This window comes from Rhodococcus sp. IEGM 1406 (assembly GCF_030056745.1).
Lineage (GTDB): Bacteria > Actinomycetota > Actinomycetes > Mycobacteriales > Mycobacteriaceae > Rhodococcus_F > Rhodococcus_F erythropolis.
Map to the genome: position 1 here is coordinate 55,417 of NZ_JASHKO010000003.1, position 230,686 is coordinate 286,102.

General features: G+C 62.9%; 190 protein-coding genes, 1 tRNA gene, 1 pseudogene and 2 riboswitches (2 of these 194 running past the window's edge). Of the genes and pseudogenes, 91 read left to right on the forward strand and 101 right to left on the reverse strand.

Annotated elements, in window-relative coordinates:
• The 3 genes from QM596_RS16020 to QM596_RS16030 all read right to left on the reverse strand — a co-directional run.
• Positions 1 to 1,594: the 5' portion of an alkyl/aryl-sulfatase gene (locus QM596_RS16020; RefSeq protein ID WP_283309403.1), read on the reverse strand. 194 nt of this gene lie to the left of the window's left edge; only the first 1,594 of its 1,788 coding nucleotides appear in the window; it begins with the start codon at positions 1,592 to 1,594; its stop codon lies off the left edge, out of view.
• A gap of 224 nt (positions 1,595 to 1,818) precedes the next feature.
• A complete protein-coding gene (locus tag QM596_RS16025) occupies positions 1,819 to 2,382 on the reverse strand; it encodes a TetR/AcrR family transcriptional regulator (protein WP_058227331.1) in 564 nt (187 codons plus the stop codon).
• Positions 2,379 to 3,614 carry a cytochrome P450 gene (locus tag QM596_RS16030; protein WP_042920218.1) on the reverse strand — a complete coding sequence of 412 codons (1,236 nt, stop codon included), beginning with the start codon at positions 3,612 to 3,614 and terminating at the stop codon, positions 2,379 to 2,381. The genes QM596_RS16025 and QM596_RS16030 overlap by 4 nt, the downstream gene beginning before the upstream one ends.
• Before the next feature lie 95 nt (positions 3,615 to 3,709).
• Here QM596_RS16030 and QM596_RS16035 point away from each other — a divergent pair, with 95 nt between their 5' ends.
• Positions 3,710 to 4,555, forward strand: a complete 846-nt coding sequence (locus QM596_RS16035) for a glycosyltransferase family protein (protein WP_283309406.1) — start codon at positions 3,710 to 3,712, stop codon at positions 4,553 to 4,555.
• 113 nt (positions 4,556 to 4,668) lie between these two features.
• On the opposite strand, the gene QM596_RS16040 is transcribed toward QM596_RS16035, so the two are convergent.
• Positions 4,669 to 4,827, reverse strand: a complete 159-nt coding sequence (locus tag QM596_RS16040) for a hypothetical protein (RefSeq protein ID WP_019747160.1) — start codon at positions 4,825 to 4,827, stop codon at positions 4,669 to 4,671.
• A gap of 205 nt (positions 4,828 to 5,032) precedes the next feature.
• Between QM596_RS16040 and QM596_RS16045 the strand changes: the two genes are divergently transcribed.
• Positions 5,033 to 5,794, forward strand: a complete 762-nt coding sequence (locus QM596_RS16045; protein ID WP_060938327.1) for an SDR family NAD(P)-dependent oxidoreductase — start codon at positions 5,033 to 5,035, stop codon at positions 5,792 to 5,794.
• On the opposite strand, the gene QM596_RS16050 is transcribed toward QM596_RS16045, so the two are convergent.
• Complete coding sequence (locus tag QM596_RS16050) at positions 5,776 to 5,913, reverse strand: hypothetical protein (RefSeq protein ID WP_003945592.1); 138 nt, start codon at positions 5,911 to 5,913, stop codon at positions 5,776 to 5,778. The two genes, QM596_RS16045 and QM596_RS16050, sit on opposite strands and share 19 nt — an antisense overlap.
• Positions 5,914 to 6,132: 219 nt before the next feature.
• On the opposite strand from QM596_RS16050, the gene QM596_RS16055 reads away from it, so the two are divergent.
• The 3 genes from QM596_RS16055 to QM596_RS16065 all read left to right on the forward strand — a co-directional run bounded on the left by QM596_RS16055 (position 6,133) and on the right by QM596_RS16065 (position 9,402).
• The gene (locus QM596_RS16055; RefSeq protein WP_283309407.1) at positions 6,133 to 7,077 is read left to right on the forward strand and encodes an alpha/beta fold hydrolase; all 945 of its coding nucleotides are present in this window, start codon (positions 6,133 to 6,135) and stop codon (positions 7,075 to 7,077) included.
• Between the two features lie 261 nt (positions 7,078 to 7,338).
• Positions 7,339 to 8,112, forward strand: coding sequence for a VOC family protein (locus QM596_RS16060; protein ID WP_019747156.1), 774 nt, complete (start codon positions 7,339 to 7,341; stop codon positions 8,110 to 8,112).
• A gap of 135 nt (positions 8,113 to 8,247) precedes the next feature.
• Positions 8,248 to 9,402 carry an alkaline phosphatase family protein gene (locus QM596_RS16065; protein ID WP_019747155.1) on the forward strand — a complete coding sequence of 385 codons (1,155 nt, stop codon included), beginning with the start codon at positions 8,248 to 8,250 and terminating at the stop codon, positions 9,400 to 9,402.
• On the opposite strand, the gene murJ is transcribed toward QM596_RS16065, so the two are convergent.
• From murJ to QM596_RS16085, 4 genes are all read right to left on the reverse strand, one after another.
• Positions 9,388 to 11,004, reverse strand: a complete 1,617-nt coding sequence (gene murJ, locus QM596_RS16070; protein WP_283309408.1) for a murein biosynthesis integral membrane protein MurJ — start codon at positions 11,002 to 11,004, stop codon at positions 9,388 to 9,390. The two genes, QM596_RS16065 and murJ, sit on opposite strands and share 15 nt — an antisense overlap.
• Positions 11,005 to 11,101: 97 nt before the next feature.
• Complete coding sequence (locus QM596_RS16075; RefSeq protein WP_003945837.1) at positions 11,102 to 12,130, reverse strand: beta-ketoacyl-ACP synthase III; 1,029 nt, start codon at positions 12,128 to 12,130, stop codon at positions 11,102 to 11,104.
• A gap of 161 nt (positions 12,131 to 12,291) precedes the next feature.
• Entirely contained in the window at positions 12,292 to 12,933 is a 642-nt protein-coding gene (locus tag QM596_RS16080; protein ID WP_003945784.1) for a response regulator transcription factor, read from the reverse strand.
• A complete protein-coding gene (locus QM596_RS16085) occupies positions 12,921 to 14,159 on the reverse strand; it encodes a sensor histidine kinase (protein ID WP_283309409.1) in 1,239 nt (412 codons plus the stop codon). Before QM596_RS16085 ends, QM596_RS16080 begins: the two co-directional genes overlap by 13 nt.
• Positions 14,160 to 14,268: 109 nt before the next feature.
• On the opposite strand from QM596_RS16085, the gene QM596_RS16090 reads away from it, so the two are divergent.
• The 4 genes from QM596_RS16090 to QM596_RS16105 all read left to right on the forward strand — a co-directional run bounded on the left by QM596_RS16090 (position 14,269) and on the right by QM596_RS16105 (position 20,113).
• Positions 14,269 to 15,051, forward strand: a complete 783-nt coding sequence (locus tag QM596_RS16090) for an ABC transporter ATP-binding protein (RefSeq protein ID WP_019747152.1) — start codon at positions 14,269 to 14,271, stop codon at positions 15,049 to 15,051.
• Positions 15,051 to 17,534, forward strand: coding sequence for an FtsX-like permease family protein (locus QM596_RS16095; RefSeq protein ID WP_283309411.1), 2,484 nt, complete (start codon positions 15,051 to 15,053; stop codon positions 17,532 to 17,534). The genes QM596_RS16090 and QM596_RS16095 overlap by 1 nt, the downstream gene beginning before the upstream one ends.
• Positions 17,535 to 17,555: 21 nt before the next feature.
• On the forward strand, positions 17,556 to 18,188 hold the full coding sequence (locus tag QM596_RS16100) for a class I SAM-dependent methyltransferase (protein WP_007734580.1): 633 nt from the start codon (positions 17,556 to 17,558) through the stop codon (positions 18,186 to 18,188).
• A gap of 89 nt (positions 18,189 to 18,277) precedes the next feature.
• Positions 18,278 to 20,113, forward strand: a complete 1,836-nt coding sequence (locus QM596_RS16105) for an acyl-CoA dehydrogenase (protein ID WP_020906438.1) — start codon at positions 18,278 to 18,280, stop codon at positions 20,111 to 20,113.
• A gap of 85 nt (positions 20,114 to 20,198) precedes the next feature.
• Here the strand turns inward: QM596_RS16105 and QM596_RS16110 are convergent, their stop codons facing one another.
• Positions 20,199 to 20,828, reverse strand: coding sequence for a hypothetical protein (locus QM596_RS16110; RefSeq protein ID WP_241840959.1), 630 nt, complete (start codon positions 20,826 to 20,828; stop codon positions 20,199 to 20,201).
• Positions 20,829 to 21,007: 179 nt separating this feature from the next.
• Here QM596_RS16110 and QM596_RS16115 point away from each other — a divergent pair, with 179 nt between their 5' ends.
• Entirely contained in the window at positions 21,008 to 21,730 is a 723-nt protein-coding gene (locus QM596_RS16115) for an ATP-binding cassette domain-containing protein (RefSeq protein WP_019747147.1), read from the forward strand.
• A 5-nt stretch (positions 21,731 to 21,735) separates the two neighbouring features.
• Complete coding sequence (locus tag QM596_RS16120; RefSeq protein WP_019747146.1) at positions 21,736 to 23,748, forward strand: YhgE/Pip domain-containing protein; 2,013 nt, start codon at positions 21,736 to 21,738, stop codon at positions 23,746 to 23,748.
• Here the strand turns inward: QM596_RS16120 and QM596_RS16125 are convergent.
• The gene (locus QM596_RS16125) at positions 23,745 to 24,323 is read right to left on the reverse strand and encodes a nucleotidyltransferase family protein (RefSeq protein ID WP_020968602.1); all 579 of its coding nucleotides are present in this window, start codon (positions 24,321 to 24,323) and stop codon (positions 23,745 to 23,747) included. The genes QM596_RS16120 and QM596_RS16125 overlap by 4 nt on opposite strands.
• Positions 24,324 to 24,388: 65 nt before the next feature.
• Here QM596_RS16125 and QM596_RS16130 point away from each other — a divergent pair, with 65 nt between their 5' ends.
• The 3 genes from QM596_RS16130 to QM596_RS16140 all read left to right on the forward strand — a co-directional run bounded on the left by QM596_RS16130 (position 24,389) and on the right by QM596_RS16140 (position 26,188).
• Positions 24,389 to 24,634: a helix-turn-helix transcriptional regulator gene (locus QM596_RS16130; RefSeq protein ID WP_019747144.1), complete on the forward strand. Its 246-nt coding sequence runs from the start codon at positions 24,389 to 24,391 to the stop codon at positions 24,632 to 24,634.
• A complete protein-coding gene (locus QM596_RS16135; RefSeq protein ID WP_019747143.1) occupies positions 24,631 to 25,119 on the forward strand; it encodes a hypothetical protein in 489 nt (162 codons plus the stop codon). Before QM596_RS16130 ends, QM596_RS16135 begins: the two co-directional genes overlap by 4 nt.
• 85 nt (positions 25,120 to 25,204) lie before the next feature.
• Positions 25,205 to 26,188, forward strand: coding sequence for an LLM class F420-dependent oxidoreductase (locus QM596_RS16140; protein WP_030534635.1), 984 nt, complete (start codon positions 25,205 to 25,207; stop codon positions 26,186 to 26,188).
• A 4-nt stretch (positions 26,189 to 26,192) separates the two neighbouring features.
• On the opposite strand, the gene QM596_RS16145 is transcribed toward QM596_RS16140, so the two are convergent.
• On the reverse strand, positions 26,193 to 28,418 hold the full coding sequence (locus QM596_RS16145; RefSeq protein WP_283309414.1) for a VanW family protein: 2,226 nt from the start codon (positions 28,416 to 28,418) through the stop codon (positions 26,193 to 26,195).
• A gap of 294 nt (positions 28,419 to 28,712) precedes the next feature.
• Positions 28,713 to 30,068 carry an acetyl-CoA C-acetyltransferase gene (locus tag QM596_RS16150; RefSeq protein WP_003945465.1) on the reverse strand — a complete coding sequence of 452 codons (1,356 nt, stop codon included), beginning with the start codon at positions 30,066 to 30,068 and terminating at the stop codon, positions 28,713 to 28,715.
• A gap of 130 nt (positions 30,069 to 30,198) precedes the next feature.
• On the opposite strand from QM596_RS16150, the gene QM596_RS16155 reads away from it, so the two are divergent.
• Both QM596_RS16155 and QM596_RS16160 read left to right on the forward strand, forming a co-directional pair.
• Positions 30,199 to 31,545 (forward strand): 3-oxoacyl-ACP reductase, encoded by a 1,347-nt coding sequence (locus tag QM596_RS16155; protein ID WP_003945596.1) that lies wholly within the window; start codon positions 30,199 to 30,201, stop codon positions 31,543 to 31,545.
• Positions 31,545 to 32,408: a MaoC/PaaZ C-terminal domain-containing protein gene (locus QM596_RS16160; protein WP_007734551.1), complete on the forward strand. Its 864-nt coding sequence runs from the start codon at positions 31,545 to 31,547 to the stop codon at positions 32,406 to 32,408. The genes QM596_RS16155 and QM596_RS16160 overlap by 1 nt, the downstream gene beginning before the upstream one ends.
• A gap of 116 nt (positions 32,409 to 32,524) precedes the next feature.
• Here QM596_RS16160 and QM596_RS16165 read toward each other — a convergent pair whose 3' ends face one another.
• Positions 32,525 to 33,124: a TetR/AcrR family transcriptional regulator gene (locus QM596_RS16165; protein ID WP_003945885.1), complete on the reverse strand. Its 600-nt coding sequence runs from the start codon at positions 33,122 to 33,124 to the stop codon at positions 32,525 to 32,527.
• A 72-nt stretch (positions 33,125 to 33,196) separates the two neighbouring features.
• The gene (locus tag QM596_RS16170) at positions 33,197 to 34,375 is read right to left on the reverse strand and encodes a glycoside hydrolase family 3 N-terminal domain-containing protein (protein ID WP_283309415.1); all 1,179 of its coding nucleotides are present in this window, start codon (positions 34,373 to 34,375) and stop codon (positions 33,197 to 33,199) included.
• Positions 34,376 to 34,476: 101 nt separating this feature from the next.
• Between QM596_RS16170 and QM596_RS16175 the strand changes: the two genes are divergently transcribed.
• The 4 genes from QM596_RS16175 to QM596_RS29715 all read left to right on the forward strand — a co-directional run bounded on the left by QM596_RS16175 (position 34,477) and on the right by QM596_RS29715 (position 40,759).
• Positions 34,477 to 34,944 carry a universal stress protein gene (locus QM596_RS16175; RefSeq protein ID WP_003945900.1) on the forward strand — a complete coding sequence of 156 codons (468 nt, stop codon included), beginning with the start codon at positions 34,477 to 34,479 and terminating at the stop codon, positions 34,942 to 34,944.
• A gap of 45 nt (positions 34,945 to 34,989) precedes the next feature.
• A complete protein-coding gene (locus tag QM596_RS16180) occupies positions 34,990 to 36,078 on the forward strand; it encodes an isochorismate synthase (protein ID WP_283309416.1) in 1,089 nt (362 codons plus the stop codon).
• 129 nt (positions 36,079 to 36,207) lie between these two features.
• Positions 36,208 to 36,381, forward strand: coding sequence for a DUF2613 domain-containing protein (locus tag QM596_RS16185; RefSeq protein ID WP_003945488.1), 174 nt, complete (start codon positions 36,208 to 36,210; stop codon positions 36,379 to 36,381).
• Positions 36,382 to 36,424: 43 nt separating this feature from the next.
• On the forward strand, positions 36,425 to 40,759 hold the full coding sequence (locus tag QM596_RS29715; protein WP_349307324.1) for an alpha-(1->3)-arabinofuranosyltransferase: 4,335 nt from the start codon (positions 36,425 to 36,427) through the stop codon (positions 40,757 to 40,759).
• 23 nt (positions 40,760 to 40,782) lie between these two features.
• Here QM596_RS29715 and QM596_RS16195 read toward each other — a convergent pair.
• Positions 40,783 to 41,832, reverse strand: a pseudogene (locus QM596_RS16195) (acyltransferase family protein); the annotation flags it as partial.
• A gap of 216 nt (positions 41,833 to 42,048) precedes the next feature.
• On the opposite strand from QM596_RS16195, the gene pgfA reads away from it, so the two are divergent.
• Together pgfA and QM596_RS16205 are read left to right on the forward strand one after the other, a co-directional pair.
• A complete protein-coding gene (pgfA, locus tag QM596_RS16200; RefSeq protein WP_064443181.1) occupies positions 42,049 to 43,182 on the forward strand; it encodes a cell envelope lipid trafficking protein PgfA in 1,134 nt (377 codons plus the stop codon).
• A gap of 169 nt (positions 43,183 to 43,351) precedes the next feature.
• Positions 43,352 to 44,308 carry an ABC transporter substrate-binding protein gene (locus tag QM596_RS16205; protein WP_283309420.1) on the forward strand — a complete coding sequence of 319 codons (957 nt, stop codon included), beginning with the start codon at positions 43,352 to 43,354 and terminating at the stop codon, positions 44,306 to 44,308.
• Here the strand turns inward: QM596_RS16205 and QM596_RS16210 are convergent.
• Positions 44,289 to 45,515: a lipopolysaccharide biosynthesis protein gene (locus QM596_RS16210; protein ID WP_283309422.1), complete on the reverse strand. Its 1,227-nt coding sequence runs from the start codon at positions 45,513 to 45,515 to the stop codon at positions 44,289 to 44,291. The two genes, QM596_RS16205 and QM596_RS16210, sit on opposite strands and share 20 nt — an antisense overlap.
• Before the next feature lie 33 nt (positions 45,516 to 45,548).
• Between QM596_RS16210 and QM596_RS16215 the strand changes: the two genes are divergently transcribed.
• Positions 45,549 to 47,288 (forward strand): MmpA family trehalose lipid delivery protein, encoded by a 1,740-nt coding sequence (locus QM596_RS16215; protein ID WP_283309424.1) that lies wholly within the window; start codon positions 45,549 to 45,551, stop codon positions 47,286 to 47,288.
• On the opposite strand, the gene QM596_RS16220 is transcribed toward QM596_RS16215, so the two are convergent.
• Entirely contained in the window at positions 47,235 to 48,449 is a 1,215-nt protein-coding gene (locus QM596_RS16220) for a glycosyltransferase family 4 protein (RefSeq protein ID WP_007734528.1), read from the reverse strand. The two genes, QM596_RS16215 and QM596_RS16220, sit on opposite strands and share 54 nt — an antisense overlap.
• Before the next feature lie 173 nt (positions 48,450 to 48,622).
• Here QM596_RS16220 and QM596_RS16225 point away from each other — a divergent pair, with 173 nt between their 5' ends.
• The 5 genes from QM596_RS16225 (at position 48,623) to QM596_RS16245 (ending at position 54,233) form a co-directional block, all read left to right on the forward strand.
• Positions 48,623 to 49,393, forward strand: coding sequence for a class I SAM-dependent methyltransferase (locus tag QM596_RS16225; protein WP_003945692.1), 771 nt, complete (start codon positions 48,623 to 48,625; stop codon positions 49,391 to 49,393).
• 4 nt (positions 49,394 to 49,397) lie between these two features.
• Positions 49,398 to 50,285 carry an ROK family protein gene (locus QM596_RS16230; protein WP_283309425.1) on the forward strand — a complete coding sequence of 296 codons (888 nt, stop codon included), beginning with the start codon at positions 49,398 to 49,400 and terminating at the stop codon, positions 50,283 to 50,285.
• A 139-nt stretch (positions 50,286 to 50,424) separates the two neighbouring features.
• On the forward strand, positions 50,425 to 51,612 hold the full coding sequence (locus QM596_RS16235) for a phosphotransferase family protein (protein WP_283309426.1): 1,188 nt from the start codon (positions 50,425 to 50,427) through the stop codon (positions 51,610 to 51,612).
• Position 51,613: 1 nt separating this feature from the next.
• Positions 51,614 to 52,783, forward strand: a complete 1,170-nt coding sequence (locus QM596_RS16240) for an Rv3169 family protein (protein ID WP_283309427.1) — start codon at positions 51,614 to 51,616, stop codon at positions 52,781 to 52,783.
• 4 nt (positions 52,784 to 52,787) lie between these two features.
• On the forward strand, positions 52,788 to 54,233 hold the full coding sequence (locus QM596_RS16245; protein ID WP_003945530.1) for an aldehyde dehydrogenase: 1,446 nt from the start codon (positions 52,788 to 52,790) through the stop codon (positions 54,231 to 54,233).
• Between the two features lie 1,144 nt (positions 54,234 to 55,377).
• On the opposite strand, the gene QM596_RS16250 is transcribed toward QM596_RS16245, so the two are convergent.
• The 5 genes from QM596_RS16250 to QM596_RS16270 form a co-directional block, all read right to left on the reverse strand.
• Positions 55,378 to 56,079 (reverse strand): (2Fe-2S) ferredoxin domain-containing protein, encoded by a 702-nt coding sequence (locus QM596_RS16250; protein ID WP_283309428.1) that lies wholly within the window; start codon positions 56,077 to 56,079, stop codon positions 55,378 to 55,380.
• Positions 56,076 to 57,137 carry an ABC transporter substrate-binding protein gene (locus QM596_RS16255; protein ID WP_283309429.1) on the reverse strand — a complete coding sequence of 354 codons (1,062 nt, stop codon included), beginning with the start codon at positions 57,135 to 57,137 and terminating at the stop codon, positions 56,076 to 56,078. Before QM596_RS16255 ends, QM596_RS16250 begins: the two co-directional genes overlap by 4 nt.
• Positions 57,134 to 57,952 (reverse strand): ABC transporter ATP-binding protein, encoded by an 819-nt coding sequence (locus QM596_RS16260; RefSeq protein WP_019747122.1) that lies wholly within the window; start codon positions 57,950 to 57,952, stop codon positions 57,134 to 57,136. Before QM596_RS16260 ends, QM596_RS16255 begins: the two co-directional genes overlap by 4 nt.
• Positions 57,949 to 58,956 carry a FecCD family ABC transporter permease gene (locus QM596_RS16265; RefSeq protein ID WP_003945625.1) on the reverse strand — a complete coding sequence of 336 codons (1,008 nt, stop codon included), beginning with the start codon at positions 58,954 to 58,956 and terminating at the stop codon, positions 57,949 to 57,951. Before QM596_RS16265 ends, QM596_RS16260 begins: the two co-directional genes overlap by 4 nt.
• Before the next feature lie 117 nt (positions 58,957 to 59,073).
• Positions 59,074 to 59,209, reverse strand: a riboswitch (cobalamin riboswitch).
• 16 nt (positions 59,210 to 59,225) lie between these two features.
• Positions 59,226 to 59,738 carry a TetR/AcrR family transcriptional regulator gene (locus QM596_RS16270; protein WP_021333144.1) on the reverse strand — a complete coding sequence of 171 codons (513 nt, stop codon included), beginning with the start codon at positions 59,736 to 59,738 and terminating at the stop codon, positions 59,226 to 59,228.
• 148 nt (positions 59,739 to 59,886) lie between these two features.
• On the opposite strand from QM596_RS16270, the gene QM596_RS16275 reads away from it, so the two are divergent.
• From QM596_RS16275 to QM596_RS16285, 3 genes are read left to right on the forward strand one after another with little or no spacing between them, the layout of a single operon-like run.
• Positions 59,887 to 60,828, forward strand: coding sequence for an alpha/beta hydrolase (locus tag QM596_RS16275; protein ID WP_283309432.1), 942 nt, complete (start codon positions 59,887 to 59,889; stop codon positions 60,826 to 60,828).
• A 10-nt stretch (positions 60,829 to 60,838) separates the two neighbouring features.
• Positions 60,839 to 61,786, forward strand: coding sequence for a cation diffusion facilitator family transporter (locus QM596_RS16280; protein WP_228401927.1), 948 nt, complete (start codon positions 60,839 to 60,841; stop codon positions 61,784 to 61,786).
• A gap of 28 nt (positions 61,787 to 61,814) precedes the next feature.
• Positions 61,815 to 62,123: a hypothetical protein gene (locus QM596_RS16285; RefSeq protein ID WP_058039153.1), complete on the forward strand. Its 309-nt coding sequence runs from the start codon at positions 61,815 to 61,817 to the stop codon at positions 62,121 to 62,123.
• Between the two features lie 57 nt (positions 62,124 to 62,180).
• On the opposite strand, the gene epsC is transcribed toward QM596_RS16285, so the two are convergent.
• The 6 genes from epsC to QM596_RS16315 form a co-directional block, all read right to left on the reverse strand.
• A complete protein-coding gene (epsC, locus tag QM596_RS16290) occupies positions 62,181 to 62,759 on the reverse strand; it encodes a serine O-acetyltransferase EpsC (protein WP_003945907.1) in 579 nt (192 codons plus the stop codon).
• Positions 62,760 to 62,764: 5 nt separating this feature from the next.
• Positions 62,765 to 63,700: a cysteine synthase A gene (gene cysK / locus QM596_RS16295; protein ID WP_058039154.1), complete on the reverse strand. Its 936-nt coding sequence runs from the start codon at positions 63,698 to 63,700 to the stop codon at positions 62,765 to 62,767.
• Positions 63,701 to 63,865: 165 nt separating this feature from the next.
• Positions 63,866 to 65,695, reverse strand: a complete 1,830-nt coding sequence (locus QM596_RS16300) for a phosphoenolpyruvate carboxykinase (GTP) (protein WP_003945806.1) — start codon at positions 65,693 to 65,695, stop codon at positions 63,866 to 63,868.
• A gap of 277 nt (positions 65,696 to 65,972) precedes the next feature.
• Positions 65,973 to 66,311, reverse strand: a complete 339-nt coding sequence (locus QM596_RS16305; RefSeq protein WP_058039155.1) for a DUF6802 family protein — start codon at positions 66,309 to 66,311, stop codon at positions 65,973 to 65,975.
• 134 nt (positions 66,312 to 66,445) lie between these two features.
• Positions 66,446 to 67,786: a hypothetical protein gene (locus QM596_RS16310; RefSeq protein WP_283309435.1), complete on the reverse strand. Its 1,341-nt coding sequence runs from the start codon at positions 67,784 to 67,786 to the stop codon at positions 66,446 to 66,448.
• Complete coding sequence (locus QM596_RS16315) at positions 67,779 to 68,711, reverse strand: GTPase domain-containing protein (RefSeq protein WP_283309436.1); 933 nt, start codon at positions 68,709 to 68,711, stop codon at positions 67,779 to 67,781. The genes QM596_RS16310 and QM596_RS16315 overlap by 8 nt, the downstream gene beginning before the upstream one ends.
• A 163-nt stretch (positions 68,712 to 68,874) precedes the next feature.
• Here QM596_RS16315 and trmB point away from each other — a divergent pair, with 163 nt between their 5' ends.
• The 3 genes from trmB to QM596_RS16330 are packed head-to-tail and all read left to right on the forward strand — an operon-like array spanning position 68,875 to position 73,269.
• Entirely contained in the window at positions 68,875 to 69,633 is a 759-nt protein-coding gene (gene trmB / locus QM596_RS16320; protein ID WP_283309438.1) for a tRNA (guanosine(46)-N7)-methyltransferase TrmB, read from the forward strand.
• Entirely contained in the window at positions 69,630 to 70,337 is a 708-nt protein-coding gene (locus QM596_RS16325; protein ID WP_003945733.1) for an NYN domain-containing protein, read from the forward strand. Before trmB ends, QM596_RS16325 begins: the two co-directional genes overlap by 4 nt.
• Before the next feature lie 10 nt (positions 70,338 to 70,347).
• A complete protein-coding gene (locus tag QM596_RS16330; RefSeq protein WP_021343022.1) occupies positions 70,348 to 73,269 on the forward strand; it encodes an MMPL family transporter in 2,922 nt (973 codons plus the stop codon).
• Here QM596_RS16330 and QM596_RS16335 read toward each other — a convergent pair.
• Positions 73,244 to 75,091 carry a DUF2339 domain-containing protein gene (locus QM596_RS16335; protein ID WP_283309440.1) on the reverse strand — a complete coding sequence of 616 codons (1,848 nt, stop codon included), beginning with the start codon at positions 75,089 to 75,091 and terminating at the stop codon, positions 73,244 to 73,246. The two genes, QM596_RS16330 and QM596_RS16335, sit on opposite strands and share 26 nt — an antisense overlap.
• 137 nt (positions 75,092 to 75,228) lie before the next feature.
• Positions 75,229 to 75,801 carry a TetR/AcrR family transcriptional regulator gene (locus QM596_RS16340; protein ID WP_019747106.1) on the reverse strand — a complete coding sequence of 191 codons (573 nt, stop codon included), beginning with the start codon at positions 75,799 to 75,801 and terminating at the stop codon, positions 75,229 to 75,231.
• 150 nt (positions 75,802 to 75,951) lie between these two features.
• Here QM596_RS16340 and QM596_RS16345 point away from each other — a divergent pair, with 150 nt between their 5' ends.
• Both QM596_RS16345 and QM596_RS16350 read left to right on the forward strand, forming a co-directional pair.
• On the forward strand, positions 75,952 to 76,479 hold the full coding sequence (locus QM596_RS16345; RefSeq protein WP_021333132.1) for a cupin domain-containing protein: 528 nt from the start codon (positions 75,952 to 75,954) through the stop codon (positions 76,477 to 76,479).
• A gap of 35 nt (positions 76,480 to 76,514) precedes the next feature.
• The gene (locus QM596_RS16350; RefSeq protein ID WP_021333131.1) at positions 76,515 to 76,967 is read left to right on the forward strand and encodes a MaoC family dehydratase; all 453 of its coding nucleotides are present in this window, start codon (positions 76,515 to 76,517) and stop codon (positions 76,965 to 76,967) included.
• 4 nt (positions 76,968 to 76,971) lie between these two features.
• Here the strand turns inward: QM596_RS16350 and QM596_RS16355 are convergent, their stop codons facing one another.
• From QM596_RS16355 to QM596_RS16370, 4 genes are read right to left on the reverse strand one after another with little or no spacing between them, the layout of a single operon-like run.
• On the reverse strand, positions 76,972 to 77,691 hold the full coding sequence (locus tag QM596_RS16355; protein WP_029254571.1) for a DUF1707 SHOCT-like domain-containing protein: 720 nt from the start codon (positions 77,689 to 77,691) through the stop codon (positions 76,972 to 76,974).
• A 17-nt stretch (positions 77,692 to 77,708) separates the two neighbouring features.
• Positions 77,709 to 78,341, reverse strand: coding sequence for a response regulator (locus tag QM596_RS16360; protein ID WP_047269712.1), 633 nt, complete (start codon positions 78,339 to 78,341; stop codon positions 77,709 to 77,711).
• A 28-nt stretch (positions 78,342 to 78,369) separates the two neighbouring features.
• A complete protein-coding gene (gene macS / locus QM596_RS16365) occupies positions 78,370 to 79,593 on the reverse strand; it encodes a MacS family sensor histidine kinase (RefSeq protein WP_283309441.1) in 1,224 nt (407 codons plus the stop codon).
• On the reverse strand, positions 79,586 to 80,764 hold the full coding sequence (locus QM596_RS16370) for an AI-2E family transporter (protein WP_019747101.1): 1,179 nt from the start codon (positions 80,762 to 80,764) through the stop codon (positions 79,586 to 79,588). The genes macS and QM596_RS16370 overlap by 8 nt, the downstream gene beginning before the upstream one ends.
• A gap of 192 nt (positions 80,765 to 80,956) precedes the next feature.
• On the opposite strand from QM596_RS16370, the gene QM596_RS16375 reads away from it, so the two are divergent.
• Together QM596_RS16375 and QM596_RS16380 are read left to right on the forward strand one after the other, a co-directional pair.
• Positions 80,957 to 82,435, forward strand: coding sequence for an adenylate/guanylate cyclase domain-containing protein (locus QM596_RS16375; protein WP_003945952.1), 1,479 nt, complete (start codon positions 80,957 to 80,959; stop codon positions 82,433 to 82,435).
• 9 nt (positions 82,436 to 82,444) lie between these two features.
• Entirely contained in the window at positions 82,445 to 83,551 is a 1,107-nt protein-coding gene (locus tag QM596_RS16380; protein WP_069147045.1) for a lysylphosphatidylglycerol synthase transmembrane domain-containing protein, read from the forward strand.
• Here QM596_RS16380 and QM596_RS16385 read toward each other — a convergent pair.
• A complete protein-coding gene (locus tag QM596_RS16385; RefSeq protein ID WP_007734477.1) occupies positions 83,548 to 84,228 on the reverse strand; it encodes a FadR/GntR family transcriptional regulator in 681 nt (226 codons plus the stop codon). The two genes, QM596_RS16380 and QM596_RS16385, sit on opposite strands and share 4 nt — an antisense overlap.
• A 163-nt stretch (positions 84,229 to 84,391) precedes the next feature.
• Between QM596_RS16385 and QM596_RS16390 the strand changes: the two genes are divergently transcribed.
• The 4 genes from QM596_RS16390 to QM596_RS16405 all read left to right on the forward strand — a co-directional run bounded on the left by QM596_RS16390 (position 84,392) and on the right by QM596_RS16405 (position 88,727).
• Positions 84,392 to 86,128, forward strand: a complete 1,737-nt coding sequence (locus QM596_RS16390) for a 2-isopropylmalate synthase (RefSeq protein WP_283309443.1) — start codon at positions 84,392 to 84,394, stop codon at positions 86,126 to 86,128.
• A gap of 78 nt (positions 86,129 to 86,206) precedes the next feature.
• Positions 86,207 to 86,755, forward strand: a complete 549-nt coding sequence (locus tag QM596_RS16395; protein WP_019747097.1) for a YceI family protein — start codon at positions 86,207 to 86,209, stop codon at positions 86,753 to 86,755.
• A gap of 64 nt (positions 86,756 to 86,819) precedes the next feature.
• Positions 86,820 to 87,197, forward strand: coding sequence for a DUF3054 domain-containing protein (locus tag QM596_RS16400; protein ID WP_029537615.1), 378 nt, complete (start codon positions 86,820 to 86,822; stop codon positions 87,195 to 87,197).
• A gap of 57 nt (positions 87,198 to 87,254) precedes the next feature.
• Entirely contained in the window at positions 87,255 to 88,727 is a 1,473-nt protein-coding gene (locus QM596_RS16405; RefSeq protein WP_019747095.1) for a peptide MFS transporter, read from the forward strand.
• Positions 88,728 to 88,733: 6 nt separating this feature from the next.
• Here QM596_RS16405 and QM596_RS16410 read toward each other — a convergent pair whose 3' ends face one another.
• The 3 genes from QM596_RS16410 to QM596_RS16420 all read right to left on the reverse strand — a co-directional run bounded on the left by QM596_RS16410 (position 88,734) and on the right by QM596_RS16420 (position 93,106).
• Positions 88,734 to 89,471 carry a sulfite exporter TauE/SafE family protein gene (locus QM596_RS16410; RefSeq protein ID WP_003945554.1) on the reverse strand — a complete coding sequence of 246 codons (738 nt, stop codon included), beginning with the start codon at positions 89,469 to 89,471 and terminating at the stop codon, positions 88,734 to 88,736.
• Positions 89,472 to 89,501: 30 nt separating this feature from the next.
• On the reverse strand, positions 89,502 to 91,181 hold the full coding sequence (locus tag QM596_RS16415) for an NTF2-like N-terminal transpeptidase domain-containing protein (RefSeq protein ID WP_020906395.1): 1,680 nt from the start codon (positions 91,179 to 91,181) through the stop codon (positions 89,502 to 89,504).
• A 107-nt stretch (positions 91,182 to 91,288) separates the two neighbouring features.
• On the reverse strand, positions 91,289 to 93,106 hold the full coding sequence (locus QM596_RS16420) for a penicillin-binding transpeptidase domain-containing protein (protein WP_283309444.1): 1,818 nt from the start codon (positions 93,104 to 93,106) through the stop codon (positions 91,289 to 91,291).
• A 96-nt stretch (positions 93,107 to 93,202) separates the two neighbouring features.
• On the opposite strand from QM596_RS16420, the gene abmR reads away from it, so the two are divergent.
• The 4 genes from abmR (at position 93,203) to QM596_RS16440 (ending at position 97,082) form a co-directional block, all read left to right on the forward strand.
• Positions 93,203 to 93,757 carry an ATP-binding transcription factor AbmR gene (gene abmR, locus QM596_RS16425; RefSeq protein ID WP_020968571.1) on the forward strand — a complete coding sequence of 185 codons (555 nt, stop codon included), beginning with the start codon at positions 93,203 to 93,205 and terminating at the stop codon, positions 93,755 to 93,757.
• Positions 93,758 to 93,975: 218 nt separating this feature from the next.
• On the forward strand, positions 93,976 to 95,577 hold the full coding sequence (locus QM596_RS16430; protein WP_283309445.1) for an ABC-F family ATP-binding cassette domain-containing protein: 1,602 nt from the start codon (positions 93,976 to 93,978) through the stop codon (positions 95,575 to 95,577).
• Positions 95,578 to 95,628: 51 nt separating this feature from the next.
• The gene (locus tag QM596_RS16435) at positions 95,629 to 96,168 is read left to right on the forward strand and encodes a hypothetical protein (protein ID WP_283309447.1); all 540 of its coding nucleotides are present in this window, start codon (positions 95,629 to 95,631) and stop codon (positions 96,166 to 96,168) included.
• A 143-nt stretch (positions 96,169 to 96,311) separates the two neighbouring features.
• The gene (locus QM596_RS16440; protein WP_024487536.1) at positions 96,312 to 97,082 is read left to right on the forward strand and encodes an alpha/beta fold hydrolase; all 771 of its coding nucleotides are present in this window, start codon (positions 96,312 to 96,314) and stop codon (positions 97,080 to 97,082) included.
• Between the two features lie 18 nt (positions 97,083 to 97,100).
• On the opposite strand, the gene QM596_RS16445 is transcribed toward QM596_RS16440, so the two are convergent.
• Positions 97,101 to 99,179 (reverse strand): heavy metal translocating P-type ATPase, encoded by a 2,079-nt coding sequence (locus QM596_RS16445; protein ID WP_502943391.1) that lies wholly within the window; start codon positions 99,177 to 99,179, stop codon positions 97,101 to 97,103.
• 112 nt (positions 99,180 to 99,291) lie between these two features.
• The gene (locus QM596_RS16450; RefSeq protein WP_019747083.1) at positions 99,292 to 99,942 is read right to left on the reverse strand and encodes a DUF305 domain-containing protein; all 651 of its coding nucleotides are present in this window, start codon (positions 99,940 to 99,942) and stop codon (positions 99,292 to 99,294) included.
• Between the two features lie 215 nt (positions 99,943 to 100,157).
• On the opposite strand from QM596_RS16450, the gene QM596_RS16455 reads away from it, so the two are divergent.
• Together QM596_RS16455 and QM596_RS16460 are read left to right on the forward strand one after the other, a co-directional pair.
• Entirely contained in the window at positions 100,158 to 100,871 is a 714-nt protein-coding gene (locus tag QM596_RS16455) for a response regulator (protein ID WP_283309452.1), read from the forward strand.
• Entirely contained in the window at positions 100,868 to 101,989 is a 1,122-nt protein-coding gene (locus tag QM596_RS16460; protein WP_283309453.1) for a sensor histidine kinase, read from the forward strand. The genes QM596_RS16455 and QM596_RS16460 overlap by 4 nt, the downstream gene beginning before the upstream one ends.
• Here QM596_RS16460 and QM596_RS16465 read toward each other — a convergent pair.
• Positions 101,973 to 102,263 (reverse strand): YiaA/YiaB family inner membrane protein, encoded by a 291-nt coding sequence (locus QM596_RS16465; RefSeq protein WP_003945505.1) that lies wholly within the window; start codon positions 102,261 to 102,263, stop codon positions 101,973 to 101,975. The genes QM596_RS16460 and QM596_RS16465 overlap by 17 nt on opposite strands.
• A gap of 180 nt (positions 102,264 to 102,443) precedes the next feature.
• Between QM596_RS16465 and QM596_RS16470 the strand changes: the two genes are divergently transcribed.
• Positions 102,444 to 103,652, forward strand: coding sequence for a macrolide family glycosyltransferase (locus QM596_RS16470; RefSeq protein ID WP_283309455.1), 1,209 nt, complete (start codon positions 102,444 to 102,446; stop codon positions 103,650 to 103,652).
• Positions 103,653 to 103,658: 6 nt separating this feature from the next.
• Here QM596_RS16470 and QM596_RS16475 read toward each other — a convergent pair whose 3' ends face one another.
• Positions 103,659 to 104,105 carry a winged helix DNA-binding protein gene (locus tag QM596_RS16475; protein WP_024487534.1) on the reverse strand — a complete coding sequence of 149 codons (447 nt, stop codon included), beginning with the start codon at positions 104,103 to 104,105 and terminating at the stop codon, positions 103,659 to 103,661.
• 57 nt (positions 104,106 to 104,162) lie between these two features.
• Entirely contained in the window at positions 104,163 to 105,569 is a 1,407-nt protein-coding gene (locus QM596_RS16480) for an aminotransferase-like domain-containing protein (RefSeq protein WP_019747079.1), read from the reverse strand.
• A 138-nt stretch (positions 105,570 to 105,707) separates the two neighbouring features.
• Here QM596_RS16480 and QM596_RS16485 point away from each other — a divergent pair, with 138 nt between their 5' ends.
• Positions 105,708 to 106,928, forward strand: a complete 1,221-nt coding sequence (locus tag QM596_RS16485) for a pyridoxal phosphate-dependent aminotransferase (protein ID WP_019747078.1) — start codon at positions 105,708 to 105,710, stop codon at positions 106,926 to 106,928.
• An 83-nt stretch (positions 106,929 to 107,011) separates the two neighbouring features.
• Here QM596_RS16485 and purQ read toward each other — a convergent pair whose 3' ends face one another.
• Together purQ and purS are read right to left on the reverse strand one after the other, a co-directional pair.
• Positions 107,012 to 107,689, reverse strand: a complete 678-nt coding sequence (purQ, locus tag QM596_RS16490; protein WP_019747077.1) for a phosphoribosylformylglycinamidine synthase subunit PurQ — start codon at positions 107,687 to 107,689, stop codon at positions 107,012 to 107,014.
• Positions 107,686 to 107,925 carry a phosphoribosylformylglycinamidine synthase subunit PurS gene (gene purS / locus QM596_RS16495; RefSeq protein ID WP_003945817.1) on the reverse strand — a complete coding sequence of 80 codons (240 nt, stop codon included), beginning with the start codon at positions 107,923 to 107,925 and terminating at the stop codon, positions 107,686 to 107,688. The genes purQ and purS overlap by 4 nt, the downstream gene beginning before the upstream one ends.
• A gap of 165 nt (positions 107,926 to 108,090) precedes the next feature.
• Here purS and QM596_RS16500 point away from each other — a divergent pair, with 165 nt between their 5' ends.
• Complete coding sequence (locus tag QM596_RS16500) at positions 108,091 to 108,738, forward strand: MBL fold metallo-hydrolase (RefSeq protein WP_029254557.1); 648 nt, start codon at positions 108,091 to 108,093, stop codon at positions 108,736 to 108,738.
• A gap of 8 nt (positions 108,739 to 108,746) precedes the next feature.
• On the opposite strand, the gene QM596_RS16505 is transcribed toward QM596_RS16500, so the two are convergent.
• The 4 genes from QM596_RS16505 to QM596_RS16520 form a co-directional block, all read right to left on the reverse strand.
• Positions 108,747 to 110,108 carry an Ig-like domain-containing protein gene (locus QM596_RS16505; protein WP_283309458.1) on the reverse strand — a complete coding sequence of 454 codons (1,362 nt, stop codon included), beginning with the start codon at positions 110,106 to 110,108 and terminating at the stop codon, positions 108,747 to 108,749.
• A gap of 226 nt (positions 110,109 to 110,334) precedes the next feature.
• A complete protein-coding gene (locus QM596_RS16510) occupies positions 110,335 to 111,039 on the reverse strand; it encodes a DUF2334 domain-containing protein (protein ID WP_019747074.1) in 705 nt (234 codons plus the stop codon).
• 77 nt (positions 111,040 to 111,116) lie between these two features.
• Positions 111,117 to 111,614 (reverse strand): glutathione peroxidase, encoded by a 498-nt coding sequence (locus tag QM596_RS16515; RefSeq protein WP_003945816.1) that lies wholly within the window; start codon positions 111,612 to 111,614, stop codon positions 111,117 to 111,119.
• Positions 111,615 to 111,677: 63 nt separating this feature from the next.
• Positions 111,678 to 112,616, reverse strand: coding sequence for an ABC transporter substrate-binding protein (locus QM596_RS16520; protein ID WP_283309460.1), 939 nt, complete (start codon positions 112,614 to 112,616; stop codon positions 111,678 to 111,680).
• A 122-nt stretch (positions 112,617 to 112,738) separates the two neighbouring features.
• On the opposite strand from QM596_RS16520, the gene QM596_RS16525 reads away from it, so the two are divergent.
• The 3 genes from QM596_RS16525 to QM596_RS16535 all read left to right on the forward strand — a co-directional run bounded on the left by QM596_RS16525 (position 112,739) and on the right by QM596_RS16535 (position 116,348).
• Positions 112,739 to 113,725, forward strand: coding sequence for a sucrase ferredoxin (locus QM596_RS16525; RefSeq protein WP_250885132.1), 987 nt, complete (start codon positions 112,739 to 112,741; stop codon positions 113,723 to 113,725).
• Between the two features lie 125 nt (positions 113,726 to 113,850).
• Positions 113,851 to 115,128, forward strand: a complete 1,278-nt coding sequence (locus QM596_RS16530; protein ID WP_020968556.1) for an acyl-CoA dehydrogenase family protein — start codon at positions 113,851 to 113,853, stop codon at positions 115,126 to 115,128.
• On the forward strand, positions 115,125 to 116,348 hold the full coding sequence (locus QM596_RS16535) for an acyl-CoA dehydrogenase family protein (RefSeq protein WP_283309464.1): 1,224 nt from the start codon (positions 115,125 to 115,127) through the stop codon (positions 116,346 to 116,348). The genes QM596_RS16530 and QM596_RS16535 overlap by 4 nt, the downstream gene beginning before the upstream one ends.
• A gap of 131 nt (positions 116,349 to 116,479) precedes the next feature.
• Here QM596_RS16535 and QM596_RS16540 read toward each other — a convergent pair whose 3' ends face one another.
• Positions 116,480 to 117,892 (reverse strand): C4-dicarboxylate transporter DctA, encoded by a 1,413-nt coding sequence (locus tag QM596_RS16540; protein WP_003945501.1) that lies wholly within the window; start codon positions 117,890 to 117,892, stop codon positions 116,480 to 116,482.
• A gap of 119 nt (positions 117,893 to 118,011) precedes the next feature.
• Between QM596_RS16540 and QM596_RS16545 the strand changes: the two genes are divergently transcribed.
• Together QM596_RS16545 and QM596_RS16550 are read left to right on the forward strand one after the other, a co-directional pair.
• Complete coding sequence (locus QM596_RS16545) at positions 118,012 to 119,598, forward strand: sensor histidine kinase (RefSeq protein ID WP_019747069.1); 1,587 nt, start codon at positions 118,012 to 118,014, stop codon at positions 119,596 to 119,598.
• A complete protein-coding gene (locus QM596_RS16550) occupies positions 119,595 to 120,284 on the forward strand; it encodes a response regulator (protein ID WP_003945570.1) in 690 nt (229 codons plus the stop codon). Before QM596_RS16545 ends, QM596_RS16550 begins: the two co-directional genes overlap by 4 nt.
• A 12-nt stretch (positions 120,285 to 120,296) precedes the next feature.
• Here the strand turns inward: QM596_RS16550 and QM596_RS16555 are convergent, their stop codons facing one another.
• From QM596_RS16555 to QM596_RS16565, 3 genes are all read right to left on the reverse strand, one after another.
• Entirely contained in the window at positions 120,297 to 122,411 is a 2,115-nt protein-coding gene (locus QM596_RS16555) for a S9 family peptidase (RefSeq protein ID WP_019747068.1), read from the reverse strand.
• Positions 122,408 to 123,301 (reverse strand): phosphoribosylaminoimidazolesuccinocarboxamide synthase, encoded by an 894-nt coding sequence (locus QM596_RS16560; protein ID WP_019747067.1) that lies wholly within the window; start codon positions 123,299 to 123,301, stop codon positions 122,408 to 122,410. Before QM596_RS16560 ends, QM596_RS16555 begins: the two co-directional genes overlap by 4 nt.
• A 155-nt stretch (positions 123,302 to 123,456) precedes the next feature.
• Entirely contained in the window at positions 123,457 to 124,491 is a 1,035-nt protein-coding gene (locus tag QM596_RS16565) for an ABC transporter substrate-binding protein (RefSeq protein ID WP_020906369.1), read from the reverse strand.
• 250 nt (positions 124,492 to 124,741) lie between these two features.
• On the opposite strand from QM596_RS16565, the gene QM596_RS16570 reads away from it, so the two are divergent.
• A complete protein-coding gene (locus tag QM596_RS16570) occupies positions 124,742 to 125,674 on the forward strand; it encodes a tyrosine-protein phosphatase (protein ID WP_283309467.1) in 933 nt (310 codons plus the stop codon).
• Positions 125,675 to 125,771: 97 nt separating this feature from the next.
• Here QM596_RS16570 and QM596_RS16575 read toward each other — a convergent pair whose 3' ends face one another.
• From QM596_RS16575 to fepB, 3 genes are all read right to left on the reverse strand, one after another.
• Positions 125,772 to 126,434 carry a response regulator transcription factor gene (locus tag QM596_RS16575; RefSeq protein WP_019747064.1) on the reverse strand — a complete coding sequence of 221 codons (663 nt, stop codon included), beginning with the start codon at positions 126,432 to 126,434 and terminating at the stop codon, positions 125,772 to 125,774.
• On the reverse strand, positions 126,431 to 127,708 hold the full coding sequence (locus QM596_RS16580) for a sensor histidine kinase (RefSeq protein ID WP_020906367.1): 1,278 nt from the start codon (positions 127,706 to 127,708) through the stop codon (positions 126,431 to 126,433). The genes QM596_RS16575 and QM596_RS16580 overlap by 4 nt, the downstream gene beginning before the upstream one ends.
• 160 nt (positions 127,709 to 127,868) lie before the next feature.
• On the reverse strand, positions 127,869 to 128,864 hold the full coding sequence (fepB, locus tag QM596_RS16585) for a Fe2+-enterobactin ABC transporter substrate-binding protein (RefSeq protein WP_019747062.1): 996 nt from the start codon (positions 128,862 to 128,864) through the stop codon (positions 127,869 to 127,871).
• 66 nt (positions 128,865 to 128,930) lie between these two features.
• On the opposite strand from fepB, the gene fes reads away from it, so the two are divergent.
• A complete protein-coding gene (fes, locus tag QM596_RS16590) occupies positions 128,931 to 130,166 on the forward strand; it encodes an enterochelin esterase (protein WP_283309468.1) in 1,236 nt (411 codons plus the stop codon).
• Between the two features lie 15 nt (positions 130,167 to 130,181).
• Here fes and QM596_RS16595 read toward each other — a convergent pair whose 3' ends face one another.
• From QM596_RS16595 to QM596_RS16610, 4 genes are all read right to left on the reverse strand, one after another.
• Positions 130,182 to 130,595 carry an HIT family protein gene (locus QM596_RS16595; protein WP_019747060.1) on the reverse strand — a complete coding sequence of 138 codons (414 nt, stop codon included), beginning with the start codon at positions 130,593 to 130,595 and terminating at the stop codon, positions 130,182 to 130,184.
• Positions 130,596 to 130,661: 66 nt separating this feature from the next.
• Positions 130,662 to 132,083, reverse strand: coding sequence for an adenylosuccinate lyase (purB, locus tag QM596_RS16600; protein WP_019747059.1), 1,422 nt, complete (start codon positions 132,081 to 132,083; stop codon positions 130,662 to 130,664).
• Positions 132,084 to 132,174: 91 nt separating this feature from the next.
• Positions 132,175 to 132,780: a TetR/AcrR family transcriptional regulator gene (locus tag QM596_RS16605; protein WP_211918298.1), complete on the reverse strand. Its 606-nt coding sequence runs from the start codon at positions 132,778 to 132,780 to the stop codon at positions 132,175 to 132,177.
• Positions 132,781 to 132,844: 64 nt separating this feature from the next.
• Positions 132,845 to 134,005 (reverse strand): pyridoxal phosphate-dependent aminotransferase, encoded by a 1,161-nt coding sequence (locus tag QM596_RS16610; protein WP_283309470.1) that lies wholly within the window; start codon positions 134,003 to 134,005, stop codon positions 132,845 to 132,847.
• 162 nt (positions 134,006 to 134,167) lie between these two features.
• On the opposite strand from QM596_RS16610, the gene QM596_RS16615 reads away from it, so the two are divergent.
• From QM596_RS16615 to QM596_RS16630, 4 genes are all read left to right on the forward strand, one after another.
• Positions 134,168 to 135,778, forward strand: coding sequence for an ABC transporter substrate-binding protein (locus QM596_RS16615; protein ID WP_019747056.1), 1,611 nt, complete (start codon positions 134,168 to 134,170; stop codon positions 135,776 to 135,778).
• A gap of 54 nt (positions 135,779 to 135,832) precedes the next feature.
• Complete coding sequence (locus tag QM596_RS16620; RefSeq protein WP_259117443.1) at positions 135,833 to 139,201, forward strand: serine hydrolase; 3,369 nt, start codon at positions 135,833 to 135,835, stop codon at positions 139,199 to 139,201.
• Positions 139,202 to 139,221: 20 nt separating this feature from the next.
• Positions 139,222 to 140,619, forward strand: a complete 1,398-nt coding sequence (locus QM596_RS16625) for a serine hydrolase domain-containing protein (protein WP_021342978.1) — start codon at positions 139,222 to 139,224, stop codon at positions 140,617 to 140,619.
• An 87-nt stretch (positions 140,620 to 140,706) separates the two neighbouring features.
• Entirely contained in the window at positions 140,707 to 142,095 is a 1,389-nt protein-coding gene (locus tag QM596_RS16630; RefSeq protein ID WP_030534674.1) for a sensor histidine kinase, read from the forward strand.
• Between the two features lie 3 nt (positions 142,096 to 142,098).
• Here the strand turns inward: QM596_RS16630 and QM596_RS16635 are convergent, their stop codons facing one another.
• Positions 142,099 to 142,773, reverse strand: coding sequence for a response regulator transcription factor (locus QM596_RS16635; RefSeq protein ID WP_030534675.1), 675 nt, complete (start codon positions 142,771 to 142,773; stop codon positions 142,099 to 142,101).
• Between the two features lie 117 nt (positions 142,774 to 142,890).
• Here QM596_RS16635 and QM596_RS16640 point away from each other — a divergent pair, with 117 nt between their 5' ends.
• Positions 142,891 to 143,724, forward strand: a complete 834-nt coding sequence (locus tag QM596_RS16640; protein WP_202022464.1) for a phosphatase PAP2 family protein — start codon at positions 142,891 to 142,893, stop codon at positions 143,722 to 143,724.
• Here the strand turns inward: QM596_RS16640 and QM596_RS16645 are convergent.
• Positions 143,660 to 144,739 (reverse strand): ABC transporter substrate-binding protein, encoded by a 1,080-nt coding sequence (locus QM596_RS16645; RefSeq protein ID WP_020968543.1) that lies wholly within the window; start codon positions 144,737 to 144,739, stop codon positions 143,660 to 143,662. The two genes, QM596_RS16640 and QM596_RS16645, sit on opposite strands and share 65 nt — an antisense overlap.
• Positions 144,740 to 144,838: 99 nt before the next feature.
• Here QM596_RS16645 and QM596_RS16650 point away from each other — a divergent pair, with 99 nt between their 5' ends.
• Positions 144,839 to 145,294, forward strand: coding sequence for a MarR family winged helix-turn-helix transcriptional regulator (locus QM596_RS16650; RefSeq protein WP_020968542.1), 456 nt, complete (start codon positions 144,839 to 144,841; stop codon positions 145,292 to 145,294).
• Positions 145,295 to 145,300: 6 nt separating this feature from the next.
• Here the strand turns inward: QM596_RS16650 and QM596_RS16655 are convergent, their stop codons facing one another.
• From QM596_RS16655 to purD, 4 genes are all read right to left on the reverse strand, one after another.
• Positions 145,301 to 146,242, reverse strand: a complete 942-nt coding sequence (locus tag QM596_RS16655) for a substrate-binding domain-containing protein (protein ID WP_172932299.1) — start codon at positions 146,240 to 146,242, stop codon at positions 145,301 to 145,303.
• A gap of 191 nt (positions 146,243 to 146,433) precedes the next feature.
• Positions 146,434 to 147,267, reverse strand: a complete 834-nt coding sequence (locus QM596_RS16660; RefSeq protein WP_031332880.1) for a helix-turn-helix domain-containing protein — start codon at positions 147,265 to 147,267, stop codon at positions 146,434 to 146,436.
• Between the two features lie 111 nt (positions 147,268 to 147,378).
• Positions 147,379 to 149,037, reverse strand: coding sequence for a GMC oxidoreductase (locus QM596_RS16665; RefSeq protein WP_019747046.1), 1,659 nt, complete (start codon positions 149,035 to 149,037; stop codon positions 147,379 to 147,381).
• Positions 149,038 to 149,189: 152 nt separating this feature from the next.
• Entirely contained in the window at positions 149,190 to 150,446 is a 1,257-nt protein-coding gene (purD, locus tag QM596_RS16670) for a phosphoribosylamine--glycine ligase (protein ID WP_021333105.1), read from the reverse strand.
• 171 nt (positions 150,447 to 150,617) lie between these two features.
• Here purD and QM596_RS16675 point away from each other — a divergent pair, with 171 nt between their 5' ends.
• From QM596_RS16675 to QM596_RS16695, 5 genes are read left to right on the forward strand one after another with little or no spacing between them, the layout of a single operon-like run.
• The gene (locus tag QM596_RS16675) at positions 150,618 to 152,240 is read left to right on the forward strand and encodes an ABC transporter substrate-binding protein (protein ID WP_283309477.1); all 1,623 of its coding nucleotides are present in this window, start codon (positions 150,618 to 150,620) and stop codon (positions 152,238 to 152,240) included.
• Entirely contained in the window at positions 152,237 to 153,271 is a 1,035-nt protein-coding gene (locus tag QM596_RS16680; RefSeq protein ID WP_283309651.1) for an ABC transporter permease, read from the forward strand. Before QM596_RS16675 ends, QM596_RS16680 begins: the two co-directional genes overlap by 4 nt.
• Entirely contained in the window at positions 153,264 to 154,085 is an 822-nt protein-coding gene (locus tag QM596_RS16685) for an ABC transporter permease (RefSeq protein WP_020906350.1), read from the forward strand. The genes QM596_RS16680 and QM596_RS16685 overlap by 8 nt, the downstream gene beginning before the upstream one ends.
• Positions 154,082 to 154,999 carry an oligopeptide/dipeptide ABC transporter ATP-binding protein gene (locus tag QM596_RS16690; protein ID WP_283309480.1) on the forward strand — a complete coding sequence of 306 codons (918 nt, stop codon included), beginning with the start codon at positions 154,082 to 154,084 and terminating at the stop codon, positions 154,997 to 154,999. The genes QM596_RS16685 and QM596_RS16690 overlap by 4 nt, the downstream gene beginning before the upstream one ends.
• A gap of 1 nt (position 155,000) precedes the next feature.
• Positions 155,001 to 155,648 carry an ABC transporter ATP-binding protein gene (locus QM596_RS16695; protein WP_283309482.1) on the forward strand — a complete coding sequence of 216 codons (648 nt, stop codon included), beginning with the start codon at positions 155,001 to 155,003 and terminating at the stop codon, positions 155,646 to 155,648.
• A 259-nt stretch (positions 155,649 to 155,907) separates the two neighbouring features.
• On the opposite strand, the gene QM596_RS16700 is transcribed toward QM596_RS16695, so the two are convergent.
• Entirely contained in the window at positions 155,908 to 156,156 is a 249-nt protein-coding gene (locus tag QM596_RS16700; protein WP_225320279.1) for a hypothetical protein, read from the reverse strand.
• Positions 156,157 to 156,356: 200 nt separating this feature from the next.
• Here QM596_RS16700 and QM596_RS16705 point away from each other — a divergent pair, with 200 nt between their 5' ends.
• Positions 156,357 to 157,661: an HNH endonuclease signature motif containing protein gene (locus tag QM596_RS16705; RefSeq protein ID WP_283309484.1), complete on the forward strand. Its 1,305-nt coding sequence runs from the start codon at positions 156,357 to 156,359 to the stop codon at positions 157,659 to 157,661.
• Between the two features lie 85 nt (positions 157,662 to 157,746).
• Here the strand turns inward: QM596_RS16705 and QM596_RS16710 are convergent, their stop codons facing one another.
• Positions 157,747 to 159,897, reverse strand: a complete 2,151-nt coding sequence (locus tag QM596_RS16710) for an ArnT family glycosyltransferase (RefSeq protein ID WP_133727658.1) — start codon at positions 159,895 to 159,897, stop codon at positions 157,747 to 157,749.
• Entirely contained in the window at positions 159,894 to 161,135 is a 1,242-nt protein-coding gene (locus tag QM596_RS16715) for a bifunctional glycosyltransferase family 2/GtrA family protein (protein WP_070386296.1), read from the reverse strand. The genes QM596_RS16710 and QM596_RS16715 overlap by 4 nt, the downstream gene beginning before the upstream one ends.
• Positions 161,136 to 161,222: 87 nt before the next feature.
• Here QM596_RS16715 and QM596_RS16720 point away from each other — a divergent pair, with 87 nt between their 5' ends.
• From QM596_RS16720 to QM596_RS16730, 3 genes are all read left to right on the forward strand, one after another.
• Positions 161,223 to 161,651: an HIT family protein gene (locus QM596_RS16720; RefSeq protein ID WP_021342963.1), complete on the forward strand. Its 429-nt coding sequence runs from the start codon at positions 161,223 to 161,225 to the stop codon at positions 161,649 to 161,651.
• 238 nt (positions 161,652 to 161,889) lie between these two features.
• A complete protein-coding gene (locus QM596_RS16725) occupies positions 161,890 to 162,525 on the forward strand; it encodes a ScbR family autoregulator-binding transcription factor (protein ID WP_019747034.1) in 636 nt (211 codons plus the stop codon).
• Positions 162,526 to 162,698: 173 nt separating this feature from the next.
• A complete protein-coding gene (locus QM596_RS16730; protein WP_020906342.1) occupies positions 162,699 to 163,595 on the forward strand; it encodes a serine hydrolase in 897 nt (298 codons plus the stop codon).
• 71 nt (positions 163,596 to 163,666) lie between these two features.
• On the opposite strand, the gene QM596_RS16735 is transcribed toward QM596_RS16730, so the two are convergent.
• From QM596_RS16735 to QM596_RS16765, 7 genes are all read right to left on the reverse strand, one after another.
• On the reverse strand, positions 163,667 to 165,286 hold the full coding sequence (locus QM596_RS16735) for a PucR family transcriptional regulator (protein WP_020968527.1): 1,620 nt from the start codon (positions 165,284 to 165,286) through the stop codon (positions 163,667 to 163,669).
• A gap of 47 nt (positions 165,287 to 165,333) precedes the next feature.
• Complete coding sequence (gene menC, locus QM596_RS16740; RefSeq protein WP_020968526.1) at positions 165,334 to 166,449, reverse strand: o-succinylbenzoate synthase; 1,116 nt, start codon at positions 166,447 to 166,449, stop codon at positions 165,334 to 165,336.
• On the reverse strand, positions 166,446 to 167,384 hold the full coding sequence (locus QM596_RS16745; protein WP_003945514.1) for a GNAT family N-acetyltransferase: 939 nt from the start codon (positions 167,382 to 167,384) through the stop codon (positions 166,446 to 166,448). Before QM596_RS16745 ends, menC begins: the two co-directional genes overlap by 4 nt.
• A gap of 2 nt (positions 167,385 to 167,386) precedes the next feature.
• Positions 167,387 to 168,481: a M20 family metallopeptidase gene (locus tag QM596_RS16750; protein WP_097387834.1), complete on the reverse strand. Its 1,095-nt coding sequence runs from the start codon at positions 168,479 to 168,481 to the stop codon at positions 167,387 to 167,389.
• A 160-nt stretch (positions 168,482 to 168,641) separates the two neighbouring features.
• Positions 168,642 to 169,499 (reverse strand): tryptophan 2,3-dioxygenase, encoded by an 858-nt coding sequence (locus QM596_RS16755; RefSeq protein WP_019747028.1) that lies wholly within the window; start codon positions 169,497 to 169,499, stop codon positions 168,642 to 168,644.
• Positions 169,500 to 169,513: 14 nt separating this feature from the next.
• On the reverse strand, positions 169,514 to 170,794 hold the full coding sequence (locus QM596_RS16760; protein WP_019747027.1) for an MFS transporter: 1,281 nt from the start codon (positions 170,792 to 170,794) through the stop codon (positions 169,514 to 169,516).
• Positions 170,795 to 171,002: 208 nt separating this feature from the next.
• Complete coding sequence (locus tag QM596_RS16765) at positions 171,003 to 171,848, reverse strand: M55 family metallopeptidase (RefSeq protein WP_019747026.1); 846 nt, start codon at positions 171,846 to 171,848, stop codon at positions 171,003 to 171,005.
• Between the two features lie 203 nt (positions 171,849 to 172,051).
• On the opposite strand from QM596_RS16765, the gene QM596_RS16770 reads away from it, so the two are divergent.
• Positions 172,052 to 173,527, forward strand: a complete 1,476-nt coding sequence (locus QM596_RS16770; RefSeq protein ID WP_019747024.1) for an amidohydrolase family protein — start codon at positions 172,052 to 172,054, stop codon at positions 173,525 to 173,527.
• Positions 173,528 to 173,574: 47 nt separating this feature from the next.
• The gene (locus QM596_RS16775) at positions 173,575 to 174,885 is read left to right on the forward strand and encodes an alanine racemase (protein ID WP_283309488.1); all 1,311 of its coding nucleotides are present in this window, start codon (positions 173,575 to 173,577) and stop codon (positions 174,883 to 174,885) included.
• A 24-nt stretch (positions 174,886 to 174,909) separates the two neighbouring features.
• Here QM596_RS16775 and QM596_RS16780 read toward each other — a convergent pair whose 3' ends face one another.
• Together QM596_RS16780 and QM596_RS16785 are read right to left on the reverse strand one after the other, a co-directional pair.
• Positions 174,910 to 176,361, reverse strand: coding sequence for a sensor histidine kinase (locus tag QM596_RS16780; RefSeq protein WP_051720768.1), 1,452 nt, complete (start codon positions 176,359 to 176,361; stop codon positions 174,910 to 174,912).
• Positions 176,358 to 177,074 carry a response regulator transcription factor gene (locus QM596_RS16785; RefSeq protein WP_007734368.1) on the reverse strand — a complete coding sequence of 239 codons (717 nt, stop codon included), beginning with the start codon at positions 177,072 to 177,074 and terminating at the stop codon, positions 176,358 to 176,360. The genes QM596_RS16780 and QM596_RS16785 overlap by 4 nt, the downstream gene beginning before the upstream one ends.
• A 188-nt stretch (positions 177,075 to 177,262) precedes the next feature.
• On the opposite strand from QM596_RS16785, the gene QM596_RS16790 reads away from it, so the two are divergent.
• The 6 genes from QM596_RS16790 (at position 177,263) to QM596_RS16815 (ending at position 181,576) form a co-directional block, all read left to right on the forward strand.
• Positions 177,263 to 177,739 carry a hypothetical protein gene (locus tag QM596_RS16790; RefSeq protein ID WP_030534692.1) on the forward strand — a complete coding sequence of 159 codons (477 nt, stop codon included), beginning with the start codon at positions 177,263 to 177,265 and terminating at the stop codon, positions 177,737 to 177,739.
• Positions 177,726 to 178,172, forward strand: a complete 447-nt coding sequence (locus QM596_RS16795) for a hypothetical protein (protein WP_283309491.1) — start codon at positions 177,726 to 177,728, stop codon at positions 178,170 to 178,172. Before QM596_RS16790 ends, QM596_RS16795 begins: the two co-directional genes overlap by 14 nt.
• A 51-nt stretch (positions 178,173 to 178,223) precedes the next feature.
• Positions 178,224 to 179,000 carry a hypothetical protein gene (locus tag QM596_RS16800; RefSeq protein ID WP_283309493.1) on the forward strand — a complete coding sequence of 259 codons (777 nt, stop codon included), beginning with the start codon at positions 178,224 to 178,226 and terminating at the stop codon, positions 178,998 to 179,000.
• Positions 179,001 to 179,043: 43 nt separating this feature from the next.
• Positions 179,044 to 179,109, forward strand: a riboswitch (guanidine-III (ykkC-III) riboswitch).
• 14 nt (positions 179,110 to 179,123) lie between these two features.
• The gene (locus QM596_RS16805; protein WP_020906330.1) at positions 179,124 to 179,438 is read left to right on the forward strand and encodes a DMT family transporter; all 315 of its coding nucleotides are present in this window, start codon (positions 179,124 to 179,126) and stop codon (positions 179,436 to 179,438) included.
• A 47-nt stretch (positions 179,439 to 179,485) separates the two neighbouring features.
• On the forward strand, positions 179,486 to 180,301 hold the full coding sequence (locus QM596_RS16810; protein WP_019747018.1) for a hypothetical protein: 816 nt from the start codon (positions 179,486 to 179,488) through the stop codon (positions 180,299 to 180,301).
• Positions 180,302 to 180,778: 477 nt separating this feature from the next.
• Entirely contained in the window at positions 180,779 to 181,576 is a 798-nt protein-coding gene (locus QM596_RS16815) for a GAF and ANTAR domain-containing protein (protein ID WP_020968516.1), read from the forward strand.
• Between the two features lie 89 nt (positions 181,577 to 181,665).
• Here the strand turns inward: QM596_RS16815 and QM596_RS16820 are convergent.
• A tRNA-Thr gene (locus QM596_RS16820) sits at positions 181,666 to 181,737 on the reverse strand.
• Between the two features lie 122 nt (positions 181,738 to 181,859).
• Between QM596_RS16820 and QM596_RS16825 the strand changes: the two genes are divergently transcribed.
• On the forward strand, positions 181,860 to 183,287 hold the full coding sequence (locus QM596_RS16825) for a threonine/serine exporter family protein (RefSeq protein WP_019747016.1): 1,428 nt from the start codon (positions 181,860 to 181,862) through the stop codon (positions 183,285 to 183,287).
• A gap of 83 nt (positions 183,288 to 183,370) precedes the next feature.
• On the opposite strand, the gene QM596_RS16830 is transcribed toward QM596_RS16825, so the two are convergent.
• The 4 genes from QM596_RS16830 to QM596_RS16845 all read right to left on the reverse strand — a co-directional run bounded on the left by QM596_RS16830 (position 183,371) and on the right by QM596_RS16845 (position 202,493).
• Entirely contained in the window at positions 183,371 to 183,619 is a 249-nt protein-coding gene (locus tag QM596_RS16830) for an MbtH family protein (protein ID WP_003945538.1), read from the reverse strand.
• Positions 183,616 to 184,962 (reverse strand): lysine N(6)-hydroxylase/L-ornithine N(5)-oxygenase family protein, encoded by a 1,347-nt coding sequence (locus QM596_RS16835; protein WP_019747015.1) that lies wholly within the window; start codon positions 184,960 to 184,962, stop codon positions 183,616 to 183,618. The genes QM596_RS16830 and QM596_RS16835 overlap by 4 nt, the downstream gene beginning before the upstream one ends.
• A gap of 150 nt (positions 184,963 to 185,112) precedes the next feature.
• Positions 185,113 to 201,807, reverse strand: coding sequence for a non-ribosomal peptide synthetase (locus tag QM596_RS16840; RefSeq protein WP_283309496.1), 16,695 nt, complete (start codon positions 201,805 to 201,807; stop codon positions 185,113 to 185,115).
• A gap of 101 nt (positions 201,808 to 201,908) precedes the next feature.
• Entirely contained in the window at positions 201,909 to 202,493 is a 585-nt protein-coding gene (locus QM596_RS16845) for a class I SAM-dependent methyltransferase (RefSeq protein WP_283309497.1), read from the reverse strand.
• A gap of 161 nt (positions 202,494 to 202,654) precedes the next feature.
• Between QM596_RS16845 and QM596_RS16850 the strand changes: the two genes are divergently transcribed.
• From QM596_RS16850 to QM596_RS16860, 3 genes are all read left to right on the forward strand, one after another.
• Positions 202,655 to 204,802 (forward strand): MMPL family transporter, encoded by a 2,148-nt coding sequence (locus QM596_RS16850; protein WP_283309499.1) that lies wholly within the window; start codon positions 202,655 to 202,657, stop codon positions 204,800 to 204,802.
• A gap of 102 nt (positions 204,803 to 204,904) precedes the next feature.
• Positions 204,905 to 205,315 (forward strand): DUF302 domain-containing protein, encoded by a 411-nt coding sequence (locus QM596_RS16855; protein ID WP_020968512.1) that lies wholly within the window; start codon positions 204,905 to 204,907, stop codon positions 205,313 to 205,315.
• A 90-nt stretch (positions 205,316 to 205,405) separates the two neighbouring features.
• Positions 205,406 to 205,675 (forward strand): metal-sensitive transcriptional regulator, encoded by a 270-nt coding sequence (locus tag QM596_RS16860; RefSeq protein WP_214927764.1) that lies wholly within the window; start codon positions 205,406 to 205,408, stop codon positions 205,673 to 205,675.
• A 59-nt stretch (positions 205,676 to 205,734) separates the two neighbouring features.
• On the opposite strand, the gene QM596_RS16865 is transcribed toward QM596_RS16860, so the two are convergent.
• The gene (locus QM596_RS16865; protein WP_020906324.1) at positions 205,735 to 206,538 is read right to left on the reverse strand and encodes an alpha/beta fold hydrolase; all 804 of its coding nucleotides are present in this window, start codon (positions 206,536 to 206,538) and stop codon (positions 205,735 to 205,737) included.
• Between the two features lie 110 nt (positions 206,539 to 206,648).
• On the opposite strand from QM596_RS16865, the gene QM596_RS16870 reads away from it, so the two are divergent.
• Entirely contained in the window at positions 206,649 to 207,584 is a 936-nt protein-coding gene (locus tag QM596_RS16870; RefSeq protein WP_007734348.1) for a methionyl-tRNA formyltransferase, read from the forward strand.
• A 43-nt stretch (positions 207,585 to 207,627) separates the two neighbouring features.
• On the opposite strand, the gene QM596_RS16875 is transcribed toward QM596_RS16870, so the two are convergent.
• Positions 207,628 to 209,415, reverse strand: coding sequence for an ABC transporter ATP-binding protein (locus QM596_RS16875; RefSeq protein ID WP_372588540.1), 1,788 nt, complete (start codon positions 209,413 to 209,415; stop codon positions 207,628 to 207,630).
• A gap of 11 nt (positions 209,416 to 209,426) precedes the next feature.
• Positions 209,427 to 211,181, reverse strand: coding sequence for an ABC transporter ATP-binding protein (locus tag QM596_RS16880; protein ID WP_133727664.1), 1,755 nt, complete (start codon positions 211,179 to 211,181; stop codon positions 209,427 to 209,429).
• A gap of 156 nt (positions 211,182 to 211,337) precedes the next feature.
• Between QM596_RS16880 and QM596_RS16885 the strand changes: the two genes are divergently transcribed.
• Both QM596_RS16885 and QM596_RS16890 read left to right on the forward strand, forming a co-directional pair.
• Entirely contained in the window at positions 211,338 to 211,511 is a 174-nt protein-coding gene (locus tag QM596_RS16885; protein WP_020968508.1) for a hypothetical protein, read from the forward strand.
• 103 nt (positions 211,512 to 211,614) lie between these two features.
• Positions 211,615 to 213,078 carry an alpha,alpha-trehalose-phosphate synthase (UDP-forming) gene (locus QM596_RS16890; protein ID WP_133727785.1) on the forward strand — a complete coding sequence of 488 codons (1,464 nt, stop codon included), beginning with the start codon at positions 211,615 to 211,617 and terminating at the stop codon, positions 213,076 to 213,078.
• 89 nt (positions 213,079 to 213,167) lie between these two features.
• On the opposite strand, the gene QM596_RS16895 is transcribed toward QM596_RS16890, so the two are convergent.
• From QM596_RS16895 to QM596_RS16950, 12 genes are all read right to left on the reverse strand, one after another.
• Positions 213,168 to 213,701 carry a twin-arginine translocation pathway signal gene (locus QM596_RS16895; protein ID WP_019747004.1) on the reverse strand — a complete coding sequence of 178 codons (534 nt, stop codon included), beginning with the start codon at positions 213,699 to 213,701 and terminating at the stop codon, positions 213,168 to 213,170.
• Positions 213,698 to 214,516: an Rv1363c family protein gene (locus QM596_RS16900; protein WP_097387842.1), complete on the reverse strand. Its 819-nt coding sequence runs from the start codon at positions 214,514 to 214,516 to the stop codon at positions 213,698 to 213,700. Before QM596_RS16900 ends, QM596_RS16895 begins: the two co-directional genes overlap by 4 nt.
• Positions 214,516 to 215,910 carry an MCE family protein gene (locus tag QM596_RS16905; RefSeq protein ID WP_020906318.1) on the reverse strand — a complete coding sequence of 465 codons (1,395 nt, stop codon included), beginning with the start codon at positions 215,908 to 215,910 and terminating at the stop codon, positions 214,516 to 214,518. Before QM596_RS16905 ends, QM596_RS16900 begins: the two co-directional genes overlap by 1 nt.
• Entirely contained in the window at positions 215,907 to 217,154 is a 1,248-nt protein-coding gene (locus QM596_RS16910) for an MCE family protein (RefSeq protein WP_007734342.1), read from the reverse strand. The genes QM596_RS16905 and QM596_RS16910 overlap by 4 nt, the downstream gene beginning before the upstream one ends.
• Positions 217,154 to 218,458, reverse strand: coding sequence for an MCE family protein (locus QM596_RS16915; RefSeq protein WP_019747000.1), 1,305 nt, complete (start codon positions 218,456 to 218,458; stop codon positions 217,154 to 217,156). The genes QM596_RS16910 and QM596_RS16915 overlap by 1 nt, the downstream gene beginning before the upstream one ends.
• Positions 218,455 to 219,513 carry an MCE family protein gene (locus tag QM596_RS16920; protein WP_003945728.1) on the reverse strand — a complete coding sequence of 353 codons (1,059 nt, stop codon included), beginning with the start codon at positions 219,511 to 219,513 and terminating at the stop codon, positions 218,455 to 218,457. The genes QM596_RS16915 and QM596_RS16920 overlap by 4 nt, the downstream gene beginning before the upstream one ends.
• Positions 219,510 to 220,529 (reverse strand): MCE family protein, encoded by a 1,020-nt coding sequence (locus tag QM596_RS16925; RefSeq protein WP_019746999.1) that lies wholly within the window; start codon positions 220,527 to 220,529, stop codon positions 219,510 to 219,512. Before QM596_RS16925 ends, QM596_RS16920 begins: the two co-directional genes overlap by 4 nt.
• Positions 220,529 to 221,713: an MCE family protein gene (locus tag QM596_RS16930; RefSeq protein WP_020906316.1), complete on the reverse strand. Its 1,185-nt coding sequence runs from the start codon at positions 221,711 to 221,713 to the stop codon at positions 220,529 to 220,531. The genes QM596_RS16925 and QM596_RS16930 overlap by 1 nt, the downstream gene beginning before the upstream one ends.
• Before the next feature lie 11 nt (positions 221,714 to 221,724).
• On the reverse strand, positions 221,725 to 222,576 hold the full coding sequence (locus QM596_RS16935) for an MlaE family ABC transporter permease (protein ID WP_003945759.1): 852 nt from the start codon (positions 222,574 to 222,576) through the stop codon (positions 221,725 to 221,727).
• Between the two features lie 64 nt (positions 222,577 to 222,640).
• A complete protein-coding gene (locus QM596_RS16940) occupies positions 222,641 to 223,405 on the reverse strand; it encodes an MlaE family ABC transporter permease (RefSeq protein ID WP_003945687.1) in 765 nt (254 codons plus the stop codon).
• A gap of 502 nt (positions 223,406 to 223,907) precedes the next feature.
• Positions 223,908 to 224,825 (reverse strand): 3-oxoacyl-ACP reductase, encoded by a 918-nt coding sequence (locus QM596_RS16945; RefSeq protein WP_007734334.1) that lies wholly within the window; start codon positions 224,823 to 224,825, stop codon positions 223,908 to 223,910.
• 109 nt (positions 224,826 to 224,934) lie between these two features.
• On the reverse strand, positions 224,935 to 225,126 hold the full coding sequence (locus QM596_RS16950) for a ferredoxin (protein WP_007734330.1): 192 nt from the start codon (positions 225,124 to 225,126) through the stop codon (positions 224,935 to 224,937).
• Positions 225,127 to 225,391: 265 nt separating this feature from the next.
• On the opposite strand from QM596_RS16950, the gene QM596_RS16955 reads away from it, so the two are divergent.
• From QM596_RS16955 to QM596_RS16965, 3 genes are all read left to right on the forward strand, one after another.
• Positions 225,392 to 226,573, forward strand: a complete 1,182-nt coding sequence (locus QM596_RS16955; protein ID WP_003945878.1) for an acyl-CoA dehydrogenase family protein — start codon at positions 225,392 to 225,394, stop codon at positions 226,571 to 226,573.
• Between the two features lie 12 nt (positions 226,574 to 226,585).
• On the forward strand, positions 226,586 to 227,707 hold the full coding sequence (locus QM596_RS16960) for an acyl-CoA dehydrogenase family protein (protein ID WP_020968503.1): 1,122 nt from the start codon (positions 226,586 to 226,588) through the stop codon (positions 227,705 to 227,707).
• Between the two features lie 61 nt (positions 227,708 to 227,768).
• A complete protein-coding gene (locus tag QM596_RS16965) occupies positions 227,769 to 229,400 on the forward strand; it encodes a long-chain-fatty-acid--CoA ligase (RefSeq protein WP_283309506.1) in 1,632 nt (543 codons plus the stop codon).
• Between the two features lie 9 nt (positions 229,401 to 229,409).
• On the opposite strand, the gene nagB is transcribed toward QM596_RS16965, so the two are convergent.
• On the reverse strand, positions 229,410 to 230,189 hold the full coding sequence (nagB, locus tag QM596_RS16970; protein ID WP_279163102.1) for a glucosamine-6-phosphate deaminase: 780 nt from the start codon (positions 230,187 to 230,189) through the stop codon (positions 229,410 to 229,412).
• A gap of 11 nt (positions 230,190 to 230,200) precedes the next feature.
• On the reverse strand, positions 230,201 to 230,686 hold the 3' end of the coding sequence (locus tag QM596_RS16975; protein ID WP_283309507.1) for an N-acetylglucosamine-6-phosphate deacetylase. It continues 699 nt past the right edge of the window; the window shows 486 of its 1,185 coding nt (coding positions 700-1,185); its start codon lies beyond the right edge, outside the window; the stop codon is at positions 230,201 to 230,203.

Consider the following 230,686-nt stretch of genomic DNA (forward strand, 5'->3'; position numbering starts at 1 on the left):
TGTCCGTGTCGTAATTCAGCACGCCGTTGCGCACTGTGACCAGGACGTTGTCCGCAGTGTCCGACAACACGAATCGCAACGACAGGTCGACGCCGGCAGCTTTGGGACCGTCGAGGCGAACTGCCCAGAAGTCCAGCATCTGCTCGAGAGGCATCACGGCGACAACGGCCGGGCCGGTGGGGTTGTTGGACGGCATCGGTGCCAGCGGATGCCGCAATTCCATCGCTCCGACCAGGTAGAAGTTGCGCCACGTACCGTTCTCGGCTTGGTAGCCGAGTTGTTCGTACGTGTCCGCCAACAACTCTCGCGCTTTCTGGTTACTCGGATCGGCGAACACCAGATGGTTCACCAGCTCGGCCGCCCAGCGATAGTCACCGTCGTCGAACGCCTGCTTGCCCTTGGTCAGAAGCGCATCGGGTCCGCCGACGGCTTCGACGTAGCGCTTGCCGTTCTCCACCGGCGGATGAGGATTGAGGTGAGCGGGAACGCCGTCGAACCAACCGAGATAGAAGGTGTAGATCGCTTTGACGTTGTGACTGAGCGAGCCGTAGTACCCGCGGTTGTACCACTGCTTTCCGATGGCGTCGGGTACCTCGATCTGGTCGGCAATCTCTACCGGTGTCAGTCCCTTGTTGGCAAGACGCAACGTCTGATCGTGCAGATACTTGTACAGGTCTGCCTGATCCGACATCAGCTTCAAGATCTTGTCGTTGCCCCACGTGGGCCAATGATGCTGCGCAAAAATGATTTCGACGTCGGGGAAAAGTTCCATCGCCAGACGAACGTAGTGCGACCAGGCCTTGGCGTCGCGAGTTTTGGCGCCGCGCAACGTGTACAGGTTGTGCATCGTGTGCGTGACGTCCTCCGCTGACCCGAGCGCCTTGAAATCGGGTAGATAGAACAACATTTCGGACGGCGCTTCGGTGCCCGGCGCGAGCATGAACGTCACGCGCACACCGTCGATGACCTCTTCGTGCACCGGTTCGGTGATGACGTCGGTAGGCACGGCGAACGTCGAAGTGCCGTGAGAAGTGGACAGGCCGAGACCACCGGATACCTGCCCTTGTGGCCCCGGACGCAGGAACGATCCGTACATGTACATTCCGCGACGTGTCATCGCCGTGCCGGCAAGTACGTTCTCGGAAATCGCTTCCTCCGTGAAACTGTCTGGTGCGTAGATCTTTACGGCACCGGACTCGATCTCTTCGTCGGTGACAAATCCTTTGACACCGCCGAAGTGATCGCCGTGGGAGTGCGTGAAGATGATTGCCTTGACCGGAACCTTCGGGCGGTGCTGGTAGTACAACTCCAGCGCGAGAGCGGCTGTTTCCGCGGACATCAGAGTGTCACCGATGATCAACCCGGTGTCGCCCTCGATGATCGTCGTGTTCGACAAGTCCTGGCCGATCACCTGGTACAGACGATCAGCCAGCTTGAACAGTCCACCGCCCTTTCCCATTAAAGTGGCTTGGCGCCACAGACTCGGGTTGACGGTATCCGGTGCATCGCCGTCGGCGAACCCGTAGGCGTCGTACGAGAAGATGAACTGCCCTTTGTCACCTTTGACCAGTCCGCCATCGATGAGCGGTGCCACGAGACCTCGAGAAATCAGTTCGAAGTCGAAGGTGTCGTCGAAAGGAAGGTCACGGAGAACCTGGGCATTTGCCAGGCGGTCGCTTCGGTGGCGGGCTTGGGGTCGAGTTCGAACGGTGTAGACATCTTCTCTTACGCTCCTCGGGAACTCGCGGTGACCTGTGTCGGGATATCGGTTCATCCTCGATCCCCACGCAGCCCTCGCACATCACCCGGAAGGGATGATCAGGTGGCCCGTCCAGCAATCAACAGCGCAACGACGAACTCACGCACCAACGTCCGCTCGTCGTTCTCGTCCGCCCCCGGCACCATGAGCAGCGAGAGAATCACTCGCACGATCCAGCGCGCCCGCGACGCTGTGCCTGCTCCGAGTTCACCCAGCATCGCGACACCAAGTCCGTTGATGACGTCGGATGAATTGGCAAGTTCACCGGCAAGACTCGCATCACCCGGGGTGAACCATGCAGCCAACGTCGGAGTGCTACGCACCGCGGACACTGCAGTGAGTATGGCCGTCTCCAGACGCTCACTCGGATCGTCGATGGTCGCTACCGATTCCGCGATCGCAGTTCCCAGCCTGCGAGCTTCGCGGTGAACGAACGCAACGTGAAGAGCCTGCCGATTCTCGAAGTACCGATACAAGGTGGCCCGGGAACATCCTGCAGCAGAGGCTATCTCCGCCATACCGACCGCGTTGACGCCTTTCGCGACGAACAATTGTGCCGCGCTGTCGAGGATCTTCTCGGCTGCCGCCAAGGCGCGCCCCTCGCCGAGCCAGTCGTTGCTCATGGCCGAGTCACCGACATCGGAGCCGAGAGCGGACGGCGCACGTAGTTGCCCGGCGCGTATTGCATCGCGTCGATGTCGACATGGAAGTCGGGAATCCGGGAGAGTAACTCTTCCAACGCAACTCGAGCCTGCATCCGAGCTGCCGACGCCCCCAGACAGTGGTGGGCGCCATGACTGAAGGTGAGAATCTTCTGCGGTCGACGCAAGACGTCCAACTCCGCCGCGTCGGGTCCGTACTTCTCGGGATCACGATTGGCCGCACCGTACATCAGCAGAACCTTACGTCCTGCCGGAATCACTTTGCCACCCAAGGCCACATCTCGCGTCGTGGTGCGTGCCAGTCCTTGGACCGGCGAGGTGAGTCGAAGCAACTCGTCGACCGCGTCGGTGATCAATGCGGGATCGTCCAGCAGGATCTGACGCTGGTCGAGGCGTTCGGTCAGCATCGCCACCGAACCACCCAGCATTCCTGTCGTGGTGTCGTTTCCACCGGCCACCATGGTGAAGGCGAAGCCCAGAATCGACAGCAGGCCGGACATATCGCCGTCTTCACCGAGTCCAGCGGCGAGTAGGTGCGAAATCGTGTCGTCACCCGGTTCGACCTTGCGGCGTTCGATCAGCGAAGCGAAGTACATCATCAGCTCACCGGTGGCGGCCTGCGCCGTCGTCGCTGCCGCGGCCACACCACCTGCCGAATTGGCAGCGACAATGGCTTCGGTCCAGCCGTCGAACTGGTCACGGTCCGATTCCGGCACACCCAGATAGTGTGCGACAACCATAGACGGCAACGGTTTGAAGAGCTCGACGACGATATCGCCGCTGCCACGCGCTTTCAGCGCCTCGATACGTTCGACGACAAATTCGCGAACCATCGGCTCGACCGCCGATACCTGACGCGGAGTGAAACCCTTCGACACCATGCGCCGGAACTCCGACTGCACTGGCGGATCCTGCATCACGAACGGCGGATTGTCCTGCATCCCAATCTGTTCGAGTTCACCGTAGACAGTGGTCAATCCCTTTGCCGACGAATACGTCTCGTAGTCGCGAGCGGCGTTGTAGACGTCTTCGTGACGGGTGAGCACCCAGTAGTCGTCCTGCGGCGCAGCTTCCGGCACAACGTTGTGCACCGGGTCGTTCTCGCGCAATGCGTCGTACATGGCCCAGGGCGAACGCCAGGACTCCCCGGTGGAAGGAACAAACCGTGGCGAATGTGACACAGATGTTGTCATGACTCGACTATGAGACAAATTGATAGATGTGTCAACCTATCTCCATGTTCAATATCGAGTAACTCGCTTCCACGCAGAGCACTATCGTGTGTCGGGTGATCACGGACCCGAAGAACCACCCGAACAGCTCTGACACCGGACGCCGCGCCGTGGTTGCGGTCCTGCTCCCCCGCGAACATCTCCCCTTCATCAGAGACTGGTGCCTGCACCACATCGAGCAAGGCTGGGAGGTTGTTCTCTACGACAACACCGGTTCCGTCGGGTCCACCCGCAAGACAAGCGCATTCAGCCTCAACCGTTGGCACGGCCGCAGCGAGGACAAGAGAGGCAACTCTTACGGCGCCTTCACCCGATCGATGTCGGACAGTGAAGTTCAGGTCGCATTCCGCAAAGAACTGCACGACCTTCCGGTGACGATCGTCGACTGGCAACCGCGCGACGCGGACGGTCGGATCGTGCACGGTCAGGTAGAGGCGTACGTCGATTACGTGAGTCGATACCGCGACACCGTCGCATGGGCAGCATTCGTCGACGCCGACGAATACCTCGAGCACGCACCAGGATTGGGCTGGGAGGTTCTATTTGCCGGAGTTACTCAAGCGGGTTCGCACCGCGTCGTTCTCGATGCTCTGGTTTACGAATCCAGGTGGACGCGCGACGGGCAACTGCGAGACGTCGAGGAATTGAAATGCCTTGGACTGCAAAGCCACGGCTGCAAGAACATCGTGAGGCTGTCGGAGATTCTGCGAGCGGACGTCCACTGGGGATGGAAGACAAGCGAACCGGACAGCCTGGTGCGGCCCGACCGATCACTCTTCTACTTCCGCCATTACCGCGGTTCGGAGGCGGCACTCGACTTCACTCCGCTGCCGAACTTCGGACCCCAAGTCCACGAAGAAGGTGTGGATGTTCCGGCGGCAATTGACGTATCACAGAATTGAATGTGCCTACAAGACACAGGTATTCAGGTACAGATAAACCTCCGGCCCGCATCCACGAAGGCAATGCCTTCAGAATGCGGGCCGGGGGCCGTAAATCCGGTTCAGCGAAGCAATCAAGCCTTCGGCTGCGAGCTTCCTGCGCCACCGATTGCGCCGAGAAGACCAGCAACTGCGCCGATGCCGACGAGAACGCCGCCCAGGCCTGCAATGATCTTCTGGAAGTCGCCGAGCTGTGCCAGGTCCGTCTTGCTGCTGCCAGTGGTGAATGCCATGTCTAGCTCCTCATCATGGAATGTGTACGCGGTCCGCGCGCCCGGTATGTAACGGCGCTCACAATATACGTAAGACAGCCGAAATTTGAAGCGGTGCCGTTGAGTGGGACGTAACTCACATCTCATCCAGCGGGAACCCACGAGTAACAATGCGCGATTCGGACAACGCTTCGGGAACCGTTGAATGACGAGCAGGAGAACAGCAGTGGGCAAGTTGGATGGAAAAGTGGCCCTGATCACTGGCGCAGGGCAAGGCGTCGGCCAGGGTGTTGCGTTTGCGCTTGCCAAGGAAGGTGCTTCCGTCGCGGTGGCGGGCCGCACTGAGTCGAAACTCGTCGTCACATGTAACGAGATCACCGAACGCGGAGGCCATGCCGAACCGGTGCTCGTGGATATCGCCGACGCGGGTTCCATCACCGCTGCCGTGGCGCGAACCGTGGAACTGTTCGGCGGCGTCGACATCCTGATCAACAACGCCAGCCTCAACCCGCTCGGCAACGTCCTCGACCTCACTCCGGAGCGCCTTGCCGACGGATTGACTTCCGGTCCCGTCGCGACGCTGCGAACAATGCAAGCCTGCTACCCGTTCATGAAGGAACGCGGCGGCGGGGCGATCATCAACATGGTCAGTTCCGTGGCCGTCCGTTGGGACGCCGCCGGCTACGGCGGATACGCGGCCGTGAAGGAATCCGTCCGAGCCCTCAGTCGCGCAGCAGCGTGCGAATGGGGCGTAGACGGGATCCGAGTCAACGCGGTTGCTCCTCACGCATCCTCGCCCGGGCTACAGCGTTGGGCAGATGCACGCCCGGAAGAGGCTGCCGCTTTTGTTGCCGGGATTCCGCTACGGAGGATCGGGGACTGCGAAACGGACATCGGCACCGCGGTGGCTTTCCTGGTCGGCCCGGATGCCGCGTATCTGACTGGAGCAACAATTCCGCTCGACGGTGGTCAGTCGCGCTGGGGCTGAGAGCTGGCGTCGTCGAAGGCAAGCACCGCCGACTTGGCTTCGGCGATCGGGCGGCGGAAAACGAAACCGACCAGAACGGATGCCAAAACCAGCGCGGCCAGAACAATGAGCCCGACCATCCACCACATGGTTTTCAGTATGCCCGAACCGATCTCCGCCGGACGCGCGCCACGGCCGTCGGAACGCGATCACAACCGCGAAAAGTGCTTGACACCAATCAAATTCCGTTTTGCCCGTTTCCCGAGCTTCCCGATAATCCGTGATCGAGGACACAGTTTCGGATACCGAACCGGGACGATCGCGTGACTGGAACCGCGCCTCGGTGCATCCTGTCAGGTATGGAATCCGCTGTTTCGGCCGAACTCGCCGACGGAAGCACCCTCACACACCCGTGGGGCGGGACAAGCAACATCACCGATCTCGGCGGTGATGTTCACTGGATCGACTTCGGCGGTCCCAGCGGAGCGCCGCCCATCGTGCTCGTTCACGGACTGGGCGGCTCGCACCTGAACTGGGTGCGGGTGGCACCGACGCTGGCGGCGCGCACGCGTGTGTACGCACTGGACCTCGCCGGATTCGGACTCACCTCTGCCCGTGGACGGCACACCGGCGTCGACGCCAACGCAGCACTCCTGAATCGCTTTCTCGAGACAGTAGTAGGTGAACCTGCCGTCCTGTTCGGCAATTCGATGGGGGGAATGGTCTCGGCAATCTCGACCCATGCCAATCCCGAATCAGTTGCCGGCCTGGTGCTGGTGGATCCGGCGCTCCCACTGCCCGTCCAACTTCCCGATCTGACCGTCGCCGCCCAATTCGCGCTCTACTCGATGCCGTACGTCGGTGAGCAGGTTCTCGGCTTCGGACGCCGGAAGATGTCCGACCGGCAGTTGGCCGCTCAGATGACCAGATTGTGTTTTGCCGATCCGGCGCGAGCAGACCCCGCGGTCCTCGACGCGGGCGCTGCCTTGACTGCGATTCGTCGCGGCGAACCCACTCAGGATGCCGAGTTCCTGCAGGCAGCACGGTCACTGTTGATGACCCTCGCCCGTCCGGCCGCCTATCGAAAGACACTGCGAGAGATCACGACTCCGACGCTCCTGATACATGGCGATCGCGATCGGCTTGTCCCGGTCGAGGCCGCCCGGGCAGCCGCCGCCGCACATCCACACTGGACCACCATCATTCTCGGCGACACCGGTCACACCCCTCAGTTGGAGATTCCGGACGAGTTTTCACGTCACGCGCTCGCATGGCTCGATCGCACGGGGCTGATCACGAGCTGACACGTACCGGCACTACACCCGCGGAACGGCCTCGCCGATCGAGCAAGTGCCCCATCAACTTCGGCGTATCAAGGACGATTCGGTGATCGACTACGTCGGCAGGTCCGGCCCACCGGTAAGCGCGAACGGTCAAATACTCCAAAGCTCTCGAGCCCTGGGAATGTGTCGGGGTACGCGCGTAGCGTGAGATTCGCGCCTTCCTCGGCCAAGCATTTGCGCGACCCGTACTTGTGTATCCGTTTCGGTAAAGGAGAGTTTCAGATGCCCGCACGCACAGCGCTCGACGGAACACCCTGTTGGATCGACCTCACCAGCTCCGATACCGAGGTCGCCAAATCCTTCTACACCAACGTGTTCGGTTGGCAGACTGACACAAACGACGACCCGCAGTACGGCGGCTACGCGATCTTCAGCAAAGACGGGCAGCCCATCGCCGGGCTCGGACCTCAGCAGGAGGGAAACCCGTACGGCAACGTCTGGACCACCTACATCTCCTCGACTGATGCGGCAACGTCGGCGTCCAAGGCCGAAGCCGCGGGCGGAATGATCATGATGCCGTCGATGCAGGTCGGTCCCCAGGGCAGCATGGCGATCGTGGGCGATCCTGCCGGTGCAGTCGTCGGTATCTGGCAGGCAGATCAGCACCACGGCTTCGGTCTGGTCGGCGAGGCCGGAGCCCCGGTGTGGCACGAGACTTTGTCCAAGAACTACGCCGCGGTCCTGCCGTTCTACACCGACGTGTTCGGCTGGACTTACGAGTCCATCGGCGACAGCGACGAGTTCCGGTACTCACAGGCCAAGCAGGGCGACACCGTCGTCGCCGGTTTGATGGATGCCAGCTCGTTCCTCCCGGCAGAGGTGCCGTCGTTCTGGCAGGTTTACTTCGGGGCGGACGACACCGACGCGGCCGTCGCCAAGGTCGTCGAATTCGGCGGCAGCGTCTTGCGCGATCCCGAGGACACGCCCTTCGGCCGTCTCGCGTCGGTGGCCGATCCACTCGGCGCCAAGTTCCAGATCTCCACGATCATGGAGTGAATCTCCGCGCAGAGGCCGCACCGGCCCGCGGTCTCTGCGCGCTGATCATCTGGAAAGTCCCGATTTGACCGCACGGATTTGAACACTCGCCCAGAAGGTATGCAGTTTTCTGCGTCCAACGCCTAATCTCATGGGATGCCCGCCCCCGCCCCTCTCCTCGATGTGTACTCGCAGCCGACTCTGTCGACGCTTGCGCCGTCGGTACTCGCTTCTCTCGGAGTGAGCGGCGAAGCGAACCGTCTCGATCTACAGCCCAGCAAGAAGACTGTAATTCTGCTGGTAGACGGGATGGGCGCGAACTTGCTCGCCCGCAACGCCGAACACGCACCATTCCTGAACTCACTCATCGGAACGCCCATACGGGCAGGATTCCCCACGACGACGGCCACCAGCATCGTCTCGTTGGGGACCGGGCTGCCCTCGGGGGCGCACGGAATCACCGGTTACCAGTCTTACGTCGAAGAAGCCGATTCGGTGTTCAACTGGCTGGGTTGGCACAGCGCGGGCAAGAAGGAATCTCAGACCGACTCCATCGTCCCGGAGACCCTGCAGCCGCAGGCCACGACCTTCGATCGTGCCGCGGCCGCCGGCATCACCGTCACTACCGTCGTTCCGTCCAAATTCGACGGCAGCGGCCTCACCCGGGCGGGAATGCGCGGCGCCCAGTTCGCCGGAATCCAGGCATACGGAGACCTCCTCGCTCGCACCGTGGCCGCGTCGAAATCTGCCGACCGTACGTTCACGTACTGCTACATCAGCGAGATCGATGCACTCGGCCACGTCTACGGCCCCGAGTCCGAGCCGTGGATTTTCCAACTGATGCTTGTCGATCGACTGGTCGAGCAACTCGCCGCCGCTCTCGGTCCGGACGTGAGATTGCTGGTGACGGCTGATCACGGAATGGTCGACGTGTTGGACGAGAACAAGATCGACTTCGACAACACTCCGATTCTGTCCAAAGATGTACTCGCTCTTGCCGGTGAACCTAGATGTCGTCACATCCACACCCGAGAAGGCGCTGCACAAGATGTTGCGGACCGCTGGCGCGCCGAACTGGGTGACCGCATGTGGATCGGGACGAGATCCGAGGGCATAGTCGCAGGATTGTTCGGGCCTGCAGTGCATTCCGAGTATCACGGCCGGATCGGTGATGTCATCGCCATTGCGTCCGGGGACGTGGCCGTCGTACGTCGATCTGTCGAATCGGGACTGTCCGGCCTCCGTGGACAGCACGGCGCCCTCACTCCGGACGAACTGCTGGTACCGCTCTTGTCCTCAGGACAGCAGTAGGGCCCGAGCCCGGCGAATCTCGGGAACACCGACGACCTTGCATGCGCCCAACAGGACGACTGCACCTACGGCCGCACCCGCCGACAATGAAATAACAGCAGCAAGCCTGGGCTCGGGAACTCGGTTCTGAACCGCCACCACCAAAGCGAGCGCACAACCACCTGCCAGAATTGCCGCCGCCGAAATCCTTCCGACGGTGGCCTGCACGCGACGGAATCCCAACAGCCCGTATCGCTTTCGAAGCAGGATGTGGCCGAGCGCCGCTCCGCACACGTAGGAGAACGAGCCCGCCGCACAGACGGCCAGGACCAGCGTTTCGTCACTCGCCGACAGAGACGCAAGTAGAACGAGCGCCGTCTTGGCTACCACCATCACCAGCGCGATCACCGCGGGAGTTCGGGTGTTGTTGTCGGCGTAGAACACTCGAAGCTGAAGCATGACCATCGCAAAGGGCACCAGCCCGAATGCACTGACCGCAACGGCCGTCCCGATCAACCGGGCACTGCTGCCGTCGACTCGGCCGAAGAAGATCAGGGTGGTCAACGAGGGGCCGAAGACCATGAGCGCCACCGTGACCGGAATCAGCGCCACCACTGAATACCGGGCTCCCCGGCCGAGATCGGATACGACGCCGACGTCGTCACCCGCAGCAACCGACCGGGCGATCCGCGGCATCAGCACCGTCAACAACGACACACCGAGAATGCCGTACGCCACTTGAAACAGCAGATCCGCGTGCGTGTACATCGAGTAGACGTGACGGGAGAGAGTGACCTTCATCGTCACCCACACACCGATCTGACCGGCAACGACGTACACAAGCACCCAACCGAGCAACGGCGCCCCGACGCGCACCGGGCGCCAGGTGTGCGGTACGACCCGCACGCGAAGGCGCCACCGAAACCCGTTGCGGTGCAGCGATCGAGCAACGACGGCGGTTTGCGCCACGATCCCGAGCAGAGTGCCGATACCGATCACCAGAACCTGCGCGGTGGTCATCGACTCGGGAGTCAGAGTAACCGGCCCCGGGATGCACAGGAAGACCGCGACCGTCACCAGAAGGACGACGTTGTTGATCACCGGCGCCCAGGCCGGCGCGCCGAACACTGATCGAACACTGAGTACTGCCGTCATCATCGCCGTGACGCCGTAGAAGAAGATCTCCGGCAGAAGCAAGTACGCGAAGAGCGTCGTCAACTCTCGTTGAGCCGGATCATCGATCACAGCCGAGACCAGAGGCGGCGCGCACACCACCGCCACTACCGTCACGAGCGCAAGAGCAAGCGCTCCGACGGTGAGAACGCGCTGCGTCTGCTCTCGTTCGAGCGTCCGCCCACGACTTCGCTGCCGTGTCAGATACGGAAGCAGAACGCTGGCGAGAATTCCGCCGAGGAGGAGCTGATAGACCATGTTCGGGAAGCTGTTGGCCGCGTTGTACGCATCACTGACCAGGGCGATGCCGAGGACCGCGGCAAGGGCAAGGGTGCGGACGAAGCCGGTGATCCGACTGACCGTGCTGGCGAGCGCCACTTGCCCGCCCATCTTCGCCAAGCTGCCGCCCGTCACACCCGTACGTTCGGACTCCCCCATACTCTCGACCATCTCGCCAGAGTGCCACATCGCAGAGGTACGACGATCTGGACGGAAACGGAAGAGCGCCCCGAACCGTGGGGTTCGAGGCGCTCGTCACGAGAGAAGATCAGGCTGATTCCGCTCCAGCCAACGGCGGCATGACGACAACCTGGCCGGCGAAGGACAGACCCGCACCGAAGGCGAGAAGCAATGCCTTGTCGCCCGGCTTGCACTGGCCGTCGCGCAGCATCTGCTCCATGGCGAGCGGGATCGAGGCCGCGGACGTGTTGCCCGTCTCGGCGATGTCGTTGGAGACGGGGAAGCCCTCGGGCAGCTTCATGCTGCGAGCGATGACCTCGTTGATGCGCTGGTTCGCCTGGTGCGGCACAAAAGCGTCGATGTCCTCGATACCCAGCCCCGACTTCTCCAGGGTGCGAGTGGCGACCTTGCCCATCTCGAAGGCAGCCCAGCGGAACACCGCGGTACCGGCCATCTTGATCCACGGCCGAGGTCCGGTCGGGTTCTTGGTGTAGTCGAGCCAGCTCGGCTCCTGAACGATGGCGTCGGACTGGCTGCCGTCCGAACCCCACTCGACCGGGCCGATTCCGACGGTATCGCTCGGGCCGACGACAACTGCGCCTGCGCCGTCACCGAAGATGAAGCGAACGCTGCGATCGGTGGGCTCGGTGGCCTCGCTCATCAACTCGACGCCGACGACGAGTACGTGATCAACCGTGCCGCCGCGAACGAGGTCGCTGGCCACGGCAAGGGCGGTACAGAAACCGGCGCAGCCTGCCGCGACGTCGAATGCAGCCGGACCCTTGATGCCGAGCTCGTGGGCGACGATGGACGCAGCCTGAGGAGTCTGCAGGTCCCACGTCGACGTCGCGATGATCACGGCGCCGATCTGCTCGGGAGCAATGCCGCTGACGTCCAGTGCTTTACGGGCCGCGCTGATCGACATCGCGAGGATGCCTTCACCTTCGCCGGAGAACCGGCGCGACTTGATACCCGATCGCGTCTGGATCCACTCGTCGGTGGAATCGATCAGCTCGCAGATCTCGTCGTTGGTCACGACTCGCTCCGGGCGGTGAACGCCGAGCCCGAGAAGGACGGACTGCCGACCTCCGGCCACACTGGCAATCGGCTTACCCATTGATCGATCTCCTCGTTGGTTTCTGGTGATGACGCGCATTCGACATCACACGTTACGTACAGGACATAAGCCCCTGCCTCTCAGGTCACCGTTCGATCACGGCAACAACATGAGGCTGGCTCACATTACGCTTCGGTCAGGTATGTAGTCCAGATCCACGATCAGGCGCGTAAATGAGCTAGAACTGCCAAAACACGACGATGCCCGCTTTCGGAAGCCGACAGGCCGAGTTTTGCGAAGATATTTCCTATGTGCTTGCTCACAGCAGTGTCGCTGACGACCAGTTTCCTGGCGATTTCCTGATTTCCCAGCCCCTCCGCCATCAGTCCGAGAACCTCGGACTCGCGTGGGGTCAGTGATCTGATCGGATCGTCGGCGCGTCGACGGCTCATCAGTTGGGATACGACCTCGGGATCCATCACGGTTCCGCCGTCGACGACGCGGTTCAATGCGTCGACGAACTCGGCTACCTTGCCGACCCGTTCCTTGAGCAGGTACCCGACCCCGCCGGCGCCTCCTGCCAACAATTCACCGGCGTAGCGATCCTCGACGTACGCGGAAAGGACCAGGACGGGAAAGCCCGGGCGAAGCTTGCGCACCTCGATCGCCGCTCGAAGCCCCTCGTTGGTGAAAGTAGGAGGCATCCGGACGTCGAGCACCGCGGCGTCGGGGGCGGTCTCCTCGAACACCGTGAGGAACTGTGCGGCGTCGGAGACGGCAGACACCTCGAAGCCCTCTCCGCGGAGCAGCAGTGCCAGCCCCTCTCGCAGGAGAGCGTCGTCCTCGGCAATCAGAATCCGCACGGTAGTTCCACCCTCATCGTTGTCGGTCCACCCTCCGGGCTCTCCAATACTGCGGTTCCTTCGAAAGCCTCGACCCGGCGTCGGATACCCGCCACGCCGCCGCCCGGGCGTTCGTTCGCGCCGCCCTGACCATCGTCGATCACGTCGATGAGCATCGTCTCACCCAACGAGTCGTCCGACGCCTCCGTCCGTGCCGTGACGGTGACACTGCGCGCTCCGCTGTGTTTTGCGACGTTGGTCAAGGCCTCGGCGACGACGAAGTACGCAGCAGCCTCGACGGCAGCCGGGGCTCGGCGGAGTTCGTCGATCTCGAGTACGCAGGGCACGGCGGAGCGCCCGGCGAGCGCGGAGATCGCGCCCTCCAGACCCAACTCGTCGAGGATCGGCGGGTAGATGTCGTGCACCAACGTCCGGAGTTCGCTCAACGCCTCGGTGGCCGCATCCTGGACCCGATGCAGTTGTGGCAGAGCCTGGTCCGGATTGTTCTGCAACGACCGCTCGGCCATCCCCAACATCATCACCACCGCGACCAGACGGTTCTGCGCGCCGTCGTGCAGATCCCGCTCGATGCGCTTGAGTTCGGCCGAATGTGCGTCGAGCGCCGCAGCGCGGCTGGCCGTCAGGGCGGTGACGCGCTTCGAGAGGTCCGAACGCGTGTCCGGCGCAAGCAAAGTCGTGGTCGACCAGCTGATCCACTTCGCCATCGCGGGGATCAACCACCACGCGATCAGGAGGTACAGGATGCCGATCAACGGCATTCCGGCAGCGCCCAACCACGACGTCACGGGGTACGGATTGTTGACGGGTTCACCGGCGGGCATCTGCTGCCAGTACAGCGGGACGGCAATCGAATTGAGTGCACCGAGTGGCAGAGCAATGGTCAGCATCGCCGCGACGAAAGCCCCCAGACCATGAATCGACAGCCAGGCCGCGTCGCGCCTCGTCGACTGATCGGTGAGGAACCGGCGCCAATCCCCGAAGGTCGGATTGCTTGGCATCGGTGGGTATCGCTGCAGAACAGGGCGTCCGGTGTACGCAGCCGTTCTCTTGCGGGCCAGACCCGCCCACCACCGGAGGACCCGCACGTACGACGGCAACAGCAACCAGCCGACGATCAGAATCGAGAGCGACAGCAGAATGAGACCGACCATCAGCAAGAACAGGGAGACCACGGCTGCCGCACCCTCGACGAGCACGTACACCGCAGCCCTGGTTCTCTTCTTCACTGCCCCAGCATGCCGCACCTGATGCCGCGATCCACTACAGCTGGCTACACCATTGATTCGGGACCCTGCTGGATGTCGACGAATGCCGAATCTCCATAGCGTTCATCCCATGAAGAATCGACACTCGGTCCTCGCCCCGCCGGCCCCTGGTGCCACGGCCGCCCGAACATCCGCCGTGCGACTCGAAGGCGTCAGCAAGATCTACGGCAACGGCCGCGGCGCCGTGACCGCCCTCGACAACATCAGCCTCACCTTGCCGCGCAGCACCTTCACCGCCGTGATGGGCCCGTCCGGATCGGGCAAGAGCACTTTCCTGCACTGCGCCGCAGGGCTCGATCGACCGAGCAGCGGATCGGTGTGGCTGGGCGACACCGAGATCTCACAGCTGAAGCCGAAGGCCCGCAGCATCTTCCGTCGCGATCACATCGGTTTCGTCTTCCAGGCCTACAACCTGCTCGGCGCTCTCGACGTCGAGCAGAACGTCACGCTCCCCCTACTCCTCGCCGGACGACGAGCCGACAAGCAGTACCTGACCTTCGTCCTCGAATCCGTCGGACTCGGATCGCACCGCAAGCGCAAACCCTCCGAACTGTCCGGCGGTCAGCAGCAACGCGTCGCCATCGCGCGCGCCCTCGTCACTCACCCCGACGCACTCTTTGCCGACGAGCCGACCGGCGCCCTCGACTCCCGCAGCGCCAAGCAGGTTCTGGAGTTGTTGCGCCGGACAGCCGCCGAGTTCGATCAGACCATCGTCATGGTCACGCACGACCCGGTGGCCGCGTCGTACGCCGATCGTGTGCTGTTCCTCGCCGACGGGAAACTGGTCGGGCACATCGACCGCCCGACGCCGCAGCAGATTGCCGAGCGCATGACACACCTCGGGGACTGGTGATGATGAAAGCGCACACCTTTGCGCACCTGAAAGCGCATCGCTCCGGTTTCGTCGCCGTGTTCGTCTCCGTATTCTGCGCAGCGCTCCTCACCTGCGGTCTGGGTGTGCTGCTGGAATCGGGAGTGCGAGGCGGCGTCTCACCACATCTCTACGCCGGTGCCGACGCCGTCGTGAGTGCACCACAGGCGCTCGAGGTCAAGGAAGACGCCGATCAGCCTTTTGCCGAGCGAGTTCTCCTCGACAGCGATACGGTCCGCAAGCTCGACGCACTCGATGTCACCGTGGTTCCCGACAGCTCCGTCCCCGTCAGCACCGCCGAGGGCGTCGTACTCGATGCACATCCTTGGAACACAGCACAATTGGCGCCGTACTCGCTCACCGAGGGGCGCGCTCCGCAGAGCCGCGACGAGGTGGTCTCGACCACGGGCGCCGCGCTCGGCGAGCGAATCACGCTGGCCCACGGCGCGATAGCCGACGAGTACACCGTCGTCGGCACAGCTGATTCGGCTTCGGCGCCGTCACCCGACCGTCCGGCACTCGTCTTCCTCGACGACGCAGAGGCCGAACGGTTGTGGCCGCACCAGAACGCTGTCACCGCAGTCGGATTGATCGCTCCCGAAGGCGTGGATGCTGCCGCTCTCGCCCGCGATGCACTCGCCGGAACCGGTGCGGAGGTCTCGACCGGCACTGCACGCGGAGGCATCGAATTCCTCGACGCCGGTGCTGCGCGGACGCAGTTGATCGTGCTCTGCGCGTCGTTTGCCGGTCTCGCGTTGATGGTCAGCATGTTCGTCGTTTCCAGCACGCTGTCGCTCTCGATCAACGCCAGGCGCCGAGAGTTCGCTCTGTTGCGGGCAATCGGAGCCACCACGCGGCAAGTGCACGTCATGATCGGACGTGAAGTGCTGCTCGTTGCTGCTGCGGCGGCAGCTCTCGGCGCGGTGCCCGGATACCTGCTCGCCCGAGTGCTGGGCGCACAGTTCGCCGACGCCGGGGTCATGCCCACCGATTTCGCGCTGGCCTACAGCCCGCTTCCGGCGATCGCAGCTTTCCTGATCTGCGTACTCACTGCCCGCGCGGCAGCGGCGATCGCGGCACGACGACCGGCGAAGCTCGACCCCGTCGAAGCGCTTCGCGAATCCGAAAGCGGCCCGGCGAAACTGAGCCGCGGACGCATCGTCACCGGGCTGATCTTCGGCGCCGCCGGCCTCAGCGCCTGCGTCCTCCCTGCTTTCCTGCCCGGCAGCGTGGCGGCCGCTGGAGCCGGTTCGAGCGCACTGTTGTTGATCTTCTCGGTCGCGCTGCTCGGCCCCTTGTTGGTGCGCGGCATCATCAAGGTGATCGGCGGTCCGCTGCGCCGCAGTGGGTCGGCGTCCAAAGTTCTCGCTGCCGCCAACGCCGAATCCAATTCGAGACGGCTCTCGTCGGCGGTTGTTCCGTTGGCTCTCGCAATCGCACTGGGCTCGGTGCAGTTCTTCAGCCAGAGCACCGTCGCCGCCGAGGCGACCAACCAGTCGATCAAGGGCGTCACCGCCGACCTGATCGTCGGCGCACCAGCCGGTATCGCTCCCTCGCTCCTCGAGTCGATCGCATCGGTGCCCGGAGTGAGTGCGGCAAACCCGGTGGTCCGCAGTCAAGTCCTCCCGGTACCCAGCGGAGAGGAAGGCGGCTCAGCCGACAGCGCGATCGCGGCCCAGGGCATCGACGCCGCCAGCGCCGACGCGACCCTCGATCTCGCGGTGACCGAGGGCGACCTCAGCGCTCTGACCGGCGATACCGTTGCCGTGAGCGAAGACGGCGCCTTCACCCTCGGAGCCAAGGTAGGCCAGCGCGTCGACCTCTATCTGGGTGACGGAACACTGGTACATCCCATGGTCGTCGCAAAATATGGTCGCGGCCTCGGATTCGGGGACGTGACCATGCCGATCGAGACTTTGCGTCAGCACTCCACCGACGCTCTGATCGACACCGTTCTGGTTGCTGCCGAACCCGGACGGTCGGCCGAAGTCCAGCAGTCGTTGCGCTCGTTCCCCTCGATCGCCGCGATGAACCAGGACCAGTTCGGGGCCGCGGGCGAAGATCAGCGCCGTATGCAGTCGTGGGTCAGCATCCTCGCCGTCCTCGTCCTGCTCGGCTATCTCGCAGTCGCCGTCGTGAACACCCTGGTCGCCGCCACTGCCGAGCGTTCCCGCGAGTTCGCGCTCCTTCAACTGGTGGGCTCGCGGACGAGGCAGGTCCGAGCAATGATGCGCATCGAGTCGTTGATGGTGGTGGGAATCGCCGTCGTGGTCGGATCACTGATCGCCCTGCCGCCTCTGATGGGCATTGCCGTAGCGGTGTCCGGGCAGCCGATCCCGGCGATTTCACCGGCGATTTACGGTTCCATCGTCGCGGTGACCGCTGTTCTGGGATTTGTCTCCATCGCGATCCCGACGCGCGCCGCTCTACGCAAGAACCCGATGGACGGAGTGCGTAACCACTGAGTGGCACTACCGTCGTCATCTATGGATGCGGCGGCCTGGGACAAGAAGTACGAAGAAACCGAGCTCGTCTGGGGCGCTCCTCCCAACGAATTGCTGGTGGAATACGCGACGGCCCTCCCCCACGGCCAGGCACTGGACCTGGCGTGCGGCGAGGGCCGTAACGCGTTGTGGCTCGCGACTCGCGGTTGGGAGGTCACCGGCATCGACTACTCGGCCGTCGCGATCGAGAAAGCCCGCACGATCGCGGCCCGCTCACCCCGATCGGTTCTCGACCGGCTCGACTACCGATGCGGCGACGTCACCGTCGCGGATTACGCCTCGAGGAACGGGCAGGGATACGACTTGGCCCTGCTTCTTTACCTTCATCTGCCCGCACCACAACGCACCCTGGTTGTGAACCGTGCCATAAATTCTCTGAAACCTGACGGAATCCTCATGATTTTGGGTCACGACCGAAGCAACATCGACTACGGCGTCGGCGGGCCGCAAGATCCCGAAATCCTTTACACACCAGAAGAATTGATGCAGGAGTTCCGCGGAAAGCTCGAGTTCGAGATCGCCGGAAATCCCCACAGGCACACCGAAACGGGAATCGCGGTCGACGCGCTTGTCATCGGACGCAAATCCGGTGTTGGCAATGCAAAGAACGGCTAGTAACATGTATTAAGTTACCGACGAGTAATAAACTTCGGGCGGTACTAGGAGTGCTGGACCGCACCACCTCACTGGGAGAAGCAGAAGACATGGGCCATTACAAGAGCAACGTTCGGGACCTGGAGTTCAACCTCTTCGAGGTTCTCGGACTGGAGAAGCCACTGAGCGAAGGCGCTTGGGGCGACCTGGATGCCGACACTGTCCGCAACATGCTGGCAGAGGTCGCACGCCTGGCCGAGGGACCGCTTGGCGAATCTTTCGCCGATGCGGACCGCAACCCCCCTGTCTTCGATCCCGAGACGCACACCGTTGCACTTCCGGAATCCTTCAAGAAGTCGTTCAAGGCTCTGTGGGATGCCGAGTGGTACCGCATGGGACTGAGCGAAGAGGTCGGCGGCGTGCCGGTTCCCCGCTCCGTCGTGTGGGCCATCGGTGAGCTGATCCTGGGCGCACAGCCTGCAGCGCACATGTACCAGGCCGGACCCGCCTTCGCGGACGTGCTGTTCAACAACGGCACCGAAGAGCAGAAGAAGTGGGCAGCCACCATCGTCGAACGCGGATGGGGCGCCACGATGGTCCTCACCGAGCCCGACGCCGGCTCCGACGTCGGTGCCGGACGCACCAAGGCGATCAAGCAGGACGACGGCTCCTGGCACATCGAGGGCGTCAAGCGCTTCATCACCTCGGCCGACTCGGACGACCTGTTCGAGAACATCTTCCACCTCGTTCTCGCTCGCCCCGAAGGCGCCGGACCGGGCACCAAGGGCCTGAGCCTGTTCTTCGTCCCGAAGACGCACTTCAACTTCGAGACCGAAGAGTTCGGCGAGCGTAACGGTGTCTTCGTCACCAACGTCGAGCACAAGATGGGCCTGAAGGTCTCCGCCACGTGTGAGGTCACCTTCGGCGGCCACGGCATCCCCGCACAGGGCTGGCTGGTCGGCGAGGTCCACAACGGCATCGCCCAGATGTTCGACGTCATCGAGCACGCTCGAATGATGGTCGGCACCAAGGCAATCGCCACCCTCTCCACCGGTTACCTCAACGCTCTCGATTACGCCAAGCAGCGCGTGCAGGGCGCAGACCTGACCCAGATGACCAACAAGGCAGCACCGCGCGTGACCATCACGCACCACCCCGACGTGCGCCGTAGTCTGGCAATGCAGAAGGCATACGCCGAAGGCCTGCGCGCGGTGTACCTCTACACCGCAGCTCACCAGGACGAGGTTGTCGCCCAGCTCGTCTCGGGCGCAGACAAGGACACCGCGTTCCGCGTCAACGACCTGCTGCTCCCGATCGTCAAGGGCGTCGGCTCCGAGCGTGCGTACCAGTACCTGACGGACAGCCTGCAGACCCTCGGTGGCTCCGGCTTCCTGCAGGACTACCCGATCGAGCAGTACATCCGCGATTCCAAGATCGACTCGCTGTACGAAGGCACCACGGCCATCCAGGCTCAGGACTTCTTCTTCCGCAAGATCGCTCGTGACCGCGGCGTCGCGCTCGCTCACGTTGCCGGACAGATCAAGACCTTCATCGACAGCGAAGCCGGCAACGGTCGCCTGAAGGCGGAGCGCGCACTGCTCGCCACCGCACTCGAAGACGTCCAGGCCATGGCTGCCACGCTCACCGGCTTCCTCATGGGAGCTCAGGAGCAGCCCACCGAGCTGTACAAGGTCGGCCTCGGTTCCGTCCGCTTCCTGATGTCCGTCGGCGACCTGCTCATCGGCTGGCAGCTCCTCCGCCAGTCCGAGATCGCTCTCGCGGCACTCGACAACGGCGCTTCCGACAAGGACAAGGGCTTCTACGAGGGCAAGGTCGCCATCGCGTCCTTCTTCACCAAGAACGTCCTGCCCGAGCTCACCGCTTCACGCGAGATCATCGCGAACACCGAGAACGACATCATGGAGATCGACGAAGCAGCATTCTGATTCGTTCCTGATTCATGAAAAGTGCCGGTCCCGAGAATGTTTCGGGACCGGCATTTTCATGCTCGGCAGTCAATGCAATCTGTGGTCATCTGCGCTCGACGGTCGGGCAACTGATCTGTGCGGACAGTACGGACGTCGTCGGTTGTTCGCCGGGCCGTGCCGCCGTTCCTACCAGGGAAAGCGCCACGCGCCTGCGGTCCGGAGAACTGACTATTTCGATGGAATTGTCGACGCCGCCGCCGAAGGACACGAACTGTCCGCTCTGATCCGAGAACATCATCGTCGCCCCGGACTGACCTGGTTCCGGGTTTTCGTTCACGTAGACCTGCAACTGGAAATCACGCCCCGGATATTCGCCGCCGCCGTCGTACTCGTAGAAGGAACTCGTGTGCACCTCGTAGGCCCACTGACGGTGACCGGCGGGCAGCGAATCCGCCCAGTTGTGCTCGAAACACGTGACGGATCCGGGCAGCGAGACATTGGCTGCGCCGCTCCACCCACCGGACAGGGTGATGGCTCCGTATGGCGCTGCTTCGGACTCGTGCCGATCGGAAGGCAAGGGCGGAACGGTCAAGGGTCCGACATTGCGACCGGTGAACTCGAAAAGCCTCTCGCTCGACACGAACGGGGGCGACTCGCGCTCACCGCCACAGGAGACAACTGACAGGGCGGCCATGACCAGTAACGCGCACATACCGCGTCTACGAACCGGCACCTCGACACCCCCTGCCCGTTTCCAACAGAATACATACCGTTCGGTCTCCAAGTTACCGATCGTGTCCGACACATCCCATTCGTGGGACCGCTCACCCGCTACCGATGTGATTGGGTGAGCACGAACGTCCACTGAACCAGCACTCGGTTCTTTCGAAGGCCGAGTAGATCAACAGACAGGTGATCATCGTGGTCGCACCAGAGCACGCACAACTCGATTACGCCCCTGAACTGGCATTGACCGCCACGGACTTGGCGCTCGACGGCCCATGGGGGCCGGTGTTCGGACCCGTCAATCTCGAGATTCGTGCAGGCGGTGTGACCATCCTCGAAGGCTCCGCCGGTTCAGGACGTACGTCCTTACTTCTGACACTCAGCGGACGAATGAAAGCCAGTTCCGGATCACTGTCCGTCTTCGGTCGAACGCGTCCCCGAGAGATCTTCGAGATCGCCGGGGTCGCCGGGTTCGAGGACATCGACGAGCTTGCCGAGTCCGTCACCGTCCGAGATCTGATCACCGAACAAATTCGCTGGGATGCGCCCTGGTACAAGCTCATCGGACGTGCCGGAGACCGCGAACTCGAAGCGGTGTGCGCTCCCGTCTTCGGCGATCATCCCTTACCTGCGCTCGGCCGGTACGTCAGCGATCTCGGGGAACTCGAGGCGACCCTGCTGCGTATCGCCGTCGCGAACACGAAGAAGCCGGCCCTGCTCGTCGTCGACGATCTCGAACAGGTGCGGCGCGACTCCGAACGCGCGTACCTCGTCGAGCGACTCGTCGAGATGGGGAGCTACCAGACCATCATCGCGTCGACCGTCAACCCGCTGCCCGACGGATCACCCATCGATGCCGTCGCCCTGCTCCAAGAAGTCACCAATCCCGACCAAGAAGGGGCGAGGTAACCGCGATGCTCGCTGGAATGTCTCTCGGAACCGAACTCAAGCGGTTCTCCCGCGGCGCGATGCCCAGGATCGCACTCGTCACCATCATCTTGATGCCACTGCTGTACGGCGCAATGTACCTGTGGGCCTTCTGGAATCCGTTCGGTGAGGTCAACAAGGTCCCCGTCGCACTGGTCAACACCGACCGCGGTGCAATGGTGCAGGGTCAAGAGCTCAAGGCTGGCGACGAAGTAAGCCAAGCACTTCTCGATTCCGGTGAGCTCGATCTCCACCTGGTCTCACAGCAGGAAGCCGAACAGGGAGTCTCGGACGGGACGTACTACTTCTCTCTCACTCTGCCCGAGAATTTCAGCGAGGCCGTTGCCTCCCCGACGTCCAAGGACCCCCACAAAGCTCAGTTGCAGTTCACCTTCAACGACGTCAACAACTACCTCGGCACCATCATCGGCCAAAATGCCGCCCAGCAGGTTCTCAGTCAAGTCAGCGACAAGATCGGCGCGCAGTCCGTCGAGACGGTTCTGGTCGGATTGACCGATGCGGGTGCAGGTTTGAAGCAGGCCGCCGACGGAGCGCTCCAGCTCTCGGCCGGAGTGAACACTGCCAATGCCGGAGCCGGCGAATTGGCGTCGGGCTCGAAAACTCTGGCAGACAACATGGTTACCGCACGTGACGGTGCAGCCACTCTTGCCGGCGGTACAGCGCAACTCTCGACCGGTATCAATACCGCCACGGACGGTGTCCTCGCACTGACCGACGGTTTGGGGCAACTCGATCTCGGAGCCGTCCAACTGGGCGACGGCGCAAGCCAACTCAGTGGTGGCGTCACCCAGGTCGTCGACCAACTGAGCGTCCTCGGGAACACACAGGCAGACGTTGCACAACTGGTCGGGCAGGCGGTGGCCAGCCTTCGGCTGAACCCGGATCCTGTCAGCCAACAGATCGCCAATGCCCTCGCGCCTGCCCAGGACATGCTGCGCACTCAGGGTTTCGGTGAAGCGACCATGGGCCAACTGGGCGAACTCAAGAGCGGTGCACAACAACTCGCTTACCAACTCGACGATCCGTCGAGCACCTTCCGAGCCGGGCTGAATGCCGCGGCCAACGGCGGCGGTGAACTCCGCAACGGCCTGGTGCAGCTGCGTGACGGCGGTCAGCAAGTCAACGACGGCGCGCAAACCCTCAGCAGTGGACTGGTTCAACTCACCGACGGCAGCGTCCAACTCTCCGATGGTGCAGCCAAACTCGCCGACGGCACCGAGCAACTCCGTGCCGGGTCTGCCGAACTCGCGACCAAACTCACCGAGGGCGCCGGTCAGATTCCCAGTTGGACCGATCAGCAGCGAACCGCAACCGCTCAAACCCTCTCCAGCCCGGTCGAACTACAGGAGACCTACGAGAACCGGGCAAGCACCTTCGGTACCGGTTTTGCTCCGTTCTTCCTGCCCCTCGCGCTGTTCGTGGGCGGCATCATCACCTGGATGCTGCTCAAGCCGCTCCAGAACCGGCCCATCGCAAACGGACTCGGCGCGCTGCGAGTGGTCCTCGCCTCGTACTGGCCGGCATTGCTCATCGGCATCTGCCAGGTGATCGTGATGTACCTGGTCGTGCACTTCGCCGTCGGCCTGCACCCCACACACGCCCTCGGCACCGTCGGATTCCTGATGCTCATCACTGCCACGTATATGGCGTTGATCCAGGCATTCAACGCCATCTTCGGAGTATCCGTCGGACGCGTCATCACCCTGGCGTTCCTGATGCTGCAACTGGTTTCGGCCGGCGGCATCTATCCCGTCGAAACCACCGCGAAACCGTTCCAGATCATCCACCCCTTCGACCCGATGACCTACGCGGTGAACGGGCTACGACAACTCACCGTCGGCGGTATCGACTCGAGACTGTGGGTCTCGATCGCCGTCCTCGGCGGCCTTCTCGTCGCCTCACTCGGGGCCAGTTCACTTGCTGCACGCCGAAATCGGCAATGGACCATGGACAGGCTGCATCCGCCGATCGAAGTCTAGGTCAGGGTCTCCGGCCAAGGCTCCACGGTCAGCGCAGGCCATTCCCTGCGCCACCGTGCCGCCTTGGCCTCGTAAACCTCTCTCGGCGCCAGCACCGGGTTGGGGCGGACGATCATGTCGAAAAGATCGTCGTATCCATGCGGGGCATACACGTCCACAGTGCCGCCCGCGGCCTTGGTGATCCCGAAACAGCAAGTTGTGGAAGCGAAGTGGTCGATAGCGTCGCGGCAACTGGTGAACGGAACGCCGGGAATCCCGAAATGCTGCTCGTACCACAGGTGCACGCGGGCTTCGTTGCGTACTTCGACATCGGCATCCACATCGGCGAACAGTTCTGCCGCCGAACGAATCACACGGTCCTCCGCGTCGTAGCTCAGATCGCCGGCGTCGAAATAGAAGAGGTCGTAGTCCTTGATTCCGGCGCCGAGGTCACGGCCGTCGATGTGATTCCAGACGGTTTGGAAGAGCCCACCCGCCGTCAGGTACCACTCCGGCAATCCCAGCTTCGGCGCCCGATCCACGATCGTTGCGACCACTGGATTGGCCAGGGCGATCTCGAGAAATCGTTCACGCATGCTCGTCAGCCTCTCATATGACAAGTAAACTTGACATCATGTGACAAGTATTCTTTACTTTTCCTATGACTGGAAAGGCCGGCGACAACAACGTGCGGGAGCACCGACGCCTCGCCGGCCTCACCCAGGCGCAACTGGCCACGGCAGGTCAGGTGAGCAGACAGAGCATCGTCTCCGTCGAACGCGGCGACTACGCACCGAGTGTCTACCTGGCACTCCGCCTGGCACTGGCACTGGGGACCACCGTCGAAGCGCTCTTTCCCTTACCCGAATCGGCACTCACCGCAGAAATTCCAGAGGAGACGGCATGAGCACCATGATGAAGGCAATGCGGTTCGTCGGAGATCTGGACGACGACTTCTACAAGGACGAGCGTCAGCGCGACGTCTGGAACGAAGCCTCGGCGGTGGGATTGCAGAGTGTCTTCTGGGCAGTCTTCGTCAGCTCGGCGATTCTGCCCTGGGTCGCCGGCCGAACAGGGGCGTGGATCTCGCTCGCGCTGCTGATCGTCGCGCTGTTCGGCTCGGTGGTCACGATTGTCTATGCACTTCGACGCGACGTCGATGTCTACGTGTTGTCCAACTACAACCGTCCCCGGGTCGTGATCAGCATCGCGCTGTACCTCGTCGCCGCAGTCGGCATCATGGCGCGCCTCAAATTCGATTCGTACGAAGAATCGTCCACGTGGGTCGGCGCTCTCGTCGGCGGAATCGTCGGTGGCGGCGTCGCAATCGCGGCAGTCAAGCTTCACCAGCAGCGCGCCAAGCGACGCGAAGCGGCCGAAGAACTTCTCTGAATTCCGGAAGTCTGCCCAGCACAACGGAATCCATAGAGTTGGTAAAATCGTGCCGGGTCCTCCGATCGCGAGTAACGTCGAAACGGTGAGCACTCGCCTCGGATACCAGATGCCCAACTTCAGCTACGGCGGTCCGGTCAAGGACCTCTTCCCCACCGTCATAGCGCAGGCCCGCGAAGCCGAAGCCGCAGGCTTCGACACTGCATTCGTGATGGATCACTTCTACCAACTCCCCGGAATCGGAGCGCCGGACGCCCCGATGCTCGAGGCCTACTCCGCGCTCTCCGCGCTGGCGACGGCCACCGAGACCATCCAGTTGTCTGCACTGGTCACGGGAAACACCTACCGCAATCCGCCCATGCTCGCCAAGACCGTCACCACCCTCGACGTGGTGAGCGGCGGTCGGGCCATCCTGGGAATCGGCGCCGGTTGGTTCGAGCTCGAACACAATTCGTTCGGATACGAGTTCGGAACGTTCACCGAGCGCTTCCAGAAGCTCGACGAAGCACTGCAGATCATCGCGCCGATGCTCCGCGGTGAGCGCCCCACCTTCGACGGCAAGTGGTACCACGTCAAGGACGCCATCAACGAGCCTCGCGTCCGCGACGACCTGCCGATTCTGCTCGGCGGCGGCGGTGAGAAGAAGACGTTCGGCCTCGCCGCTCGCTTCGCGGATCACCTCAACATCATCTGCGACCCCTCGGAACTGCCGCGCAAGATGGAAGCACTTGCGGCACGCTGCGACGAAGCCGGTCGCGATCCCGCAACCCTCGAGACCAGCTTCCTCACGTTCATGATGATCGACGAGGACGGCGACAAGGCTCGCGCGCATCAGCGAACGTTTCTCGCGGAGCGTGGACTCGACATCACCACGGCGCCGCAAGACGTGGTCGCCAAGGCCACCGAACGCCATTTCGTCGGCAGCCCGGACGACGTCGCCGAGCAGGTTCAGACGCGCATCCTCGACCACGGCATCGACGGCGTCGTGATCAACCTGATCACCAACGGCGAAGAGCCAGGCATCGTCGACCTCGCGGGCCGCACCCTCGGCCCACTCGTCGGCAAGTAGTTCCCTACTCGCACTTCACGATCGGCACCGGGTCGTACTTGACGGTCCGGGTGTTCGAGGAAATCTCGGCGCCACTCGCGTGGTCGGTGATCACGCGGGTGTCGCTGACCGTGAATCCGGGCGCACCGCTCGAAGCCACACAACCAGGCCCCTCAGGCAACGTCACGGTGTTCGGCGATGTCGGCGACGTACGCGGGCCGGTCGTCGAAGCGACATCGACGGTTTTGGTTCCCCAGATCCGAACGGTGATGTTCGACGACGTCGCAATCGTCTCGATCATCACGCCGGTCTTCGCCGGATTACGGAACTGCAAGTCGATCGCACCATCGAAGATGGTCGCCTCACGCGCTTCGGGGTACCGCGAGATGTAGTAACTGTGCTCAGTGTGCGCGACGTCGTCCATGCCTGCGAAATACGTCGCGTTGTAGAGCGTCGTCGCGAGCTGGCTGATACCGCCGCCGACAGCCTTGTCCGGGCGACCATTGTTGATGATCCCCGACTCGACGTATCCCTGAGCCGCACCGCGCGGACCCGTGTACTCGTTGAGCGAGAACGTATCCCCTGGCTTGATCACGGCCCCGTCGATCTCCGACGCGGCCAGGCCGATATTCACACCAGACGCGTATTCGAAACCACCGGTGGTGAATTCGCCGATCACCTCGTTGATGCCGAGGGCATCCGCGGCTTCGGTGGTCAACGCCGGCGGGACCGGTCCGTACACTGCGGGTGTTGCCCGAGACGCCGTGCTGCCCAGCAGAACCGGAAGTTCCTTGACCGTGTCCGGCCAGTTGATCAGATCACCGACAACACCCGGCACAACCGACGGCTTACCACCGGCGAAGGTGAACGACGCGTCCTTGGGTTGTACTTCAGTCGATACCAACTGCGGAGTCAGAATCTTGATCGCAGCATCCGTGTTGTACTGCGGAGTCAGCCCACCCGAGCCGTCAGGGGTGAAGGTCAGAACCTCACCGATCTGGTCGACGCCGAGCGTCGCAACCTTGCCGTCACGGCCGTTGACCACGACATCACCCGAGGCAGCCGGAATGGCAATCTCCTGCAGTGCGCGATCGACACCGGCCTGAGTGACCGTCACCGGCACCTCGTCGACCGGAAGATCGACGACGCCACCGTCAGACCACTCCGCGGCGAACATTGCGCCCGCCTGCTGCGTTTCGAGAGCCTGGCCGGCGGCAGGTGAAACACCCGTCGCCTTCCCACTCTCGAACACGACTGCGCCTTCGACGGGCGCACGATCGCTGTTCGCCGCAAGTTGCGACATCGAGGCATCCAACGCACCCTGGTCGACCGTCGACACCACGGGCACCTCGCGGGAGCCGAAGAACGACGTGATGCGGGTGATCGGGTTGATCGGCTGAGCGTTCACGCCCGAGAGCGTCGCCGACCAGTCGACGTCCACACCCGCAGATGCGGGAACGATCTCGGAGTCGACGCCGCCGGCATGTACCGCTACCGGTTCGACGAGCCTTGGGCCGAGTTCGGCGCGCAGCGTGGCCTCTGCGTCGGCAGGCGTGAGATCACCGATGTCCACCCCGGCGACCTGGGTGCCGCGTGGTGTCTTCCCCGACGACGTGAAGATGTCCACTCCGTAGGCAATCACTGCGACGGCAAAGATGGCGCCGAGTGCTATCGCTGGTTTGACCCACTTACGGGAAGAAGCCGGAGCGGGCGCTTCTGGCTGTTGTTGCGGTGCTGGTGGTGCAACTGCCTCTGGTTCGCGGACAACAGGCTCGTACTGCTGCTGGATGGGTTCGAATTGCTGGGTGTCGTACTGCTGCACGAACTCGGGACGCGGCGGCTTCGGGGGAACCACCACTGCCGGGGGCTCGAACTGCTCTGTCTGCTCGTCGATGGCTTCTGTCGCCGGAGCCGAGTTGACTACTTCCGTCGGCGGTGCGTCCTCCGCTGGGACGACAGGGATGACGGTGGTGACCTCGTTTGCCGATTCGTCGACTGTCGCTTCCGTGGAATCGCTTGCTTCTTCGTCGACAGGCCTTGGTGCTTCGGCTGGTTCAGGTTCTACTGATTCAGCCTCGACAACGGCCTCAGTGTCCTCAGGGGCCTCGGGTTCCTCGACCGGCTGGGGTTCCTCGACCGACTCGGTCTCTTCGACCGCCTGAGGTTCCTCGACCGACTCGCGTTCCTGTTCCGGGAGGGACGAGTCCTCGCTGTTCGTCTTCTCGACGGACGGACCCTCTTCGTCACTCACCTGTTGGCTCCTCGCTGCATCAACCGTCGCTGCGGCGCTCACCGACAACTCAATACAGGATATCCGGACATACGAGAGCCCCGCGCTGCTGCCAGGTCGGGGGTCAGGCAGCAACACGGGGCTGTCATGAATATCGGTAGCTATTCTGCAGCGTTACACGCCTGCGCGAAAAAGTTTGCAAAGAGTTCGGGGATCCGGCCACCCCTCGTGGCCGGATCCCCGATTACGCATCCCCTCGCGACGATCACTGCAGGTGAGCGCAGTTTTCAGTCGCATGGGGAGATTGTGGAGCGGTTACCGCTCGATGATCGCCGTGACACCCTGGCCACCGGCCGCACAGATCGAGATCAGGCCGCGGCCCGAACCCTTCTCCGCGAGCATCTTTGCGAGGGAAGCCACAATACGTCCGCCGGTTGCCGCGAACGGGTGACCTGCAGCCAAGGACGATCCGTTGACATTGAGCTTGCTTCGGTCGATCGATCCCAATGCGCCGTCGAGGCCGAGGCGTTCCTTGCAGTACTCGTCCGACTCGAAGGCCTGCAGGGTTGCCAGAACCACCGAAGCGAAGGCTTCGTGGATCTCGTAGTAATCGAAGTCCTGCAAGGTCAGACCGTTGCGGGCCAGCAAACGCGGGATCGCGTACGTGGGAGCCATGAGCAACCCGTCTTTGCCGTGGACGTAGTCGACGGCAGCGGTTTCGGAATCGACGAGGTGCGCCAGAACCGGAAGATTGCGCTCGGCTGCCCACTCGTCGGTGGAGAGGAGCACTGCAGAAGCGCCGTCGGTGAGCGGCGTCGAGTTGCCTGCCGTCATCGTCGCGTCGCCGAGCTTGGTACCGAAGACGGGCTTGAGCGTCGACAGCTTCTCGACGGTCGAACCGGGACGGAGGTTGTCGTCGCGGGTCAGGCCGAGGAACGGGGTGACGAGGTCGTCGAAGAAACCGCGGTCGTAGGCAGCTGCCATGTTCTTGTGGCTGGCAGCGGCAAGTTCGTCCTGGTCCTCGCGCTTGATGCCGAATTCCTTGGCGGTGATCGCAGCGTGGTCACCCATCGACTTGCCGGTGCGAGGCTCGCCGTTGCGCGGAATTTCCAGGCCGAGCATGCCCGCACGGACGTTGCCGAGCAGCTTGATGCGGTCGCCCGTGGACTTCGCGCGATTGAGGGAGAGCAGGAACTCGCGCGCCTGATCGTTGACGCCGATCGGGGCGTCGGACGTGGTGTCCGTGCCGCCGCCGATGCCCGAATCGATGCGGCCGGCCGAAATGGCGTCGCCGACGGCGATGATCGACTGCAGTCCCGTGCCACACGCCTGCTGAAGGTCGTACGCCGACGTGTACGGGCTCAGCGCGCTGCCGAGAACGGACTCGCGAATGAGATTGAAATCACGGCTGTGCTTGAGCACCGCACCGCCGACGACCATGCCGAGCTTCTCGCCCTGCAGATTGAATCGGCTCACCAGACCGTCGAGCGTCGCAGTGAACATGTCCTGGTTGGACGCCTGTGCGTACGCCTTGTCCGAGCGTGCGAACGGAATGCGATTTCCGCCGACGATCGCAACCGGACGGCGCTGACCTGCAGAATTTGCAGCGGCTGCGGCCGGTGCAGTGCGCGGTGCGGCGGGCTTTGCATTTGAACGGGCTTTGCTTGTCACTTGCGTCTCCAAGGATGGTGCGATTACCTGTTGAAGACTATTCTTACTCAGTAGTAAGTTACTTGTCTATCGCCGCATTCTTTCGATTGCCCGGTGAGAGACAACCCGAAACACAACAGAAGGTAGGACCGTGGCAGCCAGCAAGGGAGCTCCCGACCTCTATTCACAGTTCCTCTCGTCCGCCCCCGGCGCATTCATCGCGTCGAAGGCCGGCCTGCCCAGGCCCGAGAACCTGCGTCGATACAAAGCAGGAGAACCCGCACTCGCCGGACCTGTCCTCATCGGCGGCAAGGGTCGACTCGCAGAACCACTTCGCGTACTGCTCTCCGACTACCCGGCGGCTCAGGCACACGACAGCAGCTTCGGTGGACTCGTGTTCGACGCCACCGGAATCACTCAGGTCAGCGAGCTCGAGCAGCTGTTCGAGTTCTTCCAGCCCGTGATCCGCAACCTCGCACCGTCGGCTCGCGTCGTCGTTCTCGGCACGACGCCGGAAGAAACGTCGAGCGTCGACGAGCATGTCGCGCAGCGCGCTCTGGAAGGCTTCACCCGCAGCGTCGGCAAGGAGATCAAGCGCGGCTCCACCGCTCAGCTGGTCTACGTCTCCCCCAAGGCATCCACCGGACTCTCCGGCGTGGAATCGACTCTGCGCTTTCTCCTTTCGGCAAAGTCCGCCTTCGTCGACGGCCAGGTCATCGTCGTCGGCGCTGAAGATTCCGTCGCGCCCGCAAGCTGGGACAAGCCGCTCGAAGGCAAGGTTGCCGTCGTCACCGGCGCAGCCCGCGGTATCGGCGCCACCATCGCCGAGGTCCTGGCCCGCGACGGCGCGCACGTCGTCTGCGCTGACATCCCGGCCGCCGGCGAAGCACTGTCCGAGACCGCGAACAAGGTCGGCGGCACGTCCCTCGCCCTCGACGTCACGGCAGCCGACGCAGCCGAGGTCCTCGCAGCTCACCTCCTCGAGCGTCACGGTGGAGCGGACATCATCGTCCACAACGCCGGCATCACCCGCGACAAGACCCTCGCCAACATGGACGAGGGCCGCTGGAACATGGTCATGAACGTCAATCTTCTTGCACCGCAGAAGATCACCGAGCACCTCGTCGAGAAGGGCGCTCTCAAGGAAGGCGGCCGCGTCGTCGACGTCTCCTCCATCGCCGGCATCGCGGGCAACCGCGGGCAGACCAACTACGGCACCTCCAAGGCCGGCGTCATCGGCCTCGTACACGCCGAAGCTCCCGTCCTGGCGAAGAAGAACATCACCATCAACGCCGTCGCACCGGGCTTCATCGAGACCGCCATGACCGCAGCCATCCCCTTCGCCACCCGCGAAGCCGGCCGCCGCATGAGCTCGCTCCTGCAGGGCGGCGAGACCGTCGACGTCGCCGAGACCGTCGCATACTTCGCCAGCCCGGCCTCCAATGCCGTTACGGGACAGGTCGTTCGCGTCTGCGGCCAGAGCCTCCTGGGCGCATGATGGCAACAAAGACCGTCGCGCTCACCGAGCAGCCGAAGACCCTCGACATCTACTCCCGCGCGGTACTGGGATTGTTGCCGTGGAACAAGTCCAACTCGCGCTCGGTGCCACAGCAGACCTTCACCCTCACCGGACTGAAGGTCGACACCGACAATCTGGCGGCGTACTGCCGCGTGACCGGACTGCGGTTCGGCGACACTCTGCCGATCACGTACCCCTTCACCTTGGCCTTCCCGACCGTGATGAAGCTGATGGTGTCGAAGGACTTCCCCTTCGCCGCCGTCGGCTCCGTTCACGCCGAGAACGTCATCGAATCACTGCGGCCCATCTCCGTCAGCGAACCGCTTGACCTCTCGGTGCATGCCGAGAACCTGCGTGAGCACCGCAAGGGCCTGCTGATCGACGTGATCACCGAAATTCGGGTGGGACGGGAACTGGTCTGGCGACAGACCTCGAGCTTCCTGAACCAGCAGAAGACCTCCCTGTCCGGCCAGCCCGGTCCGGAGCCCAAGGCCGACGAGGTCCCGCCGATGCCGATGAGCACCATCCGCGTCGACCAGACCACGATCAGCAAGTACGCCGCCGTCTCCGGCGACCGCAATCCGATTCACGTCTCGTCTCTGGGCGCCAAGGCTTTCGGTTTCCCGAAGACCATTGCTCACGGAATGTGGAGTGCCGCGGCAGTTCTGCGGACCGTCGAGGGGTCCGTCGCGGACAAGGTCACCTACAGCGTGCGTTTCGGGAAGCCGATTCTGCTACCGGCGACGCTGAATGCCTACGCTGATCGCACCGACGACGGCTGGGATCTGTCACTGCGTCACCCGAAGAAGGGTTACCCGCACGTCACTGCGACGCTGCGCTGACCTAGGACTGAACTGGGTTGGGCTGGTGCGTTTCCGACCCCGCCCCGACAGTGTGAACGTATCGCTCCCCCTGTTCAACAAGGGGAGCGATACGTTCACGCGATGTGACTGGGGGGCTATTCGGACTTCTTCTTGCCCGACAGACCGCGCCACGCGAGGGATTCGAGTAGATCCGCTGCGGCATCCACTTCGATTTCCCCACCCGCGACCCGGTCCGCTACCGCCTCACCGGCGCCGACGAGCGCAATGGCGATGATCCCGTAATCGTGCGCGGCATCAGGATCCTTGGTGCTGGACTCGAGCAGATGCGCAGTCAACTCGATCAACCGATCGCGGCTGGACTGCACGGTTCCCGCAAAAGCCTGCTGCCCGACGGCCTGACGGTAGAGCACCATCCACGACTTGCGGTTTGCGCCCACGAACCCGAGGAAGCCCTCGAGAGCGGCGCGCAATTGTTCACGCGGAGTCAGGTTCGGCGCGCCGGCCGGGGCGAGCGCTTCGAGGAAGCGGAGCCCTTCACGATGAATGCACGCCGCGAACAGCTCTTCCTTCGAGCCGTAGTACAGGTACAGCATCGGCTTCGAGATCTCGGCTTTGGCTGCGATGGTGTCCATCGAAGTTTCGTGAAACCCCCTGTCGGAGAACACGTCCACAGCCGCGTCGAGCATCTGCTGCTCACGCACTGCGCGTGGCAGTCGCTTGGTACCGCCGGCCATGCTTCCTCCAACCACAGGGTAAATGTCGATCTTACTCTACGGTAAGATTGTGCGTCGAATCCTGACTTCGACTCAGCAGGTCACGGCACCTTTGGCAGTGGCAACTGTGACCACGGCCTGATCGACCCGCGCCTGCGGAAGCTCACCGGACGCGACGGCCTGCTCGAGATGGTCGAGCACCCGCGGAACGTCGTCGGTTGTCAGCCACAATGCCTGATCGACTCCAGCCACCAGCGCAGCCTGAACCGCGTCGGCAATATCGTATCGGTCGGTGATCGCCTGCATTCCGCTGAGGTCGTCGGTGAATACCGGGCCGGTGAACGGCGCTGCGCCGTAACCCACTCCGTCGCGAAGCAACGCGACGGCGGCGGGGCTGATGCTGGCAGGGGTACCGGGCTCGGTCAGACCGGGAACCTCGAGGTGACCCATCATGACGCCGACTCCGGTTCCCGACAGCTCCCGGAAGGGAATCAGGTCCGACGCGATCAGATCCTGCAAGGGCGGCGTTGTCACCTCACCCCGGTGCGAGTCACCCGACGCGCTGCCATGTCCGGGAAAGTGCTTGATCACCGGGAAGATTCCGGCATCGCGCATACCCTGCGCGTACGCACCGGCGTAGGCAACCACGATCTGGGGGTCGTCGGAGTACGAGCGGTCCCCGATCACGGAGTCGTCGGGTTGGCTGCTGACGTCGACGTCGGGGGCGTAGTTGACGGTGATCCCGAGATCCTTCAACCCACGTCCACGCTCGAGTGCCATCTGGTACGTCTGTTCCACTGTCATGGTCTGCGCCGTTTCCCTGGCCGACGGATCGGGCCCGAGGATGTCCGCGACGCGGGAAACTCGTCCACCTTCTTCGTCGATCGTCACCATCAACGGCAACTTCGACGCCGAAGCAACCTGCGGCACTTCGCGATTGGTGAGCATCGACTGATCGGTCCAACTTCCGACGAAGATGCCGCCGATCTCCTCGTTCTGCACTATCGACAACGCGTCGTCGGTCCCGGTGACGCCGACGTTGAGCAGCTGGGCAAGTTTCTGACGCAAGGACAGCGAGGCTAGAAGGTCACTACCGCACGATGCGGCGACGGGTGCGGAGCTCGATGCCGCAGGCGTCGACGTGATCTCGGTGCTGGTGCTGGTCGGGGCGCTCGAAACCGGATCGGCGGTCCCGTTTTCGCCCGAGCATCCCGCAACCAACCCTCCGCATAAAGCAATGGTCGTCGCAGCCTTCAGAAACTTGATCCGCATACCTCGACCGTAACGGACCCGGTACCCATACACTCCCTCACGGGCACATCGGGACGGTAGCCTGGAAGAGAACCGATTCCCCCGCTGACGAGGAGGTCGTGATGCCACAAGGTCTGATGCTCATCGCGTACGACGGTTCCGACAACGCCAAGCGTGCAGTCGACTATGCGGGGCGTTTCCTCTCCGCCAATCGTGCTGTTCTCGTCACTGCCTGGGAGCCGATGGTTCGCCAGGCCGCTCGCATGTCCGGCCTGTCCGGGGTGATGCAACCGGAGTGGGTTCCCGACGACGACGTCGAGGACATCGCGTACACCGACGCCAAAGTCACCCTCGCCGAGGGCGTCGCACTGGCCGAGGCCGCAGGCCTGACCGTCGAAGGCAGAAGCGCCGAGTGCCGATCCGCGATCTGGTCTGCAATCTGCGAAACCGCAGACGAATTGGACGTCGACATCATCGTGACCGGCACCCGTGGCACTACGGGTTTGCGGTCGCTACTGCAGAGCAGCGTCGCGGATCATGTTCTGCGTCACAGTCATCGGCCGGTGTTGATCGTCCCTCCGGGGAAGTGACCTTCGCGCATTCCTGATCCGTGGCCGACTAGTGTCGAAAGCACCATGGACGGTTTTGTTCTCTCGCGCCCCGATCACAGCGTGGTCACCCGCGGCGTACGACGCAGCTTCGACAGCTCCGACGCGGCCACCCACGCTCTGTCGGCAGGTACGACAAAGCTGATCGTCGGAGCGCTCCCCTTCGACCCCGCTGCCGCAACGGCGTTGTACGAACCTGCCGAGGCGACGATCGCGTCGCGGCCGTGGCAACCGCTCGATCCCCAGGCCCTGCCCACGACCCGGGTTGACCGGGAGATCCCGTCGTCGTCGGAGCATCTTCGTCGAGTGGAAAAGTTGATCGGACGCCTCCGCAGTGGAGAGATCGACAAGGTTGTCGCGGCTCGCACTGTGGAACTTCGCACGCAGACCCCGATCTCCCCGACCGCGCTCGCCGCTCGCATGGCGGCGCTCAATCCCGTCGCCAACACCTTTGCCGTCGACCTCTCTGCTGCGGGAGCCGAATTCGAGGGCCACAGCCTGGTCGGCGCGACGCCCGAAGTATTGGTCAGTCGACGCGGGCGCGTCGTGACGTGTCGCCCGTTGGCCGGGACCACAAAGCGATCCGCCGACGCCGATCAAGACCGCGAGGCAGGCGAGAGCCTTCTGCATTCGACGAAGAATCTGGCCGAGCACGCCTTCGTGACGGCGTGGATCCGCGAGGTCCTGCACCCGATGTGCAGTGATCTGTCGGTGCCGGCAACTCCCGAACTGACCAATACTCACGAGGTCTGGCACTTGGCCAGCCCGATCCGCGGCACGCTGCGAAACGACACTACTGCGCTCGACCTCGCCATCGCTCTGCATCCGACGCCCGCGCTGTGCGGAACACCCACCGACGTGGCGCTGAAAGTCATCCGCGAGACCGAGGAGCCTCGCCGTTTCTACGGCGGCGCCGTGGGATGGTGCGACGGGGCCGGTGACGGCGATTGGGTGGTTGCCATCCGCTGCGCCGAGATCAGTGCAGACGGCCGCAACGCCTGGGCCAGCGCGGGTGGTGGAATTGTCGCCGAATCGGATCCGCAGGACGAACTCGACGAGACGTCCACGAAACTGCGCACTCTGTTGACCGCGCTTGGTGCCGAAACCCTCGACTGACCAGCACGTCACGAGGGTAATCGTCCGGATTCTCGAGTGCGGGTGATACCTTGACCCGAGCAGTTCGTACGGGCCGGTAAGTCCGTCCGACCGCGAACGACCGACTAACGACCAATTGGGAGATCCGCGATGACGAAGTTCCTTGTCCCCGGTGTGGCCAGCGCTGTCATCGGTGCCGTTCTGGGTGCCGGCGTCATCTTCGGTGTCACGGCCGCCGCGTCGGACAACACTCGTCCCGAGATCGACCGCAGCGGAAACGCAGATTCTTCCGTGCTGAACCAGGTTGAGTACGGCAGCCGCTGAGAGCGCAGGCCTCGCGAGTTCCCGTTCTTCCGCCGACGGGGCGGTGTCTTCGGTAGACACCGCCCCGTCGGCAGAGCCCCTGTCGAAGCGGTGGCTGTTCGGCGCCTCCGTCGTAGCGTTTCTTCTCACTTTTCTGCAATCGCCGGGTCTGATCACCGCTGACACCAAGTACGACCTGACGCAGAATCCGTTCGGTTTTCTCGAACGCGCGTCGCATCAGTGGAGTAGTCAGGCCCCGCTCGGCCAGGTTCAGAACCAGGCCTACGGATATTTCTTTCCGCACGGGCCGTTCTTCGCGCTCGGCGAGTTGGCGAACATTCCGCCGTGGATCACCCAGCGCATCTGGTGGGCGCTGCTTCTGATCGCAGGATTCTGGGGCATCATCCGAGTTGCCGAGGCTCTCGGTATCGGCAGCCGTAGTTCGCGCGTCATCGCAGCGGTTGCCTTTGTTCTTTCTCCCCGCGTGCTGACCACGCTCGGTTCGATTTCCTCGGAAACCCTGCCGATGATGTTGGCGCCGTGGGTGTTGTTGCCGGTGATTTTGGCCTTCGGCCCTGTGCGTGGAAAAGGAGTCCCTGGACTCCCTAACCACTCACGGGGGTTGAGGCGGTTAGCCGCACAATCCGCGCTTGCCGTCGCGCTCATGGGTTCGATCAATGCCGTCGCCACCGCCGCGGCCTGCCTGGTCGCGATCATCTGGTGGCTCTCGCACAAACCCAACCGAACATGGCTGACGTTCACCGCGTGGTGGGCGCTGTTCGTCGCTCTCGGCACGCTCTGGTGGATCGTGCCGCTACTTCTGCTCGGCAAGATCAGCCCACCGTTCCTCGACTACATCGAGTCCGCCGGTGTCACCACGCAATGGGCGTCGCTGGCCGAGATACTTCGCGGCACGGACAGTTGGACCCCGTTCGTCTCCCCCGAACGCATTGCCGGCGCCGTCCTGGTCACCCAGCCCGCAGCAGTTGTCGCCACCGGTCTGGTTGCCGCCGCCGGCCTCGCCGGGCTCTGCATGCGGTCCATGCCTGCTCGCGGCCGGCTGACGCTCATCCTGTTCGTCGGTATCACCGGCCTGGCCGCGGGATACGTTGGTGAACTCAGCTCACCGGTGTCGGAGTCGGTACGCCTGTTCCTCGACTCGGCGGGCGCGCCGCTGCGCAACGTCCACAAGCTCGAGCCGTTGGTCCGTCTGCCGCTGGTGCTCGGACTCGCACACCTGCTGGCCAAAGTGCCACTACCGGGATCGGTTCCACTCGCCCGATGGCGCCGCGCGTTCGCCCATCCCGAGCGCGAACCGATGGTCGCACTGACCAGCCTGATCCTCGTTGCCCTCACCCTCTCCACCGCCTTGGCCTGGACGGGAAAGCTCGCTCCCCGCGGTGCGTATCCGGACGTTCCCTCGTACTGGAACGAAGCAGCGCAGTGGCTCGAGGACAACACATCCCCCGGATCGGAAGCCGAACGTGCCCTCGTCGTCCCGGGAGCGCCCTTCGGCAGCCAGGTCTGGGGTCTGACGCGTGACGAACCGCTTCAGGCTTTGGCGAGTACGCCGTGGGCGGTGCGTGACTCGGTCCCGCTGACCCCTCCCGGCGCCATCCGAGCGCTCGATTCCGTGCAACGTCTCATCGCCGACGGACGTCCGTCGGACGGCCTCGCACAGACCTTGCTTGGGCAGGGCATCCACTACCTGGTGATGCGCAACGACCTCGACGGCGAAACGTCGCGCTCGGCCAGGCCGATACTCGTGCACCAGGCGGTCGAAGGCTCGCCGGGGATCGAGCGAGTCGCCCACTTCGGTGAAGACGACAGCCCCGAACCGATCGAAGGGCTGGTCGCGGACAGCGATCTGCGTCCCGGTTACCCGGCCATCGAAATCTTCGAGGTCACCCCGCCCGACGGCACCCCGGCGGTCAGTGGCCCGTACTCCGTCGACCTGAACCAGGTTCCGCGTGTACAAGGTGGGCCGGAATCGTCTGTGCGACTTCACGAAAGCGGGCTGGTTCCGGGGACCGGGCCGATGATTCTCGCCGCCGACGCCGAAGCTGCGGGACTGCCCGTCGATTCTGTCACCGTCACCGACACACCGCGCGATCGAGAAACCGATTTCGGTCAGGTCGACAACCACAGTTCCGCCCTGCGCACCCCTGACGACGCTCGTCGTACCTACAATCTGGTGCCCGACTACCCGGTTGCGAACACGCCTCTCGTGGAAGGCCGTTGGAGCGGAGCTTCGATCACCGTTTCCAGCGCCGCCTCAGATGCCACCCAGCTGGGCGGCACTTCACCGTCGAGCAGTCCCGCGTCGACGGTCGACGGCGATCCGGCCACCGGCTGGTTCAGCAACGGCATCGAGCGCGCACTGGGCCAGTGGTTGCAGATCGACTTCGACACACCGATTTCCAGTGGGTTGCTTCATCTGACCACCAGTGCCGCGGCAATCGGAGCTCCCGTCAAATGGCTCGAGGTCTCGACACCGAACGGCAGCACGGCGGTGAAGGTGGAGCGTCCCGGTGAGCCCATCACCGTCTCGATTCCGGGTGGCAACACTCCGTGGGTACGCGTCACAGCGACTCACACCGAAAACGGATCGCCTGGAACACAGTTCGGCATCAGCGAACTCTCCGTCGAAGACTTCTCCGATCGCAGCGCGCCGAAGACCGTACCGATCCGTTTCGACACGGTCCTGCCGAGCACGCCGACGGGCGCATCTGTGAACGCGTGGAACCTGAGCCAGGAGTTCCCCGGCCGCAACGCGTGCGCCGACTCGACGGACCGCGTGCGGTGCAGCAATGCATTCATGGCGATACCCGAAGAGCCGAGCCGCTTCCAGCGCACGCTCACGGTGCCCGAAAACACAGTCGTTGCACCGACACTGACTGTCCGAGCGCGTCAGGGCAACGCCCTCGAAGACCTGCTTTCCGTCCCCGGCCGAATCACGGCTTCGGGTTCGAGCGACATCGGCGACACACGCGGATCTGCCTTCGCTGCCACCGACGGCGACGCACGCACCACGTGGTCGGCGCCGCAGAGCACCACAGAACCGGGCGGCCCGAAACCGACGCTGACTCTCAATCTTCCCGAGCCCACCCTGGTCACCGGCCTGGACATCACACGGGGACTTGGCACTCTGCCGTCGCTGCCGACCAGCGTCGCGGTGAATCTCGGCAACGGGCCGCAGGTGCGAGAGCTGCCCGAACCCTCGGACGACACGCCTCGAACCAGTCGAGTTACCCTCTCCCCCTTCGTCACCGACAAGATCGTCCTGAGCATAACCGCTTGGGAACCGGTCCTCGATCAGACGGCGCTCGGCTTCGCCCAGGCGCAGCCCACCGGCCTCGCCGAGGTCGGCGTCGTCGGTGCCGACGGAACCCCGATCGCCGGTTCCGGAGTGCAGGGCGCAGAATCATTCGACAACCGCACCGTCACCGTCACCTGTGGCGACGGCCCGACCATTTCGGTTGCCGGACAGCAATTCCCCACCTCGATCACGGCGACGGCCACGCAACTTCGGACCGGCGCACCCGTCGAGGCACGTGTGTGCGGTCTGGACGCTTCGGCGACTTTGCCGGCGGGACAGCCTGAAGTGGTCGTCGAACCAGGCCCCGCATTCTCGGTCGACAATCTCGATCTGACGGCGGTCGGTCCTTCAGCCGCGCAACGGAATACACCGCTCGAATCGACCGCGTGGACGGCGAATCACCGCGAACTCACCGTCACGAGCTCGTCCGCCGATCAGCTGATCGTCAATCCCGAGAGCACCAGCATCGGTTGGATCGCCACGGCGCCGGACGGTTCCGAGCTGACGCCGGTGGTCGTGAACGGTTGGCAGCAGGGCTGGATCGTGCCGGCAGGCACCGCGGGAACCGTCACCATCGACTTCCCCAGCGACCGTTGGTACCGCCTCGGCATCTTCGGCGGGCTCGTGTTGCTGATCCCGCTGTTGTTCGCGGCTCTTGTCCCTACTCGCCGAGAGCCCAAGCCCCTCACACCACCCCGACCGTGGCGCAGCGTCGCGGCAGGATGGGTGGGCATGCTCGCGGCGGCCACCGTCATCGGCGGCGGAGTGGGAGCGGCGATCGCAGTTGTGTGCTCGATCCTCGGACTTGCCGCGCTGCGAATCTTCGGCCCGGCTCGGACCGCACGCATTCTCGTCGGCACCGCCGGCGTGGCCGCGATGATCGGCATCACGCTGCTCTCGACCGGACCGTGGCGGGCGCCGGGCGGCTATGTGGGCGACTCGTTCGCGATTCAGTTCTCGATGTTGGTGGCCTTGGTCGTGACCGGGTTGGCCGCGTTGCCCTTCGCCGGTTCACCGATGTGGCGGCGCTTCTCCCACCGCGTGACCGCGACGCGCGCCGGTTCCTCCACCAAGGCGTAACTGGCCGAGGCCACAGCGACGCTCAGGACGACCGTGAGGGCCAGGACGTAGAAGAAGCTGCCCGAGAACGGAACTATGCCGAATACGGGGAACACAGCGTTCAGTACGGCCAGGTGCCAGATGAACAGGCCGTAGGACCAGCGTCCGATTGCCAGCGCCAAAGGACTGGCCAGGAACCGATGCTGCGATTGATCGCGCAGAACCAGTGGCGCGATCAACGAGAAGCTGATGATCGCACCGAGTGCAATCTTGATCGCGTACTGCCACGGCTCGGGCCGCACCAGACCTTCGGGCCCGGCCAGATCGGTGCACGAGAGAACGAAGGCGAGAAAGGCAATCAGGGTCAGGAGTACCCGACGGTGCGCGAGGCGATGCACCCATGTCGACGGGCCCACTGCCAGCTCGGCCAGCACCATGCCGGCGCCGAACCACGGCAGGTAGCCCGGCAACCAGTTGTCGTGGTGGATAGCGTCCGGCGTCGGAATCGGAATGAATGCCCACGTCAAGGCCAAGACCGACACCCCGAGCAGAAGCGGCAGCCGGAACCGGACCGAGTTTCCTCGTAGTCGGACCATCAGATACGCGAAAAGCGGCAGCAGAACATAGAACGCCACCTCGACCGACAGGCTCCACATCTGCGTGAGGCCCTCGGTGAGTGTCAACGGCACGAAGACCTGCGCCAACCCGAGATTCGCCAACCACACTTGGTAGCCCCCGCCGGCACCGGGCAGGAACAGCAGGATCAGGACCACTGCCACCCAGTACGCCGGCAGAATGCGCGTCGCGCGGGAGATCCAGTACCGGACGGTCGACTGCGGCTGCCCGATTCCGCGGGCCTTTGCCGCGTGGGGGCGCCACAGGAGAAATCCGGACAAGGCAAAGAACACCGCTACGGCGAGATCGAGTCGACCGAACGCGCGCCCGATCGCGCCGGACTGCGCTTCACCGGTTTGGAACGCGACATGGGTGACGAGGACACCGAGCGCCGCCAATCCACGCATACCGTCCAAAGCCGGAACGAAGCCCCGAGCCTGTGGCGGGACCGTCTGAGGGGAATTCGTGGAACTGATCATCACGGATAAGTGTGCACCCCAGGCCGATTGAGGGAAACCACCAGGGACTCACAACAAAATGCCTGGCCAATTCATGCCCTCATGCGACAAACCGGGCCGGTGGACTGTTAGTGTTCTGCCACACATGGTGTCCATCGGGGGCCCCATGCGATCTGCGCAGCTCATATTGTGCCGGTTGGGGAACCTCGAAAGACTTAACGGGTTAGGAGTCACAGCATGGCGGAACGCTCAGGGCCGAGCCGGATACTTCCTTGCATTCTGGTGGGCCTCGGTGCCTTCCTTTTGGCCATCGCCATCCTCATTCCTACCTACACGGTAGGCAAGCTGGAGAAGACGCCACTCGACCTCGAGGTGACCACCGTCGCCACAGGCACCGGTAGCGTCCTCAACTCGGCGGCCCTCCTCGCCGGTAAGGCCCAGGTCGACAACAACGTGCCGATCGTCGCTCAGCGCTACGTCACCACGCAGGACCCGTCCGACGCCGACATCATCACCGTCGAAGCCGGCCAGACCGTCCGTCGTACCGACAAGCAGGGCGACACCGGACTGCTGACCGCAACCCTGGACCGCGTCACGCTCGATCGCGTCAGCTCGATGCCGACCAACGATCCCGTCGGAACCGTCCAGACGTCCAGCGACCAGCCCGCCGAAGAAGTTTCCCGCGACGGTCTGCAGTACAAGTTCCCGTTCAACACGGAACAGAAGAGCTACCCCTATTTCGACCTGAACGCTCGCGCCACGAAGGACATCGACTTCGTCGAAGAGACCGAGATCAACGGTCTGAAGGTGTACCACTTCCAGCAGACGATCGATCCCGTCGACCTGTCGAAGGTCGTCAACTCCCCCACCAACAAGCTGAGCCTGCCCGCCGACACCTGGGGCGTTCCCGGTGGCGCTACCCCGATCACGATGACGCGTTGGTACACCAACGTCCGTGACCTGTGGGTCGAGCCCAAGACCGGTGTCGTCGTCAAGGGCCAGGAGCAGTTGCACCAGTACTACGGACGCAACAAGGACTCGGTCGACGTCGAGGTTCTCAAGGTCACGCTGCCCTTCGACGAAGCAACCATCGAGTACCAGGTCCAGCAGGCACGTGACGGCATGGACAAGCTCTCGCTGTTCGGCCGCACAGTCCCGATCGTGGCAGGTGTCCTCGGTGTCATCGCGCTGATCGCCGGTATCTTCCTCGGCATTCGCGGCGGCAAGGGCGGAACTCCGGCCCGCGCTGCACACGGCGGAACGAACCAGAATCCCAGCGGCCAGGGCTCGCCCGAGCCGGCTCCGGGTGAGCACGACTGGACCTCGGACGACACTCAGGTGATCCCGCGTCCGGATCTGCGCAAGGACTGATTCAGACAGTAAGCAGAGCGCCCCTTCCACACGGAAGGGGCGCTCTGCTGCGTTTCGGGGCTTTGTTGCCGGATCGGCGTACGGATTGGCGCAACGGGTCGTTCCCTCCGCGTGGTCGCGGGCTTAGCGTTTTCTGGAAGTCCAGACCACCCCGAACACGAGGAGCCACATGCCCGCATCAACAGTTCTGGGTTCGCACATCTGTGTCAGCGATCTGACACGTCGGAGATTTGTTGTCGGCACGGCTGCATTCTCCGGGCTGTTCGCCGCCGGTTGCGCGAGGTCCGCCGGTACCGAGGGCGATTCGGCCGGGATGCGCACGGTCACGACCTCGCTCGGAACCTACGACATTCCGGTCACCCCGAAGCGCGTCGTCGCCATCGACTCCCGACTCGACCTCGAACCAGCCGTTGCGATGGGCCTGCCGGTCATCGCGTACAGCTTCGACGCCGCCGAGCCGTGGGTACCGGCCGATCCCACGGCACAGGTGTTCGAGGCACCGGTCAACGTCGAGGCAATTCTCGCGCTGGAACCGGACCTGATCATCTGCACCGACATCGGTGAGGCCTCCGACATGTGGCCGCTACAGCAGTTGAGCCAGACAGCGCCTGTGCTTCCGATGGACTTCACGCGCCCGTGGCGCGAGAACATCGATCAGCTGGCGAGTTGGCTGAATCGCACCGAGAACCCCGACGTCCGTCAGGTCATCGGAGCGTACGAGGACAAGGCAGCCGGATTGAAGGAACGTCACGCCCCGAGCTTGGCGAGCAAGCAGATCGTGCTGCTGAACTACGTGAATCAGAAGGTCAACGGCGTCAACCGCAAGGGCATCTCCACGCAGGTGGCCGAAGACCTCGGCGTCCAGCTCCAGTGGCCGGTCGAGGGACAGAAGGAGATCTCTACCGAAAACCTCGTGACTGCTCTCGACTCGGCAGACGGAATGATCGTCACCACCGCGCCCGGCGTGGATCCCGTCAGCGACGACCGCGCGATGTGGAACCGTATCCGCACAGTACAAGGCGACAACGTCGTCTACACGGGTGGGAACATCAACTACGGATCCGTCTACACCGCGATGCGTACGCTCGACTACTTCGACGATCTGTTCACGCGTCTGGAGAACTGACGCCGGTGTGAGGTGCCGGCCGGGCGCGGTCGGCACTTCGCACTGCGGCGACGGACACCGCCAACGCCGTCGTCGACGCAACCACCACGGCGACGCCGATCAACTCTCCCGGCGTCTTCGCCCACACCAGCATCACCGTCGCCTCCACGGCCAGTCCTGCCCACGCCAGAAGGGCCACTCGTGTGCGTTCTGACGCGATTGCGGACAGCAAAGCACCCTGGAGTACCGCCAGCGCTGCACCGTGCAGGGCGAAGGCCCACAGCATCGGAGCCACGGCGGCGTACGCGTCGCCCACGAGCATCGGCACCAGCGGGCCGGCAACCGCCGCCCCCAGAACCAACACGGCGCCGATACCGACGAGCACCGCCAACGCCGAGCGAACCGCTTGCGCCGAGTGCGCCGGATTCGCCATCTTCGGGTACAGCACGACGCCCACTGCCTGTGGCAGCCAGAACGCCACCTTCGTCGCGACGGCTCCGAGTGCGTAGACACCGGCGTCGTACTCGCTGAGGACGACGCGGACGATCAGCAGGTCCAGCGAAGACAACGCGATCAGCGCGAGCTGAACCTGCGACGCCGCGAGCACGGAGACGACGCCGATACGCACCGCACGGTCCTCGCTCACCGAGACGGTTCGGTCGACCACTCGAACTATCGCCACCAGCAACGCAGTTCCGGCCGCGCCCGCGACCAATGCCGCGCCTGCCCCGCCACCGAAAGCCAGAACGATCACTGCCGGAAGGACTTTCATCACCCCGGCTCCGGCCAGCACGGCGCTGAGAGTGCCGAATCGACCGTGACCCTGCAACAACCCCTGCTCCGTTGCCAGTAGAACCAACATGGGCGCGGTCACCAATGCCGAGAACGACGCCACGATTCCGGTGTCGAGCAGCCACGCCATCGCCGGAGCGAGCGCAACCGCGAGGACGGCGACGATCGCGGTGCATCGATACCCCAACGACCGCAACGCATCTGTGCTCTTGCCACGCACCGCCTCGCGGGCGACCACCGTCTGCAACGCCAAAGCCGGAACCGCAAGTACCAACTGGGCGGCAAGCAGACTCGCGAACTCTCCGTAGCCGACCGGACCCAACCATCGGCTGGCCAACCATGCCAACAGGTACGACGCGACATTGGCCGTCATCGATCCCACCAAAACCATGCCGACCCCGGCCGCGGCGGCGCGATCGAGTGGTTGGCGAGGCATGGCAGTAATGATGCACCACGTATCGTGCGCGTCATGACAGTGCAAGCCGGATACCGCCGTTACCTGCCTGCGGCGTACAGCCTGGCGCTGGCACTGTTGATCCTCGGACCGCTGCTCGGCCCCGGCTACCTCCTGCTGCGCGACGCCGTCAGCACGCCGCGCTCGTACTTGACCGACTCCGCCCTCGGACTCACCGACGCCGCAGCCCGCGCCGTTCCCCAGGACGCGCTGATCGCAGCGTTGAGCACCGTGATCGACGGCGGACTGGTGGTCAAGTTCATCCTGCTCGTGGCGCTCTGGCTCGCCGGTTGGGGTGCGGCGCGCATGGTCGCCGTCCTGCTGCCGACGGCCGGTCTCGGTCCACAACTGGTCGCGTCGACGGTGATGCTCTGGAACCCCTACGTGGCCGAGCGCCTGTTACAAGGACATTGGAGCCTGCTGACCGGTTATGCCGCACTGCCGTGGATCGTGTGTGCCGGAATCGGAGTTCGCCGAGCCACGCCCGGGTCCTGGTGGGCGTTGGCCGCGTCACTGGCATTCGCGGGCCTGACACCTACCGGCGCTCTGCTCGCTCTGACGGCCGCGCTGGTGGTGGTAGCCACCCCCGGAGGCCGAACCTCGGCCATGCGGCGTGTCTGCGGCGCTATCGGGCTGTTCCTCGTCGCCGCCTCGCCGTGGTTGGTCGCCACCTTCGTATCCGGAGCAGCAGGCGACGGTTCCGATCCAGCGGGAGTCGCCGCCTTTGCCGCCCGAGCAGAACCGGGACTCGCGACGCTCGGCAGCCTCGCCGGGCTCGGCGGTATCTGGAACTCGGCAGCGGTACCGTCCACGCGCACAACACTCTTCGGCTTGGTCGGAACAGTTCTTCTGCTTGTCGTGGTGTTTGCCGGTGTGCCCGCTCTATGGCGCCGACGCCGGAACCCCGTTGTCAGTGGACTCGGCGCGCTGGCCCTGTTCGCGGTGCTCGCTCCGACCCTGGGCGCTACCCCGTGGGGGCTCGACGTCGGCCGATGGTCGGTCGAGGTGTTCACCGGCGCCGGTCTACTGCGTGACGCCCAGAAGTGGGTCGCGCTGGCCGTACCGTTCTACGCACTCGCTGCCGCCGCCGCGGTGATGTGGGCGGGCAATCGGTTCTCCCTTCCCCGCCCGACATTCTCGATCGCCGCCGTCGTGGTGACGATCGTGGCGCTACCGGATCTGGTGTGGGGTGTCGGCGGCGCGTTGAAGCCCGTGCCCTATCCCGGGTCCTGGACCGTGGTGGCCGAGCAACTACGAGACGAAACCGGTGACGTTGCAGTGCTTCCCGCCGGGATGTTCCGCGCCTTCCCCTACAGCGGTGATGCGCCGGTACTCGATCCAGCACCACGCTTCCTACCCCTCGACGTGCTGCAGACCGGCCAACTGGTGGTTGCCGGTGGTGCTGTCGGCGGCGAGGGGACTCGGGCAACTCGGGTCGAGGACCTACTGCTGGCCGGCGGAAGTCCTACGCAGTTGGCCGATCTCGGAGTCGGATGGGTACTGATCGAGCGCGGGACACCAGGTCAACTCGGCAACTCGGCAACCACGCTCGACGGCTTGGAACAGGTCTTCGCCGACGACGATCTCGCGCTATTCCGAGTACCGGGAGACATTGCCACGCAGGAAGCCTCGACCGGTGCCCGAACTGCCGTCGTAGTTGCGCATCTCGCGTGGATACTGATGGGTGCGATCGCGCTGATCTCAGTCGGACTGAACCAGAACCGAATTCGACTCGCGTGGCGCGGCCAGTCCTGAGACCCACCGACCGTCCTTGTGCGCGGTCAGCACCTCGAGCACTCCGGTGCCGGTCTGCTCCCAGGAGAACTCACCGGACCACACCCGAGCTTTCTCACCGAGCACCATGCGAAGTTCGTGGTCGCGGAGCAGAGTGCCGGCAGCCTGCGTCAGATCGGCGATGTCGCCGTCGCCGGCGTTCTCGCCCCCGACCAGAAGGCCCGTCACTCCGTCGACGATCGAGTCGGTCAGACCCTTCGAACTGCGGTAACCGATCGTCGGAACACCGTGCTGCGCAGCCTCGATGACCGCCAGGCCCCACCCTTCCTTCCGCGAAGGCATGAGGTGGATCCACGATTGCGCCAGCAGTTCGTGTTTGCGAGCCTCGTCGACGTGGCCGTAGAACGAGACGGCGTCACCGATCCCCAACTCGGCGGCGCGATCGCGCAGGTTCTGCTCCCACCAACCACCACCGATGACGTCGAGATGGATGTCCGGAAGCGTCGGCCGCAGGGCTGCGACCGCTTCGAGTGCGTCCTCGATCTGCTTGTGCGGCACCAGCCGTGAGAGAACCGAGATGGTGGGACGCTCGGCCCTGGTGATCGATCCGCCCGCGTCGACGCCGACGGGGAGCCGATCGGCACCGTTACGCACCACGGCAATTCGTTCGCGCTCGACACCGAGGTCCACCAATTCTTCCGCTGAGGGAAGCGACACCGTCAGATACTGACTACGTCGATGGGTGCGCGGTGACAATCGCGATTCGACCCACCAGCCGATCCGGCCGACGAGCTTGCCTGCCACCGGCCACTGTTCGCGATGGCAGTGATGGACCAGAAGCGTGACCGGTGCACCCGCCACGGTCTTCGAGAAGAAGGGGATGCCGTTCTGGGTGTCGATCACCGCGTCGGGGCGGATGCCCTTGAGCGATCCGAAACCCAGACGTCCGGCGGCAATGGCGGCCAGAGCGCGGGGGTACACGCTGAAACGTCCACCGGCCCGGCTGATGGTGATGCCGTCTCGAACCTCCGACGCGGGCGCCCCGGGATACGAGGCCGTCCGCAGCGTCACCTTGATACCGCGCTCGGCCAACTGGGATCCGACCTGCTCGAGGTAACGCTCGCTTCCACCGCCCTGGGGATGCCCGGTATCGCGCCAGCAGAGCAACAGAACCTCGCGCACGTGCGTTACTCCCTGAGTTGGTCGGTGGCCACCCCGGTTCGGGCGATCCTGCGGGATGCCCCGCCTGACCGGCCGGTAACCCTGCCGAACACCCTAACTGTTCGAGCGTCCGTATTGCCGCGCTCCTGACGGTGTTCGTGGACCGGGTGCCCCAGTGGCTAAAGTTGCTACCCGTGACCAAGCCCGCAGTGACCCGCATTTTCGGCCGACGGGCAACCCTGAAACGCTCGTTCGGCCTGCTCAGCGACTTCCGCCACGAGCAGTCCGCGCCCGACATCTTCTACGGCGCGCTCGCGCGCGACTCCGTCGAATTGATCTCGGACCTGCACGAAGGTCACACCGGACGATCCCTCGACGGTCTCACCGTCCTCGACGTCGGCGGTGGTCCGGGCTATTTCGCGGAGGTCTTTCAAGCCGCAGGTGCCCGCTACATTCCCGTCGAACCCGATCCGTCGGAGATGCATGCTGCGGGTCTGACCGTGGGCGGCGCGGTGCGTGGATCCGGTTTGGCACTGCCGTTCCTGGACTCGTCCGTGGACATCTGCTTCTCCTCCAACGTGGCCGAACACGTCAGCGAGCCCTGGCTGATGGCCGAGGAAATGCTGCGCGTGACCAAGCCCGGCGGCTTGATGGTTCTCTCGTACACCCTGTGGTGGGGTCCGTTCGGCGGCCACGAAACCGGACCGTGGCACGCGCTGGGGGGCGAGTACGCAGCCAAGCGGTACCTACGCAAGACCGGACGCGAACCGAAGAACAGATTCGGGGTCTCGTTGTTCAAAGTCGGCGCCACGGACGGCTTACGCTGGGCCCGTGGAACCAGCCAGGGCACGTTGCTCGCCGCGATCCCGCGCTACCACCCGTCGTGGGCGTGGTGGATGGTCCGAGTCCCCGGGCTGCGGGAGTTCCTGGTGAGCAACCTCGTCGTGGTTCTCGAAAAGCGATAGCGACATGCGCCTCGCAGTCGACATCGGTGGTACCAAGATGGCTGCCGGGGTCGTGTCCGAGGACGGCCGCGTTCCCGTGTTCGACAGCGTGCCGACGCCGCAGACCGACCCGTGGAGAGCGTGTGCGGCGCTGCTCGAACGAGTCGCAGACGGCCGAGAGGTCGACGGTGTCGGCATCGCGTGCGCCGGGCCGGTGGACACCGTCGCCGGCGTCGTCGCTCCCATCAACATCACCGAGTGGGCACAAGGATTCGAGCTCGTAGCGGGCGTCCGCAGTGTCTTTCCCGATGCCGGAACCGCCCTCGCCATGGACGGAGCCGCAGCGGCATTGGCGGAGTTCCACCACGGCGCCGGACGCGGAACCCCGAACCTCCTGAGCCTGGTCGTCTCGACGGGAATCGGCGGAGGAATCGTTCTCGGCGGTGAGATTGCTCGGGGTCGCACGGGGAACGCCGGTCACATCGGCCACCTCGTCGTTCCAGGATCTGCCGAACCGTGCAGCTGCGGGGGCGTCGGCTGCCTCGAGACGGTGGCAAGTGGACCGTCCGCGGTGCGATGGGCTCGTAGCCAGGGCTGGTCGGGGAACACCGGCCGTGAACTAGCCGAGGGTGCACGCAGCGGCGACGCGATCGCCGTGGACGCGCTTCACCGTGCAGGCACGGCGCTCGGTGGTGCCATCGCCTCGGCGGCTGCCCTCCTGGACGTGGACCTCGCGGTGATCGGCGGCGGTTTCGCCCAGTCGGGTACACCGCTGTGGGAACCGATGCTCGACGCGGCTTCCCGACATGCCCGTTTGTCGTTCGTCGCCAGGCTCCGGATCGTTCCCGCCGAGCTGGGTGGCGCCGGAACTCTGACCGGTGCGGGCTTGCTCGCGCTCACCGCCGTTATCTGACACGCGTTCTTCCCCGATAAATCCGCAGGGAGTCCCACTAAACGGGTGCCACCTGTTCCCAATTTCTGTAACGTGTTTTAGTGTTCTGACTCACACCGTTACGGGCATTGCACGTGACGCCTACGGGAAGGAGGTGACCGTGAGCCCAGACGCTTCCTCATCTGACGTTGCCTCGACTGCTTCTTCGACCGATGAAACCGAGCATCACGCCCAGGTCGCCCGACCGAGCGATTCCCTCCGCGACACCGAAGACCTCCGTGAGCGCCTGGAACGGTGGATGGCCGGCAAGGTGCCGAGCGGATCCAATGTGACCGTCGCCGACGTCACCTTGCCCGCAGCCAACGGCATGTCCAGCGAAACCATCCTCTTCGACGCCACCTGGGACGGCGAACATCATCCCTTGGTCGCTCGGGTGGCACCGACGGAATCGACCATGCCGGTCTTTCCTGCCTACGATCTCGAATCCCAGTTCCGCACCATGGCTCAGGTGCGCGAGCACTCGGCGGTACCTGTGCCCGCGGTGTACTGGTCCGAATCCGACCCGCACGCGTTGGGTGCGCCGTTCTTCGTGATGGAACGCATCTCCGGCGACGTGCCGCCAGACGTCATGCCGTACAACTTCGGATCGTGGGTCACCGAAGCGTCCCCCGAGCAGCGAAAGACCCTCCAGCGCAGCTCGGTCGACGTCCTGGCTAAGTTGCATGCCATCGACAAACCTGGTGAGCGTTTCGACTTCCTCCGACTCCCCAATTCGGGAACGACTGCACGAGAAGCATTCACGGCGCACATCGCCGAGCAGCGCGCGTACTACGAGTGGGTGGTCTCCGACGGGATCAGATCACCGCTCATCGAACGTGCCCTCGACTGGATCGAGGAGAACAATCCCGCGGACGATTCTCCGGCCGTGCTCTGTTGGGGCGACTCGCGCATCGGCAACGTCATGTACCAGGACTTCGCGCCGGTAGCCGTACTGGACTGGGAAATGGCAACTCTCGGCCCACGAGAGATGGATCTGGGCTGGATGGCATTCCTGCACAGGTTCTTCGAGGACATCGCCGGACTTGCGAACCTACCCGGCCTTCCCGACTTCCTTCGACTGCCGGATCTCGCGCAGACCTACGCCGAGATCACCGGCCACACCCCACACGATCTGGAGTTCTACGTTACGTACGCTGCACTTCGCCAGGCGGTGATCATGTGGCGAATCCAGGCCCGTGCCATAGCTTTCGGCCAGTCACAGCGACCCGAAGACCCTGACGACATGATCATGCACCGCGCTTCGCTGGCCACCATGCTGGACGGTACCTACTGGGAGAGGTTGGCCTGACATGCTCTCACCGATGGACGACTATCCCGTTCACCAGATCGCCGAACCGATCCGTCACGTAGCCACCTCGGATCGAAACTTCTACGACCGCTACTACTTCAACTGCTACCCCACCGAATCCCCCGACGTGTTCCTCATCGTCGGACTCGGCCAGTACCCCAACCTCGGCGTCATGGACGCCTTCGCGGTACTGCGCCGCGGTGACGACCACATCGTTGCTCGTATGTCGAAGGCTCTGGGCGCCGACCGCACCGACACCACCGTCGGACCTTTGCGCGTCGAAGTGCTGGAAGGACTGCAGAAGCTCCGCGTCGTCCTCGAACCAGGCAGCGAATACGATCTCTCCTTCGACATCACCTTCGACGCCACCATCCCGGCGGCGCTCGAGCCCAAGCACTTTCGCCGTCAACTCGAACGAGTCACGTTCGACACCTCACGCTTCCTGCAGACCGGAACCTGGACCGGATCGCTCACCGTCGACGGGGAGGAGTTCGCGATCGACCCGAAGACGTGGCGGGGGAACCGCGACCGCTCGTGGGGTGTGCGTCCGGTCGGTGAAGCCGAACCGCAAGGCAGACGCGCCGTCGACGGAATCCAGAACTTCTTCTGGATCTACGCGGTCATGCAGTTCGACGAGTTCACGATCTCGGTGATCATGCAGGAAGACGAGCAGGGCAGGCGCATCGTCGAAGAAGCCATGCGAGTGTGGCCGGACGAAGCCAGGGACAACGAATGGCTCGGCCGACCCGAACACGAACTGACGTTCTGCCCCGACACCCGCGACGTCACCGGGGCGAGAGTCACCTTCCACCGGCCGGGCGGTGAAGTCCTGACCGTCACCTGCGAACTGTTGCTGGCCAACTACATCGGAATCGGCACCGGCTACGGGCTCGAACAGGACTGGCGTCACGGAATGTGGCAGGGCGAACTCGTCGTACAGGGACTGCGCCACAAGGTCCACGAGATCGAACCGTTCCAACGCATGTTCTCCCCCGTCGACAATCTCGCGTCCTTCACTCTCACCGAAGGCACGAACACCAACACCGGCACCGGCCTTTTCGAGGTAGCCGCCATCGGACCGCACGAGAAATACGGATTCACCAGTTTCACCGACACCGCACAGGCAGACGACGCGTATGCCCTCGCGGCGACCGACAACACCGAGGAATGAATTGATGACTGACTACGACAAGCTCTACATCGGTGGAGCATGGGTGGCCCCGGCCACCGACCAGGTACTCGAAGTGTTCTCTCCCGCAACGGAGGAGCGCGTCGGCAGCTGTCCCATCGCAGCACCGGCAGACATCGACGCGGCCGTGTCCGCAGCCCGCGCGGCGTTCGAGGGACCGTGGTCACGCACCACCCCCGCCGAGCGCGGCGCGATCCTCGCCAAGGCCGCCAAGCTGATCGAAGAGCGCAGCGCGGAGATCAACCAGCTCATCTCCAACGAGATGGGCCAGCCGCCCGCCATGGTCGGCATGATGCAGCAGACCCCGTCGATGGCGACGCTGGGCTACTACGCCGAGCTGGCCGACAAGTTCGCGTGGGAAGAGAAGCGCACCGGCGCATTCGGGCAGACCAAGGTGACCCGTGAGCCCGTCGGCGTCGTCGCCGCCGTGCTGGCCTGGAACGTCCCGCTGTTCCTGGCGATCAACAAGCTGGCCCCCGCACTGCTCGCCGGCTGCACCGTACTGCTCAAGCCCGCACCCGAATCCCCTCTCTCCGTCCACGTGATCGCCGAGATCTTCACCGAGGCAGGTGTTCCCGAAGGCGTCATCTCCGTGCTCCCCGGCGGAGCCGAGACCGGCGAATACCTGGTCTCTCATGCGGGCATCGACAAGATCACGTTCACCGGATCCAGCGCCGTCGGTCGCAAGATCGGTGCCATCGCCGCGCAGAACCTCAAGCGCTGCTCCCTCGAACTGGGTGGCAAGTCCGCCGCGATCATCCTCGAGGACGCCGACATCGCCGCCGGAATGCCGATGCTCGTCATGTCCGGCCTGATGAACACCGGCCAGGCCTGTGTCGCTCAGACCCGAATCCTCGCTCCCCGTTCGCGTTACGACGAGGTCATCGAGGGAATGAAGACCGCGGCAGGCTTCATGACCGTCGGCGATCCGTCCGATCCCGCAGCACAACTCGGCCCGCTGATCTCCGAGAAGCAGCGCGAGCGCGTCGAGGGCTACATCGCCAAGGGCAAGGAAGAAGGCGCGCGCGTAGTACTCGGTGGTGGACGTCCCGCCGGCCTGGACAAGGGCTGGTACGTCGAGCCGACGATCTTCGCCGACGTGGACAACTCGATGACCATCGCACGCGAGGAGATCTTCGGACCCGTCCTCTCGGTGATCCCGTACGACTCCGAGGACGAGGCCATCAAGATCGCCAACGATTCGGATTACGGCCTCGCCGGATCGGTGTGGACCACCGACATCGATCACGGACTCGAAGTTGCCGCGCAGATCCGCACGGGTACCTACGCGATCAACTGGTACGCCTTCGATCCCGGATCACCGTTCGGTGGTTACAAGAACTCCGGTATCGGACGCGAGAACGGACCTGAGGGCCTCGAAGCCTTCTGCGAGACCAAGTCCGTACTCATGCCGCCCGGCTACGTGGGCTGACCCACCCGGGAGTTGGCACCCTTTGCTGACAGTTGGCACCCGTTCCGACCTGCCGGAACGGGTGCCAGCCCCATGAAATGGGTGCCAACTCCCAGCGAATACACAGATCCACCCGGTACCGTCGAAAACGAATCAGTCATCTCACAAAGGACATTCATATGCTCACCAACGCCATCAACGCTTTCCTCGCACTCTGGGGCAGCGCCTCCGTCGGCAGCAGTGGATACCAGATCCCGCCGGGAACCCTTCCCTTCGGTTCCTGAGACATGAATGTTTGAAGCCCGCCGATTGGTCAATCGGCGGGCTTCAAACGTAATCGAGGCACCATTCAGGCCAGTCCACGCTCCCGACGAAGCGCATCCTCCATCTGCTCATACTCGCGACGCGCAGAATCCCGTTCCAGGATATGACTGCCGTGCGTGCAAAGCTCGGGCGCTCGAACTGCAGGGATGAATATGGAAACGGGCCACGTGAGACCAACTGCTAGAAATCCGAACATTCCTGTAAATATCGCCTCTGTCGAGAAAAAGGAGCGATACACTCCGTGTTTCCTTCTCCAGTAAGACGTCCCTATTGCCCGACCGATTACAGCATAGGAGATGAATGCAATGAATCCGACTACTACCATGTCCATTGAATATCCTCTCGACCGATTGATAACGAATATTTTTCGCCGGATTCAGGCACTCGGCAGCCAACTCTCATAGCGTTGACATCGACGTTCACCGAACCTAATGCGCTAGCCTGAGCAGCATTGACTCATCGGTGCTGCGCGCATGGGCTACCGCCTTGCCCGTGGCACCTCGTGCAATTTCCAAAGGTTCCCCACACCTTCCCCTCCCCGTTGCAGACCGAACATTTGCCGTGCTGGCAATCCCGGCACCTATTGTCGTATCCCATGGTTCACTCCTCGAATTCGCATTGGTCTGAATATTTCTACCCAATCTCGATACTCATGGCAGTCGTCTAATTGACGGACAATCGCCACAGGGTCCTGGTTGCATTCAAGAGAAATCAATTCAGGCTGACCGGGTCCGCAAGAAATATTCGACCACTTGAATCGAATTGACCGTCTCACTGATGGACAGAACCCGCTGAGCGCACTTCGCGCCCAGCGGGTTCTTTGCTTTCACCGACCCGGTATCTACCGGTCCAGAACGTTATCCGCCAATCGATCCTCGCGACCGGACACCAAGGCCTCGGCATCACCGGCGTCCACGTGCCCGAACCAGGTACCGCCGGGGTTCGCGATCACCAACGGCCCCAGGTTGCACGGGCTCAGACAACCGGTTCCCGTCACCTTTGCCGAAGTGCCTTTGGCCGCCGCACTCATGGCCCGGTGGAGTGGCCCTGCTCCGTACGCCATGCAGCGGGGCCCCTTGCACACCAACAGATGTCTATCGTGCTGCTCGATCACGGACCAAGCCGGACTGCGATACGACGCCGGACTGGCAGTGATCGGCTTTCCGGCCGCGCCGAGTTCATCGATCACCTGCGCGGCCACAGCACCTTCGAGCGTTTCCGATTCGTGGAGCGAAACTTCCAGTTCGGCACCGATCCGGGTTTCGCGCCAGTTCGCAACCGCCTTGCTGGTCCACGTGAGCAGGTACCGATCCCTTGGCACCGCAACTGGAATCAACACGACCTTGCCCACGTCATCGGTATGCGCTCGATCGAGTTCCTCGTGAAGGCTCGGCGACGCGACATCGAGGTACGCAATACGAACGTCGGCGTCGGTGCCGGCCCGAACAGCGTCGAACATCCGTCGCGCGGCCGACTCGTCGAGGCCGCTGACGGTCGGCCGTAGTACGACGATCACCCGATGCGAACCACTGTCGACACTCATGCCGACGGCGCGGTTGTCCAGTCGATCCCGCTCGACGGAGCAAGTCCGAACTCTTCGATCTTCGCGCGCAGCTCTTCCGCGCCGTAGACGTTGGGGAATCCGCTGGTGAACATCGCGAGCGGGAGTACGACGAAGCGGTTCTGCTTGACGGCGTCGAGATCGCGTAGGCCTTCTCGGCTCTTGATCGCGTCGATCTTGCCCTGTACTTCGTCAGCGCTCTTCTTGTAGTCCATGATCACGATGACGTCGGGTTCTGACTTCGCGACGGTCTCCCAGCTCGCTTTGAACCAGGTGTTGTCGACGTCGGCGAACACGTTGGTTCCCCCGGCGACGTCGATGATTCCGTTGGGGGCTCCGTTGCCTCCGCTGGTGTACAGATCTTCTTCACCGCTGTCGTAGATCAAAACCTTCGGCTTGTCGGCGGCATCTGGCGCGGACTCCAGACGTGCCAAACGTGAATCCAATTCGGTCAATGCCTCGGCGGCAGTGTCCTCGGTTCCGAACAGCTTTCCGTAATTGGTCACGTCCGCACGAAGGGCATCCCACGGACCCATCGTGCCGAGCGCGGAATCCACTGCGGCACTCTGCCTACAACTATCGGAGATCACATATGCATCGATGTTGTTGCTCTGCAGCGATTCCGGCGTCACACCGGAGGCTCCCTTGAACAAGCCACTGTAGGAGCCGACCACCAGGTCCGCCTGCTTACCCAGAATCGTCTCCATCGTGATCGTTCCGTCCAGGTGTGGGACGTCCGCAATTCCAGGGCCGAACATCGACTCCATGATCGCGTCGTTGTTCGTGTTCAACACGACGGCCGCGAGACGATCCAAACCGCCGACTCGGAGAATGGTGCCGATATTGGCCGCATTGCTTGTCGCAACGACGTTCTCGATCGGAAGCTGGAAAGTGCTTTCGGTCCCGCAGTTCTCCACTGTCACCGAAGTCTTGTCTGCAGCTTCGTCGACGGGCGCGGTTGCCGAGCAGCCGGCAACTGTCAACAACGCTGTCGCGGCTACAACCGCACCGAACGACGCTCGAGTTCTGACATGTATCAAAGTGCACTCTCCGAAAATGATTGTTGTAGTTGAGAATTTCGTGATTCGAATACGAGGTGTGAACGGCCTGTCGCGGGGTTCACGAGCTCGAAAGTCTCGACGCCGAAGACAGTTGCCACCACCGAGGTGGTGAGTACGTCGGATGGATGTCCGAACGCCCTGGCCACTCCATCCGCGAGCACGAGCACCCGATCGCACACTGCCGCAGCCAAATCGAGGTCGTGCAGTGCCATGATCACCGTCCGGTCCAACGACCGGACCAGATCGAGCAGTTCGAGTTGATGCCGGATGTCGAGATGATTGGTCGGCTCGTCGAGGATGAGCACGCCGGCGTCCTGCGCGAGACCTCGGGCGAGAAATACCCGCCGACGCTCGCCGCCGGAAAGCGTGTCCATCGAAGAGAGCCGGTGCTCGATCATTCCGACCTCGCCCAGAGCACGATCAACGACGGCATTCTCGTGCTTTCCGCCGACACTCCAGGGCTTTGTATGTGGCGTGCGCCCCAGAGTCACGTACTCGTGAACCAACAAATCGGCGGGACTCTGCTCTTCCTGCGCCACAAAAGAAATGGCTTTGGCCCGCGAACGCGCGGACATCGCGTGCACGGACTCGCCGCCGACGCGGACGTCACCGTCAGCGATCGGTCCGAGACCGGCAAGCGCACGCAACAAAGTCGACTTGCCCGATCCGTTCGGACCGACGACGCCTACTACTGCACCGGCGTCCGCCGCGATGTCGACGCCCTTGACGACGGTTCGGCGGTCGATGCGGACAACGACTCCGGACGCGGTCACCGCCAGGGCGCGGGCGCTCACGAACTGCCACCGAATCGGTAGCGCCGACGGCCGAGAAGCAGGAGAAACAGCGGGGCACCGATCACCCCGGTCACCACGCTCAGCGGGATCTCGGTCGGCCGCAACGAGGTCCGCGCCACGACGTCGACCCACACCAGGAACGACGCGCCGATCAGCGCTGCCGCCGGCAACACCACTCGATGTCTGGCTCCGACAAGCATGCGTGTGACGTGCGGTATGACCAAGCCTACGAAGGCAATCGCGCCGGACACTGCAACCATCGTGCCGACCAACGCTGCCAGCACGCCGAACAGCACGTTTCGCAGGGTTCGGATGGGAATACCGAGCGAAGCCGCGACGTCCGGTCCGGCCGCCAGCGCATCCAGCCAACCGTGCAGGGCGAACACCGCTGCCGTCAGCAGGAACACTACGATGACCGGCGCCCACAACTTGTCCCAGGATGCCCCGGCCAAACTTCCCAGGAGCCAGAACAATACGGACTGCGCGGCCTGGGAATCATTGGTACGCAGCACCAGAAAACTCGCGATCGCCGACAGGGCGGATGCGGTAACGGTGCCGGTCAGAACCAATCGCAGTGGAGTGATACCGCCTTGCAGCGTCGCGATGGTGAAGACGAGAATCGCAGCTCCCAACGCCCCGATCATCGCGCCGAAACTGAGCGCCCACACTCCCGCGCCGGCGAACAGTCCGGTGGTGATGACGGCGGTGGCACCTACACTCGCGCCGGACGACACTCCCAGCAAGTGGGGATCGGCGAGAGCGTTGCGGACGAGGGTTTGCACCACCGCGCCGGCGACGGCAAGGCCAGCGCCGACGGCCAGACCGAGCAGTACCCGAGGTGCTCTGATCCCCCACACGATCGCAAGTTCGGAACGCGTGACGGGTGGGCCCCCGAAGCGCGAGTGCACCACGTCCACCACAGTGGACACGGGGAGCATCTCGGATCCGAATGCCAACGCGCACACAGCAGAGAGCACGGTGACGACCAGCAGAGCGGGCAGCACGATACCCGGACTGAGCCGTCCGCGAGGCGCACCAGCCTTCGGCGAAGGCAGGTGGGTAGGTGGAGACAGAGCTCCGCCAACAGCATTCATGGTGTGACCGATCCATCCTCGTGGCATGACACAACGTCAACGAGGGTGGTATCTGGCTACGGTCGACGCAGGGACGACCTCACAGTGGCGGGACCGCGCCGGAATTGCACCGACTTCCCATTACCTCGATGATGACGTCAGCACCATAACGGACCGCAGTCACCATTCGATACACCGGATCAGGATTCCGACGCGATCATCGATCTCGCCTGCCGCACGACGGCTTCCGTTCGCACTCGAAGGTCTTCGGGTGAATCCGATTCCAGCACAACCCGATGCACCTGGCTGTCCACGGCAGTCACAGTCAGCCGCGACGTCAACAACGCATCGTCCGCACTGAAACCGCGGCTCTGCAAGTACTCCGAAAAACCCAGTACCAGTTGCCGATTCATTCCTTCGACCTGCGCGATGAGCTCACGCGTACGCGGAACCTGATCGTAGAGCAGGTGAAAGAACTCTCGCGGCTTACTGTTCACTTCGACCGCGCACTCCACCAACATCCGGACGGCCTCGTCCGGGGTGAGCTCACGCTCGACGATGTCGGCAAGGCAGAGCGCAAAACTCTCCCGCGCAGCACTCACGTGACGGTTCGCCAACTCCGCGAGGATCTCGTACTTGTCGCCGAAATACTGGTAGAGCGAGCCCACCGACACCCCTGCCTCGTCAGCGATCCGGTTGGTGGTCGCTGCCATGCCCTCCGACGCGAAAACGCGAGTAGCTGCCTCCAGGATCGCGTCGTAGGTAGCCCTCGAGCGCTGCTGGGAGGGCCTTTTCCGCCGAGTCGACACGGTCCTCCGATGCGAGTTGTCAGCCGCGACGCCGGTACCGAGAATCGTGTAGGTGACCAGCGCCGATTACTCGAAGTTTATGCCCGACCGGTACACCGACCACATGCCGGCGCCGACCCCGACGTGGTGGGAGTGGAACGGCAACACCGTCCACGTCGCACGGGCAGTGGCTCCAGACGCGCCGGTTCGTGTTCTCGGCATCCACGGCGCCGGCGGCTACTCGGGCGCGTTGTGGCCGTTCGCCGGGATCGGCGTGAAACTCGGAGCCGAAGTCCTCTTCCCCGATCTTCCGCTGTACGGCGACACCGTCGTAGCCGATCCCGCCGGCGTCCGGTACGAGCAGTGGGTCGATCTCCTCTGCGATCTCGTCCGGGCCGAGAAGGCAGCCGACGATCGGCCGCTGGTGTTGTTGGGCGCCAGCATCGGCGGTCTGCTGGCCTACGAAGTAGCCGCGCGGACCGGTCTGTCCGACGCCGTCGTCGCCACCTGTCTGCTCGATCCCTCGAATCCGTCGGCCAGAGCTGCCGCGGCGCGCTTCGGCCCGATGGGTGTCTACGGCGCTCCCCTGATGCGCCGCACCGAACGACTGGTGGGCCGTATCCGCGTGCCCATCCGTTGGGTCGCCGACGTCGCGAACATGAGCAGCAACCGTGAACTCGCGACGCTGTGCGCAACCGATCCGCGCGGTGGCGGTGTTCGGGTGCCACTCGGATTCCTCAGCAGCTACTTCTCGTTCGAGCACACCGCACCCGAAGCATTTCGGACGACGCCCGTTCTGCTCACCCACCCGGCCGACGACCGATGGACGCCACCCGAACTGAGCTTGCAGTTCCTCCGCCGCATCAACGCACCCACCGAATTCGTGATGCTGGACGGGTGCGGGCACTTTCCCGTCGAAGAGCCGGGCCTGACGCAGTTCCACGACGCCGTCGACACACTGCTGCGCTCCGTCGCCGAGCGTCGTCACCGCACGAAACCGTCGTCACCCGCCTAGCCTGAGAATCGTGAGCACCGAAACGGAAGCATCGGCCGACGAGAGCACCACGACGGTCGTACTGGCGTTTGCGGCGAACGCGCTGATCGCCGGTGCCAAGACGGCGGCCGCCATCGTCACCGGATCTGCATCGATGGTCGCAGAGGCCACCCACTCCTGGGCCGATACCGGCAACGAAGTGCTGCTGCTGATCGCGAACCGCCGCTCGAAACGGGTTCCCGACCGAGACCAGCCACTCGGGTACGGCCGGGAGGCATACATCTGGTCAATGTTCGCCGCCCTCGGACTGTTTGCACTCGGCGCAGGTGTCTCGATCACTCATGGCATCCAGGAACTGTTCCATTCCGAACCGGCGTCCGACTTCGCTGTCGCCTACGCCGTCCTCGGCGTCTCGTTCATCCTCGAAGGCATCTCGTTCCGGCAGGCGTACAAACAACTCCGAAACGAAGCGTCCGCCGTGAACCGCGACGTCATGACCCAGGCACTCAACACATCCGACCCGACGACTCGGGCCGTGTTCGCCGAAGATGCTGCGGCACTTATCGGTTTGGTCATCGCGTTCGTCGGTGTTCTGTTGCACCAGGTCACCGGTTCGCCGATCCCCGACGCCCTCGGCTCCATCTTCGTCGGCATTCTCCTCGGGGTCATCGCAATCATTCTGATAGATCGGAACCGCCGCTTCCTGGTCGGCGAAGAGGCCTCACCGACGCTGCGGGCAGCAGCCGTCGAAGCTCTCACCCAACTGCCCGAGATCAACCGAATCACGTTCCTACGCATGGAATACCTCGGGCCGCGGCAGGTCTACCTGGTGGCCAGCGTCGACCTGGTCGGCGACTACGCGGAATCCCGAGTGGCCCACACGTTGCGCGAACTCGAACGCTCACTCGAGCAGAGCCCACGCGTCGTGCGGGCGATCCTGACCCTCTCGACGCCCGAAGAACCGTCGATCGCAGTCTGAACTTCCGGCCGGGCGATAGGCTCTTTCGATGCGCGCACTGATCGTGATTCTGATGGTTCTGGGATTTGCAGTCGGGGGAATTCCCCTGGTGGGCAGTCTGATCGACGTGATGACCAGTCCTGACGACACCATTGTCTATCAGGGTGCGTACGAACCGATCCGGGGTGTGCAGATGAGTCGCGACTACGAGTCGAGCCTGGACATCTCCTACATGGCGCTCCCAGACAAATCGCCCCAGTGGTTGATTCTCGCCTGCTACCCCCTGATCGGAGCAGCACTGGGCGCTCTGACGGCGGCCGTACTGGGACGTCTCGGGTGGCGCCTGACACGCGCCTGAGCAGACGCCGATGGCCACCCGTCGTCTACACGAGGGGTGGCCATCCGAGGAATACGTTCAGATGTACATCGCAGGGTCGATGTAACTGTTCGGGTCCACCAGTTTTTCCTTGGTGGTCCGTGGCCGCGCCACCGCCGGGATACCCGTCGCGATGGATTCGGCCGGAACATCTCTGGTGACAACGGCATTGGCGCCGATAGCGCTACCTTCACCGATGACGACAGGTCCGAGGATCTTGGCACCAGCGCCGACGGTGACCCGGTCTCCCAGCGTCGGGTGACGCTTGACCTGTTCGAGCGAGCGACCACCGAGAGTGACGCCGTGATAGAGCATCACGTCGTTACCGACCTCGGCCGTCTCCCCGATCACGACGCCCATGCCGTGATCGATGAAAAACCGCCGACCGATGGTGGCACCGGGATGAATCTCGATGCCGGTGACGAAGCGTGTCAGCTGCGAGAGCACTCGCGCCGGGCCGCGTAGCGCAGGGACGGCCCACATGCGATGTGCAACCCGATGCGCCCAAATAGCATGCAGCCCTGAATAAACGAGCGCGTTCTCCACATTGCTGCGCGCGGCAGGATCCTGACCGCGCGCAGCCTGCAGGTCCTCGCGAATTGTCCCGAGGATACTCACAAGTCTCAGTCCCGGATGTGTTCGAACAGCGGGGTGGAGATGTAACGCTCGCCGAAGTCGCACACGACAGCCACGATCAGCTTGCCGGCGTTTTCCGGACGCTTCGCCAACTCGAGTGCTGCCCAGACGATGGCGCCGGACGAGATGCCGCCCAGGATGCCTTCCTTGGTGCCGAGTGCGCGAGCGACCTCGATGGAATCGGGGAACGAGACGTCGATGATCTCGTCGTAGATCTCGCGATCGAGGACGTCGGGCACGAAGTTCGCGCCGATTCCCTGGATCTTGTGGGGGCCGGGCTGGCCACCGTTGAGGATCGGCGAGTCGATGGGCTCGACGCCCACGATCTTGACCTCGGGCTTGTACTTGCGAAGGGTGCGTCCGACGCCGGTGATGGTGCCGCCGGTGCCGATGCCGGACACGAAGATGTCGACGGCGCCGTCGGTGTCGGCCCAGACCTCTTCGCCCGTCGTTGCCTCGTGGATGGCCGGGTTGGCCGGGTTCGCGAACTGGCTGGCCGAGACAGCGTTCTCGGTCTGCTCGACGATTTCCTTGGCCTTGGCGACCGCACCGGCCATGCCCTCGGATCCCGGGGTCAGCACGATCTCGGCGCCGTAAGCACGCAGCATCACGCGACGCTCGGTGGACATGGTCTCGGGCATGGTCAGGATGACCTTGTAGCCACGAGCAGCACCGACCATGGCGAGTGCGATACCCGTGTTACCGCTGGTTCCCTCGACGATCGTGCCACCGGGCTTGAGTGCTCCGGACTTCTCGGCGGCGTCGATGATCGCCACGCCGATCCGGTCCTTGACGCTGTTGGCCGGGTTGTAGAACTCGAGCTTGACGGCGACCTGTGCGCCCAGGCCCTCGGTCAGACGGTTGAGCCGCACGATCGGGGTGCGCCCGACCAATTCGGTCACGTTGTTGTAGATCCCGCTCATATCTGGTCCTCCTGAGGATCGAGTGTGTCGACCCGCTCGCTGATCACTGCTTTACGGCTGAACTGCTTAACGGCTACAGGCAAGGGCATACAGACGACCGATGCCGCATCGGTTCATCAAATTGAACCAATGCGGCATCAGGCCACTACATACGGGGGCGGTTTATCAGGCCAACCGCTGCTTCAGAGCTTCGAACTCGTCGCGAATGCCGGTCGGCAGCTTCTCGCCGACGAAGTCGAACCACTCTTCGATGAGCGGGATCTCGGCCTTCCACTCGTCGATGTTGACCGCGAGGGCCTCGGTGATGTCGGCGTCCGACACGTCCAGGCCTTCGATGTCGAGTGCCGATCCGGTGGGAACGACGCCGATCGGGGTGTCGATACCGGCAGCCTTGTGCTCGATACGCTCGACGATCCACTTCAGGACGCGAGAGTTCTCGCCGAAGCCTGGCCACAGGAAGCGTCCGTCGTCGCCGCGGCGGAACCAGTTGACGTAGAAGACCTTGGGGAGCTTGGACGCGTCCGCGGACTTGCCGAGGTCGATCCAGTGCTGGAAGTAGTCACCGACGTTGTAGCCGAGGAACGGCAGCATTGCCATCGGATCGCGGCGAACCGTACCGACCTGGCCTTCGGCTGCTGCGGTCTGCTCGGAGCCGACCGTTGCACCCATGAAGACGCCGTGCTGCCAGTCGCGAGCCTCGGTGACCAGCGGAACCGTCGTCTTGCGGCGTCCGCCGAACAGGATTGCCGAGATCGGCACGCCCTTCGGGTCGTCCCACTCGGGAGCCATGATCGGGCACTGCGACATCGGGGTGCAGTAACGCGAGTTGGGATGAGCCGCATGGGTGCCCGACTCGGGCGTCCACTCATTGCCCTTCCAGTCGATCAGGTGCTGCGGGTCGCCTTCGAGGCCTTCCCACCAGACGTCACCGTCGTCAGTCAGAGCGACGTTGGTGAAGACCGTGTTGCCCTGGTCGATGGTGCGCATGGCGTTGGGGTTCGAGGACCAGTTGGTGCCGGGAGCCACGCCGAAGAAACCGAATTCCGGGTTGACGGCGTACAGCTGTCCGTCCTCACCGAAACGCATCCAGGCGATGTCGTCACCGAGGGTCTCGGCGCGCCACCCGGGGATGGTCGGCTGGATCATCGCGAGGTTGGTCTTGCCACAAGCGGAGGGGAATGCCGCCGCGATGTAGTAGGCCTTGTCCTCGGGCGAGATGAGCTTGAGGATGAGCATGTGCTCGGCCAGCCAGCCCTCGTCGTGCGCCATTGCCGAGGCGATACGCAGCGAGTAGCACTTCTTGCCCAGGAGAGCGTTTCCGCCGTAGCCGGAACCGAAGCTCCAGATCTCACGATCCTCGGGGAAGTGGGTGATGTACTTGGTGTCGTTGCACGGCCACGCGACGTCTTCCTGGCCTTCGGCCAGCGGAGCGCCCAGCGAGTGCAGCGCCTTGACGAAGAATCCGTCGGTGCCGAGCTTGTCGAGAACCTTGCTGCCCATGCGGGTCATGACGCGCATGGATACGACGACGTACTCGGAATCGGTGAGCTCGACGCCCAGCTTCGGGTCCTCGGCGTCGAGGGGGCCCATGCAGAACGGCACGACGTACATGGTGCGTCCACGCATGCAACCGCGGTACAGGTCACCCATGAGGGTGCGCATCTCCGCCGGGTCCATCCAGTTGTTGGTGGGACCTGCGTCGATTTCTTCCTTCGAGCAGATGTACGTACGCGATTCGACTCGCGCGACATCGGACGGATCGGAGTTGCCGAGGAAAGAGTTCGGCTTCTTCTCGTCGTTGAGGCGGGTGAAGGTTCCTGCCTCGACCAACTTCGTTGTCAGTCGGTCCCATTCTTCGTCCGAGCCGTCTGCGAAGACGACGCGATCAGGCTGGGTGAGTTCGGCAACCTCTTGCACCCATGCAAGCAGTTCCTTGTGCTGCGTGGGGGGCGTGCCGTCAGTTCCATTGAGACCGGGAATGGTCGCTGAGGTCATCAAACTCTCCTGGGGTGAGCCGGAACCGGGTTCTCGTGACACCGGATGCGAACTGCAGCGCCCCGATACCAGTCGATCCCGGTGTCCCCCTCTCGACGGGGTCCAGCCGCGTCATCCACTCACGTGGATTTCACGGACGCCGGGTGTCCTATGTATTGAGGTTAACGCTGGCTGTTCACCTGCAGGTAATCGGGTGCGGTCAGAAATGTCACAGAAACGATTCAGTTGGTGTGTTCAGGTGCCTACCCGGCGCTCAGAGCACATAAACGGAAGCTTTTCAGAGCGCTCCGGCATCGATTTTCTGCCACACGAGGGCGCCTTCGTCGTCTCGACTGCATTCCCAGGCCGAGTAGTCGCCGTCCGAGTCGATCATCGTGAGGCGATCGGCGCTACCGTCGCGATCGAAATCGGACACGATCACGACGGCGTCGTCGGAGTGGACGACACGGCTGTCGACCGTTCCGTCACCGTCCAAGTCGAAGGCGTCGAAGTTCAGGTCGCCGGCATCGACCGGTCCCGACGCGGGCCCGAAGGTCTCGGGCTCGATACGCCCAGGATCGAGCGCTTCGGCTTCGTGCCCGTCGATGTGTCCGGCCGTGATCAGAAATGCTTCCATTACTCCCCCTACTGGATGGTGACCTACTGCTTCGGCAACCCCTACCGAAACCGTCCGCTCAGTATTACCAGACCCCGACGATCAGTCGTGGCCGAAATTGCCGCACTGTGGAGAACTCTGCACTCGCGAAATGATCAGTAGGCGGTGTTCAAAACGGCGAGGTCGCGCTCGCACGACGCGAGCTGACCCGATCTGGCCGCGGCGAGCTCACGAAGTTCACCGTCGATCTCCACGATTCGAGCCTGCGCCGACGCCAACTGCTCGCGACTCTCCGCCATGATCGCCGCTCCCAGATCCGCCTCGGCCTCGAGCAGCACGCTCTGCACTCGCTGCTCCCACTGAGCGCGAACCGCCGACATCGATTCGACGATCCACGACCTGGAGTGGGCACGATCGGCCGTCAGCCCGCGAGTTCGCGCCAACCACCACGCCGCGGCGCCACCCAGAATCAACGTCACGGGGATACTTGCGAACTCCAAGGCCGGAATCATTTCCAGCGGAGTCACTGCGATACGGCCGAGGCCGAGACCCGCGGACGCGCCGACAAGAATTGTCACCCGGTCCTCGTTTCCGCGCTGACGGCCCGGCAGGCCCTCCGGAATCTGCGGGGAAGGCATGTATCCGTTCGTCCCCGCAGATTCCACCGCTGCCGCCATCGCGGCGTCGAACACCCGGGTGTGGTGGTCGACCTCGTGCTGCAGTCGCGTCGGCACGCTGCCCAATTCGGCTCGCGAGGCCGTGTCGACCCAGGCACGTGCCCCGGCGACCGTCGCCCGGGTTGCCTCGGCGATTTGTTGTGACAGATCCCCGCGCGCTCGTTGCAGTCGGCTTCGCACCTGCACCAGGCGTTCGCCTCGCCGGCCGTCACGGTCTGCGAGCAGCTGCGATCGCTCTGCCCGCAGTTCGGCACCAGGAACACCGTCACGTAGATTCCGGATCTCCATCTCGATCATCCGGCGCGTCTGTGCGATGACTCCGGAATCCGAACCACCTGCTTCCCTCTCCCGTGCCGCCCGGCTCACGACCGCAACGAGTGACTGCTCCTGACCAGGCGCAATCGGGACCACGGGAGCCTGCGCAAAAGCGGTGCAGTGCGAAGCGAGAATCTCGGCATCACGCCGGCGCACCACCTGCCAGTCTCGATAGACGTCGACGCGGGTCAGCGCCACCACCACCGGGGTTCCGCTCGCCGCAGCGTCGCCGAGGAGAAGGAGATCCTCGCGTCCGATCACACTGGCGGCGTCGACGACCAGAAGTACGACGTCGGCGTCCACCTCGCGTGTCACTGACGAACAATCATCCGAAGCATCGAACATCTGCGCGACGTCTTCCCGTCCACACCTTGGTGGACCGACAACGTAAATGCGAGTGCCACTGGATGTTTCGGCGGCGACCCGACGACCCGGATCGGATGCCGGATTCCATCGCTGCACCACGCGCAGCACCGAATCCGGAAGTACCGAAACGCTATTCATCGGTCACCGCCGGGGCAGAGCGATCGCCTCCGAGCTGCGCCCACCGACGCACATACCCGCGTCGAATCAGTGAGACCCGTTGTTGCGGACACTGTTCCGACTCGTTCATGAGCTCGCTCCACCACCGGCTGCACGTGCCCGCGTCGTCAGCAGTCCGAGGATCGGGAGGTTCGCCTTGACGCAGGGCTCGAATTTCGGGGCTCATCATCGCCGCCGCGGCGCCGAACAACACCGCGGAGTCCGAACTCAGATACAACTCGATCTCGTCCCTGCCCGCAGCGCTGCGCGAGGCAGATCGCCTCAGCGCCGGGCCGATCTGCTCGACCCGGCCCCACCACTGCGCCTCCAGAACAGGTCCGAGAGCCGCGAACAACTCTTCGACGCCGCGCCCGGTCAGTGTCTCCACCGGAACCGTGGGCACGCCGACGTTCTCCGAGATTTCCGCCGCCCGTCCCAGCGCCTCGTCCCAGCGCGGACCGAACAAGTCAGCCTTGTTCGCAGCGACGACCACACGATCGGAAACTCGAGCAATGGCTCGGCCGTCGACGTCGCGGACCGCGTCGACCACCACGTAGACAACGCAACGACGACCCAGATCGGGGTTCGACGTTCCAGGGACATCGAATGCCCTCGACTCGGTCACCACAACCGGTGCGCCGACAACTCTGCGCGAGAACCGGTCGTCGCGCCCCAGGATTCGCGCCAACGACGACCGCCCCACCCCGGCCCGTCCGGCGACCACCAGCTCGAGCGGCGCAGTCAGCGATCCGAGCACCGAGTGGACCGCCTCTGCGGCTCCCGAATCGATCGACGTCAGCCGATATGCCAGAGCGCGCAGCTGATCGATCGGCTCCGAGCAGGCGTCGTCGATCGATTCTGCGGGCAACATTCGTGACCACTCACGGCATGCAAATCCTGTGTTCATCCCCACCCCACGTCCCCATCGTGTCGGTGAGATTCTGTCAGGTTCTCGGCAAGGACGGCAGGTGACACCGCCCTTTCGCCGACAGTCCGAAGTCGACGGTTTCAGGACTTTCCGTGGAAAGTCTCAACTCAAACTTCAGACCCGTCTGCGCTAAACGGGGGTCATGCGTGACAATGGGTTCGTGAACGAAGCCGATCAGCATGCACCGCAGACCCCTGACACGGGGCAGACGGACCACACCAAGGGGTCCCGTCTCCATCCGAGAGTGACCAGCTTTCGCTCTCGCCGGGGTGCGCTGACCGACGCACAGCAGCAGGCTTGGGACCGTCAGTGGCCGCTCATCGGCGCCGACGTCTCGGACACACCGCTCGATGCGAACGCCTGGTTCGGACGTGAAGCACCCCTGATCATCGAGATCGGTTCGGGTACCGGCACCGCGACGGCCGCAATGGCCAAGGCGGAACCGCACGTGAACCTGATCGCGATCGAGGTGTACCGCCCAGGGCTCGCGCAGCTTCTCCAGCAGGTCGAACGCGAAGAAATTCCCAACGTCCGCGTACTGCGCGGTGACGCGATGGACGTACTCGAGAACATGGTCGCCCCCGAATCGCTGACGGGCGTCCGGGTGTTCTTCCCGGATCCGTGGCCCAAGGCCCGCCATCACAAGCGTCGCCTCCTGCAGGGGCCGACGTTCTCGCTGATCGCCAACCGTCTCAAGCCTGGCGGAGTGCTGCACGTGGCAACCGATCACGCCGAGTACGCCGAATGGATCGAAGAAGCCGGCGATGCCGAGCCGCTGCTGACCGCACTCGACTGGGAGTCTCCGATGACCCACGAGCGTCCGGTCACCAAGTTCGAGGACAAAGCCCATAAGGTCGGAAGTGCAATCACCGAGCTTATATGGGGGAAGATCAGAGCATGAGCGTCAGCGAACAGCTATCCGACGACGTGACGTCGTCGGAATCTCCTCTCGACTTCGGTCGTGACTCCCGCCACCCCAAGCGGGTGCTTCTGGTCTGGGACGCCCCTAACCTCGACATGGGCCTCGGCGCCATCCTCGGTGGCCGGCCTACCGCCGCCTACCGGCCACGATTCGACGCTTTGGGTCGTTGGCTGCTCTCTCGCACCGCCGAACTGTCCGCACAGAACAGCGGCACGCTCGAGCCTGAAGCGACCGTCTTCACCAACATCGCGTCCGGCAGCGCCGACGTCGTTCGTCCTTGGGTCGAAGCCTTGCGTAACGTGGGTTTCGCGGTGTTCGCCAAGCCGAAGGTCGATGAAGACAGCGATGTCGATTCGGACATGCTCGAGCACATCGCGCTCCGGTACGGCGAGGGCCTCGCCGGAATCATGGTCGCGTCCGCCGACGGCCAAGCGTTCCGCGAACCTCTCGAGGACATCGCAGCAACCGGTATCCCGGTCCAGGTTCTCGGGTTCCGTGAACACGCCAGCTGGGCTGTGTCGTCCGATATCTTGGACTTCGTCGATCTCGAGGACATCCCAGGTGTCTTCCGTGAGCCTCTGCCACGGGTAAGCCTGGACACCCTGCCCGACGAGGGCGCCTGGTTGCAGCCGTTCCGACCGCTTTCTGCCCTGCTCATCGGGCGAAAAAGTGTTGCCGAGTAGGAGTTGATCAGTGTTCGCCAGCTGGGGAAGCATCGTCTATCGAGCCCGCTTCACCGTCATCGCTGTCATGGTGGCGGGGCTCCTCGGGCTCGCTGCGTACGGCCTGAGCCTGCAGGATCATCTCAGCCAGAGCGGCTGGGACGATCCGGGGTCGGAATCGGTAGAGGCTGCCAAACTCGCTGACGGCACGTTCGGACGCAGCACGACGGGTGACGTTCTGGCGCTGTACACGGCGCCGGAGGGCAAGACCGTCGACGACCCCGAGTTCCAAGCTAAGGTCATCGACAATCTGCAGCGGCTCGTCGCCGACAACCCCGACCAGATCATGAAGATCAACGGCTCGTACTTCAAGGTCGACAACGGTCTCTCGGTGGCGGCCCTTGCGGACAAGACCAAGCAACACGCGGTCACCAGCATCGCGATCGCCGGCGACAACGACACCGCGGTGTCCAACAACTTCCGCGACGTCGAGTCGCAGTTCTACATCGACGGCGTCGACGTGCAGCTGGCCGGCCTGCAACCTGTCGCGAATTCGCTCAACGACACGATGGCCAACGACATCAAGCGCATGGAAATGCTCGCGATTCCCGCCGTCGGTGTCCTGCTGTTCTTCGTCTTCGGTGGCGTCGTCGCTGCGGCCCTCCCGTTGATCGTCGGCGGTCTGACCGTCATCGGCGCCAACGGCATCATTCGACTGATCACCAACTTCACCGAGGTCAACGCGTTTGTTGCGCCCGTGGTCTCTCTGGTCGGCCTGGGTCTCGCGATCGACTACGGACTGTTCATCGTCAGCCGTTTCCGAGAAGAGATAGCCGAGGGGTACGACACCCCGACCGCAGTACGCCGAACGGTCATGACGGCGGGTAGAACGGTCATGTTCTCGGCGACCATGGTTGCCGTCAGCCTCGGCGGTCTGCTGTTGTTCCCGCAGGGCTTCCTCAAATCGGTGGCCTACGGCGCCATTGCTGCCGTCATGCTTGCCGCGATCTCGTCCATCACGATTCTTCCCGCGATTCTCGGCATTCTCGGCAAGCGGATCGACGCGCTGACCTTCAAGAAACTGCGCCAGACCAAGACCAACGAGGAAATCGAGAACGGTTTCTGGGGCAAGCTCACCCGCTGGGTCATGCAGCATCCGCTCAAGGTCGCGGTCCCGATCGTCGCGGCTCTACTGCTGATGATCATTCCGCTGACGGGCATCAAGTTCGGCGGTATCAACGAGACGTACCTGCCCCCGGACAGCCCCACGCGTGTCGCGCAGGCGCAGTTCGACGAACTCTTCCCCGGCAATCGCACCGAGCCCGTTCGACTCGTCATCGAGGGAGCGGACAACACCACTCTCGGTCAGATTTCCAAGACCGCAAACGCTGCGCCGGGTCTGGTCGAGAAGTTCACCCCGGAGGTTGCGACCAAGGACGGTGTCAACGTCCTCAAAGCCGGTCTGACCGAGCGCAACGAGGCACGTCCCACCATCGACTATCTGCGATCCGCGGATTGGCCCGAGGGCACAACTGTGCTCGTCGGCGGTACTCCGGCCATCGAGCAGGACAGCGTCGACGCGTTGCTCGACCGTCTGCCGCTGATGGTCGTATCGGTCATCCTGCTGACGACGCTGCTGATGTTCTTGACGTTCGGTTCGCTCGTCCTGCCCATCAAGGCTGCGTTGATGAGCGCGCTCGGCCTGGGTTCGACGCTCGGAATCTTGACCTGGATCTTCATCGACGGGCACGGTTCCGGTCTCTTGAACTTCACGCCGGGACCGATCATGTCTCCCGTCCTGGTGTTGATCATCGCGATCGTCTACGGCCTGTCGACCGACTACGAAGTGTTCCTGCTCTCCCGCATGGTCGAAGCGCGAGCGCAGGGCGCGAGTACTACCGAATCCATCCGAATCGGCACGGCACATACCGGCCGGATCATCACCGCTGCCGCACTGATTCTGATCGTGGTCACCGGTGCATTCGGCCTGTCCGATCTGGTGATGATGAAGTACATCTCGTACGGCATGATCTCCGCGCTGATCATCGACGCCACACTGATCCGAATGTTCCTGGTCCCCGCGACCATGAAACTGCTCGGCGACGACTGCTGGTGGGCCCCGGCCTGGATGAAGCGGATCCAGCAGAAGATCGGGCTGGGTGAGCCGATCCTCGACAACGAACTTGTGCTCGCAAACGTCCCGCAGATCGCGCCCGTCGGTGCGATCGCCGGACCGGGTCAGCCGCGCAAGATCGAAGCGGCCTCGCGGGTCATGCCGCCGCCTGCCCCGGCTGCACAGCCGGAAAGCGGACCTCGTGTTCCCGATCCTCTCACCGAGCCCATTCCGCTCAGCGAAATGACGATCAAGGCACCGAACACGGATACACCTGCCGCGGAGAAGCCGGCACCGCGACGTCGTCTCGATATCGGGAGTGCAGCCAGCGCGCCCCAGAACTTGATCGAGGCACCGGTCCCCAATCCTTCGTACCGACCGCAACCGAACACCACCGACAAGCGGAGAAACCCGACGCCCGCTGCGCCGGCCGAGCGTCCCATCGAGAGTTGGTTGTCGGACCTGCGGGCTCGGGAACAGACTCCCCCGGCCTCACGGCCGCTGCCGGTGGTCCGGACGCCTTCGCGTACTAACGGTTCGGCAAGCAGCGGTTCAGGTACCAACGGCTCGAGCCGGAATGGCTCTGCAAACGGTGCTACCAACGGTTCTGCAACAAATGGCGCTGCAACAAATGGCGCTGCAACAAACGGCTCGGCCCCGACCTCGGTGGAGGCGACCCCCCAGTCGCCGCCTCCACCGATCGCTCCGGAGCGTCGTCCCACCGAGCCCCGAGTCTCGGATGCCTCTGACGGCGACGACAACGCCACCGGCAGGCACCGACCTGACGACGCAGGCGCCATCAGTGTCAGCGAGCTCATCGCTCGCCAGAAGCGGAGCTGACCTGCTCCTGCTTGGCGAAGGCTCGTGCATAACGAGTCCCGACCAGCAGGAGCAGCAAGCCGACCACCAGGAAGGCAGCGCTGCGCACCAGCCCACTGAGCGTGGCCAGGTCGAAGAGGAACAGCTTGGCCACTGCCGCGCTGGTGAGAGCAAGACCAGCTCCGAGCAAAACGCGAGCATGCTGACGGTTGTTCAGGCCGAGCACCAGCGCTGACGTGGCGGCAAGCATCCAGACGATGGTTGCAACGCTGTGCCCGGCAACAAATCCGGTTGCACTGTCGAAGATTTCGACGCCGGATGAGACGAGCGCACACGTCACCGCGTAGAGGACACCAAACCCTGCGGCCGCCCATAGAACCGCTGCATTCGAATCGGCGATCAACTTCAGTCGGTGAATCGCCCACACCAGCATCACCAGTGCACCTATCGCCGTCAGGCTCGAGAGTGCCGTGATCGCACCGAGTTGCATGGATGCGGCACGGGCAGTCGTCAACGCTTCCGGCGGAACCGTCGTGAGGTATCCGATCGATCCGATTGCCGCAAAGGCGGTTCCGAGGGCGAAGACGAAGCGCGAACCTGCATACAGCGAGACTCCGAGGAAGATCATGCCGACGGTGAGGACCAGCGGTACGACCAGAGATTCCGTCGCCCCGGACAAGCAGCACAGCAACAATGCGAGAGCGCCGGTTGCGCCCAGTCCGAATCGCAGTTGCGTCGGCAAAGGCTTGGCTGCCGCTGCAGCGGAAAGTAGTAGTAGCGCAGCAATTCCGTACAGCACTGCGGATTCGGTGCGCCCGAGCACGGCCCCGACGCTCATCAGCGGAAGGGACGAGACAACAAAGGTAGCGGTGGACCACGCCCCGGCAACTCCGCCGCGCGAGGGCGAACCCGTCCACTGCATAGCCATCGCGCAGCCCGCGCCCACTATTGCAACCACGCCGGCACTGATCACCAATTGCACTGCACTGTTACCGGATTCGCTGAAGATGGACTCCGACGCTATCGCTACGAGCAGCGCGAGAACCACCGGTACTGTGCGCGCCATGCCCAGGTACTTCCAGTCACGACCGAGTTGGGCGGAGAACGTCGCCGACTGGATCGCGAAGAGGAAACCGATGAGAGTCAACGATATTCCCGACGTCAACACGGGAGCCAGCACCGCTGCGCCCAGAACGATCATGAGCGCCAGTGATTCGGAATCCCATTTCACCCCCAAAGCAACGCCGGCCGCGGCAATCCCGAAGGCAATAACCACCGCGAGCGGCGTCGTCACCCAACCGTAGAGAACAGAGGCAGCGACGACGTCGAGGTACATTCCCGCAAAACCGGTGGCAGCCAGAGCAATTGCCCCCACTTTGCCGCCTGGTCGTCCGTGGACCCGCACTCCGGCAAACACCAAGGCGCCGGAAAGGAGTGCGCCAACGAGCACCCGGAGCGGCGGCCCGAAGAATCCGGCCTGCGCTGCAAGTACCAGCAGCATCACGACGCCGATCAGTGTGACGGCTACACCGGCGGCGGCCAGGAGTCGACTGATGACACCGTCGCGTTGCCACCAGGGCTGGCGAGGTGCGGCAACCGGATACGTCGGCGGCTGCCAGGTGGGCACGTTCTGCTGAGGACGCATTGGCGGCATCTGTGGCGCCGGAGCTGCGGGTGCAGGAACTACCGGCATGGGCGGGGGCACAGTAGCCGAGGCCAGCTGAGTCTGCAGGATCGACAGGTTCTGGCCCATGTGGCGCAACTGCCGGCCGATGCTGTCGCACTCGGCCGAGAGGGCGGTCACCAGTCGCGGATCGACGGCGGGAGAGCTCGGTGTGGTCATGGCTACGAGCTTGCTGCGTGGCCGAGCCGATCAGATGAGTAGTACTACTCGATCAGCCTGGGGAGTTCTCGTATTCAACTGAGGACATCTTCGACTGACGGCACCATCGACCGACTGCATCATCGACCGACAGGGAACTATCGCCGAGGCGCTGCATTCCGCAATCGTTCGGAGAGCAACCGACCCGAAGTGTGAAGCGGAGCGGGATCCTGACGCGCCCGAGCGAGGACAAGCGCGCCCTCGAGTGCGGACAAAGCGAGAATTGCCTCGGACTCTGCGTCTTCGCGGGACCAACCGTCGGCTTCGAGGCGCTGAGCCAGCAGCCCCAGCCACGAGTTGTACCCGTCCGCACAAGCACCACGGATGACCTCGGATTCGGTTGCGGCATCCAGTGTTGCCGTAGCCAGGGCGCATCCACGTTCGTAGTCCGAATCCGACAAACGCGCAGCCAGTGCGGCAGCAAATGCCGAGATCGCGGTGGCGGCATCGGGTGAGCTCTCCAGGAGATGCCGGATGAAATCGGCCATTGCCTCACCGCGTCGCCTCAGAGCCTCGCCTGCGAGTTCTTCCTTGCCACCGGGAAAGTGAAAGTACAAGGACCCCTTGGTGGTCGCGCTCGCCGAGAGCACTTCCGACACACCCGTTCCCGCGTACCCCTTCCGCTGCAACAAGTCGGCAGCGGCATCGACCAACAAATCCCTCGTAGACATAAGTTCAACATACCGATCAGTACACATATGGACAACACTTGAAGCGCATAAATAGCCAAAACCTTGCATCACTAGACCGATTGGTACATGATTCGAGAATCGAAACCGGAGCGCAGCCAACGACGCTCACGACGGCAAAGGACCAAATCGATGTCACCGAATTCCGCAAACCACACCACGACGACCGTCCTCGGGCCGGACGTAGATCTTGCCGGGACTCTCGCTTCCACCGGCGTCCGGATGATGGTTCGAAGCAAACAAACCGAGGGAGGATTCTCTCTTGTACAACACCGCATCGCTCCGCATTCGATGACCTCACCGGTCCATCGCCACAGCCGCGAAGACGAGTACACGGTGGTTCAAAGTGGCCGCGTCGCAGCGATGGTCGGAGACGAGGTCGTCTACGCGGAGACTGGCGCCATGATCTTCAAACCGCGTGGCCAGTGGCACGCCGTGTGGAATCCCGACGACGCTCCAGCACGGATTCTCGAAATCATCACGCCCGGAGGGATGGAAGACCTGTTCGAACTGATGCCGAAACTACTGGCCGAAGCAGGTTCCGCCGCGGAATCGGTTGCAGCGCGGGTAGAAGCAGATTTCGGGATCGAATTCGATCTCGTTGCCACCGCCGAGATCGCACAGACGCACGGTGTGGGATTCGGCATCGAAAGTCATTGACCGACTGCCAGCACCTACCGATCAAAGGAAGATTCATGCTTGTACTCACCGGAGCAGAAGACCTCAGCGCCAACCTGAACCAAGAGTTGGGCGTCAGCGACTGGCACGATGTCACGCAGGAGTCCATCGACGAGTTCGCCCGGGTCACCGGCGACGATCAGTGGATCCACGTCGATGAGGATCGCGCGAAGGAGTCACCGTTCGGTGGAACGATCGCACACGGCAACTACACGCTCTCACTCGGACCCATGTTCTCGTATGCGATGTTCTCGCTCGAGGGTTTTGCGTTTGCTCTCAACTGCGGATTCGACAAGGTCAGGTTGCCTGCTCCGCTTCCGGTTGGCTCTCGCGTCCGCATGCGTGCGACGTTGAGCAAAGTCGAACCGATCAATGGCGGCGTCCAGATCACGGTGACGCAGACATTCGAACGAGAACACGGTGACAAACCCGTGTGCGTCGCCGAGATGTTGACCCGCGCGTATCACTGAAAGGTCAGGAGCCGAACATCTTTCGGATCGTGGTACCGAAGGGATGCTTCGCGGTGACACTGCCGAATCGCACCTTGCCGTGCACCACCAGATGCAGCGGGCCCATCTGCGGGCCGGAACGAACCTTGTTCGACGCGCTTCCTCCGACTGCCTCGACACCGTTCATGTCCACCGTCGCCTCTTCGGGAACGATCAGTGAAATCGAACTGGCGTAGTCGTCGATCGAGATGTTCACGACCTGCGTCTGCATCACAGCGCGCGTGAAATCGATAGTCACACTGGACATTCTGGTATCGACCACGACAGCGGGAGGAACGATCCATGCGCCGTTTCGCGTCACCGTCGCCATTCGTCCACGAATCACGGCAGCATTTGCCGTTCCGTAGTTACCGACAACCGGAGCGCCGACGGGAGCGCGGTAAGGCGGGCTCGGGTGAACCGGCGGCGGTTGGGGTTGGTACGTCGGCGCAGGATACGGCTGGCCTTGGTACATCGGCTGACCTGCATTGGGATACGCGGGTGGGTCGTAGTCGGAGATCAGCGTGATGCCCGGAAGATCGGCGAGAACCGAGTTGAGCTCACCTCGCGTCTTTGCAGCCAAGGCAGTGTCCATGCGCTCGGTGAACTCACCGAGCGAGAGCATCCCTTGACCGACAGCTTTCTGCAGCAGCTCGCCGACGTGCTCTCGTTCGGCATCGGATACGCGTAGATTCCTGGCCTCCATGATTTCCAGGATAAACGTTATTCGAGACCTTGTTCTATTGCGTATCGCGTGAGCTCGACGCGATTGGCCAACTGAAGCTTCCGAAGCGTTGCCTGCACATGGTTTTCGACGGTCCGGTGGCTGAGCGAGAGCCTCGTGGCGATCTGTTTTGCGCTCAGCCCCTTGGCGACAAGACGGAGCACTTCGGTCTCACGGTCGGTGAGCCGAGGCAGCTCGGGTGCGCGATCGTCGGCCGGTGCCGTCGACATCCGGCGGTACTCGCCGAGCACCAATCCGGCGAGGCCGGGTGTGAAGACGGCTTGTCCGTCGAAAGTCGCTCGCACGGCCTCGAGAAGTTCCGCCACCGAAGCACTCTTGACCAGGTAACCCGACGCTCCGGCTTTGACCGCGTCGAGGACGTCGTCACGCTCGGCGGAGGCCGAAAGCACCAGTACCTTGCTCTTCGGCGAAACCTCGAGCACCGCGGTGGTGGCGTCGGCACCGTTTCCGTCCGGCAGGTTCATGTCCATCAGAACCACGGCCGGTTGCACGGCGGCGGCTCGGCGGCGCGCACTCTCGACACCCTCCGCCGTGGCGCTCACGGTGAAGCCCGCGGCTTCGAGGTCCCGGGAGACACCGTCGCGCCACATCGGGTGATCGTCGACGACCATCACCGTCACCGGATTCTCGCCCTTTTCGTCAGCCACGCTCACTCTTCCCCTTCGGAATGTTGATCTCCCATTCGGTGCCCTCCCCCGGCCCCGTTTGCAGGACTGCAGTTCCGCCGAGCACCTGTACTCGACCGAGAATGGACTTCGATACTCCCATGCGGCCTTCGGCCTCGGCCTGCGCCAAGCGACCTTCGGGGATTCCGACGCCGTCGTCGCGGACACTGACGATCACCTCGTCCGGCAGATCTTCGAGCAATACGTACGCCTTCGCCGCAGGACCGGCGTGAAGCCCGACATTGGACAGGGCATTGTCGACGATGGCTGCCAGTTCGATGGCTCGATCACGCTCGATCACGACGGGGTGCGCGGGCGTCGACACCGACACCGACGTGCTGGCCTGCGTGGTCAGCAGCGGACACAGATCCACTGTCTGTCCGCCGACATCTGCCGCGGCACCCGAAACCTGCTCGGAAATCAGCATTCTCAACGCGACCTCCTGCTCGCCTGCCAGCGCGGCCAGCTCAGCTGCCTCGCCGCCGAGTGCGGCTCCTCGCCGGCGCACCATCGCCAGAACCTGCAGGACACCGTCGTGTACTTCGCGTGCCAAACGTTCGCGCTCTTCGGTAGCCGCCGCCAGACGTACGGCCTGCTCGAGTTGTCGATGCGAGCGCCGAGCGGTGGTGGTGGCCAAGCCCAACGCCAGACCAACCGAGACGAGCACGGGAGCCGTCGCATCGCGCCAGAGGTCCAGGTTGACCTGGTCGCGGATGATCGCGCTGGCCGCCGAGATGACAACTCCGGACGCCATACCGAGCCACGGCCCGCCGAGAATTGCCGCGGAGATGACCGCGTTGGTGGCCCACAGCGTGGTGGGGAGCGTCTGGTGATTCTGATACCACTCGTGGTCGGAGACCAGCCTCGTCGACGCCATCAGCAAGATGACGACCACCTGATCGGCGATCACCACCTGGTACCTCGGAAGCGTCTTACCGAACAGAGCACCGGAAGTTCCGAGCAACAGCGCCGACACCCCGGTCCACACGGCCATCAGAGCGACGAAGAACCAGCTGAGCCGGGAGTTGGTGTAGTCGGAGGCCGAAGCGAACTGGTAGCTGATCGCGTACACCAGCGTGACGAGGCGAAATGCCTGCGCCGCCCGCCACAGCGGGGCATCAGGGTCGGTGTCGACGCCCGACGCCTCGCGAACGGTCGGCTGATAGTGCAGCCGACGACGGCGGGTGGGCTCAGTCATCGGGAGGAGTGGGGTTCACGATGCGAGGCTCGGCGCGCGGCTCGTCGGGTTCGGCGGGGAACAGTGGGGTCTCCGGATCTTCGACGTGCAGTTCGGCGTACGCGATGTCCGGGTCGTCGGCGAGGAGGGAACGAATGGCGGTATTCAGAACCGCGACGATCGGAACAGCCAAGAGCCCGCCGACGATTCCGGCGAGGACGATGCCCGTTGTAATGGCGAGAACGACTGCCAGCGGATGCAGGCGAACAGCGCGACCCAACAACAGCGGTTGCATCACGTGCGCTTCGAGCTGCATGACGCCGATGATGATGCCGAGGACGATCAGTGCCGTCAGGAAACCCTTCGTGACCAGAGCGACAAGCACCGCGAGAAAACCGGTCAGAAATGCACCGACGATCGGGATGAACGCGCCGATGAACACCAACGACGCCAGCGGCAGGGCGAGCGGCACCCCGAGGATCGCCAGGCCGGCACCGATACCGATCGCGTCGGCGGCGGCAACCGCGACCGTGGCGCGCACGTAACCGATCAGCGACCCAAAACCTGCAGAACCGGCGATCCGCACCCGACGACGCGCGTCGGTGGGAACGATCCGGGTGACGAACTGCCAGATCTGGTCGCCGCCGTAGAGGAAGAAGATGAGAGTGAACAGCGTCAGCAATGCCCCGGTGAAGATCTCGCCGATGACTGTCGCCGTGGTCAAGGCGCCGCTGGTCAGGGACTCACGATTGGATTGCACCGACTTGACGACCGAATCACCAGCCTGGCGGATCTGATCCTCGCTGAAATGCAGCGGTCCGCTGGTGAGCCAGTTCTGAATCTGCGTGACGCTGGCCGTGAACTGGTCGGTGAGCTGGGGCAACCCGTCGATGAACTGCTCGACGACAAACGTCATGATTCCCGCGACCAGTCCGATCGAGGCAAGCAGAACGACGATCACAGCTGCCGAGCGAGGAACTCCCCACACCTGTAGCCGATCGACAACCGGAATCAACAGAGCCGATGCCAGTAGAGCCAGCCCCACCGGGATGAGCACGGTCTCGAGGCGCAGAACCACGTATCCGAGAACCAGTAGCCCGGCAAAGATCACGATGAGGCGCCACGACCATTCTGCCGCGATACGCACGCCCGGATGCACCGCCCGAGCGTCGGCGGAGATGGGTTTGTTCATCCTCGAAGCTCGCTCCGCACGCCCCCTGTTTGCGTTCACCTCGCGAGCCTAACCGGACCGGCCGACACAGGTGAGCGGACCAATAATCGGACGCGCGTACCGACACTTCGAGCTCTGCCAGCTAAATTGAACCCTGTGCGGGCCTCATACAGAGCAATAGCGGTGACCATCCGCAGCCGGTGGCCCCTCTATATGCTCTCCATGCTCGCAGCCAATCTGATCGGCGCGGTGCTGGTCTTTGCCTTCGTCCGGTACGGTGTGCCGATCCAGGAGTCCGACGCGATAGTTGCCGACCGTGTCCGCAACTTCGCGATCTTCGGCGTTTACCTGGCATTCGCCGGTGCCGTCAGCCTCACCGCGGCGGCAATGATGTTGAAGTCGGTCATCCGTTGGCGGCTGCGCGGGGGTCCGCCGACGAGATCCGAGCAGATGGCCGCACTGCACGCGCCGCTTCGCCAGGCCATCGTCCACCTGGTGCTGTGGATTCTGGGCGGCATCATCTTCGTGTTCCTGACCATCACCGAGATGCCAGGACTCGCGATCGCGGTGATCGTGACGGTCTGTATGGCCGCGACCACGACCTTCGGGTTCACCTACATGCTCGGTGAGCGCATTTTGCGTCCGGTCGCCGCCCAGGCCTTGAGTGAGGGCGAATTCGATCGGACCATGGCGCCGGGCGTCGGAACCCGGCTGGCGATGACCTGGGGACTCGGCACGCTGATGCCCGTCGCAGGCATCATCTTGCTGTGCTCGACGCAGCTCACGACCGATCTCGAGTTCTCCCCCGACTCGCTCGCGTGGGCGATCCTGCTCATCTCGATCATGGCGATCGTGCAGGCCTTTGCACTGTCGATGCTGACGGCTACTCAGATCTCCGATCCGATCCGACAACTGCGACGCGCCATCGAGCGAGTGCAGCGCGGCGCCACCGACGTACGCGTCGAGGTGTTCGACGGCAGTGAGATCGGCCGGCTACAGGTCGGATTCAACCGCATGATGAAAGAGTCCGACGAGCGTCGCCTGCTGCGTGAGCTGTTCGGTCAGCACGTCGGCGAGGACGTGGCCCGGCGCGCGCTGAAGTTCGGTACCGAACTGGGCGGCGAAACTCGATTCGTGGCAGTTCTGTTCGTCGACATGGTCGGGTCAACCGGTGCCGCGGCCGAGCGCCCGCCGGGCGAAGTGGTCGAACTGCTCAACGAGTTCTTCCGTGTGGTCGTCGACGTCATCGATCGCCACCACGGTTTTGTCAACAAGTTCATGGGTGATGCGGCGCTCGCCATCTTCGGTGCACCACTCGATCGACCCGACGCTCCGACGGCAGCTCTCGCGGCTGCTCGCGAGCTGCGGTTCAAGCTCAACGACATCACCGGCCTGGACGTCGGTATCGGCGTGAGCGCGGGGCTCGCGGTCGCCGGCAACATCGGTGCTGCCGAACGTTTCGAGTACACCGTGATCGGCGATCCGGTCAACGAAGCATCACGGCTCACCGAGCTCGCGAAACTTCGGCCCAGCCGAGTGCTGGCGTCGACGAGCGCACTGTATTTCGCCGACGAAGAGGAACAGGCCGAGTGGGAACTCGGGGAGCAAGTCCAACTGCGTGGACGCCGACGACTGACGCATCTGGCGTGGCCCGAAAAGTATCCAGAGGTCGATCCGGATCAAATTGGTTAGGGTGAGTCGATGGCTCAGCCTGGAAACACCCCACGGCGACTGAGACGACCACGCTCGCCCGTGGCCGAGACCAGTCGGGCCAGAGGGCGCTACTGGTGGCTGAAGTGGGTGCTCGGGATAGCGCTCATCGCCCTCCTGATAGCCGAAGGCGCATATCTCTGGCCCAGGCTAAGTGAGGCCTGGCGGGTCCTGACCGAAATCCATTGGGGTTGGGTGGCCGCGTGCGTCGCGGCCCAACTCATTTCACTCAGCGGTTACGCGTCCGTTCAACAACGTCTGCTCAACGCCGCTGGTGTAGTTGCCGGTCACCTCAAGAACCTCTCGGTCATCTATGCCAGTACGGCAATGGCGCTGACGTTGCCTGCCGGCCAGGTCTTCTCCACTGCATTCACGTACAAACAGACTCGAAAGTGGGGGGCGACGCCGGTTGTCGCGTCCTGGCAGTTGGCAATGTGCGGTGTCATCGCCGCCGCGACGCTGGCACTACTCGGCGCTACCGGCGCAGCGGCGTTCGGCACCAAGGTCAGCCCGGTGACGCTCACAATTTCGATCGTGGGCATGGCAGCACTGTTTCTGGCGTTGCGATACATAGCCCAGAATCCCGGCAGCATCGAGCGCATCGGACACCGAGTTCTGGCGCTGTACAACCGTTCTCGCAATAACCCGACCGGACGCGGTATGCACCGTTGGTCCGAAATCCTCAAGCAACTGGATTCGGTCGAGCTCAGCCGCACCGACTCGGTCATCGCATTCGGGTGGTCGGCCATCCATCGTGTCGCCGATGTCGCTTGTTTGGGTTTCGCATGCTGGGCGGTGGGCGCGGAACCCTCCTTCGCGGGGCTCCTGATTGCCTTTACCGCCGCCAAAGCAGTCGGCAGCATTCCGCTGCTTCCCGGCGGGCTGGGCTACGTGGACACCGCACTGATCACCGCGCTGACGATCGCCGGTGCCAGTGGACCGCAGGCGATTGCGGCATGGCTTGTATATCGGTTGGTCAGCTTCATCATGGTCGCTGTCGCCGGTTGGATCGTCTTCTTGATCACGTTCCGTGCAACCCACCACGAAGACCTCGAGATGGATCTCGAGTTCGAACGTCGAGAACAACCCGGCGTCTAGCGTCGCAACGCTGCTGCCATGTCGTCAAGGTGGGCCCGGCTGATCCGTACCGCTGCCTCCGCGTCACCGGCTTCGATGGCGTCCACCAACATTCGATGCTCGTCCGCATCCGGCTGACTGTGTGGATGCAGGTCCAGAACCGCGATCAACTCGATCAACGCGGCCCGCAGGCGCGGCACAAAAGTCTCGAAGAGTTCCGACAGCACGGGATTGTGTGCCGCATCCACCACTGCCCGGTGGACCGCAATGTCGGCGTCGACGAAGGCTGCGTCCCCGGAATGGGCGGCAGCAGTTCTACCGTCGAGCGCCTGCCGCAGAGCCGCGACGTCAACGGCATCGCGGCGCTGCGCTGCGAGGCGAGCCGCTTCGATCTCGACCGCGTTTCGCACCTCGACGACATGAAGAATCGCCTCGGCTTCGAGCACGCGCGGCCACTGATCCGGAGGCGTCGTACTCCGTAGGAAGACGCCGGCACCCTGTCTCGATTCGAGCATGCCGAGGCCCGCGAGGGTCCGCACCGCTTCCCTGATGGTGGACCGACCGATACCCAACTGCGCAGCCAAAGTGGTTTCACCTGGAAGTTTGGCACCGACTTCCCATTCACCGCTCACGATCCGCGCTCGCAGCAACTCCGCAGCCTGGTCGGTGAGCAGCCGACGCTCGACGATCGGTGACACGTGAACTCCTCAGGTTGTCTGATAAGTGATTTCGTTCTAGTGTAGCCCGCATGGCTACAGGAGCACTCCTTCTCGACTGCCGCGGCGGGGCCTGACAGACCGGCACCCCTCCGCGGGGTTTCGCCATGCCGGTCTCTCGACTCGACCGCAGGAGAAACCGAAGATGAGTACTACCCGCGCCAACCGCTGGAACAACCAGAAGCCGTCACCCATGCCGTCCGAGCGCTATCGCGCCGCGTGGGATCGCGTCGACATTCCGACCTTCGACCGAACGTGGCCGTCCAATCGCACCACCGCGGCGCCCCTGTGGGTGCCCGTCGATCTGCGTGACGGCAATCAAGCCCTCGCAGAACCGATGGACCCCGAACGCAAGCGCCGAATGTTCGAACTGATGGTGGCGATCGGCTACAAGGAAATCGAGGTCGGCTATCCCTCTGCGAGCCAGACCGATTTCGATTTCGTTCGCGACCTGGTGCGGTTCGATCTCGTTCCCGACGACGTCACCGTCGTCGTATTCACCGCCGCGCGTACGGATTTGATCGAACGGACGTACCAGTCGATCGAGGGACTGCCGAACGCGGTCGTCCACATGTACACCGCGACTGCGCCGACGTGGCGAAACGTGGTTCTCGGCAAAGAGCGAGAAGAGTTGCACGACATGATTTTCCGCGCGGCGCAGGACGTGGCCCGTGGCGGCGAAGGCCACGACGGGTGGCGATTCGAGTTCTCCCCCGAGGTCTTCAACCTCACCGAACCCGATTACATCCTGCAGGTCAGCAACAGCCTCACCGAACTCTGGGACGCCAGTCCCGACCGCCCGGTCATCCACAACCTGCCTGCCACAGTCGAAATCGCCACCCCCAACATCTATGCCGACCAGATCGAATACATGCACCAGAACCTGGCCCGACGCGATTCGGTGATTCTCTCGGTCCACCCGCACAACGACCGCGGCACCGGGGTTGCATGTGCCGAACTGGCAGTGCTGGCCGGCGCGCAGCGCGTCGAGGGATGCCTGTTCGGCAACGGCGAGCGCACGGGCAACGTCGACCTGGTCACGCTGGGGCTGAATCTGCATGCACAGGGCGTCGATCCGGAAATCGACTTCTCCGACATCGACAAGATCCGTCGAACGGTGGAGTACTGCAATCGAATTCCCGTCCACGAGCGCCACCCGTACGGCGGAGATCTCGTGTACACGGCATTTTCCGGAACCCACCAAGATGCGATCAAGAAGGGCTTCGCCCATCACTACGAGAGTGCGGAGGCTGCCGGCGTCGATCCGGGATCGGCGCCGTGGGCAGTCCCCTATCTGCCGATCGACCCCGCCGACGTCGGCCGCGATTACCAGGCGGTGATTCGTGTGAACAGCCAGTCGGGCAAAGGCGGAATCGCTTATCTGTTGCAGACCGAGTACGGGGTCGAACTCCCCCGGCGCCTGCAAATCGACTTCGCCTCGCGGGTGCAGCTCGAAACCGACGACTCGGGCACCGAAATGACCGCCGACCAGCTGTGGAAACTGCTGCTGCGCGAGTACGGGTACAACGGAGGAGTGCGTCGGTACTCACTGGAACACACCGCCGACGGTGATCAGTTGTTCATCGCCATTGATCGCGACGGACGCGAGGTCACCGCCGCCGCGAGTGCGTCCGGGCCGGTCGAGGCATTGAGCAAGATCCTGACGGAACAGGGCTCGGCCATCGAGGTCGTCTCGCTCACCCAGCATTCACTGCCCCGCAACCCGACGTCTTCCGGTAGTGCGAATTCGGCAGTCACCATCGCAGAATGCGTGGTGAACGGCGAAGGGCGCTGGGGCATTGCGGTGCATCAGTCGGTGACAGCGTCGGCGCTTCACGCGGTCTATGCCGCCAGTACAAACACTGTGATGCAGCTCACATGATCTTGCGGAAGGATTTCCAGGAGTCCATAGTTGAAGCTACAAGAACTTGAACATTCAACTACTTATTCAGGAGCTTCCATGACCACCGCAACCTTGCCCACATTGACCGCCGGAACCTGGGTCATCGACACCGTCCACTCCACTGTCGGATTCTCGGTTCGCCACCTCATGGTTTCCAAGGTTCGTGGAACGTTCGACGAGTTCTCGGGAACGATCACCGTTGCCGAAGACGGAACCCCCGCCGTCGAGGCCGAGATCTCCGTGGACTCCATCAACACCAAGAACGAGCAGCGCGACGGCCACATCAAGTCCGCTGACTTCTTCGACGTCGAGAAGTTCCCGAAGGCCACCTTCAAGTCCACCGCAGTGCGCTCCAAGGGCAGCGACTTCGTCCTCGCCGGCGACTTCACGCTCCACGGCGTCACCCGCGAGGTCGAGCTGAACCTCGAGTTCAACGGCGTCAACCCGGGCATGGGCCAGGGCCCCGTCGCCGGATTCGAAGCCACCACCGTCATCAACCGCAAGGACTTCGACATCTCCATCGAGATGCCCCTCGAAGGCGGCGGAGCAGTTGTCGGCGACAAGATCACGATCACCCTCGAGATCGAAGCCGGCCTCCAGGCCTAACAGCACCGTGCGCCTTTATTAACCGCCCGCGGTTAATAAAGGCGCACAGTCGTATGGTGTGAGCGTGAAGAAGTACGCACCATTCCTGCTGATCGACGCCATTCTTGTCATAATCTTCTGCGCGATAGGGCGCCGTACCCACGAAGAAGCCAATGCGCTCGCCGGTCTGGCGAAGACATCGTGGCCCTTCCTGACCGGCCTGGTGATCGGATGGGCTGCCACGTTCGCGCTGTACCGCGACAAGTTCAATGCCGTTCTCCTTCTTCCCACCGGCATTGTCGTTTGGCTCGGCGCCGTCGTCATCGGCATGATCCTGCGAGTGTTGAGCGGCCAGGGCACCCAGTTCAGCTTCATCGTCGTCGCGACGCTGGTCCTCGGCGCGTTCCTTCTCGGTTGGCGCGCACTCGCTCCGCTGGTAGTGAAAATCCGCACCAAGTCGTAACCAAACTCCACGGCTCGGAACCACCCGAAATGCCCGAGCACGTAGGACACTTTTCGAATGAGCAACACTACGGAGCCCGTCGAACGTAGCGAGAAAGAAGACCGGGGGTTCTTCGGCCAACCCTTTGCGCTGGCGAACCTGTTCGGCGTCGAGATGTGGGAGAGATTCTCCTTCTACGGGATGCAAGGCATCCTCATCTACTACCTGTACTACAGCGTCAGCGACGGCGGCCTCGGAATCAGTCAGGCGGCAGCGACCAGCATCGTCGGCGCATACGGCGGCACCGTCTATCTGTCGACGATTCTCGGCGCGTGGGTGGCCGACCGACTTCTCGGCTCCGAGCGCACGCTCTTCTACAGCGCTTCGCTGGTGATGGCCGGCCACATCGCCTTGTCGGTTCTTCCTGGCATGTGGGGTGTGGGTGTCGGCCTGGTCATGGTCGCCTTCGGCAGCGGCGGCTTGAAGGCCAATGCGACCTCTCTGGTCGGAGACCTATATTCCGAACAGGACAATCGCCGCGACGCCGGATTCTCCATCTTCTACATGGGCATCAACATCGGCGGTCTTGTCGGTCCACTGCTCACCGGAGCCGTCCAGGACGCCTGGGGATTCCACGCCGGTTTTGCTCTCGCCGCCGTCGGCATGGCTCTCGGCCTGATCCAGTACACGCTGGGTCGGAAGCATCTTCACGGAATTGGAGCCGAGCCCGGCAACCCGTTGCCCGCGGACAAGCGTGCGCTCTACATCGGGATCGGCATTGCCGCGATCGTCGTAGTCGCGGTTGCCTCGATCACCGGTTTGATCACCGCGGACAACATGTCCGACGTCGTTGTCGGACTCACGATCGTCGCGTCGGTCGGTTACTTCCTCCTCATGCTCACCAGCAAGAAGGTAACCAAGGTCGAACGCAGTCGAGTCTTTGCATTCATCCCGATGTTCATTGCGAGCGCGGCCTTCTGGTCGCTGTTTCAGCAGCAGTTCACCACCGTGCCGGTGATCTCCGACAAACTCCTGGACCGCAATCTCTTCGGTTGGGACTTCCCGCCGACGTGGGTGCAGTCGATCAATCCGGTGTTCATCATCATCTTTGCCGGTGTGTTTGCAGCGATGTGGACAAAACTCGGTGACCGTCAGCCGTCGTCGCCGATCAAGTTCGCGCTCGGTACCGGCACGATGGGTCTGGCGTTCCTGGCATTCATCCCGATCACCGGTGGCGGACCGAACAGTGCACCGCTCCTCGGCCTTGCCGGAGTGCTTCTGCTCTTCACCTTCGCGGAACTCTTCCTGTCCCCCGTCGGCCTTTCTCTTGCAACCAAACTCGCGCCCGAGCATTTCCACACCCAGATGGTGGCATTGTTCTTCTTGTCCGTTGCATTGGGTTCTTCGATGGCGGGAACCTTGGCCGGTTACTTCGACATCGACGACAGTCGCCCGTTCTTCCTGATCATCGGTTTCTCGTCAATCGGAATCGGAGTGCTTCTTGCTCTTGCCTCGCCCTGGATCAAGAAGCTGATGCAGGGTGTGAAGTAGACGGTCTCACTTCACCCACAACCACAGAGCCAACACGAATCCCGCTATCGCTACTGCCACACGCAGTACCGATGGCGGGATTTTCTTGACTACGGGCGGGCCACACCAACCTCCGGCCAACGCTCCGAGCGCCATCGCCAACGCGGCCACCCAATGCACCTGTCCGGAGAAGGCGAAGATGAGTGCAGCCACAAGATTGGCAATGCCGAGAAAGAAGCTCTTCAGGATCGTTGCACGCCACACCGTTTCGGACGTGAGGATGAGCGTCGCGGCCAGGAAGATGACGCCGGCACCGGCACCGAAATAGCCGCCGTAGACCGCGACGGCAAACAGTGCGGCCGAGTAGATTCCGGGACGGTCACCGCCGCCGGACAACTCACGAATCTTCGGTTGCAGTAGCAACGCGAGCGAGGCGAACACAACCATTGCCGGCACGACGGATTCGAACGAACCTTCCGGTGCCAGCCACAGAATCAGGGCACCGATGATGCCACCGGCAGCCGAATAGAGAGACCAGCGAACAAGTTTCGGACCCGTGTCGGCAACTTCACGGGACGAGTTCGCCAATGCGCCGACGCCCACGGCCACCAACGCGACGGTATTGGTCATGTTCGCGCTGACCGGCGAGAGCCCGACGCTCAGCAGCGCCGGATACGAAACGATCGATGCGAGACCGGTGACAAAACCGACTAGACCGCTGAAGAATCCCGCTACGACGAGGAAAAGGAAATCGAGCAGGTTCACGAACCAGGAATCTACCCGCGGTGCCTGGTACTACTTGTCGGCAGGCTTGCCGAGTTCCTGGAAGAGCTTGTCCGTCATCTGCATTGCTCGATCGCCGCCGTCGGCGTCTGCGACGAACACTGCAAACGCGAAGTCTCCGCGTGATCCGTAGAACCAGCGATCGTCACCGCTCGCTGCACCGGCCGCCATCATGTCCGGGTACCCGGCGAGTCCGCCGGCCCCTCGCATGGCGTCGCGCAGACGATTGTTCACGTCGCCGGGCAATGCCGTCGGTGTGACGTCGGCGGTAGCCGGTTGTCCGAAGACCATCATCGGCAGCGGGGCACTGCCGCGGGCGATCGATGCCGCGAGCATCGCCATTCCGAACGGAGTCACTGTCGGCGCGTCCGAGTCGTTGGACGTCTTGTTGGCCATGACGTTGTTCATCGCCTGGTCCACGCCGGGGCGGTTCGCGGCAAGTACTGCCGTCTGCTGATCGAGTCCCTGAATGTGGAAGCCGTTGCCGAGCCCGAGTTGCTGCCCGGTGTCGGCCAACTGTTCGGGTGACACAGATCCCGGGTCGACGCCGTTCTGCATCGACGATGCGAGGCGGACCAGATCGAGGGCGCCGCCGGCCGGGCGCAACCCGGTGAATGCGATCGGGCCCTGCTCGATGGCCTGATTGTTCTGTGCGGCAGCCAGAATGGCGCCGTCCGACGGGCGGATCGCGACGATGGCGGCGGGAGTACCTGCACTGACGACGGCTTCGATCGCAGCGAGTTGAGCGTGCGAATCGAGGGTTGCGGCGACGTCGGGGCCGGGAGGTCCTTGGAAGCCGGCTTGCTTGATCGGGAATCCGTTGGACTCCACCAGGTTGACCGCCCAACCGGCGGTGGCGTCGCGATTGGCCTGCCACACGGTCCGAAGCGGGTCCAGGAGCGGCGAGTTGATACGACGATCGGAGGCGATCAGCTTGGGTGTCTTGACCACGACGACGCCGGGGATTGCAAAATCGCTTTCCAGGTACGCGTAGTCGGGATCGCGGAGCAGTACGGCGGTGACGGGCTTGCCCGGGTTGGCCGCGAGGTCGGCCAGCATCGACTCCGAGGTCACCAACGGTGCGACGGGCTCGAGAACTGCGGCGAGGCGACGAGTGGTGTCGACGGGGTCCGGCATGGTCGTCGGGTCGAGAGTGATCGCGTTGATGGTCTGCTCGTTCATGAGCAGGGTGCCCGTGCTGTCGACCACCTTCGGGGGCGCTGCGTCGGTGCGGGTGTACGAGACGGTGCGCCCGTTTCCGAGGTCGGGAACCAGGACTGACGGGTCCCAGGACACCCGCCAGCCGACGGAAAGATCGCGAACCTCGCCCTGCGACTGGTAGCTCCAGTCCTTGCCTTCGCCGAAGTTCCAGGACGCGTCGAGGGTGAAGAGTCCGGAGTCGCTACCCAGATCCATGACCTGAGCGACGTCGAAGTCGGTGGACTTGGCAGCCAGTCCGTCGAACATCTGCTGGATCGAGGGCCGGGCCGCGTTGGGGTACGACGTGAGCGCCGCTGCAGCTTCGGCGTCGTGGTTGTTGAGGGCGGTGACGAAGTCTTCCACCACCGAAGCGGCGTCGGTTTTCTTCTCCCCACCGATGACACATGACGCGAGCGCCACTGTCAGAACGACAGCAGTTATCGAAGCAACGACATATTTTCCACGACGGTTGTGCTGTCCTCCGGGCCCCATGCATGTAACTCTTTACTTCTGTCACACGAGTAACAAGCACGGGATGCCTACGAACGTGTCACGGTTGAGCTACGACGGCGTGATCCAACTGCAACGGAAAACAGGTTTCAGCGCAGAAAAGTGCCCGCTACCTGCACCGCAGGCGAAGAGCTGTCCGCGCCGGCAATGAACACCGCAAATGCGAGATCTCCCTTGATTCCGACAAACCACCCGTGTGCTGGACCACCTTCGGTTTCGGCCGTACCGGTCTTGCCCAGAAGCCCCGGAATGTCCTGCAACGACGTTGCCGTACCGCCTGTGACGGTCTCGCGCATCATCACCCGCAACTGTTCGGTCACCTCGGTGGGAGCCGGTGCCACGGTCTGATCTGCCACGCCGGGCTGTCCCTTGACCAACATCGGCGCGGGTGTCGTCCCGTTGGCGATCGAGGCCGCCACGAGAGCCATCCCGAAAGGCGTGGCGGTCACCGTGCCCTGTCCGATCGCGGACTCGACGCGTTCGGCGGGTGTGTTCGCATCGGGGACGTTGCCCGTCACCGTCGTGAGGCCCGGAGTGACGTAGTCGACGCCAAGCCCGAACTGCAGAGCCGCGTTGTGTAGAGCATCGGCAGGCAGACCCACGGCCATCCTGGCCATGGTGGTGTTGCACGACTTCGCGAACGCGGTGTGCAGCGGAACCGATCCGAGGTCGAACTCGTCGTCGTTGGGGATCTGACGGCCCTCGATGTTCTCGGTACCCGGGCACGCCAGAACGGTGTCCGGTGTAGCGACGCCGGCTTGCAGCGCCGCGGAGGTCGTCACGGTCTTGAACGTGGACCCCGGTGGGTACAGGCCGGTCAACGCAATGGGGCCCTGTGCGTCGGCGGGGGCATTCTGGGCCACCGCCAACACCGCTCCGGTCGACGGCTGTAGCGCTACGATCGCCGCCTGTTGCGTCACCCCGGCGAGCGCGTTCTCGGCCGCGAGTTGCAGTGGTCGGTCAATGGTGGTCGCGATGTTCGGAGCAACCGGCCCGTCTTGGCCGGCGACGGTGGTGACGGTTCCGTTCTGCTTCACCTGCTGCACCGCCCAGCCTGCGGATTTGTCCTGCCCCTCCTGCCACAGATCGGACAGCCCACTGAACGTCGGCGACGCCAAAGTTTTGTCCACCGAGAGCAACCGCGCTTGCGGCGCCAAGCTCACTCCGGGAATCGCCGCCAACCGCTCCTCGATCGGTGCAAGATCCTCGGCACGCAAAGTGATTGCGGTGACCGGCTTCCCGCTCGCCGACGCAAGGTCGCTGCTGAGCGATGCCGCCGTGATCGTCGGTGCGATTGGCGAGAGCAGGGCGGCCACGGCTGCCGTGTCCACCGGAGGAACCGCAGCGGAATCCAGATTGACCAGCGTCACCACCTGCTGCTCCATGATCGGCTGGCCTGCTGCGTCCAGCACGGACGGCGGCGCACCGGTCGTGGGCGTGTAGCGCAGCGTGGTCGAGGCGGTCAGGTCCGGAGCCAGCAGCGCCGGATCCCACTGGATCAGCCAGTTGTCCCCGCTTTTCGACGCGTTTCCCTGCGTCGAGTAGTTCCAGTCCTGACCTTCACCGAACTTCCACGCCGCATCGAGTGTGAACGTCCCCGCAGAATCACCGGACTCGGTGGCGTCGGAGACGGTGAATGTTCCCTCGTCCTTGCCCAGCCCGTCGATCAGAGCCGAAATCGCAGTCGAGGCCGCCGCCGGATCAGTGGTCAGGGCTGCCGCCGCTTGCACGTCATCCGATGTGAGCGCGGAGGCGAACTCCTCCGCCACTGATTTCGGCTGGTCAGGGCCAGAACTGCAGGCAACTACCGATCCTGCGGCCAATACCCCCAGAGCCACGGCAGCCACGGGACGACGGAAAGTTCGGAAGCTCTGACGAGCGTGTGAAAGGCGCACGACTCCGATCATGCCCGAATTTGTGGCGCCGGTTCGACTATCGGTGTAATCATGTAATCAGTGCAATAAACGCACGTCATGCTCCACCAGCTATCCGAGGAGAACGCCATGAAGAACTCACAAAGCTCCGGCGACCGCAGGTTCGGCCGTCCCGGAGGTTGGCAACAAGCATCGGTTCCCGACGCGAGTGATGCGTCCGACTGGTTTGCCGGTCGACTTCCAGATGACTGGTTCACCGGGACCGCCGACGTCCAGGTCGACCGCGAAGAAATCGTCGTGATCGGTGAACTCCCGTCAGTCGACGGTGGCGAGGCCGCCGCGGACGGAAGGATCTCGCGCTTTCGTGAAACCACGCGCGCCGACCGGATGCGCATCGCCGACGAGGCCGAGGCTCGCTACGGACGCAAGGTCGCCTGGGGTGTACGCCTGGACGAAAAGACCGTCCTGTTCACACATCTCGCAGTTCCGGTGATGACACGACTACGTCAGCCCGAACGCAAGGTTCTCGACACCTTGGTGGACGCGGGAGTTGCTCGCTCGCGAGCGGACGCTCTCATGTGGACAGTCCGGTTGGCGGGCAAGCACAGCGAACAATGGCTCACGGAACTCCGCGAAGCGATGTCGAAGGTCGACGATCTTCGGTCCGAAGGCCCGAAAATCTGAGGACCAGAAAATCTCAGCACCGAACACTGACGAGACCGACAGCACAAATTAATTCGATTGCAGGGGACCACTCGAGTGTTCTAACCTGGAACACGAATCATTCCCGACAGAACAGGAAACGGGCCGTTGCTCCTCTAGAGGTTCATCACGCGAAGGCACTCGCACCCATCAGCAATTGCTGAGCCGGGCGCACAGTCCAAGCACCCTCTGGAGTACTCATGACCCAATCCCATCCTTCTCTGTCGCTCTCGGATCTCACCTTCATCTGGCCGGACGGCGAATCAGTCTTTTCCCGCACCAACTTCGTATTCCCCAGTGGCCGTGTCGGTCTCGTGGGACTTAACGGATCGGGAAAGTCGACTCTGCTGCGATTGATCGCGGGAGAGCTCTCACCGGGATCCGGATCAGTAACCGCTTCCGGCGAGGTCGGCTACCTCCGTCAGGACATCACACTCGATCCGAGTGTTCGGGTGGACGGCATCCTCGGTATCCACGAACTACGAAACGCTTTGCACCGCATCGAAACCGGTGAGGGATCCGAGTCCGACTTTGCACTCGTGGACAACAACTGGGATATCGAGGAGAGCGCTCTCTCCACCTTGCATCGACTCGGCCTCGCGAAGGTAGTTCCGGATACGGCGGCACTGAGCCGAACCGTCGGCACCCTCTCAGGCGGAGAGACCGTCCTACTCGGCCTGACCGCAACGCTGCTGAAGAATCCGCAGGTGCTGCTCCTCGACGAGCCGACCAACAACCTGGACCGCGACGCTCGATCACGAGTTCATGCTGCAGTCCAACAGTTTCCGGGAACCGTACTGATCGTCAGCCACGACCGGGAACTGCTCGACACCGCGGAGTACACGGTCGAACTACGTCGGGGCGATCTACGCGTGTTCGGCGGCAACTACTCGCACTACCAGGAGGTCGTGACCGCTGAGCAGGAAAACGCACTCGCCACCGTTCGCGACGCCAAGGCCGATCTGGCGAAGCAGAGCCGCGAGCTGATCGACGCTCGAACAAAGCTGGACCGACGTAAGCGCTATGGGCAGAAGATGTTCGAGAACAAGCGGGTGCCACTGATTATCGCGCAGGAACGAAAACGCCAAGCCCAAGTTTCGGCCGGAAAGCTGGCCCTCAACCATATCGGGAAGGTGGACGAGGCCAAGTCCGCCCTGTCGGAGGCAGAGGAACTCCTTCGAGACGATCGCGAGATTCGCCTGGACCTTCCTGCTACAGAGGTTCATCCGGGGCAGCAGGTTGCGCGGCTCGCCGAGGTGACGTTGCGGAGCGGCCAAGGGGTATCGCTCCAGATCACCGGGCCGGAGCGGATTGCGCTACTGGGACGCAACGGAATCGGCAAGACAACATTGCTCGATGCACTCGCTGCGTCGACTCCGTTCGTAGCCTCTCGTGCGCTCCCCCAACGTCTCGACGTGTTCGACGAGAATCTCTCGGTGGCGGACAACGTCGCTTTGGCCGCGCCACACGCGACAGCCGAGGAAATTCGTGGGCAGTTGGCACGGTTCCTTTTCCGGGGAACGGATTCCGATGTGTTGGCTTCTGCGCTCTCCGGCGGTGAACGATTGCGCGCGGCGTTAGCGACGATCCTTCTGGCCGAACCCGCGCCCCAGCTGCTTCTTCTCGACGAGCCGACAAACAACCTGGACCTACCGAGTCTCGCTCACCTCACGCAGGCACTTTCCGATTTCCGCGGTGCCATGGTGGTGGTGAGTCACGATCTGCCGTTCCTGCGCGACATCGGCATAACGCGATGGATCAGCATGGACGAGAATGGTATTCAGGACATCGATCCCGAGTAGGCCGACGGTTGACGCTATCGGTGCGAGACGGTCTGGCCTTACTGTGGGGCGATGTGCCTTCACCTCGACGCAACCGCCGCGCTGTCGATCGCAGGTTGGGTTCACGAAGAACCTACTCGATCGGCCTCTGCCCCAGTTCCGCAACCGCTGGTCGGCGTTTGTGATCAACTCATCGTGTGGGCGAGTTCGTTCTCCGTACTTGCCAGTTCCGACGACCAGGTGTGGTTTCTCTCGGCGGAGAACTATGCCGGTGGAGTCGGCGTCAGTGATGAGGCGTTTCCTTGGAATGCGTTCCGGCACGAGAGCCTGGCGGTCGCTTCCGGGCCGGCTGAGCGCGCGGCGATCAACGCCTTCTGGTCCACTCACCTCCCGGTTCTGCTGTCGGTACGCAATGGGTACGAGTACCTGGCGCTCGCACCGGACGGTCAGGTTGTCCGTGGGGGAGAGCCTGAGTTCGAGGAGGTCACCGTAGTTGCCACTGATTTCGAGGCTCTGCTTCGGGGCATAGCCGCAGGCGTCAGCACGGCAGACCCCTTCACCGATGCACTGCTTGGAACGGTGGGTACTGCCCGGCCGGGCAGTGACCGGTAGCTCTGAGGGAGGCCGAGTTGATTGCTCGACTGGTCGTGAAAGTTCACGGCATCCGTCGGAATGGCTCCGGACGACTACTCGAGTTCGTGTGCGCAGTAGCTGGCACCCATACTGGACGGGTGTTGCACTACGTGAGAAATCCGGTGGACGGTGCGCGGATCGCCTATCAGATCGTGGGCGATGGCCCACCCCTGTTGATGGTGCACGGCACAGCGTTGTCGCGCTCCATCTGGCGTGGCTTCGGGTACGTCAAGGCGCTCCAGGAACAGTATCGTCTGATCCTCGTCGACATGCGGGGTCACGGACGCAGTGACAAACCACACGACTCCGATTCGTATGCAATGGATCTGGTGGTCGGCGATCTCCTGGAGATCCTCGACACGGAGTCTCCGTTCGAACCGGCGCACGTCCTCGGATACTCGTTCGGCGGGCGCTCGGTGATGTCGCTGACTGTCGAGCACTCCGAACGGGTGCGATCGCTGACCGTCGGGGGCGGTAGTAGCCGGCCGATGACGGGGGCGTTCGACGCATTGTTCTTCCCAGGCTGCATCGACGCACTCGAAAGCGGCGGTATCGAGGGGTTTCTGAGCGGTTGGGGCGCGAGGCGCGGCAAACCGGTGGATCCACAGACTGCGACTGCCTTTCGAATCAACGATGCCCTCGCACTCGCGGCCTACATGCGCCGGGCCGAGAAGGAGCAGGGCATCGACGACGCCGTGCTTCAACGGATCACCACACCGGCGTTGTTGTTCGTCGGATCGAGAGATCGCGAGCGCCTGCCGGATACCGAGCATCTCGCGTCGCTGATCCCGGACAGTGCCTTGACTGTGATCGAGGGGGCTGATCACGCGAGCGCAGTCGCGGACTCCGAAGCTGTGCTGCGTGCGCTCGTTCCGTTCCTCAGCCGACAGTAGTCCGCCTTCATCCGCTCACTACTGCGGTGTGAGCACTCTCGACTCGAACGCGGTCACCGGTGGTTGCCGCAAGTCCAAGCGTCGCAGCAACTGGGCATTCGCGGCAACGACCACAGTGGATACCGACATCAGGCTTGCTCCGACCTCCATCGGCAGCACAAACCCGACGGGCGCCAGTACTCCCGCAGCGAGGGGAACCGAGATCGCGTTGTATCCCGCTGCCCACCAGAGGTTCTGAACCATCTTGCGGTAGGTGGCGCGGGACAGCTCGATGACCGAGCTCACCGAACGCGGATCATCGCTGGCCAGAACAACTCCCGCCGATGCGATCGCCACGTCGGTTCCGGCACCGATCGCGATACCCACATCCGCCTGGGCGAGTGCCGGCGCATCGTTGACCCCGTCACCGACCATCGCAACGCGGTGGCCCGCAGCCTGAAGCCGAGATACCTGCGCGCCCTTGTCCTGAGGAAGCACCTCGGCGAAGACCTCGTCAATTCCGAGTCTGCGGGCGACCGAATGAGCCACGGCCTCCGCGTCTCCGGTGACCATGGCCACTCGAACACCGCGAGCGTGGAGGGCGTCGACGGCCAATGCTGATTCCGGGCGAATCTCGTCGGCCAATGCCAATGCGCCGATTACCTTCTCGTCACGCACTACATGCAGGACCGTCGACCCGTCACTGAGCCACTCTTCGGTCCCCGGGATCGCTGTGGCCCCGACCGATCTCAACATCCCCGGTCCGCCGACACCGACGCGAACGCCGCCGACGTCCGCAGCAACCCCGATCCCGTTGTGCGCCTGAAAGTCGGAACCCGAAGTGAATTCGAGCGACAACTCCCGCGCTGCTGCGACGACGGCGCGCCCGAGTGGATGTTCGCTGTCGAATTCGACGGCAGCGGCTGCGCTGAGAACTTCGTCGTCGGAGTACCCGTCGACGCCGCGCACACCGACCACTGCGGGCTCCCCCTTGGTGAGAGTGCCGGTCTTGTCGAAGAGAACGGTGTCTACGTTGCGCATCGCCTCGAGGGCCATGCGGTCGGTGATCAGAATCCCAGCCCGAGCTGCCCGTTCCGTCGCGATGGAGACGACCAGCGGAATCGCCAACCCGAGCGCGTGCGGGCAGGCGATCACCAGAACGGTGATCGTCCGGGTGACTGCGCTCTCGGGTGTGCCCCAGATACTCCAGGCGATCGCGGTCAGCACTGCCGCGCCCAGTGCGTACCAGAACAGCAGAGCAGCGGCCTTGTCCGCCAACACCTGAGCACGACTCGACGAGTTCTGGGCCTGTTCGACCAGGCGCCGGATACCGGCGAGCGCGGTGTCTTCTCCCACAGCGGTGACTCGAAGCCGAAGTGCCGAGTCGGTGGCTACGGTGCCGGCCACCACCTGATCTCCGACAGTCCGGCGGACGGTCTTCGACTCGCCCGTGATCATGGATTCGTCCATGTCGGCACTGCCCTCGACGACCGTTCCGTCCGAGGGAACGCGGGCGCCGGGACGAACTATCACCAGGTCGCCGGTGGCCAGAGCTGCGGTGGGCACGGTTTCCACCGACTCCCCCACCACCCGTTCGGCCTCGTCGGGCAGCAAAGCGGCAAGCGAATCCAATGCGCTCGATGTCTGACTGAGCGAACGCATCTCGATCCAGTGACCCAACAACATGATCACGATCAGAAGCGCGAGCTCCCACCAGAAATCAAGAGTGTGATCCACCCAGTGCAGACTTGCAGCCCAAGAAGCGAAGAAGGCAACGGTGATGGCAAGTGCGATCAGAAGCATCATTCCGGGTTGCCGAGAACGTATTTCGGCGACAGCGCCGGTGAGGAACGGCTTGCCTCCCCAGAAGTACATCACGGTGCCGAGTACCGGTGAGATCCATTCCACCAGAGAGTTTTCCGGCAATGTGTACCCGACCAGATCAGCGAACATCGCATCTGCCGCAACAACCGGAACTGCGATTACCAGCATGACTGCGAACAACGTCCGGAACTGTGCGGCATGATCCGCGTGACCACCGTGTGCACCGTGCTCCATCTGGCTATGGTCCATCGCGCTATGGTCCGTCTCGCTATGGTCCATCTGACTGTGATCCATGTGGCGGTCATCCCCTCGCGTGTGATTTCGGCACTGCAGCGGTCAAACCATCAGCCTCGAACGTATGCCCGACTCGGCCACCGAGCAAGGTCACGCGGCCGAGGTCAACCGTTCATTTCTCCTTCAACATCGCTTCCATCTGAGTGATTTCCGCCTGCTGACCGGCAATGATCGCTTCTGCCATCTTTTCCGCCGATGGATCGAGTCCGTTGTCGAGTTCGGTCTGGGACATGGTGATGGCACCCTTGTGGTGCTCGATCATCATCGTCAGCCACAACTTGTCGAACTCCGCGCCACTGGCGTCGGTGAGGGCGGTCATGTCGTCGGCCGACATCATGCCCGGCATCTCGGCCATCCCGACGCCGTGTCCCGCATGCGCCGAATCATCCATGCCCTCCATCGAACTCGACGAAGGATCGGGGCGTCCCCACTTCGTCAGCAATTCCGTCATCTGAGCCATTTCCGGGCCTTGCGCTGCCTCTATCTGCGCTGCAAGAGAGAGAAGTTCGGCATTGTCGGTTCGACCGTCGACCATTCTGGCCATGTCCAATGCCTGCGCGTGATGCGGGTACATCCCTTCGAGAAACTCGATGTCGGCAGCATTGACACCCGCAGGAATCTCCGACTGTGCTGCGACGCTGGTTGTTTCGGAAGAATGGTTGACGCTCTCCCCGGAGTTGTCCGAGCATCCGGCAATCAACAGTGCTGCCGCTGCCACAACCGGTACGAACCGTGCGGCGCTCTTCCTGACCGTCAAAGACATGTTTCACTCCCGAAAATTGATTCTGTTCGATATGCACTGCACCACAATTGATTTGACAACAATGCTGCACATGCACAGTTGCCACGTTACCGGCGAAAATCCGCCTCGAAGCCCGATAACCGGCCCAAACAGGCTTCCTTCATCGAATCTTCACAGTCGAGCGGAAACCACCACACGACAGCAATGCAGACACGCAGTCGACTAACCTCGGTTTGATGAGCGCCGAACTACGACCTGGTGAGGAACCGGGGCGTGTTCTTGTCGTCGACGACGAGACTGCCCTCGCGAAGGTTGTCGCCAACTATCTGACACGCGAAGGATTCACCGTGCGCCTCGCCCACGACGGGCCGAGCGCAGTACGTTCGGTGCGCGAATTCGAGCCCGCGCTGATCGTGCTCGATCTGATGCTCCCGGGCTTCGACGGCATGGAAGTCTGCCGACGAATCCGCACCTTCTCGGACGCGTACATCCTGATGCTCTCCGCCCGCGGTGAAGAGTCCGACAAGGTGACGGGTCTGGCGGCCGGCGCGGATGACTACGTGGTCAAACCCTTCGGCCCCCGCGAGTTGGTTGCGCGAGTGAAAGCTCTGCTCAGACGGCCACGCGCGTCGAGTTTGCTGCCGAAAGTGCTGCCAACGCCTCCCGGACTCGACATCAACGTCCTGGCCCGCACGGTCCGTGTCGACGACAACCTGGTCGATCTGACCCCCACCGAGTTCACCCTGTTGTCCGCGCTCGCATCCCGACCCGACGCAGCCTGGAGTCGGGCCGAGATCATCGCCTCGGTGTGGGGGGCGCCCTGGTTCGGGGACCAGCACATCGTCGACGTCCATGTCCGTGCATTACGCCGCAAACTCGGCGACGACGCGACCGATCCGCGGTTCATCAGAACCGTCAGGGGCGTCGGATACTCACTGAGGTCGTCATGAACACGGTCGTCATGAACACGGTCGTCATGAAAAGACTCGGGCTACGCGGAAAACTACTGCTCGCGCAGCTCGCCGTCCTGTTCGTCGCCTGCCTCGTCATCGCCGCCGTTGCCATCGCCGTCGCTGCCCCGCTCTTTCACAACCACCTCATGATGGCCGGCATCGAAGACTCGAATGTCCGTACCCACACCGAAGAAGCATTCGCTCAGACCATGACCATTGCTCTGTTGTGCGGGATCGCGGTCGCGCTGGTGGGCGCAGGCATCGCCGCGGTCTACATCGTCCGACGCGTCACGGCACCGATCACCATGCTGGCAGAGGCGGCGCAAAGCGTCGCCGACGGGAACTTCGACGTGACTATCGGCAGGTCCGACGTAGATGCCGATTTCACGCGTCTCGAAACGGCATTCGCCGACATGGCTGCACGCCTTGATCATTCGGATCGGGTCCGCAAACGACTGCTTGCCGACCTTGCTCACGAATTGCGCACTCCGGTATCGACTTTGGCTGCGTACGTGGACGGCATCGAGGACGGAGTTGTGCCGACAGATCCTTCGTCGTGGTCGGTGATGCGCGATCAACTCGAACGTCTGCGTCGGCTGTCGTGCGATCTGGCGGACGTCTCCGCTGCCGACGAACACGCTCTCGAACTCGATCGCCGGACCGAGAATCTCGACGACGTCGTCTGCAGCGCAACGGCAGCAGCGGGGCCACGTTTTGCCGATCGTGGAGTCGAATTGACAACCGCCCTGCCTCCGCAACCGGTCACGGCCGAGGTCGATCGCCAACGAATCGAACAGATCCTCGCCAACCTGCTCGAAAACGCGTTGCGGCACACTCCAACCGGAGGTTCGGTGACGGTGACACTCGCACGGGAAGGTGATCACCTCACGGTGTCCGTCACCGATACCGGTGACGGAATTCCCGCAGACCAACTCGAATCCGTCTTCGACCGTTTCCATCGCGGTGATCGATCCGACGGCTCCGGTTTGGGACTGACCATTGCGAGGAGCCTCGCGCTGGCGCATGGAGGCAACCTGACGGCCCGCCGCAACGAGCAGCCGCTCGGCAGCACGCTCGTCCTCACTGTACCGATGGGACTCAGGCAGCTGCCTTGAACGGATCGTGCTCGGCGATCAACTTCTCGAGTCGAGCCTCGTCCACTCGAACCCTGACGGTAGACGCCTCCTGCTGATCACGAATCACCTTGGCCAACGTGAACGTACTGGTGACCAAGAACAGCAAGGACATTCCGAGAAATCCGCGTTGCCACGCATCGATCGGAAGATACGCAATTCCGAGGAGGGTGCCGACAAAACTGACGGCAAAGGCTATTCCGGCCTGCAGATAGAAGGCTGCAGTGGTCTTCGAAGGTGTTGTCGGTGTGCTCATGCTTCGAAGTCTGCTCGCCCATCCCGGCACTCGGATGCGTAGTCCTACTCGAGTGCGCACGGTACTTCCCCGGCAAAAATCAGATGCCGTTACCCATCCTGGTGGATAGTCTCGGTCCGGTATCCGGAGTTGTTCCAGAACAGTTGTTGTTCGACAACAGTCAGACGGCAGGAGTGATCGATGACCCGCAGACATATCGCCATGGTGAGCATTCCGGCACCTGGCCACGTCAATCCAAGCCTGGCGATCATCGCGCGTCTCGTCGCCGCCGGTCACCGCGTCACCTACGCCAACGACGAGTCGATGCGCGAGGTCATCGAGGCGACCGGGGCCGAATTCGCACCGTACGTCTCCACGCTGCCCAGCCTCGTTCCTTCCCCTGACGGCGCCGAACCGGAGAAGAGTTGGGATGGGGATCTGATCGATCAGTTGACGATTTTCCAGGACGACTACGAGGCGATGCTGCCGCAGCTGCGCCAAATCTACGACGACGACCGTCCCGACCTCTTTCTCTACGACATCGCCGGGATCCCCGCGCGAATACTGGCTCAGCAGTGGAACGTTCCCATCATCCAGTTGTCGCCGACGTATGTTGCCTGGGACGGCTACGAAGCCGACGCCGCACCGATGTACGACGAGATTCGTTCCGATCCGAGAGGCGTCGATCTACTCGATCGGGAGGCCCGGTTCTTCCGCGCCGAAGGCGTCGAGGTCGATCCGCGTGAGTTCACCGGTCACCCACCCCGTGCAATCGTGCTGATCGCAGAATCGATGCAGCCCAACGCCGATCGCGTGAACCGCGACGTCTACACGTTCGTCGGCCCCGCACTCGAACCGAGCAACCAACCCTGGGTGAACCCGGATCCCGAACGCAAGCTTGTGTTGATTTCGCTGGGTTCAGCCTTCACCGATCATCCGGATTTCTATCGCACCTGCGTCGAGGCTTTCGGCCCGATGGACGGCTGGCACGTCGTCCTCCAGATCGGAAAGCAGGTGCAGATCTCGGATCTCGGACCACTGCCCGCCAACGTCGAAATACACCGCTGGGTAACGCAGTTCGCGATTCTGCAGCAGGCCGACGCATTCGTGACCCACGCGGGTATGGGCGGATCCAGCGAGGGTCTCGTGACCGGCACACCCATGATCGCGGTGCCGCAAGCCGTCGATCAGTTCGGCAACGCCGACTCACTCGTCGACGCCGGTGTCGCAGTACGCGTCGACGGCGCCACCGTCACGGCAGTAGAGCTTCGTGAGGCGCTGACCCGGGTGAGCTCGGACGAGTTCCGCCGACGCAGTGCAGAGTTGGCAAAAGAACTCGCAGCGGCGGGCGGTGTATCTCGTGCCGTCGAGTTGATCGAGTCCGCCCTGCCAGACAGCGGGCGGCGGTAGCGGCGGCTACCAGTGCCAGGCGTCGCCGCCCACGTTCTTGATGGTTCGCTGCAGAACCGTGATGGTGGTGACGAATTCTTCTTCGCTGATTCCCTGCATCCGCTCTTCCTGCAGCATCTGCTGCACCCGCGCGGCGCGATCGAACTGCTGGGTGCCCGCATCAGTAGGGAGAAGGACAGACTCGTCTTCACGCGCCCAGCCCAGGTCGAGAGCAGAGTCGACGGCCGCGTCGATCACGTCGGTTGATTCGTTCGGACCGATCGTTCGCAGGAGGACAGCTCGCTCCACCCCTTCAGGGTGCAGCGAAAGTTGGTGCAGGACCCACCACCCCGGCTGGGTCACGCCGATTGCTTCGAGCGCTCCGCGCGTGCGCGCGCGAATCGCTTCACCGGCACGCGCTGTCCAGAATCCGATCGGCTGATTGGCCGGTGGCTGCATCGCTTGTTTGTTCATGGACACGACGATAAAACCTCAACGGAAGTTCAGGTCAACCACCAGCGAGGTGAAGTTCTACATATGTTGTGTGATTGCTCGGCCGATGATGCGGGCGGCGTCGGGGAACTCACCCGGGTTCGGTCCGGCGTAGTTGAGCCGCAGGAACTTTCCGGTCGGTTCTGCCGGGAACCAATCGTCACCGGCCCCGACGATGACGCCGGCCGACCGGCAGTCCTGCACGACACGTTCGAGATTCGTGGTGTCCGGGAGCCGAAGCCAGAGGTTGAGTCCGCCTTGCGGTACAGCGTCGAGGTGAGCGTCCGGCGCATGCTCGCGCAGACTCGACACGAGGAGGTCGCGTCTGGCCTCGAGTTGGTGACGAAGCCGGCGCAAGTGCGTACGCCAGGCCGGTTGGGTCACGACGTCGAGCGCTACCGCTTGCAGCATCCCACTGACATACATCGAATCCGCCTGTGTATCAGCAAGAATCCGCTCGTAGGCCGGCCCTCGGGCGATCAATCCGGCAACTCGCACCGATGGCGACACGCTCTTGGTCAGTGCACGAAGGTAAACGACGTGACCGCTGTCGTCGCGTGCAGCGATGGGGCTGGGATCCGCGGTGATTCCGAAGTCGAGCGCCGAACTGTCCTCGATGAGGAAGGCGCCGTGCCGACGGACGGTGTCGAGAACCTTGTCAGCCAACGACGGCGACCACAGTGCTCCCGTCGGGCTCGCGAAGCTCGGTTGCGCGTAGAACGCACGGGCACCGGTCTGTTCGAATGCACGCGAAAGCTCTTCAGGATCAGGACCGTTGGCGCCGCTGGAGATCGGAATGACCGTCACACCGGCCTGCGCAGCAGCCAGGATCGCACCCCAGTAGGTCGGCGATTCCATGAGCAACGGACGCCCCTCCCCCACCAGCGCACGGAAGGACGTCGCAAGCCCACCCTGACTGCCGGGAAGTACAACCACGTCGTTCGGCCCGGGCGGAGTGATCCCGGCGGGAGTTGCGGAACCCAATTCGGAGGCAAACCAGGACTGCAGTTCCGGAAGCCCGGCGGCGAGGGGCCGATTGAACACGGCGTCGGTTCGCGTCGCCCTGGTGAAGGCTGCACGAACCAGACCTTCCGGCAAGAGCTCTCGGGCCGGATAGCCGGAATGCAGCGCGATCACGTCGTTGGAGGTGGACTGCAGCGCAATAGGCAGCTGCAGACGATAGTTCGGCGATCCGAGCGCCGCGGTCTGCCACCCGTAATCGTTGGGTCGCACGACGCGTGCGGCGCGTACGAAGGTCCCCACACCGGGACGAGCCTCCACAACCCCCTGGGATACCAGCGTTCGCAGCGCCTTCTGCACGGTGACCGGACTCGCCCCGTGCAGGCTCACGAGCGACCGAGTGGACGGAAGCTTCGCGCCTGGAGGAGCCGTCGCGATCCATTCGCGCAAGGCTGCGACAATCCTCGAACTGCTATCATTGGACATGTCGAATCATAGTAGCGCTACTCTCCTCTCGCCGCTAGCGCTATCGCGAATCAATGTCCGTTTCCAGACCGAACCCTGAGGCGCCCTTCTCATCTGAAACACAACTCGCCCACCCGAACCGGAGAGGTACGTAACCGCGTGAACACACCCATCGATCAGGCCCGCAAGCTCGAGAATGTCAGGTACGACATCAGAGGGCGAATTCTCGACAAGACCGAAGAACTCGAGGATCAGGGACACACGATCCTGCGACTCAACGTCGGTAATCCGGCCCCCTTCGGATTCGAAGCACCGGACGAAATCATGATGGCCATGATCCGCAATCTCCCTACCGCCCAGGGATATTGCGATTCTCGCGGACTGTATTCGGCGCGCACCGCGGTGGTCCAGTACTACCAGACGCGGGGTATCACCGACGTCACCGTCGACGAGATCTATCTCGGAAACGGCGTCTCCGAACTGATCACGCTGACGATGCAGGCGCTCTGCAATCCCGAGGACGAGATCCTGATTCCCGCTCCCGACTACCCCTTGTGGACGGCTTCGGTTTCACTTGCCGGCGGCACGCCGGTTCACTACCTCACCGATGAAAGCCAGGGCTGGGCACCGGACTTCGACGATCTGGAAGCCCGGATCTCTCCGCGCACCCGAGGGATTGTCGTCATCAATCCCAACAATCCGACGGGCGCCGTCTACTCGACGGAGGTGCTGCAACGCTTCGTCGACATTGCCCGCAAGCATGACCTGATGCTCTTCGCCGACGAGATCTACGAGAAGATCGTCTACGACGGCCGATCCATGACAAACCTTGCGTCGATGACCGGGCGAGACGTTTTGTGTCTGACGTACTCGGGGCTGTCCAAGGCCTACCGCGTCTGCGGGTTCCGAGCCGGATGGCTGGCCATCACCGGACCACTCGAGCGGGCGTCGAGTTTCATCGAAGGCATCAAACTGCTGGCCAACATGCGAATGTGTGCCAATGTGCCGGCGCAGCACGCGATCCAGACCGCACTCGGCGGACGCCAATCCATCGAGGACCTCCTGCTCCCGCAAGGTCGACTGACAGCGCAGCGCGATCTCGCGCACAGCACGCTCAACAGCATCGACGGGATCAGCTGTCAGCAGGCCGACGGCGCGCTGTATCTGTTCCCGAAGCTCGACGTCGACAAGTTCGGCATCGTCGACGACGAGAGGTTCGTTCTCGATCTACTGGAATCGGAGAAGATTCTGGTCAGTCACGGCCGCGCGTTCAACTGGATCGAACCCGACCACTTTCGGTTGGTGACCCTGCCGAACACCGACGACCTCGCGACCGCCCTCGAGCGTCTCGGCAACTTCCTCAGTTCCTACAGCCAGTAACCCGAGAACCGGGACGCCCCCACAAACGACTGAACGCCGACCGGATTTCCGGTCGGCGTTCAGTGGTGAAAATCAGCAGGCGATCAGGCAGTGACGATCGCGTCGAGTGCCGAGTAAAACAAGCCGAGTCCGTCGTCACTCGGTCCGGTGAGAGCCTCGGTGGCGTGCTCGGGGTGCGGCATCAAACCGACGACGCGGCCGTTGGCCGAAGAGATACCGGCGATACGACGCTGCGAACCGTTGGGGTTCTCCTCCGAGTAGCGGAAGACGACGCGGCCTTCACCCTCGAGTTCGTCGAGAACATTTTCGGAAGCCTGGAAGCGACCTTCACCCGACTTGAGCGGGATGAGGATCTGGGCGCCGGCCTCGTAACGCGAGGACCAAGCCGTGTTGTTGGCTTCGACCGTCAACCACTCGTCGCGGCAGATGAAGTGCAGACCCTGGTTACGGGTCAGGGCACCGGGGAGCAAACCTGCTTCGCAGAGGATCTGGAAACCGTTGCAGATGCCCAGGACCGGCATGCCGCCCTTGGCTGCTTCGACAACCTTGCCCATCGCGGGAGCAAAACGTGCGATCGCGCCGCAACGAAGGTAGTCGCCGTAGGAGAATCCGCCGGGAACGACAACCGCGTCGACACCCTTGAGGTCTGCGTCGCCGTGCCAGAGTTCGACAGCTTCACCGCCGGCCAGGTTGATGGCCCGAGCAGCATCGATGTCGTCGAGCGTGCCCGGGAACGTGATAACCCCGATACGTGCGCTCATGCCTCGACTCGCCTGACGGTCCAATCCTCGATCACCGTGTTGGCCAGCAGGCCTTCGGCGATCTTCTCGAGTTCGGCGTCTTCGACACTGCCGTCGATCTCCAACTCGAACCGCTTGCCCTGACGGACATCGGATACTCCTGCAAAGCCCAGGCGAGACAGTGCCCCGACAATTGCCTGTCCCTGGGGGTCGAGAATCTCGGCCTTGGGCATGACTTCGACGACGACACGGGCCACGTGCTGCTCCTCGGTACTAGTGCGCGAACCCGGAGTGAAACGCTCGGGTGATGGCCAGTTTACCGGGCGCACCCGAGATGGTTCGCATCGAGTGATCGGGGCGTGACGGCCAACACCCGCGAAACCCGCCTGCGAGTCACTCCAGGGCGGCGCATACTCGAAATCATGCGACTGACACATTTTGGCCATTCCTGTGTGCTCGTGGAGTTGAACGGATCGAAAATCCTCTTCGATCCCGGCAACTTCTCGCACGGATTCGAAGGCATCACCGGCCTCGACGCCATCCTCGTGACACATCAACACCCCGATCACGCCGACCCGGCGCGGCTGCCCGAACTGGCCGAAGCAAACCCCGACGCGGTGCTGTACAGCGATCCGCAGACGGCTGAGAAGCTCGGTGGCCGCTGGACGGGAGTCCGGCCGGGCGACCGGTTCAGCATCGGCGACGTCGAGGTGACCGGGACCGGCGGAGAGCACGCGATCATCCATCCGGACCTACCGATGATCGACAACACCGCGTTCCTCCTCGGCGACGCCACCAACCCGGCGCAGTTCATGCATCCCGGCGATTCCCTCTACGTCCCCGAACAGAAGGTCGACGTTCTTGCCCTTCCCGCCGCCGCACCGTGGCTCAAGATCTCGGAGGCCATCGACTACCTCCGCGCGGTAGCGCCGCGCGTCGCGGTTCCCATCCATCAAGCGATCATCCGCGACGAAGCCACAGGCATCTTCTACGGTCGCTACTCGGAAATGGCTGCCGACGGTACCGAGTTCCGAGTTCTCGGCGAGGAGTCGAGCGTCGAAGTCGCCTGATTCAGTCCTCACGCACTCACATCGACGATGATCCAGCCGGTGCTCGTCCCACCGGCTGCGTCGGTGAGTGTGTAGAGAATCCTGTCGGTGCCTGTCTTCGTTCCGGCCTCGAACACCACTTCGCCGTTTTCGAGCTTTACGGTGCCACCGAGAAGTGACGTCGCCTCGACCCCGGTTACCTTGATCGAATCTCCGTTGCTGTCATGATCATTCGCGACGGCGTCGACGGTGACTGTGCCACCTGAGCGGACCTGCGCGGTGTCGAGTGCGGCGTACGGCGGGATCGGGCTTGCCGTGTACCGACCGACGTCGTCGAGTCGATCCGAGGCCACGTCCGCGGCATCGACGATGGCAGCAAATTCGGTGCCGTCGAAGCGCGAGAGGTCGTTGCCGTTCATGATGGTCGATCCCTCGGCGCCGCCGCCGTGATAGTCGTCGGCGTAGAAGTTGTGGCCCAACTCGTGGCGGAGAACGCGGCTGAAGTTGCCATCGGGCTCGGCACCGACCTGTGCGTAGCTGTGATCGAGTTCGAACGTCGAGTAGTAGGCATTGCCGCCACCGGAAGCGCAGACGACAGTCGCCTGATCGACGCTCGTCCCGACCTGATCGGACCACAGACCTTCCAACTGGTCGAGGTTTTCACAACTGCTCGAATACGGGTCACTCGCGGCATCGGCCCGAAGGACAACCCGACCCAGGATCGGCCGAATTCCGACGTCTCTGATCCAGATGGCAGCGGTTCGGGCCATTGATTCCTCGGCCCGATCCAGAGCGACGGCGGGACTGCCTGCGCCGTGCGCGGAGTACCACTCGCCACTGAGATCCAATCCCACCACGAACTGCTTCACCGTCTTGCCGACGCTTGCGGCCGAGGCCGACGCAATAGAGGTGGTCGGCCACTTGGGTTTTGCGTCGATCGGCGCCGTGCTGCGACCGACCACGTCGGATCCCACGAACTCGATCGAAGCACCACGATCGAAAATCACCTGCCCGCGAAGTGTTCCGGCGGAGTCGACGATGGCGGAGACGATTGCGTCCGGACGCCCTTCCACGCTGCCGATGTACGAACGGGGCGCCGGGATCACCACATCGGTCAGCTCGCCGCCGTTTTCCTGTACGGCCATCGAGAAGTCGGATCCCCGCAGATTCATCTTGTGAAGCCGCAGTGTGAGTTGCTCACCTTCGTCGTCGACAGTTGCGGTGCGGGTGCCTTCGCTCGCACCACCGTCGACACCGCCCGTCGGCAGCGTGTGAACCACGCCGGTCGGAGCGGCAGACGCAACTGCCGGGACGATTGCAGCACAGACGACTGCGCCCACAGCCAGAGCGACAAGACCTTCGGCCGACTTGGAGAACCCTCGTGCGCGCATGGTGAACCTCAACTTCGTCTACTAGCGGCAGATTAACTGCACGCACTGTAGCAGCGAAAAGGTTGGGCGACGCCGTACTCGAATTCAACGTCCACTTTATGCGACTTTGACCTAATCGGCCCTACTGCCTGCAAGGAACGGGATAAATGCGAAGAGTCTGCCTGCTCGGGCAACCCGGACACGCGACACCATCTCGCAGCTATCAAATAGTTGCCAATGACCGAATTCAGGCAGCGCCGAGTTCCTGCGACGGGGAGTTCCATCGGTATACCTGCGAGGTGGCCTCATGAAAAAGCGCGAGGTCCACAGCGTCGAGAACAGCCTGACGTGGGCCCTCGTTTCCCAACTGCTTGGCAGTAATCGACAATCTGACCAGTCCCCCACGCTTGGCGGCGCGCCCGGCTCCGAGAACCAATGCGCGACACCACCACGGCTCAGCCTTGAAGCCCTCGCCGATACCGAAAACCCTTCCCCGCTGCAAGGTTCCACGGGTCAGATCGTGTACTGCGCCGAGGCCTGCCATCGTCCGAAAGCCGGTCTCCGGCAACACCGACATGGCACCAGGCGACGCCACCCAGCGCGGCGGTGCGAACACCCGGGTCCGAAGGCCTGCATGCTCGAGAACCCGATCCGCAGCGAGTAGTCGCAGTTTTGCTTCGTGCTTCGACAGAGTGGCGAACTCGGCTCGACGACGCTTGGTCGCGGCCTGGTCGTAGCCGTGCAGAACGATGGCGTCGCCGTGCTCACGACGCTCACGCAGCCAGGCCGTCGTCACCGCGTCGTCGGCCAGTCGATATTTGTCCTTCAGTCGCGGCGCCACCAGGAGCGACAGGCGGACACCTCGAGCGTCCATCTCGTCTGCGAATCCGGCAGCGAGATAACATGTCTCGTCTCTGATTCCGGATACCGACACGATCAGTTCTGCGGACATACTCCGATAGTGGCAGCTGTGGGTGAACAGCACACTGCCGCCGGATGATCATCCGGCGGCAGTTTTCAGCGCAGCTACTAATTCTTGGGAAGCGCGGCTTCGATGGCGGCGACAACCTCGGGAGCGTCAGGTTCGGTCCGCGGACGGAAGCGGTTGACGACGGTGCCGTCCGGTCCGATCAAGAACTTCTCGAAGTTCCACTGGATGTCGCCCGCAGCGCCTTCGGCGTCGGCAGCCTTGGTGAGTTCGGCGTACAGCGGATGCTGGTTCTCGCCGTTCACCTCGATCTTCTCGAGGAGCGGGAACGTGACGCCGTAGGTAGTGGAGCAGAACGTCTCGATCTCTTCGGCGGTACCCGGTTCCTGCCCCATGAACTGGTTGCACGGGATGCCGATCACGGTCAGACCGCGATCGGCGTACTCGCTGGCCAGCTTCTCGAGCGCCGAGTACTGCGGGGTCAGTCCACACTTGGATGCCACGTTGACCACGAGCACGGCACGGCCGTCGTATTCACCCAACGAGGTGGGCACGCCACCGAGGGTGTTGATCGCGATGTTCTGTACTGGAGTTGTCATAGGTCCAACTTAGCGACTCTTGCCGACTGCCAGTTCTCGCCCACTGCTACTTCTCGTCCACTGCTACTTCGATGCTCCGAGAATGCGATCGAGGTCGTCCAGAACGGTGAGGCCGCCGAGCGGTCCGACGCCCGTGATCCAGTAGGACATGTCGACCAGATATGGGTTCGGGAAGAATCCGGCGTTGTCCGCCACGGCCTTCGGCATCGTGCTGGCATCGGCCGGTTTCGCGGAGGTGACCAGGATGAGGTCGGCGTTGGCTCCGGAGACGAATTCCGGGGAGAGGTCGACGGAGATCGAGTTCTCCCAGTCGCGTGCGGGAATCGTGAGTCCCGCGCATTCGAGAGTGCTTCCGGCAAACGACGTGGGTCCGTACAGCGTCAGAACGTCGTCGCGTGGACGGATGAGCTGAGCGGTCTTGCCCTCGGTGCTGTGCTTGCTCGCCACTTCCTCGCAGCGTGCCGTGTAGTCACCGAGTAGTTCGCCTGCCTGATCGGTCTTGTTCAACGCCTCTGCGACGAACTGGACGTTGTCCTGCCACGGATCGGTCTGGGTCGCCATGTAGACGGTCGGCGCGATGGCAGCGAGCTGCTCGTACAGATCACCGTGCCGCGATTCCGTTCCGATGATCAGGTCCGGGCTCAGTGCGACGATCTTCTCGAGGTTCGGTGCCGCGACGGTGCCGACCATCTCGATCTCCGCGGCCTTCTCACCGAGGTACGCCGGAACCCCGGTCGTCTCGCTGAGGACCGCGGTGCCCACGGGAATCACGCCCAGCGCTACCGACGTGTCGAGCTGAACCGGCTCGAGCACGACAACTCTCTGCGGATCCATCGGTACGTCCGTGGTTCCGCGGGCATGGGTGACCGCGTGCACGGTGTCGGCGGACTGACTGTCGATATCCGTCTTGTCGTCACTGCCACAAGCAGTGGTCGTTGCCACGATGGCGGCGAGGACAAAACCACCCAGCACGTACTTCGCCCGCGAGTTACTGCGTTTCATTCCCGACACTCCTGTTACCGACTGCTTTCGACCGTCACAGCCACGCGCATTCACCACGGCTGAGCAAAGGATTCACCATCCAATAGTCTGGTGAGCCTAACCTACGAGACTGGAGCCTCATCATGTCTTCCCTTCCCTGCCACACCTGCAGCGACGGTGTCCTGGGGAAGGCATCTATGCAGTGCTTTCCGGAATTTGTCGCCAATCCGCAAACCAGTCGACGCCCTCACGCCTGTACACGGCAGTCGTCGACCGCCGGCGAACCGATGGTCGGTCGCGCCGGAATGACACATCTGTGGGTGTTGATCGAGCACCCCGGCCCCTGGCCGGCGTCCGCTCCTGACGACGTTCTCCCCGTCGCACTCACCGAAAAAATCTACGCAGCGCAGGGTCGTATTCGCCTCGTGGTGATCCGGCGGCCCCGCAACCGCCGAGTCCTCACCCCGATGTGCGTACTCGCCTGGACGGACGGCACACGTCAGTGGATGCGGGAAGGGTCGGTCGACCGATACGAGGACCTGTCGGTACTGCCGTTCGAATCGATGGCCACCGGAGTGGAACCCGACTTCGGCCGCTCCCGCACGGAACCGCTCTTCGCGGTCTGCACACATGGAAAGAAGGATGCGTGCTGCGCGGAACTCGGTCGCCCGGTCGTGTCGGCGCTGAACGCGGCACAGATCGCAGATGTGTGGGAATGCAGTCACATCGGCGGAGATCGATTCGCGGCCAACATGATTGCGTGGCCCGCCGCAGTCTATTTCAGCCGACTGGACGGCAACTCCGCGATCGATGCAGCCGAAAAATACCAAGCCGGAGAATTGGAGCTGCTGCACCTGCGCGGCCGAGCGGCACTGTCACAGGCCGCTCAGGCCGCCGAACACGCAGTCCGACGCGTTACCGGCATCGTCGCGACGGACGCACTCGAGAGTGTCGCCGAGAGCGTCGACGGAGAACATACGACTGTCGATCTTCGATTGGAGGCGAGAGACTTTCGCGTGGTCGTTCGACCCGGCTCTCCAGGGCAGCCGTTCCGACACGATTGCGGTTCCGGAGGAACTGTCGAATGGAACGGATGGATCGTAGAACACCTTCACGAGCAATCGCACTGACCACTCGATTCCGGTAGAACTGCCCGGCAGGCCATCGAACCGAGATTTGCGCGGCCTGACAACACTTCGAATCAGGTCGCGATGAAGGATCGACGCCCCTGGTGATTACAGCTTGCATTCTTCCCATGACCACCGCACTGACGCCGAATGCCGTTTCCCGGTCTGCAGATCCGATCAAGAGTGAGGTCGACTACGAAACACTGGCAGCAAAATTCCGTCCGATCTTCGCGGACATCGCACAAGCCGTCGTCGAACGCGAACGCGATCACGTGCTTCCCTTCCAACAGATCGACGCACTCAAGAAAGCAGGCTTCGGCGCCGTTCGGGTGCCGACAACACACGGTGGATCCGGCGCGAGCATCCCGCAATTGATCCGGTTACTAGTCGAGTTGTCGAGCGCCGATTCCAACATCACCCAGGCACTGCGCGGTCATTTCGCGTTTGTCGAAGACCGACTGGTCGCCGACCCCGGGCCTGAGCGTGACACCTGGCTCCGACGCTTCGCGGAGGGACAGTTGGTCGGCAACGCGTGGACCGAAATCGGCGACGTTGCATTGGGCGAAGCCAACACCAAGGTCTCGCCCGCACCCGATTCCGACCATTTCTTGGCGAACGGGGCAAAGTTCTACAGCACGGGTTCCATTTTCGCCGACTGGATCGACCTGTACTCGCAGCGCACCGACACCGGCGCATTCGTGATCGCCGCAGTCGAAGCGAGACAACCCGGTGTCACACACAGTGACGACTGGAACGGGTTCGGCCAGCAGACGACTGGCTCCGGCTCGTCCGTTTACGAGAACGCAATAGTCCAGCCGGAGAACATCTTCGACTTCTCGACGCGCTTCAAATACCAGACCGCGTTCTACCAACTGTTCCATCTCGCCACTCTCGCCGGCATCGCCAAGGCTGCGACAACCGAGATCTCTCGTCGAGTCGCCTCTCGTACTCGAACCTTCAGTCACGGCAACGCTCCGAGATACGCGCAGGATTCGCAGATCCAGCAAGTTGTCGGCGAGGTGTCCTCGGCTGCCTTTGCAGCCGAGGCCGTGGCGCTGCACGCAGCACAGTCGTCCCAATGGGCATACGAAGCCGCATTCTCCGGCTCGCCGGAGGAAGAGAAAGCCGCCAACATCGCAGCCGAAATCGATTCGGGGCGAGGGCAGGTCGCCTCGATCGGACTCGTCGTTCCGGCCACGGCCAAGATCTTCGACGCACTCGGCGCTTCCGGAGTGAGCCGCGACCTCGATCTCGATCGGTTCTGGCGCAACGCGCGCACCGTGGCCAGTCATAATCCGGTCGTCTTCAAATCCAAAGTTGTCGGCGACTACGAAATCAACGGAACCGAACCGATTTACGTGTGGGCCATCGGGACTGCACCGACCGAAAAGGATGTACAGGCATGACCGTGACCAGTGAAACCGAAGTCTTCGTCGGCGTTCCCGACACATCCGAAGGCTGGATCGACCGCGCTCGCGAGGTGAGCAACGTCCTTGCCGCCGACGCACTCGCCCGCGACCGAGCCGGCGAACCACCGTTCCGAGAAGTCCAGCTGCTCAAGGAAAGTGGTCTGGTGACACTGCTGGGTCCGATCGAGTTCGGCGGCGGTGGGCAGCGATGGGAGACCGCCTACAAGGTGGTTCGGGAGATCGCGCGCGCCGACGGCTCGATCGGGCAACTGCTCGGGTATCACTACCTGTGGGCATGGGCAGCCAGATTGGTCGGAACCGATCCGCAGATCTCCGCTGTCGAGGAGCTGTACACGAGCAACCGATTCTTCTTCGGCGGCGCGGTGAACCCTCGAGACACCGACCTCACCGTCGTGGATCGCGGAGACACCCTGGTGTTCAACGGCGTGAAGTCGTTTTCCACCGGCGGACGAGTCACCGACCTCACGGTGCTCGAAGGAATCATCGACGGAACTGCGACGCATGTGTTCGCTATCGTGCCGACTGCTCAGGACGGCATAGTCTTCCGCGGAGACTGGGACAATCTCGGACAGCGCCTCACCGATTCCGGCAGTGTCGAGATCAACGACGTCGAGGTCGACTGGGCAAGTGCGGCAGGCTTTGTCGACAAGGAATTCCAACCTCTGGTCTACAACACGCTGAACTTCCCCGCGATCGAGATCGTGTTCGCGAACTTCTACCTCGGGATCGCCCGTGGCGCACTGGACACTGCGGCCGAGTACACCCGAACCCGTACGCGTCCATGGCCGTACGGCGGTGACAACCGCGAAATCGCAACCGACGAGTGGTACCTCCGTGAGGGCTACGGCGACTTGCAATCGAAGCTGTGGGCGGCGGAGGCCTTCGTGGATCAGGTCAGCCGTGAGGCCGACGCCGTGCTCCACGACGCTCGCGAAAACCTCACCGAGCAGGCTCGCGGCGACCTCGCCGTACGCATTGCGGCCGCAAAACTTCGCGCCGCCGACGTCTCCTTGGAGATCAGCAACAAGATCTTCGAACTGACCGGTGCCAGAGCCACGTCCAACGATGTCGGCCTGGATATCTACTGGCGCAACATCCGGACGCATACCCTTCACGATCCGCTCGCGTACAAGCGCCGTGAAGTCGGTAGTCGTTTTCTGACCGGCGAGATTCCCGAACCCACCTGGTACACATAGCACCCACGAACAGAAAGAGACCGTCGCACGGTTGGTGCGGCGGTCTCTTTCATCGTTACGACCAGGATCACTGATCGTAGATCGGGTTCCGCGCCTGCTGTGCGGTCAAACGTTCAGCAGAGCGGAAGTATCTAGTGATGGCTCACAAATGACTGCTTGGTGCCGGTCGGAGCCGTTTCGAGTTTGTGCTGCTCTTCTTCGTCCTCGTCGTCGAGCATCGTGGCTTCGTTGAACGGAATCTTCCCGTCGAGCACCTCGATGACGCGTTCCTTGTCGATCGTCTTGGTCCACGCGCCGACCAGGAGAGTCGCGACCGCATTGCCCGAGAAGTTGGTGATCGCTCGCGCTTCCGACATGAAGCGGTCGATTCCGACGATGAGTCCGACGCCGTCGAGAAGCTCGGGGCGATGGCTCTGAAGTCCGCCGGCCAGCGTGGCCAGACCGGCGCCGCTGACTCCCGCAGCGCCCTTGGAGGCGATGATCATGAACACCAGCAGCGAGAGCTGTTCACCGAAGGCGAGCGGCTGTCCCATGGCGTCGGCGATGAAGATCGAGGCCATCGTCAGGTAGATCGCGGTGCCGTCGAGGTTGAACGAGTAGCCGGTGGGAACGACGATGCCCACCGTGGTGCGCTCGACGCCTACGTGCTCCATCTTGGCGATCAGACGCGGCAGTGCCGATTCGGAGGACGACGTGGCGAAGATGAGCAGGTACTCACGGGCCAAGTACTTGACCAGCTTGAAGATGTTGAATCCGGTGACGGCGCGCAGCAGCGTTCCGAGAACACCGAAGACGAAGATCAGGCAGGTCAGGTAGAAGCCGATCATCAGGGTTCCGAGCTGGACGACGGCGTTCAAACCGGTCTGGCCGACGACGCTGGCGATGGCGCCGAAAGCACCGATCGGGGCGAGCCAGAGAATCATCGTCAGGATCTTGAACACGAGCTTCTGGATGTATCCGACGGCCTTGAGAATCGGCTCACCCGACTTGCCGAGCGACTGGATCGCGAAGCCGACCAGAAGGGCGACGAACAGAGTCTGCAGCACGCTGCCGGCGGTGAGGGAGGACAGCATCGACGTCGGAATGATGGACGCGATGAAGTCCCAGGTACCGCCCGCGCTGTGGGCCTGATCTGCAAGCTTGGCCACGGAGGCCGCGTTGGGCGTGATGTTCAGGCCACTGCCCGGGTTGAGCAGGTTGCCGACGCCCAGGCCGATCGCGAGTGCGATGGTGGACATCCCGATGAAGTAGGCGAGTGCGAGGCCGCCGACCTTGCCGACCTTGGCCGCAGCTCGAACCGAGCCGATGCCGAGCACGATGGTGCAGAAGATGACCGGGCTGATCATCATCTTGATCAGGCTGACGAACAACGTGCCGAGTACACCGACGGACTTACCGAACTCGGGTGCGAGCCAACCGACGAGGATGCCGCCGATAACCGCGACGATGACGCTCATGTAGAGCCAATGCGTCTTGTCGCGCTTTGCCTTGGTGCCCTCGGGCTGTGGGGAACCGTCTACTGTCCCTGTTGCCGTGCTGCTCATGGGGTGTCCTTTGGATCGGATATCTGTGAAGTGATCGGGATCACTTCGAGTCGTGGAGAATTCTTGTTGCAAACAGGTGGGCCCGGAAGTTTGTGTTCATTACGTTCAGGAGGCGCTCGATGGTCGAACGAAAGACCGGCCGACGTATGAGCGTCGCCAGGCAGATCCTGCTCCTGCAATTGGCGTTGTTGGCGCTGGTCATCGGCGTGGGGGCCGCGCTCGCAGTTGTCGACGAACGCCGAGACAGCGACGACGCGATCCGCAGGCAGGTGAGCTCGATAGCGCAGACTCTCGCCCTGTCGGATTCGACGGCGGCCGCCCTGACGAGTCCGGACCCGACCGCGATTCTGCAACCACAGACCGAGAAGATCCGACAGGCAACCGGCGTCGATTTCATCGTGGTGATGGCGCCGGATCGCACTCGGTTCACCCACACGAGCCCGGAGCTGATCGGTCAACTGTTCAACGGAAACATTGACCGCGCACTCGCCGGCGTGACCTTCACGGAGACGTACGCCGGGTCGCTGGGGCCGTCGATCCGCGCAGTCACTCCTGTCTACGATTCCGGCGGAACCCTGGTCGGTCTGGTTTCTGCCGGTGTCACCCGCGAGCAGATCAGCAAGCAGTTCGCCCAAAGTGTTCCGGTCATCCTGTTCGTTGCCGGCGGCGGTCTTCTTGCCGCCCTCCTGAGTTCACTTCTGGTGAGCCGACGCATCAGGCGACAGACCCTGGGAATGGCTCCGGACGAACTGCGCACCATGTACGAGCACCACGACGCCGTACTGCACAGCATCGGTGAGGGTTTGGTGGTGATCGGGCAAGGCCGAAGCAAAGACGCGCGAGTGGACATAGTCAACGACGAAGCACGTCGCCTCCTCGATCTACCGGACGGGCCCGTGCCACTTTCATCCATCCCCGAGACCATGCGGGTCGACGACGCCTCTCCCGCGAAGGATCAAGTGCACCTCACCGACAAGCGCGTGCTGGTGGTCAACCAACACCCGGTTGAGTGGGAAGGCAACAGAATTGGCACCGTGCTGACAATTCGCGATCACACCGAACTTCAGAACGTACTCGGGGAATTGGATTCGGTACGTAGTTTTGCCGAGTCGCTTCGATCGCAAGCCCACGAGAGCGCAAATCGTCTGCACACGATCATCACGATGGTCGAGTTGGGGCGAAACGAGGACGCAGTGGCCTTCGCCACCAACGAATTGCGAGTGTCCCAACAGCTGATCGATCGTCTGATGAATGCGGTCCACGAGCCGGCGCTGGCCGCACTACTGCTCGGGAAAATGAGCGAAGCGACCGAACGCGGGGTCGACCTGACCATCACGGAAGACACCGCGCTCGGTCCGGTTCCTTCGCTCAATGCACGCGAGTTGGTCACGCTGGTCGGCAATCTCGTGGACAATGCTATTGACGCATCGCGCGCGAGCGAGTCTCCGTGGGTGGAAGTGACGGTAATGGAAGAGGATTCGATGATGGTTGTTGCCGTCGCCGACAGCGGCCCGGGAATGACACCCGAAGCACTCGAAAAGGCCAAGGGCCGTGGCTACTCCACAAAATCCGGCTCTCGCGGACTCGGTCTCGCACTGGTCTCTCAAGTCGTGAAACGGCATGGCGGCACGCTCACCAGCGAGCCGGCGATGGGCTCCATGCTGGTTGTCCGTATCCCGCTGCGCGAGGCGGAAGCACCGCGATGATCCGTGTACTGATAGTCGACGACGAACCGTTGATCGCGCAGGCACACCGTTCCTACGTCGAGCGTGTGCCGGAATTCGTGGTCCACGGCGTGGTTCATTCCGGGAACGCCGCCGTGCGTGCAGTTACGGCGGCCAATGCCACCGACCAGCCCATCGACCTGGTCCTGCTCGACATCGGGTTGCCCGACGCCAGCGGTCTCGACGTGGCCTCCGCCCTGGGCGGGTTGCGGCCCAGTCCGGACATCATCGCGGTTACCTCGGCGCGCGATCTGGAGGTGGTCCGAAGCGCCGTGGCTCGCGGGATCGTCCTCTATCTTCTCAAGCCGTTCACTTTCGCAGCATTCCGCGACAAGCTCGAGCGCTACCTCGAATATCGTGCAGCACTTCCCGCTGGCGAGTCTGCGGTCAGTCAACACGACATCGACCGCGCGATGTCCGCACTACGAACGTCCGACGATCGAGCAGCGGCGCCGAAAGGCTTTGCATCTCAAACGCTCGGACTCGTCGCAGCGTCTGTCCGGGATTCTGAGGGACCCGTGACCGCTGCAGAGGTGGCAGCATCGGTCGGCGTGTCCCGGGTGACGGCCTGGCGCTACCTGGAAAAGCTGGCAGACGACGGCATGCTCACCCGGGAGACCGAGTACGGGCGCGCTGGGCGCCCTCAGGTTCGTTACCGCAGAACCTGATTGACACAGAATCTAGTTTGCGCCAACCGTGTCGAGAACCCAGGCGAACTCGAATGCGACCTCTTTCCACTTCTCGTACCGACCGCTGACACCGCCGTGTCCGGCGCTCATCTCGGTCTTGAGAAGTAGCGGAGCATCACCGGTCTTGGTGGCGCGCAGTTTTGCGACCCACTTGGCCGGCTCCACGTACAGAACACGGGTGTCGTTGATGCTCGTGATCGCAAGAATGGCGGGATAGTCCTTGGCTTCCACGTTCTCGTACGGGCTGTACGAGCGCATGTAGTCGTAGACGTCCTTGTTGTGCAGCGGATCTCCCCATTCGTCCCACTCGATGACCGTCAACGGCAGCGACGGATCGAGAATCGACGTCAGCGGGTCGACAAACGGAACATTGGCGAGAATGCCGGCAAACAGTTCCGGAGCGAGATTGGCGACAGCCCCCATCAGCAATCCACCCGCACTACCGCCGTCGGCAACCATCCGATCGGCCGCCGTGACACCGGTGTCGATCAAATGCTTTGCGCACGAGACAAAATCGGTGAAGGTATTCTTCTTCGTGAGCGTCTTGCCGTTTTCGTACCAGTGACGACCCATCTCGCCGCCGCCGCGCACGTGTGCGACCACGAAGACGACGCCGCGATCGAGCAACGACAAGCGGGCAACCGAGAACGACGGGTCGATGCTCGCCTCGTAGGAACCGTAGCCGTACAACAGCAGCGGCGCGGGACCTTCCGGCGCACCTACGCGCCTCACGATCGAGAGCGGAATGCGGGTTCCGTCGTCGGCCACTGCCCAGTCGCGACGCTGCTCGTAATTACTCGCATCGAAGTCACCGAGAACAGGCTGCGACTTGCGCAGTGCCAGTTCACCACTGGCGACGTAGTAGTCGTACACCTGCCCGGGAGTGATGAACGACGTGAAGCCGAGTCGGATGGTGGGCTGCGCCCATTCCGGATTGGACCCCATACCGATGCTGAAGAGTTCTTCGTCGAAGTCGATTTCGTGACGCTCGCCGTAGCCGTCATCCGTCAACGGCCACACGGCAACCCGAGTGAGCGCCTCGCGGCGGTAGCTCAGGACGAGGTGTCCGGCAAAGGCTTCGGCTTCTTCCAGACGAACGTCTGCGCTGTGCTCGATCAGCGTCGTCATGTTTGTCGGATCCGACACGGGAGCTTCCACCAACACGAAGTTCTCGGCCTTGACTCCGTCCACGACGTCGTTGTGGAGGATCAGGAAGCGGTCCTCTCCCCCGATCACCGCGTGTTCAGCGCCGTACTCGACGCCCTCGCGACGCGGGATGATGACGCGGAAGTCGCCTTCCGGGTTCGCCGATTCCAGCATCCAGCCTTCGCTGGTCACCTTGGAACCGACCCAGATCATCAGGTACTTCTCACTGCGGGTAGACCCCACCGAAACCCAGTACCGCTCGTCGGGCTCGTGGAACACCGAAACATCTTGACTCTGCGGCGTTCCCAGCTTGTGACGCCACACGGTGTCCGGACGCCAGGAATCGTCGACCGTCATGTAGAAGACGTGACTGTGGTCGATCGCCCAGGTGGCGCCAGGCGCGGTATCGGGAATCTCGTCGGCGAGCATCTCACCGGTCTCGAGGTTCTTGAACCGCAAGGTGTACCGCTCGTCGCCGACGATGTCCACCGAGTACGCGAGCAACGTGCCGTCCTCGCTGATGGAGAACGCGCCGAGCGAAAAGAACTCGTGCCCTTCGGCTTCGACGTTGCCGTCCATGAGGATCTGCTCGCCGGCCAGCTCGACGCCGGGCGTCAGGTTGGGCGGAGTCCAATCGTCTTCACCGGCGATGGGGCACCGGCACTGGACGGTGTACGACTTGCCTTCCACGCTGCGCGAGTAGTACCACCACTTACCCATGCGAGTGGGCACCGACATGTCGGTTTCCTGCGTCCGCGACTTGATCTCCTGGAAGATCTTCTCGCGCAACGGCTCGAGCGCGGCCGTCTGCTCGTCGGTGTACGCGTTTTCGGCTTCGAGGTATGCGACGACCTCGGCGTTGTCCTTGTCCCGCAGCCACTCGTAGTCATCGACGAACGTGTGTCCGTGATGGGTACGTTCGGCGGGGACCTTCTTTGCGACCGGCGGGATCAGGCTCATGCGCTGGGACCGACCCAATCGTCGAAGGACAGACCGGAAATGCGCTCGTACGCCTCGATGTAGCGTGCCCGAGTCGCGTCGACGATCTCCTGCGGCAACGGCGGCGGTGTCGTGTCCGAGCTACGGTCCCAGCCGGATTCGGGGCTCGTGAGCCAGTCGCGCACGAACTGCTTGTCGAAACTGGGCTGCACCTTGCCCGCTTCGTAGCCTTCGAGAGGCCAGTAGCGCGACGAGTCGGGGGTGAGCACCTCGTCGGCGAGCACGAGGTTTCCACCGGAGTCGAGACCGAATTCGAGCTTGGTGTCCGCAAGGATGATTCCGCGATCGGCCGCGAAGTTGGAGGCGCGGGCATAAACGTCGAGAGTGTCCTCGCGAAGCTGCACTGCCAGCTTCTGGCCGACCTTCTCCACTACCTGATCGAAGCTGATGTTCTCGTCGTGATCCCCGAGAGCTGCCTTGGACGCCGGGGTGAAGATCGGGTCGGGCAGCCGCGACGCCTCGACGAGGCCCTCGGGCAACGCGACGCCGCACACTGCGCCGGTGTTGTTGTAGTCGACCAGGCCGGAGCCGGTGAGGAAGCCACGAACGACGCATTCGACGGGAACCATGTCGAGGGAGCGCACCACGAGAGCGCGGCCGAGAACCTCTTCCGGGATGCGATCGTCGTCGGGCTCGCCGGCCAGGTGGTTGGTGCCACCGAGGACGTTGAAGAAGAACACGCTCATCGCGGTGAGCACGCGACCCTTGTCCGGGATCGGCGTGCTGAGCACGTGGTCGTAGGCCGAGATCCGATCACTCGCGACAAGCAGCAGATGCTCGTCGTCGATCGTGTAAAGGTCACGGACCTTGCCACCGGCCAGATGAGTGTAGGAATCAAGTGTAGGACGCACCCGGTCACCCTATCGGGCGTTCGCAGTTCGTACAGAACCCCGGTAGCCGGGACAGGTGAGCGTCCTCGCCGTTCGGAGAGCTGTCCGCCCTGCTCATCCGGATATGCAGGTGGCCCCTCGCCAGCAGGCGAGAGGCCACCGTCACAGTCGATGAACTACTGGTTTGCGGGCAGCTTCGACAGGCCCTCGTCGATCGAATCCAGCGTCAGAAGAGCCGTCTGATAGGTCGCGGCCAACGAATGCTGGACCTGGACGACGTTGCCGGCCTTCACTGCGGGCAATTCCTTCCACAGCTCGGAATTGACCAGCTCCTGCAACTGCGGAGACATCGAGCCATCGGCGTTGAGGCCGTAGACGATCACGTCGACATTTCCGAGATTTTCGCCGATCTTCTCGATGGATACCTGTTCGACGTGGATGTCGGCGGGGTCTGCGGGGGTGCCGGGGAACTGCAGTCCGAGTCCGTCGAAGAGATTGGTCGTGTACGAAGACGCGTACTCGCGTGAGAAGGTGCCGGCCTCGGGCTTGCAGACGTTGCACACGCCGCCGAAGGTCAACGAGCCGAGCTTGTCCTTGTACTTCGCGGCCAGTTCGGCGGTTTTGGCGTCGTAGTCGTCCTTGAACTCGCCGTAGGTGTCGGAGACATTCGCGGCATCGGCGAACTGCTCGCCCAGCACTCGCCAATCAGCAGGAACCGTCGGTCCCAGGAAGACGACGGGAGCGGCCGCCTTGAGCTGCGCCATGTCCAGCTGGCTTTCGACACGAGCGGGAACACCCATGATGATCAGATCGGGCTCGGCAGCGACGATTCCCTCGTAGTTGAGCTGGGAGACGTTGCCGTCGGGCGCGACCTTCGGCAGAGCTTCGTAAGCGGCCTTGGTCTTGTCGTCCATGTTGCCGAGTTCACGGGTCCACTCACATACTGCTGCCAGGTTCGCTCCCGCCTGAATCAGCGGCAGAACTGCGTATCCGCAGGCCACGATCCGCTGCGGGTCGCTCGGGATCTCGATGGATCCGTTCTGTGCCTCGAAGACACGGGTCTGCGAGCTCGCGGCTGTCGTCGACGATTCGGACGACGCCTCCTCGGAGTTGCTGCAGCCGGCGACGCCGACCGCCAGCGCAGCTGCTGCGCCGATCACCACTGCGCGGCGAAACCACGACAGACCTTGAACCCGCATGTTGAACTCCATCTGAACGCACCGGACTGCTCCGGAATTGATTTGGTGAGGCTAACCAATATCAGGGCACTGGACCTTTACACAAACACAGGTCCCGAGGAATGAACTGCGCCTCCCGAGTCACTCACGCTCACAGCAGCACGCCTCCCACTGAGAGGGAGCAAAGCAAGATTCCTCTCGAATCGGACACGCGAACTCGCTACCTTGCCTTCGCGATACCTCATCGACCAGCCACTCTCTCCGCTCGACGAAGGGCTCACACATGTCCCGATCCACGCGCACGTGCTCGCTACGGTCTGCCGCGGCCATTGCGTTGACCAGCAGCTTTCTCATCACCGGTTTCGGCGCCTCGATCGCGCACGCCGAACCTGCCCCCTCGGCTCCACAGTTCGGCTCACTGGATTTCGGATCCAGCAACTTCGGCAGTGCCGAGCAAACCCCAGATGCTCCGCGGCTGACCGGGATCGACAATTTCCGCGACGTCGCAGGCACCGGCGCCGGATACTCGGGAACTCTCGGTCTGCCCGTGAACAAGGGAGTCTTCTACCGCGCGAACGCGATCACGCCCAAGGGCGATGACATGAGCATTCTCGAAAAGCTGGGACTGACAAAGGTTTACGATCTGCGCACGGAACCCGAGATCGCCAGCAAGCCGGATGTCCTGCCCAACGGGGTTGCGTACGAGAACATTCCGATCCTGTCCGGGAACATCGCCGAGATGGTCGCGAAGATCAAGTCCCCCGAGGACTCACGATCGATGATGCAGGACATGAACCGCGCCTTCGTCACCGGAGCGACGGAGCGAGCCGGGTTCGCACAGTTGCTCACGGGCCTCGCGGAAACCGAAGGCGCACAGGTCTTCCATTGCACTGCAGGTAAAGACCGCACCGGCTGGACGTCGTTTCTGCTGCTGAGCATCGCCGGTGTCGACCGCTCAGTGATCATGAATGACTACTTGCTGACCAACGAATACACAGCCGAAGGCATGAAGGCCACGCGTGCGGGTATCGCGGCGAGCCTGGGCGAACAGATGGCCGTCAACATGGAGCCCCTGTTGGGTGTCGAGGCAAGCTATCTCGATGCCGGCCTCGCCCAGTTGGACCTGACCTACGGGTCGGTCGATCGTTACCTGACCGAGGGCTTGGGTCTGAGTCCGGCGACCGTCATGACGCTCAAAGCCAAACTGCTGGGCTGAGCGATCCAGCTGCCCCGGGTTCGACGAGGGGTCGAACCCGGGGCACGTGGAATTTCTCTGCCCGTGCCGTGCCGGATGCGCCGCAGCGTCACGTGCGTCAGCGCGATACGGCGATCACGTTGTTTCGGTACGCCCAGATGACGATCTGCACACGGGTGCGCACCTGCAGCTTCTTGCAGATGTTGCTGATGTGCGACTTCACCGTGCTCTGCTCGAGGCTGAGGGAATCTGCGATGTCGTTGTTTCCCAAGCCTTGTGACAGCAACTGCACCACATCCATTTCACGCGCGCTGAGACCGTGATCCGATCCGGAGCGCGCCGTGGACATCGGTGCCGGTTTGCGCCTCGCGAACTCCACGATCAGTCTCGACGTCAATCTCGGAGAGAGCACCGAACCACCCTCGGCCACGGTCAGCACTGCCGACGAGAGCTCCTCTGGATCGGCGTCTTTGAGCAGGAACCCTGCGGCGCCACTGTCGAGCGCCTCGAAAACGTACTCGTCGAGATCGAACGTGGTGATCACGACGACGCGGGTCGCCGGAAACTCGGCAAGGACCTCCCTGGTCGCGGTCAACCCGTCACCGTGAGGCATTCGGATATCCATCAGTACGACGTCCGGACGCAGTGCACGCACCTGCTCGTACGCCTCGACTCCCGTCTTGGCATGCCCGACGACGCGAATCTCGGGGTGACCGGAGAGAAACAGTTCGAACCCCTGCCGTACCACCTGCTGGTCGTCTGCAATAAGGACGTCGATCATGCGTTGATCCTCCCGTTCACCGGCACCAGTGCCTGCACAGCCCACTCACCTTCCGAATTCGGTCCGGCATCCAGTTGACCACCCATGAGCGTCGCGCGTTCGCGCATTCCCACAATTCCGAGGTTTTGCCCGTCGGAGGACGGACGAGCATTCCCGAGCGTATTGATCACCCGGACTCTCACCGCACCGGCTTCTCGGCTCAGACATACCTTGGACTCGCTACCCGGCGCATGGCGAAGGACGTTCGACAACGCCTCCTGGACGATGCGGTAGCACGTCAACTGGACTCCGCTGTCCAGGTCGTCGAAGCGGCCGACCTTCTCGAGCGAGATCGACGAGATGGTGCGCCTGCAGTCGTCCACCAACTCGTCGATGTCGGAGACCATGGGCGTCGGGAAATCGGGGTCTTCCTCACCCAGACGGAGGATCCCCACGATCTGCCGCAAGCTGTTGAGGGCCCGCTGCCCCTGCTCGATGACGCCGCCCAGGAGGGCTTGCGCTTGTTCGGGATTGCTCGAGAAGAACTTGTCGGCGGCACGGGCCTGGATGATCATGCCGGTCATGTGGTGAGCCGCGACGTCGTGCAACTCACGTGCCATGTCCTGCCGTTCGGCGACAACGGCATTCGCGATCTTGCGTTCGCGGTCCCGGTGCAGATCCGCTACCGCCTGACTGTTCTCCACTGCTTGCTTTCGCAGACGCGCGACGATCTTTCCCATGGCGGCGACGACCAGAAAACTCGTGACGGTGTTTGCCGCCGGCTCGAGGAACAGGTGGGGCAACTCCCCCACCTGAACCTCTGCGACCGTCAGCCCGTCCCGCTCGGTGAGATACATCGCCAAGATCACGTCCATCGCCATTCCGAGGACCAGCAGTCCGACCAGGCGCATGCCGCTCACCCGGATGGACACTGCCATGATCGCGAACCAGAAAAGCGGCGTGGCCCCCAGCGATCGACTGCCGAGGAAGAGCATCAATCCGCCGGATCCTGCCAACGTCAGGAGGTAGTACGCGATCGGGTACCGCCGGCGCGCACACGCCACAACGGTCAACACCGTCAGGAAACCCATGATGCCGACGACGGTTCCCGGATCGCTCAGCACTCGATTGCTCGTCTCGGGTTCAGTCTTGAGACTGGCGAGACCGAACACCCACGGCACACTCAGCAGGCCGACGATCACGGCCGCCGTGGCCGGGTTGTTCAGGTTGAAACGTCCCCACCCTCGCGATGCCAGGGCTTGCCCCGAGACATTCTGACCAGCCGAGTCGAACATCCACTCCCCATTCCGCATCCGATGATTGACGTTCATGGTGGCATGCGCGCACCACTTGGTCCCACATTCGGCGAACGTGAAGGGAATGTTCGATTCTCGGCTACAACCAAAGGACTAGTTCGGGGTGAAAGGCCTAGTACTTATGTCCAGTACTTATGTCTCAGCTGAACTGCTCGACCAACCGGTTCACCATGTTGGTTGCGCTGTAGTAGTCGAGACGGAAGGTATCGAGCCCCACGGCATAGACATGGTGATCACGAATTGCCGGATGCTGCGCCAACAGGGGAAGTGCCTCGACCGCTTTCACCGCACCGTCGTCGGCGCTGACCAAGATCAGGGTGTTGCCCGCGATACCGTCGTAGAGGTTCTCGGCCGAGACCTGAATGATGTCCTTGCGCTTACCCATGGATTCACTGCTCTTCGCAGACTCGGGAATGTCGGCGACCGTGAAACCCATCGCCGTGAGCAACTTCGCCTGCCCGGACTCGTGCGTCCAGATATTGGCGCCGCTGCCGTCCTCGTAGTAGACGAGCGCGGTGGTCGGCTGCGGGGGAAGTGTGACCTTGGCCTTCGCTGCCTCTACTGCGCTGTCGAATTTCGCGACCGTGGCCGCTGCGTTGTCTTCGAGACCTGTCGCTTCACCCAGCACGGCGGCCACTTCCTGCCAACTACTTCCGCCGTAGTCCACCACGATTGTCGGAGCGATGGCCGTGAACTGTTCGTACAGATCGACGACGGAGTCACCTCCGGTCGCCGAGACGACGATGAGGTCCGGGTTCTGGGCCAGAACGGATTCTGCGTTCGCTCCGCCCATCGGCAGCACTGCGAGTCCACGTTCTCGAGCTATGTCGCCCCACTGTGTGAACAACCCCTGCGCATCCGATACGTCGGTGTTCGGTCCCGTCGATGCGGTAGCCACCACCGGAGCGTCGATCGACAACAGCGTGCCCGTCAGCGTCACACTGGTCGAGACGATCCTCTCCGGCTTCGACGTGATCTCCACCGGCCCCTTCGGCGTTTCCACCGTGCGGGGCCAATTACCCTGCGATGCAGCCGAATCAGCACCGGAATCGGCATCCGCAGAACTACATCCGGCGAGAGCGAACCCTGCCACCAAGACTGCGGAGAGCACCTTCAAGGCGCGCGATTTTTTCATTGTGACGCCCACTGGCGGACCACTCCTCGAATTCAAAAGCCCATGAAATTAGGTTAGGCTGTGCTCATGCTAACTCAGGCGGTGACAGAATTGTCCGCTTCCCTCGCGGCCTCGCCCGACATCGACACCTTCTGGAACCGGATAGTGCAACAAGGCACGCCGATCATCGAAAGTGTTGACACACATACAGTTCGAGTAACTTTCCTCTGGCGACAGCCCGAGGAGACGGAAGTCGAGCGCGTCTACCTCGACGCAAACTCGTTGACCGACCATCACACGGAACAACTCAGCGTGATGCAACGGATCAGTGAGAGTCCGGTGTGGTTCTACGCCGCCGAAGTCTCGAACACCTGGCGCAGCAGTTACAGCATCATCCCGGCGCCGAAGTCCGTAGTCGACGAATTCGATTATCCGGGAGCAGGCAAGGAAGACACGACCCGCCGCACCCGCTGGTTGGGGTTGCTCGAACACCGAATTGCCGACCCACTCAATCCGCTTTCCGCAGGCGTGGACACAAGGCGTTCCGTCGCTGAGATGCCCTCGGCGCCGGTCCAGTTCGGTTGGGATGCTCCAGTTTTCAGGAAGTCGATACAGCTCACCTGGGCCAGTTCGACGTTGGACGTCGAGCGGCCGGTGTGGATCTACGAGACCGTGGACGACGGATTGACACCGCTCGAAGAACGGCCGCTCGTGATACTTCTCGACGGGCGCCACTGGGCCGAGGTCATGCCAGCAGGTGCCGCCTTCGATCGTGCAGTCCAGACCGGCAAACTGAAGTCCTGCGTTTTGCTGGCCATTGATTCCGTTGACAATCAACGTCGTTCGAAGGAATTGCCGTGCAACCGCGACTACTGGAGTGCAGTCGTCGACGAACTACTTCCACAGGTGCGCGCCGTCGCACCCTTCTCGTCTGATCGAACGCGAACGGTGGTGTCAGGGCAGAGTTTCGGCGGCCTGGCCTCGATGTTCGCAGCACTCGAATTCCCCGAACACTTCGCGCTGGTCGCCAGCGGGTCCGGTTCATTCTGGTGGCCGACAGGCTTGAAGCGCGGCGAGGACGGTCCGCCGGGTGGAGACATCGCCGCACGCATCGAGCGCGATGGCGTGCCGGACGGTTTACGCGTTGTCCTCGAAGTAGGTAGGCACGAGTCCGACATGGTCGGGCACAGCGCAGCGGTCGCACAGGCGTTGAAGGCTGCCGGAGCGCAAGTGTCGTATCGGATCTTCGACGGCGGCCACGACTGGTTGTGCTGGCGCAGTGTCCTTCTGGACTCCGTTGTCGAACTGATCGGCAGTCCCTGAAAGTGGCCGGTGCCGCTAGTTCAGTGCACCGCGAATGACGGCAGCCGTGCTGTCGAGAATTGCCCGATTGGGCGTGCGAGGTAGCGCACGCAGGCCGAAGCCGTCGCCGCGATTTCGCGGAATGACGTGCAGATGAACATGGAAGACTTCCTGCCCCGCAACAGCTCCGTCAGAGAGATGCAGATTCACTCCGTCGACGGGGAGAGGTCCGGTACGCATCGCTGCGGCGATCTTCTGTGCGACGGAAAAGATCCTGGCACCGTCGTCGGAATCGAGCGTGGACAATCCACTGGCGTGGCGCTTCGGCACGACCAGGAGATGGCCGGATGTGAACGGCCGAATATCCATGAAGGCAAGGACATTCGCGTCGTCGTAGACGACGCTGGCCTCGGCCTCACCGGCGATGATGGAACAGAAGATGCAGTTCATGCTCTTCGACCCTGTGCGCCTTTTCGGTAGTGGTGACTACCGAAAAGGCGCACGGGGGCGTAGCCCTTACAGAATCGGCGACGGCGCATACGCCGCAGCTTCGGGGTTGGCGTCGACAAGCTTCTGCACCTCGGCGACAACGGCGTCGACCTGAGCAGACGCGGCGCCGACAAAGGCCGCCTTGTCGGCCAGAGCCTCGTCGAGTGCGGCGCGGTCGAGCGGCAAACGATCGTCGGCGGCAAGGCGATCGAGCAGGTCGGGCTCCTTGCCTTCCTCACGCATCGCCAGCGCAACTGCGACGGCGTTCTCCTTGATCGCCTCGTGGGCGGTCTCGCGTCCGACGCCCGCGCGCACCGCTGCCATGAGAACGCGGGTCGTGGCGAGGAACGGCAGGTAGCGCGTCAGTTCCTTCTCGATGACGGCCGGGTACGCGCCCATCTCGATCAGCACGGTCAGGAAGGTCTCGAACATGCCGTCGATCGCGAAGAACGCGTCCGGGAGAGCGACGCGGCGCACGACGGAGCAGAAGACGTCGCCTTCGTTCCACTGTGCACCCGCAAGCTCGGCTGCCATGGAGCCGTAGCCGCGCAGGATCACCTGAAGTCCGTTGACTCGCTCGCACGAGCGGGTGTTCATCTTGTGCGGCATCGCCGAGCTGCCGACCTGGCCGGGCTGGAAGCCTTCGGTGACCAGCTCATGGCCGGCCATCAGGCGGATCGTGTGTGCAAACGACGACGGGCCCGCGCCGACCTGGACGAGCGCGGAGATGACGTCGTGGTCGAGGGAACGCGGGTACACCTGGCCGACGCTGGTCAGTACGTGAGCGAATCCGAGGTGCTCCGCGACCTTTGCTTCGAGCTGCTCGAGCTTGGCCGCATCGCCGTCGAGGAGGTCGAGCATGTCCTGAGCGGTACCCATCGGGCCCTTGATCCCACGCAGCGGGTAGCGGTCGATCAGCTGACGCAGACGTGTCAGTGCAACGAGAAGCTCGTCGGCCGCGGAAGCGAAACGCTTGCCCAAGGTGGTGGCCTGAGCTGCGACGTTGTGCGAGCGGCCGGCCATCACGATGGACGAGTACTCGGCAGCGCGCTCACCCAGACGGGCGGCGACGGCGATACCGTGGTTGTAGACGTGTTCGAGAGAACGCACGATCTGCAGCTGCTCGACGTTCTCGGTGAGGTCACGGCTGGTCATGCCCTTGTGGACCTGCTCGTGTCCGGCGAGTGCATTGAATTCCTCGATGCGTGCCTTCACGTCGTGGCGGGTGACCCGCTCGCGGTCCGCGATGGACGCCAGGTCGACGTTGTCGATGACGCGCTCGTAGTCGTCGATGGCGTCGGCCGGAATGTCGATGCCCAGCTCTGCCTGCGCACGCAACACCGCCACCCACAATTGGCGCTCGAGCACGATCTTGTACTCGGGAGACCACAGAGCAACAAGCTCCGGGCTGGCGTATCGGTTGGCAAGGACATTCGGGATGCGGCTCACGAGGCCTCAGTCTAACGGTGGCCGAGCAGTGCTGTTACCCCCGAGCTAGAGCAGCTGTCACCCCCGAGCTAGAGCAGCTGTCGCCCCCGAGCTAGACCGGCGGCGCCATCACGTCGATCGATTCCAAGAGCATTCCTCTGGCCAACCCGCGTGGGTCTGGGTCGTACTCCCCGAGCGCCGTGATCATCGCGCCGTCGACCATCGCGACAAGACGGCGCAATTGCCCCTCGGGAGCCGTTCGGCCCGAGCGTCGAAGCGCATCGGTCAACAGGTCGTCGAGCTGGGCGCGTAGGCGCAACTGCACGTCACGAAGCGCGGGATGACGGGCACACGCCACAAATCGTTCGTAGCGCGAGATCAATCGTTCGCGGCTCTCCGGCCGCTTCTCTTCGTCTCCGAGCAGCAGCTCGACCAAAAGTTCGACGGTTGATTCCGCGCCCCGCCGACGTTGGGTCACCGCAGCCACTCTGGCGCGCATCGCTTCCATGTCGGCGTTGCCGTTGAGCTCGACGGCACACGCGATCAGATCGTCGAGTGAGTCGAAGTAATAGGTCGTCGAAGCCAGAGGAAGGTCGGCCCTGTTTGCCACCGCTCGGTGACGAACGGCGTCGAACCCGCCCTCCAGCAAAAGTTCAGCAGCGGACGCCACCAGAGCTTGGCGACGTCGTTCACCCTTGGGCGTAGCTGCAGAAGACACCACGACATCGTGCCAGCAGAGGGCACCTCCGCATGGCGAAACAGCTCGAAGACCCTGCTGTTTGTTACCCGAGCCACTTCTCGAGGCGGGTCAGCGCCTCCTGGATGTCGGCTGTCGCGCCCGCGAACGAAAGTCTGACCATCCGGTTTCCGTGGACGGTGTCGAAATCGATTCCGGGTGCCAACGCGACCCCGGTATCTGTCAGCAACCGGGCACACCACGCGGTGGCGCCCTCGTCGCCACACAGATAGCCGATATCCGCGTAGACGTAGAACGCACCGTCGGCGGGAGCCAGCTTGGTGATGCCCAGTTTCGGCAACCCGGTCAACAGCAGTTCACGATTGACGGCGTACCGCTGAACGTGCCCGTCCAACTCGACCTTCGCCTCGTCCGAGAACGCCTCGATGGCGGCGTACTGAGAGATCGCGGGCGGACACACCGTCATGTTCGACGCGAGTCGCTGCAGCGGGCGCCGCAAGTACGTCGGCACCAACATCCACCCGAGCCGCCAACCCGTCATCGAGAAGTACTTGGACACCGAGCCGATCACAACGGATTCGCGTGAGGTCTCCCAGGCACTCGACGTGTGCTGATCGCCGTATCCGATGCCGTGGTAGATCTCGTCCGAGATCAGAAGGGTGCCGTGCTGCTCGCACCACGTCGCCAACGCAGCGAGCTCCTCGGGCGAGATCACCGTGCCCGTCGGATTTGCCGGGCTGGCGACGATCAGACCGGCAGGCGGCGACGGCAAGGCCTCGAGCATGTCCACCGTCGGCTGATATCGGGTTGCCGGCCCGCAGTCGAGTTCGACGACGTTGCAGCCGAGAGCGGCAAGGGTGTTGCGGTAGGCGGGATATCCGGGGCGAGCGACCACCACGGTGTCGCCCTCGTCGAACGCGGCCAGGAAAAGCAAGGTGAACGCCCCGGACGAACCTGTCGTCACCACCACGTCTTCGGCGTCGACGGCTATTCCCGATCGCTCGCTGTGGTAGCGCGCAATAGCTTCGCGTAGCGGCAGGATCCCGAAAGTCTCGGTATACCCGAGTAGTTCGGTGCCGAGGATCTCGCGCGTCGCACGTAGCACCGGTGCCGGCGCGGGGGTCGACGGTTGACCGGCAGCCAACGTCAGAACGTCACCGTGCGTCCGCTGACGTTCGGTCGCGGCCTTCCATACATCCATGACATGGAAGGTCTGGATATCTGATCGACGAGATTCTGAGCGCACACCCCGACGGTAGCCGAACCACACTTCCGTGAGAAACGACGACCATCCTTTGTGACGATCCGACAGATTCAGGTGCTCAGCATGAGTCGATTCAACGAGACCTGGGCCACGTCCCTCGCGCAGCATTGATCAACGACATCCTTCGATCAAAAGGTGCATCAGATGAAAGCTCGCTCAGTGCCCACCGCGGCTCTGGTCACGATCGGCGTTCTCACGGTTGCCTCGTGCGGAAGCACCTCTGATCCTGGCGGCGGTACCTCCGGGGACTACGCCAAGGACGGGAGTTTCACGACGATCGTGAACACCGACCCCGGCAACCTTCATCCCCTGATCACCAACCTGACTGCCACGCAGGCAATCAACAGCTATACCAACGACTCGTTGTTGGCCATCGACCCCAAAACCCGTGCAGCGGGCTCGTATCTGGCCGAAAAATGGAGCGAGAACGGAACTTCGCTGAACTTCACCCTCAAAAAAGGGATCACGTGTGAAGACGGTACGACGTTCACTGCCCAGACAGCCGCGAACAACATCAACTGGGTCGTCGACAAGACGAACGGCTCGCCGTGGCTGGGAGCGTCGGTACCCGAAACTGCGGTAGCAACCGCCGATGGCGACGAGCTCACGATCAAGACGGCGGAACCTGCACCCTTCCTGCTCGAGCGCATCGGTGCTCTCAAACTGGCATGCCAGGCAGCACTCGACGACCCCGCCAGTGTTCGCAGCAGCAGCAACGGAACCGGCCTGTTCAAGATCACCGAAGTAGTGGCAAACGATCACGTGACGCTCGAACGCCGCGACGGATACAACTGGGGACCGAACGGCGAAACCACATCGGACACCCTCGGAGTGCCCAAGGCCGTCACGATCAAGATCGTGACCGACGCGGCGACGACGGCGAACCTGGTCCTCACCGGAACGGTGAACGCAGCACCGGTGGCCGGTGCGGATATCGAACGTGTGGAAGCGTCCGGCCTGGAATCGATGACGTCGAACACCTTGAGCGGGCAGTTCATCTTCAACCACAATGCTGCTCTTCCCACCAAGGACGAAGCGGTGCGCAGCGCGCTCGTGCAGGCAATCGATCTCGACGACTACACGGACATCAACACCGGTGGCAAGGGTTCGCGCGCTACGGCATTGGCCGTTGTCGATCCGCGGGCATGTGACTACGACAGTGTCACCGGTGTAGTTCCGAAGTTCGACATGGCCGCGGCGAAGAAGACCCTCGCCGACGCCGGCTGGAAGCCCGGATCCGACGGCGTTCTGACCAAGGACGGTCAATCGCTGCAATTGACGGTCATCTTTGCCAACTACCGCGATACCACTTCTGCAGCAGCAGAATACGCGATGAAGCAGTGGCAGGAACTCGGCGCGAAGGTAGAGCTTCGCGGTGGTGACAACAATTTCATCATCTCCAATACGTTCGCGGCAAAGGACCTGACATCCTGGTCGATCTCGATCGGTCTGACCGTCCAGAGTGACACTCCCAGCATCTTCGTTCCGTACTTCTCCGGCCCGACCCCGCCGGCGGGCGTCAACTTCGCATCGATCGACAATCCCGAGTACACCGAACTGGCTGCGAAGGCATCGGTTCTGCCCGGGCAGGAATCCTGCTCGGTGTGGAAGGAAGCAGAACAGGCGCTGTTCACCTCTTCTGACGTCGTTCCGGTATCCACATCGCCGAACTTCATGTTCTTCAACGGTGCGACGTCCCTGTACGCGCCGATTGGTGGAACCCTGGCGGGCCCAGGCATCCGAGTTCTGAAATAAGCCGGAAGACAAAGCTTTACGTCTGCATCTATTTCTCCGATTCGAAGGATCTACATGACTGACCGTCCATTTGTTCTCGACGACCTCCACCGCGTGGTCACACCCACTGAAACCGCAATCTCGCCCGACGGCACCGTGGTCGTCTTCGTTCGCTCGGAAATTGTTGCCGGAAAGGCAACTACATCGCTCTGGGCAGTGTCCCGCGATTCGCAGGCTCGCCGCCTCACTGCGGGGCCCGCCGATTCGGCACCTCGGTTCTCTCCGGACGGAACCTCGATTGCCTTCCTCCGCAAGGTCGGCGACTCCGCGCAGCTGCACCTGATCCCGCTCGCCGGCGGCGAGGCCGAAACCCTCACCACAGCAGCATCACTCCCCCTCGGTGCCGGCGCACCGGTCTGGAGCCCGGACGGAAAAGCCATTGCATTCGCCGCTGTGATCTCACGTTCGGACTCCACCGATCCGAATGCGCCCATCGTCACCGACCGACTCGGATACAAGGTGGACGGCGCCGGTTGGCTCGGCACCTTCCGTCGCCACCTGCACACCGTCGATCTGGAGACGAAGGCAGTACGACGCCTCACCGACGGTGATTGGAATGCGGACGTACCGTCCTGGTCGCCCGACGGCACGGCTCTTGCCTTCACCGCGAATCTCGAACCGGACAGCGATCTGAACCTCACGTTCAGCGCTTACCGAATCCTCGTCGACGATCTGTCAGTTCCGCCGCAGCGACTCGGTCACGCCACCGGGGTGCAGGGCTCCACACTGTGGCACCCGCAAGGAGATTCGGTCGTCGCCATCGGCACCCCCGAGGTCCGTGTCGGAACTGCCGACCTGATCCGTCTGTCCGTCCCCGGCCCAACTGAGACACCGGTCGACGTCACCCTCACAGCTCATCTCGATCGCAACGTGATGCCCGGCGCGCCCGGTTACCCCGGTGGCACACCGGCACTGTCGAATACTCGCGACGAAATCGTGTTCTGCCTCCGCGATCGCGGATGGACGCATCTGTATGCAGCCGACATCGAAACCGGCACCTCTCGCTCCCTCGTCGCCAATCCCAACGAGGTTGTCTCGGCGCTCTCCGTTGCCCGTGACGCCCGCGTCGCCTCCGTCATCGTCACCACACAGCAGTCCTTCGGCGAGGTCGCACTCGTCGATCTCGACAGCGGCGCTGTCACCACGCTGACAAAATTCACCGCAGAAGCACTCCCCGAGGTGACCCTGTTTGCCGCCGAGGAGCGCGAATTCACCATCTCCGACGGCCGTACCGTGCATGGCTGGTTGCTGTCCGCTCCCGAAACTGATGGCGCTGCACCCCTTCTGCTCGACATTCACGGCGGACCGCACAACGCGTGGACCGGCGTTGCCGATACCTATCACCCCGCCCACCAGGTTCTCGCAGCGCAGGGCTGGCGCATCCTGACCCTCAATCCACGTGGATCGGACGGGTACGGCGCAGACTTCATGTACGCCGTCAACGGCGCCTGGGGTACCTCGGACCAAGCCGACTTCCTCGAGCCGATCGACGCACTTGTCGCCGAGGGACTTGTCGACGGGGACCGCCTGGCGATCACCGGGTACAGCTACGGCGGATACAGCACCTGCCACCTCACCTCGCAGACCGATCGCTTTGCCGCGGCGGTGGCCGGTGGGCTGATCTGCGATTTCAACGCCATGGCCGGAGTCTGCGATTTCGGTCCGCACCTCGCGTCGCTCGCCACCGGCACCACTGTTCCCGAGAACTCCGCGGGGCTCCTGGCAGCCTCACCGCTCGCCGCCGTGAAGAACGTGGTGACTCCGACGCTGATCCTGCACGGAAAGTCGGACGAGCGGTGCCCGCTGGGTCAGGCCGAGGCCTGGTTCGCCGCACTTCGCCAGCAGCATGTACCCACCCGACTGGTGGCGTATCCCGGTGCAAGCCACGGGTTCCTCGTCAACGGCTCGATCTCGCACCGAATCGACTACAGCACACGGCTCATCGAGTGGGTCAAGCGATACACCTCCGCGAAGCTGCCCAAGACCGGCCTGGCCAACGCATCTGCCGGCGCCGACGCGTGGAAGCGCTCACTGGACGTACTGTGTGAGCGTTACGGCGTCACCGGTGCTCAATTCGGTATTCTCACACTCGATTCCAGCGGCAAGGAAATCACCCGTACGACGGTGGCTTCCGGCGTGATCAATGCAGACACCGGGGTCGAGGTATCCACCGACTCCCTGTTCCAGATCGGATCCATCACCAAGGTATGGACCGCGATGCTGGTCATGCAGCTGGTCGACGAAGGCTTGCTCGACCTGGACGCGACCGTCCGGTCGATCCTGCCCGACTTCGCACTGCAGGACGAGGAAACAGCCGCCCGCATCACGGTTCGCGCACTTCTGAACCATCGCAACGGAATCGACGGTGACCTCTTCATCGACAAGGGTCGCGGAGACGACGTCGTCGAACGCTACGTCGAGGGCCTGCGTGACTTCCGTCAGGTTCATCCACTCGAGGACGGCTTCGCGTACTCGAATTCCGCGTACGTCCTTGCAGCTCGTATCGTCGAGGTTCTTCGCGGCGGTATCTGGGACGACATCCTCAAGGAGCGGATCATCGATCCACTCGGCCTCGCGCACACACTCACGTTGACCGGAGATACTCCGAGATACTCTGTGGCAGCGGGCCATACAGGGAACTCCGTCGTGATGCCCGTCTGGCCGATCACGCGCTCGATGGGGCCGGCCGGCTGCATCACTGCCAGCATCGGAGATCTGCTCACGTTCGCGGAACTCGGCCTTCTCGAAGGTCAGAGCGTCGACGGTGTGCGGATCGTGTCGGAGAAATCAGCCGCCGCGATGCGTACACCCGAAATCGATATCAGCGAACTGTTCCCGGACAAGTCGGGCTGGGGTCTGGGTTGGTTCCACGAAACCTGGTCGGGCGAAGAAATTTTCGGCCACGACGGCAGCACCATCGGGCAGCACGCATATCTGCGCATCTTCCCCCGCCACAATGTCGCGATCGCGCTGCTGACCAGCGGCGGCAAAGCAGACGGCCTCTATCGTGATCTCTTCACCGAAGCCGCGGCCGCATTGGTCGGACTCGAACCTCCGCAAGCCCTCGCCCCGAACCCCGCGAGTGTGGAGTCGATTCCGGATTCGGTTCTGGGTAAGTACAGCTCGGGCGGAATAGCAATCGAGTTCCGTCGTGGAGAGTCCGCTGACGAGGCTGTGATCACCGTCATCGGCGACGTCATCCCGAATCCCGAGGAAGACGAAACAGCTCCGAAGAAGCCTGCAGCGGTAGCCACTCTCGTACCGTCGCAGATCCCGGGGACCTGGACCACCCGTCAACCCGGGGCTGCCGGTTGGACGACGGTACGGCCGCACCGCGACGGCGTGTACGTCGGATTCCGCTTCCTACCACGGGTTAACGCGTGACGACGACCGATACACATACGATGACGGAAACACCGAACGCCGAAACACAGAACGCCAGCGAACTCGAGGAATCAAAGATGCAAGAACAGCTTCAGGAACTCGTCGACCAGTGGAGGGTCGAGGCAAACATCCCCGGCGTCTCGGTCGGTATCGTGCACGGCGACAAGGACATCGTCGTCACCAGCGGCATCGAGAGCGTCGAAACCCAGCTCCCGGTCACCGACAAGACGATGTTCATGATCGGTTCCACCACAAAGGTTTTTGCTGCAACAGCCGCGATGGCACTCGTCGAGGACGGCCTACTCGATCTCGACACCCCACTGGTCGAGTACGTCCCCGAACTGATCCTCGCCGACGACGAAGCCACCCGCACAGTCACGATGCGTCATCTTCTGACGCACACCGGCGGATTCACCGGCGACGCCAGCCTCTCGGCAGGCTGGGGTGAAGACGCCCTGGGTCGATCGATTTCACGGCTGAAGGAACTACGACAGGAATTTCCCGTCGGAGAGGTCTTCTCCTACAGCAACTCCGGATTCGTCCTCGCCGGATACGTCGTAGCCAAGATCAGTGGACTGACCTTCGAAGAGCTGGTCAAGCAGCGCGTTCTGGACCCACTCGAGATGAAGAACTCGGCGTTCCTGCCCTGGGACGTGATGACCCACCGGTTTGCACTCGGCCACTACATCCGCGAGGGTGAGCCGTTCGTGTCCAACGAGACCGGACTGGACCGCGGTATGACGCCCTGCGGTGGAATGTGGTCCTCGGTGCGCGATCAGCTCGTCTGGGCACGCTACGCACTGTCGGGCGAACACCCGGGTGAGGGACAGCCGCTCGACGAGTCCACCCGGTTGCTGATGCAGAAGCCGCAACGTCCCGCCGCGATGATGTTCGAGGAAGTCGGCATCGGCTGGCTGCTGACTCGATACGGAACCACACAGGTAGTGCGGCACGGCGGAAACGTCAGCAACCTCCAGGTCTCCGAGTTCTTGACCGTGCCTGAGAAGAACTTCGCCGTCACCGTGCTGACCAACGCACTCGGCGGCGGAATCGGCAAGAAGATCGTCGACTGGTGCATGGCCAACCTCGCAGAGTTGCCCGCGCCGGCATCTCTCGACGTGGTCGAGCCCGAACCCTCTGCCGTCGACGCCGTCCTGGGCAAGTACCAGGCCGGCAACCTGACCATGACCGTCGCCCCCGGTGACGAGGGAATCGGCGTCCGCATGGGCAGCGCGCAGGACCTCGGCGAATACGAGGACATCGTCTGGCCACCGGCGATCCCGATCGCCTTCGTCAACGATCTCGACTTCGCTGCTCGCGCCGACACCACGCGGACGCTGGGGCGCTTCGTCACCGATGACACCGGACGCGCCGTGATGCTCGAATTCGGCGGCCGAACCGCCAAGCGAGTGGCTTGATCCTCTAGACGGGTGACGCGGTCCGATTACGAGGCCGCGTCGCCCGTCTTTGTATACGCACAGCCGCGAAGGTACAGACTGGACGCCATGAACGTCATCGGCGAGTCGATTCTGCACCCGTCCCGGTGGAGCGTGCGCGCCCGGACGACCGTGGCATCTACCCTCGTGATCGCCTTCTGCTTGGTGATCGCCGGGCTTGCACTGGTTTTCGTACTGGCGAACTCCCTGCACCTGTCCGCACTGAACAGCTCCGAGGCCCGTGCCACACAGTTGGTCCAGCAACTCACCGGGAAGAGCCCAGCCGATCTCGACCCTTCGCTTCTGTCCACCGACAGCCAGATCGGAATCGTGCAGATCGTCGACGCCGATCACCGAATAGTCGCCCAATCGCCTGGAACTGACAGCGACCTACTGTCCGAACGCATTCTCGGCCCTGACGAATCGGACACCTATGGAAGGGTCAAGAAGTCCGACGACGAGGACTACTGGCTGATCGGACAAGGCGCTCAGACGCCGGCCGGACCGGTCACCGTCTTCGTCGGCGCCGACCGTGAACCGGTTGAAACCGTGGTGACCACCGTTGCCGTTCTGCTCGCCATCGCCGGGCCCCTGGTTCTTGGACTGGCCGCGTTTGCCACTTACCGCCTGGTGGGTTCGGCTCTCGCTCCCGTGGAACGCATCCGCGCTCGGGTTGCCTCGATTTCGAGTGGCCGTCAAGGTGAACGAGTGCCCGTCCCGTCCGGGAACGACGAGATAGCCCGACTGGCAACAACAATGAACGACATGCTGGCGCGCCTCGACGAAGGCGCACTTGCTCAACAACGATTCGTCAGCGACGCCTCCCACGAATTACGTAGTCCACTGTCCACGATCACGACGGCTCTCGAACTGGCACACCGACGCCCGGATCTCCTCGACGACGCACTGATCGAAGACGCGCTACTTCCCGAGGCGCGACGGATGCGGCAGTTGATCGAGGATCTGTTGATTCTCGCGCGCTCGGACGAAAGCGAACTCGAATCCATCGGTACCGTCGTCGACGTCGACCTCGACGACATTCTGTTCGCCGAGCAGAAGCGGATCGACGGTATCTCCGAGATCGCGGTCACCGCCACCGTTGCTCCGGTTCGCGTGTCCGGAGACCCGAGGGCGTTGGCGCGCATGGTGCGAAACCTGGTCGACAACGCAGTACGGCACGCCGAGACCCTCGTGCATCTCGAGTGTTCCGAAGCCGGCCACGAAGCCCATATCGTGATCGAGGACGACGGGCCCGGAATCCCTGCAGCAGAACGCGAACGAATCTTCGGACGCTTCGTCCGCCTAGACCAGCCGCGGTCGAGGCAGGGAGGTGGCTCCGGACTCGGACTCGCCATCGCGTCGGAAATCGTTGCGGCGCATCACGGAACCATTTCCGTCAGCGAGAGGGTAGGCGGTGGAAGTCGATTCGAGGTGACAATTCCGCTACCGACCGATTGAAGATCAGGCAGTGCCGACAAAGCGGTACCCGATGCCTCGAATGGTTTCGATGCTGTGGGTTCCGAACGGGAGGTCGACCTTCTTACGTAGGTAACCGATGTAGACCTCGACGATGTTCTCGTCACCTTCGTAGTTGGTGTCCCAGACCGAGCGAACGATCTCGGTCTTCGTGACCACAACTCCGTTGTTGCGCATCAGGAACTCGAGAACGCTGTACTCACGTGGCGTCAGCGTCAATTCGATTCCCGCTCTGATCACCTGATGTTTGGCGGGGTCGAGGGACAGGTCTCCCACGGTGAGTATCGATGGACGCTGGGGAGCGCCCCGCCGCACCAGTGCGCGAAGCCGCGCGAGGAATACTACAAACGAGAAGGGCTTGACCAGGTAGTCGTCGGCACCGAGATCGAAAGCATCAGCGAGGTCGTATTCGCCGTCCTTCGCCGAGAGCATGAGGATCGGCGTCCACACCTCCCGGGCGCGTAGGTCCCGCACGATGTCGTATCCGTGTTTGCCCGGCAACATGATGTCGAGAACGATCACGTCGAATTCGTCGCTGCAGGCAGTCGCGAATCCGTCGTCCCCGTTGAGTTCCACGGCGGTCACGAATCCCTCGGCTACCAATCCCCGCCGGATCGTCTCGGCCAGGCGTACTTCGTCTTCGACAACCAGTACTCGCACCACCGGCCCCGTTTCGTCGACACGCAGTTGTTCGGATGCACCCAGTAGAGCAGACGGTGGGCCCATGACCGAGTTACGTTCAGCGTTTCTTCAGCTTCTGATCGTCACACTGCATTCATGCCAGCAACTGTGTCGACCGTGCGAAACGTGGTCACCGAAGTCTTGACCGAGAGCACCACCGCAGAAATTGCGGTTGCCGCAATCGTGGTGGCAGCCGCGCTGTTCGCATTCGGTTCGATCTACCGGGCCTCCAGCGTTCGGTCAACAGCGCTCCGCGCGTCCGGGCTCGCCCTCGCCCTGGTGACGCTCTCGATCCAGGTATATCGAAACGGGTGGTTGACGAGCTTCGACGGGCCGGTGACCGACTGGATGGTCGATCATCGGAGCGGCGCCCTCAACCAGATCGCGGTCGCCGTCACAGATCTCGGTAGCCCGGTCGCCACCGCGCTGCTCGGGATCACCTGCGGAGTGCTCATATCGTGGCGAGCGCGTTCGGTTGTTCCGGGCTTGATCGTGATCGGAACCGTTGGCGGTGCGGCAGTCGCCAGTACGGTAATCAAAGCGCTCGTCGGTCGCGAACGTCCGCCGACCAACATCCAGGTTCTTCTCGAGACCGGCCACTCGTTCCCGTCCGGTCACGTCACCGGCACAGCAGCGCTGTTCGGCATTGCGGTTCTCGTTGTGAGCGTCGACCGAACACCGTCCGTCAAACGCCTTCTGATGCTGCTCGCCGTGACGGTCACCGTTGTCGTCGCGCTCACTCGCCTCTACTTGGGAGCTCACTGGCTCACCGACGTCGTTGCCGGAGCTGTTCTCGCAACGCTTGCCGTCACTGTGGGTGGCGCTGTCTTCCGGTTCGTCGGCACGCACAACCAGTCCGAATCAACTACTGCTGCAGTGCGCTCTGCAGAACCTTCAGCACTTCACGAGCCGCAGTCGGCCCGGTATTGAGGTAGAAGACGTCGTCGTCGACAGCAACGGCATGGTTGGCAATCACTCCACGTAACTGCGCCCACAACGGCGCGTTGGTCAACGTCGCCGGGTCCCCGCCTTGCACTCCGTAGAAGATCCAATCAGCGTCCGCCACGTTCAGCTCTTCCTCACTGATGTCTCGGGAGGTGTCGTCGAATTGCTGCGACTCCGGACGCGTCAGGCCGGCATCCTGGGCGATACTTCCGGTGAACGAAGGAATACCGAAGATGCGCAAGCGATTTCCGTTCTGGCGGGTGAACGACACTGTCGGCGGCGACGAAAGGGACGCACCCAAGGCCGCGGCGTCGGCGTTGAACGTATCCAGCAGTGCCGTCGCCTGCTGCGTCTTACCTACCCCGTCGGCAACCAGCAGGAAGTCCTGCTTCCAGTTGACGCCGGTCCCCTGCGTTGCCACGGTGGGCGCAATTGCCGAAAGCTGGTCGTACAGCGAATCAGCATCCTTCCCTGCAACATTCATCAAGATCAGGTCAGGATCGAGCTTGACGATCGCTTCGAAGTTCGGTGTGAAGCGCCCACCTGCGTCGACGACATCACCTAGCTGGGTGCGGAATTCGGGGTATGCGGCCAACAGGTACGGCGGCACCAGGTCCGCACCGTCACCACGAGTCGAAGCCGCAGGAACGACGCCGAGAGATAAAAGCGCATCTGCTTGCCCGGTCGAAATGACGACAACCTTTTCGGGCTGCGATTCGATCGTGGTGTCACCTTTGAAGTGTGAAACGGTACGAGGGAATTCGCCGTCCGACTTTCCGCTCCCCATTCCAGCCGGGACTTCTCGCGGAGCGACAAACGCAGAGTCCGCCGGAGTCGACGCACTGATGTCAGTGTCTGTGGGCGAGGCGTCGCTCGAGCAGCCACTGAGAGCTGCCACCAATGTCAGTGCGCCGATCAGCATTACACTGCGTGACTTCTGTCCAAAATTCATGATCGTGTCCCGTACGTCGTGAAGCATGACAGCTTCATCTACCGTCATGGTTAGGTGACCCTACCCTTTGAGGAACTGTAAACTATATCTGTGTCAGATACAGTTTTGGGACGTGGATCACACGGGACCGGTCGCTACTCTGATCGCGTGCCCACTGCGGAAGAAGCATCGAGATCACTCATCGCTGCGGCGTTCGAATTGCGTCGAGCGCTGCGTGAATACATGGATACGTCGGGTACCGACGCGACTTTGCCAGAGGCACAATCCGAGGTACTTCACGATGTCGCGCACCATCCCGGCACTCGCATCGGGGCCGTGGCCGATCGCCTCTCCAGACGCCCGAACACCGTCAGCACGCTGGTGCGCATCCTCTCCGACAAGGACCTGATCGAGCGGCGACCCGATCCCACAGACGGCCGGGTGAGCACGCTTTTCGTGAAGGACGAGCGAAGCGCGCGCCGGGACCGTCGGTCCGAATTACGCATCGGCGTCCTGGCCCAAGAACTGACAGCCCTCGACGAACGTGACCTCGACACATTGACCACTGCCATCGGCATCCTCGACCGAGTCAATCGATCACTGCGAGTTCACGCACCGCGATGATGCCACTCAGGTGACTTTCCCACTCTTCTCGTAGACGTCGGCAAAACGCCTCATCTGCTCCGTGATGCCCGTCAGGCTGTACCCCGTACGCAGTTCTACCGAGGCAACCTGGCCCGAAACCACAGCCGGAAGCCTGGTGAACGTCGGCGAATTGAGCTCCGGCGCGTCAGACCACGTCGGCGGAATCAGGAGGAGATCGGCCGGAAAGACGCCCGGCTCTTCCCAACTCGCTGATGCCCAGAAACCGTCCTCGCTGTCCAGCTTCGCGAATTCGACGCCCATCGTTTCGAGAATACTTCCGAGCGGAGTCCATCCCGGCACCGCGTAGTCAAGGCTCGACTCCAACGGAATCGCGTATGCAACAGAGATATTCGTTCGCGATGTGGCCAATTCACGCACCCGGTCACCGAGCGCACTCAACTCTTCCCGTTTTGCCGCGTAGACCGGCGAGGTGTCGGTGCCGCCGATACCCTGGACCAACGAACTGAAGCTGTCCAACGCCGCTTGCGCCCCGTCGGTGATCTTGACACCTGCAATGGGAGCAACCTCTTCGACGCGAGCGATATCGTCGCCCCAGATGCTGCCGAAGTTTCCGCCGTTGTACGAACTCCAGATGTCGATGACCAGATCCGGGTCCACTGCCAGGAGTTTCTCGGCACTGATATCTGTGTCGGTCTCGCTGACATGGGCAATTCCACTGAAGTCGAATGCACTCAACGTTGATTCGTCCAGCCTGGAAAAGCCGATGATGCCGACCGGCACGACGCCGTATTCGAGTAGCACCGGCGCGGTGTCCGCCGTCGCCACAATGCGTTCGGGGATCTTGTCGAGCGAAATCTGCTGACCACGCGCATCGACATACGTCCACACATCACCGTCGGACTTCGCGTCGGTCGTCGAGGTGCCACATGCTGCCAGCACCGTCGAAAGTGCCACTGCCACAGCCATGAAGATGGCCCTGCTACCGCGTTTCGAACGCGGCGCAACAAAATCGATCACTTCTGCCCCATGCTGTCGAGCGGGTTTCGGGCGAACCCCGAACCCGGAAAGTAAAGTAAGCCTCGCCTACATGGCTAACGGTAGAGCGGATCAGGGGATGACGCAATCGCGGAGTTTTGTCAAAGAATGTCGAAATCGGATCAACGATCCGCGTTCTTTCGAAATGCCATCGGCGTGACACCGGTGGACTGTTTGAAAGCGGCGACGAAACTACTGGGCGTCGAGTATCCGATCTGCTCTGCCACGTCGGCGACCGCAACACCTTGGCCGAGTAGGGACATCGCCACGTTCATCCGAAGCAGTACTCGCCACTGACCGAAACTCACGCCGGTGTCCACCTTGAATCGACGAGCCAAAGTGCTGGTGCTGACGCCGATCTCGTTCGCCCAGTCTCCGAAACTGCGTGGGTCCTCCGGATGGGACAACAGGTCGCGTGCAATCCGCCCGACCGGGCCCGAATCGGGGATCTTCATCGCTCCGCGCTCGTCGCCGGGAACAACGAGGTCGAAGAACACTCGCTCGGCGCGGCGCCTCGCGTCGTCCGACATCTCGCGAGCACTCAGATGCAGAAACAACTCGTAGAGTAGCGGCGTGCCGTGTACCGCAACCGGGCGATCACCGAGCGAAGGCCCCTGCCCTACAGCGCAATACACCGTCAGGAACTGCGCACCCGCGGCAACGCGCACCGAGTGTCGATGCAGTGCCGGTATCCACAGCCCTCGTCCCGGCAACAACGTCCACATCTGGGCGCCCGAGCGAACAACCACAATGCCGGAACGCGGGAACAGAATCTCGTTCGATCGGTGCGCGTGGGTTTCCCATGTCACCGGTTGATCAGCACTCGACGCACCACCCCACAGAACCAAATCTTCGGGCTCGTCGTCTAATTCGTGTTCGGATACCACCAGCTCGTCGCTCGACGGCACGCCCCACCGGAGCCAATCACCGTCGACCTCGGATTTTGTCCGCCTCACGTCTACATCCCTGGATCGACCGTCGTCTGTCCAGGTGACTGTAACCGCTACCCACGCCGAGCAGGTGCGGCAGGAAGTTGATCCCACCGCACCTGACCCCGAGTCGCCCCTCTAGTTCATGTCGTTCGCAATGATGTTCTCGATGTTCCGTTCGGCCAGAGCGGTGATGGTGACAAACGGATTGACTCCGACATTGCCCGGAACGAGGGATCCGTCCATGACATACAGTCCCGGGTACTCCGGCAGACGACCGTAACCGTCGGTCGCCTTGCCAAGCACACAACCGCCGAGGGGGTGGTACGTCAACTGGTCGCCCCACGTCTGCACCGGACCGAAGAGGTCGGTCCGGTAGATCGTGCCTTCCTTCTTGTTGATCTTGTCGAAGAGTTTCTTCGCCATGTCGATCGACGGCTGGTTCTGCGAGCGCTGCCAATTCAAACCGACTTTGCCTGTTGCCGAATTGAATTGGAACTGAGCACGTTGCGGATTCTTGGCAATCGCCAAGTACAGGCTGACCCACAGTTCGGTACCGGCTGGGAAGGGCGCGATTTCCGCGAACACAGGAGCGGATGTGTCAGCCCAGTTGTCGATACCCATCACGGGGATCGCCGACTGCTTCGCGCCGGTGGCGTCCCACATGTGATTGGCGCGACCCACCATCACGTTGCCGTTGTGCCCCCATTCCTGCCCAACCGCACCCGGCAAATTCGCCAGCTGCCCTTGTGCTTTCATCGCGACCAGGAGCTTACTGGTACCGATACTGCCGGCCGCGAAGAAGACCTTGTCCGCGGTCACCGTCTTGGTGCCGACGGTGTTGCCCTGCTCGTTGATCTGGTTCATCACCACTTGATATCCACCACCGGTCGCGGCCGGCGCAACCGAGGTCACGACGTGCAGCGCCGAGATCGTGAGCTTGCCGGTGGCGGATGCCGCAGCGAGGTACGTCTTGTCCAGAGACTTCTTTCCCGCGTTGTTGCCGTAGATGACCTCACTCACCAGGGCAGACTTGGTGACCTGACCAGCAGCTTCCTGCTTCATGTAGTTGAAGTCGTAAACATTCGGCACGAATGTTGTTGTGTAACCGGATCTCTCAGCGGTCTTTCGGCCGGTTCGTGCAAACTTGTAGTACTCGGTCGACTCGAACCAGGCCGGGTCGATGTTGTTGACTCCGAGCGCAGCGTTGGCCCGCGGGAAGTACGTCGAGTACATCTCGTTGGAATCGACCCCGGGCAGGATCTCTTCGAAGTAGTTGCGCTTGGGTGTGACGGCCATGCCGCCGTTGACCAGCGACCCGCCGCCGACCCCTCGGCCTTGGTAGACCTTGATCCCGCCGAAGTCCTCGGCGTCGAGAACGCCGACGTAGCGGCTGATGTTCTTGTCCACCGAGCCGCCGGAGAAGTGTGAAACCGGTTGAACTGTACGGTCTCTGAGCCAGAAGGAACGTCCGTCCGGTGAGAGCATCGGGCAGAAGACCTTGCCGTCGGACCCCGGTGTGGTCCACGACTTCCCCATCTCGACCATGTGTGTGTCGATGCCGGCCTGCGTCAGCCGAAGAGCCGCAACGGCTCCGCCGTACCCGCTGCCGATCACGAGCGCAGGGACACGGTCTCCGTCGCTCAATGCTCGCCTGGGCGCAGCGGCGGCCGTAGTCCACGAGGACGAGAGCGCAGCGGCGCCCACAGCTAATCCTGTTGCTGCCAAGAAGTTTCTACGCGAGAGCGTGGAATTGGTACGTGCGTGCCGTTCGTTGGATCCAGCGCGAATGCTCAAGTGTGCCCTTCTCTTTCCGTGACCCCCGCGCTGAGATATACCGGGAGAAACCGAACGAGAAGTCCATACTCGTGGGTAACTTCGAGGAACCGTTGATTTTCCATGAAAAGGGCCGATGAACAGAAAGTTCACCGGCCCTCCGAAAGAACGAGTCAGGGAAGAGAGATGCGCCCTTCGACGGCGCCGAGTCCGATGTCCGTGCGGAAATGACCGCCGGGAAGCTTGACGTCGGCGATCTTTGCGTAGGCGTCGTCACGCGCTTCGGTCAGATCCTTGCCCACTCCGACAACACTCAGCACACGCCCGCCGGCCGAGACGACGGCTCCGTCTTCACGCTTTTTGGTACCGGCATGCAGGACTCCGTCGGCGTCGGCTCCGGTGATCACGTCGCCGGTGCGGGGGGTCGCCGGGTAGTTCTCGGCAGCAATCACGACCGTGACAGCGGAACCGTCGCGCCACTGCAACGGACCGACCGAATCGAGTGTTCCGGTCGATGCCGCATTGAGTAGACCGCCCAGCGGCGTTTCGAGGAGAGCAAGCACGGCCTGAGTTTCGGGGTCACCGAATCGGCAGTTGAATTCGACGACGGCCGGGCCGTCGACACCGATCGCGAGTCCGGCGTAGAGAAGGCCGGAGAAACTGCTACCGCGTGCGACCAACTCGGCAGCGACGGGCTTGACGACGTCGTCGACGATCTGCGTGACCATCTCGTCGGGCAGCCACGGCAAGGGTGTGTACGCGCCCATGCCGCCGGTGTTGGGTCCGGAGTCTCCGTCGCCGACGCGCTTGTGGTCCTGAGCCGGGAGCAGTGGGATCACAGTTTCACCGTCGACGAGGCAGAAGAGCGAAACTTCGGGACCGTCGAGGAAGGATTCGAGAAGAACCGGGTGCCCGGTCTCGAGCAGTTCAGCGGCATGATCGCGCGCGGCGAGACGATCCGTCGTGACGACTACGCCCTTGCCCGCGGCCAGCCCGTCATCCTTGACCACCCAGTTGGGACCGAAGCGGTCGAGTGCTTCGTCGAGCTTGGCCGGATTGTCGACGATCTCGCTGTGAGCGGTCTTGACGCCGGCGACAGCCATCACGTCCTTGGCGAAAGCCTTCGAACCCTCGATGCGGGCGGCGTCGGCCGAAGGACCGAAGCAGGCGATACCTGCTGCGCGCACCGCGTCTGCGACGCCGAGGACCAGCGGAACCTCGGGTCCGATGACGACGAGGTCGGCTTCGACCTTCTGGGCCAGCGCGGTAACCGCGTCACCAGAGGCGACGTCGACGGGGTGCTGCTCGGCGATTTTTGCGATCCCGGCATTGCCAGGCGCGCAGATCAGGGCCGTGACACCTGGATCGCGAGCAAGAGAGAGAAGGAGGGCATGTTCACGGGCTCCGGAGCCGATTACTAGTACGCGCACGGGGAACAGACTACGGCCTGCGATAACAGCGCTCTCGGAGTGCCACTGACGGGGCCAAGGTCCCAGCGTTCGACCTTTGTGCGAAATATCCGTTTCGAGATGAGATCATATGAATACCTGAATAGGTGAACAGATGTTTTCGGACACCTGTCCACCAAGGAAAGGACACCCGTGAAACTCCATAAACCAGGCGTTCTGACGCTCACCGCAACCGCCGCAATCGGCGCACTTCTGATCACGTCGTGCAGTAGCCCGACTGGCACCGACTCCTCGGGCAACAACGACGGCCTGGTCTTGGCCGACGGCTACGAACTGGGCGGCTACAACCCGGTCGCAGGGTTCGGCGCTGCCGGTGAGGCCAAGATGTACGACGGTCTCGTCCGGCTCACCGGAGGCACCGGTATGCCGGGATTCGAGCCGTCTCTGGCCGCGGAGATGCCCACGGCCAACGCCGACGCGACAGTCTGGACGGTCAAACTCCGCGACGGGGTCACCTTCTCCGACGGGTCGACCTTCGACGCCGCCGACGTGGTTGCCACGTACCAGGCGATCCTCGATCCAGCTTCCGCCTCCGAAGCGCGGTCGTCGTACGACATGATCAGCGACGTCGTGGCCGTCGACGACAGCACAGTCGAGTTCCGCCTCGCCTACTCGTATGCCCCACTGCTGACGAAGATGCTGATCGGCATGGTTCCATCGGAATCCCTCGTGACACCCGGGCTTGCCGCCGAATCGCCGTTGAACACCGCACCGGTTGGTACGGGTCCGTACACACTCGTCGACCTCTCACCGGATCGAGCCGTCTTCGAGGCGAACGAGAACTACTGGGACGGTGCGCCGGAGATCAAGAAGCTGACTCTCCTCTACGTTCCTGACGACAACACCCGCGCCCAACGTATGGTGTCCGGCGAGATCGACGGAACCAATCTCCCTCCACTGCTTGCCAATACGTTCTCAGGCAAGGACAACATGTCCGTGACGGCTCATCAGTCAGCAGACTGGCGCGGGCTCTCACTCCCGACGAACAATCCCGTGGCAGGCGACAAAGCCGTGCGGATGGCGCTCAACCTCGCCGCCAATCGCCAGTCGATGATCGACAACGTCCTGGGCGGACACGGGCGCGTCGCCGCCACTCCGATCCCCGAGGTCTACGGCGATTCGTACAACCCGAGCGCAACCTTCGCCTACGACCCGACCCAGGCCGAGCGAATACTCACCGAAGCGGGCTGGATCGAAGGTGCCGACGGAATCCGTTCGAAAGACGGTCAGCGGGCACAGTTCACGATCATGTACAACTCCGTCGACACCGTTCGACGCGATCTCGCTCAGGCATTTGCCTCCGACGCTCTCGCTGTCGGCATCGAAATAGATCTCGAAGCACTCTCCTGGGACCGCATAGACCCTCGAATCAACCAGGATTCGACGCTTCTCGGTGGCGGCGACGAACCTTTCGACCCCGACACACAGGCGTACGACGCGCTGAACTCGAAGTACATCGCGCCCGGGGTCGGCAGCATCTACGACAACGCCAGTGACTACTCCAATCCAGCAGTCGACGCAGGCTTGGAAGTAGGACGCCGCAGCCTGGATCAGGCAACGCGTGATGCCGCGTATCGCGACGTACAGCAGGCGTACGTCGAAGATCCCGGATTTGTCATCCTCGTATTCCTCGACCATACGTACGTGTCGAAGGATTCCGACTGGCAGATGTCCGGACCGGTACTCGAACCACACTCACACGGTGTGACCTGGGGTCCATGGTGGTCACTGCAGACGTGGGCCCGAGGGCAATGACAGCGGTCGACGTTCGGCCAGACGCGGGGCCGACACGGGGCCACCGTGACAACTCCCGCCGAAAGGCCATCCTCACGATGGTCGGTCGGCGGGTGTTGTTCATCGTGCCGGTCATCGCCGTGGTGTCCGCGGGACTCTTTGCAGCCGCCGCGATCTCACCGTTCGATCCACTGGTCGGCTACCTCGGCACGCGATACATGACGACAAGCGACGCGGACAAAGCGTTGATCGCCGATCAGATGGGTTTCGACAACCCCTGGTACAGCACGTACTGGAATTGGGTCCAGGGTGTGTTCACCGGCGATCTCGGGATCTCCCGATCGTTCAATCAGCCTGTTTCCCAAGTCATCTTCGAACGTCTGCCATGGACCTTGCTGCTGGTCGGTATCTCACTCCTCATCGCGATTCTCGCCTCGCTGACACTCGGTGTTCTCGCCGGAATCCGCAGTGGAGGATTCCTGGACAAGACCGTGTCAGGGCTGAGCGTCGTGGTCCAAGGACTTCCGCCGTTTGTCTTGTCGCTGGGTGCCATCGCGCTCTTCGCGCTGACTCTCGGCTGGCTCCCGGTCGCCGGACTGACCGACGGGGGCGCCGATCCCACACCGGGACAGGTGATCCGGCACTTGGTCCTACCGGTGACGGTGCTCGCCATTTCGCAAATGCCGTGGCTCCTACTTGCCGTCCGAGAGTCCGTCGTGGGTTCGAAGAGTGAGGGATTTGTCGCCGGCGCGGTAGCACGCGGTATCCCGACGCCGACCATCACGAAGCGCCACATACTGCCCACATCACTGGCACCTTTCGTCAACATCGTCGGCGTGCGGTTGCCCGAGCTGATAGTCGGGGCAGTGCTGGTGGAAGAGGTGTTCAGTTGGCCGGGGATCGCCGGCGCCATCGTGTCGTCTGCGCGAGACCTAGACATGGCACTGCTCGCGTTCCTCACCGTCGGTACGACATTGACGGTCATGCTCGGCTCACTGCTTGCCGACGTGCTGGTTGCAGTGCTCGACCCGAGAGTAGGTACCGATGGCTGAACGACGCTTCAAGATCGCCCTCGGCGTGCTGATCCTCGTTGCGCTGTACGCGGCGTTGGTCCCATGGTTGGCCGACGTCGACGACCGAGTCACAGACTTCTCGGCGGCTCGCCTGGCTCCGTCGTTCGATCACCCGTTCGGAACCGACTCGGCGGGCCGAGATCTATTCGTGCGCATAGCTGCAGGCATCAGAACCTCACTTCTGATCGCACTCGCCTGCGCGCTGCTCGCCACGGTGATCGGCGTCGCCGTCGGCACTACGGCCGGACTGGTCGGCGGCTGGGTGGACAGGTTCGTCATGCGCGGCACCGATGCCGTCAACGCACTCCCCCACCTGTTGCTCGGCATCGTCATCGTCGCGATGTTCCGTGGAAGCATTGCCGCCATCGTGCTTTCGATCGCACTGACCCACTGGACCCAAGTGGCCCGGATCATCCGCTCAGAGATCTTGAGTCTGCGCGAGCGTCCCTACATCGACGCCGCCATTCTCGCGGGAGCAAGTCGACGTCACGTGATCATGCGCCACCTCGTGCCGGCGACCGCGCCACAGGCCTTGATCGCAGTCGTTCTCCTGCTGCCCCATGCCGTCTGGCACGAATCAACATTGTCCTTCCTGGGTTTCGGTCTTCCCCCGCACAAACCCAGTCTCGGGACGCTCCTCGAAGAGGCACGCAGTTCTCTACTCCTCGGCGGTTGGTGGACGCTTGCATTCCCCGCCGCAGTCCTCGTGATCGCCACCGTCGCTGTTGCAGTTGCCGGTTCGGCCCTGCGGTCGATGCTCACGCCCCCTCGACCTTCGGAGCTACGACTGTGAAACGCGGCCTACGCATCAAATCCCTCACCGTCAGGATCCCTTTGCCCGGAGGATCCGTAGTCCACGCTGCGAGCGACATCGACCTCGACGTTCCAGCCGGCACGGTGACCGCACTTGTCGGGGAATCCGGGTGTGGCAAGTCGATCATCGCCACCTCGGTCATGAACATGTTGCCGCCGAATGCTTCTCGAACCGGAACGGTCACCGTCGATACAGCGGACCTCGAGATCGACGTCTTCTCCGGCACCGCGTTCCGTGGGCGGCACGTGGCTCTCGTTCCACAATCCGCCGCAACACATCTCACCCCCGTCCGGACTGCGCGATCGCAGCTACAGGAGACGATCGACGCACTCGGCAGCGATCACACTTGCGACGCCTTGGCACTTCGCGTCGGACTCGAACCGTCGGCCCTGGACTGTTACCCGCACGAGCTGTCGGGCGGCATGGCGCAACGCGTTGCCATTGCCGGTGCGCTGGCCGGTAATCCATCGGTGATCGTCGCAGACGAACCCACCGCCAACCTCGATCGCGAACTCACCGACCGCGTCATGGGATTACTTCGAGAGTGCGCTGACTCCGGGGCGGCTGTCCTGCTCATCACCCATGACCTTGCATCACTCACCCGCAGCGATGTCGCGGATCGACTTGCCGTCATGTACGCATCACGCATCATGGAAACCGGTCCGGCGGCTCTGGTGTTCCAAGATCCGCTTCACGACTACACCCGAGACCTGCTCGACGCCTTGCCATCCCGAGGCTTGACTCCCATGCCCGGATCACCACCGCAACTCACCGATCTCCCCGATGACTGCGTCTACCACTTACGACGCCCGGAGTCGAAACAATCCGGTGGCCCGACCGAACTGGTCACACTCGGTGACCGCACGTACCGAACACTGCGGAAGGTGGGCTGACATGAGTTTGCAAGCTCTGGGAATTACCAGCGGTTACCACCGGAACCGACCGGTGCTCGAGAACGTCTCGCTCGAAATTCCGCCGGGAAGGCTGATCGGCCTGACCGGGCCTTCTGGCACCGGAAAATCAACACTTGCAAGGATTCTCGCCTCGTTGGATGCACCGTGGTCAGGCGAGGTGCGAATCGACGGATCACCCGTCGTGGGTACCAAATTCTCGGTATCCGCGGCACTGCGCGGGACGGTGTCCATGCTGTTTCAGTCACCTCGCGCATCAACCGACCCTCGGCAGACGCTCGCCTCGGTCATCGGTCAACCCGGCGATATTGCCGCTAGGACAATCGATGTGGTCGCACTGGCAGCAGAAGTGGGCCTCACTCCCGATCTCTTGTCCCGTAGACCCCACCAGGTGAGCGACGGCCAACTGCAGCGCGCCTGTCTAGCGAGATCGCTGGCGCAACAACCGAAATACCTCATCTGTGACGAGGCGACGGCGATGCTCGACGCCGCCACGACGGCCGCGCTCATTCGGTTGATCGAGAGTCGCGCCACCGAAACCGGCGTCGGCGTATTACTGATCAGCCATGATCGCGAATTGCTCGGCGCCTGCTGCGACGTGGTCCACGACCTCGACGGCATTCGCGCTTAGAGCGTGTTGCCAATCCTGATCCGGTAGTTCACGGGCGAGTGTTTATGCGTTTTGCGTGATGCGATTTCGGATGAGGCGGGGGAGGTGATCGGTCCGTTGCTCCCGAAGGTGAAGGCGACCGGTCAACCGCCCGTAGATCGGCGCACGGTGTTCGAACCGACTGCGTGGCGGTTCCGGACGGGAGCGCGCTCCACCGACTCTCCTGCAACACTCGCAACTCTGCCTGGGATCTTCCTTGCCGCCTGCACCAACGAGGCGCTTACTGATCAAACGGCGCCGTGAACGACACTGGTTTGCCGGTGGCGCGCGCGTACGCGATCTCTCGGCGCGTGGACTCGCCAATGTATCCGCGTGGGTTGACGACCAGCACCCGATCAGCCAGGTCGATCTTGCGCAGGTGAAGCGCGTCGAGCAGCGTTTTCTGCTCGACAGAGATCGCCTCGTCTACTTCACCCGGCGCGACGACGATCACGCCTGCGAACGTCAGGTCGCGGTTCGCCTCCCGCATCTCTTCAGCGAATCGCACAGAGCCGCAAATACAGACAATCTCAGGTCGATCAGGCACGCTTCATTCTCTCATCGACCCGAGAACGCACGGCCATACCAGTCTCATCTGCCACCTCGGGCAACACACCCCAGCCCAACAAAATTGACCCTTGACTCGAACGCGTGTTCGAGTATTGTTTTGGGTGGGGATCGGGGGATTCAATGAGTGTCTATCTGTCGGACGTGGTTTCGGGTTCTGCGGTGGGGTTGCGCGGTCGCCTGTGGCAGCTGTCTGCTTCTGAGTTGCGTGCTGCCGCTATCGAGGCGAGTGCGGAGATTCTTCGTCTCGAGGCTGTGCGGGTGGCGGTGGTGGACGAACTCTCGATGCGTCCTGATGATCAGGTGATTGCCAGCCGCGGGGTGGGTTGCTGGTTGGCGGCAAACACGATGCTGCAAATCCGGGACGGGAAGAAGATCGCCGCCCTCGGTGCAGCGCTACGCCCGTTTCCGGCAGTGGCGGCCCGATTCGATGACGGGGACTGCTCCTTCGATCATGCCGTGTTGATCGTGGCGTTCTGCGAATCACCACCAAAGGGCATGCCTGACGAAGCGCTACCGAAGTGCATCGATTTGTTGTTGGCTGCCGCTTCCGGAGTGGAGGCGACGACCACGAAGGTGCGGAGTGTTATCGCGACCTTGGAGCGAATCTTCGAGTCCGATGAGATTCCACCCGCCGAGGATGTGGATCGGAACGAGTTGCGGATCGCGTCGACGTTGAACGGTCGGGTGGTGGTGCGCGGTGATTTCGACGCTCTCACCGGCGAAATGTTGTTGTCGGCGTTGTCGAATCTGACGATGCCCACCCCGGCACCCGATGGAACCCCGGATTCTCGGTCGGCGGCGAAGCGGACCGCCGATGGGTTCACCGAACTGATCCGCCGCTATCTGGACTGCGCGAAGACCGGTACGGATGGTGGTCAGCGTCCGCACGTGAACGTGCACATCAACGCCCGCGACCTCGCTGAGCATCGGGACTGCGCAGCCGCACCCGCTACTTCTGGTAGTGGAGTGGCTGTGTCGGATCTTGATGTCGGGCACATGCCCTGGCTGGGGCCACTGTCCGTCTCGCAGACCAGACTCCTCGGCTGCGACTGCTTCCTGTCCACCGTACTGCTCGACGACCACGGCGCACCGCTCGATGCGAAACCCGGAAAGCGATTAGTGTCCGCCGAACAGCGAGTGGCGCTGATCGCCCGAGACAAAGGCTGCGCCTTCCCCGGCTGCACATGTGTACCGGCCTGGACCGATGCACACCACATCCGGCACTGGGCCAACGGCGGCCCGACCGTGATGAACAACCTTGTCCTACTGTGCCGTTCACATCACCGGCTGATGCACCGGAAATCCGGGTTCGTCGGGAAGTGGGTAATCCGCATCGGCGTCGACAACAAACCCTGGTTCATCCCACCACCGTCGATCGACCCGCAGCAGCACCCGCGGCCGGCGAACACCACCTTCAAAACCTGAGGACGAACCTCAGGCATACAACTTCACGCCAGGTCCGCATCGGGGGGAGCACCTCCGATGCGGACCTGGCGTGCGTTCATGTTGGTCAGCCCCCAACCGTCAAGTCGTAGAGGGTTACTCCGTCCACCGTTGTGGCGGTGAAGTTTTCGGTCACCCACGTCGAGATGGCGGTAGCGGTGCCTTCGGCGTTCATACCGCCACCCATCCCACCGCCGGCGATGAAGAAGTGAATCTTGCCCTCTGACACGTACTGCTGGAACTGCGCGAGTGTCGGGGACGGATCACTCCCGTTGAACCCTCCGATAGCCATGACCGGTGACTGCGTCGCAAGCTGATAGCCCGATGCGCTGTTGGACCCGATTGCCGCGGCTACCCACGTGAACTGGTCGGAGTTCTCTTCGAGTGTGGACACGACCGCGGCTCCCGGTGTGCTGCCCTGAAGCAAACCACCGGCGGCGCCGCCGCCCATTGCGCCCCGCGTTCCGTCGGTGGCCGATGTGGTGGTACCCGGAGCTGTTGCACCACCGGGCGTCTGACCCATTCCGGCAGGGGGCGTTCCCGGCGTTCCGGTCCCTGCCCCGTCAGTCCGACGGTTACCGCCGTCAGCCATGCCGCCAAATCCTCCGAATCCTCCGCGGCCACCGCCGGGCCCGCCCATTCCACCTTCGACGCTCGGTCCGGCCGAAACTATGGAACCGGTATGCGGAGTGTTGATCGTGTCGATCGCGTACGCAGTCGGACCCGCCAGGCCGGTGAAGATCGCCGCGAGGATCACTGCCACAGCCAATCGACCTCGCGTCACTGCAGGAATCAGCACTGCCACGGCAGTGACGATGCCGACGACCAGAATCGCCCAGCGAAGCCACGGTACGAACGAAGGCGAGCGTCCGAGCAGTACCCACGCCATCGCGACGGTTGCCGCCAACGACACTGCCAGAACGAGGCGAACCCAGAGGACGTCACGATGACGCCAAGCGAATACGGATCCTGAACCGATCAGTGCGGCGATCGCCGGCGCCAGCGCAACGGTGTAGTAAGCGTGGAAGATTCCCGCCATGAAACTGAAGGTCAGTCCGGTCACCAACAGCCACAGTCCCCAGACGATGAATGACGCGCGCTGTGTGTCAGCGCGGGGAGCCCTGCCTCGCAGCACGATTCCAGCCACCAGAAGTATCAGTGCAGCAGGAATCAACCAGGCAATCTGTCCGCCCTGGGCAGATTCGAACAGTCGGGTAATGCCGGTACTCCCCCACATACCGCCACCGGCGCCACCACCTGGTGCCATGCCTCCCGCTGCCATACCGCCTGCGGCCTCGCCCATTCCGGGGAAGCCTCCCGCAGCAGCACCGGCCGCAGCATCACCAGCACCGCGCATTCCGCCGCCGCCGACGCTTCCGGTCTCGTTGCCGCTCAAGCGTCCGAGCCCGTTGTAGCCGAGTGTCAGTTCGAGAATCGAATTGTTCTGCGAACCACCGATCCACGGACGTGAGTCGGCCGGCCACAGTTCGACGATTGCCAACCACCATCCGGCGGAGACGATCAGTCCGCCCAGTGCCGCGAACAGTTGGAGTACGCGCTTACCCAGTTTCGGCGGTCCGGCGATCAGATAGGTGAGCGCCAGCGGTGGAACTACCAACATGACCTGTAATTGCTTTGTCAGGAAACCGAATCCGCAGAAGATACCGACCAACACCAGCCAGCGGGTGCGACCGTCCTGCACGGCGCGCATCATCGCCCACACTGCTGCGATCATCAGGAGCACCAGCAGGGCATCCGGGTTGTTGAACCGGAACATCAGCGCCGCTACGGGTGTGAGCGCAAGTACCAAGCCGGCGAGGAGGCCGGCGGCCGCACCGAAATACCGTCGAACCGTTCCCCACAACAGCGCAACCGATCCGACCCCGAGGAGTGCCTGCGGCACCAACATCGCCCAGGAATTGAGTCCGAAGATGCGAACCGACAGCGACATCAACCACAGGGACATCGGTGGCTTGTCGACGGTGATCGAGTTGGCAGCATCCGAGGAACCGAAGAAGAAGGCCTTCCACGACACCGAACCTGCTTGGACCGCAGCAGCATAGAAGGAGTTGGCCCATCCGGACGCGCCCAGGCCCCAGATGTAGGCCACTCCGGTGCCCACCAACAACACTCCGAGCGCCCACGGTTCCCAGCGCACCTGACGCTGCGGTTCCGGCGCAGGCAGCGGCGCGGCGAGTGTCTCTGCAGTGGCGGTCATCGATTGGCTCCTACGGATTGTGCAGTGCGAAAAACCCAGCGCAGCGCGATGAATCGGCTCACTGTGGCAACAAGATTGGCAATGACGAGTACGGCAAGCTCCACGTGCTTGGACGCGTCGGGCGCCATGACGTCGAGAACGAACAACGATCCGCTGGTGAGCAGTAGACCGAACCCGAACACGAGCAGCCCCTGCATCTGGTGACGGGCGGATCCTTCCGACCCGCGGATCCCGAAGGTGAAGGCTCGATTGGCGGCGGTGTTGAACACTGCCGTCACCAGCAATGAGACGGCATTGGCCCACTGCGCCCCCATCACCGAGTGCAGTGCGAGGTAGAGCAGCGCGTACGCGAGTGTCGAAATGACTCCCACCACGGCAAAGCGCGAGAGCTGCCCGACCATTCCTCGCGGAACTCCGGGAACCAGTGGTTCACGTCCGAAACTCGCCCTGAGCTCGGCCAAGGGAAGGGAACCGGTCGACAGTGCTCGCCCGACGCGGACCACACCTTTGAGGTCGGCAACTGCGGTGGCAATGATGTCCACCCGACTGTCCGGATCGTCCACCCAGTCGACGGGGACCTCGTGAATCCGCATGCCCGCTCGCTCGGCCAGCACAAGCAATTCGGTGTCGAAGAACCACCCGGTGTCCTCCACCAGCGGAAGTAGTTGCCGCGCAACATCGACTCGCATGGCTTTGAACCCGCACTGGGCGTCGGAGAAGCGAGCATGCAGTGCGCTTCGGAGGATGAGGTTGTAGCTACGTGAGATGAACTCACGCTTGGGGCCACGTACCACGCGCGACGAACGTGCCAACCGGGAACCGATGGCGATGTCCGAGTGGCCGGAGAGCAGCGGAGCAATCAACGGCATCAGGGCATTGAGATCGGTGGAGAGGTCGACGTCCATGTACGCGACCACGTCGGCATCGGAGTCGCTCCACACCTGCCGCAGTGCTCGACCACGGCCCTTCGCATCCAGGTGGACGACCCGGACGTCGTCGAATTCTTCGGCGAGGGAACGCGCGAGCGCCAACGTGCCGTCGACACTGGCGTTGTCCGCGATGGTAATTCGTGCAGAGAATGGCACCTGTGTGCGTAAATGCCGGCGCAGGCGCCGCACGCACGTCTCCAGGCCTGCCTCTTCGTTGTATACCGGGACGACCACGTCCAGCACTACAGTCGTCGCGGAAAGCTCCCCTGCGTCCGTGCTGCCCGCGGTCTGCATGGCTTCTGTCGTCATGCGTCCTAGATTTGTCGGGCCGGCTCCGACGAACCTGCGTCCAGCCTGGGAGTTTCCTGGCAACCGGACGCGGGCTAATCTCGGGGTATGCCTTCAGTCTTCAGCGCCATCATCAACGGAGATCTACCAGGACGTTTCGTGTGGGAGGACGACGACGTTGTCGCGTTCCTGACCATCGCGCCGGTAACGCAGGGCCACGTACTCGTGGTACCGCGAGCCGAGGTCGATCAGTGGCAGGACGTGGATCCTGAACTCTTTGCCAAAGTCACCGCGGTTGCCCGCACCCTGGGTCAGGCTGTGCGGAAGGCGTTCGACGCGCCTCGGGCGGGTCTCCTCATCGCAGGTCTGGAAGTTCCGCATCTTCACGTTCACGTCTTCCCCGCATACGACATGGGGAACTTCGACATCAGTGGCGCCGATACTTCGCCGTCACCCGAATCTCTCGACGAGGCGCAGACCAAACTCAAGTCGGCGCTACGCGACCTCGGCTTCGAGTCAACTGTCTCGACTCGTTGATCGCGTACCTTCGACCGAATTTCGCTGGCCGATAACTGGACTCCCCGCCGCAGCCTCCAACGGAGGTTGCGGCGGTCGCATTTGTCACTCCTACCGACCGTGACCTGCGATTGCACACCGAACAGTCCGTTTCGCGCTGTCGCGCGAGCACGAGATTCGCTGCTACCGTGGGGCGCTGGTCCGGGACCTAGGGCCCTAAAACTGGTTCACGTGTTAACAGTCGGAGGACAAGGGAGCAATGCAGGAACGTGCCAAGATCAGTCGCCGACAGATTCTTCAAGGCGCTGCTGATCGGTTCGAAGTCACGGGGTACGGCAGCACGAGCATGAATGACATCGTGTCCGCGGCGCAGATGACCAAGGGCGCGGTCTATTTCCACTTCTCGTCCAAAGACGAATTGGCTCAGGCGGTCATCGAAGAACAGCACCAGATGTCGATCACTGCCTTCACCGCAGTTGCAGCCACGGGCGCACCGGCACTGGAGCAGCTCGTCATGGTGTGCCACGAGATGGGCCGCCAACTCGTCGCGGACCCGATTGTTCGTGCGGGAGTCCGACTTACCCTCGAATTGGCCTCTGCCGACGGTTCGCAAGGCCCGTACGTCGTGTGGATCCGCGAGCTTCGAAAACTGGCCGAGGCCGCGAAGCTCGAAGGCGACATCCGCGACGACGTGGAGCCGGAATCGGTGGGTCGCGTGGCGATCTCGGCATTCACCGGCGTTCAACTGGTTTCGAACGTGCTCACCAGACGAAGCGATTTGAACGACCGTATCGACGAATTGTTCACCATCCTGTTGGCAGGCGTGGTCTCGGACAAGCGTCGGACCGACGTCGCCGAACTGGTCGGACGTCGCCTCGAAACTTATGCGTCCTGACCCCCGGAACACCCCTGCCCCCGGAACACCCTGACAATCGGTTGATTCGGCGTATCAGCACCGAACCGTGCGCCAACCTTCGTCGATTCGTACAAGACCCCCCGTCGTCGACTCACTATCGTCAGATCCACGAATAACCCAGATATACGGATACCGACGAAAGGGCTTCTCGAATGACCGAAACCGCCACGTACGTTGAGAGCGCACAGCAGGAGATCGCTGCTGTACTCGCCGAAGCGAAGACCGATGCGTTCGTCCACGCACGCGACATCGATTCCGGCGAAGAGTTCGGCTACGGCGCTGACGAAGGTGTCATCCTCGCCTCCGTTTTCAAGATTCCTGTTGTACTGCAGTACGCCCGTGAAGTTGCGGCCGGCACCCTTGATCCGACCGAGCACGCCACGGTGACCGCCGAGTTCCGCTCCGGCGGCATCGGTATCGGCGGCTGCGCCGATGACGTGACCGCAAGCTGGCGAGATCTCGCTCTGCTCATGATGAGCTTCAGCGACAACGCCGCCACGGACTTCTTGTACGAACGCCTCGGACTCGACAACATCGTCGCAACGCTGCGCGGGCTCGGTTTGGAGAAGACCAACTTGGTCCGTGACTGCCGTGGTCTGTTCAAATCGGTCTACGACGACCTCGGTGTCGACAAGGGCACCTTGCTGGAAATGCCGCCCATCGAAATTCTTCGGACAATTTCCGTCATGGATCCGGCCCGCTCCAACTCCAGCACTCCTCGTGAGATCACAATGTTGCTGGCTGCAATCTGGAGGGACGAAGCCGGCCCCGCATCGGCCTGTGAAGAAGTCCGAACCATCATGAGCAAGCAGGTCTGGCCGCACCGCCTTTCGTCCGGGTTCCCCGACGAGGTCACTGTCGCCGCCAAGACCGGAACGCTGGGATTGGTACGAAACGAAGCCGGCGTCGTGGCGTACCCGGACGGCAAGCGTTACGCCGTCGGTGTCTTCACCAAATCCCACGAGCTCACCCACCGCGCCCCGAAGATCGACGCCTCCATCGGAACCGTCGGCCGCATCGCTGTCGAAGCACTTCGCAACAACAGCTGATCTGAACCCACTGACAAAGAATGCGGGTCACGCTGAGAAATCAGTGCGACCCGCATTTTTCGGATTTCGAGCTAGCGTGGACCGCGCAGACGAAGATGCACCATCAACCGGAAGCGGACGTTGGGATCGTCCAGGTCCAACGCGGCCATACCCTTCAACTTGCTGAGACGATACCGAAAGGTGTTGGGGTGTACGTGCAATGACGCCGCGGCGTCACCGACGTCACCGAAGGCGTTGAGCCACGCATCGAGGGTGTCGACGAACGAGGTCGCATGAGCTGCGTCGTGGCTGGCGATCGCCTCGATGGGGCCGAGGTCCGAGAACCCTTCGGCTGCAGCTTCCGACGCGATCTCCAACAGGATGGCATCGACGTGGACGCTACTGAAGGTGGCGACGCTGCCCGACGCTCGTCCCGCCAACAACACTTCGAGGGCATGTTCGGCGTCGCGCTTCGATCGGCTCAGCTGCGCCGGTCTGGTCACGACCCGGCCGATCCCGATGATCGTGTCGCCGGACGCTCCGGTTCGGTCCAGGAAGTCCGAGGCCACACGGAACGCCTGTAGCTCGGCTTCTGCCGGGGAATGCCCTCGCACCGACAGCACCGCGTAGCCGGTTCCGTTGACCAGAGCCGCAGCCGACTGCGAATGGACCGCGCCCAGGTGCATGGCCAGAGCGTCGGTCAGCCGCACCACATGGGCTGCGTCGTCCGGCTTCGACGATCCTTCGAAAGACCTGCGGCCTAATGCCATCACGAGTGCGGGACCGGTCCCGAGGCCGAGGCGATTCATCGCGTCGACCGCACCGGATCCACCGTCGAGAAGGGTTGCGATCAGGTCTGCGCGCAGTCGACGCTCGGCGTCGGCGCCGCCGCGCAACCGCAACATCTGCAGTGCAATCAACCCGGCCGAATCGCGCAGTGCACGCATCCGGTCCTCGGACATCGGCTCACCGGTTGCCACCCACATGGAGCCGAGGAACTCGTCGCCGGCTCTGATGGACACGGCGATACGACCCATTTTTGTGCCGAGGGTCTCGGCCGAAACCCACACCGGATCATCGCTGCGATAGAGCCGGTCGAAGACTCCCGCTTCTTCGAGCACTCGAATGTACTGGTCAGGAACTTGGCGCTCCAGAACGGTCGCGATACGTGGACCGTCACCTTCTTCCTGACGTCCGGAGAAGGCGATGACCCGTGAGCTTCGGTCCTCGATCGTGATCGGCGCATCCAGAAGTGCGCTGACGGCGTTGGCGAAAGCGAACAGATCGCCGGCCGGTCCACCTCCGCGCGAGTGGATGTGCCCGACTTCGTTCCGTGCCGAGAGCACCGAATGAAGCAGGCTTGTGAGCTGAACCCACGAAACTCCACGCGCCAAGGTCAATACGACAACGCCGGAGGAGATGATGGATTCACGGTCGGCATCGCTGACCTCGGTGGTCACTCGCGCGACCACCACGCGTACTCCGCGCTCGGCCAGGCCGGCCACGGACTCCGCGATACGTTCGCCTCCGGTGATGCCGACGAGCAGCACCATGGAGTCCGGTGTCGAGGGTGAGTCGTCGTCGGGGTCGTGAATGACCACCGAGGCGATCTCCTGGACCGCCTCCGGGTCGCCGACAACCGGGTTCAGCACCGTAGTTCCCACGTCTTCGAGAAGCCGCACCAAACTGATGCGAGGTCGTACGGTGCCCACGTCTATCACTCCTTCGTCCTGTGAACGAAGTGTGTCATAGTGATTCGTCAAAGCCGATCCATGCCGATCCATTCGACCGACGTGGTGATTGCTTCGAGCAGGTCAGGGATCGGTTCGACGCCGATGCCCGGCCCTTCCGGAACCTTCACGTAACCGTTGTCGAGTACGAACGGCTCGGTGATGTCTTCGGCGAAGTACCGGTCGGAAGCCGACGTATCGCCTGGTAGGACAAATCCGGGGAGCGCGGCAAGGGCGACGTTGGCAGCCCTGCCGATTCCGGTCTCGAGCATTCCGCCGCACCACACGGCAATTCCGTTGGCCTTGCAGACGTCGTGGATACGACGCGATTCCAGATAACCGCCCACACGTCCCGGTTTGATGTTCACCACGCTGCACGCACCGATTGCCAGAGCGTCGGCGGTGACCTTCGCGGAGGTGATCGACTCGTCGAGGCAGACCGGCGTGCGCATCATCTCGGCCAGCCTGGCGTGGCCACGCAGTTCCTCTTCGGGAAGCGGCTGCTCGATCAGCAGGAGGTCGAAGTCGTCGAGCCGCTGGAGATGGCGCGCGTCAGCCAGGGTGTACGCCGTGTTCGCGTCGACCTGGAGGAGTACGTCGTCGCCGAACCTCTCGCGGACTGCGCGAACCGGCTCGATGTCCCAGCCCGGTTCGATCTTCAGTTTGATGCGCAGGTATCCGGCCTCGAGGAACCCGCCCACCTCTTCGAGCAGTTCGTCGATCGAATTCTTGATACCCACCGAAACACCCGCGGGTACACGATCGACTACTGCACCCAGGTACGAAGACATGCTCGTCCCGGCGGCCCGTAACTCGGCGTCGAGAAATGCGGTTTCCAGTGCCGCTTTGGCCATGGGGTGTCCGGCGAACTGTTCCATCGTCGCGCTCAGTGCGTGCACGTCGGGATCGGTGAGTTCGCCCAGAGACGGAATCAGGAACTTACGAAGGACTTCGGCGGCGCCGTCCGTGTATTCGGAGCAGTAGCGAGGCTCGGACATCGCAACGCACTCGCCCCAGCCCGCCGACTCCGAGGTGACGACCTTGACGAACAACACGTCCTTGGTGGTCTCCGTGCCGAACGAGGTTCGGAACGGCGCCTTCAACGGCATTGCTGCCCGGCGTAATTCAACTCCGTCGATCTTCACGATGTAACCTCCGCTGTTGTCCTGCCTGCCTGTGTACCCGGCGCACGGTCCAGTACATATTTTCCGGTCCTGGTGACTGCGAGAACCACTCCGTTCTCGGCGAGCACACCCCCGAGAGTCTCGCGGACTGCCAGGCGCCAGTCGTTCGCTGCCGCCGGGTCCGACTTACGCAGTGTGTACACGTCATTCGGTGTAGCCACCGTGACGAAACGATTCTTGGTCGACTTCAACACGGGCAGGCCGGCTTCGGAGATCGACAACAGTTCGCTCGCTCCCAACGACTCGGGAGTCGGGACCTCTCCCGAACCGGCGACGACGTCGGAAACCTTGCTGCTACCGATTTCCCAGTCGATCAGCAATCGGTCGCTGTCTGCGCCGCCGTTGAGACTGTCGTTCATCGGCGCGTAGAAACGCGGCAGATACTGGATCGGGAACGCACCGAGTTTCGAGACGTTGAAGTAGGCATTGCGAGCGACGAGCGGGTCGAAAGTCCACCGCACGTGGAGAATTCCTCGTTCCAGTGCCCACGCTCGCTGGAACAGTTTCAACGCGAGGCCGATGTGCCCGTTCTGCACGTTCGGCAGGATCCCCGTGATGTGTGAATGCAACGAACGATGTTGCGGTTCCTCGAAGAATGCAACCGAGCCGCCGATCAGATCTCCGCCACGAAAAGCGCCGGCGACGTAGTTACCGGAGTGCGCGAGCGCTTTCATCATGTCCCGATGGACGGGAGGGTTACCGCTCTCCGGCTGCCAGACCTTCTCGAACAGACCGAATACCTGTTCCAACTCGGCATGCCCGGTGACGGTTTCGATAGTCACACATGCAAGCAGGGCGGCTTGCTCGGCCTGGCTGATTGCTTGCCGCATCCGTGAAGGCGATACACCTCCGAATGGTTGAACGGTCTTGCGTTGGACATTGTTCGGCGACGTCATCGTCACAGTCCTCCCTCCAGGATTCGAGTCACCAGACCGGCCAACAAGGTGGCGCGCGGGATCATCTGATCTATCTCTACGTGTTCTGTCGCTGCGTGGGCACCACCGCCGACGGCACCGAGGCCGTCCAACGTGGGAGTTCCGACTGCGGCAGTGAAATTTCCGTCCGACGCACCGCCGACTGCGCAGTCGCGAAGCATTCCCAACCCGCTCTCACTGCTGACCTGGTGAGCGAGAAAGTACAGCTTCTCCGAAGACACTGATTCCAGTGGTCCGCGGTTGGGTCCTCCGGACACCGAGATTCGGCTTTCGGCCAGCGCCGGTGTCAGCGCACGGATCGAACGGTCGATGCGTTCCTGTTCCTTCGCGGACCACATGCGAACGTCACACCACAGTTGCGCTTGCGCTGCAACGGTATTGGTCGTGGTTCCGCCACTGATCACGGACGGCACCACCGACGTTCCCGCCGCCGGGTCCGCGAGCTCCACCACGGCCTGAATCTGATGTGCGAGCTCAACTACGGCGTTCACACCTCGCTCCGGTTCCAGTCCGGCGTGTGCAGCGCGTCCCTCGATGTCGACGCAGTACAGCGACATACCCTTGCGCGCGGTCTTCACCGCGCCGTCGGCGGCGGCCTCGAGTACCAGCACAGCGTCGACCTGACGGGCTTGCTCCTCGATCAGTGCGCGCGAGGTCGGGGAGCCGATTTCCTCGTCGGAATTGAGGAGCACGACCACCCCGTCGAGCGACGGAAGCGATGCGAGCGCATGGAAGAGCTGGACGATGCCGGCCTTCATGTCGAAGACTCCGGGTCCGGTGGCGATGTTGTCGGTGACCGACCAGGGCAACTCCGCGAGCGTTCCGAGCGGCCAGACGGTGTCGAAATGGCCCAGGAGCATCACCTTCGGCTCCGCGCCGAACGACCAACGCAAGTGCTGGCGTCCGTCGATACGGATACGTTCGGGGGCGCTTCCGAGATGGCGTTCGCCGATGTCGGCCACCACGTCCGCACATGCATCGACTGCGCTGAGGTCGGAACTGGGCGACTCGGCGGTTACCAGCGCCGCCAGGTCCGCCACCATTGATTTCTTGTCCACTCCGACGCTCTCCTGTCACCGACTTGCAACTTCGCAGTCAAGCTTGGCCGAAGCGACCCTGTCGGATCTTGTCCAAGACTCCTGTCCTTCGGGCTCGGATTCGTCGTGTGTCACGAACAGCTGGGTGTGACAAGCAACTGTGTGTCATCAAGCAGGTGTGTCAGGTACCGATCTCTGTTCGGGCGGCAAACAGCTCAGGGAAGAAGCTCAACTCCAGCGCACGTTGCAGGAACCCGGCACCACCACTCGAACCGCCTGTCCCCTTCTTCATGCCGATCACCCGCAGCACGGTCCGAAGATGCCGGAACCGCCACAGCTGAAAGCTCTCCTCGAGGTCGACCAACTCCTCGAATGCCTCGTACGCCGTCCAGTGCTGTTCGACGTTCTCGTAGATTGCCTTGACCAGCGGAATCAGCTCGTCGTTTCGCACGTAGGGCGCGCTGACGTCTCGTTCGAGAGCCGACGCCGGAACGTCGTAACCCTGCCTGGACAGGTACCGCCAGAACTCGTCGTACAGCGTCGGCTCTCCGAGCAGGGTCTCCAACAATCGATGGGCGGACGGATCCGATTCGAACACCTTCAGCATGCCGGCGTTCTTGTTCCCGAGCACGAATTCCACGGCGCGGTACTGGTACGACTGGAACCCCGACGAGTTGCCGAGAACGCCCCTGAACTCCGCATACTCCGCCGGCGTCAGTGTCGCCAACACGGACCACTGTTCGGTCAGAGTGGCCTGGATGTGTTTGACGCGTGCGATCCGCTTGAATGCGACCCGAATGTCGTCGGCAGCGATCGCTGCTCTGGCCGCCCGTATCTCGTGGAGAAACAGCTTGAGCCACAACTCGCTGGTCTGGTGCTGAATGATGAACAAGAGTTCGTCGTGGTGTTCCGGCTCACTCACCGGATGCTGCGAATCCAGGAGGGTATCGAGTCCGAGGTAGGCCCCGTAACTCATCTTCTCGGAAAAATCGGTGACGACGTCGTCTTCGATCTTTCGTGTGCCGTCCGTTGCCGACATCTTCAGTCTCCTTCTCAGAATTTCGCCGGGGTCTGCGGAACGATCATGGCCACCAATGCGGCAGCGCTCGTCGCTCCGACCAGGACTCCGAATGCAGCCATGTACGAGAACTGGTCCACCATCCATCCCATCACGAGCGGGGTGATGAAACCGGCGAACTGACCACAACCGTTGATCAAACCCATTCCGGAACCGAGGAATTCGGAAGGAAGTGCCCGCAACGGCATCGCGAAGATCGACATCGAACACAGACCGCTGATGCCTAGAGCCAACGTCTCGTAGAACGTGAACATCGCGACGGTGTCAGCGGTGGTCATCAGGAACAACAGGACTGCCGACGTGGCCATACACGGAACCAGAAGAATCCGAGCCCGGTCGTGGAAGTACTTGTCCACCAACCGCCCGCCCACGATCGTGGCCAGCGCCGTGACGATGAAGGGGATCGCGGCAAAGATTCCCGTGTCGATCAGCGAGAGTCCCTTGTCGTTGAGCAGATAACTCGGCACCCAGGTCATCAGACCGTACGCGGACATGTTGGCCAGGCAGAACAGAATTGCGAACTTCCACACCGACGCGGACTTGAACACCGCGGCGCGAGAGTGCTCGCTCGCCAGAGGTTGCAGCGCAGCCTCCGGATCTTCCGAGATTTCCGTGTCCAACGGTGCCGGCAGCACCAACCACACCACCGTGCCGATCACAGCGCCGACGATGGCCACCAGCCAGAACGCGTCCCGCCACCCCACGGCCATGAGGACCGGCGCGATGATCAGCGGTGCGACGCCGGGGCCGAGGTTGTTGGCGCCGAGCATGAAACCCATCGCGGTCGCTCTGGTTTTCGGACGCGTCCGCTCAGCCAAAGCCTTGAACGACGCCGCCGGAAAGAGCCCCTGGCTGATACCGAACATCGCACGCATGACCATCAGCGAGATGAGACCCCACGCGAACCCGGTCAACGCGGTGAACACCGACCACAGGATCAACGCCACGATCAACAGTGGCCTGGGTCCGAAGCGGTCGGCCAACATTCCGCCGGGGACCTGCCCGAGCATGTAGAAGATCGCGAAGACCGAAATCACACCACCCAACTGCGTACTGCTGAGCGAGAATTCGTCGCCGATCATCGGAAGCGCAAGCCCGATCATGACGCGATCCACCATGTCGATCAACCAGATAGTACTGAGCAGCCCCACCGTAACGGTGGTTGTGCGACGAATCGACCTGTTGTCCAACATGTTTCGAACCGAACCGCCGGTCCCCCGCGATGATTCTTCCACTGTGACGCGTTCCGCCTTCATCAAGCCTCCCGAATTGTCTTGTGCCGCATGGACTAGAACATTGAAAAGACTGATGAAGTGTGACAGCGAACACGTCTACCGCATTGGTCCGTTTCACCAATACCTGAAGCAACGTTTGGTCGGTCGGAACATGTTCTGCCCCAGTAGATGACAAATGCCGCCGACGCACACGGCGTCGGCGGCATTTCGCGATAGAGTCGCTACTTCATCACGTGCGATTGGCGACTGCCACGATCGTCGAGACGCCTGCGGCTGCAAGCCGAGCATTGACAGTGATCAGGCCGAGAATGTCGTCGACGCTGCCGAGTGTGTGCGAAATCGTACGATCCGAAATCCGTCGTGAGCCGGGAACAGCCTCGGCGAGTTCAGCTCCCGTAGTGGTGGGGTGAACGATCTCGAGGGTCCATTCGTCACGCAGCTCGACCGGCTTCAGTGTGTCGGCCTTGCGCACTGCGCGCTCGGCGCCTGCTCGGATCTGCTCGCACGCCAGCGACGGCGGCAGCGAATTGGTTGCCGACCATCCGTGTGCCTTCTTGACCTCGACGGTCTCGGTTGTCGGCGAGGCCGCGTCCACCAAGCCACAGATGATGTCGTCACCCGTCACGAGACCGACGGGAACGCCCTGGGTGGCAGCGTAGAGGGTGTTGACGTCGGTCTCGGAGACGGACTTGCCGTCGAGGCGGACGTCGGCGAACAAACTCGAGAACGTGTGCGCCAAGACGCCGGGTCCACCAGCTGGTGCGTGATAGCCGACAAACAGGGCGACGTCGTGATCCGACGTCATTCCTTCGGCCATGCACTGCATCTTGGGTGATCCGAAGATCAGGCGCGCCCGTGGATCCAGATCGGCGTGAAGCAGGTTGTCCATCGTTCCGTGGCTGTCGTTGACCAGGACGCTCGTCGCACCGGCGTCGAACGCACCGGCGATCGCAGCATTGGTCTCGGCGGTCATGAGCATCTGCGCACGGTGGTAGCCGCCACCGCCACGGATCGTCTGATCGAGCGTCGCGATACCCGCGATACCCTCCATGTCCACCGAAATATAGACGTGCATTCCTGTCCTCCATCGATCTCAATCGGCTGAATTGATAACTTCGCTTTCACCTTCACACTCGACTGCATTCGTTTCTTGTCCGGTCGAACGGTGAGTCGGCCTCCATTTGGGACGTTCACACCAGAATCCGATACCCGAGCCGTGAAACCATCGGGACATTCGCCGGGCCAGGCGGTTCGACCAACGACAGGAGTGCAGCGCTGATGCAGGTCCACGACATCGTGTTCACCGGCGGCCGCGTCGTCGATCCCGCATCGGGGACCGACGAGGTTCGGGGCATCGCGATCACCGACGGCAAGGTCTCGGCGTGGGGTCACGACGCGATCGAGGCTCGGCAGACGATCGACGTGACCGGTCAGGTGATCTGCCCCGGATTCATCGACCTGCACAGCCACGGACAGGAAATCGCCGAGCAGCGACTTCAGGCGTTGGACGGAGTGACGACGGCCCTAGAACTGGAGGCAGGCGTCATTCCTGTTGCGAAGGCATATGCGCGTGCCGGTGCCGAGGGGCGCCCGATCAACTACGGCTACGCGACGTCGTGGGCGCACGCCCGCATGATCGAACTCTCGGGCGCCGATCCCGATGGCGACATCAGGACTCTCCTGCACCATGTCGGTTCCCCGAGCTGGCAGGGCGAACCCACCGCCTCCCAGCGCGCCCACATTCTCGAACTCCTCGAAAACGATCTCGCTGCAGGCGCTCTCGGCATCGGCGTGGTGGTCGGGTACGCCCCGAAATCCGATCCGGCCGAGTACCTGCAGGTGGCGGATCTCGCGGCCCGAGCCGGTGTTCCCACTTACACCCATGCGCGCCCACTCATCTCGGCCGACCCGTCGAGCCCGGTGGACGGCGCCGTCGAAATCGCCCGTGCAGCAGCCGAAACCGGCGCGCACATGCACTACTGCCACGTCAACAGCACCTCGGGAATGCACGTCGACCATGCACTGTCCGTGGTGGCTCAGGTCCAGGCAGCCGGATCTCGCGTCACGACAGAGGCGTATCCGTACGGGTCAGGCTCGACGGCCGTCGGAGCTGCGTTTCTCGATCCAGACAAGCTGCATCTGATGAATCTGACACCACGATCGCTGACTTTCGTGCCCACCGGTGAACGTATCGCGGACCGCAAGCAGCTGGAGCATCTTCGGGCAACCGACCCCGGCGGACTGGTGTTGGTGGAGTTCCTCGACGAGAACGACACCGTGCAGCGCGAATTCCTCGAACGCGCGATGACTTTCGACCGTGCCGCCATCGCGAGCGACGCGATGCCACTGACCTGGCCCGGTCGTACCGCAGCGGACGCGTTGCAGTGGCCACTGCCGGAGAAGGCGCTCGGCCACCCACGCGGCGCCGGCACCTATGCGCGAGCGATTCGTACGCTGTACCGCGAGCGTCAACTGCTGTCGCTGTCGGAGATCATCGCGCGCTGCTCGTTGATCCCCGCGCAGATTCTGGAGGAGTCGGTTCCCTCGATGGCGACGAAAGGTCGGATCAGCCCCGGTAGCGACGCGGACATCCTCGTTTTCGACCCCGAGCGAATCACCGACAACGCCACCTACATCGACGGCATCCGTCCCTCCACCGGAATCAGCCGCGTGCTGGTCGGCGGCGTACCCGTCGTCGAAGGCGGTGCCGTGGTCCAGGACGCGTTGCCCGGTCGCCCGGTACGCCGCTCATAGCCGGATCTCGTTCTGACCTGCATAGTTCTGACAGAAAGTCACCACACATGAACACATCGTCTGCAATCAACGGCACAATCGATGCCATGACGGATTTCGCGAACCCCCCGATCGGTTGGCAGCACAAGGCATTCGGCACCGACCTCGAAGGTCGCGACGGCTCCGACCTGGAGCCACTGGGGATCTCTGCGCTCGACGGCAACCTCCTGCTACCCGTGATGACACTCGATCGTGCAGCGATCGCGCACAATGTCGACCTCATGGCGCAGTTCTGCTCCGATCACGATGTGGATCTGGCGCCCCACGCGAAGACCACGATGAGCCCCGAACTGGTTCGTCGGCAACTCGACGCCGGGGCTTGGGCGATGACGGCGGCAACCGTTGCGCAGGCACGCATTCTGCGTGAGTTCGGTGTGGACACCATCATCATCGCCAGTCAGGTGCTCGATCCCGCCGGCATTCGGTGGATCTGCGACGCCCAGGCCACCGACCCCGATTTCTTCGTCACCACCCTCGTGGACTCGGTCGAGAGCGTCCGTCTGATGGAACAGTTGATCGCGAAAGTCTCACCAGCCAGCCGTATCCGGGTTCTCGTCGAACTCGGCTACGACAGCGGACGCGCGGGCGCTCGCACTGTCGAGCAAGCACTCGACGTCGCACGCGCAGCGTCGCAGGCTCCTTCGTTGATTCTCACCGGAGTCGAGGGTTTCGAGGGCATGATGCCCGGAGCCTCGGTAGCAGCCCGCCGTATTTCCGTCGATTCGTATCTCAAATCCGCGCGGGTGTTCACGGAAATCTGTGTGGCCGAGAACCTCTTCGAGAACAATTCTCCGAAGGCTCCCCGGCCGCTGGTCACTTTCGGCGGCAGTGCATTTCACGATCTCGTTGTACGCGAACTGGCCGGACGGTGGGCAGTGGACAACGGTGTACGCGTCGTGCTGCGCAGCGGTTGCTACATCACTCACGATCACGGTCTCTATGCCGAGACTTCGCCGTGGGCTGACGGTCCGCGAACTCTGCAGGGAGCCGCAGAGGTCTGGGGCGTAGTGCTCTCAATACCTGAACCCGGACGGGTGATCCTGGGCTTCGGCCGCCGCGATGTCGGTTCCGACGCAGGCTTTCCCATAGTCCTGTGGCGCCGACGCGACGGATCCAACCGATCAGCGCGAGAACTGACCATCACCGCGCTCAACGACCAGCACGCGTACGTCGACGTTCCGGCTGACTTCGACGTGACCGTCGGCGATCTGCTCGGTTGCGGAATCTCGCATCCCTGCACCACGTTCGACAAGTGGTCACTGATTCCCGAGGTCGATTCGGATTACCGCGTCGTCGGCACGGTGCACACCTACTTCTGAAGGGCCGGTTGCGGTAATCCGGCGTCAGTCGTCCTTCGGGTCACGCGGCAATTCGACGCGGAACGTCGTCCCCCGCCCGAGGGAGGTCTCGACGCTGACGGTTCCGTCGTGCGCTGCAACCAAAGCCGAAACGATGGACAGGCCGAGACCGGCGCCCCCGGTCTCACGGGTGCGAGAGGTGTCGGCGCGGTAGAAACGCTCGAAGATCCGCGCGGCATCCTCGTCACTCAAACCCTGACCGGTATCCGAAACCTCGACCACCGCGGAGTTCTCGGTCGTACCGACACGAACGGTGACCTGCGCATCCGGCGGAGTGTGTTTGATCGCGTTGCCCACCAGATTGGCAAGTACCTGACGCAGCCTGGCCTCGTCACCCTGCACTTCGGGCAGGCCTGGGCCGCCGGTCATCTGAAGTTCGACAGTTCGATCCGGTGCGATCGCTCGTGCCGCCTGTACCGAATCCGCCGCAACTGCAAGCAGATCCACCGGCTTGTTCTCGAGTGGACGCTGTTCGTCGAGTCTTGCCAGCATGAGTAGATCTTCGACCAGAAGTCCCATCCTCGACGCCTCGCCCTCGATCCGGTTCATCAGCGTTTCCGTATCCGTCATGGCGCCTTGGCGATACAACTCGGCGAACCCACGAATAGTCGTCAAGGGTGTGCGCAACTCGTGGCTCGCGTCGCCGACAAACCTACGCATCTTCTCCTCGGAACGCCGTGCTGATTCCTCCGAAGCCTCGGTCGCGGCAAATGCGTGTTGAATCTGCGCGAGCATTCCGTTGAGCGCCACCGACAGTCGGCCGACCTCGGTGCGGTCGTCACGCTCCGGGACCCGTCGATGAAGGTCGCCGGCGGCAATGGCAGCGGCAGTTTCCTCAACCTCGACCAGCGGACGAAGGCTCCGACGAACCACGAAATACGCTCCGCCGCCGAGGATCAGCAGGACAACCAGGCCGATGCCGAGTTGCAGGCCGACCAGGTCGTCGACGGTCTGTTCGATATCCGTCAGTCGCACACCGATAGTCGTGGTCGTGCCGTCGCGAACCGTCGTGAGCACGCGCCAGTTCACGTCCGAACCGTCGCTCGATCCGACGGTGATCGGGCCGTCGGTGGAATCTTTCGACAGGTCGGGTTCGGTCGTCGTCGACTTGTCGTTGAGAGTGATCACCTTCCCGTCCGGGGTCACCGTCCGAACGAAGAAGGGACTGGGCGGACGAGTTTGCGGACCGACATCGCTGGGTGGCTGCAAATCTCTGGTGTGAGGCTTTGCCCAGCCGTCGACCGCCTCGTACAGCGTTTTGTCGGTTCGCTGGGTCAGTGAATTCTCGAGAGCTGAAGTGACCGCGACGCCAGACGCCAACAGACCCAGTGCCGCCAACACCAGCAAGGCCGCAACCAGGGTGAAGCGCAGCGGCAGTGAATGGAGACGGAAACGACCCCGCTTCGGAAGCTGATCGTTTTCCGCGGCGGCGATCATTGCCGCGGTTCACGCATCACGTAGCCGACCCCACGCAATGTGTGAATCAGCGGTGTCTCCCCCGTATCCACCTTGCGCCGCAGGTAGGACACGTAGGACTCGACAACTCCGACTTCCCCGCCGAAGTCGTAGTTCCAGACGTGGTCGAGAATTCGAGGCTTGCTGAGAACCGTCCCGGCGTTGACCATGAAGTATCGGAGCAGTGTGAATTCGGTGGGTGAGAGTGCAACCAACTCGCCCTTCTTCCAGACCTCGCGGGTGTCGTCGTCGAGTTCGATGTCGGCGAACTTCACCCGCGGCGACTGCTCCGGTGCGACCCCGCGGCCGGCGCGGCGCAGGATGACCCGCAACCTCGTCACGACCTCTTCGAGGCTGAACGGCTTGGTCACGTAGTCGTCCGCGCCGAGGGTCAGGCCGCTGATCTTGTCGTCGAGCGAATCCTTCGCCGTCAGAAACAGGACCGGTGCGTCCACACCGTCGGCACGGAGGCGTCGAAGCAGACCGAAGCCGTCCATCCCGGGCATCATGACGTCGAGAACAATCGCGTCGGGACGGAATGTCCTTGCGACGTCCAGGCCTTGGGCGCCGCTCGAAGCAGTTGCCACCTCGAAGCCCTGGAATCGGAGGCTCACGGAGAGCAACTCCACGATGGTGGGTTCGTCGTCGACGACGAGGATGCGGGCTTCGGGGGTCTTGTCGGTCACGAGAACCATCTTCTCCCCTGCCACTGGATTCTCGCTGTATGTTCCCTGGGAGCTTCCTGTGAACGGCTGAGTGCAGGTGAAAAGCCGGGTGCAGGTGAAAAGCTGGGGTACAGGCCCACGAACCGGAAGGATGCGGCATGTCACTACCTCCACTGTGGAACATGGAATGACTGTGGAACATGGAATGACTGTGGAACATGGAATGCTTGACCTGGCGTATTCCTCTGTTCACCAACAACTCCGATCCCGGCGAGGATCCCGGCTTCGCGCCACCGGAGTCTTGGGCACAAGCCCTCGCGGCTGTTGCCCAAGATCTGCGTTGCCTGCGATTCGGACCTGAAGTTGTTGTCGACCGTCTGATCTGGGAGTTTTCGATCAACAGCGACTACAACGTCACGATCGGCTGGCAAGGCGCACGTGACATCGGCGGATTCAGCTACTTCAACGCACTGTCGATGGACACTGAATTCGCGGACGCTGCGGTATGGGTCGCCGATATCGTTCAGACCAAATTGGCCGGGTACGACTTCGTTCAGTGGCCGAGCCGAGGGCGCCATCTACTTGTTCCTCGACTTCGAGACGGGGAACCGGTGTGGATGGATCCGCACGGCGATGCGACGATCAGTCGTATCGGCGAGTTGTGCAAAAATTCGACGAATTATGCAGCAACGTAGCCCAGTTCAAATCGCTCAGCTCTACGGTTCGGTGGCGTCTGCGGTGGTCGGCGGTGTGGTGGCCGCGTACGCAGTGGCCGAGTCTCGAGTTGACGACTTCTCGTTCTCCGACGACGGCCTCACCTCGGTGGTGATCACGCCGCAGTGGGCGGGCGCAACTGCCGCTGTGGTTGCGACGGTCGGTGTTGCGCTACTACATCGCTGGGGACGTGGCGGACTCGCGAGTGTCTTCGCTGCCGTTGGCGCCCTCGTCATCGCGCTACCAGCATTCGTCCCTGTCTCCGCCTCGATATCGGTGACCCTGAACGCAATGGGAGCCGGCACTTTCCTCGCGGCGGCGGCATATCCGACGAAGAGTCACCGCGCAGCACAAATTGCTCTCGCACTCGGGGTGACCGCGACGACCCTGTACTTCGGCGCCGCAGACTTGTGACGCGATCGCATCGCCAGGTGGTCGCTCGCACTTCCGGGCGATACCTACCCCGTGCCGTCCACGGTTCCCGTCTGGATACTGCTCGCTGCAACCCTTCTGGTAGCCGGAGTCGCCTTGGTCGCACGATCAGGTCAAGAGACGGACGACGTCGACACACGCCTGGTGACTTTGGGAGTTGTTCTGCCCCTGGCATTCACGGCCCTGTATGCGCGGTTGGGCTCGACGTCGACATCGCATGGGTCCTGGGTGACGGCGATGGTGATCGCGGTTGCCGTTACCGTCGCACTGGCTTGGCGTTTGCCGCAACACGACGCCCGCTTCATACTCGCCGGACTCGCAATCGGCGCGGTTTCGATCAGCTCGATTTCCTTTTCATCCGACTGGACTTGGGCGGTGCCCGCGGTGGGTGCTGCCCTGGCGCTGGGCGTCGCCGTCGGCTGGAAAAGACCGATGCCCCAACTCGGGATGGGACTCCTTGCCGTGACCGCACTCTCGGGATTGCTGGATGCCGCCCTGACCACGGTTGCCTACGTCTTCGTCCTCCCACTTGCGCTGGGACTGGCCGTCGCGTCATGCATGCCTGTTGCCGTCGGAGCAGTCGCGAGCGGGTTCGTACTTCCCTTCACTCTTACCTTGTTCTCGGTTTCAGCGACCTTCCTGGACCCTGTCTCGCAGGAATTCGGGTGGTCGACCGCTCCGCTCGAGGAACACGGACCGGCCGCCGTGACCACGCCGATTCCTTTGACTGTTCTCGCTGCGACGGCGACGATCGTGGTGGCCATGTCGACCATCCATCTGAAGAGAGTTCGAACGGCTGTGGTGACCTAAATCGCCAGCTGATCGGGTCGGAACGCAGAATTCTGTTGCTATGGTTGGGTGGTCAACGACGACATCCGGACGAGCGCACCGTACCCGGCCAGCGAAAAGACGGTGCCTTGGGAGTTGTTCACCATGGCATGGATCGTGCTCGTCATTTCCGGACTTTTCGAAGCTGTCTGGGCTACCGCGCTGGGTAAGTCCGACGGATTCAGCAAGATGTCACCCACCGTTGTCTTCATCCTCGGCCTGATCGTCAGTATGGCCGGCCTCGCGTATGCAATGCGCACCCTTCCCATCGGAACTGCGTACGCGGTCTGGGTCGGCATCGGCGCCGCCCTGACCGTCGGATACGCGATGATCACCGGTGCGGAGTCCACGTCGGTCGTCAAGATTCTGCTGATCCTCGGCATCGTCGGTTGTGTGGTCGGTCTGAAGGTCCTTCACTGACCGGCGATCCTGATGAGTGTTTGTGTGTTACCGGTTACAGTTAACGCATGAAACTGCTGGAGATGCTCACGCTTCCCCTCCGCGCGGGCATTGCAGCCGCAGAGATCAGTTTGGGTATCGCCGAGCTGACGGTGACTACCGTCCGTATCGCCGTCGGTAATACCGGTGCCGTGACGGCGGGTGCTGCAGGCTTGGCCAGCCCCCGCGGACCCATGCAGATGATCCAGCAGTTGTCATCGCTTACTGCAGACGATCGGCCCATCGGGCAGGCCTTGGCCCCCGGTGGGCCGCTCGATCGCCTTCTCTCCCCCGGCGGCCCGGTCGACAAACTGACTGCACCCGACGGCACTCTCGAACGACTTCTCGCTCCCGGCGGACCACTCGAAAGACTTCTTGCTCCCGGCGGACCGCTGGATCGGGTGCTCGCCGAGAACGGCGCCTTGGAACGGTTGCTCGCCCCGGACGGTCTCCTCGACCGAATGATGGCGGAGGACGGTCCGCTGGAACGACTGACCGCACAGGACGGTGCCGTCGAACGCCTGACTGCCAAGGACGGTGTCATCGATCGCGCACTGGCCGAGAACGGCATCCTCGAAACGCTCTTGGCGGAGAACGGCGCCTTCGAACGGCTCATCGCCGAAGGCGGCCCGCTTGACCAGATCGTTGCACTGTCCGATACGTTGACTTCGCTCGCCCCCAACCTCGAGAGAATGAGCGCCAGCATCGAGGTACTCCAGGAAACAGTCGGAATCCTCAGTGCTGCAGTCGGTCCACTCGGAGAACTGGCCGGCAAGCTTCCCAATCGCTGGCTCAAGAGCAAGGGCGAACGCCCAGGGCCGGACCTTCCGATCGAATCGGCATAACAAACGGTTACTCGCCGATTACGCGGTCAGTTGTTGATCACGATGTTGAGATTGATGATGATTCCGCCGAAAGTCAGAATCGTGTTGGCCAAGCCAACGGTCATTCCACTGTTCAGAGCCGCGATCAGTCCGTTCATCGTCGTATCCCCTTCACTGTCTGCGGGTTACGCGTACAAGATTGTGCGCTGGCGCTGACAATAGGCCAAGTTCGCGACCTGCGCGCCATTGCGGAGAAAACTTGTACCGCGGTCGCAGTTTCCGCGTTAACTGTTGCAGGACAACGCAATTCCATTCTCGGCGCACTACCCGCAAATGACTGAACCAAACATCACGATTAGGCATACGTATCCCACCCGCATAACCGTCTGCCCCACCAGACACTTGTCCACCCAAACAGAGTGCACAACAGTTAGTCCGGTGCAACAATAAGACGAATCGGACATGCCTGCGACGTGATAGGGAAGGGTGGTTGAGACAATGACGGCGCCGCGCATTGCCAGAGAACACCGCGGCCCTACCGGGGGCCGAAATTCCGCGTCGCAGGACAGCCTGGACGCCGCCTCGGACGCCCTGCAATCGCTGTACGCGCACCTCGATCCACATGCCCAGGCCGAGCAATTTCTCGAACAGGTCTGCAAACACGCCGTCGATCTCATCGCCGACGCCGACATGGCCGGAATTACCATCGGCGGTTCGGATTCGACATTCCGAACCGTAGCCGCCACCCATCAACTCGTTCGCACCGTCGACTCGATCCAATTCCGACTGGACTACGGACCGAGTGTGACGTCGTCACGCACGGGCACGGTTGTACGTGCGCATGCCAGCGAAGCCCACAGCCGGTGGCCTCAATTCGCAAGCGCGGCAAAAGCAGTCGGCGCCGTCAGCTTTCTGTCGATGCCATTGCCCGGTAGAGATCGCCCACTGGGAACCCTCAATCTCTACAGCCATGACCTCCGAGGCTTCACCGGCGCCGACGTGGCATTGCTCCAACTGTTCGCCGTCACCTCGTCCTACGCACTGCACAGCTCGCAGCGCCTCGACATCGCCAGAAAGCACGCGATGGACCTCGAGCGTGCACTCGAATCGAGAGGCGTCATCGAACAGGCCAAGGGCATCATCATGGGCACCCACCGCGTCGACGCCGACCGCGCCTTCCGCATCCTCATCCAGGACTCACAGCGCAGCAACGTCAAACTGCGAGTGATCGCCCAGCAGTACATCGACGGCGCGATCGATCCGCGCCAGGCCACGAACAAGCCTGAGACCAACTGAACCCGGCAAACACAGCATCTCCGCAAACACAGTGCTTCGGCAAACACAGAGGCACCCACCAGAATCTTGGTGAGTGCCTCTACTTTCGGAGCCTCCTGTCGGGATTGAACCGACGACCTTTCGCTTACAAGGCGAGTGCTCTACCACTGAGCTAAGGAGGCGAAGACCGACGCGTTGCCGCGACTGACTTTGCGGAGCCATCATATCCAAGCCGTCACGGTGGCCGCGCCCGGGTCACGTTAGATAGCGTGGGCCCCATGCGCAACTCCCACTCCGCCCCCTGATGGCGAAATTCACCGAAGCACTCACACGCCTGACGGGAAACCGCCAAGCCACCGTCGACACGGTCACGTCGGCTCCCGCGCCGCTACAACCGATCGACCTCACAGACGACGCCGTCGTCGCAGAAGTTCTGGACCTGGCGGTTCGGGTCGGCGAAGTCCTCCTCGCCTCCGGGACCGCGGCCATGGACACGGCGGAGCAGGTGCAGTTCATCGCCGCCACCTACGGCCTCGCCCAGTGTGACGTCGACGTCACTTACAACTCGATTGTGCTCTCTGCCTATCGCGGCCCGACGCGACCGCCGGCGAGCACGATGCGCATCGTCCACTACCGCTCGATGGACTTCACGCGACTGGCGGCTGTCGACCGTCTGACGCGTCGTATCCGCCGTGAGGCGATCACACCGGACCAAGCGCACGACGCACTCACAGCCATCACGACGGCGCCGCACCCGTACAACCGATGGACCGCAACCATGGCCTGGGCAGCGATGGCGGCTTCGGTCTCCGTCCTGCTCGGCGGCGGGTTCCTTGTTGCCACAGTCGCGTTTCTGACGACGATGGTTATCGATCGGGTCAACCGCGTACTGAACCGGTTCGGGTTGCCGTTCTTCTTCCAGCAGGTTGTCGGTGGTCTCATCGCGGCTGCGCCCGCCGCGACGCTCTATACCTTTCAGGATCAGCTGGGGATCAGTATCCGGCCGTCGCTGGTGATCGCGGCCGGAGTGGTCGTTCTGCTGTCCGGGCTGTCGCTGGTGGGCTCGGTCCAGGACGCGATCATGGGCGCTCCGATCACGGCTGTAGCGCGATTCTTCGAAGTGGTGATGATGACGGGCGGCATCATCGCGGGTGTCGCGATCTCACTGCGAATGACCGGGATGCTGGGTTCGACGCTTCCACCGATCAACGTGGAAGTATCGACCATCACGCAGTTGCCGATCCTGATGCTCTCCGGCGCGTGTGCGTCGGTCTTCTACGCTCTTGCCTGCTACGCCGAGCGGCGTGCACTCACCGCGGCATTCCTGGGCGGCGCGGCCGGCAGCGGTGTGTCGATCTTCGTGCAAACACTCGACGTCGGCCCCGTGATCGCCGCAGCGATCGCGGCGACCGTCGTCGGTCTTGCCGGTGGTCTGATGGCTCGCCGCGCCCTGACGCCTCCGCTGGTCGTCGCGGTCGCAGGCATCACTCCCCTGCTCCCCGGTCTGTCGCTGTACCGAGGCCTGTACGCGCTGCTCAACGACCAGGTACTGATCGGTCTGACTGCTTTGCTGTCGGCATTCGGTATCGGCTGCGCCCTGGCAGCTGGCGTGACGCTCGGCGAATGGGGAGCGCGAACTCTGCGTCGTCCACGAATCCTGATGCGCGTGGACTCGCTACGCCGACCGATGGTCCGCAAGCGCAAACGCCGCGTTCCCGTCACCGAGAAGTAAGAGAGATTCAAGCAGAAAGAGCTGGGCACCTGACGGTGCCCAGCTCTTTCGGTTCACTCGGGGGTTTCCGAGCAGTGAGAGAATCAGCTCTCGACTGCGTGCTTTCCGCCGGCAGCCTGATCGGCTTCCATGGCCTCGCGCAGGCTCTTCGGACGCATGTCGGTCCAGTTCGCCTCGACGTATTCGAGGCACGCCTTGCGGCTGTCTTCACCGAACACCACGCGCCAGCCGGCGGGGACCTCGGAAAACGTGGGCCACAGCGAGTGCTGGTCCTCGTCGTTCACCAGCACGTAGAAGCGGCCGTCTTCGTCATCGAAAGGGTTAGTGCTCATCTCGCCTCACTCGTCACGTACGTGTCTTGTGCGCCCAGACTAGCAAGCGCACCAGTTCGGTTCTGGTGGCTCAGCACCGACGCCAGAATCTCCCCCGCCCGCACTGCCACGTTCGACAGCAGCGACGACGTCAATCCGTGAGTCTGTTCTGTCCCACCCTGCAGATAGATACCGCCTGTCACGTCCTCCGTTACAGCCAGTCGATAATCCCGACTGACGTTACGCGGAACGGACGAATCCGGCACGAGTTCACCCAACAAATTGTCCAGCGGTGCCGGGGTGAAACCCGTGGCCAGAATGAGTGCGTCGCACGACAGCGTGTCGGTCAAACCGTCGAGGTTGCTGCGGACGGCCAGTTCGATGCCGGATTCGGTCTCCACGGCACTCGTGATCTCCGAGGCCCGACGCATGAACAGTCGCCTCGGCCCGCGAACCATCTCCTGATACTCGGTGGCATAGAGCTTGTTGATCAGTTCGATGTCGACGACCGAGTAATTGGTACTGCGGTGCAGATCGAGAAGTCGACGTCGTTCCGCGGCGTCGGCGCCGTGCAGTTGATCGACGGCTTCGGGATCGAAGATGCGATTTGCGTACGGGCTGTCGTCTGCGGGGCTGTAGCCGTAGCGGGCAAAAACACTGTGGACTTCGGCGTTCGGGTAGTTCGCGTGCAGGTAGTCGACGATCTCCGCGGCACTCTGACCGGCACCGAGAACAACGAACCTGTTGTGCACGGGCTCAGGCATCGCTTCGAGGTGGAAGAGGAACTGGTGGTTGTGGAAGCACCGGGACGACGGCGTTGCCCACTCCGGGATCCGCTCTTTCAATCCGGCGCCGACGACGATGTTGCGGGCGATCACCGTTTCACCGTCGGCTGTGCGAACCGCAAAGCGATCGACAACGCCGTCGGAGTTCTTGATGCCCTCGACCCCGTCGACGGTTGTACCGAACTGCACATCCGCGTCGACTCGTCGAGCTGCCCAGCACAGGTAGTCGTTGAACTCGTGGCGCGTGGGAAAGAAGGTCTGGTGGTTGACGAAGTCGACCAGCCGCCCCTGCTCGAACAGATACGAGAAGAAGCTGTATCCGCTCTGTGGGTTACGGAACGTCACCAGGTCCTTCGGAAACGCGATCTGCATCGTGGCACCGTCGAGCAGCATCCCGGGATGCCACGCGAACTGAGACTGCTTTTCGAAGAACCGCGCATTCACCCGATCAACGGCTGCACAATTTGCATTGTGTTCTTCGACAGCGATGGCCAACGCGAGGTTGGCCGGACCGAACCCGACGCCGACGATGTCGACCACGGCGGGTTCGGCGCTGGAGTCTCTCGGTGATTCACTCATTACAGGTAGTCCATCCCCGACGGGACGACCTGATAAGGTCGCCAATCGATGTCCCGAAGTAAGTAGCAAAGGCTACCCTTAATGAGGTGAGGGTATCAATACTGTGAGCCCCCGTATAGCGGTCGACCCCGCGGAGCGATGCGACGTATGTCATAGTTTCGCCCCTTCACTCACGTCATCCCCTTCGGCGATGGCCGCAGCCTCGATCACGTCGACCAGCTGACCTGCCCATTCACGGACCGCGCCCGCATCGACGCGGTCGGCACGGAACCCGAGAGTTGCAAAAACAGGCCCTTCGCCCACCGGCTCGTAAAAACTCAACGTCAAATCCGCATCGGGCACTCCCACCGGAATCGGTACGAGAGAACCGAAGTCGCCGAGCCCGTCCAAATCCGCCTGTTGGTGATGGATCACCATCACCTGAGGTCTCATGGACGCCGGATTACCCAGAGCCTGCTCGACATACACATATGAGACGTCCTGATTGCTCAGCGCTTCCAGGTTGCCTTCCCTCACCCGACCGAGCAATTCTGCAAACGTCGGACTACCGGACGTATCCGTGCGCAGGAGAACAACATTGAAGAAGGATCCGATCATCGGTTCGAGACGGGGATCCGACCTGCCCGCAACCAATGAACCGATCGGAAGATCGGTACCCGCCCCAGCCTTCGTGAGAACGGCGGCCAGCGCAGCCTGAAGGACCATGAACATGCTCGTCCCGGTGCGCGCAGCCAGCGCGTCGATTCTGGCGTGCAGATCCGCGTCGATGTCGACAGAGACCACGTCACCCCGAGGTTCCGAGTCATCTTCCGGCAACGGAAGATTCACACTGGTCGGTATTCCGTCGAGCGCATCCTGCCAGTACGCAAGTTGCTTCGACGCACGGCTGTCGACGTCCAGGGGGTCTCCCAACAGCTCGTCCGACCACACGGTGTAATCGGCGTAGGTCAACGCAAGCTCGTCCCAGATCGGTTGATCTCCCTGCGACCTGGCTGCATAAGCAGAGACCAGATCTCCCAGCAGCGGCACTACGGACCACTCGTCGACGGCGATGTAGTGCATGACGAGAAGCAGTGTCCGAGAGCCGTCTTCACCGAGCACCAGATGAACCCGCAACGGCGATTGCTCACGCAGATCCATCGGAAGTTGAGCCAGTTCGAACACCACTCGACCCACATCGCCGGCGCCGACATCGACCACATCGACAGTCGGCCGCACCGATTCTCTTGCCACGACGATGCCGTCGACCTCGACGAAGGTGGTCCGCAGGGGTTCGTGCCGCGACGTCACATCGTCCAAAGCGTGCCCGAGAATCTCCGGATCGATCTTCGAATTCAGGGTCAGCGCCAGCGCGTGGCTTGCTTGCGGGTGCTCGCCGGCTGCGCGGAACAACTCCCACTGACGACGTTGCGGCGCAGACAGACCCATGGTCTCCGGACGCCTCGCCGCCGGCGCCAGGACCGGGCGTCCACCCTCCGAACGCGCAACGACTGCCGCCAACTCCGCAACGCTCGGTGCGTCGAACACGTCTCGAATACTGACGTCCACGCCGAACGCTTCACGAATGCGACCGACCAGTTTCATCGAAGCCATCGAATGTCCACCTAGTTCGAAGAAACTGTCGTGGACTCCGACGCTCGGGAGTTGCAATATCTCCGCGAAGGCAGCTGCAACCGTGGACTCCACGGCAGAGCGAGGAGCAATATCACCCGCCAACTCCGACCAGTCCGGAGCGGGCAACGCCTTGCGGTCGAGCTTTCCGTTGGGCGTCAACGGGAGCGGACCATCGAGAGCGACAACCATGGTCGGAACCATGTAGTCGGGCAACGACATTGCAGCGAGATTTCGCACTGCCGTCGTGTCCACCACAGCACCGGGTTCGGGTGACACGTAACCGACCAGGCGCGTGATTTCGCCCTGCCGATCCGCGACGACCGTTGCCTGCTTCACCGAAGGATGGGCACTGAGAGCTCCGATGATTTCACCCAATTCGATTCGGAAACCGCGAATCTTGACCTGATCGTCCACGCGGCCGAGGAAGTCGATGTTCCGGTCCGAGCGCCACCGCGCTCGGTCGCCGGTGCGATACATGCGATCGCCCGCGGTGAAGGGATCGGCGATGAATCTCTGTGCCGTCAGATCGAATCGGCCCAGGTAGCCTCTCGCCAGGCCGCGTCCCGCGATGTACAGCTCGCCGGATACTCCCGGCGGAACCGGACGCAGTTGATCGTCGAGCACGTACGCCTGTTCGTTGGGGTCTGGGACTCCGATGGGCACAGCACCGTTCCAACCGGGTTCCGCCTGCCACAGTGTGTTGTTCACCGTGGCTTCGGTGAGTCCGTACGCAGCAAGCAAATTCAGCCGCTCCGCCCATCGCCCGATCAGCTCGGGCGGAACCGTCTCGGTTCCGACCAACACCGTGCAACCCTGCGGTACTTCACATCCCGCCGGCAGTGCGGCCAGCAACGAGGGAGGGATGATTGCATGAGTCACGCGATTTCTCGTCATGAAATCGGTCAACGCCGGGCCGGCCACTCGTGCGCTCTGCGGCACGATCACCAGGGTGCTGCTCGTGCACAGAGCCATCGCCAATTCGAATACCGCAACGTCGAAGCCGACCGAAGCAAACTGCATCACCACCGAACCCGGTACCAGTCGCATCCGAACCTCAGCTGTCGCAACAAGACTCGGAATACCGTCATGAGAAAGGACGGCGCCCTTCGGCTTGCCGGTCGATCCCGAAGTGTAGATGACATAGGCCGCGTGGTTGACGCCAACTGGTGGCCTGGGAGTTTCGACGATCGCTGCCTCTTCCAGTTCCGCAAGGATTAGCGGATCGTCCAAGAGGATTCGCTCGACGCCGGCCACATCCTCGATCCGCGAGCTTTCCTCCGAGGTGGACAGTAGTACCGACGTGCGAGAATCGGTGAGCATGTAGGCGATGCGCTCGCTCGGGTGGCTCAGATCCAGGGGTAGATACGCTGCCCCCAGCTTGAGCACGGCGAGGACCGACGCGACCATCTCCACCGAACGCGGGACGGCAAGTCCCACCACGTCTTCGACCGAGACCCCGCGCCGATACAGCACGCCGGCTATCCGATCACATTGCTCGGAGAGCTCGCGGTACGTGGCCTGCCCCGCCTCGTCGCGCACCGCAATCGCCTCGGGTGTAGCAGCGACCCCACGCGCGAAGGCGTCGTAGAACGTTTCCTCCGGCACGTCGACGGCGGTGTCGTTGAACGAGGTGACAACTTGCTCGAGTTCGCCTGGCAAGAAGATGTCGATGTCGCCGATCTCAATGTCGGCCGATTCCACGACTGCAGCGATCACCGATTCCAATCGGTTCGAAATTCGCTGTGCTGTTTCGCGATCGAAGAGGTCGCTGCCGTATTCGAGTCGGACGTCGATGCAGCCTTCGTCGCCGAGGTACTCGGTGAAGTTGAACACCAGATCGAACTTGGCTGTGTACTCCTCGAGTTCGAACGGATCCCCGCCCATCTCCTCGCGGCTGTGATAGCCGACCATGACCTGGAACAGCGGGTTGCGTGCCAAGGTGCGCGACGGATTGAGGCGTTCCACCACAGTTTCGAAGGGAACATCGGCGTTGGCGAAGGCCTCGAGGTCTCCCTCGCGAACGCGATCCACCAACTCCCGGAACGTCGGGTTACCTGACGTATCCGTGCGCAGCACAATCGTATTGACGAAGAAGCCGACCAAGTCGTCGAGCCCCTGTTCACTACGTCCGGCTACGGGAGCGCCGAGGGGAAGGTCCTCACCCGCTCCGAGCGCAGTCAGCAACGCCGCCGACGCCGCGTGCAGGACCATGAACATCGAACTCTGGCTCTCGCGCGCCAGGTCTCGCAGTGCGGCAGTTGTGTCCACACCCAACCGCGTTACCACTGCGCCACCGGAGAAACTCGGTCTGGCCGGTCGGCTCCGGTCGGTGGGAAGCAGCAGTTCTTCGGGGGCTCCGTCCAAACTCTTCGCCCAGAAGTCCAACTGCGTGCTCAGGACACTCGACGGATCGTCGGCGCTGCCGAGTAATTCCCGTTGCCACAGGGTGTAGTCCGCGTACTGAACCGGTAGCGGTTCGAACGCTGGCTCCTCGCCCTGAATCCGAGAGGAGTAGGCAGACATCAGATCGCGCAGGAACGGCCGATCGGACCATTCGTCCGTTGTGATGTGATGCAGGACGATCACGACGATTACGGCACCGTCTACTCGGATCAGACGGGCGCGAATCGGAATCTCGTTCGAAAGGTCGAACGGACGGCCCACTGCCACTGCAACTTCGCCGGCGACACCGGATTCCCGTGAATGAACTGTCTCGACCGGAACCTTCGCCGATTCGAGAATTATCTGTTCCGGTGTTCCGTCCACCAACCGGAACACCGTACGCAAGGATTCGTGTCGTCCAACGACGTCACCCAGCGCCGCGGCGAAGACGTCCGCGTCCAATGCACTGTCCAAGCGGAGCACGATCGGGAAGTTGTAGGCCGCGGAGTTCTCTTCCATCTGTCCGATCAGCCACAAACGCTGTTGAGCGGCAGAAAGTGGAAGGTGGTCCGGCCGCGGCTTCGCTACCAGCATCGGTCGCGTCGATCCCTGCTCGGCCACAATGCGTTCCGCGAGTTCCGCGACGGTGGGCGCTTCGAAGAGATCACGCATGGTCAGACTGTTCGGAATGGCGATCCGAGCTCGACTGATCAGTTTGGTGGCCAGAAGCGAGTGCCCACCGAGGTCGAAGAAGTTGTCGTCGACACCGATGTCGTCCACATCGAGTACGTCGGAGAAGAGCTCACAGAGAACCTCTTCCGTGTGGTTCCGCGGTGCAATCGACTCCCCACTCCGCTCCCCCAGCACCGAATCGGCCGTGGGCAGTGCCTTGACGTCGAGCTTGCCGTTGACGGTCATCGGTAGTGACTCCACCTCGATCACCACGGCCGGAACCATGTAGTCGGGTAGGCGAACTCGCGCCTGCGCGCGGTAGTCGTGCGCGGCGCCGAGCTGCACGGGCGTCACGTAGCCGACGAGCCTCTTGACTCCACCCGCCCCGACGTCGACCACGACCGCTGCTTGCCGCACGTGCTCGTCGGATTCGAGAACGGAGACGATTTCGCTCGGCTCGATCCGGTGACCTCTGATCTTCACCTGGTCGTCGGTGCGGCCCAGGAAGTCCAGGTTGCCGTCAGCGCGTCGCCGCACCAGATCCCCGGTGCGGTACATACGTTCTCCGGTCCCGGCCGGTTCTGCGACAAAGCGCTCGGACGTGAGCGCAAAGCGTCCGAGGTAGCCGCGAGCCAAACCGGCTCCGGCAATGTACAGTTCGCCGGCAACTCCATCGGGGACCGGTCGCAGCCAGCCGTCGAGAATGTGCGCGGCGGTGTTCCAGATCGGCTTGCCGACCGTCGGGGTGTCACTGTCGGTCGTTCCGCCGCCGAGAGTGTTGATCGTGTATTCCGTCGGACCGTAGAGGTTGTAGCCCACGGTTCCTTCGGTCTCGCGCAGCCTGTTCCACACCGAATCCGGAACGGCTTCACCGCCGAGCAGGACCAGCGGAGGACGGTGTTGTCCCACACCGTCGTCGAGCAGCCCGCTGTCGATCAGGTGCGTCGCGTAGGTCGGTGTCACGTTGACGACGTCGATTTCCTGTGCGTCGCAGTATGCAACGAGCGCCTCGGCATCACGACGCAGATCCTCGTCACAGATGTGGACCTCGTGACCTTCCACGAGCCACAGAAGTTCCTCCCACGACATGTCGAAGGCGAAGGACACGGTGTGCGCGATCCGCAGGCGCCGGCCCGTCGCGGCGATCACCGGTTCGAAGATCGCCTCTCGGTGGTTGAACTGCATGTTCGTCAGGCCGCGGTAACCGGTGGCCACGCCCTTGGGCTTGCCGGTCGAACCGGAGGTGTAGATGACGTACGCGGGGTGGTCGAGCCGATGCGGTGTTCCTGGGGCGAATGCTCCGAGTTCCGCCGCGGAGAGTGCCCGCGCCGAGATCGTCAGTCGCCTTGCCGCAGTGTCCGGCTCGTCGAGCACGATGGTCCGAATGTCCGCGGTGCGGACGTCCGCGCCTTCGAATTTCGGTGCGGCGGCAACGGTTGTCAGCAACACGACCGGATCTGCGTCGTCGATCATCACGGCCAACCGTTCGGCCGGATGGTCGAGTTCGAGAGGTAAATAGGCAGCACCCGTGCGCAATACGGCGAAGAGCGCGACGACCATGTCCACCGAGCGTGGCAGACCAAGAGCCACGATCTTTTCCGGCCCGGCGCCGTAGTTGATCAGCAACCGCGCCATCCGATTGATCTCGCCGTCGAGATCGGCGTAGGTCATCCGACGCTTCCCGAACACGAGTGCCGTGTCGTTCGGTTGCGCCGACGCCACCTCTTCGAACAGGTCGGCAATGGTGCGCTCCGGCAACTCTCGGATCTGCGTCTGCTGCGCTACCGCGGGAATCGGCGTCGCAACGACCGAACCTGTCATATCCTGCGACCAACTCTGGAGCAGGTCGACGAAGTGACCGAGCAGGTCCTCGGCTCGGCGCGCGGTCACCAGATGCGGATGGAACTCGAACTTGACGTTGACGGTGGTACCCGGGGTGACCACCACGGTCAGCGGATAGTGCGTGTGATCGATACTGTCGCTGCCGCTCACGTCGTGTGCGGCATTGAGTGCGTCGACCTGCTTCTCGTCCACGAAGTTCTGCAGGACCATCAGCACGTCGAACAGTTGACGATGCTCGGAAACACGCTGGATCGAGGCCAATCCGAGATAGTCGAACGGCATCAGCGAAAGTCGATCCGCCTGAGTGCGACGAAGAAGTTCCTCGACGCTCTCGTTCGGATCCAGTTGCAGCCGAACGGGAACGGTGTTGAGGAACATGCCCACCACGGTGTCGATTCCCGGTACCTCCGGTGGCCTTCCGGCAACCGTGGAGCCGAAGACGACGTCCTGTCGACCGGTGGCCGACGCCAGCACCAGAGCCAGCGCTGCGTTGAGTACCGTGTTGAACGTGACGCCGGACGCGGCAGCGCGCTCACGCAATGCACGCGAAAGCGATTCCGACAGAATCGCATCGCGGCGATCCGGAAGCTGAGGTTCGACGCCGGGCGCAGGCTCGGCAACAAGCGTCGGCTCCTCGAGTCCTGCGAGCGCTCCGCGCCACCCCGCGTCAGCGGCTGCGCCGTCGCGATCGGCCAACCAGGCGAGGTAGGCCTCGAACGACCCCTCGGGTTCGCCGAATGCGCTGTCGTCCCCGCCGGTGCCGTACAGCGCCAGAAGCTGGCTGACGACAAGGCCGTTGGACCAGCCGTCCCACAACAGGAACTGCCGGTTGATCACCAGTCGATCATGTCCGCCGGGCAGATGCAGCACGCTCATACGCCACAGCGGCGGCGCGGTCAGGTCGAATGGAGTCACTCTGTCTTGGGCGGCGACGGCCTCGGCGCGCTCACGAGCAGCCGAGTCGTCGAGTTCACGGAGATCGTGGACGGCGACGGGAACATCGAGTCCCGCACTGAAGAACTGCGCAGGCTCGTTCAGTCCTTCGCTCACGAATCCCGCTCGCAACGTGGGATTTCGTCGTTGAAGTGTCCGGGCGGCCGCAGCCAACCTGTCGACATCGAGGGTGTGCCCGAAGTCCATCGAGAACTGTGCCGTGTAGATATCCCCACCACTGCGGCTGTCGCTGCTGCCTGCGTAGCCGGCTTGGAAGTACAGGCCTTCCTGCAACGGTGAGAGTGGGAGGATGCTGCTGACACCCGCCGGGCTCGCATCGGATATCGCGTCGATCTCGGCCTGACTCAGGTCGAGCAACGGCACATCGGACGGGGTCAGGATGGGAGGCCCGTCATGCTCCGCGGCCGCAGCCGCCAGATCGCCGAGCGCCGAAACCCAGCCGTCGGAGAGTGACTGCGCATCCTCCTCGGACAAATCTTCACTTGCCCAGGCGAAGTCGGCACGGAGTTCCGAATCCACGCTGACGACATTCACGATCAGCCGATACGGACCTCCCATGTCTGCGTCGGGATCGGTGGACATGGCTTCGGATTCCGCTGCCAGGGACCATGCTGTCGATCCAGCTGTCGTCGTACGTCCGAGATAATTGAACAGGATCTGAGATTCGGAGCGCCCCGCCAATCTCGATGCCGTGCGTGCATTCACGTACCGCAACATCCCGTAGCCGATACCGCCGTCCGGAGCCGCCCGCAGGCTCTCCTTCACTTCGCGCAGCGTGTCCACCGGGTCGGTTCCGCCGAGCAGTCGCATCGGGGCAATCGTGGTGAACCAGCCGACTGTTCGCGACAGATCGGTCCCGGGTACCAATTCCTCGCGGCCATGCCTTTCGAGATCGACCAGCAGTTCGCCCTCACTGCGACCGGTGGAACGACGCCAGCGATCGACCGACATCGCCAACGCAGCCAACAGAACATCCGTTCCCTCAGCACCCAGCATGGCCGGAACCGTTCCGAGTGCCGCCTCGGAGATTGCTCCGTCCACCGTGACCGTGCGCCTCGAGCCTCCGGATACAACGGCATAGCTCGCGGTACCGGGGATCAACTCCGCGCCCGGAGCGGTCACGGTCAGCCAGTGATCGAGTTCGGCAAATCGATGAGCACTGCTTGCGTGTTCGGCCACCGTGCGGGAGAAGGTACGCAGCGAAGTTCCGACGGCATCCAATGCGGCGGGCTCTCCGGCCTCCACCGCCACCCAGGCCATCGCGAGATCCTCGAGCAGGGTTCCCCACGAAACCCCGTCCACGACCAGGTGGTGCGCGACTATCGCGAGTCGGCCCAGATTCTCAGCGCCACAATCGAACCAGACCACTGAGACCATCCGTCCTGCAGACGGATCCAATCGACTGGTCGCCCGCTCGGAACGTTCGGTGATGAGCGTCCGCAACTCGGCGTCATCCAGTCCCCGAGCATCAACGCGTTCGACAAGGTTCGCTGCCCGGATACTGCCGGGTTCCTCGATCCGCGCCGACCACATTCCGCGGTCATGTCGGATCAAGGTCTGGCGAAGTCCGTCGTGGTGATCGAGCACGGCCTGCAATGCGCCGGTGATCGAATCGAGAGATGTTGCCGGGGAGTGGATCAGAACTGCCTGGTTGAAGCGATCGGTACGACCCGTCCATTCGGACAAGCGGTGCATCACCGGCAGCGGAACCAGCTCACCCACGCCGATGTCGGCCGTGACGGTGGCAACCGACGTGGCGACATCACCCACCGCTGCGGCGATCGCAGCGGGAGTGCGCAATTCGAAGATCTGACGCGGGGTCAGTACTACCGAATCACGACGAGCCAGGTTGACCAGTCGGATCGCCAGGATACTGTCGCCGCCGAGAGTGAAGAAGTCGTCGCGTGCCCCGACGCGTGGCAGGCCGAGAACTGTCGCGAAATGCCTGGCGAGGAGGTCGGCAACGCCCGAGGAAACTACTCCCGTCGTTTCGCCCACCTGTGCCGCGAAATCCGGTGCCGGTAGGGCTTTTCGGTCGAGCTTGCCACTCGGGCTCAGCGGCAACGACTCGAGCCGCACGAACGCGCTTGGCACCATGAACTCCGGCAGCACCGACAACAACTGCCCTCGAACCGCAGCGTCATCAGCATCTCCGACCAGATAGGCGACCACCTGTGCGCGGTTACTCGGACCGTCGGTTCGGACGATCACGGCACTTGCTAAGACTCCGGGGCACAATGCCAACTGCGCTTCGATTTCACCGAGCTCGATGCGGAATCCACGAACCTTCACCTGCTCGTCGACACGGCCGAGGTACTCGAGAACGCCGTCGGCATTCCACCGCACGATGTCACCGGTCCGGTACATCCGCGAGCCGCCGTCGCTGTACGGATTCGCCACAAATCTTTCGGAGGTCAATCCCCCACGTCCGTTGTAACCACGCGCCAGTTGTGGTCCAGCCAGATACAGCTCACCGGTGGCACCGGCCGGAACGTTCTGCAGATACGGATCGAGAACGAACAGGCCGGTATTGGCGGCGGGTTCGCCGATCGGGACACTGACCGCGTCTGCCGGAGTTTCCTGCACCGACGGCTGCCAACTGACGTCGACGGCGGCCTCGGTGGGGCCGTAGAGGTTGTCCACCAGAACGTTCGGCAGGATCTCGGCAACCTTGCGTGCAACGTGAACGGGCAGTGCCTCACCGCTGCAGTTGACGATCTCGAGGGAAGAGCACAGTGCTGCTTTCGGCTCCGCAAGAAAAACTTCCAGCATCGACGGAACAAAATGCACTCGGGTCACGGAATGTTCGACGATGACGTCGGCCAGATAGCCCGGATCCTTGTGCCCGTCCGGCTCGGCCATCACCAGAGTTGCCCCCACCAGGAACGGCCAGAAGAATTCGGGGACGGAGACGTCAAAACTCGACGGGGTCTTCTGCAGCATCCGGTCGGAGAAGTCCAGCGGACGTATCTGCTGTGCCCAGAGCAATCGGTTGACCACACCCTCGTTGGTGACCACAACGCCTTTGGGACGACCGGTCGAACCCGAGGTGTAGATCATGTACGCGGCATCCGCGGGCGATCCTGGGACACTCAGCGGTTCGGCTGGGAACTGCGCGGATTCCGATACCGTCACCCGCGGAACCGAACCCGAATCGAGTGAAGAATCTTCCGACACCACGACGCACACCGGATCGGCGTCATCCAGCATGTACGTCAGCCGCTCCGCCGGATAGCCGGTGTCGAGCGGAACGTATGCTCCCCCGGCCTTCCCGATGCCGAGTATCGCAACCATCAGATCGACCGAGCGCGGCAAGGCAACCGCCACCAATGATTCGCGTCCGACGCCACGTTCGTGCAGCAGATGCGCAAAACGATCAGCGCGAGAGTGAAGTTCGGCGTAGGTCAACGACTCTTCACGGAAGATCACTGCGGTGGCTTCGGGCGTACGCCCGGCTTGATCCTGCAGCAGCTCGGTCAGCGTTGCGCGCGGCCGATCCAAGGCCGTGCCGACGCTCCCGGGCTGTGCGGGTGCCAGCGCGATCCGGCCGATGACCTGGTCGAGATCGCGAGAGAGTTCCGCTAGCACGACTGCGAGAGCTTCCGCCAGCGACGCAGCGGCATCGCCGTCCACCTGAGCAGTGTCGTACTTGAGCTCCAACGCCAATTGATCGCCGGGGACGACGATCAGGGTCAGCGGGTAGGCCGGTCGCTCGTCGAATCGAATTCCCGTCAGTCTCACCGAGTTCGTCGGATCAGCGATTGCCGTGTCACCGAGTGGATAGTTCTCGAACACGACCAGTGATTCGAAGTTCTGCTCCAGTCCGCCGGTCCGCCGCAGTTCCGGTAGCCCCAGGTACTGATGGTCGAGTAGTTCCGATTGTTCCCTCTGCCAACGAGAAAGTGCTTGCGCGGCTGTCTCTGCCGGATCGAACCGCAACCGAGCTGGCACAGTGTTGATGAACAAGCCCACCATGGACTCGATGCCGGGCAGGTCTCCACCGCGTCCCGATACGGTTGATCCGAACAGCACGTCTGTTCGGCCGGTCATTCGGCCGAGCACCAGTCCCCAGGCGCCGTGCACGAGCGTGCTCAGCGTCAAACCGTAGGAGCGTCCGGTGGTCGACAGCGCGCGAGTATCACTGTCGGACAGCCCGACTCGGGTAGCATGGACACCGCTGCTGCCCGCGCTCGGCGCGGGAAGTTCGACCGCGGGCCCGGGAGAGTTCAGTGCTTTTCTCCACACCGCTGCCGAAGCCTCGTGAGCGTGGCCGGCCAACCATTCGAGGTAGCTGCGGTACGGCGCCGGACTCGGGAGCACCACGCCGGAATCGCCAACGCTGTACGACGCCATCAGCTCCCGCAGCATCACCGGGACCGACCATCCGTCTGCAACCGCATGGTGAATCGACTGCAGCAGAAGGTACTTCTCCGAAGAGGCACGGAGCAGTGTGTAACGGACGAGCGGCGGCTGCGCGAGGTCGAACCCGCGCGCGCGGTCGGCGGAAAGCAGTTCATCCACATCGGCGCCGGCATCCGTGACTACTGCCATCTCCACGACGACGCTCGGGTGCACCACCTGCACGACCCGGCCGTCGCCCAGGACCGAGAATCCGGTGCGCAGCGCCTCGTGTCGATCCACGACGGATTGCAGCGCACGGCGCAGAGCCGCGCTGTCCACGGCGCCGGTCAGCTCCACGACCTGTTGCACGACATACTGATCAGCCCCCGGATCGGCAAAAGCCGAATGGAAGTAGATCCCTTCCTGCAACGGAGTGAGCGGGAGAATCTCTTCTGCCTTCGGCAACCCGTCCACATCGGCCTGAGTGAGCGCCACCAGAGGGTAGTCGGACGGTGTCGCGCCGCCGAAGGCTGCGAGCCCGGACACGGCCTTGAGCGAGTCCAGCCACAACCGCGCAAACCTGTCGATATCGCTACGCAGGAAGATATTCGACGCCCAGGTCAGAGTGGCCCTCAGTCGTGGCCCACCGGCCGCTTCCTCGGCTACGACGTCGACAGACAACGCGTGACCCAACGGCATGGACGGATCGGCAGCGCCGTCCATCGACACCGGGAACCAGTCCCCCTCTGCAACTGCAGTGCGCCCCAGATAGTTGAGCACCACCTCGGGTGCTGCGACGCTACGCAACTGATCCGAGCTGCCGAGGTATCGCAATGCTCCGTACCCGAAGCCTGCGTTCGGGACGCGTCGAAGTTGCTCCTTGACGCTCTTGAGAACCACCGCCAACTCACCGCTCGCTTCGAGATCCGGAGCGGCTGTACCGATTTCGAGTGCAACCGGGAATACCGTGGTGAACCATCCGACAGTACGTGTCAGGTCGACGTGCGCAGCGCCGTCACCGCGAACGATGTCTTCGTCGCGTCCGTGCCCTTCCAAGTCGATCGTCACCGATGAGGCACCGCTCCACTTGGTCAGCGCAACGGCCAATGCGGTGATCAGCACTTCGCTCACGTCGGCCCCGAATGCCCGTGGGACACTGCCCAACAACCGATCGGCGAATTCCGGAGGCAGGGTGATCGATCGCGCCGCGGCGGTGCGCGCGAGGTCAACTGTCGGGTCGAGTGCCCGACGGCCGAGAGGTGACTGTTGTGCGGAAGTCACCGAGTCCCAGAACTCGATCTCCGAGTCCAGTCGCCCGGCTCCGACCGCCTCCGAAACGAGTTCGGCGTACCTTCTCACCGACGTGCCGACCGGAGCGAGTGAGGGTTCGTCGCCTTGTATCGCTGCGATACCCGCGCGCGCAAGGTCTTCGAGGATGATGCGCCAGGAGACACCGTCGACGACCGCGTGGTGGATGACAAGCAACAGTCTTCCGGGACCGGTCGCAGTGGTGAAAAGAACAGCACTGACCATCGTGCCGTCTGCCGGGTTCAGACGCCTGACGGCTCGCTCGGTCTCGGCGACGATCAGCGGTCCGCATTCTTCGAGCGGCACCGGTAATGCACGGGTCTCGAAGACCACAGCCAATTCGTTGGTGGCCGGAACAAGCAGCGATCCTTCGGAAGTCAACTTCGCACGAAGTCCATCGTGGCGTGCCACCAGGGCATCGAGCGCCGCCTCGACATGCTCGGACGTCAAAGCTGACGGAGTCTGAATCAGCGCTCGCTGATGGAAGGTTCGTGCTACGTCCGGCGTCCCGAGGGCCCTGGCAGCGATGGGCGTCGTGGCTACGTGGCCGATCGGTTCGTCCGAATGATCGACGATCTCAGCCGTTCGGCCGGATTGGGCGCGCGCCATCGCCTCGGCGGTGCGCAGCTGAAACACCTCGCGTGGACTGATCGACAAACCGGCTGCACGAGCCGCGGTCACGAGCGAGATCGCGACGATGCTGTCACCGCCCAGTGCAAAGAAATCGTCGGTCACGCCAACCGATTCGAGACCTACCGCCGACGCGATCAACGTGCAGAATTGTTGTTCGACTTCGTTTCTCGCGGCGACGTGTGCACTCAGTTCGGCGAGATCGGGCTCAGGAAGGGCTCGACGGTCGAGTTTGCCGTTGGCCGTGAGCGGAAACTCGTCGAGGACAGTGACGGTGGTCGGGACCATGTAGTCGGGCAGCTTGCTCGCCGCCCACTCGCGAATGTCCTGTGAGTCGACCGCAAGGTTCGTCCCCGACGCTGCACTCACGTACGCGGCGAGATACTTTGCACCTGTGGGTGCTTGACGCACCAGAACTGCCACGTGGCGCACTCCGGGGTGTGAGATCACGGCGGCTTCGACGTCTTCGAGTTCTACGCGCATGCCACGAATCTTCACCTGATTGTCCGTGCGCCCCAGGAAGTCGAGGGTGCCGTCGGCGGTCCATCGAGCCAAGTCACCGGTGCGATACATCCGGGATCCGGCCAAATCACCGGAAACAAAGGGATCTGCAAGAAAACGAGACGCGGTCAACGCCGACGCGCCCACATATCCGCGCCCCAGTAAGAAGCCCGCTGCGTAGAGTTCGCCGCCGGTGCCGACCGGAACCGGCTGCAGGTCACCGTCCAACACGTACAAACGAGTGTTGGGGTTCGGTCGGCCGATGGATGTGGCGATTCGTTCCGCGTCCTCGCGGTAGATCACATGGGAGACACCGATGGTCGCTTCGGCGGGCCCGTAGCCGTGATACAGCGTCGTGGACAGTTGGGCACGGAACCGATCGAAGAGTTCAGGCGTGAGAACCTCACCGCCGCACCACACGTGCTTCAACGAATCGAGCTGATCGGTCTCGTTCGCCAGGTCCAGAAGGATGTCGAGCATGGACGAGACCAGGTAGACGAATGTGACCGATTCTCCGGCGATCAGGTCGAGCAGGTATTGCGGGTCGCGTTCCCCCTCTGGCTTCGCGATCACCAATCGACCGCCGGAGACGAGCGGGAGCAGGATCTCGTTGATCGAGATGTCGAACGAGAGTGGGGCTTTGAACAGAGAGGCATCGCCGGACCCGAACCCGAGAATCCGCTCCCGCTGCCACAGCAACCTTGCGCAGATTGCCTCGTGGCGGATCATGGCGCCCTTCGGACGTCCGGTCGAACCGGACGTGAAAATGACATATGCGAGTTGGGCACCGTGAATACGAATGCCGGAGGTCATTATCTCGGACAGGCCCGAAGGCCCGTCCTCGTACGCCCACGCGGAGAGATCGACCAATACGGAGTCGTCTGCACCGTCTGAGGTGAGCACCAATGTGGCACCGGCATCGGCGAGGACCGATTCGCGGCGCTCTGCGGGCCAGGACGGATCCAGTGGCACGAAGGCGCCGCCGGCGCACATGACGGCCAACAACCCCACCACCATCTCGGCGGATCTCGGAAGGCCGATCGCCACAACGGTTTCGGGTGCGACACCGCGAGAGATCAAGTGCGCGGCGAGCTGCGATACCCGACTTTCGAGCTCGCCGTAGGTCAGCCGAACGTTGCCGTCGACCACGGCGACAGCGCCCCGATCGGCCGAGAAGCTGCTGCGCAACAAATCCGGCACCGTCGTCACGGGCTGCGGTTCTGCGGTGTCGTTCCACCCATGGAGAACGAGTTCACGCTCCGCGGGCGACATGGGGTCGAGTGCCGAGATCGGAAGCTGCGGCTCGGCCACGAATCGATCGAGGAACTGTTCGATTCTGGCGGTGTGATCGGCCAACTCCCTGTCGAATCCGGCCGGGGCGCGGACGTCGATCTCGATCGGTTCCCCGTCCTGACCACCGCGCACGCTCAGATCCAGGTCACTGACCCGACCGGTCACCGAATTACGCACGCGCACCGGGCAGCCGCCGAAGGTGAGTGTGTGTTCGAACATCATCGAGTTGATGCCGGGACCGAAGACCTGGCGGTCGGGATCGATTGCTCGCACGTCGCGTGCGAGATCCTCTCCCCGGTACCGCCCGTGCTTGAGTATCGAGATCAAGGCGGTATCGAGACGAGTTGCCAACTGGCCGATGGTTTCCGAGCGTTCGACCCGAATACCGAGCGGCAGAATCGTCGACGCCATCGAGGGAGTGCGCCGCATGTCGCGACCCACCCGAGCGGCCATCGGCACCGAGACGACAACGTCGTGCTGTCCGGTGGTTCGTGCAATGTACGCGATCAGCGCAGCCATGGGCAGGCGAGTTCGCCGAATCCCGGCGTCGGCGGCAGAGCGATAGAGCTGCGCTGCACGATCGACGTCGAGCGTGAGCATCGCCGCGATCGGCGGCAGCGAATCATCCACCTGCCCATGCAGAATCCGCGTTGCTTCCGGTCCTGATTCAACTCGTTCGACCCAGTACTGACGGTCGAGCTGGAACCGCGGAGAGTTCCGGTATTCCAGATCGGCCGCCACCACCGCATCGAGCGACCACACCGGCGCCGCAGTCTCGAGGTTCGGATCGTCGTACCGCTCGGCTACGTCGGCGACGATGAGCGAGATGCCGTACCCGTCGACCACGCTGTGGTGATAGCGCTGATACCAGATGACTCGGTCGTCAGCAGTTCGCAGAAGCACCTGGCGGAACAGCAGATCGTCCGCACCGAAGACCCGAGCCATATCGGTGTCCATCCACGACTGCGCAGTCGAATCGGGATCCGCCTCGGCGCGAAGGTCGAGAATTTCCACGTCCCAGCGCGCATCCGGAATCGGCACCTGGATCAGCTGGTTGTCAGCATCCGCCCGAAAGTGCACGAACAGCGCTTCGACGCGTCCGACTGTGGCCTTGACGGCCGCTGCCGCGCGCTCGACGTCGATCGTCCCGTCGACCTCGACGACAAGTCCGATGTTGTACACCGGACTGCTCGGATCGACGTTCTGAGCAACCCACACCTCACGCTGAGCGGCCGTCGCCGGGAGCGCTGCGTCCAGATCGCCACCGCCCGATACAGACGGGTGAGCTACCTGAGAGTGGTCAGACATCGACAAATCCGATCATCGTCGTTCATGCTCATCGAACGACGAACACCCTCGCAAGTTTAGGGTAGGCTACCCAGGAACGTGAAGGTGCGCTCCCGCCCTGGTCAGACCTGTTCCCACGGACCGAATTCGAGCAAAACGTCGATTGCCTTCTTACCGTCCTGCGGCCGAACGACATGTTCGAGGGCGTAGACCCTCGATCCCTCCGCGGCGCGAGCGAGATCGGAAATACCGGGCAGAATGGTCGGTTCGGGTGGGCCGCCCACACCACGGTGGAAGTTCTCGATCGAATGCCCCAAGTAGAGGACGCGCCCGCCTGGCGTCAGCCACTCCCCGACGCGTTTGAGCGTGTCGGCCAGCTCGTCGACCTCGAGGTGAAGAAAGCTGACCAACACCAGGTCAACTACCCCTTCCGGTTGCCACGTGGTCGCGTCGCCGACCTGCCAGTCGACAGCCTTGTCCAAGTCACTCGCCCGTGCCAGATCGATCGCCACCGACGAGTAGTCGACGGCAGTCACCGACCACCCTTGCCCGGCCATCCACCGCGCGTGACGGCCGTCGCCGCAGGCCAGATCGATCGCAGTGCCCGGCTTCAGGTCGGCAATTCGTGTTGCGACGGTTCCCGCCGGGTCGATTCCCCACGGCTCCGTCACCGCTCGGTATCGCTCGTCCCAGTCGTGTGCGTCCATGATCACTGCTCCTCGTGGTTCGTTTCACCGCGGTTCGTTCCACTGTCTCCGATCAGACGGTGCAACGAGCAGCATAGAGAACCCTCAAACGTGACAGATACATACCCCTGGGGGTATACAGGTGACGGTCAGGAATACCCCCACCCGTATCAGGAGCGAAGATGTCAGCGACCAGAACAGTCACCGCGGACCCACCCGCCCAATCCGACGGCATACTCGCGCGCCTCGGTCGATCGATGGGGGCGCACACCCGCCTCGTCATCGGCGTCTGGTTGATCGCGTTGGTCGCACTCGGCGCCGCAGCACCCAGCGTCTTCACCTCCCTGGCCGGCGCAGGTTGGCAGGCAAACGGATCCGAATCAGTGCAGGTTCGCGAGTTGGCCGAGCAGCATTTCGGTGGAAACTCCTCCGCTGCAGTGCAGGTGGTCGTTCACTCGGATTCTGTGCCCATCACCGATCCGTCGATGCAGCAAACGCTGGCGGCGGCAACGGAAATCTTTTTCGCGGACCCTCGTTTCGGCGAAGTGGTCGCCCCGCAAACCGGCATGACCATCAGCCCGGACGGACATACCGGCATCATGATCGCGGGCGCCAACGCAAGTACCGACGAGATGGTCAGTGCGGTAGACGAACTCGGCAAGGAACTCACTGCATTGTCCACGGACACCATCGAGGTGTACCCCACCGGCGCGTCGGCTTTGTGGAGCGATTTCAACAAGGCCAATCACGAAGCGATGATCAAGGCCGAAATGATGTCGTGGCCCGTCACTCTCGCAATCATGGTGTTGGCCTTCGGCTCCCTGGTTGCCGCAGGACTCCCACTGCTTCTGACACTCGCAGGTCTGGTCGCCTCGGCGGGCGGGCTTGTGATCCTCAACGAGATCACGCCGATTTCCGTGTGGGCCATGAACTTCGCGATGATGTTCGCTCTCGCACTCGGCATCGACTACGCACTCTTCCTCGTCGCCAGGTTCCGGGAAGCACTGCGAACCGATCCGGATCCGCGGGCCGCCGTGGCTCAAACGATGGACACCGCCGGCAAAGCTGTTGTCCTCTCCGGCCTCACAGTTCTGGTCAGTTTGTCTGCGGTGCTCATCGTTCCAGCCCCGGCCGTACGCACGATGGCTGTCGGAATCACGCTCGCTGTGATCTTCGTTCTCGCCGCAACACTCACCCTGCTACCTGCCGTGCTCGGCCGGATCGGCGCCAAGGTCAACGGCGGTTCACTACCGTATGCAAAGCGCCAGCAGCACCGCTCCCCGATGTTCGCAGCTTGGGCATCACTGCTGCACAAGCACCCGTGGCCTTTCGGCATCGGCGCCGTGATCGTCCTTATCGCCCTCGTCGTTCCGGTCTTCGGACTGAAGGTTGCAATGCCCTCCATCGCCGTGGTTCCCGAGGACGCCCCGGTTCGACAGGGATACGAATTGGTGCAGCAGCAGTTCGGTGACGGGGCACCCGGAATGCTGCAGATCGTCACGTCCGCCGACGATGCAGCCGACACCTCGCGTCTTGCCATGAGCGTGGATGGCGTCGCAATGATCACCCCGACGCAACAAGCGGCCGACGGATCCGATCTGGTTATGCTGCAAGCAGTTCCCACCGTCGACCCGTCAGATCCTGCGATGGAAACCATCCTTGCCGACCTTCGGTCGCAACTGCCGGAATCGGCGCTCGTCGGCGGCGCTCCGGCTGAAAATCTCGACCTTCAGAAGGCGCTCGACGACTACCTTCCCTTCGTGGTGGTCGTGATTCTGACGCTCGGATTCCTGTTGCTGCTGATCGCCCTCCAGGCACCTTTGATCGCCTTGATCGGCACGCTGGTCAGCCTGCTGTCCACTGGGGCCGCATTCGGAATCGCGAAGTTGATTTTCCAGGACGGCCACGGAGCAGGCCTGCTCGGCTTCGATCCCCAGGGGTTTCTCAACGGGTGGGGTCCGGTCTTCTTCTTCGCCATGATCTTTGCCATCGCGATGGACTACACCGTGTTCCTGCTCTCGAGCGCCAAGGAGCACTACGAACGCACAGGTGACCCCGAGACCGCACACATCGACGGCCTCGCACATTCGGGTCGGGTCATTGCGGCGGCAGCAGCGGTGATGGTTGCGGTCTTCTTCACTTTTGCGCTCGCAGATCCCTTGCCACCCAAGGAAATGGGCATCATTCTCGGTGTAGCTGTCCTCCTGGACGCAGTGCTCGTCCGCTTGGTGCTGCTGCCCGTTCTCCTGCGCCTCAGCGGCCGGGCAGCCTGGTGGGCGCCGGCATGGTTACTACGCGTCCTGCCGAACATCAGCTTCTCGCATGGCTGACCGTGTACCCGACATCACTGTCTTCTTGATACCCCCAGGGGTATGATGGCGACAAGAGAAATCGAAGCCAACGACACCGAAGCCAATGACAAGGAGCGGGCAATGACAACACCCACAGAACCGATAGCGATCGCAACCAAGGTCACCGGAACTTTCGACGACGTCGTCACCCGAACTCGTGCTGCTCTCGCCGAGCAGGGCTTCGGCATCCTGACCGAGATCGACATGCAGGCAACACTCAAGGCGAAGCTGGACGAGGACATGGAAAAGTACCTGATCCTGGGTGCCTGTAACCCGCCGTTGGCCCATCGGGCAGTTTCGGTGGATCGTCAGATCGGCCTCCTGCTGCCGTGCAACGTTGTCGTCCGCGAAGATACGACTACCGAGAATTCGTTCTTCGTCGAAGCGATGAATCCCGCTCTCATGGTTCAGGTTTCCGGCGAACCAGGCCTGGAGTCCGTGGCGGCCGACGCCGCCGTCAAGTTGCGGGCAGCCGTCGACTCGTTGATCTGACACCGCAGCCGGATCAAACACTGGATCAAGCAGTGACATGCCCCCAGGGGTACCCTCGGTCGCAGCACGAACACTCGAGAAGGGGCCACCATGACCGGCGACGAAGAGAGCATTGCGCTCGTACTGAACAGACTGCGGCGTGCTCACGGCCAACTTGCCGGGGTCATCTCGATGATCGAGAACGGCCGCGACTGCAAGGACGTCGTCACGCAGCTTGCAGCCGTGTCGAAGGCGCTGGACCGAGCAGGGTTCAAGATCGTCGCTTCCGGGCTGCGTGAATGCCTGAGCGGTGACAGCACGGAAGGTCAGGAACCGATGACCGAGGCCGAACTCGAGAAGCTGTTCCTGGCACTGGCCTGAAATATGAGAAGGGCCTGACCTGCAGTCAGCAGGTCAGGCCCTTTCTCGCATGCGGAAAACTACTTCGCCAGGAAGTCGATCAGCACCTTGTTCACGGCCTCCGGACGCTCGAGGTACCCGTAGTGTCCGGCGTCGGGAATCTCTTCGAACGACGCCGTCGCGATGCAGTCCGCCACCTCGCGGGAGAGGTAGGGCGGGATCATGCGGTCGTCGGCGAAAGCGACGGACAGGCAGGGGCGCATGATCGACTTGTACGCACCCCGTCGATCGAAGGCGCGGTCCATACCGAGCTGTGCGCGAACACCCGGTGACGTTGCGCCGCCGGTGAACTCGAAGATATCCATCCAGTCGCGCGCGGAGTGATCGTCTGCCAGCGTGGCCGGCGAAAGGTTCATCACCGCGGTCACTGCGGCACGGTATTTGGCCGGCAGAGCGACGCCACTGTCGAACAACTGGCGCTCACCCTCGGTCAGGACCTGCTGGAAATGATCCATCCGGGCGTGGCCGGCGAGGAACACTGCTTTGCGAACCAGATCGGGCCTGGCAAGCGTCAGTTCCTGCGCCACCCGGGCGCCCATCGAGGTTCCGATGACATGGGCGGGGCCGCCACCGAGGTGTTCGATCAGTCCGGCGGTGTCCGCAACCATGTCGGGCATCGTGATGCCGCCGAGGCTCTCGCCGGACGGTGCGATTCCGCGGTTGTCGAAGGTGCAGACTCGGTAGCCGGCGGCCACCAGCGCCGGGGTCTGGTGCAGATCCCAGACGCGGCCGGGGCTGCCGGTCCCCATGATGAGCACCACCAGATCTCCATCACCCTTGACCTGGTAATTGATGGGGATTCCGTTGATTGTGGCGACCGTCATGTCAGCCTTCCTCCTCGTACGTGTGATCAACAATTTTGGTTGGATAGCCTAAGCTGATGGGCGGTCGTGTGACCGCAACCCCAGCCCATGCTCGTCCAGGAGGACCCCCGTTGAGAGTCGCTACGCTCGGATACCAAACCTGGGGCCACCGTACCCTGCAGGCCTTGATCGACTCCGATCACGAGGTCGTGCTGGCAATCACACACCCGAAGAGTGAGCACGTCTACGAACAGATGTGGGCGGACTCGGTTGCAGATCTGGCGGCCGAGAACGGTGTACCCGTTCACGTGGCGAACAAGCCTGACGACGCCTTCAAAGCCGCGCTGGCCGAAGCAGCTCCCGACATCATCGTCGCCAACAACTGGCGTACCTGGCTGCCTGCGGAGGTCTTCGACGCACCCAAGTACGGCACCCTCAACATCCACGATTCGCTGCTGCCCAAGTACACGGGATTCTCCCCGCTCATCTGGGCTCTGATCAACGGCGAAGAAGAAGTCGGCCTCACGGCGCACCTGATGGACGAGGAACTCGATGCGGGCGACATCGTGCTGCAGCGATCGACGACGGTCGGCCCGACCGACACCGTCACCGATCTGTTCCACCGCACGATCGACATGATCGGCCCCATCACACTCGACGCCCTGGATCTGATCGCGTCCGGGCGGACCGACTGGACGCCGCAGGACCGATCGCAGGCCACGTTCTTCCACAAGCGTGCACCGCAGGACAGCCACGTCGACTGGTCCTGGCCGGCCGAGGTCATCGAGCGTTTCGTCCGGGCACAGTCCGATCCGTACCCCAACGCTTTCGCGGAGTTCAAGGGCCAGCGCATCCGCATCCTGAAGGCGTCCGTCTCACGCGGGCACTACGGAGGAACCCCCGGCCGCGTGTTCATCCAGGAAGACGACGGCATGGTGATCGTCGCGGGCCCCGACGCATGGTCGGGCAAGAACAAGGGACTGCGGATCGAGCGCGTCCGACTCGACGACGGCAGCGAGTACACCGCCGCCGAGTTCTTCCCCCACGGCGGCGGGTACCTAACCTGATCGTCTGAACAAACCCCTCAGTACAAACCCCAGTACAAACCCCTCAGTCGCGACCTTCCCAGGCCGCCCACAGTTGTGCGTAACGCCCGCCCGCGGACACCAGTTCGCGGTGCGGGCCTTCTTCTACGATCTGTCCGTGTTCGAGCACGATCACTCGGTCGGCGCCCGCGGCCTGTGTAAGCCGGTGTGCAACAACCAGAGTGGTGCGGCCCTCCGTAGCGGCTTCGGCAGTCGCTTCCAGTTCCCGTGCTCCGGCGCTGCCCGCCTCCGCTGTTGCTTCGTCCAGTACCGCGACGGCCGGGTCGGCCAACACCAGTCGCGCCAAAGCCAACTGCTGCGCCTGTGCCGCCGTCATCTCGTGCCCGCCTTCGCCGACGACGGTCAGCATTCCCTCGTCGAGAGCCTCCACCCACTCGTACGCGCCGACCGTCCGCAGTGCCGCGGCTACGTCCTCGTCCGAGGATTCAGGCGCGGCCAACCTCAGATCCTCGATCAGGGGCCCGGCAAAAACATGGACCTCCTGACTCACGATCGCGATGTGGCGTCGTAGGTCGTCGAGGTCGGCAAGCGGGACACCACCGATCGACACCCGCCCCGACGTCGGAGTGATCGAACCGGCAGCGATCGCCGCAAGCGTCGTTTTTCCGGCTCCGGTCGAACCGACGAGCGCCACGCGCTCCCCCGCTCGCAAGGTGAGAGTCACTCCGTGGAGAACCTCATGGCCACCGTCGTAGCTGTGCCGAATGTCGTCCAGACGCAGCGAACCGTCGGCCGGAACGGAACCTGCATCCGTCGAAGGCTCCGTTTCCTCGATCTCGACGACGCCGACCAGTCGCGCGAGGCTGGCGCCGGCCGACTGCACTTCGTCGAAGGTGTAGAGCAGCGAGCCGATCGGGTTGAACAGGCGATGGAACAGCAGAGCAGCAGTCGTCGTCTGGCCGACTGTCACGACGTCCTCACGGACCAGCAGGAATCCGACGACGAGAATCATGGACAAGCCCACGAATTCGGCGCGGTTACCGCGACCGGCGAACCTCGTGAACAGGCCGAACACGCCGACGGCCAGATCACGCGCTTTTGCCGACGCCGCATCTATCTGACCGAGGTGTTCCTTCTCGAGGCTGTACGCGCGGACCGTCTTGGCACCCTGGAGGCTGCTGATGAGCGCTTGAGAACGAGCGCCCATCGCTACCCGCTCGGCAGCGTAAATGGGAGCCGATCGCGGCAGGTACCACTTGAGCGCCAGCGCGTACATCGGCAGCGCGACCATTCCGGCGAGGCCGAGGCGCCAGTCGAGTCCCAGCATGGTCACCATGCTCAGAGCCACGAGCAGAACTGCTGCGATCATGCCGGGAACCACGTCGGACACGGCCTTGGCGATCACCGACACGTCGTCGCCGACTCGTGAGAGCAGATCGCCCTTGCCGACCTTCTCGACGGTCTGGATCGGCAGGCGCAGTGCCCGGTCCACGGTTCGCTCGCGCAGGTCCGCCAGAATCGTCTCGCCGAGTCGCTTGATCAGATAGGCGGCCACACCGGTGAACACACCGCCCACGATTGCGGCGGCGGCGATGATCACGACCACCCCGACGATCGTCGACGTGGGCGCGTTGTCCCGGACCCGGTCGACCAGGACACCGAATACGTAAATCGGCACCAAGGCCATCGCCGACGCCGAAGCCGCGACGATCAGGACCAACAGGCTCTGCATCCGGTGTTCGGCCAGCGCTGCTCGCAACCACTTCCAGGTCTGTCGACCACCCGCGATCGGCAACAGTTCGCGCTCGGTCACCTTCTCCGCGTTCTCCCCGGCCGGCATATCGGTAGTCATGTCCGTGGCCGTCACCGCAGCACCGCTCCTCGGTAGTTCGCGTCGCCGCGAGAGAGTTCGGAATGTGTGCCGATCGAGGCAATCACTCCGTCGTTCAAGACGATCACTCGATCCGTCACAGCCAGCAAAGCGGGGCTGCTGGTGATCAATACCGTCGTGTGGATGCCACCGGCACCCTCGTGCCGCAGTTCTGCGATTCCTTCGGCGATAGACGCCTCGGTCACCGCGTCCACTGCCGTAGTCGGATCGTGCAGGACCATCACGGGTGCCTGTGCCACCAAGGCGCGCGCGAGGGCGACGCGTTGTCGCTGACCTCCCGACAAACTGGCGCCTCGATCGGTCACTTCGAGGTCGAGACCGTCCGGATGTGCGTCGACGACATCCGCCGCTGCCGACGCCGCCAGAGCGCTCTGGATGTCGAGAGCAGCGGCGTCACCGGCGCCCGCAGTGACGTTCGAGGCGAGGGACCCGGAGAACAGATCGGTGATGTGCGGCTCCACCAAGACCGTCCGACGCGCCAATCGCAAGTCCATGTCGGACAGGCTGATTCCGCCAACCCTCACCACTCCGCGATACGCGCCCTGAGCCAGCTGACCGGACAGGACCGCGACAAGAGCGTCGGCGTCCTGCGGCTGGTAAGCCACGACGCCCAGCAGTTCTCCCGCAGGCAGGTGCAAGTCGATGCCCTTGAGCGACTTGTACTCGACTCCGTCGAGGGTCAGGTCGGTGCCTTCGAGTTCGGTCTGCGAACCCGCGCCCCGCAGTGGCTCCGCGTCCAAGACCAATGCCAGTCGATCCGACGACGCCCGCGCCACCGCGAAGTATCCGGGAATGGACGCAAGCAATCCGAGCGGTTCGATGATGAACTGCGCAAGCCCCACCACGGTGATCAGTTCACCGACCGTGATCCGGCCCTGCAACGCGAAGTACCCGGCGAAGCCCGCAACACCGACCGCGAGCAACGCACTGACGGTCGCGGCAACGCCGGTGTAGATACCGGTCGCCTTGGCCGTGCCGATCGTCGACGCGAGCGCCTGACGGCTGACTGTGCGATAGCGAGCCGACGCGGTCTTCTCACCACCGATACCGCGCAGTGGACGCAATCCGCTGACCAGATCCGTAGCCATCGCCGACGCCCGCGCGATCGACGCCTGCTGACCGGTGGCCCTCGACGTGATGAGCGGCGCCGCCAATTGCAGCAGACCGAGAATGACCGGCGTTCCGATCAGAACGGCCAATCCCAGCCAGAGGTCGATCCACACCAAAGCCGCGGCCGACGCGACCGCAGCCGTCAGGGCCGCAGCCGCGCGCGGGACGATGTCCGCGATCCACGAAGTCTGCTCGGCGTCCGATGTCGAAACAGTCAGCAGTTCACCTGAACGCAGATCGGTGCGCACCCCACGCGGGTCGAGGACGCGGTGCGCCACCTCGAGCCGGAGGCGATGAGCCTCCTGCTGCATCGCGGTGACGATGAAGCGTGCACCGAAGCGCCACGCGGCCGTCAGAACGAGAAACAGAGCCGCGAGGCCGACGATGGAGACGATCAGGGCCGTGGTGTCCGAAGTCTCCACGGCACGGTCGATGATCACACCGATGGAGATCGGCACCGCCGTCTCGGTCAGTTGGTGCAGACAGACCAGAACCGTGCCGATAGCGAGCGGGCGACGGTTGCGGACGAGGACGCGTCGCAAAATCGCAGCACCGCTGTGATTGCCACTATCCGGCTCGTCCGAGCCGACGGTCACACTCGAGGGGGTCGAACTCATGGAACTCCAAGCATCGATGGAAGCGATAAAGTTGAGTACAGAGATAAGTAAGTCGACCCTAATACATGAGCAACTAGCGTCGACACGCCCAGTTCTCATAGAGTCGCGAGTAAGAAACATTGCTTGCGCCGTGCAGGCAAGCACGAGAGGAACATGATGGCTGAGAACACGACCGTCGAAACCGAGATCGCGGACGAGGAAATCGAGACCGTCGCCGAGGAAACAGCGCGCATGGCGCAGCACGTTGTCGCTGCATACGCGGAGGATGCCGACGAGTGCAGGATGCTGCTCTCGATGCTCGGTATCTCTCCCGCCGCCAAGCTCGACTGAATCTTTCGCTCACCGACCGAGAAGGAACCACGTGCCTGTCAGTCCGGATTCGACCAGTTCAACCCTTTCTGACAGCGCACTTGCTTCTTCGACCGGTGACACCGTGTCCGGGCAGGCTGAGTTCGTCGTCGTAGCGAACCGCCTGCCCGTCGACTTGGAACGGCTTCCCGACGGCACCACCCGCTGGAAGCGAAGCCCCGGTGGACTGGTCACCGCTCTCGAGCCGATCCTGCGCAGCAATCAGGGCGCGTGGGTGGGCTGGGCGGGCGTGCCCGACGCCGATCTCGACCCCATCGTCGAAGACGGACTCGAGCTCTACCCCGTGCCGCTGAGCGCCGAGGAGATCAACGAGTACTACGAGGGGTTCTCCAACGCCACCCTCTGGCCGCTCTATCACGACGTCATCGTCAAACCCGAGTACCACCGCGAATGGTGGAACGCCTACGTCGAGGTGAATCGGCGGTTCGCCGAAGCCACTTCCAAGGCAGCGGCTCCGGGCGCAACCGTCTGGATCCAGGACTACCAGCTGCAGTTGGTACCGAAGATGCTGCGGATGCTGCGCCCCGACCTCACCATCGGATTCTTCCTGCACATTCCGTTTCCCCCGGTCGAGCTGTTCATGCAGATGCCGTGGCGCACCGAGATCGTCGAAGGCCTCCTCGGCGCCGACCTCATCGGCTTCCACCTTCCGGGTGGCGCACAGAACTTCCTCTATCTGGCCAGACGCCTTGCCGGACAGCAGACTTCACGCGGAACCGTCGGCGTCCGCTCCAAACTCGGTGTGGTGCAAGTAGGTTTCCGTAGCGTCCGCGTCGGTGCATTCCCCATCTCCATCGACTCCGGCAAGCTCGACGAACTATCACGCACCAAGGCAATTCGAGACCGCGCCAAGCAGATTCGCAAAGAACTCGGAAACCCCAAGCACATCATGCTGGGCGTGGACCGCCTCGACTACACCAAGGGCATCGACGTCAGGCTCGCCGCACTCCACGAACTTCTCATGGAGAAGCGCATCGATCCCGCCGACACGGTCATGGTGCAGTTGGCGACCCCGAGCCGCGAACGCGTCGAAAGCTACGTACAGATGCGCGGAGACATCGAGCAGAAGGTCTCCCGGATCAACGGCGAGTTCAGCGAAGTCGGTCGCCCCGTCGTCCACTACATCCATCGGCCGATTCCACGCGACGAACTGGTCGCGTTCTTCGTCGCTGCCGACCTCATGCTGGTCACGCCGCTGCGTGACGGTATGAACCTCGTCGCCAAGGAGTACGTCGCCTGCCGCAGTGACCTGGGCGGCGCATTGCTGCTCAGCGAATTCACCGGCGCTGCAGCAGAACTCCGCCAGGCTTTCCTGTGCAATCCCCACGACCTCGACGACGTCAAGGATTCGATGGAGAAGGCCCTCAATCAACCGCGAGAGGACGGCCGACGCCACATGCGTGCGCTACGTCGTCAGGTCCTGACCCACGACGTCGACCGCTGGGCACGCTCGTTCCTCGACGCGCTCGCGCACGGCGGTGCCGCAGGTCCGGCGCTGATCGCCCCGGCCGAGGCACAAGACCACTGAGGACAGTGCACAAAGGCTGGGGCCGCGGAGAGTGAATCTCCGCGGCCCCAGCCTGTTTCATGGCCGGATCCAGCCCTTGGTGTGTTTGATCAGAAGGGTTGGACGTTGTTCACGAGCCAACGCCCGTCCTGCTTCTCCAGACTCATCTTGACGCGACTACCACTGGCGACGGCTTCGGGTGATTCCGAAGACGTAGTGATCTGATTGAGGAACAGCATCGTCGTCGCACTGTCTGCCTCGGCGTCGAGAACCGCGGCGCCCTGGACGACTACCTGAACGGTCAGCGACTTTTCCTTGGCTCCCGGAATGATCACCGATTCGATCAGGTTGGTGAACGTGCCCTGGAAATCGCCCGTCAAACCGTCTGTGGCCGCGTGCAACTGCTGGTCGACGTTGTTGTAGTCGTACTGGAACATCGCAACCGCCTGATCGGAAGAGGCCTGTGCCACTTCGTCTCTGGTCTGATCGATCGCCGCAATGTCACGCGTTCCACCCGGACCGAAGTAGAGATAGGCCGACACTGCCGCCAACGCGATGGCCACTGCACTGATGACGCACAGAACGATGGCGAGCGGTGAGACGCGCTTGGGCTTGGACGTCTCGGGGATTACTTCTGGGGTCATGGCACAAACTCCACATTCGAGGCAAGCAACTGCCCGTCGACGTCGCACATGGTGATTCGGAGTCGGTAGTTGCGTTCAGCGGGCGCTTCGTCGCCGTTCTTCTGCATCGCACGCACGGCGACCAATGAAGTCCCGCAATCGCCGTCGGACTTCTCGAACCCGGCTTCGAGTACCTCGCCGTCGGTCTGAACTCCGGCCTGCCCGAGGACGTTGACAAACGAATCCTTGCGTCCGTCGAACTGCGACTTGAACTCGTCGGTGGTGCCGGCGAGGAACTTGTCGAGGTCGGCAGCCGCTGTATCCGCGTGCAGTGTCGTCAGATTCAGTGCGGTGGTCCGGGCACCGGCCACGTAGCGGGCTCGGTCCTCGTCGGCATTGGACGCCTTGTTCCGGTCGACGAGAAGAAACACCGTCAGGGCCGCAAGAGCAACAGCGATCACCGAAGCAACGGCGATCCCGACTACCAACCCGGCCTTGGGCTTCGAACGAACAGGGGTGTCCACAGCAGTTTCTGCGGGGGTTTCGGCGGTACCGGTCGGCTCAGCCTTGGTCGCGACCTGATCACCGCTGACGACCTTCTCAGGTGGAGTATCGGGCTTGCCCAAAGCAACTGGCGCCGCCACCTTCTGCTCAGCCGCCTTCTGCTCAGCCGCCGTCTGCTCAGCTGGCTTCTGCTCAGCCGACTTCTGTTCGGCCGACTTCTTTTCGGTGGGCACTACTACCGCGGCAGCGTCTGCATCCGCACCCGTGGGTCCGGCGCTGCGGGACGCGCGACGGCGCACCCGCTGCCCGGCCTGTGGATCTTCGTCTGTCATCAACCCTGCTGACCCTTCATGAACTGTTCGAGACTGACGTCGCCGCCACCGAGGTTCGGTTGCGAGTACGTCCTTCCGTCCGGCCCGATGTACGTGCCTGTAATCGGATCGTACCGACGAGCCGAGACCGAAGGCGTCGACGTGTACGAGCTCGGGGTCGCGGTAATCGGTTCCGGAGGCCCGGATTGCGGGTTCGTGCCCATCGGTACGTAGCCGGAACGGCACTGTTCGACCGTCGGCGCACGACGTCCCGGATACTCCTCGCAGGGAAGGTTTCTCGCGCCGCGCACGGCGATCGGCGAATCCTGGGCAACCTGGCAGAAGAGATCCGACGGCGTCTCGATCGGTGATTCGTCCTTCGGACTGCGCCACTGCTCTGCGGGCAGGAATCCTGTAGTGCACGGCGGCGGGTCGTTGACCTCCATGTGGAAGTCCACCAGTGCACCATCCGCAGCCGGGCCGGAGCCTGCCACCGTGACCAGCGCTGCGGCCAGCGGCGGGTAGATGACCAGAATCTGCTCGATCGCGTTGTTGTAGATCACGCCGACCTGTCCGACGGACACGAGGTTCGCCAGAAGAATCGGCAATGTCGGCTGCATGTCCTGCAGAAGAGCATTCGCCTCCGCCGCTGCGGCCGGACCCTTCTGGATGACGGCACGCAGATCAGGGTCGCTGGCTCGGAGCTGGTCGGTGAACGTCACCAGATTGCTTGTCCAGGAACGGATGGCGTCGCTGCTGACCACCTGAGTGTCCAGGAGTGGACCGGCCTGCTCGATCAGCGTCTTGGTCGCGTCGGAGTTGTTGTTCGCCTCCTCGACGAACAGCCGAGCCGAGTCGATCAGCTTCTGCAGATCCGGGCCGGCACCGTTGAACGCCTTGAAGGATTCGTCGATGACGGTCTTGAGCTTGGTGTCGGAAATGCTCTGCAGCAACAGATCTGCCTGATCGAGCATCGCGCCGACATCCTGCGGAATGCTGGTTCGGTCTTCGGGAATCACCGATCCGTTTTCCAGATGCCCGTCGACCACGATCGCTCCGGAGCTGTCGGTGTGCGGAATCAGGTCGACGAACTGCTCGCCGATCGCCGACACACTCTTGACCGCAGCATCGACGTCCGACGGAACCTTGACGCCACTCTCGAGAGACAGTCGCGCATTTACACCCGTCTCCGAGAGCTCCACCGCGTTCACGACACCGATGGTCTGACCGCGGTAGGTGACGTTCGAGTTCTTGTACAGCCCGCCGGTGGCGGGCAATTCGACAGTGACGTCGTAACGGCCGATACCGACCATCGCCGGAACACGCACGTACTGAGTGGCCATCACGATCAAACCGACAACCGTCAAGACGGCGAAGATGATGAGCTGGATACGGACGAACTTTGTGAGCATCATGGTGCCGGTGCCCCCTGAGGAAGTCCTGGAATGTTGATCGGCGGAAGTCCCGGAATCTGAATGGTATTCGGATCCGCTGCCGGGGCCTGCGCAGCGGGAGCCTGTCCGGCAGGAGCCTGGGCCGGCGGTGCGGCAGGCTTGAGCGGATCGCTCAACGGATTGCCAGTCTGCCCGGCGAGCCCGGCCTGCTTACCCAACACCCCCTCCGGTCCGGAGAGCGTTCCCGCCAGCGGAGTTCCGGTGAGGAAGTTCGCGTCGAGTCGGGGCAGCGAGATGTCGATGGTCATCGCCAAGTTGGCGTAGTCACCGCGGATGACGTTGTCGATTCCGTTCTGTGGGAACGGGAACGTCAAGAGGACTCCGAGAACCTGAGTGAGAGCGTTACCCGAATCCGCCAAGGCCTTCAAAGTCGGCGAAAGGGCCCGAACGTTGGTCGCGAAATCGTCGCCGCTCTCCTGGATGACACGGCTCGCCACCTCGCTGAGACCACCGAGGGAGGTCAACGCGTTGGTGATGTCCTGACGCTGAGCGACAAGAATCTCGAGTGCCGGCGGAATACCTTCGAGCGCTTTGTTCAAGGTGTCGTGCTGTGCCTGGACGGTCGAGGACAGTCGATCGAGTCCTTCCATCGCCGAAACGATGTCGCCTCGTTGCTTGTCCAGACTTCCGACCAGCTGATCGAGCTGAGGCAGGAGGTCTCGAACGGAATCTTCACGCCCACCGAGAGCCGCGTTGAGTTCCTTCGTGATGTCCTGAACCTGAGCGAGACCGCCGCCGTTGAGAACAACGGACAGCGACGACAGCGTCTGTTCCGTCGTCGGGTAAGCGCCCGCCCGCTCGATCGGAATCAGGTCACCGGCTTCGAGTCGGCCCTCGGGCTCTTCTCCAACCGGCGGCGCCAACTCGATGTGCTGAGAGCCGAGCAAGCTGGTCTGGCCGATTTTTGCCGTCGCGTTGGCAGGCAACTGAACCTCGGGATTCAGCGACACCGTCACCAGAGCGTGCCAGCCCTGAACCTCGATGTTCGAAACGCTTCCCACTGCAACGTCATCCACCCGGACGGGCGAATTCTGCGACAGGGTAGTCACGTTCGGCATCTCGATCTGGACCTCGTATGCGCCTTCGCCCCGGCCCTGAGTTCCTGGCATCGGCACAGAGTTGAGACCGTTCCATTCACAACCGCTAGCGCCGAGTGCCACTGCCGTGGCCAACACGGCAACCGTGGTCTTGCGAGCTACCCGCATCAGTTCCCTCCGCCCATGTTGAAGAGTTCGGCGAGATCCTTGGGAACACTCGTCATGGGAGCACCTGACATCGGTCCTGCGACAGTTTCCGGCTGATTCTGACTTGCCGCTTCCAATCCCGGTTCGGTGTAGACGATCTGATCCGGGAAAGCCTGCACGCCCGCGACCGGGTTGAACAGGAATCCGGGGTAGTTGCCGATCATGGTGCTGAGCACCGGCCCGAGGTACTGCTTACACAGGTCGGCACTGTTCTGGGAGTTACCACTGTCGATGCCTTCGATGGAACCACAGATCCACTGGATCGGATTCTTGAAGTTACTCAGTGCAATTGCGCCGGTCATGCTGCCCTGAGCCGGTTTGTAGATCTGATAGAAGTTGGCAAGCGACGTCGGTCCGGAGTGCAGAACCTGCTCGATCTCCGGGCGCTTGTCCGTCAGTACCTGGGTGGCATCGGCCAGACGCGCGACCGATTCGCTCAGTCCCTCGCTGTTGTCCTTGACGAACCGCTGAACGTCGCCCACCGCCAGGTCGAGATCGCTTAGGGCGGTGCCCAACTCGTCGGAGCTGCTTGCGAGAACGCTTGTCACCGAAGCGAGGTGACCGCTGAACTGCACGATCTGCTCGTTACTCGAGGACAACGCAGTGACAAACGCCTGCAGGTTCCGAATGGTGGAGAACAAATCGGTCCGGCCTTCGGACAGCGTGTGCATCGTGGCCGAGAGTTCGCGCAACGTCGACCGAATCGACTCGCCGTTGCCGTCGAGGTTCGTTCCCACGGTGTCGATGAATCGGCCGAGGGAACCCTGATCGTCCAGACCCTCCGGTCCGAGTGCGTCCGACAGTTTGGTCAGTTCGGTCTTGATCTCGTCCCACTCCACCGGAACGGCGGTGCGCTCGATCGGGATCTCGCCGCCATTGGGCATCTGTTCCCCGCCGGAGTACACGGGGGTCAATTGCACGAAGCGTGCGGACACGAGGCTTTGAGCAACGATGAGCGCCTTGGCATCTGCCGGAACGTCGACGCTCGAGTCGATCTTCATCTCGACGTACGTGTCCCGATCACGCGGTTCGATCTTCGTCACCTTGCCGACGTTGACACCGAGCACTCGCACGACGTCGCCCTCGTAGAGACCTGTCGTCGAGACGAAGTGCGCGGAGATCTTGGTCTTGCCCAGGCCAGGGATGAAGAGGTAAGCCGCACCCGCCACGAGCAGCGCGACCAGCACACCCGCTCCGATCAGCACCCACTTCTTGCGTGGGTTGGTGGAGCCCTGTGAATCCTGTGAAGTCATGGTCTCGGTCATTCTCCCGGCCCCCTGATCGTCGGTGGAATGCCGGGGAAGAAGTCTTCCAGGTCGCCCGGAACCTGCTCGGGCGCGACGCTGGTGTCCACCAAGGTCTTCCACCAGTTACTCGGCAGAATGTTGATGATGAAGGCATCGAAGAACGGGCCGCTGGCCACGGTCTCGCCGAGCGCGGTGATGTACGGTCCGAGGCCGTCGAGCGCCCCGGCGATGTTGTCCTTGTTCTGCTGAAGAACCTCGGCGACCGAATTCAGCTTCTCGAGGGTCGGCCCCATCTGAGCCTCGTTCTCCTGCACAAGCGCTGACAGTTGACGTGAGACTGCGCCGGTGTTGACGATCAGTTCGCTGATCGCGTCACGCCGCAAGCTGAGTTCGGCAAACAGCTTGTTTCCGTCAACCAGCAACGAATCGATCTGACCGCTTCTGTCGGAGAGGATCTTGGTGACATCTTCGGCCCGCGAGAGCAATTGGAGCAGGCTCTCGTCGCGTGAGTTGATGCTCTGCGAAAGCCGCGTCATTCCGTCCAATGCGGTGCGAAGTTCTGGCGGAGTATCGGCCAGGGTGTCCGAGATCGCGTTGAGCGAATCGTTGATCTGTTCCGTGTCGAGTTCGGACACCGTGGTACCGAGGTCACCCAGAGCGTCGTTGAGCGAGTACGGGGAGTTGGTGCGTTCCACCGGAATCGGCGTGTCCGTGCGCAGCAGTCCGGATCCTTCCGGCCGCACCGCCAACGACTTTCGGCCGAGAACCGTGTTGGTCTTGATGTCGGCCGCGGTCTGCTCGCCCAGGGCGACACCGTCTTGAACGGTGAAGGTGACCAGCACCTTCTGGTCGTCGAGTTCGACGTCGCTGACCTTGCCGACCTTCACGCCGGCCATGGTGACGTCGTCGCCTGTGACCAGGCCGCCGGCATCCTGGAAGTACGCCGAGTAGCGAATGCCGCCGTTGATGAACTGGAGTTGATCGTATTGAAGCGCGGCACCCACTGTTGCCACCGCCAGGACGAGACCGATGACACCGATCTGTACCGGATTGCGTTCACGGGTAGGGGTCATGAGACTTTTGCGCACCTTCCCGTGTCCTGCACTGCCGTGGGCAAGATGATCGTCGTTCCGTCAGGTCCGGAGAACTTGAAAGTGTTGGCGCACAGATAGAACTGGAAGAACGCTCCGTACGTGCCCACTCGGATCAGCTTCCGGTAGTCGGACGGCAGACGACCGAGAGCGGTATTGATGTCGTCCTTGCCCAGGTCCAGCTGCGTCATCGTTCGGTTGGTCTCCCCGATCAGGGTCTGGATGTCCGGACGTGTCGCCTGCAGCAGCGATGCGAGATCTCCGGTGGCGCCGGCGATCTCGGTGATCGAATTACCGATCGGGCCACTGTCCTTCGCCAATCCACTGACCAACTGCTGGAGCTGATCGATCGTGGTGGAGAACTGATCACCCTTGTCGTTGATCGTGCCGAGTACGTCGTTGAGGTTGGTGATGACGTCCCCGATCAGCTGATCTCGGTCCGCCAACGTGCTGGTGAACGAACTGGTGTTTCCCAGAAGCGAAACCAATGTTCCACCCTGGCCTTGGAGTACCTGGAGCAGGGCCCCGGAGAGGTCGTTGACCTGCTGGGGGTCGAGAGAGCGAAGCAGCGGCTTGAATCCGCCGAGCAGCAGATCCAGATCGAGCGCGGGCGACGTCTGGTCGACTGGAATCGATCCACCTGACGAAAGCGTCTCGGTGGAACCAGCGCCCTCGAGCAGTTCCATGTAGCGGTCGCCCACCAGGTTCTCGTAGCGCACAGTCGCTTTGGTGCTCTTCATCAGTGAGTACTTGGTATCGACGTCGAACTCGACCTCGGCCTGGTTGGAGTCACCGATGGACACTCCGGTGACCGACCCGACCGGAACACCGGCGATACGTACCTTGTCGCCGGACTTGAGTCCCGAGACGTCCGAGAAGGTGGCGTGAAATCCGTTGCTGCTGCTGAAGCGCACCTGACTGAAGACGATCGCCAGTCCGGCGAAGATGACCGCCATGACGACGGTGAAAATCAGCAGCTTGACCGTGGTCGGTCTCATCACTTCCCGTCTTCCTGCTCGTAGGAGTCACCGAAGAGATACTGGAAAATAGTCGGCACGGTGACGCGCAGTTCGGTGTTGGGAACGAAAGGCACGTTGCCGGTGTTGGTGACTGCGAACGGGGCATGCCCGTCGACCTTCGGATCGAATTCGGGCAGACCATAACAATTGGGTCCACCGGAGGCCGCGACCTTGGGGAGAGATTGCGGGTTCTGGTACGCCTCGGCGCCGTACATGAAGCTCGCGCTCAGCATCAGTGCCGCTTTGTCCCCGGTGCCTGCCAGCGGCTCGAACTTGATCCGGCCGTCGTTCAACCCGACGATGAAGCACGTCAGACCCGACGAGTACTTGTCGAGCAGGGTCGTCGTCGCGGTCAGAGTGTCGAGGGCGGTGGTCAGGTTCTGCTCGTTGTCGGTCAACAACGCGTTGCCGGTGTCCGCGAGGCCGGTGACGTTGAGCAACAGCAAGTCGAGGTTTGCCTGCTCGGCCACGATCGATCCGCTTGTCGCGGTGGCATTGTCGAGGATGCGCATCAGATCCGGTGCCACGTCGGCGTACAGGTTGGTGACATCGGCGGCGCCGACCAAGTCTTCCTGGAGCTGCGGCAGAACCGGATTCATCTTCTTCAGATAGGTGTCACCGAGCTCGAGAACCTCACCCAGCGACTCGCCGCGCCCGTTGAGCGCAGTGGAGATCGCGCCGAGTGTGGCGTTGAGCTTTTCCGGTTCGATCTTCGCGAGCACGTCCGAAAGATGTTCGAAGACACTGTTGAACTCGACGGTGACGCTGTCCGAGGCGATGACAGCACCCTCCTGGATCGGCTGGGTCGACGGATCGTCGGGAATCACGATGTTGACGTACTTCGCACCGAACACCGTGGTGGTCTTGATTTCCACCCGGGCGTTCGACGGAATCTTCGACATCTGGCCCGGATCCATCGCCAACTTCAGGCTTGCCTGGTCGCCGACGAGGGAGATCGATTCGACGCGGCCTACCTGCACTCCGCGCAGCTTCACCTTGGCATTCGGTTCCATGACCAGGCCGGCACGCGTGGACGTCACGGTGATGGGCGTGCTCTTGGTGAACCCACCCGAGAACATGGTGAGAGCAACGGCGACGATCGCCACGAGTCCGAGGACCAGGCCGGCTGCGGCCAACTTCTTGTGCCATCTGGGTACGGTCATCGCTTGCCCGCCTATCCCGACAGGTTGAAGTTGCCGGACCCGCCGTAGATGGCGAGTGAGATGAGCAGGGTGACCGTGACGACCGCGATCAACGAGGCGCGCACTGCGTTACCCACCGCGACACCGACGCCGACCGGGCCACCGGTTGCGTTGAAGCCGTAGTAGGTGTGGATGAGCATGACGGCCAGCGCCATGACTATCGCCTGGGCGAACGACCACAGTATGTCCGTGGGTATCAGGAAGGTCGTGAAGTAGTGGTCGTACACGCCGCCGGACTGGTTGTAGAGGAACACCGTCGCAAAGCGGCTGGCGACGAACGACGCGATCACCGCCAGGGAGTACAGCGGGATGATCGCGATCATGCCGGCCATGACGCGGGTGCTGACCAGATACGGAATCGACGGGATCGCCATCGTCTCCAGGGCGTCGATCTCTTCGGAGACGCGCATCGCACCGAGCTGCGCGGTGGAGCCGGCGCCGATGGTCGCGGCGAGGCCGATTCCGGCGATGACCGGCGCTGCGATGCGAACGTTGATGAAGGCGGCGAAGAAGCCCGTCAGTGCTTCGACACCGATGTTGCCCAGCGAGCTGTAGCCCTGAACGGCGATGGTGCCACCGGTGAACAGTGTCAGGAATCCGACGATCACGACGGTGCCACCGATGACGGCGAGCGCACCGGTGCCCATGCTGATCTCGGCGATCAGTCGCAGAGTTTCACGCGGATAACGCATCAGCGCCTTGGGAGCGTGACCGAGAGCCTTCGCGAAGAACAGCGCTTGATCACCGATGCTGTCGATACTGCGAGAGATCGAGCCGATCTGTCGACGTGTGCGCGGGAAGCGTCCCGCTGCGGCCAACGCCATCAGATCTCCTCCCGTCCGTCGTTCGTCGTTCTGTTCACTTCGATCTCTCCGACTGCCGTGTGCCTCATCCGGCCGTCAACTTGATACCGATGGTCGTGATGAGCACGTTGACGACGAAGAGCGCCATGAACGCGAACACGACGGTCTGGTTGACCGCGTCACCGACGCTCTTGGCGCCGCCCTTGACGTTGAGTCCGAGGTAGGCCGCAACCAGGCCGGCGATCATGCCGAACAGTCCTGCTTTGACCATGGAGAGCATGAGCTCACCGAATCCGGTGAGCAGTGTGATGCCGTTGACGAAGGCGCCGGGATTCACGTCCTGGATGAACACGGAGAAGACGAAACCGCCGAGGATGCCGATGGTGCAGACCAGTCCGTTGAGGAGCAGCGCCACTCCCGTCGACGCGAGCACCCGGGGAACGACCAACCGGTGGATCGGATTGATACCGAGCACCTTCATGGCGTCGATCTCTTCGCGAATGGTTCTGGCCGAGAGGTCCGCGCAGATGGCGGTTGCGCCGGCGCCGGCGACGATCAGCACGGTGACGATGGGGCCGACCTGTGTGACGGTACCGAGCGCAGCGCCGGCACCGCTGAGGTCGGCTGCACCGATCTCGCGCAAGAGAATGTTGATGGTGAAGCTGACCAGCACCGTGAACGGGATTGCGACCAGCACCGTCGGCACCATCGAGACTCGCGCCACGAACCAGGCCTGATCGATGAACTCTTGACGCTGGAAGGGGCGGGAGAAGACTGCCCTCAAGGTTTGGGCGGACATCTGAAAGAAGCCACCGACCGCTCGTAATGGCACCTCGACGAGGTCTACCATTCGCCCTCCTCGTCCTTGGTTGCCGCAGTACTGTCTGTTCTCATAGTCCAGCCCCCGACAGCTTGTGACTCAGGTCATATTAACTAGAACGTGTTCACCTGTCAAAAACAAGTGTCCAACTCTAAGAAGTAGCCTCACGGCGACGATCCGAAACCCGAAGGTTCGGGCCATGGGAAGCATCCCTTTTCGGTGCGAATTTCGCCGAAATATCCTGGAAATTAATACTTTTGAATGATCAGCGCTTATCGGCGCCGGATCGAGACCCTGCTACCGCGCCAGCCTTGACCGGGCACGTCGATCGAATATCGCATCGTTCACAGGAATGCAAAATTGGAACACAGTCTAGTTTTTTCGAGACCGTTGGTCTCGTTGTAGAACGCAGGCAGAGTGCCGCGCCCACCGACTCGTGAACACGCTATTTCTACCAGGAAGTGGACACGTAGACCGTCTAAGTGTGAACAACGGTTCTACGTGTCGCGCACCTGAGAATCAGACCCGTCGATCAGCCCAACGCGCGCAGGGCCGCCGATGCCGAGAACATCTTTGCCGGGTCACGGTCAGCGAAGTAGTCACCCATCACCGCGGACAGCGTTTCCGGCGACCAGGAATCTCCCTCGGCGTCGAACCGCTGCTCGACGACGGGCGCCGCCATCAGCGCAACCATCGGTCCGTACACCACGAATACCTGACCGTTGACGGCGTCGGCCGCCGGTGACGCCAGGTACGAGACGAGCGATGCCACATGCTCGGGCGAGAGCGGATCGATGCCGTCGGCCGGCGCGTCACCGAACACACCTTCGGTCATCGACGTCCGTGCCCGCGGGCAGATCGCGTTGGCCCGAACGCCGTAGCGCGAGAGCCCACGTGCGGCCGACAACGTCAGCGCCGTGATTCCGGCTTTTGCAGCGCCGTAGTTGGGCTGCCCTTCCGGTCCGAGAAGGCCCGCCTCCGAAGAAGTGTTGACGATGCGCCCGTACACCGGCGCCCCGGCTTCCTTGGATTTCGCCCGCCAGTAGGCAGCGGCGTTGCGGCACAGGAGGAAATGGCCGCGAAGATGAACTTCGAGTACCAGATCCCAGTCTTCGTCGGACATGTTGAACAGCATCCGGTCGCGCACGACGCCGGCATTGTTGACGACAATATCGACACTGCCGAACTGCCCCTGCGCTGCTTCCATCAGTGCGTCGGCGGTAGAACGCTCACCGACGTTGCCTGCCACGAATTCGACTTTGGCGCCGAGACCGCGGATCTCCTCGAGCGTTGCTTCGACGGCCTCGTTCGGGGCCAGATCGTTGACGACCAACGACGCACCGGCCTTCGCCAGACCGATGGCCTCGAACTTTCCGAGCCCCGATCCGGCACCGGTCACGATGGCGACCTTGCCTTCGAGACTGGTTTCTGGGCTGTTCACAGCATTCATCGAAGCGCTCTCCCGGTTCTCTGCGGTCGTGTGTCGAGTTACCCGGCTCGATTGCCGTGACCCACGAGTTCGCAACTTTAGAACGTGTTCTTGTTTTGGGCAACCATCGTCACGGATGTTCGGTCAGCGCCGCACGCGGGCACTGAGCGATCGCGGAACGGACATCTTCCCAGCGATCCTCCGGCGGACGCACGGAACTGATCACGAGCTCCTCGTTGTCGTCGAGGTCGAAAATATCGGGTGCGATCCCTACGCACACACCGTTTGCCTCGCAACGGTCCAGATCAACCCTGACCTCCATGGCGATTCCTCTTCTCTACTCACTACTACTGGCGCGAACACGGATACGAAACGAGTGCCGCAGGGCTGTGCCGCACACCGTTCCTGGCGATAACACTAGAACCTGTTTCAGTCGTGTGCAATGATTCGAAAAAGTACCGAGAACGGACGTCGAACGATCCGCCGGAGACGGCGAGAGCGTCCCTTGTCGCCGATGTACGCATCGATAGAACCTGTGTCAATCGAATGGTTGGCGCTTTGATTCGTATCTCTATGGAGAGGTAACCATGCACATCACCTACACCCCTGAGCAGCAACAGCTCCAGGAGGAGTTGCGTGCCTACTTCGCACAACTGATGACTCCCGAGCGGCGTGAAGCACTCGCTGCTACGACGGGTGAGTACGGCGAAGGCAATGTGTACCGCGAAGTCGTCGCGCAGATGGGCCAGGACGGCTGGCTCACGCTGGGTTGGCCGAAAGAGTACGGCGGACAGGAACGCTCCGCGATGGACCAGCTGATCTTCACCGACGAAGCTGCCATTGCCGGTGCGCCCGTGCCGTTCCTGACGATCAATTCCGTAGCGCCGACAATCATGCATTTCGGGACGGACGAGCAGAAGGCCTTCTTCCTGCCCAAGATCTCCCGCGGTGAGCTCCACTTCGCGATCGGTTACTCCGAGCCCGAGGCCGGCACCGACCTGGCGTCTCTACGCACGTCGGCCGTCCGTGACGGTGACGATTACGTCATCAACGGGCAGAAGATGTGGACGAGCCTGATCCAGTACGCCGACTACGTGTGGTTGGCGTGCCGCACCGATCCGGAAGCCAAGAAGCACAAGGGAATCAGCATGCTGATCGTCCCGACCACCGCAGAAGGCTTCTCCTACACCCCGGTTCACACCATGGCCGGCCCCGACACCAGCGCCACTTACTACCAGGACGTACGGGTCCCGGCGTCGTCGATAGTCGGCCAGGAACACGGCGGCTGGGCACTGATCACCAATCAGCTCAACCACGAGCGTGTTGCCCTCACCTCGGCCGGACCGATTCTGACCGCGCAGCGTGAGGTCCGCGAGTGGGCACAGAACACCAAGCTGCCCGACGGCCGACGCATGATCGACCAGGAATGGGTGCAGATCAATCTGGCTCGCGTGCATGCCAAGGCCGAGTACCTGAAGTTGATGAACTGGGAAATCGCCTCCGCAACCGATCACGCTCCAGGTCCCGAAGCGGCGTCGGCCAACAAGGTGTTCGGTACCGAATTCGCCACCGAGGCTTACCGCTTGCTGATGGAGATCCTCGGATCCTCCGCCACGATCAGGCAGAACTCCCCCGGCGCTCTTCTACGCGGACGCATCGAACGCATGCATCGTTCTTCGCTGATCCTGACGTTCGGCGGCGGTACCAACGAAGTGCAACGCGACATCATCGGCATGACAGCTCTGCGGCTTCCCGCATCGAAGCGATAAGGACCAACGATCATGGAATTCACCCTTACCGAGGCCCAGCAGGACCTGTCCGGACTGACACGATCCGTCGTCACCGAACTGGTCACCAACGACCGCCTTCGTGAACTCGACGCCGCCGAAGACCGTTTCGACGCCCTCTTGTGGAACGCTCTGGCTTCGGCCGGCGTTCTCGGTGCGGCCCTTCCGGAATCGGTGGGCGGCGACGGATTCGGTGTCCTCGAGCAGTGCAGCATCCTGGCCGAACTCGGCCGCGGCGTCGCAGCTGTTCCGTTCCTGACGTCCATCGTCGGGTCCGCCGCAGCGATAGCCGAATTCGGCTCGGACAAGCAGCGCGACGACTGGGCAAGCGCTGCCGCTGCCGGTGAGAAGATACTCACCGCGGCCCTCGCCGAGGAATACAACGACGACCCGGCGCACCCGATCACGCGTGCCGAGAAGACCGCCGATGGTTGGCGCATCGACGGAGCAAAGATCACCGTCGACAGTGCTCCGCTCGCAGATCTGTTCCTCGTCCCCGCCATCACCGAGGACGGTGTCGCGGTCTTCCTCGTCGAACCGTCGGACGCGGGCGTGAGCATTACCAGGCAATCGACCACGGATTTCTCGAGTGCGGCCCTGGTCGAGTTCGATTCGGTGCAGATCCCGGCCGATCGTGTTCTCGGCTCGGTTGCCCAAGGATCCGACATCGCGGCGTGGATCGTCGAACGAATTCAGCTCGGTTCCAGCGCCTACCAGTACGGGGTGCTCGATCAAGCGCTGAAGCTGACCGCCGAATACGCCACCGAGCGTGTGCAGTTCGGCCGTCCGATCGGTAGTTTCCAGGCCGTGGCCCAGCGCCTCGCCGACGGATACATCGATGTCAAGGGCGTTCGCCTGACTCTCTGGGCCGCAGCGTGGCGTCTGAGCGAAGGACTTCCGTCCGACGGGGCCGTGCAGACGGCCAAGTTCTGGGCTGCAGATGCGGGACACCGCGTCGGGCACACCGCTGTTCACGTTCACGGCGGTGTTGGTCTGGACGAGGACCATCCGGTTCACCGCTACTTCCTCGCGGCCAAGCATCACGAGTTCCTGCTCGGCAACGCAACAGATCAGCTTCGCGCTCTGGGCAAGGAACTTGCCGCAGTTCCTGCCTGAGTGCGTCCCACCGAGTGGAAATCCATGACCTGGTCCGAGACGAATCGATGATGATGCAGCTATGAGTCAGAGCCCCACTGTTTCCGATCTGCTCCTCGGAGTCAGCGAGATCGACGACCGCGGTATCCGTTTCGAGGACCAGGTCATCACCTGGCGCGAGCACATTCAAGGCGCGTTCGATCGAGCAGCGCTGCTGGACACGCTGCTCGATCGAACGCGCCCCCGGCATTTCGGTCTTCTGATGGAGAACGTCCCCGAATTCTCACTATTGCTCGGCGCAGCATCGTTCTCGGGTTCGGTTGCTGCCGGACTGAACACGACCAGGCGCGGCCCGGCATTGGCGCGAGACATCCAACTCTCCGACTGTCAGGTCATCTTCACCGAGAACAACCAGGCACATCTACTCGACGACGTCGATCTCGGTGACGTCCGGGTGATCAACGTGGATTCTCCGGCCTGGACGCAATTGTTGGCGCCCTTCGCCGATACACCGGCCTACGCGTCGACGGCGCAGCCCGACGATCTGTTGATGCTCATTTTCACTTCCGGAACAAGCGGTGATCCCAAAGCGGTTCGGTGCACGCACCACAAGTTGGCCTCTCCCGGAGTCATGCTTGCCGATCGTTTCGGGCTCGGCGCCGACGACGTCGTCTACATGGCGATGCCCATGTTCCATTCCAACGCCATGATGGCGGCGTGGACGGTCGCGCTGCACGCTCGTGCGGGAATTGCCATGCGCCGCAAGTTCTCCGCTTCGGGCTTTCTGCCCGACGTTCACAAGTACGGAATCACGTACTCCAACTACGTCGGAAAGCCGTTGTCCTTCATCGCTTCCACCCCCGAGGTGCCGAACGAGCGGGACAACACCTTGAAGATCATGTACGGCAACGAGGGTTCGGCGCCCGCCGTCGCCACCTTCATCCGGCGCTTCGATGCCCGCGTCATCGACGGGTTCGGTTCCACCGAGGGCGGCATTTCGATTTCCGCGGCGCCGGTGCCGAGGACCGGCGCCCTCGGACTTCTCCCGGACGGAGTCAAGATCCTCGATCCCGAGACCGGAGCCCCATGCCCGCCTGCAGTCTTCGACGCCGACGGCCGGATCACCAATGCCGACGAGGCAACCGGTGAACTGGTCAACGTCACCGGCCCAGGCACATTCGCCGGGTACTACAAGAACCCGGAAGCCGACGCCGAGCGAATGCGCAACGGCCAGTACTGGAGCGGCGATCTGGCGTACACCGACGTCGACGGCTACGTCTACTTCGCGGGACGCAGTTCCGGTTGGCTACGAGTGGACGGCGAGAACATCGGCGCCGCACCCATCGAACGCTCGCTCGTCGGTTACCCGGGCTTCGCGCAGGTGTCCGTGTACGCAGTCCCCGACAGCGATGTCGGCGACCGCGTCATGGCGTCGGTGATTCCGGTCGGCGACGTCGACAACTTCGACCCGGCAGCCGTAGCCGAATACATCGATTCCCGGCCGGAACTCGGGCCGAAGCAGAAGCCGACCTTGATCCGCGTGTGCAGTGAGTTCCCTAGAACGGCGACGTTCAAGGTGGTCACTCGAACGCAGAGCGCCGAACGATGGAACACATCCGATCCGGTGTGGATCCGCCGGCGCGGAGAATCCGACTTCCAATTACTCACTCCCGAAATGGCACTCGGCCTCGAGAAGACGCGAGAGCCCGTCTAGTCCGATATCTCAGTAGCGCTGAGCAAGCGGTTTGTGCGCAGACACCGTTTTGTAGAACTCGGTGAGCCGAAGCTGTGATGCCGCTGCATCGTCGATCACCACCGTCGCATGTGGATGTAGTTGGAGGACCGATGCCGGGCACACCGCGGCCAGCGGCCCCTCGACGGCAGCGGCAATCGCAGCGGCCTTGTGCTCGCCGGTCGCGATCATCACCAGATGCTTTGCTTCGCAGATAGTTCCGAGGCCCTGGGTGATCACATGCCGTGGTACGTCGTCCGGACTCTCGAAGAATCGGGCGTTGTCGGTTCGAGTCTGTTCCGTCAGCGTCTTGACCCGGGTCCTCGAATTCAGCGAGGACGTCGGTTCGTTGAAACCGATGTGACCGTTGCCGCCGATGCCCAGTAGTTGTACGTCCACCGGACCATTCGACGCAATCGCCCGGTCGTAGGCTGCCGCGGCGGCAAATGGATCCGGCGCGGTGCCGTCGGGGCTGAATACCCTTGCCGCGTCCAGGTCCAGGTGATTCACCAGTTCGGTGCGGATCACCTGGGCATACGACTCCGGGTGCCCTTCCGGCAGGCCGACGTATTCGTCCAACAGGAACGCCTGCACGCCGGCAAAACTCAACCCGTCCTCGCGGTGACGGCGCGCGAGTTCGCGGTACACAGAGAGCGGTGAAGATCCTGTCGCCAGGCCCAAAGTCCGTGCACCTGAATGCACCGCGTGTTCGAAGATGTCGGCAACAACGGTGCCGGCCGCCTCCGCACTGTCGACAATGACAATTTCCATCGGTTGATTCCTCAGCTTTCGGTGTTGTTCATGAGCCAGTTCCCAGCGGCCATGACGGCGCGGGTTTCGAGTTCTGGACCGGTGACGATCAGATCGGCGCGGCAACCCGGCAAGAGGTCGCCGACCATTCCGGCCAGCCCCATCAGCGAAGCAGGCGTTGCCGTCGCCGCGATGACAGCCGAAAGCAGATCGACGCCGGCGTGATTGACCGCCCGGCGGACTATGTCCATCAACCGACTCGTCCCGCCGGCAATGGCCGTTTCCCCCTGGCCGGCCAATCGCGCCACGCCATCGACCACGTCGACGTCGAGAGGCCCGAGTGGGTAACGGCCGTCGGGCATTCCGGCGGCAGCCATCGCGTCGGAGACCAACGCGATCTGATGCGGACCGACAAGATCGAACACCATCGCTACCGTCTCGTCGGCCAGATGTACTCCGTCCCCGACCAACTCGACCACCATCTGTCCTTTCGCCGCCGCGGCAAGACATGCCGCCAC

What these genes read in the sequence shown, in the direction of transcription:
- QM596_RS16960 (WP_020968503.1), top strand. Translation starts at nt 226,586, where the DNA reads ATGGAATTCACCCTTACCGAGGCCCAGCAGGACCTGTCCGGACTGACA.
- QM596_RS16615 (WP_019747056.1), top strand. Translation starts at nt 134,168, where the DNA reads ATGAAAGCTCGCTCAGTGCCCACCGCGGCTCTGGTCACGATCGGCGTT.
- QM596_RS16730 (WP_020906342.1), top strand. Translation starts at nt 162,699, where the DNA reads ATGACCGAAACCGCCACGTACGTTGAGAGCGCACAGCAGGAGATCGCT.
- QM596_RS16515 (WP_003945816.1), bottom strand. Translation starts at nt 111,614, where the DNA reads ATGACAACTCCAGTACAGAACATCGCGATCAACACCCTCGGTGGCGTG.
- QM596_RS16205 (WP_283309420.1), top strand. Translation starts at nt 43,352, where the DNA reads ATGCCCGCATCAACAGTTCTGGGTTCGCACATCTGTGTCAGCGATCTG.
- QM596_RS16545 (WP_019747069.1), top strand. Translation starts at nt 118,012, where the DNA reads ATGGTCGAACGAAAGACCGGCCGACGTATGAGCGTCGCCAGGCAGATC.
- QM596_RS16945 (WP_007734334.1), bottom strand. Translation starts at nt 224,825, where the DNA reads ATGAATGCTGTGAACAGCCCAGAAACCAGTCTCGAAGGCAAGGTCGCC.
- QM596_RS16285 (WP_058039153.1), top strand. Translation starts at nt 61,815, where the DNA reads ATGCGCGCACTGATCGTGATTCTGATGGTTCTGGGATTTGCAGTCGGG.
- pgfA (WP_064443181.1), top strand. Translation starts at nt 42,049, where the DNA reads ATGGCGGAACGCTCAGGGCCGAGCCGGATACTTCCTTGCATTCTGGTG.
- QM596_RS16900 (WP_097387842.1), bottom strand. Translation starts at nt 214,516, where the DNA reads ATGACAGACGAAGATCCACAGGCCGGGCAGCGGGTGCGCCGTCGCGCG.
- QM596_RS16815 (WP_020968516.1), top strand. Translation starts at nt 180,779, where the DNA reads ATGACGGCGCCGCGCATTGCCAGAGAACACCGCGGCCCTACCGGGGGC.
- QM596_RS16540 (WP_003945501.1), bottom strand. Translation starts at nt 117,892, where the DNA reads ATGAGCAGCACGGCAACAGGGACAGTAGACGGTTCCCCACAGCCCGAG.
- QM596_RS16415 (WP_020906395.1), bottom strand. Translation starts at nt 91,181, where the DNA reads ATGGGGCCCGGAGGACAGCACAACCGTCGTGGAAAATATGTCGTTGCT.
- QM596_RS16685 (WP_020906350.1), top strand. Translation starts at nt 153,264, where the DNA reads ATGGCTGAACGACGCTTCAAGATCGCCCTCGGCGTGCTGATCCTCGTT.
- QM596_RS16865 (WP_020906324.1), bottom strand. Translation starts at nt 206,538, where the DNA reads ATGACGGTCGCCACAATCAACGGAATCCCCATCAATTACCAGGTCAAG.
- QM596_RS16805 (WP_020906330.1), top strand. Translation starts at nt 179,124, where the DNA reads ATGGCATGGATCGTGCTCGTCATTTCCGGACTTTTCGAAGCTGTCTGG.
- QM596_RS16835 (WP_019747015.1), bottom strand. Translation starts at nt 184,962, where the DNA reads ATGAGTGAATCACCGAGAGACTCCAGCGCCGAACCCGCCGTGGTCGAC.
- QM596_RS16965 (WP_283309506.1), top strand. Translation starts at nt 227,769, where the DNA reads ATGAGTCAGAGCCCCACTGTTTCCGATCTGCTCCTCGGAGTCAGCGAG.
- QM596_RS16165 (WP_003945885.1), bottom strand. Translation starts at nt 33,124, where the DNA reads ATGGCCGGCGGTACCAAGCGACTGCCACGCGCAGTGCGTGAGCAGCAG.
- QM596_RS16465 (WP_003945505.1), bottom strand. Translation starts at nt 102,263, where the DNA reads ATGAGCACACCGACAACACCTTCGAAGACCACTGCAGCCTTCTATCTG.
- QM596_RS16830 (WP_003945538.1), bottom strand. Translation starts at nt 183,619, where the DNA reads ATGAGCACTAACCCTTTCGATGACGAAGACGGCCGCTTCTACGTGCTG.
- QM596_RS16240 (WP_283309427.1), top strand. Translation starts at nt 51,614, where the DNA reads ATGCTCTCACCGATGGACGACTATCCCGTTCACCAGATCGCCGAACCG.
- abmR (WP_020968571.1), top strand. Translation starts at nt 93,203, where the DNA reads ATGAAGAACTCACAAAGCTCCGGCGACCGCAGGTTCGGCCGTCCCGGA.
- QM596_RS16680 (WP_283309651.1), top strand. Translation starts at nt 152,237, where the DNA reads ATGACAGCGGTCGACGTTCGGCCAGACGCGGGGCCGACACGGGGCCAC.
- QM596_RS16170 (WP_283309415.1), bottom strand. Translation starts at nt 34,375, where the DNA reads ATGCGGATCAAGTTTCTGAAGGCTGCGACGACCATTGCTTTATGCGGA.
- QM596_RS16795 (WP_283309491.1), top strand. Translation starts at nt 177,726, where the DNA reads ATGCAGCAACGTAGCCCAGTTCAAATCGCTCAGCTCTACGGTTCGGTG.
- QM596_RS16470 (WP_283309455.1), top strand. Translation starts at nt 102,444, where the DNA reads ATGACCCGCAGACATATCGCCATGGTGAGCATTCCGGCACCTGGCCAC.
- QM596_RS16380 (WP_069147045.1), top strand. Translation starts at nt 82,445, where the DNA reads ATGGCTCAGCCTGGAAACACCCCACGGCGACTGAGACGACCACGCTCG.
- QM596_RS16305 (WP_058039155.1), bottom strand. Translation starts at nt 66,311, where the DNA reads ATGGAAGCATTTCTGATCACGGCCGGACACATCGACGGGCACGAAGCC.
- QM596_RS16760 (WP_019747027.1), bottom strand. Translation starts at nt 170,794, where the DNA reads ATGAAGGCGGAACGCGTCACAGTGGAAGAATCATCGCGGGGGACCGGC.
- QM596_RS16710 (WP_133727658.1), bottom strand. Translation starts at nt 159,897, where the DNA reads ATGACCGCCACTGCAGAGACACTCGCCGCGCCGCTGCCTGCGCCGGAA.
- QM596_RS16340 (WP_019747106.1), bottom strand. Translation starts at nt 75,801, where the DNA reads ATGTCTACGAGGGATTTGTTGGTCGATGCCGCTGCCGACTTGTTGCAG.
- fepB (WP_019747062.1), bottom strand. Translation starts at nt 128,864, where the DNA reads ATGAAAAAATCGCGCGCCTTGAAGGTGCTCTCCGCAGTCTTGGTGGCA.
- QM596_RS16920 (WP_003945728.1), bottom strand. Translation starts at nt 219,513, where the DNA reads ATGACCCCTACCCGTGAACGCAATCCGGTACAGATCGGTGTCATCGGT.
- QM596_RS16935 (WP_003945759.1), bottom strand. Translation starts at nt 222,576, where the DNA reads ATGGCGTTGGCCGCAGCGGGACGCTTCCCGCGCACACGTCGACAGATC.
- QM596_RS16395 (WP_019747097.1), top strand. Translation starts at nt 86,207, where the DNA reads ATGACCACCGCAACCTTGCCCACATTGACCGCCGGAACCTGGGTCATC.
- QM596_RS16885 (WP_020968508.1), top strand. Translation starts at nt 211,338, where the DNA reads ATGGCTGAGAACACGACCGTCGAAACCGAGATCGCGGACGAGGAAATC.
- QM596_RS16185 (WP_003945488.1), top strand. Translation starts at nt 36,208, where the DNA reads ATGACGAAGTTCCTTGTCCCCGGTGTGGCCAGCGCTGTCATCGGTGCC.
- QM596_RS16620 (WP_259117443.1), top strand. Translation starts at nt 135,833, where the DNA reads ATGACTGACCGTCCATTTGTTCTCGACGACCTCCACCGCGTGGTCACA.
- QM596_RS16755 (WP_019747028.1), bottom strand. Translation starts at nt 169,499, where the DNA reads ATGTCGGCAACGGACGGCACACGAAAGATCGAAGACGACGTCGTCACC.
- QM596_RS16520 (WP_283309460.1), bottom strand. Translation starts at nt 112,616, where the DNA reads ATGAAACGCAGTAACTCGCGGGCGAAGTACGTGCTGGGTGGTTTTGTC.
- QM596_RS16700 (WP_225320279.1), bottom strand. Translation starts at nt 156,156, where the DNA reads ATGCGGGAGGCGAACCGCGACCTGACGTTCGCAGGCGTGATCGTCGTC.
- cysK (WP_058039154.1), bottom strand. Translation starts at nt 63,700, where the DNA reads ATGAGCGGGATCTACAACAACGTGACCGAATTGGTCGGGCGCACCCCG.
- QM596_RS16875 (WP_372588540.1), bottom strand. Translation starts at nt 209,415, where the DNA reads ATGACTACCGATATGCCGGCCGGGGAGAACGCGGAGAAGGTGACCGAG.
- QM596_RS16130 (WP_019747144.1), top strand. Translation starts at nt 24,389, where the DNA reads ATGACTGGAAAGGCCGGCGACAACAACGTGCGGGAGCACCGACGCCTC.
- QM596_RS16785 (WP_007734368.1), bottom strand. Translation starts at nt 177,074, where the DNA reads ATGGTTCTCGTGACCGACAAGACCCCCGAAGCCCGCATCCTCGTCGTC.
- QM596_RS16790 (WP_030534692.1), top strand. Translation starts at nt 177,263, where the DNA reads ATGGAATGCTTGACCTGGCGTATTCCTCTGTTCACCAACAACTCCGAT.
- QM596_RS16210 (WP_283309422.1), bottom strand. Translation starts at nt 45,515, where the DNA reads ATGCCTCGCCAACCACTCGATCGCGCCGCCGCGGCCGGGGTCGGCATG.
- QM596_RS16250 (WP_283309428.1), bottom strand. Translation starts at nt 56,079, where the DNA reads ATGAGTGTCGACAGTGGTTCGCATCGGGTGATCGTCGTACTACGGCCG.
- QM596_RS16950 (WP_007734330.1), bottom strand. Translation starts at nt 225,126, where the DNA reads ATGGAGGTCAGGGTTGATCTGGACCGTTGCGAGGCAAACGGTGTGTGC.
- QM596_RS16655 (WP_172932299.1), bottom strand. Translation starts at nt 146,242, where the DNA reads ATGGCTGTGGCAGTGGCACTTTCGACGGTGCTGGCAGCATGTGGCACC.
- QM596_RS16780 (WP_051720768.1), bottom strand. Translation starts at nt 176,361, where the DNA reads ATGATCGCCGCCGCGGAAAACGATCAGCTTCCGAAGCGGGGTCGTTTC.
- QM596_RS16630 (WP_030534674.1), top strand. Translation starts at nt 140,707, where the DNA reads ATGAACGTCATCGGCGAGTCGATTCTGCACCCGTCCCGGTGGAGCGTG.
- QM596_RS16645 (WP_020968543.1), bottom strand. Translation starts at nt 144,739, where the DNA reads ATGACGGTAGATGAAGCTGTCATGCTTCACGACGTACGGGACACGATC.
- QM596_RS16855 (WP_020968512.1), top strand. Translation starts at nt 204,905, where the DNA reads ATGACAACACCCACAGAACCGATAGCGATCGCAACCAAGGTCACCGGA.
- QM596_RS16135 (WP_019747143.1), top strand. Translation starts at nt 24,631, where the DNA reads ATGAGCACCATGATGAAGGCAATGCGGTTCGTCGGAGATCTGGACGAC.
- QM596_RS16905 (WP_020906318.1), bottom strand. Translation starts at nt 215,910, where the DNA reads ATGATGCTCACAAAGTTCGTCCGTATCCAGCTCATCATCTTCGCCGTC.
- QM596_RS16030 (WP_042920218.1), bottom strand. Translation starts at nt 3,614, where the DNA reads ATGACAACATCTGTGTCACATTCGCCACGGTTTGTTCCTTCCACCGGG.
- QM596_RS16570 (WP_283309467.1), top strand. Translation starts at nt 124,742, where the DNA reads ATGTCCCGATCCACGCGCACGTGCTCGCTACGGTCTGCCGCGGCCATT.
- QM596_RS16640 (WP_202022464.1), top strand. Translation starts at nt 142,891, where the DNA reads ATGCCAGCAACTGTGTCGACCGTGCGAAACGTGGTCACCGAAGTCTTG.
- QM596_RS16535 (WP_283309464.1), top strand. Translation starts at nt 115,125, where the DNA reads ATGACCGTGACCAGTGAAACCGAAGTCTTCGTCGGCGTTCCCGACACA.
- QM596_RS16090 (WP_019747152.1), top strand. Translation starts at nt 14,269, where the DNA reads ATGAAGAATCGACACTCGGTCCTCGCCCCGCCGGCCCCTGGTGCCACG.
- QM596_RS16505 (WP_283309458.1), bottom strand. Translation starts at nt 110,108, where the DNA reads ATGCGCGCACGAGGGTTCTCCAAGTCGGCCGAAGGTCTTGTCGCTCTG.
- QM596_RS16725 (WP_019747034.1), top strand. Translation starts at nt 161,890, where the DNA reads ATGCAGGAACGTGCCAAGATCAGTCGCCGACAGATTCTTCAAGGCGCT.
- QM596_RS16335 (WP_283309440.1), bottom strand. Translation starts at nt 75,091, where the DNA reads ATGACCACACCGAGCTCTCCCGCCGTCGATCCGCGACTGGTGACCGCC.
- QM596_RS16230 (WP_283309425.1), top strand. Translation starts at nt 49,398, where the DNA reads ATGCGCCTCGCAGTCGACATCGGTGGTACCAAGATGGCTGCCGGGGTC.
- purQ (WP_019747077.1), bottom strand. Translation starts at nt 107,689, where the DNA reads ATGAGCGCACGTATCGGGGTTATCACGTTCCCGGGCACGCTCGACGAC.
- QM596_RS16925 (WP_019746999.1), bottom strand. Translation starts at nt 220,529, where the DNA reads ATGAGACCGACCACGGTCAAGCTGCTGATTTTCACCGTCGTCATGGCG.
- QM596_RS16775 (WP_283309488.1), top strand. Translation starts at nt 173,575, where the DNA reads ATGAACACATCGTCTGCAATCAACGGCACAATCGATGCCATGACGGAT.
- QM596_RS16360 (WP_047269712.1), bottom strand. Translation starts at nt 78,341, where the DNA reads ATGGTCGTCGACGATCACCCGATGTGGCGCGACGGTGTCTCCCGGGAC.
- QM596_RS16325 (WP_003945733.1), top strand. Translation starts at nt 69,630, where the DNA reads ATGAGCGTCAGCGAACAGCTATCCGACGACGTGACGTCGTCGGAATCT.
- QM596_RS16770 (WP_019747024.1), top strand. Translation starts at nt 172,052, where the DNA reads ATGCAGGTCCACGACATCGTGTTCACCGGCGGCCGCGTCGTCGATCCC.
- QM596_RS16595 (WP_019747060.1), bottom strand. Translation starts at nt 130,595, where the DNA reads ATGAACTGCATCTTCTGTTCCATCATCGCCGGTGAGGCCGAGGCCAGC.
- QM596_RS16810 (WP_019747018.1), top strand. Translation starts at nt 179,486, where the DNA reads ATGAAACTGCTGGAGATGCTCACGCTTCCCCTCCGCGCGGGCATTGCA.
- trmB (WP_283309438.1), top strand. Translation starts at nt 68,875, where the DNA reads ATGCGTGACAATGGGTTCGTGAACGAAGCCGATCAGCATGCACCGCAG.
- QM596_RS16455 (WP_283309452.1), top strand. Translation starts at nt 100,158, where the DNA reads ATGAGCGCCGAACTACGACCTGGTGAGGAACCGGGGCGTGTTCTTGTC.
- QM596_RS16075 (WP_003945837.1), bottom strand. Translation starts at nt 12,130, where the DNA reads ATGGGTAAGCCGATTGCCAGTGTGGCCGGAGGTCGGCAGTCCGTCCTT.
- QM596_RS16430 (WP_283309445.1), top strand. Translation starts at nt 93,976, where the DNA reads ATGACCCAATCCCATCCTTCTCTGTCGCTCTCGGATCTCACCTTCATC.
- QM596_RS16435 (WP_283309447.1), top strand. Translation starts at nt 95,629, where the DNA reads ATGTGCCTTCACCTCGACGCAACCGCCGCGCTGTCGATCGCAGGTTGG.
- QM596_RS16065 (WP_019747155.1), top strand. Translation starts at nt 8,248, where the DNA reads ATGCCCGCCCCCGCCCCTCTCCTCGATGTGTACTCGCAGCCGACTCTG.
- QM596_RS16310 (WP_283309435.1), bottom strand. Translation starts at nt 67,786, where the DNA reads ATGAATAGCGTTTCGGTACTTCCGGATTCGGTGCTGCGCGTGGTGCAG.
- QM596_RS16845 (WP_283309497.1), bottom strand. Translation starts at nt 202,493, where the DNA reads ATGGACGCACACGACTGGGACGAGCGATACCGAGCGGTGACGGAGCCG.
- QM596_RS16525 (WP_250885132.1), top strand. Translation starts at nt 112,739, where the DNA reads ATGTCTTCCCTTCCCTGCCACACCTGCAGCGACGGTGTCCTGGGGAAG.
- QM596_RS16880 (WP_133727664.1), bottom strand. Translation starts at nt 211,181, where the DNA reads ATGAGTTCGACCCCCTCGAGTGTGACCGTCGGCTCGGACGAGCCGGAT.
- QM596_RS16120 (WP_019747146.1), top strand. Translation starts at nt 21,736, where the DNA reads ATGCTCGCTGGAATGTCTCTCGGAACCGAACTCAAGCGGTTCTCCCGC.
- QM596_RS16765 (WP_019747026.1), bottom strand. Translation starts at nt 171,848, where the DNA reads ATGCACGTCTATATTTCGGTGGACATGGAGGGTATCGCGGGTATCGCG.
- QM596_RS16565 (WP_020906369.1), bottom strand. Translation starts at nt 124,491, where the DNA reads ATGGAGTTCAACATGCGGGTTCAAGGTCTGTCGTGGTTTCGCCGCGCA.
- QM596_RS16530 (WP_020968556.1), top strand. Translation starts at nt 113,851, where the DNA reads ATGACCACCGCACTGACGCCGAATGCCGTTTCCCGGTCTGCAGATCCG.
- QM596_RS16180 (WP_283309416.1), top strand. Translation starts at nt 34,990, where the DNA reads ATGGACGGTTTTGTTCTCTCGCGCCCCGATCACAGCGTGGTCACCCGC.
- QM596_RS16930 (WP_020906316.1), bottom strand. Translation starts at nt 221,713, where the DNA reads ATGACCGTACCCAGATGGCACAAGAAGTTGGCCGCAGCCGGCCTGGTC.
- QM596_RS16095 (WP_283309411.1), top strand. Translation starts at nt 15,051, where the DNA reads ATGATGAAAGCGCACACCTTTGCGCACCTGAAAGCGCATCGCTCCGGT.
- QM596_RS16245 (WP_003945530.1), top strand. Translation starts at nt 52,788, where the DNA reads ATGACTGACTACGACAAGCTCTACATCGGTGGAGCATGGGTGGCCCCG.
- QM596_RS16055 (WP_283309407.1), top strand. Translation starts at nt 6,133, where the DNA reads ATGGAATCCGCTGTTTCGGCCGAACTCGCCGACGGAAGCACCCTCACA.
- QM596_RS16475 (WP_024487534.1), bottom strand. Translation starts at nt 104,105, where the DNA reads ATGAACAAACAAGCGATGCAGCCACCGGCCAATCAGCCGATCGGATTC.
- QM596_RS16450 (WP_019747083.1), bottom strand. Translation starts at nt 99,942, where the DNA reads ATGTCTTTGACGGTCAGGAAGAGCGCCGCACGGTTCGTACCGGTTGTG.
- QM596_RS16580 (WP_020906367.1), bottom strand. Translation starts at nt 127,708, where the DNA reads ATGTTCGACTCGGCTGGTCAGAATGTCTCGGGGCAAGCCCTGGCATCG.
- fes (WP_283309468.1), top strand. Translation starts at nt 128,931, where the DNA reads ATGCTAACTCAGGCGGTGACAGAATTGTCCGCTTCCCTCGCGGCCTCG.
- QM596_RS16375 (WP_003945952.1), top strand. Translation starts at nt 80,957, where the DNA reads ATGCTCTCCATGCTCGCAGCCAATCTGATCGGCGCGGTGCTGGTCTTT.
- QM596_RS16215 (WP_283309424.1), top strand. Translation starts at nt 45,549, where the DNA reads ATGACAGTGCAAGCCGGATACCGCCGTTACCTGCCTGCGGCGTACAGC.
- QM596_RS16175 (WP_003945900.1), top strand. Translation starts at nt 34,477, where the DNA reads ATGCCACAAGGTCTGATGCTCATCGCGTACGACGGTTCCGACAACGCC.
- QM596_RS16345 (WP_021333132.1), top strand. Translation starts at nt 75,952, where the DNA reads ATGTCACCGAATTCCGCAAACCACACCACGACGACCGTCCTCGGGCCG.
- nagB (WP_279163102.1), bottom strand. Translation starts at nt 230,189, where the DNA reads ATGGAAATTGTCATTGTCGACAGTGCGGAGGCGGCCGGCACCGTTGTT.
- QM596_RS16695 (WP_283309482.1), top strand. Translation starts at nt 155,001, where the DNA reads ATGAGTTTGCAAGCTCTGGGAATTACCAGCGGTTACCACCGGAACCGA.
- QM596_RS16825 (WP_019747016.1), top strand. Translation starts at nt 181,860, where the DNA reads ATGGCGAAATTCACCGAAGCACTCACACGCCTGACGGGAAACCGCCAA.
- QM596_RS16050 (WP_003945592.1), bottom strand. Translation starts at nt 5,913, where the DNA reads ATGGTCGGGCTCATTGTTCTGGCCGCGCTGGTTTTGGCATCCGTTCTG.
- QM596_RS16575 (WP_019747064.1), bottom strand. Translation starts at nt 126,434, where the DNA reads ATGATCGACGTCCTTATTGCAGACGACCAGCAGGTGGTACGGCAGGGG.
- QM596_RS16300 (WP_003945806.1), bottom strand. Translation starts at nt 65,695, where the DNA reads ATGACCTCAGCGACCATTCCCGGTCTCAATGGAACTGACGGCACGCCC.
- QM596_RS16370 (WP_019747101.1), bottom strand. Translation starts at nt 80,764, where the DNA reads ATGAACAAACCCATCTCCGCCGACGCTCGGGCGGTGCATCCGGGCGTG.
- QM596_RS16040 (WP_019747160.1), bottom strand. Translation starts at nt 4,827, where the DNA reads ATGGCATTCACCACTGGCAGCAGCAAGACGGACCTGGCACAGCTCGGC.
- QM596_RS16955 (WP_003945878.1), top strand. Translation starts at nt 225,392, where the DNA reads ATGCACATCACCTACACCCCTGAGCAGCAACAGCTCCAGGAGGAGTTG.
- QM596_RS16625 (WP_021342978.1), top strand. Translation starts at nt 139,222, where the DNA reads ATGACGGAAACACCGAACGCCGAAACACAGAACGCCAGCGAACTCGAG.
- QM596_RS16860 (WP_214927764.1), top strand. Translation starts at nt 205,406, where the DNA reads ATGACCGGCGACGAAGAGAGCATTGCGCTCGTACTGAACAGACTGCGG.
- QM596_RS16555 (WP_019747068.1), bottom strand. Translation starts at nt 122,411, where the DNA reads ATGAGCCTGATCCCGCCGGTCGCAAAGAAGGTCCCCGCCGAACGTACC.
- QM596_RS16940 (WP_003945687.1), bottom strand. Translation starts at nt 223,405, where the DNA reads ATGGTAGACCTCGTCGAGGTGCCATTACGAGCGGTCGGTGGCTTCTTT.
- QM596_RS16420 (WP_283309444.1), bottom strand. Translation starts at nt 93,106, where the DNA reads ATGATCGGAGTCGTGCGCCTTTCACACGCTCGTCAGAGCTTCCGAACT.
- QM596_RS16350 (WP_021333131.1), top strand. Translation starts at nt 76,515, where the DNA reads ATGCTTGTACTCACCGGAGCAGAAGACCTCAGCGCCAACCTGAACCAA.
- macS (WP_283309441.1), bottom strand. Translation starts at nt 79,593, where the DNA reads ATGACTGAGCCCACCCGCCGTCGTCGGCTGCACTATCAGCCGACCGTT.
- QM596_RS16915 (WP_019747000.1), bottom strand. Translation starts at nt 218,458, where the DNA reads ATGACCGAGACCATGACTTCACAGGATTCACAGGGCTCCACCAACCCA.
- QM596_RS16510 (WP_019747074.1), bottom strand. Translation starts at nt 111,039, where the DNA reads ATGTCCGCAGAACTGATCGTGTCGGTATCCGGAATCAGAGACGAGACA.
- QM596_RS16910 (WP_007734342.1), bottom strand. Translation starts at nt 217,154, where the DNA reads ATGCGGGTAGCTCGCAAGACCACGGTTGCCGTGTTGGCCACGGCAGTG.
- QM596_RS16355 (WP_029254571.1), bottom strand. Translation starts at nt 77,691, where the DNA reads ATGGAGGCCAGGAATCTACGCGTATCCGATGCCGAACGAGAGCACGTC.
- QM596_RS16445 (WP_502943391.1), bottom strand. Translation starts at nt 99,179, where the DNA reads ATGGATCACAGTCAGATGGACCATAGCGAGACGGACCATAGCGCGATG.
- QM596_RS16460 (WP_283309453.1), top strand. Translation starts at nt 100,868, where the DNA reads ATGAACACGGTCGTCATGAACACGGTCGTCATGAAAAGACTCGGGCTA.
- QM596_RS16390 (WP_283309443.1), top strand. Translation starts at nt 84,392, where the DNA reads ATGAGTACTACCCGCGCCAACCGCTGGAACAACCAGAAGCCGTCACCC.
- QM596_RS16100 (WP_007734580.1), top strand. Translation starts at nt 17,556, where the DNA reads ATGGATGCGGCGGCCTGGGACAAGAAGTACGAAGAAACCGAGCTCGTC.
- QM596_RS16720 (WP_021342963.1), top strand. Translation starts at nt 161,223, where the DNA reads ATGCCTTCAGTCTTCAGCGCCATCATCAACGGAGATCTACCAGGACGT.
- QM596_RS16850 (WP_283309499.1), top strand. Translation starts at nt 202,655, where the DNA reads ATGTCAGCGACCAGAACAGTCACCGCGGACCCACCCGCCCAATCCGAC.
- murJ (WP_283309408.1), bottom strand. Translation starts at nt 11,004, where the DNA reads ATGGTCGAGAGTATGGGGGAGTCCGAACGTACGGGTGTGACGGGCGGC.
- QM596_RS16125 (WP_020968602.1), bottom strand. Translation starts at nt 24,323, where the DNA reads ATGCGTGAACGATTTCTCGAGATCGCCCTGGCCAATCCAGTGGTCGCA.
- QM596_RS16060 (WP_019747156.1), top strand. Translation starts at nt 7,339, where the DNA reads ATGCCCGCACGCACAGCGCTCGACGGAACACCCTGTTGGATCGACCTC.
- QM596_RS16550 (WP_003945570.1), top strand. Translation starts at nt 119,595, where the DNA reads ATGATCCGTGTACTGATAGTCGACGACGAACCGTTGATCGCGCAGGCA.
- QM596_RS16160 (WP_007734551.1), top strand. Translation starts at nt 31,545, where the DNA reads ATGGCAACAAAGACCGTCGCGCTCACCGAGCAGCCGAAGACCCTCGAC.
- QM596_RS16500 (WP_029254557.1), top strand. Translation starts at nt 108,091, where the DNA reads ATGCGACTGACACATTTTGGCCATTCCTGTGTGCTCGTGGAGTTGAAC.
- QM596_RS16405 (WP_019747095.1), top strand. Translation starts at nt 87,255, where the DNA reads ATGAGCAACACTACGGAGCCCGTCGAACGTAGCGAGAAAGAAGACCGG.
- QM596_RS16705 (WP_283309484.1), top strand. Translation starts at nt 156,357, where the DNA reads ATGAGTGTCTATCTGTCGGACGTGGTTTCGGGTTCTGCGGTGGGGTTG.
- QM596_RS16895 (WP_019747004.1), bottom strand. Translation starts at nt 213,701, where the DNA reads ATGACCCCAGAAGTAATCCCCGAGACGTCCAAGCCCAAGCGCGTCTCA.
- QM596_RS16315 (WP_283309436.1), bottom strand. Translation starts at nt 68,711, where the DNA reads ATGAACACAGGATTTGCATGCCGTGAGTGGTCACGAATGTTGCCCGCA.
- QM596_RS16715 (WP_070386296.1), bottom strand. Translation starts at nt 161,135, where the DNA reads ATGACGACAGAAGCCATGCAGACCGCGGGCAGCACGGACGCAGGGGAG.
- QM596_RS16270 (WP_021333144.1), bottom strand. Translation starts at nt 59,738, where the DNA reads ATGGCAGCGACCACCAACCGGATCGCTGACGAGGCAGGGGTGTCGGTG.
- QM596_RS16745 (WP_003945514.1), bottom strand. Translation starts at nt 167,384, where the DNA reads ATGACGTCGCCGAACAATGTCCAACGCAAGACCGTTCAACCATTCGGA.
- QM596_RS16105 (WP_020906438.1), top strand. Translation starts at nt 18,278, where the DNA reads ATGGGCCATTACAAGAGCAACGTTCGGGACCTGGAGTTCAACCTCTTC.
- QM596_RS16840 (WP_283309496.1), bottom strand. Translation starts at nt 201,807, where the DNA reads ATGTCTGACCACTCTCAGGTAGCTCACCCGTCTGTATCGGGCGGTGGC.
- QM596_RS16025 (WP_058227331.1), bottom strand. Translation starts at nt 2,382, where the DNA reads ATGAGCAACGACTGGCTCGGCGAGGGGCGCGCCTTGGCGGCAGCCGAG.
- QM596_RS16480 (WP_019747079.1), bottom strand. Translation starts at nt 105,569, where the DNA reads ATGTCCAATGATAGCAGTTCGAGGATTGTCGCAGCCTTGCGCGAATGG.